We start from the raw sequence: 230686 nt of genomic DNA on the forward strand, positions 1-230686 counted from the left end.
ACAAACATTTTGAATACTTTTGGACTCAAGCAAAAAAATATAATTATACAAGAGGAGCTTATCATTTTTATCGCCCAGACGAGGATCCTGTTTTACAAGCTAATAATTTTTTAGACCAAGTGAAACTAGAAAAAGGAGATCTTCGCCCAGTGCTAGATATAGAAAAAATACCTAGAAGAAAATCTGTAAAACAGTATAAAGAAGATATAAAGACTTGGCTTAAAATAGTAGAAGAAGCCTACGGAACTAAACCTATTATCTACACCTATTATCATTTTTATAAAGACTATTTAAGAGGTGATTTTGAAGGTTATCCTCTATGGTTGGCTAATTACAATCATGTTTTAGTACCTTCGGAAGAAGATAATTGGTTGTTTTGGCAGTTTACAGAAAAAGGCATTGTAAAAGGCATCAATGTAAAAGTAGATCTCAATGTCTTCAATGGAAATTCTTGGGAGTTTGACAAAATGAAATTAGATTAGATTCAATCAAAAAAAGGAAGGTAACTCCATGGGGTTACCTTCCTTTTTAATGAAAAACTATATTAGATTAGTGCGTTTTATTATAAGCTAATTCTTACACCCACATTTACAAATCTTGGCATACCTGGTCTGTATCCTGAAGGATTAAGTGAGGATAAATAGGTTTGGTTAAGTAGATTTTGAGCGTTAGCATAAACAGTTGCATTTCTGTTTACCTTGTAAGAAATAGAGGCGTCTAGTATGTTCATAGATGGAACTAGATTAGCCTCTGGTATAGACCCTTGCCAAACCTTATTGCTAAAATCACCTCTGTATCTCCAAATAGCAGAGAATCTAAAGTTTTTGATGTTCGCTCCCGCTTCTATACTTAGTTGTTCTTTAGGAATAAATGGTAGAGCATCACCTTCTTTAATTGCTCCAAATACTTGAGATTGGAAATCTTTCTTAAATGAAGAATCTATGTAAGTATAATTGACAGAAACAGGGAAGTTAATTTCACTATCTTTTCCGCTGATGGTGTATCTTAATTGTGCTTCTATACCTCTTATCAACACTTCTCCTGCATTGTATAAATCGCCTTGCCCTGTGTTGCCACCCATAACATTGGTATCTGCACCTAGTAGGTTAGAATAATCGTTGATGTAGCCTATCAATTCAGCGTCTACAAAGTTGTTATTAAATCTTGTTCCTAGTTCGTAGTTCCAACTTCTTTCTTCCTTTTGTCCTTGTTGAATTCCTGGAGGCGAAAACCCTTTGTGAACACTACCGAACACTTTTAAACCATCATTTATTTTATAAAGTAAGGATAGCCCTGGTATCCAAGATTCTACTTTGTTAGTCGTAGTTTTTAAATCTTTACCCGTTCTATCCGCATCAGAACGCCCATAGTTTCTTTGTCTTAGAGTGATGTTTTCATATCTTACCCCTGCAGTGGCAACAAGAGCTCCAAACTCTTGTTGATATTGAAGATAAGAGGCTGTAGCATTAGCATCTTCTATTCTATTGTCTTGAGAGCCTGCATTTCCTCGTTTTTTTAGTGCTAAACCTTGTGATGTAGAAAGATATTCATCATCTGCTTGAAAACGGTCTTGGCTGTCGTAGTGGTATCTCGCCCCAAAGCGAACCATTCCCGTTTTACCTAAATGATAATGTCCGTTGAACTGAAGCCCTTGTGAAATATAATCTCTATCGTTATGTCTTATATAAATAGTATTATCTGCATTGTAAGCTCCTTTTAAAGCCAGCATTTCGTTAGAGTTATCAGCCATTTCTAAAGCATTAGAAAGCCCTACTTTGTTACCTCCAGCTTTAACATCATTCACTTTGTACCAATTTCTTTTAACTTCATTTCTATAAGCATCAAAATTTAAGTGAAGTTTTTTACTAGGTTCTATTTGATAAGACAACAAATATTGCCGTTGATTAACTTCGATATTATCCAGTTCCGATGATAAGTAACGCTGATATGCATTTCTATTGAAATCTCGTTTAGAAATTCCCATATAAGTTTCATTAGAGTTTTGCTTAGAGGCTTGGAACTTCAATTGAAGTTTATTAGGAATAGCGGCATCAGAATTATCGTACAACAATTTTATCATACCATCATTAAGTGCAAATCCGGTATTTTTCCCATTTGGGAGTTCTTTAAAACCATCAGAATTATTAGTAAAATATTCTACTAAATATCCAAACTTACCAATTTTATCTCCTACATGAGTATGTACTTTATAGGTGTTGAAACTACCATAAGAGGCATTTAAAAACCCTGAAAACTTATTAGGCACTTGGGTAGAAAGCATATTCATACTCCCTCCAATAGTGTTGGGACCATACATAATTTGTCCACTACTTTTAAGAATTTCTACACCAGCCATTCTTCCCATAGTAGGGAAGTAGTAAGCTGCAGGTGCTACGTAAGGAGCAGGTGCAGCTAAAACACCATCTTCCATTAAATTGATAGACGAACTTCTAAGCGAAGAAGCTCCTCTAATGATAATGTTAGGACGCAACCCAAAACCTTCCTCCTCTACCACATGAACTCCCGTTTTTCCCATAAGCACACGGTTAACATCGGAGTAATTATATTTTTGTAACTCTTTAGTACCAATGTAGATGAACGAACTTGCTTTTTCATTTTTGTCTTTATTGGTAAAAATGGTTTGTGACTGAATAACGACTTCGTCTATAGTACGTGAATTTAAAGAATCTGCTTCTTGAGCAAATGAGGTCGCCGAAGCTAATAGTATAAGAGGTAAAAATTGTTTTTTCATTGCAATTTATTTAGAATTGTTAAATGTTTTTACAAAGTTATAATATCTGAATAATTACACAAAATCTATTTAGGATAATTCTAAATAAAGGAAAGACACTATATTTAATTGATTGAAAAACAAATGATTTATAACCGATGATTTTTATCATATCTTTATATAACAAAATCGGGCTATCTCTATGAAATAGCCCGATTTTGTTATTTTTAAATAAAATTATTTTACTTCTTTGCAGTAGATAGTTTGTTTAAAGCATCTACTATCTGCATATCTATATTACCTATAGCTGCAGGACTAGCCACTTTACCATCTTTATCTATTACGACAGCACTCGGTAATTTAAATCCATAAATACCAAATTTATCAGCAGTTTCAGAATTCATACCGTTTTTAGCATACAAGCTTTCCACTTTTAATCCTTTAAACATAGCAGCTTCAGTCTTTTTGAACTGGTCTTCAGTATCATCTAGATTTATCATTACCAAATTAACTTTGCCTCCATATTGAGTTGCAAGTTGCTTTACAGAAGGAGTAAGACTTTCAGATACATAAGGATTCCAAGAAGCATAAAATACTAAAACACTTGGTTTACCCTCATATTTAGATAAACTCACTTTTTCTCCTTTATTATTAACTAAATCAACGCTAGGAGCTTTCTGCCCAACTTCAATACCTTGTATAGCGAGTTTAACTTTTTCTAACTCTTTCTTTATCTGGTTGTCTTTAATAGATTTATTAACCACTTCCATTACTTGCTTAATTCTTGGGTGTTGAGGTTGTAAATCGTATTGTGTTGCAATAAAAGCAATTAGGTGGTCTTTCGTATATTGGTCAATATCTTTTTTGCCTTCTATATACTTAACAAAGGCTTCAGTGGTAGAGATTTCTTTGTTTTGAAGTGTATTCATAAAGTTGGTAAACCCTTCTTGACTCTTAATAAGTAAGTAGCTTCTATAAGTAGGCAGAGTTTTTATCCACTTTTTCTCATCTCCTTTTAGACCGTCTTGATATTTTGTAAATTCAGCTGAAGGCTTGAAGCTAGGATTCCCAGTAGCTACACCGTGCATAGCCGCATACTGTTCGGTAATCATTAGTAGGTTTACTTTCATCTCGTCTGATTTCCATTCTACTACTTCAGAATCTGGCTTTGTTTTAGACTTAAGCTCTTCTATTTTCTTATCTACATCTGTTTGTATTTTTTTAACTGCTGCAATGAACTCTTTTTCGGGTTTAGACATAAGTTGCATATCTATCTTGCTCATATAACCCTCTATATAAGATTGCATTTGAGTAAGAAACTCATTGTTTTTTTCGCCATCTCCTAAGATTTTCATTTTTCTAGGAAATTCTGTAGCATCAGCCGTAATTTTAATATTATCTCCTTTTTTAAGATATATAAAATTCATCTGCCTTGCGTAGGTTATTAGATAAATGCCGTCTTCCTCTATTTTTGGCGTTGCGGAAAAGTTGCCTTTAGCATCTACTCCTATATTCATAATAGGCAACGAGCTGGCACTAGATACATTGATGAGTTCTATCCTATCCAAAGGAGAAGCATTTTTAAGCGTGCCCGAAATTTGAACTTCATTTTTAGAACAAGATACCATTAGAATGGCAAAAAGTACTAACAAAAGATATTTTTTCATAGATATAAATGATTATTTTTTACAATCGCAAAGGTAGTTAATAAAACTCGGTAAAAAAATAGGTACAGAGAAATGAACATTTTTTTAACGACCTCATTGATTGCTGATTTGGAATTTAATAAAAAAGGCTTATAAAAAATAAAAATTAACTATTATTGCATTTAATGTTTATAATATCTATGTTTAAAAAATGTATTTTAATTATTACACTATTGTCATTTATATGCATTGGTGCACAAGCGTATAAAAGTGATTCATTACGCGGAAGTTTTACTTATCTATTGAAGTCCAAACCTAATAATTTGTACCCCGAAAATATTTATCAAGAGCTGTTTTCTCTTCAAGTTAGTGATAATCGCTCATTTTTTATTAGTGAAAACTTATTAAAGTATGATTCTATTTTTACTAATGAAATGAATACAGCTATCAGAAGTGATTCAAAATCTGTTAATTTTAGTGGTAAATCATTTCCAAAAACGAATTCTAAATTCTTAATCGTGCAAGAAAATGATAAAACTATTTTCTATGGAACTGTAGGAACTTCTGTTCTTTCTTATCACGAATCTAAAATCAATAGCTGGAAATTAGTTGATGAAACAAAACTAGTTAACTCTTTTAGTTGTAAAAAAGCAGAGTTAAGATTTAAGGGCAGAGATTGGATTGCTTGGTACTCTGCTGAAATTCCTTTCCCTTATGGACCTTATAAGTTTGGAGGACTACCGGGTTTGATTATAAAAATGACGGACAAAAAAGGTGAGTACGATTTTGAGTTAGTAAAATCATTACCTAGTCGAGATTTAAAAGGAAAGATAGTAGGTATAAACAAAAAACGCTATGATAATTCTATATCTGTTACAAAGCAGGAGTTAGAGGTTACGAAAGATAGTTTTAGGAAGAACTTATTACAATCAATGAAAAATGATGGTGTTGTTCTCTCACCTGAGCAAACCACTGCATTGAGAGAAAAACAAAAAAGAGATGAGTTGGAAAAGAAAGGATACAATCCTATTGAGTTAGAAAATTAGTACATTATTGATAAAAATAAGTCTATTACAATGTAATAGACTTATTTTTTATAAACCTCCTCATCTAGTAGCTTTTGGAAATAATCTTGCAAAAGCTGTCTTTGTTTTTGAGAAAGTTGTGCTTCTGGGTGTTGTGCCACATAGCCTTTTAGTGGCATTTCGTGGCGTTTTATAGTTTCTATACTTCCTTCCAAAGCTCCTTTTTTTAGATATTCGTTATAAGTATTCCACACGGAGAAGTTAAGGTGCTTTCTTCCTTCGTTAATGTGGTGTTTTATGCTCCAAGATATAGGTGCAATGTAGGCATAGCTAGGGTATTTAGTTTCGTTAGAATGGCAGTCGTAACAAGCTTTTTTTAAAAGCACTTCTACCTCTTTAGGCGTATTTTCCATCCTTACGAAATTATCCTTTTCGTTTACTGGAGGGTTAGTGCGGTCTATTGGGATAAGTTGTATCAGTAACAGACCTAATACAGTCCACAAAGCTATTTTAAATATTTTTCTCATTAGTTTTCTTTCTAGTTGTTTTCGGTTGTTGATACTTCTTGTTTGGGAAGTTCCCAATCTTCTACCAAATCCCATAGCTGTCTGGCTTCTATTTTCTTAGGGAAAACAAAGTAATCTTCGGCAGGAGTATTAGTCGCTAAATCAGCGGTATCCCAAATGCCGTTACCGTTATTATCTACTAAGAGTCTTACATAATAAGTGCTAGGTTTCAGTTCTGTGAATTTATGTTCCGCTTCGGTAGTTTTTCTGCTAGATAATACTTTGTTTTGCTGGTCTAGAAGTTCTATCCAAAAGGGAGCAGACGGTTTATTTTTAAGCCTTATTGTTACAGAACCATAGTTTTGGGGCGAGTCTGCCTCGAATTCAAAAACATAAGGTTTAGCATTAGACTTATAGAAAGAACTTACACTTTCCTTCGGAATAAATAAGTGGTATTTTTTTTCTTTTTGAAAATCACTTTCAATAATGATGGTATTGGGTGAAGTTTCAGCTATTTTAGCTTTAAAAGGTTGTTGATGAGTAGAATCTACCTTTAGTTCCCATTGTTGGGTGTTGAGTTCTTTTAACTCCATATTAGCTGTAATCTTAAATGGGTGATTGGGCGGAAGTAAATGTCCCTCATTATTTTTAAGCGTAAATTCTTCCTTAGGATTGGTACGATAGAATATCTGAACGGTATCTTTTTTTACCTTGGTATCATAACTGAATTTGAGGTTAGTCCCTTGGGTGGAGCTTAAATTTTCCTTTTGGGCATCAAACCAAACTCTTACAGAATCTGAAAACTTCTGATGAGAAACTTTATAATCTTGTACTAGACCTGTAATTTCCTTCACTTCTATTTTTTCGGGTTTACCTTCAAAAAGGAGTAAAAGACCTCCATCTATGGCTTTTATTTCTTTATATTTTATCTCTTTTTTAGGTGGATAAAGCGTGAGTTTAAGCCCAGAAACACCTTTAGTAATATTAAGTTCATCTTTAATAAAACCTAGATTTTCTTTACCTTTATCATACACCGAGTTCATATTCTCATCATCAAAAGCGATGACTTTATACTTGCCTTGAGCTAGATATTCTAACTCAAAATAGCCGTCCTTATCAGCTTTAGTAATGTAGTAAGGTTTTTCTCTAAAATTGATACTATCCGAAACCTTATAAAGCCCCACCACTATATTAGATTTAGACTGAGCCTCACTGTTCGTAGATAGAGCGTTTTGTGCCGTTCCTGCAAGGTAGAGACTATCCAATTTTTCCCCAGTAGAAAAAGCAAAATTAAAATATGGCAAAATATTACCTTCGTTATTATCTACAATGGCATTACCAAAATTAAAGCTGTAAGTGGTATTGGCTTGTAGAGTATCTCCCCACTGTATCAATACATATTTGTTGGCAAGATTAGAAGGGATAATCTTCTTTATATTTTTAATAGGTGGCGAAATAATGAGCTGTTTCTGAATATCTTTTAAATTGACATATTCGTCAAAATCCAGTCTTAACTCTCTTATAAGTAGAGGCACTTTGGTTCTAGAACTGTCTATATTAGCTCCTAAAAAACGAGGAGCCAAAGTATCCTTATCCCCTCCCACAGGAGCCCCTACTCTGGCACAAGAGTGCATTATAAGACTAAGGATAAGCAGAAAAAAAACTTTTTTCATTTTCTTTTATTTAGGCAAAAGTAAGGTTTTTAAACAAGATGAATGCTTAAAATATCTCTTCGTGAAAGTCTTCTATTTTAGAAACTTCCACAATCTTTATATCGTGTTTTTTCTTTGGTATCTTATTTTGTTTAGAAACAAAAATTTTATGATAGCCTAATTTTTCGGCTTCGGAGATGCGTTTTTCTATTTGTGGCACAGGACGAATTTCTCCACTAAGACCAATTTCCCCAGCAAAACAATAATGCTCCGACACTGCAACATCCTCGTTGGAAGATAAGATAGCAGCTACCACAGCCAAATCTAGAGCGGGGTCGTCTGTTTTAATACCTCCTGTAATGTTTAAAAATACATCTTTAGCTCCGAGCTGAAAACCAGAGCGTTTCTCTAAAACTGCCAAAAGCATATTGAGTCTTTTAGCATCAAACCCCGTAGAACTTCTCTGTGGTGTACCATACACGGCTGTACTTACAAGGGCTTGTATTTCTAGCAACATAGGGCGGTTACCTTCTAGCGTTACTGCCACCGCATTCCCTGAAAATTCCTCAGATTTTTTAGTAATAAGCACTTCCGAAGGATTTTTAATTTCTTTCAATCCTGCCGAAATCATCTCATAAATACCAATCTCCGCCGTAGAACCAAAACGATTTTTATTTGCTCTTAAAAGTCTAAACAAATGGTTTTTATCACCATCAAAATTAAGAACTACATCTACCATATGCTCCAATACTTTTGGTCCAGCTATTTGTCCATCTTTAGTAATGTGTCCCACTAAAAAAACAGGCGTGTTAGTCGCTTTTGCAAACTTTATAACTTCCGAAGCACATTCTCTAATCTGAGATACCGTACCTGGGGAACTCTCCATCACCTGCGAGTGCAGAGTTTGTATGGAATCCACAATCATAAAATCAGGCTGAAGTTTTTTGGCTTCGTGTAAAATTTTCTCTATTGAAGTTTCGGTGTATAAAAAACAATTCGGATTTTGGAGTTCCGTTAGTCTATCTGCTCTCATTTTGATTTGAGAGGCACTTTCTTCCCCAGAAACATAGAGGATTTTTTTCTTCATTTTAAGGGCTAATTGCAATAGTAGTGTAGATTTCCCTATACCTGGTTCTCCGCCAATAAGAGTTACCGAACCTAAAACAATACCGCCACCCAAAACTCTGTTAAGTTCTTCGCTTGGAGTTTTAATGCGTTGTTCAGCTTGTGTTTCTACTTCTATGATATTGATGAGGTGTTGTCTTCCAAAATCTCCTGCATAATTTTTAGAGGTTGTTTTTTCTGCAATCTCTTCCACTAAAGTATTCCATTGTCCACAATTTTGGCATTGCCCGTGCCATTTGGAATGTTGTGAACCACAATTCTGACAATAATATACTGTTTTTAATTTAGCCACTTCTGAAGGTCTATTAAAAATGAAAACGCAATTTACAAAATAAATTTTCTTAAATTAGCAAAGCGTAGAATATAAATCTAAAGTCAATAAAAAATGGAAGCTTTTGTAAATTCAGAAATTAAAAATCATATTGCACATATTACTTTTGGAACGCCTAAAAGTAACTCTTTGCCAAGGCATATTTTAGAACAATTAGCTCAAACTATTTTATCCGAAGGAGCGAAAGAAGAAGTAAAGGCAATATTACTTAAATCTTACGGAGAAAAAGCATTTTGTGCAGGTGCAAGCTTTGATGAGTTGCTAGAAATTGATAATCTAGAGGCTTCTGAAAGATTTTTTGGAGGTTTTGCTAAGGTATTAAACGCTATGAAGAATTGTGGCAAAATAGTAGTTGTAAGAGTTCAGGGTAAGGTTACAGGTGGTGGCGTGGGCATTGCTTGTGCGGCAGACTATTGCTTCGCTACAAAAGAAGCTGCCTTAGCACTTACAGAAATTAATTTAGGAATTGGTCCATTTGTTATTGGTCCATTTGTGGAGCGAAAGATAGGAAAATCACAGTTTTCTGCAATGTCCTTAGATACAGAGTTTAGAAGTGCCGAATGGGCGGAAAGAAATCACATCTACCATCACATTTCGGAAAATATAATTTCTATGGACGAGAAATTAGAAGTATTTTTGAAACAGTTGTCGGAAAGGAGCACAGACGCATTGGCTCTCATTAAAAAAGTATCTTGGGAAGGAACAGAGTATTTTGATAGCATTATGCCTGACCGAATTCTAATGAGTGCAAGTCTAGTATTAGAGGCTACTGCAAAAGAAAGCATACAAAAGATTAAAGCACGATTAGCTAAAAAATAACAATCAAAAAACTCATTTGAAGATAAAATAAATCGCCCCAAATTTTGAAATTTGGGGCGATGTTTATTAAATAAAATATTACTTCTTGATAAATTTCTTAGTAACCTCACCGTTTTTCGTCATCATATTTAATATATACACACCTGGTGTCAAACCTGATATATCAATAGATTGTGAAAAATTACTCTTTATGGTTTGGACTAACCTTCCAGACATATCATACATATACACAGGAGAAGTAATTAAATGAGGATTAACAAAAGTAATACTAGAAGTTACCAAGGCATCTTGCAACGCAACCTCACCCGATGGCTTATCAATAGACTGAGTCGTTAATACAATCTCCGTATATCCAGAAACCATAATGCTATAATTTTGAGTTTGGGCTTCAGTGCCTGAATTATCAAGTATCTTACCTTTATGAGACACTTCTACCCTATACGTTCCCGAAGCTGGGGTATCTATTAAAATTTGTTCCACATTATCTACTGTATTATCTCCTTTAGTAGCTGCAGCCATTGGACTATTGATATTCAACTTCCAAGGGTAATACACCTCCTCTGTTTTTTCATTGATGATTCTTAAATCCAAATCATTTACTAATTTAGAAGTTCTATTGTTATGGGCATCTCCGTAAGTTTCAGGAATTTTTTTATACGAAGGATCTACCCAGCTTATAGTCGCCTTAAGTGATTGCTTACCGTCGGTACTCAATGTAACAACATCCTTATCTCCGTTTTTCAGTTGCTTAGTTTCAAAAATAATTTCGTCGTTACTTTTCTTTACAAGAAGTTCTGCTCCTTTTTGTGCATTAGCAAATCCCCAACCAAACCAAGCATCTGGACCTACATTTCCTGCTTCGTCCGCCGAATGTACCAAAAGTGTTTTCGCCGATGCTGCATCTAAGCTATTACCACTAAACAAATCTTTATAAATTTGTATCCACAGCCCTATAATCCCTGTAACTTGAGGAGCTGAATAAGAAGTTCCACTTCCATAAGCCCACTCATTACTTCCTGTACTAGATGACGATGCAGAAAAAATATCACTCCCCACACCTGCAATATCAGGTTTTACAGCACCATCATCTCTAGGACCTGCACTACTATAATCAGCTTTTACTACATTGGTAGATTGACTATATCTTTTATTATTTGAGGTTATTTTTTCCGTAGCACTAACTACTATAATATTTTTAGCCAAAGAACCAGGTCCTATACAGTCATAACCTTCAGAACAGTTATTACTAGGTAAAGTATCAGCCTGCGTAAACTGAACATAATTTCCATTATCATCTTCATAATAAGAGTTTAGACTGGTACCTGAAGGACCATCACCAAAGGAATTCCCTGCTGATTTAACTAAAATCATAGAAGGATTTTCATAAACTATATCATCATATTTTTGATCATTACTAAGATAGGCTCCATTCAAATCATAAGACAATTTAGTTGCTGTATCATAAGCACCTCCCCAGTAGAAACCTTCTCCCATTTCACCTGCCTCTTCGTAACTCCAACCTGGATTTATACCATACGAATGGTTAGAAAGATAGGCCTTAGAAAGTAATATTTTTTGATATACTGTTTTATCCGCACTCTCCCCATCTAAAGTAGAGGTCATAAAATTATAACTATCAAAAGTAGCTTTAGGCATAATCCCTTTAGTATTGCCAGAAATAGTCCCATCACCTATAGTATGTCCTATACCTCCCATCATACTAGTAACTGCTGTTGCGTGTGCACTATAATCTGAAGAAATTTGTTCTTTATTAGTTATTCTGGTGCTTGCTTGTAGTACCTCCAAAGTCATCGTGTTTCTCATAGACTTTCCCTCCGTCAAACACAGATACCTTTATGTTTTCCCCATTATAACTTTTTGCAAGTCCTGAAACTCTACCATCTTGAATAAAATCTGCATTAGAATTCTGTATCTGGTCTAAATCTTTAGCATTAAAAAAGTAAGGCTTACCAGCAAAAAAGAAATCAATTTTTTTCCTTTTACTAAATAGCTTACTTTCTAATTTTTTTACTGCTACTGTAGAAAAATTTTTATCTAAAGTTTTATTAGAAAGCAATTTACTTTTATAAAAATCAAATTTTGAAAACAGGTCATTTTTATCCTGTTCTAATTTTTTCTCAAGAGATGTGTTTTGGTTTTGAGCAGCAATAACTCCACTAAAACCTACATAAATTACAAATATAATTTTTTTCATTTCATTTTTTTTCACTCACAAAGGTAGTTATTTATTATTAAGTTTCTAATTTTAACTTTAAATAAATTATAAACTTCTATATCTGAACACTCCAAACAAAAAAAGCCTCTAGCATTACTGCTAGAGGCTTTTCAAAAATAAAAACTGGCGGCGACCTACTCTCCCACTTTCGTAGTACCATCGGCGCTGGTGGGCTTAACTTCTGTGTTCGGAATGGGAACAGGTGAGCCCCACCGCTAAAACCACCCTAAAGTTCTTTATATAAAAATTAGTGTGTCCTAATTCTTTTTATCGGTAATTTTCATCACAAAGACAAAACCTTGCTCGCACTTATAAGGCTTATTTAACATAACCCATTAGGCTATAAATCTACGGGTAATTAGTACTACTCGGCTATGCTGTTACCAACTTTACACCTGTAGCCTATCAACGTGGTCATCTCCCACGACCCTTAAAAGATGTCTCATCTTGAGGCAGGTTTCGCACTTATATGCCTTCAGTGCTTATCCTTACCAAACTTAGCTACTCTGCGGTGCGCCTGGCGGCACAACAGATACACCAGAGGTTTGTTCAAATCGGTCCTCTCGTACTAGATTCAAGCCCTCTCAAACATCTAACGCCCGCAATAGATAGAGACCGAACTGTCTCACGACGTTCTGAACCCAGCTCGCGTGCCACTTTAATGGGCGAACAGCCCAACCCTTGGGACCTTCTCCAGCCCCAGGATGTGACGAGCCGACATCGAGGTGCCGAACCTCCCCGTCGATGTGAGCTCTTGGGGGAGACTAGCCTGTTATCCCCGGAGTACCTTTTATCCTATGAGCGATGGCCCTTCCATACGGAACCACCGGATCACTATGTCCTGCTTTCGCACCTGATCGACTTGTTGGTCTCACAGTCAAGCACCCTTATGCCATTACACTCTACGCACGGTTACCAAGCGTGCTGAGGGTACCTTTGAAAGCCTCCGTTACTCTTTTGGAGGCGACCACCCCAGTCAAACTACCCACCACGCAATGTCCTCGTTTCCGAGTTAGGCTCTAAGTAAACAAAGGGTGGTATTTCAACAACGGCTCCACCAACACTAGCGTGCCAGATTCACAGCCTCCCACCTATCCTACACATTGTTTACTCAAAGTCAATACGAAGTTATAGTAAAGGTTCACAGGGTCTTTTCGTCCCATTGCGGGTAATCGGCATCTTCACCGATACTACAATTTCACCGAGCTCGTGGCTGAGACAGTGCCCAGATCGTTACACCATTCGTGCAGGTCGGAACTTACCCGACAAGGAATTTCGCTACCTTAGGACCGTTATAGTTACGGCCGCCGTTTACTGGGGCTTCAGTTAATGCCTTCGCTTACGCTAAGCACCTTCCTTAACCTTCCAGCACCGGGCAGGTGTCAGACCCTATACAGCATCTTTCGATTTAGCAGAGTCCTGTGTTTTTGATAAACAGTCGCCTGGGCCTCTTCACTGCGGCCAACATTTCTGTTGGCGTCTCTTCTTCCGAAGTTACGAGACTATTTTGCCTAGTTCCTTAGCCACGATTCACTCGAGCACCTTAGGATTCTCTCCTCGACTACCTGTGTCGGTTTTGGTACGGGTTGCTTCACTTCGGCTTTTCTTGGAACTGCTTTCCCTACAACAACTTCGCCCGTAGGCTAGGTCTCAACTATTCCGTCAGTCTTCAGTAAGTACGGCAATCCGTCCCCTTTTTAGTGTGAGCAAGTATGGGAATATTAACCCATTGTCCATCCACTTCCCCTTTCGGGTACGCGTTAGGTCCCGACTAACCCTCAGCTGATTAGCATGGCTGAGGAAACCTTAGTCTTTCGGTGAGGGGGGGTCTCGCCCCCTTTATCGTTACTTATGCCTACATTTTCTTTTCTATAAGCTCCACAATACCTCGCGATACTGCTTCTGCGCCGATAGAATGCTCTCCTACCGATGTATTAATACATCCCATAGCTTCGGTAATATGCTTATGCCCGATTATTATCCATGCCGGACCGCTCGACTAGTGAGCTGTTACGCACTCTTTAAATGAATGGCTGCTTCCAAGCCAACATCCTAGCTGTCAATGCAGTCCAACCGCGTTATTTCAACTTAGCATATATTTAGGGACCTTAGCTGTTGGTCCGGGTTCTTTCCCTCTCGGACATGGACCTTAGCACCCATGCCCTCACTGCTGATGAACATTTATTAGCATTCGGAGTTTGTCAGGAATTGGTAGGCGGTGAAACCCCCGCATCCAATCAGTAGCTCTACCTCTAATAAACTTAACATCAACGCTGCACCTAAATGCATTTCGGAGAGTACGAGCTATCTCCCAGTTTGATTGGCCTTTCACCCCTACCCACAGGTCATCCGAAGACTTTTCAACGTCAACCGGTTCGGTCCTCCACTTTGTGTTACCAAAGCTTCAACCTGCCCATGGGTAGATCACAAGGTTTCGCGTCTAATCCTACTAACTATTCGCCCTATTCAGACTCGCTTTCGCTTCGGCTCCGTAACTTAATTACTTAACCTCGCTAGTAAAATTAACTCGTAGGCTCATTATGCAAAAGGCACGCCGTCACAGCAATAAGCTGCTCCGACCGCTTGTAGGCGTACGGTTTCAGGTTCTCTTTCACCCTTCTATTCGAAGTGCTTTTCACCTTTCCTTCACAGTACTTGTTCACTATCGGTCTTTCAGGAGTATTTAGCCTTGGAGGATGGTCCCCCCATATTCAGACAGGATTTCACGTGTCCCGCCCTACTCTTGTATCATCTAAATATGCCTTTCATGTACGGGGCTATCACCCTCTATGGCCACTCTTTCCAAAGTGTTCTATTAAACATATATAAACTTTTGGGCTAATCCGCTTTCGCTCGCCACTACTTACGGAATCTCTTCGATTTCTTTTCCTCCGGGTACTTAGATGTTTCAGTTCTCCGGGTTTGCTCTGCTTGCGCAGTAATACATCTTCAATGTATTGGGTTGCCCCATTCGGATATCTACGGATCAATTCGTGTGTGCCAATCCCCGTAGCTTTTCGCAGCTTACCACGTCCTTCGTCGCCTCTGAAAGCCTAGGCATCCGCCATACGCCCTTAACGATTTCTTTCCTAATATTTTTGGTTACTCAAGCACTTATAAGTGCTCGGTTTTCTCTTTGTGATGTCTTTTACCGTTAATGTCAATGTGCTTTACGCTCGCTAAATATTTAATGAACTGATGTTGTATTTGGCTCCATCCGTCACTTTTAAATTAAATATCTAACCCTTGTGGAGAATAAGGGAGTCGAACCCTTGACCTCCTGCGTGCAAGGCAGGCGCTCTAGCCAGCTGAGCTAATTCCCCCTCTATCTTAAATTAGTAGTCTCGGGCAGGCTCGAACTGCCGACCTCTACATTATCAGTGTAGCGCTCTAACCAGCTGAGCTACGAGACTGTCTTAGATGTCAGAGTTTAGATTGTTAGAATTTAGACTTGCATCCTTTTTCTAACTTCCAACTTCTAGTTTCTAATCTCTTTCTTATCCCTGATACTAATCTTAGGGGTTATTTCTTTTATATACCAACCAGTAAAAAAACCAAAGCTACTTTAAGTAAGCTTTCTTAATTTTGTTTATACTCCAAACGAGTCTCTAAAATGAGATGTTCCAGCCGCCCTTCCGGTACGGCTACCTTGTTACGACTTAGCCCTAGTTACTAGTTTTACCCTAGGCAGCTCCTTTTACGGTCACCGACTTCAGGTACCCCCAGCTTCCATGGCTTGACGGGCGGTGTGTACAAGGCCCGGGAACGTATTCACCGCGCCATGGCTGATGCGCGATTACTAGCGATTCCAGCTTCATAGAGTCGAGTTGCAGACTCCAATCCGAACTGAGACCGGCTTTCGAGATTTGCATCACTTCGCAGTGTAGCTGCCCTCTGTACCGGCCATTGTATCACGTGTGTGGCCCAAGGCGTAAGGGCCGTGATGATTTGACGTCATCCCCACCTTCCTCTCTACTTGCGTAGGCAGTCTCACTAGAGTCCCCAACTTAATGATGGCAACTAGTGACAGGGGTTGCGCTCGTTGCAGGACTTAACCTAACACCTCACGGCACGAGCTGACGACAACCATGCAGCACCTTGAAAATTGTCCGAAGAAAACCGTATTTCTACAGCTATCAATTCCCATTTAAGCCTTGGTAAGGTTCCTCGCGTATCATCGAATTAAACCACATGATCCACCGCTTGTGCGGGCCCCCGTCAATTCCTTTGAGTTTCAACCTTGCGGTCGTACTCCCCAGGTGGCTAACTTATCACTTTCGCTTAGTCTCTGAACCATATAGCCCAAAAACGAGTTAGCATCGTTTACGGCGTGGACTACCAGGGTATCTAATCCTGTTCGCTCCCCACGCTTTCGTCCCTCAGCGTCAGTTATAACTTGGTAACCTGCCTTCGCAATCGGTGTTCTGAGTAATATCTATGCATTTCACCGCTACACTACTCATTCCAGCTACCTCAACTATACTCAAGACTAGCAGTATCAACGGCAGTTCTACAGTTAAGCTGTAGGCTTTCACCACTGACTTACTAGCCCGCCTGCGGACCCTTTAAACCCAATAAATCCGGATAACGCTTGCACCCTCCGTATTACCGCGGCTGCTGGCACGGAGTTAGCCGGTGCTTATTCGTACAGTACCTTCAGCTACCCTCACGAGAGTAGGTTTATCCCTGTACAAAAGAAGTTTACAACCCATAGGGCCGTCGTCCTTCACGCGGGATGGCTGGATCAGGCTTGCACCCATTGTCCAATATTCCTCACTGCTGCCTCCCGTAGGAGTCTGGTCCGTGTCTCAGTACCAGTGTGGGGGATCACCCTCTCAGGCCCCCTAAAGATCATTGACTTGGTGAGCCGTTACCTCACCAACTATCTAATCTTGCGCGTGCCCATCTCTATCCGCCGGAGCTTTCAATACTAATTGATGCCAATCAGTATATTATGAGGTATTAATCTTCCTTTCGAAAGGCTATCCCTCAGATAAAGGCAGGTTGCACACGTGTTCCGCACCCGTACGCCGCTCTCAAGTATCCGAAGACACTCTACCGCTCGGCTTGCATGTGTTAGGCCTCCCGCTAGCGTTCATCCTGAGCCAGGATCAAACTCTCCATTGTATGTTTTTCCTGTCCCACTCAAAGTTTTGTTACGCTTTGGTTTTTTCCTTACTTGGTTGTTATAGTATCTTTCAATGTTCTCTATTCTTCTCGCTAAACCTCTCACTGATCATCTCAGTTCCGATTTGCGAGCGCAAAAGTAAAAAGTTTTTTTTAATTGACCAAATGTTTTTGAAAAAATTTTAATTATTTTTTTCAACACCAATAAACACCCCTCGCAACACTCCTCCTTATTCTTAAGGCTTATTACTATTAAGTATTTAATCTATCAATCCACTCCTACTCTCTCGTATCGAGGGTGCAAAAATATAAATTCTTTACCATTAACTCCAAATGTTTTACATCCTTTTTTTATCCATAATATATAATCAACTGATATACAAAATGAAAAAATCAATAGAATCTGGACATATAGTAATATATAATACTACCTACATTTTTATTAGGCTTATTTTATTAAAATAAGGTTGGTGTTGTGGAAATAGCCATTCTAGGGATTTGTAAATCTTCCCCTAAAGCTTCATTAAGTTTTTGAATAAAATGAGCAGAAAGAAGCGGAGAGGCTTCCTCTAAATTTTGATGTACAAAAAAGTAAAGGTTCTGTAAACCTTGTTCTTTCCAATACTTAATAAGCTGCACCCAATCTTCTAATCTTGTATAATCGCTATCTGTATTTGCTCCTACATAACGAATAAATGCCGTGGGCGTGGTAAGTCTTTGGTGCAGCATATCTCTCCTTCCCGCCGTATCCACTATAATATTGGTAATATTTCTACTTTCAAAAAGATTACAAGTTTCTTGAAATACCTTTTCATCCGAAAACCATTTTTCGTTTCTTAGTTCTATAGCTAGAGGTATTTCGCAAGGCCAATCTAGTACAAATCTCTCTAAACGGTCAAAATTTTTAGGTTGAAAATTATCATGAAGTTGCAAAAATACCATTCCAAGCTTTTCATTAAAATTTAAAATTGAAGTAGCGTATTGCGTTACCACATCATTGACATTAATTAGCCTTCGGTAATGAGATATGGTATTTGTGATTTTTGGAAAAAACTTAAATCCTGCGGGTGTCTTATCTCTCCATACAGCAACCTGCTCAGCGGAAGGCAAACTATAAAAGGTAGCATTAAGCTCAATAGAATTGAATTGTGTAGAATAATAAGACAACTCGTCTTTAGTCCCTTTTGGATAAAAGCCTTTCAGCTCTGCTTTATTCCACTTGGCACAACCTACTGAAATATTTAGCTTTTGAACAGGCTTCCCTCCCAATATCCTTAGAGTATCTGGATGTGAACTAGGCAATGTAAAATCTACTACCGATGGGTCTAATACTTTTCCGAATTTCATTTTTAAGTTTTAGTCAATTACTTTTTTTCTCTATTTATACTTCCTTTTTAAAAGGTCTAACATTTCAAAAACACCTTTTCGTGCCTCCGCTGTTCCGCTATTTACCAATATAATATAACCTAAATGCTTTTTTCTATCAATTTGAGCATAGGAAAAAAACGTGCCATCTGAACCTGAATGCTCTGAAGTTTCTTGAGTTTTATCTTGATAATTACTCCAACCTATAGAATAGTCTTTTTTGGAAGTATGTAAGTATTGATAAGTTTCAGGAGTCAAAATATTTCTTTCCCCAGAAAGCCCCTGTATATTTAATTGTATAAACTTGGAATAATTGTAAATATTCATACTTAAGTCTCCCGCTGGTTCTGCTAAACTCAAATCATAATTAACATTTGGTAAAACTTCAACTTGTTTTCCATCTTCTAGCCAATGTCCTAAAGGTTGATTTTGGGCACTTCTACTAGGCCAACCCAACCGAAAGTCTATCTCTAATTTTGTTTTTAACACTTCTTCTATCAGTTGTTCCCAAGACTTTCCCGAAACTTTTTCAAGCATCATTGCCGCAATGCTATATCCCGCGTTTGAGTAATTGTAAGTATTTTTATTTTCTATCGGAGAAAGCGTTAAAACATATTCTCCGAATTTAGTTCTTTTCTGTTGCTTAGTTCCTTTAAATTTAGGAAGTTTACTATACTCCTCTCCACTAGTAAAAGGCTGAACATTAGCTCTATGGCATAATAAATCTTCTAAAGTTATGCTATGATACTTAAGATTTGAACTCTTTTTAAGTTTTGGAAATAAATCAAAAAACTTGGTTTTCCATTTTATTTTACCTTGTTCCACCAAATATGCAGAAATAAACCCTGTAATGGCTTTAGTATTGGAACCTAAATGAAATAAATCTTCAAAGGAAGCGTTGGGTTTTCCTTTCTTTTCAGTAATTCTGTGATGCCCCCTTACTTTTTGCACCAATATAGTATCTTTCGTTACAACAGCGAACGCCATTTCGGGAATGTTGTATTTTGCCATAATGCTATCCGCCTGTTCCTCTAAATTTTGAGCTAAAAAACTTTCAAAAAATAAAATCAGGGCAATAAATATAATTCTCCACATATTATTGATACTTTGAACAAATATATAAAACCTTCAATAAAAAGAAAAACCATAGCCCTAAGACTACGGTTTTATCTTCCTCAACTTTAATTATTACACTCTATATTTATCTATGCTTCACAACTAGAACAAGTTACAAAGTTTACCATCAATTCTTTGGATACGGACGAACTTCTCTGATAGTAAAGAGTTTTAATGCCTTTCTTCCACGCCTCTATCATCAAGAAGTTAACATCTTTTACTGGCATTGTGGACGGAATTTGCAAGTTCAAAGATTGAGCTTGGTCTATATACTGCTGTCTTTGAGCCGCTTGACTGATAATTTCCATAGGAGAAATTTCTTTGAAAGTCTTGAAAACAGCTTTTTCCTCTTCCGTAAGCCCATCTAAATGTTGTACAGAACCATGATTAAGCATAATGTTTCTCCATGTTTCTTCGTTTTCTAAACCTTTCTCTTCTAGCAATTTTTTAAGGTATTTATTTTTTCTCATAAAATTACCTTTAGCCAAACCAGCTTTATAATAGTTTGATGCAAAAGGCTCTATCCCTGGAGAAGTTTGTCCTAAAATAGCCGAACTAGAAGTGGTAGGTGCGATTGCCATCAGCGTAGTATTCCTCATACCGTAACCTTTAAGCAATTCTGGCTCGCCATAAATATTAGCTAACTCTTTAGAAGCTGCTTCCGCTTGTTCTTTGATATGTTTGAATGCTCTAGCATTGAATTGAGTAGCTTCAAAACTTTCAAAAGGAATCATATTTTTTTGCAAATACGAATGATACCCTAAAACACCTAGACCTAACGCTCTGTGTTTCATCGCAAAATTTCTAGCTCCTTGTAAGTAATAGTTACCTTCCGTTTTTTCTATAAATTCGGACAATACTGCATCTAAGAAATAAATCGCCAATTTAACCGCATTAGTATCCTTCCACTCATCATAAAGTTCCAAATTCATAGAAGAAAGACAACATATAAACGACTCCTCCTGAGTAGATGGCAACATAATTTCTGAACAAAGGTTACTCGCATTAACCAACAACCCTTTATCTTTATAAACTTGAGGTTTATTTCTATTGACATTATCGGTGAAGAAAACATACGGCAAGCCTTTTTGTTGTCTGCTTTCTAAAACTTTAGCCCAAATCTTTCTCTTATCAATGTCTCCATCTATCATATCTTGCATCCAATAATCTGGTACACAGACACCTGTGAATAGGTTTTGAATTGGGCTACCAATATCTTTTATCGTTAAAAACTCCTCTATATCTCCGTGGTCTATATCCAAATAAGCTGCAAAAGCTCCTCTTCTTACTCCTCCTTGAGAAACCACATCCATAGCCGTATCAAACAACTTCATAAAAGAAACTGCCCCAGACGACTTACCGTTATCCGTAACCGCCGTCCCTCTATGACGAAGCTCCCCAAAATAACCAGAAGTACCACCACCTATTTTGGTTTGCATAATAACTTCTCCCATTTTGTGGGTAATCCCCTCAATACTATCTGGAATATGAACATTGAAACAAGAAATTGGAAGACCTCTCTGCGTTCCCATATTCGCCCATACAGGAGACGAAAAGCTAATCCAACCTTTCACAATCATCTCTTCGAAGGCTGGTTGTAACTCTGGTTTATAAAGCCTCTTTGCAGCAGCCGTAGTAATCCTTTTAATCGCTCCATGCACTGTCTCTCCCTTCAGAAGATAGCCTCTATTGAGCATTTGTTCAGACTCCTCATTTAGCCACCATATATCTTGTAGTTCTTCCATTTTGTTTTTCTTGTTTTATTTCTTGCTTTAGATTATCAAAAATTTATCTAAAACAAATCGTTAGCGGTAATACTCTTATCGTGTTTTGTATAATCTACTGGTCTTTTGGCAAAGAAATCGTCTAATGAGTTAGCAAAAACTTCCTCCTCAAACCATACCATCGGCTTGTATTCTTCCTCTGTAATATTAAACATAGAAGCCATACCAATTCTTTTCAAACTATCGTCTATACGATATTTCATAAAACTTAGAAGTTGTTTTTTTGATAAATGGTCTAAATCTCCCATCTCAAAAATCCAATCTAATATTTCCGCCTCTAGCTCTACCGAGGTTTTAACAATATTATAAATCGCCTCTATATCTTCCTCTTGAAGAAGCTCAGGCTGTTCTTCCTTTATTTTATTGATGATATAAATCCCTGCATTGGCATGAATTTGCTCATCTACAGAAGTCCACGCAATAATGTTAGACACATTTTTCATATACCCCTTAAACCTCGTAAAGGAGAGAATAATGGCGAATTGAGAGAACAATGATACATTTTCTATTAAAATACTGAATAACAACAAAGAAGATACATATTCTTTAGGCGTTGAAGAATTTGAGTTCCTCAACACATCGGTCAGAAAATCTATCCTTTTTCTAATAGCAGGATTTTCAATTACATTAAGAAACTCATTATTATATCCTAAAACTTCAAGCAGCCTTGAATACGCTTCAGAATGTCTAAACTCACACTCTGCAAAGGTTGCTCCTAATCCGTTAAACTCAGGCTTAGGGAGATGATTATAAAGATTACCCCAAAAGGTCTTTACAGACACCTCAATCTGAGCAATTGCTAACAAAGCATTCTTAACTGCATTTTTCTCATGAGGCTCTAGCTGCGAATGAAAGTCTTGTATATCCGCCGTAAAATCTACCTCTGAATGTACCCAAAAAGACTTATTAATCGCCTCTATATACTGCATTACTTCTGGATACTCAAAAGGTTTGTAGTTTATTCTTTTCTCAAAAATCCCCATAATAATTGTTTATTCAGTTTTTTAACTCTTAGTTATTTCTAACAAAGAATAGAATTATATAACAATCTAAAAATCAATATATTGATTACACAAAGACTTAACAAAATCCTTTCTACAAAAATAGAAAATGAAAGCCTAAAAATGAAACGAAATATGGATAGATTATTTAATCTTTTGGATTCTAATTATATAAGTTTTCCACAATCCTCTATAATCCTATAAATAAGGGCAAAGCCACTAATAAACATTTTATAATTAAACAAAAGATATAAACCTCAATATAAAAAGGAAAGATAATTAAACACCTATTTATTCATCTATTGCCAAAACCAAAACACTCACCTGATTCCCATTTCCTTTTAAAAGCTCCCAAACCGCTTTACTCATTGTATTTCCTGTGGTATATACATCGTCTATAAGTAAGATGTGTTTACCTTCTATTTTCTCATCTACAGAAAATATATTTTGCATCTTTTCTCTATCCAATTTTTGCTTTAAGGCTTGAGGCTTAGAATAGAAATTTCTTTTAAGAAGATAATGAGAATAAGGTATCCTCTGCAACTGAGATAATGTTTTTGTAAATAAATGCAACTGATTATACCCTCTCTCTCTTTGTTTTTTAGGATGAAGTGGAATATTAGTTAATATATCTATCCCTTGATGAGATAAATCCATATTTTCAGAAACCCAATGAGCTAACACCTTACCCACACGCTCCATAGAATGGTACTTTAAGGCGTGTATAATATCTTGAGAAAGTTCTTTTTTCTCGTACTTCATCAAACTAAAAGCCTTATTTACTGGAAATTTAAGAACAACTTTTTGATAAAAATCCCCTTTTCCTCCAAAATCATTGTAGGTAAAATTGATATGAGACTTACACGCCCAGCAAACGATTTCATCAGAGGAAATAATGAGATTACACTTTAGGCATCTATTGGGCAGAAAAAAATCTAAAAACATAGTTCCCAAATTAATACCGATAAATATAATACTTACTTAGATACACTCAACAAAAAATCTCATAGCAATACTATGAGATTTCATCTAGAGGTTCCGAGCGGATTCGAACCGCTGTACAAGGTTTTGCAGACCTCTGCCTAGCCGCTCGGCCACGGAACCATTTTTAGGTGTGCAAATATAGACATTTTTTGTATAACCAAGAAATTTATCCGAAATATTTTCTATTTTTTCTTTACCCAAGATACAATATTTATGAATAATATCAAAAAACAGAAAGTAACCCAAACTGCATCTCTTAACCCTTCTCTCTTATAAAGCCTGATTTGTTTTTCTGCAATATTGGAAAGTTTAGCGCTTTGGTTAAGGTAATTATTAGCTTCGATATAAAGGTCTTCATTTTTATTTCCCACTATATGTTGTGTAAAATAAACCATTTTTTTTCCAGAAAACGCAACCAACCAAAATTCATCTGTATCCTTCATTCCCAAATGGCACACACGATAATGTTCGGAACGAATATCTTCCAAATGCACAATATTATACCCCTTATCCAAGACTTCTAGACTATAAAAATCTAGCGTTTGTGGGTGTTTATTAACTAACTGAATAGCAATACTTCCTCCAACAGGATTAGGATAAATTTTAGTAAAAATCCAATATCCAAAAAAAAGAACGCCTACAATAGTGATTATTTTTCGGTATAGTTTTAACCTATTTATTCTTACTAGAGAAATCAATAACAGTATAAAAAGAACAAACGACAATGTTTCCATCAACCAAACATTTAATATAAAATATTTAACTGACGCAAATATATGAATTCTTAATTATTCCAATAAATTCCACTCACGATAGAAAGTTTCTAAAAAAATTAACATAAACTGATACCTTTTTTCTGCAATCCTTTTGCCTTCAGCAGTTTGCATTAAATCTTTTAGAAGTAATAATTTTTCATAAAAATGGTTAATTGTAGTTCCTTCCGATTTTTTATATTGCTCTTTATCAAAGTTTTTTTGAGGTAATATCTCAGGGTTGTACATTAGGTTATTTTTATACCCTCCAAAATTGAACGCTCTTGCCACACCTATCGCTCCGATAGCATCTAACCTATCTGCATCTTGCACAATTTTAAACTCTATCGGCAATTCTTTCGGTTGACTCTCTTTATTTTTAAAGGAAAGATGTTTGATGATAAATAAAACTTCATCTATGGTTTCATCAGAAACATTTTCCTTCATTAAAAAATCTCTTGATACTTGGAGCGCTAAAGTCTCGTCTCCATTATGGAATTTAGGGTCGGCTATATCGTGTAATAAAGCCGCAAGATTTACCACTTCCTCATTAGCTGCCTTTTCGGTACTTAAAATTTTTTGTGAAAGTTTCCAAACTCTTTCTATATGAAACCAATCGTGTCCCGCCTCTGCTCCTTCCAATTTATTTTTTACAAAATTCTTTGTATTGTCAATAAGTGTACTCATTATATTATTATAAATTTATTCATAGCTGATTTACTCATAAAGAAAACAAAAAGTTCCTCATTTTAAATAGAGGAACTTCTTTCTTTCATTTTACTTTTTACTCGTATTACCCCACGAGAAGGTTTATTGTATTAAACAACACCTTGTGCTAACATAGCTTCTGCTACTTTAACAAACCCAGCGATGTTTGCTCCTTTCACATAGTTTACATAACCATTTTCCTCTTTTCCGTAATCTCTACATACTTTATGTATACCTATCATAATTTCTTTTAATCTAGCGTCTACTTCTTCAGAAGTCCAATTAAGACGGATAGAGTTTTGAGTCATCTCTAATCCAGAAGTAGCCACACCACCAGCGTTAGACGCTTTACCAGGAGAGAAAAGAACTTTATTATCTATAAAGTGATTAATCGCATCTAATGTAGAAGGCATATTAGCTGCTTCAGTAACACAAATACAACCATTTTCTACTAATTTTTTAGCATCTTCCAAATCTAACTCGTTCTGAGTAGCAGAAGGAATAGCCACATCGCATTTCACCTCCCAAGGACGCTTGCCTGCGTGGAACTCCGCCTCTGGATATTTTTTAACATAATCCTCTGCACGGTTGTTTCCGCTCGCTCTAAGCTCTAGTAAGAAATCTATTTTTTCACCAGTGATACCGTCTTTATCATAAACATATCCATCTGGACCAGAAATAGTAACCGCCTTACCTCCTAGTTGGTCAATTTTCTTAATTACTCCCCAAGCCACATTTCCAAATCCTGAAACCGTAAATGTTTTACCTTTAACTTCCTCACCTATCGTTCTTAGCATTTGCTCTGCAAAGTAAACCACTCCATACCCTGTAGCCTCTGGACGAATTAAAGAACCACCATAAGCTAATCCTTTACCAGTAAGTACTCCTGTAAATTCGTTTCTTATCTTCTTATATTGACCGAAAAGATACCCTATCTCACGAGCTCCCACACCTATATCGCCAGCAGGAACATCGGTTTGAGGCCCAATATGTTTACAAAGCTCTGTCATAAATGCTTGGCAGAATCTCATAATTTCCATATCCGACTTCCCTTGCGGGTCAAAATCAGAACCTCCTTTACCTCCACCCATAGGAAGTGTGGTTAAAGAGTTTTTGAACACTTGTTCAAACGCTAAAAATTTAAGTACTGAAAGATTTACCGTTGGGTGAAATCTAATTCCTCCTTTATAAGGTCCGATAGCAGAATTCATTTGAATCCTAAACCCTCTATTTACCTGTATTTCTCCTTTGTCATCTACCCAAGGAACTCTAAAGATAATTGTCCTTTCTGGCTCTACCATTCTTTCCAGAAGTTTTTTACCTCTATATTCTTCTTTGGTGGCGATGAACGGGATTACAGTAACAGCCACCTCTTTTACAGCTTGTAAAAATTCTGGCTCATTAGGATTTTTAGCCTCTACATTTGCTATAAATTCTTGAATTTTTTGTTCTACATTATATTGTTCCATAGCGTTTAATTGATGCCAACAAAGATAACCTTTTTTTGATATTACACAAATCCGATTTTTATTTTTATTAAAACCCACATAAACCAAAGACATTAGCATCAAAATATCAATTAAAATCAATTTTAATTAAAAAAACGACACGATTATGCCCAAAATATCAATTTTAAAAAAGTAATTTTTCAACTAAATGATAGAATATCTCCTCCCAGAATTTGCCCTTATCAACCCCAATAATTCTAATTCCAATAAAACAGGAAACACTTTAGATATGGGTTGATTTAATTTTTCTGACAAGTCATCTAATGAAATATCATTAACCTCCTTAATAATATCATAAACAGGCTCCTGAACAGGAGTTAAAGAAACTTCAACTGAAGGAAAAAGCTCCAAAACTTTAGAAGTATTATCCAAATCTAGGTCTTTTAGCAAACCTTTAATAGAAGATATGATTTTAGCTTTATTTTGAAAAATAAGATGATTGCAACCTTGGCTATATTTATCTGTAAGACGCCCTGCCAAAGCATACACTTCTCTATTATACTGATTAGCAAAACTCGCCGTGCTAATAGAGCCTCCTGCATAAGCAGACTCTACCACAATCGTATTAGCCGAAAGCCCTGCCACAATACGATTTCTTTGCAAAAAATGTTCTCTATCTGGCTTTTCATCAGAGCAGAATTCAGAAAACAAAGCTCCACCATTATTTAATATTTCTTCAGCGAGAATTTTATGTTTGGACGGATAAATGATATGTAAACCGTGTGCTAAAACCGCTGAAGTTTTTATATTGTTTTTTAAAGCCTCTTGATGAGCTATTCCGTCTGTACCTAAAGCTAAACCACTAATGACTTGAATATTTTTATTTTTAAACTGAACAATTAAATCCTCCAAAAACGACTTACCATAAGCAGTGGCATTTCTCGTCCCAACAATACTAATATTATTAGCGGTATCCTCATAATCTCCTTTTTGAAAAAGAATAGCAGGAGCATCATAACATTCACCTAAAAGACGAGGAAGCTGATTAAGATGTCGTAAGTGGATTTTTATTTCGTTTTTAATGCAGAACTCTATTTCCTTTTCAGCAAATTTTAAAAGATTTTTATCTCCGATGTTTGAGGCAATTTGCTTACCTACGCCTGATATTTTCCGTAATTCCAACTTAGACAGACCCCACGCTTCCTTAGCAGAGCCTACCTCGCTAACCAAACTTGCAAATATAACATCTCCCACCAATGGGCTTCGCCGAAGAGCAATAGAATATAAAATTTCTTCCGCATTTACCATAACTAGCGCCTTGCCATTTCCATCTTATAAGCCATTAAATTAGCAATATTAGCCGCTTTGTATTTGGCTGTTTCTGCCATAGAACCTTCGTAGAGTTCATCAATAGTTTCTATCCAAAGTTTTAACCAATGTTCAAAGTGATGTTTTTCCATAGGAACCAAATCATTGATGGGAAAGTGGGCTCCCATCGGATTTCCTTTGTAGGATACTTTGCTAAACAATAGTGTCTCCCAAAAGGCATACATTTTTGGCAAATGCTCGTTCCAGTTTACTTTTGCAACCTCGTTAAAGAAAAAGCCTATGGTAGCGTCTTTCTCAACCTTATCATAAAAACGATTGACCAATACTTCTATATCCTGACGATTTTCTAGTGCTTTCATAAAAGATAATCTATTTTACCCTATCTGGATTTTGTTTTATAAAACTTTCCCACCCTGAATAATTTTTACTCGTTGCCAATTTGCCTGAATTAAAATGATGACAAACCGCCACTGCTAGTCCATCAGACGCATCTAAATATTTGGTAGGAAACTCCTTAAGTTTAAGTAAATTTTGCAACATTCCTGCCACTTGTTCTTTGCTTGCGTTACCATTGCCTGTAATCGCCATTTTTATTTTTTTGGGAGAATACTCAGTAATAGGAATATCTCTATATAGACTTGCCGCCATAGCCACCCCTTGTGCCCGCCCCAACTTCAGCATACTCTGCACATTTTTCCCATAAAAAGGAGCTTCTAGTGCCACTTCGTCTGGATGAAACTCGTCTATAAGCGATAGAGTTCTCTCAAAAATATACTTCAATTTAGTTTCGTGGTTAGGGTATTTTTTTAAAATCAACTCGTTAATGGAAACCAATTCCATCTTCTGATTTAACACAGAAATAATACCAAAACCCATTACACTAGTACCAGGGTCTATACCCAGTATAATCTTCTCCACTTTCACAGGGTAAAAATACAGATTAAAATCTATGGTTCAAAATCCAATGGTAAAAGCTCCGAAAGATTACTTCTTGCCCACCCTTCCTCAAATACAAGTTCACTAGGATTGGAATAATTACCATCTGAATAAACTTCAAAGCTAAGCCCTCTACAATCTAATATGTTATTTTTGGATACAGGCATTTCTGTTTTTTGTATTTGTTTTTTGTGCACTGTATAGAAATACTTTTTATAATTAACTCCAAGTAAATCCTTAAACTCCAAAAAAACTCTATTTTCACTATTTTTCCTAAATTTATCTGATAATATATTTCTTTCTATTATAGCAGAGTAGAACATAGGTTCTTCTTCCTTCCTTCTTGCAATATCTTCTATATGAGGAGGGTATTTATTAAATACAATGACTGAATCTTTGGAAATCTTTTTCCTAAAATCATCAATATAAGTGCGATAAACTTTCAGTTCTTCCAACGATGGATATTTTTCATTACGCTTCCTTATAATCCAATCCACAGAAAAACCCTCTTCAGATAATCTGTCTTGATAAAGAGCTCTGAAAAAATGTAAGGAACTACCATAGTAAGCATTAAGCCTTTCTGTTTGCCACTTTAATTGCTTATGAAAAGAGCCTTTCATAGGACTAAAAAAAGAAGTTCCAAGATACTTCAGACTATTATCGGAAAGGTTCAGTTCAAATTCCAACAAGTTATAATTTACAACATATCCCAATTTTTCGTTACTAATAATAAGAGGTGCTTTTGCACGAGCCTTAAGGATATGCTCCTCTCTATCGTATGCCAATTGTATATCCTTCGGGTTTTTAACATAAACCATCGCCCTATCATACCCCAAGAGAGTATTAAGAAACTTTTCGATATAACGCTTGTACGCCTTATCTGTGTATGCCAATAGTTTGACCTCCGGAATTTCCGTTTCTTTTTCTAATTTAATTTCTAATGCTTGGCTATATAATCCTTCAATCGGTATTATTTTTGAGGAAAACCCTTTTTTTTCAACGATAAGGTTTCCTGTCTTCGCCTTCACATCTGACAAGTAAAATTTCCCATCTTGATTAGATTTCGTTTTATATTGAGTTCCATCTATATAAATCACAGCCCCTGACAATGGAGTTTCTCGAAAATCCTTAATGTAACCTTTAATACTTTGAGCGTTTATTAAAGTAATTCTCAATAAAACTAACAGAAAAATTACTCTCATAGAAATAAACTTTAGATTGTGGTTAATTCTTATTTAATACTCTCAACATTCATCACTCGATTATCATTCTTAATGTACTTGAAAATAAAACTACTTTTAACATTATCTATTACATCTAACTTTGATATTTTTTTAAGTATAAATTCTTCGTAATGATGCAGGTCTTTCAACAAAAGTTTTACAATGGCATCATAATCTCCCGAAACAAAAGCCACTTCTGTAACTTCTTCAAAAGATAAAATCTCTGTCTTAAACTTTTCAAATATTTCTTCCTGATGTTTTATGAGTTTAATCTGTAGATAGGTAGTAAAACCATACCCCAACTTTTCGGCATCTACAATAGCAGTGTATCCTTTGATGTAGCCACTAGCCTCCATCTTTCTTATTCTATCATGCACAGGTGTTACCGATAAACTCACTTTAGCAGCTATTTCTTTTACACTTTGACTGCTGTCTTTAACCAATTCCCTAAGGATACTAAAATCAACTTGATCTAACTTCATTATTTTTTTCGGTTTTATTCAGCAAATATACAAAATAAAAGAAAAATAAACTGAAAAAACCAATAAAAATAATTTTAATATCTTTTATTGGATAAAAATTAGGGTTTTTATTTTGATATAATATAATTTTGCAGGGTAAATAATCAGTTATAATAATGTTATACAACACTATCAATAAAAGCCATCACCGATTTCTTTTCATTATGATTATGATGAAGAGAAGACAAACGGCATTATTTGTGTGAGAAGTTTTTAGTTGATAATATTTCAGTTCCGACGGAAGGCTTTAAACACAATGTTTAAAGCCTTTTATTTTGAAGTTAAAAAAAATAAAAATTATACAACTTATGAAAAGAAAACTACTAAATGCAGGAGCATTAGGTCTGTTTTTAGTGCTTGGAAATAATATACAAGCACAAGTAAAGGTAAAAGATAGCACAAAAACGAGAGCTATCGAAGAAGTGGTAATAGTAGCCTATGGTAAACAAAAAGCCAAAGCTATAGTAGGCTCCGTGTCTAGTGTAGGGAAAGATGTATTGTCCACTCAACAAACGTCTAATATCGCAACAGCGATACAAGGGAGTGTACCAGGTGTTAACATCATAGGTTCTTCTACACCAGGAGCTACACCTACCATACGAGTGAGAGGTATTGGTTCTATCAATGCAAGTTCAGACCCACTAATCATTGTAGATGGTGCTCAATATTCGGGGAGTTTATCTAACATATCTCAAGAGGAAATAGAGAGCATCAATGTACTGAAAGATGGTTCTGCAACCTCATTATACGGTTCCAGAGGTGCTAATGGTGTTATATTAGTAACTACAAAAAAAGGTAGAAAAGGAGCTCCTAGAGTTACAGTGCAATCTTCTTTAGGATACGCCGCTCCAGTCAATCAACTTTACCCATTGATAGACAATAATAGATACCTAAATTACACTTGGGAAGCGTTAAGAAATTCTAAAGTAGCAAACGGAGTATCTGCAGATTTAGCAGGAGCTCAAGCCTCTGCTGAAGTTATCCCATTATTAAAATACAACCCATACAATGTAAAAACTCCTATAGATGCTAACGGACAGCTAGTACCAGGCGCTCAACTTCTATGGAATACTAATTGGGCTGATTATCTCCTCAATCGTTCCGCAGAAAGAAGTGAAACTAGTGCTACCGTTTCTGGGGGAACAGACCAAAGTAACTATTTCCTTAGTGTAAACTATCTAAAACAGGAAGGCGCTGTCAAGACCACTAATTTTGAAAGATTTTCAACTAGGTTAAATCTAGAAACTAAGATAAAACCATGGTTAACAGCAGGTTTAAACACTGCCTACATATCTCATAAAAGAAATATTCCAGCCCAATCAGGGACAGCCTATGGTTCCCCTATAAATAGTATATACACTCTGTCTTCGGTTTATCCAGTGCATAAAAGAGATTCTGACGGTAACCTTGTATATGACGACAAAGGCAATCTAAGCTACGACTATGGAGCAGGAAGCCCAAGTGTACTTAACTCCCAAAGACCTTTTAGTAGAAATGTGAACCCTCTTGGGTACCTTTACGACAACACCTATCTTTACAGAGTAAACACCCTTACTTTAAACGGTTTTGTAAAAATAGATTTCTCCAAAGATTTATCATTCCGTTCTAACTACTCTTTGGAACAGAACAATTATAACAACCACAATTATAGAAATAATAGATTTGGAGACTATGCCGCACAGGGAGGGGCAGTAATAGACAGAAGGGATATTGCAAGTACCAAAAACTTTGTAAACTCCCTTAACTATAACAAACAACTAGGAAATCACAATCTAACAGCTGATGCTATTGTAGAAACTTTTGACAGAACATACGACTATATGAGTGCTATGGGAGTAGGTTTATTCTCTGGAATAGAAACACTTAGTGGAGCCACTAGTCCTAGTTCAGTTTCTGGTTACCCTCTTCAACAGAGATTGGTCGGGTTACTTGGAAGAGCGAGCTACAACTACAAAGAAAAATATTTCGTAGAAGGGTCTTTCCGTAGAGATGGTTCTAGTGTATTTAGTAAGGAAACCAGATGGGGTAACTTCTTCTCTGTAGGTGGTGCTTATATCGTAAGTGAAGAAAACTTCCTTAAAGGAAACAAAACCATCAGTTTCTTAAAACTAAAATCATCTTACGGAGAGCTAGGTAACAATGATTTTACAGACGCTGACGGAGTAAAAAATTATTTCCCTTATCTTAGTACTTATCTTAGTGGATACTCTGTAGGTTCTAATATAGGTGTAATATTATCTTCACCTAAAGATGCTTTTCTTACATGGGAAAAAACAGCGTCTTTTAATGCAGGGATAGAATTAGGATTATTCCAAAATAGAGTTAATCTTAATGTAGATTATTATGATAAGCGTTCTGTAGATTTAGTTGGACCTCTTGTAACTGCTGGTTCTACTGGTGCTACCTCTATAACTACAAACATAGGAAAACTAAGAAACTATGGCTGGGAATTTAGCATCAACACAAAAAATGTAAGAACTGCTAACTTTAGATGGGATACCGGCTTAAATTTCTCTTTCGACAGAAATAAAATCCTTGCCCTAAGTGCTGATAACAAACCTCAAACTGTAGCAGCTCTCAAAAGATGGGAAGTTGGTAGATCTCTCTATGACTTCTATATACAAGAGTATGCAGGCGTAAACCCTGACAATGGTAACCCACTATGGTATAAAGATGTAACCGACGCTAACGGAAAGGTAACCAAAGTAACTACAGAAAGTTATTCCGAAGCGACACGCTATTACAATCGTAGTTCTTTACCTTTTGTAATAGGAGGTTTAAACAACTATCTCAAATATAAAAATTTTGATCTAAATGCACTCGTTAATTTCAGCTTCGGTTCTTATATCTATGATGGGGACTATGCTAGACTAATGAGTGGGAAATTTGATGGATATTCTAAGAGTGTAGATTTAGAAAGAAGATGGCAGAAACCAGGTGATGTTACAGATGTTCCTAGATTGAGCTATACCACATTACAAGAAAATCAACAATCTTCTAGATTCTTATTTAAAAATGACTATGTAAGATTAAAAGCTCTAAACATAGGTTATAATTTTAATAAAGAAGACAGCGAAAAAATAGGATTAAAGAGCTTAAGACTATTTTTACAAGCAGATAACTTATTTACGTGGCAAACCCGTAAGAATATAGACCCAGAACAAGCTCTAACTGGTCTTACTAACAACAGAACTTCTAATTTAAAAACCATATCATTCGGACTTAAACTTGAACTTTAAAAATTTTAAAACAAATGAAACTAAATAAATTAAAAACTTTAGCTCTAGCTTCTCTACTACTAGGAAGCGTCTCTTGCCAGAGATATTTGGACGAACCTCAACCCACAAACGAAATTAGCCCAAGCCTAGTTTTTGCAAGTATAGAAAACGCAGAAGCTAACCTTACAGGAATCACAAGCCTTCTAAGAGGAGATAACGAAACCTATATCAGTACAACCGTAGATGCTACAAATTTAGGAAGCGTTTATTTCGCAAGAACAGTTAGAGGAGAGGATTTCATCGTTCCCAGCAACTGGTTTGCGGGGGACTATTCTAATACCAATAGAATAAGTATTTACCGTAGAGCTAAATTCACATGGGAATATTTTTACAAAATCATTCGCCAGTGCAATGAGTTTATAGATGGTGTTAATAAAAGTTCTAACATAGCTGATACTCAAAAAAAATCTCTTATTGCTAGAGCAAAAGTACTCCGTGCATTATCTTATTTTGAAGTTGTGCAAGACTTTCAGTTGGGATACAAGTATGCGAAAGACCTCCCTGCGGTTCCTATCTATAGCAGCTATAGTACAAAAGCTCAACCTCTAAGTACTACTGGAGAAGTTTATAATTTCATTACTAACGATTTAGAAACAGCTTTACCAGATCTTTCATATAGTAGAATATCCAAAGCTTTTGTAAACAAACAGGTTGCTTATGCTATCGCCGCTAGAGTGTATCAAGTAAAAGAGAACTGGCAAAAAGCCGCAGAATATGCAAAATTAGCTTATGGAGGAACCGTCAGCTCTGCACTTAATGCTGCAGAATACGCCGAAGGTTTCAAAAAATTAGACTCACAAGAATGGATACTAGGTTATGGGCAACAAGCAGGACAGTCTATCACATGGTCTCAAGCACCGCATTCTTTTACAGATTTATCTTTTGAGAATGATGGTTACAGTAATACCTATGTCAGCAAATCTCTATATGACTTGTTCTCTGATACAGATGTAAGAAAACTATTTGATGTAAATCCTTCTGTAAATAACCATACTAAATATAGTACTTATAAGTTTACTTTCAATAAAGATGCATCAGCGTGTCCTTACATCAGAACTTCAGAAATGATTTTAATAGAAGCCGAAGCAAGATACAGACTAGGACAGGAAAGCCAAGCTAAGGACTTATTATTCCAATTACAACAAAATAGAGACCCTAAAGCCGTAAAATCTGCTAATACAGGAGAAGAACTTTTTGAAGAAATTCTTATAGAAAGAAGAAAAGAACTTTATGGTGAAATAGGTGTAGAGCTCTACGATGCTAGAAGATTATCTCGTACTTTAAAGAGATCTTCATGGCACCAAGTTCCATTATCTTTTGGAGTGAATGACACTAAAATCATTTACCAATATCCTCAGCAAGAGATAGACGCTAACCCTTTCGTCCCTTCTGATATAAACAAAGATAGATAATAAGTTTTTTCATTTTCACTTCATATTAACCCGAAATAAGAGAGTCTTTATAGAAAGGCTCTCTTATTATTTTATATTAAAATTAAAAAACATCATTCTTTTAATAACAAAAGAAAGATTTAGTCCTAAAAAAACTTTAATTTAGCAACCTCAAAATTAGCAGTATATGATTTACTCTCTACGAGGTATCGTTCAGGAGCTTAGCCCAACCCATTTAATTATAGAAACTGGTGGTGTAGGCTACTTTGTAAGCGTTAGTGTAAACACTTCTAAACACTTTTCCATTGGGAAAGAATCTTTAATCTACACACAACAAATCATTCGAGAAGACGCTCACTTATTGTACGGTTTTTCGGAGCTCAAAGAGAAAGAAATGTTTAACCTACTTATTTCTGTAAATGGTGTAGGACCAGCCTCTGCTATGATTATGCTTTCCTCACTAGAATTAAGAGAAATAGCACAAGCCATACTCTCTAGCAATAGTGCTGTATTACAAAAAGTAAAAGGTATAGGCACCAAAACTGCACAACGAATTATCATTGATTTAAAAGATAAAGTATTGCATTTTGGAGCAGATGAATCTGATATTTCCACCGTTATTGATAATAAAGTAAAAGAAGAATCGTTATCTGCATTAGAAGTTTTAGGAATCCCTAAAAAAATGTCAGAAAAGTTAGCCAACAAAATTTTGAAACAAAATCCAGAAATTCAAACGGAAGATTTAGTAAAACAAATTTTGAAAAACATTTAAAATAAGTGAAATCACATCATCATACATTCCATAAATTACTATGGGTTCTAGGGTTTGTGTTTTTTAGTAACCTTACCTATGCTCAAACAGAAAAAGATAGCCTAAATTCTCAACCTCAACTCAGCCTTCCAAATCCTGTTCGATATGAGGCTTTTTACGATGTAAAAGAAGGCGTTTATTTCCTTTATCCTAAGATAGGAAACGTGGTTACAGGCACACCTATCGTAATGACTCCTTCGGAATATGGTGCTTATGTAAAATCTATTGGACTAAGAAATTACTACCAAGAAAAATCACTCCAATACGATTTGGCTAATAATCTAAAAGAGCCAAAAGATGCAGAGAAAAAAAGACTTCTTCCTAGCATCAACATAAAGAACAAACTATTTGAAACTATTTTTGGAGGTAACAAGATAGAACTTATTCCACAAGGATTCGCTTCTTTTGATTTAGGTGGACTTTACCAAAGAATTGACAACCCGCTTATTTTACCACAAAACAGAAAGAATTTCGCATTTAATATTCAGCAGAGAATACAGTTAGGCATACTCGGTAAGGTAGGCGAAAATTTACAACTAAAAGCCAACTACGATACCCAAAGTGGATTTGCTTTTGAAAATAGACTTAATCTAGCTTGGCGAGCAAAGGGTACTTGGAAAGACCTACAATCCAAAACATTAGGAGAAAGCAAAAGAACAGGCGAAGATAAAATTATAAAAAATGTGGAGTTTGGTAATGTTAATATGCCTCTATCTACTAGTCTTATGCGAGGTTCACAATCATTATTTGGTTTAAAAACCGAGTTTCAGCTTGGTAAAACTTACGGTACATTAGTCCTTTCTCAACAACAAGGCGAAGCAAGAACCGTAACCGCACAAGGTGGAGGTGTACTCAATACCTTTAAAATAAACGCCATAGATTACGAGGATAATCAGCACTATTATTTAGGGCAATACTTCTTCCAAAACTACGACAATGCCTTAGCGAATTATCCTCAAATCAATTCCAAAATCAATATCACGCGTATAGAAGTTTGGGTTCTTGACCAAACAGCAAGTAACCTACAAAATCAAAAAAGTATAGTAGCCGTAAGAGATTTAGGGGAAGGTTCTGCACAATATCCAAATAACACACAAAACAATCTCTACCAAAGCATTAGTGCCTTAGCTGGTATCAGAGATGCTAATACAGCCTATTCTACTATCAATCAGCAATCATTTCCCAACGCTTCAGGTACTCTTGAAACTTATACAGACGGTGAACAGTTCATTTTTAACAGAAGAGCGAGAAGGCTTAATCAAAATGAATTTACATTTCACCCGCAACTAGGGTATATATCCTTAAACCAAAGGCTTAATGACAACCAACTCTTAGCGGTTTCTTACTCTTACACCGTTAATGGTTCTAACCAAGTTTACAAAGTGGGAGAGTTTTCGGAGGAAAGTTCGGTTCTTGTAACCAAATTACTAAAGCCCAATGTTTTAGTAAAAACCACTTCTCCTATGTGGAACTTGATGATGAAAAACATCTATAGCCTTAATGCTAATGGGGTAACTTCAGATAAGTTCTTCCTTAATGTGTATTATAGAGACCCTAAAAATGGGAAAGTTAACTATCTACCTAACACACCTGTACAAGATACCAACCTTTTAAAACTCCTAAATTGGGACAGGCTCAATCTCAATAATGACTTACAATCCAACGGAAGTACTTTAGGAGACGGTTTATTTGACTTTGTTAATGGCATTACCATAGACCCTGCCAATGGAAAACTTATCTTTACCAAAGCTCAGCCTTTTGGTAATTTTATGGCAAGTACCTTAGGTAGTAACGACCCTCAATTTGTATTCTCGGAGTTGTACCAACAACAAAAGCAAGTAGCTACACAAAATCCTCTAGCACAAAGATATACCATAGAAGGACGCTACCAAGGCGGACAAGGACAAGGCATTTCTCTAGGTGCAATAAATGTACCTAAAGGCTCCGTGCGAGTAACTGCCAACGGAGCTCAACTTACAGAGGGAGTGGACTATACCGTAGATTATATGCTAGGGCAAGTAACTATCATCAACGAAGCTCTTAAACAATCTGGACAAGCCATCAATATCTCTTTAGAAAACCAAATGACCTTTAATACCCAAAGACGAAGATTTTGGGGATTGAATTTGGAAAGAAAAATCAGTGATAAATTTATCATTGGGGCTACTGCAATGAATTATGCCGAAAGACCACTCACCCAAAAAGTTCAGATGGGGCAAGAAGCAGTTAATAACACAATGTTGGGTATGAATCTTATGTATAATAACGAGTTACCTTTCCTCACAAGGCTTACGGATAAGATTCCGCTCATCAATACCGAAGCACCGTCTCATCTTAATTTTAAGGCAGAAGCCACCTATCTTATCCCAGGACAAAATAAGGACATTAACGACCAAGCCTATGTAGATGATTTTGACCAAACCACCTCAAAAATATCACTGAAAGAACCTGCTCTTTGGGCTTTAGCATCTAAACCAGAGAAAAACCCTAATGATATTATATTCAAAAACTCAGCATTAGACAATGATGTTAAAAATGGATACGGTAGAGGGCTATTATCTTGGTATTACATAGACCCTAGATTCTACGGTGTAGGAGGTAAAGCCCCTAATGGCATCACTGCTGATGCGTTGTCTAACCACGCCTCACGCCGTGTGAGAATGAACGAACTTTACAACAGCAGAGATTTTGTTGCTGGTGACCAAACCTATACCAATACCTTAGATATTACCTACTACCCTACCGAAAGAGGTCCGTACAACCTAAACCCAGCCAACGAGTCTACTGCGGAAAGATGGGCTGGTATGATGAGACCTATCTCTGTGTCTAACTTTACCAATGCCAATATTGAATATGTGGAATTTTGGCTAATGGATCCTTACGCTGATGGAAAAATGCTGGGTACTAATCCTAAATTATTACTACACTTAGGAAATGTTTCCGAAGATATACTGAAAGACGGTAAACTGCAATACGAAAACGGATTGCCTACTCCAGAAACCCCTGCAAGAACCTCCGAAAGCAGCTGGGGGACTCAGCCAGAACAACAGCCTGTTCTATATGCCTTCTCATCAGAAGGGGCTAATAGAACGGCACAAGATGTAGGTTATGATGGTTTAGATAATGTTCAGGAAGCCACCAAATTTGGCACAACTTTTATCAATCCTGTGACTAATCTTACCGACCCTGCCGCAGACGACTTCGTGTTTTACCTTTCTACACAATTCCAAGGTGCTTTAGCCTCTTCGGTAGTAGAGCGTTATAGATATTTCCGAAACCCAGACGGAAACTCCAAAGCCAATTCAATGGAGGTATCCTCTCAAATACCAGATGCAGAAGACCTCAATGGCGATTTTAATCTAGACCAAAGCGAAAGTTATAACCAATACACCATCAATTTAGATAAAGCTAATTTAGTTTTAGGAAAAAACTTTATCGTAGATGAAAAGGAAACCGAAGCTAAATTCCAAAACGGACAAGTAGGCAAAAACAAATGGTTTTTATTCCGTATTCCTGTGAAACAGTTTGATGCTGATGCTGGGGAAGCTAGTGATGCTATCCTAAATAATGTAAGGTTTGCGAGAATGATTCTTAAAGGGTTTGACGAAACCTCAACACTAAGATTTGGTACTTTTGATTTGGTAAGGTCAGACTGGAGAAAATTCACTAAAAACATTGCGGTTATCAACGAATCTGAGGAAGGCAACTACAACATAGATAACTCTAACTTTGATGTAGGAAGTGTTAATTTAGAAGAAAACTCAAAAGGTACTCCTCCTTATGTTATTCCTCCTGGCATAAACAGACAAGTACTAAGTGGAACTACTGGAGCACAAAGACAAAATGAGGCATCTCTTTACTTAAAGGCAACCAATCTTTCTAAAACATCACACGCCTCTAGAGGAGTGTTTAAGAATGTAGCGTTGGATATGCGTCGTTACGAAAAATTAGAACTTTTTGTACACGCCGAAGACCTTAAAGATGTTACATCTAACAAGCTAGACCAAAATGCCAAGTTCTTCATCCGTCTAGGAAGTGATGCCATAGACAACTATTACGAATACGAGTCTTCACTAAAATACACCGCTAAAAACGCAACCTCTCCACTAGACATTTGGCCAACTGAGAACACGATTAACTTTAATCTAAAAGAATTCATCAATGCCAAACTAAGAAGAGAAACCGCAGGGATAAGTCTAGACCAAAGATATAAAGACCAAGAGTATGGTGATAGCCACAGAGCTATATTTACCAAAGGGCGCCCTAGTTTGGGTAACATTTCTACCATCGTGATTGGGGTAAGAAATACAGGTTCTGATTCTAAAGATTTAGTACTTTGGGTAAACGAAATTCGTCTTTCTGGAATAGAAAACAAAGGAGGCTATGCAGCCAACGCTAACCTCAATTTTAACTTAGGAGATTTTGCTAATGTAAATGCCAACGCTGCTATCTCTACCATAGGATTTGGTTCTATAGACCAAAAACCTACCGAAAGACAGCAAACACAAAACACCGCATTTTCCATCAACACGACAGTAAATGTAGATAAATTCCTTCCTGAAAAAGCAGGAATGAAAATCCCTGTTAACTACTCTTACACCCAAACTATTGAGGATCCTAAGTACAACCCACTTAATGACGATGTCCTCTTTAATGAAGATCCTAAAAAAGACCAACTTAAACAAGTAGTGAGAACTTACACTCAGCAAAGAAGTTTTGGCGTGGTGAATATGAGAAAAGAAAGGGTAAACTCCGAGAAGAAACCTAAGTTCTACGATGTAGAGAACTTAGCTCTTACCGCTGTTTATCACGACGACTATTACAGAGATATCTACACTAAGAAAAACTACCGACAAAATCTAAAGGCTTACATAGACTACAACTACAACTTTAAACCTTGGGTTCTAAAGCCGTTTAATAAACTGATAAGCGACACGGCTAAAATAGCCCCTTATGTAAAATGGGTTAAAGAGTTTAACCTCAACCCTATCCCTACTCGTTTTTCTTTCAGAACAGAGCTAGATAGAAATTATAGCGAACTAGAGTTTAGAAATATTGAAGCCCTACTCAATGGCAATGGCTCCCAAAATTTTGATGTTCTTAAAAACAGAAATTTCTTCTTTGGTTGGCAATATAACCTAGGATTTAATTTCACTAAGTCTTTCAAAGCCGAAATATTCTCTGCCACTAGAACTCTTAACGATGATTGGGCAGTGAATACGATGGACACCAAGTCTATCTTCCAAAACCCTTTTAAAGTGGGACGACCTGTACTCTACAACCACAGAATACAGTTTAATTACCGTTTGCCTTTTGAGCACTTCCCTTACCTAGATTTTGTGAATGCGGAGCTGGGCTATGGGTTGCAATACAACTGGAATGCAAGGTCTACTGTACTTCTTAATAGTGCTAATGGAAATCTAGGAAATGTAGCTCAAAACACCAATAATAAGGTAGCCACTGCTTCGGTGGACATTCCTTTGTTGCTAGGAAAGTTTAAATATTTTAAAAAGTTAGACTCTATCCGACAAGGAAGAAATAGAGAAATAGACTCGCTTAATCAAATTTATGAAAAGGCTTTTGCTAATGAAAACAGCCGTAAGAGATTTAAGTTTAAGTCTTATAGATTTAAAAATCAATTATCTTTAACTCAGAAAGTAATGTCGGCTTTAACTTCCATTAAACAAGCCAACTTCAACTTTAATGAAAATAATGGAACCGTACTTCCTGGGATACTTTCAGAACCGAACTTTTTTGGTATAGGGCGAAGAGGATTTGGAGGACCTACCAGTGGTTTCCTACTAGGCTCTCAAGCTGACATTAGAAGACTCGCCGTAGAAAATAACTGGGTTACTCAGTCAGAGTATCTTAACGACCCTTATACCCAAATGAGCAATAGAAATGTTACGGCTAATATCGTTATAGAGCCTATAAAGAATTTGAGAGTAGATGTTAACTTCCTTCAAACTTATAATAAAATGCTCACTCACGGCGGATTTAATATAGACTTAGATGGCAATCGTGCCAATGGCATACAGTTCTCTTTTGCTAACGAAATGATAAGCTACTCTAACACAGAATTCCTAATAGGTACTACTCTAAAAAATAGCACAGACATCTTTAACGATATTAAAACTAGAGCTAGAGAGTTCTCTAGACTTAATAGTGGTAACTTGACGACTGATGGTTTCGTAGAAGGCTACAGTATTGCCAACACTTATGTTTTGGTTCCTGCATTCCGCTCTGCGTTATCAGGGAAATCAGTTTCTATGAAAAACCCTACCCGCCCTAACTTCCCGTTACCTAACTGGCGACTTACTTACTCTGGACTTAGAAACATTCCGTTTATCAACAGTCAGTTTGAGAAGTTTGATATACAACATGCCTATACTTCTACCTATACAGCCACAGGAATACAGTCTAATATAGATTATTATAACAACCCTAATGCTCTAGATGTAAGAGGTAATAAACTGAATCCTTATGTATTTTCTCAAGCTATGTTTGTAGAAGAGTTTGCTCCTTTTGTAGGTGCTGATGTTACCATGAGAAACCACATGCAGTTTAGAGCTCACTACAACAGAAACAGAATGTTTTTACTAGGCTTAGTAAACCAAACCTTAACCGAAGATTCTGGCTCTGAGTATGTGCTTGGTTTTGGATACATCTTAAAAGATTTAAAACTAAAACTAAGATATAAAGGTAAATCAAAAGATATTAAGAGCGACCTTAATGTTCGTGCCGATTTCTCGTTGAGAGATAACAAGACATCTATCATCAATATCTTAAAAGATGATGCCCAAGTAACGGGAGGACAGCGTTTGCTAGGCATTAAAGTATCTGCGGATTACAATATGTCTCAAAACTTTAACATTCGTTTCTTCTACGACCAACTGATGACGAAGTACAAAATCTCCACAGCATTCCCACTATCTACTGTTAGAGCAGGGTTATCAGCCACATTTACCTTTGGAGGAAACGGAATGTAATACTTTTATGTCAACAATCACTAAAGCTCCAAAAGGTATAAACCTTATTGGAGCTTTTTTATTAGCAATAAAACCACATCACCGATTATTTAGTATCTTTGCCACATGATTAGAATTACTAAGATTTTTTCATTTGAAACCGCTCATGTCCTTTACAACTACGATGGCAAGTGCAAGAATATGCACGGGCATTCGTACAAACTATTTGTTACCGTAAAGGGGGTCCCTATCAATGATTTAGACCACCCTAAAAACGGAATGGTAGTAGATTTTGGGGATATTAAAAAGATTGTGAAAGAAGAAATTGTAGATGTGTGGGACCACGCCGTCTTGCTCAATGCCAACTCACCACATATCAGCTTAGGGAAAGAGTTAGAAGAAAAAGGACACAAAGTAATATTCTGCAACTACCAGCCGACTTGCGAAAATATGCTTTACGACATTGCCGCTAAAATCAAAAACAGGCTCCCCGAGTCTGTGCAACTAGCCTATCTAAAACTCCACGAAACAGAAAACTCCTACGGAGAATGGTTGGCAGAGGAGAATTAGTCTTTTAAAACAGATGTTACCAACGCTATGACGATTACATTAGAAGACAGAAAAAAAATCTACTTCGCCTCTGACCAGCACTTCGGAGCCCCCACTCTAGAAGCCAGTAAACTTAGAGAACAAAAGTTTGTGCAATGGCTAGAAGACATTCGGAAAGATGCCCAAGTGCTGTTCCTTATGGGAGACTTGTTTGATTTTTGGCACGAGTGGCAGTTTGTAGTTCCTAGAGGCTTCGTGAGGGTGCTTGGTAAATTAGCCGAACTTAAAGACCAAGGCATAGACATCTACTTTTTTGTAGGTAACCACGACCTATGGATGAAAGACTACTTTGAGAAAGAACTCGGAATACCCGTTTTTTTTGAAAAAAGATACGCCACCATCAATGGCAAAAGGTTTCTCCTCGCCCACGGCGATGGTTTAGGTCCTGGCGATAAGGGCTACAAAAGAATGAAAAAGGTATTTACCAACCCTCTAGCTCAGTGGTTGTTCAAGTGGATTCACCCCGATATTTCAATGAAGCTTGCCCTGTACCTTTCTCAGAAAAACAAAATGATAAGTGGCGAAGAAGACAAAGAATTTTTGGGTGAAGACCGAGAGTTTTTAGTACGCTATTCCAAAGAAAAACTAAAGGCGGAGCATATAGACTATTTCGTATTTGGGCATAGACACCTCCCGATGATTTTGGAGGTGGGAGCAGGAGCCTCTTATGTTAATCTAGGCGATTGGATTTCTTACTATTCTTATGGTGTTTTTGATGGGACTCAATTTCAGCTTAAATACCTAAGCAACTTATGAGTGAATTCACCCTTACCACTTCCGATGGCTACCCTCTTGCGGTAAGCCTCTTTAAACCAGAAGCAGAGAATACGAATGGTAAATTATTACTCATCAATTCAGCAACAGGAGTAAAACAATATGTCTATTACAGTTTTGCCAAATACCTAATGTCAAAAGGCTACACGGTAATCACTTATGATTATAGAGGCATCGCATCTTCTAAGCCCACTAAAATGAAAGGCTTTAAAGCCAGTATGAGGCTATGGGGAACCGAAGACTATAAAACATTAACCAACTACATCAAAACACATTTTCCTCATTACGAGAAATATATTATGGGACATTCCGTAGGAGCTTTGATTACAGGAATGAACCCAGACACTAATCTTTTTAAAAAGATAATATTTATAGGAGCTCAAGACGCTTATGTAAAACACTTAGATTCTAAAACTAGATGGGCTGCTTACCTAGGTTTTGGTATATTGCAACCTCTACTTACCGAAATGTTAGGGTATTTCCCTGCCTCTATTCTTGGCCTAGGAGAATCTCTTCCAAAGGGTGTAGCTTACGATTGGAGAAGGCTTATTCTTAACAAAAAATCTACTCTTAAACTCCTAGAGATGTCTTATGACTATACAGAGCACCTTCATCAGGATACTTTGGTTCTCTATGCCGATGATGACAACTGGCTCACAGAAAAAGGCGTTAAAAGTTTAATGAACACTTATCATAATCTGAAAGCAAAATATCATATCATAAAATCTGAACTTTCTCCTAAAAACGATATTGGACACATCAACTTTTTTAGAAGTTACAACGCTCCACTATGGCACATTGTGGAAGATTACTTGAAATAAAAATCCAACACGATAATTGTGTTGGATTTTTATTTTGAAGGCGTTGTATTACATCTTACTTTTTAAGATTTCTAATGCCCATTTCATAAAGAGCAAAGCTCATTAAGTCGGCATTTTCGCCTATCACTTGGTCGGTAGAACGCCCCGCTCCGTGTCCTGCATTCATTTCTATTCTAACAAGTGCTGGGTTAGAACAGGTCTGTTTTTCTTGCAATTCCGCTCCAAACTTAAACGAGTGTGCAGGGACTACTCTATCGTCGTGGTCGCTAGTAATAATCATAGTAGAAGGGTAGCAAACGCCTTTCTTAACATTGTGTACAGGAGAGTAAGATTTTAGATATTCAAACATCGCTTTGCTATCTTGTGCCGTACCGTAATCATACGCCCACCCTGCTCCTGCAGTAAAGGTGTGATACCTCAACATATCCAAAACGCCCACACCAGGGAAAGCCACTTTAGCAAGGTCAGGACGCATCGTCATTGTAGCACCCACAAGCAGACCTCCGTTAGAACGCCCAGAAAGTGCCATAAATTCAGGAGAGGTATAACCTTTAGATTGTAAGTATTCGCCAGCCGCTATAAAATCATTAAATACATTTTTCTTTTGCATTTTGGTTCCTGCATCGTGCCATTTTTTACCATACTCGCCACCACCTCTAATATTAGGCACAGCGTAGATGCCTCCGTTTTCCATCCACACCGCATTTACCACAGAGAACGAAGGTGTTAAACTGATATTAAACCCTCCATAAGAATAAAGAATCGTAGGGTTTTTACCGTCTAGCTTAAGCCCCTTCTTATAATTGATGGTCATTGGAACTTTAGTGCCATCTTTAGAAGTGTAGAACACTTGCTCCGAAACAAAATCATCTGGGTTAAACTTAACCTTTGGCTTTTGATACACCGAAGAAGCTCCCGTTTCCACATTAAGTTTATAGATGGTATTCGGCGTAATGTAGCTCGTGAAAGCATAGTACAATTCTTTTTCGGAATCTTTACCAGAGAATCCTCCTGCAGTGCCTTTACCAGGAAGAGTAATATCTCTTACTTTCTTTCCGTTGTAATCCATCTGCTGTACTAATGTTACGGCATCTTTCATATAATTAGCAAAGATATAGCCTCCTCCTGTGGATACTCTTAGTACATTTTCCGTTTCAGGAATCACATCTGTCCAAACACTAGGATTCTTAATATCAAATTTTACCAACCTCATATTAGGAGCACCTTTGTCCGTAAGACCATAGATAAAATCGCCTTTGGTATCTACCACATCGGTATTATAATCGTAGCCTTTCTGAACTGGAATAAAATCGGTGTTGTTCTTTAAATCTTTAATGTAAAGCTCATTGCCATTAGTCGCATTAGCTGCAGAAAGGATAAGATAACGCTGGTCTTCGGAAACGCCAGCACTCATATATCTCCTTTTGAAATTTTCGCCCCCTATGATGAGTTGGTCTTGAGACTGCTTAGTTCCTAACTTATGGAAATACACCTTGTGCATATCAGTCTTAGCCGAAAGTACACTTCCGTCTGGTTTATCGTAACTAGAGTAGAAAAAGCCTTCGTCTCCTAGCCAAGAAATCCCACTAAATTTAACATCTACTAAAGTTTCGTCTATTTGTTTTTTAGTAATGGCATCTAGAATAATGATTTTATTCCAATCGCTACCACCTTCCGAAATTTTATACGCGACTAAGTTTCCCTTCTTATTAAAAGAAATACCCGCCAAAGAGGTAGTCCCATCTTTAGAAAACTGATTAGGGTCTAAGAACACCTCTGTATTGCCATTCTTATCTTTTCTATACAACACCGATTGAGCTTGTAGCCCATCATTTTTATAGAAATAGGTATAATCGCCTTCTTTAAAAGGGGCAGAAATTTTTTCGTAGTTCCAGATTTCTTTCAGTTGGTCTTTGATTTCGTTACGGAAAGAGATTTGGTCTAGATAGTTCTGTGTAAAAGCGACTTGTCTCTTTACCCAATCTTTGGTATCCTCCGCACGGTCGTCCTCCAACCAACGGTAAGGGTCTTGTACTTGTGTACCAAAGTAAGTGTCGGTATGGTTTACTTTTTTAGTTTCGGGATAATTCATTTTAGCGTTTTTTTGTTGAGTGCTACAAGACGCCAACGCCACAGCAGCTACTCCTAAATACAAATGTTTAAACTTCATAACTAATAATTTAATATTCTAATATTTGAGCCGAATGCTCCTTTGTTTTTACTTTATCTATAATCCTCGTACACACGCCATTTTCATCAAAAATAAAGGTGGCACGAACAATACCCATAAACTCCTTCCCCATAAACTTTTTAAGTTGCCAGACCCCAAAAGCCTCTATGATTTGTCTTTCTTCATCGGCTAGAAGGTCATAAGGAAAGTTAAATTTATCGTGAAATTTCTTTTGTTTTTCCACAGAATCGGCACTCACACCCAAAAGAGTATAGCCTTGTTTTTGTAAAACCTCGTAGTTCTCGCTTAAATTACACGCCTCTGCTGTGCACCCTGACGTATTGGCTTTAGGATAAAAAAACACCACTAATTTTTTACCCTTGAAGTCTGATGCACTCACCTCTTTTCCGTCTTGATTTTTTACTGTAAAAGCAGGAAGGCTATCACCTATGTTTATCATAATGTTTATTTTTGTCCCAAATTTAGTTTAAAATGACCAAAAAACAAAGAGCCGAAATCATCATACAAGAGTTAGAACGCCTATATCCTGAGACACCTATACCTTTAGACCACAAAGACCCATACACCTTACTAGTTGCCGTGGCTCTTTCGGCACAAACTACCGACAAGAAAGTGAATGAAGTAACACCACAACTATTTGCCGTAGCGGACACTCCTTTCAAGATGAAAGAGTTGGAAGTTGATGAAATTAAAAATTTAATTAAAGAAATAGGTCTATCAAACACCAAAGCTAAAAACCTTAAAGCAATGGCAGAGCTATTGGTAGAACGACACCAAGGCATAGTTCCTCAATCTTTTGAAGAGTTGGAAGCCTTACCTGGTGTAGGACACAAGACGGCTTCGGTAGTGATGAGCCAAGCCTTTGGCGTTCCTGCGTTTCCTGTGGACACCCATATCCATAGACTGATGACTCAATGGAAACTCACTTCTGGAAAAAATGTAACCGAAACCGAAAAAGATGCTAAAAAGATTTTCCCAAAAGACAAATGGAATAGCTTACATCTGCAAATTATTTTCTATGGTAGAGAATATTCTCCAGCTAGAGGTAAAGGCGATAAAGATTTTATTACCAAAATGCTTTTTGAAAAGAAGACATAATTTTATACTTCCTTACCTCTATCCAAAACAAAAACCCCTAAAATTAGGGGTTTTCACTTTATTATATCAAGAAGTTTTGTTATAACTTCATAAAATTAAAGACTTACTCTTCTAAATCCTACGATTTCTACATCATCACCGAAAGACTTCACATATTCAGCTACTTTTTTGCTGTCGTCTTTAATGAAGTTTTGGTCTAATAATGCTTTCTCTTGATCTAGAGTTGTGTTATCACTGATGAATCTTTGGATTTTACCAGGAATAATTTTATCCCAAATTTGCTCAGGCTTACCTTCTGCTTTTAGTTCTGCTTTAGCATCTTCCTCAGCTTGTTTTAGAACTTCTTCAGTAAGTTGTGCATAAGAGATGTATTTAGGAACATTCTTCAAAGGTTTACCTAAACGAACTAGCTCTTCGTTTTCTTTCTCGATTACAGCGATACGAGCTTCAGTTTCGCTAGCGATGTAAGCTGGATCAAAATCTTTGAAAGAAAGCGTTTCAGCTCCCATAGAAGCAACCTGCATAGATACATCTTTAGCTAAATCTGCAGCTTGGTCGAAGCTTTTAGAAAGAGCCGTGATAGCAGCGATTTTATTTCCTACGTGGATATAAGCTCCTAGATAAGCACCTTTGATAGTTTCAAACGCACCTATTTCAATTTTCTCTCCGATAACTCCCGTTTGCTCGATAAGTTTATCAGCTACGGTCATTCCTCCAAAGTCAGAAGCTAAAAACTCTTCTTTGCTAGAGTAGTTAATTGCTTGTTCAGCTAATTTGTGAGCTAGTGCTACGAAATCTTCGTTTTTAGCTACGAAGTCAGTTTCACAATTAAGAGCGATGATAGCACCTGCAGTGTTGTCTGCATTTACTTTAGCAATAACAGCTCCTTCCGCAGACTCTCTGTCAGCTCTATTAGCAGCTACTTTCTGTCCTTTTTTTCTAAGGATTTCTATTGCTTTATCAAAATCTCCTTCAGCTTCTACCAAAGCTTTTTTGCAGTCCATCATTCCTGCCCCTGTAGTGTTTCTTAGTTTTGCAACATCTGCTGCAGCTGGTGAATACATAATAATATTATTTTTTTAGTTATTTTTTGTTATATCTTTGGGGTCCTCAAAAAACCCCTGCAAAGATAATAATTTTAAGACAAACTAAAAATAGAGTTTTTGCGTTGTTTGCATATTAAGTAAAGATTTAACATGAAGAAAGTAAAAAAAATAGCAGAAATAACCCTATGTGTTTTGACACTTAGCACATTCTCTATGGCTAATGCTCAGTCAAAATATACATCTCAACAAGTAGAGGCTTCTAATGATATTAAAGTCATCGCTAATTTTATAAAATACAATCCAGAACATCCTGACACCCCTAAATTTAAAACTAAATTACATAACATTCTTAATGGAGAAACAAAAGAAAAGGAACTAAGAACTAAAAAAATGGTAAGTGTACCTACAAAGACAGAAGCTGTAAATACCAATATAGTTATGAAACCCACTAACATAGGCGATAGCTCAAAACCTGTAGATGTACTTAATCACTTATTTAGTAATGACCCCTCTAAAAAAGAGGCTTATTTACTAGTTAAAAATTTATCTAATTGTAATATTACAGTAAAGATAGATGGTAGTAAAAAATATAATTTGGATATAGCCGCGCATAATGAAAACTATATTCTCCTAGACAAAGGAAATTATTCTCTATCTGCATCTATATGCAATGGCAAATACTCATCTAACAAACTAATTAACAAAGACATGGAGGTTTCACTAAGCCTTAACTAAGGCTGTAAATTTTGATCAAAAAGCTATTCCTCACCTTGATGGAATAGCTTTCTTATTTTAAATACTAGACCTCATTTCTACCCTTTAAATTTGCCCATTGAAATAAATTTATCCTGTCTTTGAGATTCTAGCTCCTTAGCCGAGAATTTCTTAAAGGCTTTGATGTTATTTAAGATGGAGTTTTTTACATTTTGGTAAGCTACACTTGGGTCGTAGTGGGCTCCCCCCAGTGGCTCTTCTATAATACCGTCTATAATTTTTTCTTTGAGAGAGTCTTGTGCTGTTAGTTTCATAGTAGAGGCTGCTTCTTCTTTATGTTCCCAGTTTCTCCATAATATAGCCGAACAGTTTTCAGGAGAAATTACAGAGTACCAAGAGTTCTCCATCATATAAACTTTGTTACCAACACCTATACCTAAAGCACCACCACTAGCACCTTCGCCAATTACATAGCAGAAAATAGGGGTTTTAAGTTGGCACATTTCGTAGATGTTTCTTGCAATAGCCTCACCTTGACCTCTTTCTTCCGCTTCTAATCCAGGATAAGCCCCTGGAGTATCTATAAAAGTAACCACAGGAATATTGAATTTCTCTGCCAATTTCATTAGTCTAAGAGCTTTTCGGTAGCCTTCAGGGTTACTCATTCCAAATCTTCTGTGTTGTCTTTCTTTGGTCGTTCGCCCTTTTTGAGTGCCTATAAACATTACAGACTGTCCCTCAATTTTGGCTAAACCACCTACCATAGCTGTATCATCTGCGAAGTTTCTATCACCGTGCATTTCTACAAAACTACCTTCATCTGCAATTCCTTTAATATAGTCTAAAGTATAAGGTCGGTTAGGGTGACGAGACAACTGTACCCTTTGCCAAGGCGTAAGATTACCGTATATCTCTTTCTTTTTCTTGTTGATTTTATCTTCTATTTGGCTACACGCCGTTTTCATATCCACTCCACTTTCTTCGCCTACTAGAGAGCACTTTTCGTACTGCTCCATTAGTTCTTTTATAGGGGTTTCAAAATCTAAATATTCCATATTGATGAGATAATTTACCGTTCAAATTTAATAATTTTTTAATAAAAGAGATTTTACTTTAAAACCTCCAACGCCTTTTTTAATCTGTTAAGGCTTTCTTCTTTGCCAATGATTGTCATCAAATCTGGTACATCGGGACCTTTTAGCTCCCCAACGAGTGCCAAACGCAAAGGCATCATCACTTTACCCATACCTAAAGATTTCTCTGTTGCAAAGTCGTGAATGGCATTTTTGATAGTTTCTGTATCGAAAGAAATAGCTTCTAGTACAGTTAATAGAACAGACATTACTTCGTGAGTATCTTCCTTCCAAGCTTTTTTAACAGCTTTCTCATCAAAAGATTGAGGGGCTTCAAAAAAGAATTTTCCTTCCTCGTAGATATCCTTTACAAAAGTGGCTCTTTCTTTCATTAGAGAAACTATTTTCAGTAGTACCTCATCAGAAATTTGTTTAGAATTAACGCCTTCTATTTGTTTTAATTCTTCCAAAAGTTGGTCGTTAGATTTTTGTTGTAGATATTGATGGTTGAACCACTTCGCTTTGTCTAAACTAAATCTAGCACCTGCTTTGTGTACTTTGTAGAGGTCAAACTCCTGCACCATCTCTTCCATAGATAAAATTTCTTTATCGTCTGCTGGAGTCCAGCCGAGGAGGGCTACCATATTTATAAACGCCTCTGGGAAATAGCCAGATTCTCTGTACCCTTTCCAAACTTCTCCGCTTTCGGGGTCTTGGAAATCTAATGGGAAAACAGGGAACCCAAACTTAGCTCCATCTCTTTTACTTAGTTTACCTTTGCCTTCAGGCTTTAGTATCAATGATAAATGAGCGAACTCTGGAGCGTCCCAACCCATAGCTTCATATAGGAGTATGTGCAACGCCATAGATGGCAACCACTCTTCTCCTCTAATTACGTGAGTAATTTTCATTTCGTGGTCATCAATAATATTAGCGAAATGATAGGTTGGCATTCCGTCGTTTTTAACTAAAACTTTATCGTCTAAGTCGTTGGTATTTACGCTGAAATCCCCTCTGATAATATCTTTAAGGCTTACAATTCTGTCCACAGGCATTTTAAACCTTACCACATAAGGCGTATTTTCAGCAAGTAGTTGCTCTACCTCTTCTTTAGGAAGGCTGATGCTATTTCTAAGTCTGCCACGAGTTCTGTAATTATAGGCGAAAACTTCACCTCTACTTTCAAACTCTTTTCGGATAGCGTCTAACTCTTCTGGAGTGTCAAAAGCGATGTAAGCATAATCTGTTTTTAATATTTGGTCAGTATATTGGTCATAGATAGCTCTTCGTTCCGACTGTCTGTATGGAGCATAAGGACCACCATGTTTAGGGCTTTCATCAGGGACGATGCCACACCATTCTAGTGCTTCCATAATGTATTCTTCAGCACCTTCTACATATCTAGCAGAGTCGGTATCTTCTATTCTAAGGACAAAATCGCCTCCATGATGTTTTGCAAACAAATAGTCGTATAATGCCGTTCTTACACCTCCTAAATGTAAAGCTCCCGTAGGACTTGGTGCAAAACGAACGCGTACTTTTTCCATATTTTGATAATTCTTTTTTAAAACAGCAAATTTACAGAATGTAAACTCAAGTTTCTAATATTATTGAAGTTTTTTGGCACAAAAAGAATTTATGAAACTGATATTTGTGGGTTCTTATGATACCCAAACAAAACAGAAAAAGTATTATCTTTGCTCGGTATGGCAACAAAGGTTCTCTTCAATACAGTGGTAAACTGGTTCATTCGCCAAAGAATGGATCAGATACAAAATTTTGTTAAGCATCCTATAGAAACACAAAAAGGCATTCTTTTCTCCCAACTCTTCAAAGCCGAAGAAACGGTGTATGGAAAAGAATACGGATTTAAAAATATTTCTAGTTATCAGGATTTTTGCAATCAAGTTCCCATTGTAACCTACGAAGATTTTGAACCTTATATAGAAAGAGCCAGAAAAGGTGAAAAAGATGTGATATGGAGTGGCTACATTAGAAAATTCGCAAAGTCTTCTGGAACTACTAATGCCAAAAGTAAATTTATTCCCATTTCTGATGAAAGTCTAGAGGGTTGTCACTTCAAAGCAGGGAAAGATTTAGTTTCTATCTATGCCAACAATCACCCAGAAAATACTTTATTTCAATATAAAAATTTAAGACTCGGAGGAAGCTCGGAACTCTACGAAGATTTCAATACTAAGTTTGGAGATTTATCGGCGATTTTAATAGAAAATTTGCCTTTTTGGGTAGAAATTACCACCACGCCTAGCAAAAAAACCTCACTGATGTCCGAGTGGGAGACTAAACTAAAAGCCATCGTATCCGAAGTAAGGCAAGAAGATGTGGGAAGCCTTACAGGAGTGCCTGGCTGGATGATGGTGCTACTACAACGCATCTTGAAAGAAACAGGTAAAGGTTCCATCTCTGAACTTTGGCCTAATTTGGAAGTGTTTTTCCACGGGGGAATCAGTTTTAAGCCTTATAGAGAACAATACAAAGAACTTGTAGGGAAAGACATCAATTATTACGAAATTTACAACGCTTCCGAAGGGTTTTTCGGCATTCAAGATAGGTCTGATAGTGATGAAATGTTACTAATGCTAGATTATGGGATTTTCTACGAGTTTATTCCTATGGAACATTTTTCCGAGACCAATCTTAAAGCAATTCCGCTGGAAGAGGTGGAAGTAGGTAAAAACTATGCCGTAGTAATTACCACTAATGGTGGGCTTTGGCGTTACTTAATAGGCGACACCGTGAGATTTACCAGCACCGACCCTTATCGCATCAAAATATCAGGGAGAACCAAACATTACATCAACGCTTTTGGAGAAGAATTGATGATTGATAATGCCGAAATGGCTTTACAAAAAGCGTGTGAAGCAACCGCTGCTAAGATAACCGACTATACCGCCGCTCCTATCTTTATGAAGGGAAATGAAAGTGGGGCTCACGAGTGGGTTATAGAGTTCAGCCAAGCTCCTAACGATATGGCAACTTTTGAAAAGGTGTTTGATGAAACTTTAAAATCCATCAATTCCGACTACGAAGCCAAGCGTTATAACGATATGACGCTTAAAAAGCCTGTGATTAACATCGCTAGAGCTAACTTATTTTACGATTGGTTGGAAAGTAGAGGGAAATTAGGTGGACAAAACAAAGTTCCTCGTCTAAGCAACGATAGAGAATATATAGACCCTATTCTTAAAATGAATACTCAAAACGAAAATTAAGGATAATAGCTACTTTAAATAAAAAGCTTAGGCAACTAAGACCTAAGCTTTTGTCTTTGTTATAACACAATTCTTAATCACCTACTCTGCTTGTCTAAATACCAATCCACTCTCTTTGAAGTAGTCTAGAATAATACGATCGCCATCGTTCACATTACCTGCGAGAATTTCTTTAGAAAGCTGGTTAAGCACTTCCTGTTGCAACAATCTCTTGAGCGGTCTTGCCCCAAACGAAGGATCATAACCTTTCTCTCTAATGTAGTTTAATGCATCTTCGGTAGATGTTAAAATGATATTTTTCTTTTCCAACATCTTATTAAAGCCTCTAAGCAAGTATTGTATAATCTTACCTATTTCTTTCTTATTAAGCGGTTGGAAGAGCACCACCTCATCTATCCTATTGATAAACTCTGGACGCAACGACTGTTTAAGCACTCCAAAAACTTCCTCTTTAGTTTTAGAAACTATTTCCTCCTGATTTTCTTCTGTAAGCCCTTCAAAATTTTCTTGAATAATATGAGAACCCAAGTTAGAAGTCATAATCACGATGGTGTTTTTGAAATTAACAACACGACCTTTATTATCCGTAAGCCTTCCGTCGTCTAACACCTGCAATAAAGTATTAAACACATCAGGGTGAGCCTTTTCTATTTCGTCTAAAAGCACTACCGAATAAGGTCTTCTTCTTACCGCTTCCGTAAGTTGTCCGCCTTCATCATAGCCTACATACCCTGGAGGAGCACCCACTAATCTAGACACCGAATGACGCTCTTGATATTCACTCATATCAATACGAGTCATATTATTTTCATCATCAAATAGGAACTCTGCTAATGCTTTTGCCAATTCGGTTTTACCTACTCCTGTAGTTCCTAAAAATAGGAATGAACCAATTGGTTTTTTCTCATCATTAAGTCCTGCACGGTTTCTTCTGATAGCGTTAGCTACCGCTTCTATTGCTTCCTCTTGCCCTACTACTCTTTTGTGGAGCTCGTCTTCTAGGTGAAGTAATTTTTCTCTCTCGCTTTGCAGAAGTTTAGTTACAGGAATCCCCGTCCATTTAGAAATAACTTCGGAAATATGCTCTGCCGTTACCTCTTCTTTAATAAGTTCATTTTGGTTATTCTGCATCAGGAGTTCTATCTTGCGAAGTTCCTCCTCTTTTTCCCTTAGCTTACCATACTGAATTTCCGAAACCTTAGCATAGTCGCCTAACCTTTGAGCTCTTTCTGCTTCTAGTTTCAACGCCTCAATGTCTTTTTTAATCTGAGTTAAATCTTCAGACTTTTGTTTTTCTTGTAGCCACTTCGCATTGATTTCGTTTCTTTCCTCGGTTACCTTAGCTATATCTTCTTTAAGGTGGTCTATTTTAGTTTGGTTACCTTCTCTAGAAATTGCAGCAAGCTCTATCTCTAGCTGCATCAATTTTCTATCTAATATATCCAGCTCTTCGGGCTTAGAATTGATTTCCATTCTTAGTTTAGAAGAAGCCTCATCTATCAAGTCAATAGCTTTATCTGGAAGAAAACGGTCTGATATATAACGCTGAGACATTTCCACTGCAGCGATAATAGCTTCATCTTTAATCCTGATTTTATGATGAAACTCGTACTTATCCTTAATCCCTCTCAAGATAGAAATTGCCGACTCCGTATCTGGCTCTTCCACCATTACTTTCTGGAAACGACGCTCCAATGCTTTATCTTTTTCAAAGTATTTTTGATACTCGTTAAGCGTCGTTGCTCCTATAGCTCTAAGCTCCCCTCTAGCCAAAGCTGGTTTTAGGATATTAGCCGCATCCATTGCTCCTTCTCCACCTCCAGCACCTACCAGAGTATGTATTTCATCTATAAAGAGTATGATTTGTCCATCGGATTTCGTTACCTCATTAACCACAGATTTCAGACGCTCTTCAAACTCGCCTTTGTATTTAGCTCCCGCAACCAACGCCCCCATATCTAGTGAATAAAGCGTTTTATCCATTAGGTTTTCTGGTACATCTCCCGAAATAATCCTGTGTGCAATACCTTCAGCTATAGCGGTTTTACCAACTCCAGGCTCTCCTATAAGGATAGGGTTGTTTTTGGTTCTCCTAGAAAGAATTTGCAATACACGGCGAATTTCCTCATCTCTACCAATCACAGGGTCTAGTTTGCCTTCCGCAGCGAGTTCGTTAAAATTCTTAGCGTATTTGCTCAAACTTTGGTAAGTCTCCTCCGAACTCGCCGAAGTAGCCTTACTCCCTTTCCTAAGCTCCTTTATTCCTGCTTCTAGCAAAGCCTTGGTAACTCCCATATCTTTAAGTAAAGAAGATACCGAAGACGAAACCTCTATTAAAGCCAACCAAAGGTGCTCTATGGTAACATACTCGTCTCCCATTTTTTTAGCTAAATTGGGAGCTTCCAAAAGCACTCTATTACCTGCTTGAGAAAGATACAAACTACCACCTTCTACCTTAGGAAGAGTTTCTAAGTTTTGCCTATTACGCTCTCTGATGAGAGTAGCATCTGCTTCTGATTTTTTTAGTAGAAAGCTAGAAATAGTGTCATCACTTTCAAAAACACCCTCTAAAACATGTTGAGGTTCTATACTTTGATGCCCGAACGCCATAGCTAACTGCTGTGCCTTCTGAATCACCTCTTGTGATTTTACTGTAAACTGATTTAAATTCATAATGATATATGTGATTTTTGTTTAAACTTTATTTTTACTCTATGAGATTAACAAAAAGCGTTCTATCATAAAAAGCACAACAAAACAAGACAAAATTTCCTATTTTACACCTTTAAACCAAATAAATAAAGACAAAATTTCCTATTTACACACAAGCCTTTCTCATTCTTAAAAAGATTTATATTAGAATTTTTTAGTCAAAACACCCATTTTTTAGTCCAAACGACTATGAAAATCTCGCTATATTTGCAAAAGCAAAGAAAATATTAAATGAAATATCTTATCGTAGGGCTTGGCAACAAAGGAGATGAGTACACAGAAACTCGCCACAATGTAGGCTTTAAAGTTGTAGAAAAAATTGCAGAAGGCATAGAGGCTCCTTTTAAAACAGCTAACTTTGGCTGGGTAGCAGAGGGTAAATATAAGGGTAGAAAGGTAATATTACTAAAGCCTGACACCTATATGAATTTAAGCGGTAACGCCGTGAAGTTTTGGCTAAAAAAAGAGAACATTCCGCTAGAAAATTTGCTTGTCATCACCGATGATTTAGCCCTGCCTTTCGGTACGCTTAGAATGAAAATGAAAGGCTCAGACGCAGGACATAACGGACTGAAGAATATCCAAGAACTCCTACAAACGCAAAACTACCCAAGATTAAGGTTCGGTATTTCTGCCAATTTCTCCGAAGGTAAGCAAGTGGACTATGTACTCGGCAAATGGACTGAAGAAGAACAAAGCAAACTCCCAGAACGCCTAGAACAATTTACTAAGGCTTCTTTGGCTTTTGTTTTCGCAGGCATCCAAAATGCGATGACGGGCTTTAATGGAAAGTAATCCGCTTCGCTAAATTTCCTTTTTATAGATAGTGTACTCCTTGTACATTCTATGGTCAGGCAAACGCTCTATCTCTGCACGCATCTTGTGATTTTCTCTCATAATCAAGTGGCTATCTACCGATTTAAAGCCTAGTTTAATCGCAGAACCAAAAAGGTGCGTTGCCAAGACCGCATCTAGACCTTTGTTTTGATAATCTGGTGCTATACCGCCTAACAATAGCACCAATCGTTTAGATGTTTTAGACGCTCTCAAAATATGAAACCAACCCAATGGCAACAGTCTCCCTTTAGCCTTTTTAATCCCTTGGCTTAGGTCTGCCATCGCTATCACAAACGCCACTACTCTCCCCGAACCATCACTAATGATTTTAATTAACTTAGGATTTAATAATGGGAGAAAACGGCTGGCAAAATCGTCCATTTCTTCCTCTGAAATAGAAGTAAAACCGTAGATTTCTTGATAAGTAGCATTGATAAGATTAAATACCGACCTCACAAAAGGCTTCACCTGTTTCGTAGAAGTGAACTGATGTACCGTGATGTTCATTCTGCTTTGTATTCTTTTTGTAAAAGCCTCGTAGCGTTCGGTAATTTTAGATGTTAGTGGAACATCATATTGGCACAGTTCCACAAAAGAACTATACCCCGAAGCCAAAATCATTCTAGACATATACTCAAAGCTAGAATTGGTAATCATCATCGTAGGTTCAGAGAATCCTTTGGTAAGAAACCCTTGAGGCTCTTTGTCGGAAAATCCCATCGGTCCGATAAGCTCTTCGCAACCTTTAGACTTTGCCCATTGCTCTACCTCTTTTAGTAACGCCGAGAATACAGCTTCGTCCTCATAACATTCAAAATAGCTAAATCTTGCTGTTTTAAGGTTTTGTTTTTTGTTGTACTCATGTGGTATAATCCCCATAATTCTACCAACTGCTTTTCCATTTTGGTAAGCCAATAACAAGATGGTATCGTTATGCTGAAATGCAGGGTTTCTCTTAGGATTAAAAAACTTCTCTTCATCCATATAAAGAGGCGGTAGCCACTCCTGATGATTATGGTGTATCTTCTCTGGAAGGTAGATAAAAGTATTAAGTTCTTTAGCACCTTCTACTTGTTTTATAGTGATTTCCATTGTTTTCGTTTTTTTATAAAAAATAAAGTCATACTTGAACTAAGCAAGTAAACCAATACTCCTGTAACTCCTCCCGCTAAAACATCTACCGCATAATGTGCTTTAATATACACCGTAGAGAAAACAAGAATAAATGTGAATGGCAATATTAAGAAAAATAATTTTCTGTAATGTTTAAATAGCCAAATCAGAACTACCACACTCACGCCCACATGAGAGCTAGGAAATGCCGCCGTAGGAGCTTCGCCCATCAATTGGATTTGTTTTACTGCCATTCCAAAAAGACCATAGGCTTCTACCGTATTGTTAGGATAAGGAAAATAAAACTGTGGTCCTTCTGCTGGAACAAAAATAAAAATGGTGTAGTAGATAATAAAAGAAGTAATCAACAGAGCACCAAAAAACTCTAGTTGGTTAGGCTTGTACTTAAAAAGCATTCCCATCACAATGAGAGGCATTAGGTAATAGAAGAAATACCCTAAGAACATTAGCTCACTAAACCAAGGATAATCAAAGACCCTAGAAAACTCTAGCGAGGGCTGAAAGCCAAACAAAAGGTGGTCTATTTTAATCAACCAATCATCTATTTTATCAAAAAACATAAGATTGAGTTGTGCCGTTTCTTTATAAACTATACTCAGAAAGGCATAAGCCAACAACCAGCTTACCAACATTTTTAGTTTTGGGTAGTTTTTCAGTTGTTTATCAAAAAATAAAGCCGCTAAAAACACTGCAAAAAAATAAAACCTCCCTTCTAATATTGGTATAAGAAAAAAGCCATCGGGTTTTACCAACAACACCAAAACTAGCGTAACCACCATATAAAAGGTTAAACTAAACCAACACAACGAAATCCCCCCTAATATTTTCTTCATAGATAAAAAAACCCCCAAAGATACAAGATTTATGTTTAAGTAAGTTCAATATATTAAGCAAAACTTTAGATCTAATCTACATTTAGATTACCCTCAAACAATAACATTCTCCTAACTTTTTTCAATAAAAAAACATATTTTTCACATATCCTTTTTTTTCTTACTTTTGTCAGAAACTAGTTATGAAAATCTCAAACATTTTTGCAACCTGTCTTTATTTACTTACTGCTATTTTCAGCTATGGTCAAATACCATCATCCTCCAAATTTGAAATCATCCCCGTTAATGATAGCACTTTCCATTTTAAAAGCACTTATGACAATAATGACACTTATTATTGGGAATTTAATGATGGAGTCAAGACAATAGTATCCATAGAAAAGAATCCAATTGTACATTTCTCTTCTTTTAATAAAATCATATCAAAATTAACTACAGAAAGTGCTTTTGGAAGAGAAACTTCCAAAAGAGAGATATATAAACTTAAAGAACAGTATTTTAATCTGAGTACGGGCATAGATAAAAATGGTTCCCCATTAAACGATTCTGGAGAACTTGATAATAACTGGAACTATGTATCTTCCAACGGAGAAAAATCTACTCCATACACAAGATATGCGATGAGTGGTTGGTCGTCACCGATAACAAACAACAAATCAGGTGTAAGCAATTGGATTACAGCAGGTAGAACTACAACAGGATATCATTACTACCACAGTAGAGTTTTCTCTGTTCCAAATAACACAAATGCTGTATTAAATTTAAGATCCCTCTCTTTTGTTAGAGGTTGGACTTACCTTGTAAAAATAAATGATGACAATTCTGAAATTGAAAATGAAATTACAAAAACCTCTTGGCTGAGTGATGGGGCAAAAGGTTGGTTAAATTCAAGAAATCCTGAAGTTGAGAATTACCTTATCCCATCGGGTAAATATTATATTAAGGTAAAAGCATATACAAATAACTCTTCACAAAGACAAGCTATAAATGTAAATACAAGTATAAGATATGAAAAAAACATATACATTTCAGATCTAGAGACTGTAGAATCTACTGTAAGTAAAGATTATAAATTAGCTCCAAACAGCTATATTTTTGATGTAGATTCTGAAAATGATGGACTATACATCCCTGTTAAAAAAGCTTATGAAATATGGGCTTCAGCATCAATCCCCACAGGAATAAACCAACCCATTAATGACACTAATAAAAAATTGTCGGCGTTTGTTTACTGGGAAGATATATCAGGATTAATAAAATCAAATATAGACTATAGACTAAATTTAATAGGAAACTCTCAATCATCAGTTATAGAAGTTCCTATTAATAAAACCGTTGGGAAAGGAAACGCTGTTATATCTTTTCATATCGGAGAGAATGGTAATTCCACAGACCCTATCTATTGGAGTTGGCATGTATGGGTCACCGACAATCCCTATAACGGTTCTAAACACAGGCAGGGGTTTGAAGCCAGACAACTAGAGGACGGATCTACTGAAATAATTCCTGACGAAGACTGGGGGTGGATGGACAGAAATTTAGGTTCAACCAACAATTCTTTCGGTAAGGGTCTTTGGAAAAAATCTGAGGGGCTTCTGTATCAATGGGGTAGAAAAGACCCCATTCCTCCTCTTGTTACTAACATGGATGATTTTTATGAAATTGAAGGAATTATTGGTAAAGTACGACATCCAAACGCCAAATATCAAAATGGAGCAAAAACAATAAATGATTTTACAATAAATTCATCCTCTCCTCAAAAATTTAAAAATCAACTAATCAAATCTATCCAAAATCCTCTAAGCTTATTATACATTAATCTCAATTATAATAATAACCCCAACCTACCCTATAATTGGTTTGGCGACACCGACAATCCAAACTTCCCCAACTATAGACTAGCACGATTGAATTTATGGTCTGATAATTCAAAAGGAATATCTAATGAAATTGATGCCAATGCCGACAGCTCAATAAAACCATATCAAACAAAATCATACTTTGACCCATGTCCTAATGGTTGGAGGATGCCCTCTGTTTTGGTATCCCATACGACAAGTGATGGGTGGGGAACAAAAGATCTAGGCATAAGGTTAGATTACTCTCCTTTTGGCTTTAAAACTAATATCACAACAAAAACATTTGAAATGTTAAAACATCATATAATAAAGCCTACCAACGAAAATGTTCCTAGCTATATGAAAGGAATTAAGGTCTACAATAAAATAGGTTTTGATTTAACAGATGTAAATGAAAAAAATATGGGAATATTTCCTGGAACTGGATTTATTGCTAAAAATAAGTCTTACACTGATACCCACGAAACCTATCTATGGACAGCAACAATGATGAGTTGGTATTATAGTAATAAAACTCCTCATGTGGAAGCAAGATCTCTCAGATTAGTACCTGATGGAGATCAAAAATATATAGTTGATCCTAGATTTCCAAATGTTCATGGCCTTTTCTACTACTTTCCCCTAAGCAAAAACTCAACTTCTGATGCCTTAGCCTGTAGATGTATAAAAGATCCTCTGTACAATATAAACAACTATAACTTTCCTACAATATATTTCAAAAGCACTAATAATAAGATTATATACAAAGAGGGACTAAATAACCCTAACACATATAATGTTACTAAAAGCAACAATGAACAAGTTATAGAAATCCCAGTCAGTAAAGCTTTCTCTGTGTATAATCAAATTTTATCTGATAATGAAATCCTAGAATTAGGAGATCTGAAAGCTAATGTCTTTTGGACTACAAATAAAGATTTAATACAAAATATCAGCATAAATACACCGAACTCAAACTTAGAAAATTTAAAAAACACTAAAATAGTTGTAAAGATCTCTCCTAACCAGTCTGGAAATGCTTTAATTTCACTTCATAATAGGAGTATAAAAAATCCTATTTATTGGAGTTGGCATATCTGGGTAAGTGATACAGATATAAAACCTTTACCTCCTTATACGACAGAGCCAATAGACTCTACTATCACAAACTATGTTAACTACGCTCAAAACAATCTATCTATTACCACTGAATTTATGGATAGAAACTTAGGAGCTTTAAATAGCTTTCCTACATTACAAAACCCTAACAACATTTCTGAGCAAGAAATATATAATATATCCACATCTGGAGGGCTCCTATATCAATATGGCAGAAAAGACCCTCTACCTTCTTTTGAAACCCCTGATGGAAAAAACTACCATATATACACCAGCTCACATGATAATGTGAGTGATAAAAATACATACATCAAAATAGATAAAGATTCTTATTCAAGAGATTATACAATTGAATATAACACATATTCTAAATCTATTCTATCAACAGACAAAAAATACCAAAAATTAAGAAAAAATATCATATTTTCTATCAGAAATCCCCTTTCGTACATGATCCCTAGTAATTATAATAATTTATACATTCTAGGAACAGATTGGGTTTCAGATGAACCTAATGAAGCTCATAATAGATGGGGGCATAGTGGAGATAAATCTGTATTTGATCCATGCCCATATGGGTGGAAAATTCCAAATATAATATCAGGAAGCAGTGATGTTGCATTTCAAAAGGGAACAACCCCTTGGTATAAAAAAGGAATTAGTGAGGCTGATTATAAAACTCCTATAAATTCATATAATGGAAATACCATAAAACTAAACAATAAAATCATTGGGTATACCTTCCCATCTGATTATTCTATTGGCAATTATTCTTTTATTGGCATAAAAGGATTTAGAGGAAACTCTATTCCCATCTCACAAAACCCTAGTCAACATTATTCAGGAGTATGGTCTTCAGGTTTCTCTTCTCATTATAAAGGCTTCGCCAATGGCATTTTGTTTGATAATATTCTTAATTCCATGCAAATAAAAAGGGACTTTGACCCCTATATGGCTTTAAATGTCAGATGTGTAAAATACGAAAAAGAACCTTTAATATTCAACATTAGTTTCCCCCATGTAATAAACAATCAACAAAGCAAGCTTATTGATAATAAAAACAATATAACCATACATCCTAACCCAACACAAGATGTAGTATTTATATCAATTCAACAGTTTGAATATAAAATTATAAATACTAGCGGAGCTGTTATTAAACATGGATATGAAAACTCATCAAAAGTAGACTTTTCTAATCTTCCATCAGGAGCGTATATACTACACATAAAAAATGGAATAGAAAAATCATTCAAAATTATAAAGAAGTAAATAATCTTATATGGAAAATAACATCTCTCCATCTATACATAATAACTTTGATCTAATTAGACTCCTTGCTGCTATTCAGGTTGTTTTTAGACACACTTTCTATAAGTATGATTTTCAGAGTGAAATTTTAAACTTTATAAAAGAGCTTATACTCGCATTCCCTGGTGTACCAATCTTTTTTATGGTTAGTGGCTTCCTTATTTATTGGTCTTTTGATAGAAATTCCAAAAATGTAAAAAAATATGCTAAAAATAGATTCTTCAGAATCTACCCCGCTCTTTGGTTTTGTCTTTTTGTTACTATCACAGTACTGTGGATTCATGATAAAAATCATACTATTTATAGTAATTTTGGTATATTCTTAACTTGGATATTAGGCCAATTAAGTATCATCCAATTCTGGACACCAGAGTTTTTAAAATTCTTTGGAGAAGGCTCTCCAAATGCTAGTCTTTGGAGTATCTGTGTAGAACTACAATTTTACTTTTTTGTACCTTTTCTATTTTTTTTAGTAAGAAAGTATAAAAATTACAAATTCTTTATATTCTTTATGTTTTTTACTTCTTCTATTATATTCAACCATTGGATATCTCATTTTGATAAAAATTTTTTAATTTATAAATTGGGATTTGTATCTCTATCACAATACCTCTTCTATTTTATGCTTGGAATATTTTTCTACAATTACTGGGGAACTATTAGACGATTTATTGAACAAAAATGTATTATTTGGACTTCATTATTCATATTTCTATATTTTTTATGCAAGAATCATATTGATATAGATCTTAACAATTATTATCTACATTCTTTTTATAAAATAGCTTTTATAATATTATTAAATATCTCTATCCTATCTTTCGCTTTTAGCCAAAATAACATATCACATATTTTATTAAGAGGACAAGATATTTCATATGGAATCTACATTTATCATATGCTTATTATCAATATCTTCATTCAAAATAGCTTATCCATACACAATAATTTTGTGATAATTTTACTAATAACAATTATAGCCGCATCTTTATCTTGGTTTATTATAGAAAAACCTATTCTAAAAAGGATAAGGAAATGACTAAGAGCCAAATAATTTCTTAAACACAGATCCTTAATCCTTAAAATTTTCCTCATTAAAAAAATTAGGCATCAGTTTATAAAAACCAATGCCCAACTTCCTAGTGAAAAACTTATAAAATGAAATTAAATTGCTTTACCATGACCAAGCTCTATATGAGAGTGTTGGTCTTTTTCATAATCTTTATAAGATGTTCTAAACCCTAATAATACAACTTCTATATCTTCTTCTTTTGCTCTTACATTAGCAAAATCTTGTATCAATTCTAACACATCTGTAGTAATATAAGAAGTATTTCTAGCATCTATAGTTACTTTAGAATTAGGTTTTATATTTTTTAAAGTCTTCTTGATAGCCGCTTTATTAAGGAACGACACCTCTTCTGCTAATCTGATAGTAACCTCATCAGCTTCATCTAAGTCTTCACGACTAAAATAGTACGCTCTTTTCATATTCCCTTGTAAAATATAGAATATAGAAATCGCCATACCTACTCCCACTCCTTTTAGTAAGTCTGTAGCCACAACCGCAACTACCGTAGCGATAAAAGGAATGAATTGGTACTTCCCTTTGTGCCAAAAGTGAGCAATTGTAGATGGTTTTGCTAATTTATATCCTACTAAAAGAAGTACCGCTGCTAGAGTAGCCAAAGGTATCTTATTAAGGATAACAGGTATAGATATTGCACAAACTAATAACAATACGCCATGTATAATAGCCGAAACTTTAGATGTAGCTCCCGCATTGGCATTAGCAGAAGAACGAACTACTACTGAAGTCATTGGAAGCCCTCCAATAAAGGCACTCACCATATTACCTATCCCTTGAGCTCTAAGCTCTAAGTTGGTATCTGTAATTCTTCTTTTATTATCTAATCTATCCGCAGCTTCAATACATAATAATGTTTCTATAGAAGCTACAATAGCTATAGTAGCCCCCACTACCCAAATTTGGGGGTTAGTAAATCCTGAAAAATCAGGCAATACAATCATATTTTTAAAATCTTCAGCAGATTGAGGTACTGGCAGATTAACTAAATGTTCTTCACTTATCGCTAAAGAGCTTCCACTAGCCTTGAAAAACTCATTTAATAAAATACCTACCGCTACCGCCACTAATGCTCCTGGTAACATTTTAAGTTTTCTAAGTGCTGCCACATTGTCCCACAACAAAAGAATCGCAAGAGAAACTAATGTTACTATAATTGCCCCCATATGCACCGATGAGCTAAGATTTTGAAGATAGCTAGATATAGAATCAAGATTATAGCCGTTGTCAAAAATGGTTTCATTTCCTTCAAAATCACTATCATATCCTAAAGCGTGCGGGATTTGTTTCATAATAATGATAACTCCAATACCAGCAAGCATACCTTCTATCACATTAGTAGGGAAATAATTAGAAATACTACCTGCACGCACAAATCCTAAAATCAACTGTATTACACCTGCTATAATACCCGCGCAAAGAAAAAGCTCAAACGCTCCTAAATCTGTAATAGCTGTAAGGATAATCGCTGTTAAACCAGCAGCAGGTCCTGATACTGATATATGCGAATTACTAATATAACCTACCACAATACCACCTATAATACCAGAAATAATACCAGAAAGCGGCGGTGCTCCAGATGCTAATGCAATTCCTAAACACAATGGTAATGCTACCAAGAATACCACAAGTCCTGAAGGAAAGTTTTCTTTAAAACCTCCTAATAAAGATGTCTTTTTCATTTTAAATATTGAAATAATTAGAACTCTCGTTTCTACAATAACCAATAACCTCTCTAAGAGAATTTACCGTTATTTCAAACGACTAAAAATTGATAAAATATCAAGCTGAACCTCCTCAGATAAGAAGAGATAGTAGTAATATTATGCTTCTGGAGGCGTATAATGCACCGATAAGAACGGTGAGAGAAGAGCTGCATCATCAGAACTTATAAACACTCTACTGGCGTATTTATAGCTAGACAACAAGGAAAAATCCTGCAAACTCATAACTTCCGAAATCATTTTCTCCGAAAACGAAATGGTTTCTCCAGACTGTGTTTCTTCTTCAGAGATTGTAAAAGTAACTATTGAAATGTCTTCACCAAACATCTTGGCGATACTTGGTAACGCCATAAAGTTTAGGAAAATCATCAACAATAAAATACTTTTAAACCTCATCTAAAAAACTTTTAAGGGTTTAGATTTTTGTTATTTCTTCTACTCATTACCCAATCAGAATCTGTTAGATTGTAGATTTTTTGAATATCTTTAAGCATCTTAGCAAAATCAAGATTCAAATCTATCAACTTACCAGTTCTTAAATCAAACACCCACCCGTGTACAATAGGAAACTCCTCTAAAATGTATCTTTCTTGCACACACGCCATTTTAATTACATTGATGCATTGCTCCTGAACATTCAGCTCTACCAATCTATCGAAACGCTTATGTTCGTCTTCGATAGCGTCTAGCTCCGCTTGGTGTAACCTGTAAACATCTCTAATAGTTCTCAACCAAGGATTAAGCAATCCTAAATCCTGAGAAGACATAGCAGCTTTTACACCTCCACAATTATAATGCCCACATACCACAATGTGCTTTACTTTAAGATGTTCTACGGCATATTGTATAACTGCTGTAGAACTCATATCTAAAGTATTTACCACATTAGCTATATTTCTGTGAACAAACACTTCGCCCGGCTGAGCTCCCATTAACTCCTCTGCCGTTGCTCTACTATCCGAACATCCAATGTAAAGAAAATCTGGAGTTTGATTTTTAGCTAAATTTTTGAAAAAATCAGCATCTCCACCCAGTTTACTTTCTACCCACTTTTTGTTGTTTTCGAAAATTACTTGATACGAATTTGGCATAATATATAAATTTTAAAATTAGTCTCCTCGTTTTGAATAATTTTCAAACTATCGTCAACACCCTAGGGTATCAAGAATTATGCAAATATAATGTTTTTGAACCAATTAAAGTATTTTTTAACACTTTTTATAATTAAACTTTATGGTTAATATAACCCTCCGTTGCTTGGTCGTTAGGGATAATTTGTGCTGGATTCCCCATAACTATAACTACAGAACCACTAGATACATCGGTATTCACATACGCATTAGGGGCTATAAGGACGTTATTCCCTATAGTTATCCCACCCACAATTACAGCATTAGCCCCAATCCAAACTTCATCTCCAATGGTAGGCACGCCCTGCTTTTTGCCTCGGTTCTGCTGACCTATGGTAACCCCTTGTGCTATATTGCAATTTTTACCAATAATGGTTTTCGGATTGATAACCACCGCTCCCCAATGTCCCAAATAAAAACCTTCGCCTATTTGAGTTTCAGGATAAATCTGAAAACCATATTTTATTTGATAGTGCCTAAGAATAAATCGTACAATAAACCCTAAAAAAGGAGTACTTCTATATTTCTGTGCTTTACGAAACCAATAAATATAATGCAGATTAGGGCTGAAGCATTTTTTCAAAACCTGAATCCCAGAAAGCCACTTTCCACTCTCTCGGTAGAAGTCTTTTTGTATAGTAGTGTAATTCATCTAAGTCCGCTTGATAAACTTATGGCAAAGATAGAGAAATATCTCTATAATATCTAGACCGTGCGTGAGGGCGAAAGGCATTGTGGGAGCTCATCTTATAAAAAATGAAAGGAATCAGCCTTCGATTTTATAAGATAGCGACTGCCCGAAGACCGACCCGAGCCTAAGCCACTGCAAGGACTAGGGGCACGCCCTAATAAAAAAAGCGGCTCTAACTATCTAAGATTTGCATTATCTTCTCCACAGAATTGGTAAGATTGAATGGCATTTGGTAATCTTTTAGTTTTTCTTGATAGGTTTGAAAATACTGTGGATTGGTAAGTGCCTTTTTCATTCCTTGGTAAATACCTTCTTCTGAATTATCTACAATAAATCCTAGCTCTCCATCTAAGAGCATCTCTCTAACCCCAGAAACATCTGTTGCGATAATATTCTTTCTCAAAGTAATCGCTTCAAACAACACGGTAGGATAGCCCTCGTACCTCGAACTTAAAATATAGAAATCGGCATTTTTGAAATACGGATATGGGTTATCTGTAAAGCCTAGCATCTCCGCCGTGCTATCTATTCTAAGTTCTGTTTTGAGTTTTTGGATATTATCAAAATCATAGCCATCCCCTATAATCTTCACAAGATGTGGCAGACCTTCATCCAAAAGCCTTTTGTGTACTTTGAGAAGTCTATCAAACCCCTTTTGTGGAAACACTGTACCCACGGATACAAAGGTAGGCAGATTTGTGTGTGATAATTTCCCTAGCTCACTTTTATTAAGAATTTCTTGTGTGTCTACTGGATTATAAACCCTAATGATTTTATTTTTTTCTGTCTCGCTTTGGGCTAAACCGTCAAAGTCTTTCTGTATATGCTCGGATATGACCATAATCTTATCGTATCCAAAAAACTTTCTAATTTCAGCATCTGTATAATTGTGAAATTCGATTTTTCTTAAATCATTATGTATCCAAATGATTTTCTTAGATTGTTTCAACGGCGAATTTAACACCTCATCTCTAAAACCGTGTATGGCAGCTAATTCAATATCATACTTTTTACCTTTGAGAATAAAATGATACAGTAATTTTGGAAACTTTTTTAGTATTCCTTGATAAATAACTCTAAACGCTTTTTGAGGAATATCCTGCAAACGATTAGTGGTTATCATTTCCCCTTTGTTTAGATATAAAACATTAACCCAACTAGGAACTTCCGATAGATATTTCCCCGAGTATAAATTGAGTAACAAGTCCACCTCATACTTATCTGGCGGAAGGTTTTTAAGAAAAGTTACCAGTACCTTCTCCGCTCCACCATGTCTCAATGAACCTATACGAATGAGAAGTTTCTTTTTTCCATCACTCATATCTATCTTTTTAAGGTTTTTAAATAAGTAATAAAACTTTCGTTAAACTTAACGACCGCCTCTTGGTTAAGATGATTACTGTCGTAAAAGTCTATAGTATCGTTTAAAGGTAATTCGCCATAAAAATTCTTATAAGTCCCCATAGTTGATAGAAGACTATCCACAGATTTATTATTAGTTTTAGACTCATAAAGTTTCTTAGTAATGGGGGCTTGAACTAAAATATAGGGTATATTTCTTTTCTTGATATAGTCTAAGTTTTCCTTCAGAGCCTCAATTTGTTTAGGGTTAAGTTCCCACTTGCCTTTTGCTTCTTCTAGCATTGGATTTTTTCTAAACTTTGTTTCCACAAAACCACCTCCCTGCACATAAACATCATCATTCTGTATACTTGGTTCAGAAAATGTTTTATTTAAACCTAATATTTGTCTATATAAACCATAAATAGCTGTATTAAAAACTGCTAAGTGCCTAGTACGCCGTACCATTTCAATAGCATTAACATCTATTTTATTGTTACTTAACATATCCAAAGAAGACTCTACACCATCAGCCGAAAGCGTTCCTGCATACACTTCGTAAACTATCATTTTAGGTTTTATCCTATCCAAATATTGCTTGAGTAACACCTGCGTGTTAATAGGTGATTGCGAACTAGAACCTAAATTAAATGAAGAAATACCATTTTTACTAAATACCCTAGTATCAAAACCTCGATAAGCGTGTGATGACCCTAAAAATAAAATATCTGGACTTTTTTCTAGATTGCCAACATCTCTGGTTCTGGAAAACAAATGACCATAGCACCCCACACAGTTTCTCACATTCTTAGCCATAAATGGTGGCATTATCTGGCTCCATATTGGCAAAACTACTACATAGAACACACTTCCAAAAACGGAGAAAAATATAATCTTTTTTATAAATGATTTCATATCTATTAAAACTGAAAATAAATAAATGGTGTCTCGTTAGTCTGCATAAATAGACCGATTAAAAGAAGGAGAAAAGAATAAAATAACCATCTCACAATCAGTAAATTACCCCCCCTATTTTAAAAAAGACAATATTGGTGAGCTTTTGTGGATACTTTATTCCTACTTTTATTTCGTTTGTTAAGAATTTTTCTAATGCAAACGCTCCTCTTCGTCCTTGCCATTCCATTATCAATAAAAAGCCAACTAGAATCAGAGTAGCTAATGCCGCCTTATTAAGACTAGGAAAACTGAATAATGATGGTTGAAATATGTTAGTAACATAAGAAATAGCATGAGCCATACTTTCTGCTCTGAAAAAAATCCACGCAAAAACCATCAATCCAAAGGTAGTAAGCATATTAAAAACATCTCTTAAAGAAGGTAACAGTCTATCGTGAGCCACCACTTCTATATTATTTCTATTCGTTTTCAATATAATGGACGGCATTATGAAAAGGGCATTTAGAAATCCCCAAGCAATAAAGGTCCAATTTGCTCCGTGCCAAAATCCACTCACCAAGAAAATAATGAAGGTATTTCTAATTCTCATCCAATTTCCGCCCTTGCTCCCGCCCAAAGGAATGTACAGATAATCTCTAAACCACGTAGAAAGAGAAATGTGCCAGCGTCTCCAAAATTCTGCTACATCACGAGAAAAATAAGGATAAGCAAAGTTCTTCATCAAATCAAATCCAAATAAGCGAGAAGTACCTATGGCAATATCCGAATAGCCAGAAAAATCTCCGTAGATTTGAAAGGTGAAAAATATAGCTCCAAGCACTAGCGTACTTCCCGAAGAGGTATCTGAACTCGCAAAAATCTGATTAGCATAAACCGCACAGTTATCCGCTATTACCATTTTCTTAAATAGCCCCCAAAGAATTTGACGCATACCGTCCACCGCCTTAGTGTAATCAAATTCCCTCTTTTTATAAAATTGAGGTAACAGGTGCGTGGCTCTCTCAATAGGTCCTGCTACTAACTGCGGGAAAAAACTCACAAAGGCACTAAATGCTATGAAATCTTTGGTTGGCTCCAATTTTTTCTTATACACATCTATGGTATAGCTTAATGTTTGGAAAGTATAAAAACTAATCCCCACAGGAAGCAAAATATTAAGTGTATGAATAGATGGTTTTTGTCCAAAAAAAGTAAATGCTGCTATAAAGTTATCTATAAAAAAGTTACAATACTTAAAGAATCCTAAAAACCCTAAGTTAATTATCACACTAATGATAAGATACATCTTTCGTTTTTTAGGCTTCTCATCTAATGCCAGTAATCTTCCTAAAGAATAGTCTAAGATTGTACTAAATAGGATAAGAAAAAGAAAACGCCAATCCCACCAACCATAAAAAACATAACTTACAACTACTATAAAAAAGTTTTGCAGTTTTATATTTCTATGAAATACAAACCAATAAAGTATAAAAACTATCGGTAAAAATATCGCAAATTCTATTGAGTTAAAAAGCATAAAACTATCTCACTTTATGATACAAAAAACTAAAGGGTAAAAGTCCCCAACTTAACACCTTGATTAGAGACGGTTGAATATCCATCAAGATATTTCTAAAAGAACTTCCATTTTTAAATGAATAGTACTGATAGCCTACAATATTCCTTAGTAATGCTTTAGGATACGCCAATAACCTCCCTCCATAGCTATTGAGAAAAGACAAATGCCCTTCCTTTAAACCATAAACATTCTTTCCCGTCCATCTGGTATTAGAGACGGAGGCAGCGTCATCTTCGTCTTTGTGATAAACCCTCACCACTTTATTAATAAACCTTGTTTTAATTCCTTTAGCATCATACTCGTTAAAAATTACCGATTGCGGAATGTAGCCTTTCCCTTTGTAGGAGCTATAATCCTTCCCAAGAATTTGGCGGTGGTAAGTTGGTGTAATAAAAATTCCAAATTTATCTCCTCTAACCTTGTACTTATAACGCATATCGAAAATACTTCCGTCAAACCCACCGTGAGGATATTCATCGCCCACTATTTTTCCACTTTCATCTACGGAAAGTCCCATCACACCAATGTACTCTTCAGGATTGTTAATGGCTTCCACCTCATTAAGGAGAACTTCCAAAGCATCATCAGGGTAAGAATCATCAGAATCTACCACCATATGGTAAGGTGTAGTAACCTTCTTTATACCATCTAACACCGTTAAAAACTTATGCTGGTTAGGCTGATAGCAATACTCTATCTCAAACGGACTTTCTTCCTTAAATCCTTCCACCACTTCTTTAGTGTTATCGGTAGAACCATCGTCCATAATCAACCACTTAAAGCCTAAAAAACTCTGCTTTTTTAAAGAATTAAACACCCGTGGCAAAGTGTGAGCGCGGTTATAGGTTGGCGTAACTATCGTAATTTTTATATCGTTGTTCATTTTTAAATGCATTTACTTGGTAGCTACCAATCTCTCAAACACTTCCGTAACTTGAGCATATATCTTTTTCTCATCAAACTTTTCATCAGCCCCTAATGTTCCTTTCTTAATTTTCTCCACCAACTCTGTATTAGTAAGGAATGCTTTCATTGCTTCAAAAAGTTCATTTTCATTGTAATTAACTAAAATGCCGTCTTTCCCATCATCTATCATCTCGGGTATGCCTCCTACATTAGTAGAAATTATTGGTTTCCCTAAAGCCATAACTTCACCTATCGTTAGCGGATAACTCTCCGATTGAGACGGTAGCACAAAATAATCCGACGCTTTAACATAAGGCCAAGGATTTTTTTGAGTATCCAAAAGTAAAAAAGTTTTTTCTACGGATAGTTCTTTAGCTTGATTTTTCAGATTTTCCATTTCATTTCCTCCACCTATAACGGCAATAGAGTGTAGCAACCCTTCGTCTATCAATCGTTTATGAACTTTTATTAAAGTATGATAACCTTTTCTACTATGCAACCTTCCAATTGAGGTAAAGCACGGACGGACATCAAAATTTACTTTAAAAGCCTCTGCTTTTTCTCTCGCTTCATTGATTTTAATGACATTGTAAATAACCGAACTCTTTGGGTAAGTTACACCATACAAATCTTCTATCACCTGTCTGGTTTGTGCAGCCCCAAAAATCATCCAGTCAAACCTCTTCATCAAATCAATGCGTTTTTTTACCCTTGCCTCATCTTTATCGTAGCTAACATCAGTGTGGAACCACCCTACCTTTTTAGATTTTTTATTAGGGGAATTAAGCACCATCTCAAATTCCGCATAGCCCGGCGATACTTCTATATCGTACTCTTCCTTTACTTTAAAAGCATAAAGCAAACTCGGAAATTTATCGTAGAATTCTAACTTCAATCGCCTTAGTCCCAGTTGTATTTTTTGAACAAAAGCATTTTGAGACATCTGCTCTCTCCCTTTTTCCACAACGATAAGCCTAATATCTTTAGGTATTTCGGAGACCAATTCGCCTTGATACAAATTAAGCATTAAAGCCAAATCAAACTTATCCTTAGGAAGGTTTCTCAACAAATCCAAAACCACTCGTGGCACCCCTCCCATCTCTAAAGATCTAAGCCTAAATAATACTTTTATTTTTTGTGATTTATTATTAATCATCTAATTATTATTTTTACTGTAGTACTTTCTAATCCATAAGTTCACAGGTTCTTCAATATACTTGAACAGTACAATTGATATAATATTTAAGACAACAAAAATAAATAACTTATTGCTCCAAATATTATTATTGATAAATATTGGGATAAAACCTTTATGAATTAAATAGAATATATATGAGCTTTTTCCCAGTAACACCATAAAAGGAGCAGATAAAATTTTACTAATAAAGGTTCTTTCATGGATAAGCCCCCATAACAGAGGCGCTATTCCTAATAAAGATAAAGCTCCCATAGAGACAAACACAGCGGGATCATACTTTAAGTCGAAAATCGCACGGAAATACTGCATTCCTATAAGATATACGAGTATAAAACCTATCCCTACATAAGTAACCTTATCTTTTAATATATGTATACTTTTACTTTGTTTACTAACCAACAAGGCTAAACCTATTCCTACAAAAAACTCTATAATATAAGTAGCTATATTCTTTTGTAAGAAACCTCCTAGATTGGAAAAGTTAGAAAAAAATTCCTTCATTCCAAAACCAAAAATGAAAATAAAAATTGGCAATAAATAGAGCCAAATTTTCTTTTTCTAATTAAAATAAAATAAAACGGTGCTGTTACATAAAACATTTCTTCTAAAGTAAGCGTCCACCCTTGTGCCACTCCTCCTAAAAAATATTCTTTAAAAAATGCCTTTGTCATTGTAAAGCTCAACAGAGCCTCTATTGTTTTTTCTTGAGTCCAAATACCAGAAGTAAGATAGCCACTTATAAAAACCCCTACTGTAATCAAAAAATACATGGGATATATCCTTGCAAATCTATTTACCATATACTTCTTGAAATCTATAGGGTTTTCATTAAAATATCTATAAGTTATTAGAAACCCACTCAATACAAAGAACATATCCACTCCTATATGAAATTCCCATACAATATTAGCTATCCATTTTGGGTAAGAATGTGATTCATTTTTAAATGGGAAAAAATGGTATATAAAAATCATCCAAGCAGCTATTGCTCGATATCCTGTAAGGGCAGGAAAAAAAAGTTTATTATTATTCATTAGAAATTATCCACTCTATAATTTTCGGCAAAGATAAACAAAGTAATTATGTTTTTTTAACAAGTTAAGTTCATACTTTGTTTATTTATAAAATAATAAATAAATTTACGCTCTAATGAATCCTAAAAAGTAATTTTACCAAAATGAAAGTACTCATTAAAAACGCTCAAGTCGTCAATGAAAACCAAATTTTTCAATCAGATATTCTTATCGAGAATAGTTTTATCACTAAGATAGCCCCCTCAATATCAGAAACCGAAGCCTACCAAATCATAGATGCTAAAGGCCTATACCTTCTACCTGGGGTAATAGACGACCAAGTCCACTTTAGAGAGCCTGGGCTTACCCATAAAGGAACTATTGAAACAGAAAGCCGTGCTGCCGTTGCTGGAGGTGTTACGAGTTTTATAGAACAGCCCAACACCGTTCCTAATGCGGTTACACAAGAACTTTTAGAAAATAAATATCAGATAGCTTCGCAAACTTCCCACGCCAACTACTCTTTCTCTATGGGTGGAACTAATGACAATTTAGACGAAGTCCTAAAAACCAACCCTAAAAATGTAGCTGCCATAAAACTTTTCTTAGGTTCTTCCACAGGAAATATGTTGGTGGATAATCCAGAAATTTTAGAGGAGATTTTCTCTAAAGTTAAGATGCCTATTTGTGTACATTGTGAAGACGAAACTACCATTCGTAAAAATACAGAAGACTACAAAACCAAATTTGGCGATGATATTCCTGTAAAATACCATCACCTCATCAGGAGCGAAGAGGCTTGTTTTATTTCATCAGCTAAAGCTGTAGAACTCGCTCAAAAAACAGGAGCAAGACTACATATTTACCATTTATCAACCGCTAAAGAGACCATATTATTAGATAATATGGCTCCTCTAAAAGACAAAAAAATAACTTCAGAAGTTTGTGTGCATCACCTTCATTTTACTAACGAAGATTATGAAACTAAAGGTAGTCTTATCAAATGGAATCCTGCCGTTAAAACTCAACAAGATAAAGACGGCTTATGGGAAGCGCTGCTTGATGGTAGAATAGATGTGATAGCAACAGACCACGCCCCACATACCTTAGACGAAAAACAAAAACCTTACACACAATGCCCTTCGGGAGCACCTCTTGTACAGCACTCTTTGCAAACGATGTTAGAGTACCATAAAAAAGGAAAGGTAAGTCTAGAAACCATTGTGGAGAAGATGTGCCACAATCCAGCCATCATTTTCCAAATAGAAAAGAGAGGCTTTATAAGAGAGGGCTATAAGGCAGATTTAGTCTTGGTAGATTTAAACGCTGAACAAACAGTTTCAAAAGAAAATATACTTTATCATTGTGGATGGAGTCCGTTAGAAGGCGAAACCTTTCATTCCCAAATCACTCACACCTTTGTTAATGGGCATTTGGCTTATCATAATGGAGAAGTTTCCTCTAATAAATACGGAGAAAGACTTTTATTTGATAGAAACTAAACTTTAATAAAAAAACAATAAAACTAAATTATTCATTATGAGATTGAAAAAATCATTTATCCTTTTGATGCTTTTCCTATCGTTAGGGGTATTTGCCCAAAATTACAAATGGAAAAGTGCTTCGTCTGCTGGATACGACTACAAGTATGTTACCAGCGACCCAATGAAAGCCCGTTTCTACACTCTAAAAAACGGACTGACTGTAATTCTTAGCCCTACGCCTAAAGACCCTAGAATCCAATGCTACATTGCGATAAAAGCGGGAAGTAAAACAGACCCAGCTACCAACACAGGTCTAGCTCATTACCTAGAACATATGATGTTTAAAGGAACTGATAAATACGGCTCGTTAGACTGGGCAAAAGAAAAAGTAGAGCTTGACAAAATAGATGCTTTGTACGAACAGTACAACAAAACAACTGATGAGGTTAAAAGAAAAGCCATCTACCGAAAAATAGACTCTATTTCTGGAGTAGCTGCCAAGTTTGCCATTGCCAACGAGTACGACAAAATGATGTCTGCTATGGGAGCTCAAAACACAAATGCCTTTACAAGTTTTGAACAGACGGTTTACACAGATGATGTACCTAGCAGTTCATTGGACAAATATTTAAAGGTACAAGCGGAAAGATTTAGAAATCCTATTTTAAGGATATTCCATACCGAGTTGGAAGCAGTTTACGAGGAGAAAAACCGAAGCCTAGACAGTGATGGCGATAAAGTTTTTGAAACTCTTTTCGCTAACTTGTTTAAAAACCACAACTACGGTAAGCAAACCACTATCGGTACTGTGGAACACCTTAAAAACCCTTCTTTAGTAGAGATTAGAAAATATTTTAACACTTACTATGTGCCTAACAATATGGGCATCATTATGTCGGGAGATTTTAACCCAGACGAAGTGATTAAGAAAATAGACCAAAGTTTTGGTTATATGAAATATAGCCCTGTACCTAAGTACACTTTCTCTCCAGAAACACCTACCAATCAGCCTATTATTAAAGAGATTGTAGGTCCTGATGCAGAAGGTCTTACTATGGGCTTCCGTCTTCCAGGTAATAAAGACAAAGATGTTCTGTTAGCTGATTTGGTAGGACAGATTTTAACCAATGGTAAAGCAGGACTACTAGACCTCAACCTTGTGAAAAAACAAAAACTTCTTTCCGCAGGAGCGTTCTCTTTTTTGCTTATAGACCACGGTGTACTTTACATTAGTGCTAAACCTACCTCTGGACAATCTTTAGAAGAAGTAAAAGATTTGGTACTTAACGAAATTGACAACCTGAAAAAAGGAAACTTTGATGAGCAGCTCATCACTTCTATCGTAAATAATATGAAGAAGATGAAAATCAAAGATTCTGAAAACTATGGCGACCGTGCTAGTGTTCTAATGGACGCCTTCACTTCCGAATTAGACTGGAAAGACCAAGTGGCTTATGTTAACAACCTTTCTAAAATCACAAAACAGCAAGTGGTAGATTTCGCTAACAAATATTTAGGGAACAACTATGTTGCAGTACTCAAAAGAAAAGGTGAAAAATCTGAAAGCATCAAGATAGAAAAACCTGAAATCACTCCAGTAGAAACCAATGCTGACAAACAAAGTGATTTTGTGAAGATGGTTGCTTCTATGCCGAGCAATAGTTCTAAACCTGTATTTTTAGACTATAACAAAGACCTTAAAAAGTCTAAACTTGCACAAGCAGAAGTGCTTTATGTGCCTAACCAAGACAATAGTCTTTTCAGATTGATGTATCGTTATAAGATAGGAAGTCTTAACGATTTAAAGCAATCTATCGCTTCACAATACATTCAGTTTTTAGGAACAGATAAGAAATCTTCCGAAGCTATTTCTAAAGAGTTTTACAGAATCGCTAGTAGCTTTAAAGTATCTACAGGAGAGGAATATACTACCGTTACAATAGAAGGTTTACAAGAAAACTTCGACCAAGCCGTGAGCCTATACGAAGATTTAGTTCTTAACGCTAAACCTGATGAAATTGCCCTTACCAACCTAAAAGCTAGGCTTATGAAAGGTAGAAAAGATGCTAAACTTAACAAAAATGCTATCTTACAAGGGCTTACTAGCTATGCGACTTATGGAGCGGACAACAAATTCAACTATGTGCTTTCAGACGATGAACTTAACAAAATCACCGCTGATGAACTTGTGGCGAGAATTAAACAACTCAACAACTACGAGCAGACCATTATTTACTACGGTCCTGAAAAACTAAATGTACTTGTAAACAAATTGAGTAAACTCCACAAGATGCCAAGCACTTTGGCAAAACCAACCCCTACGAAGGTATTTACACAAGTAAAACAGGATAGAAATCAAGTTTTATTTGCTGACTATGATATGGTTCAAGCTGAAACTAGATGGATTAGAAATACAGACCTCTACGACCCTAACAAAACCGCATTAGTAAAGGTATTCAATAATTACTTTGGTGGTGGTATGGGTGCCATTGTGTTCCAAACCATTAGAGAGAGTAAAGCTTTAGCTTACAGCACCTTTGCTTACTATGTTCAGCCAAGCAAAAAAGAAGAGAAGTACACTTTATTAGGATATGTAGGTAGCCAATCGGACAAGTTCAACGAGGCAACTACTTCTATGAATGAGCTACTTAACAAACTCCCAGAACTTCCAGAAAACCTCAACCTAGCTAAAGGACAAACCAAAAAAGATATAGAAACCGAACGCATTACACAAGACGGTATCATCTTTAATTATTTGGAAGCTCAAAGACTAGGATTAAAAGAGGATATTAGAAAAACTATCTACCAAACTGTTGATAAAATTAGCTTTGCAGATTTAAAAAATTTCCACCAAAATTATCTTGCTAACCAACCTTACACTTATGCTGTCGTAGCGTCTAAAGATAAGGTTAAAGAGGATGATATGAAGAAATTAGGCGAACTTAAAAAGCTAAGTTTGGAAGAAATCTTCGGATACTAAACCAATCCTCCGTTTAAGGCAAAAGAAGTCGAAACATAATTGTTTCGGCTTTTTTTGTCCTTTACTCTAAAAGATTTTATTTAACTTTAGACCTAAATTAATTCAAAATGAACTATACAGATTCTATGCTCAGAGAGAATGCTCTTAAAGATAAAGTAGCCATTGTAACAGGTGGCGGTAGCGGATTAGGAAAAGCCATGTCAAAATATTTCTTAGAATTAGGGGCTAAAGTAGTCATTACTTCTAGAGATTTAGACAAACTAAAAAACACAGCTACAGAACTAGAAAATGCCACTGGCGGTACAGTGTTACCACTCGCTTGTGATGTCAGAAATTACGATGAAGTGGAAGCAATGAAAGCAGAAGCCCTAAAAACTTTCGGAAAGATAGATATTTTAGTAAATAATGCTGCGGGGAACTTTATCTCGCCTACCGAAAGGCTATCTGCCAATGCCTTTGATGTTATTATTGATATTGTATTAAAAGGGACTAAAAACTGCACCCTATCTATCGGCAAGCATTGGATTGAAGAAAAACAAAAAGGAACTGTACTTAATATTGTTACCACTTATTCTTGGACAGGCTCTGGCTATGTGGTGCCTTCAGCTTGTGCAAAGGCAGGTGTATTGGCAATGACAAGAAGCCTTGCTGTAGAATGGGCAAAGTACGGTATTAGATTTAATGCGATAGCTCCAGGACCTTTCCCTACCAAAGGAGCATGGGAACGCTTACTCCCAGGAGACCTTGCTGAGAAGTTTGATATGAGAAAAAATGTTCCTCTAAGAAGAGTGGGCGAACACCAAGAGTTAGCAAACCTTGCGGCTTATTTGGTTTCTGATTTTTCAGCTTACATCAATGGAGAAGTAATTACCATAGACGGTGGCGAGTGGCTACAGGGTGCTGGGGAATTTAATATGTTAGAACAAATCCCTGCCGAAATGTGGGACGCCCTAGAAATAATGATAAAGGCGAAAAAGGGTAAATAATACTCAAATCTTAATTTATAATAATGTAGGGCAAATTTTATGTTTGCCCTTTTTTCGTTACTTTTGTGGTCTATGAATCAAAAATGGATTTACAAACCAGAACCTAGCGAGGAAGTAGTAGATGCCCTTATTTCATCTATAGGCTATGGCACACTAGAGTCTAAAATACTCGTCCTCCGCGAGATAGATAATTATCAGAAAGCAAGAGAATTCTTTAAACCCAACCTTGAAGATATACACAACCCATTCTTAATGGCAGATATGCAAAACGCCGTAGAACGCATTGCTACCGCTATAGAGAACGGAGAAAAAATATTAGTCTATGGAGATTATGATGTAGATGGCACCACTGCCGTAGCACTAATGTACCTATACCTTAGTAAAATTGTAGAGAAGAAATATCTAGATTTTTACATTCCTGACCGAAATACAGAAGGCTATGGTATTTCCAAAGAAGGGATAGATTTCGCTAAAGAAAACGGCTTTTCGCTAATTATTGCTTTAGATTGTGGCATAAAAGCTATTGATAAGATAGATTACGCTAAAGAGTTAGGGATAGACTTTATTATATGCGACCACCACTTACCAGGGGAAAACATTCCTAAAGCAGTAGCCGTACTAGACCCCAAAAGAACCGATTGCCGTTATCCTTTCAAGGAACTTTCAGGCTGCGGTGTAGGGTTTAAACTATGCCAAGGACTCAATAATATTTATAGAATACCCGATGAGGAGCTGTACGAACTTACAGATTTGTTAGCCATTTCTATCGCGGCGGATATCGTCTCTATGACGGGCGAAAACCGTGTACTCGCAAAGTTAGGACTTAAAACCTTGAGAAAAACTAGAAATCTAGGTATAAGGCTTTTAATCCCAAAAGAAAAACTAGCGACTTTTGATATTTCTAATATCGTGTTTGAAATCGCACCAAAAATAAATGCCGCAGGAAGAATTTCACACGGTAAAGCTGCTGTGGAACTCATGGTTTCAGATAACTTAAAGCACGCCACACAGATTGTAGAAAACATACTAAACCTCAACGACCACAGGAGAGAAATGGATATGAGTTCTACCACCGCTGCACTCCAGCAGGTAATAGACACCCAACAAATTCAAAACGCCACCACCGTAGTTTATGGCTCCGATTGGAACAAAGGCGTTATAGGAATTGTAGCCTCGAGGCTTACCGAAACTTATTATAAACCTACCGTTGTATTTACCGATGGTAATAATGGAGAGATTGTAGCTTCGGCAAGGTCGGTATCAGATTTTGATGTTCATGCCGCTTTGGAAGAGTGTTCGGATTTATTTCTAAAATTCGGAGGACACCCTGCTGCTGCTGGGCTTTCTATGGAAAAAGAAAAATTTGAACTCTTTAAAGAAAAGTTTGAAAAAACAGTTGCAAAGAATATCAAAGAACATCAAAAAGAACCTAGTATCACTATTGATACCGTAGTAGATATAGACGACTTAAATAAGGATTTCTATAATTTTCATAGAAAACTAGCTCCGTTTGGCCCTCATAATATGAAACCTATTTTAGTCCTTAAAAATCTTAATATCAGCGGGCATGTAAAGCAAATGGGTAAGGATAACAGCCACATTAAGTTTTACATTCAAAACCCAAACAACAAGCGGAATATAGAATGCGTAGGATTTAAACTAGGTCATTTCGCAGACGAGTTCCGCAATAAAACCTTTGATTTAGCCTTTACCGTAGAAGAAAACCACTGGAAAGGTAATGTAACTTATTACCTCAACATCAAAGGCGTTAAATTCTCTTAATATCAACCCATGAAGAAAGTAAGCCTATTTTTCGGTTCATTTAACCCCATACATATTGGGCATCTTATCTTGGCTAACTACATTTTGGAACACTCCGATATGGACGAGCTTTGGTTCGTGGTAAGCCCTCAAAATCCGTTTAAGGAAAAAAAATCTTTACTAGCAGACCACAACCGCTTGGAAATGGTAGAGCTTGCCATTAAAAATTATCCTAAAATGAGAGCTTCTAATATAGAGTTTTCGCTCCCACAGCCTAGCTATACCATAGATACCTTAACCTATCTTCATGAGAAATATCCTGACCATAATTTCAGTCTTATCATGGGTGAGGACAATCTAGCGTCTCTACACAAATGGAAAAATGCCGATAGGTTGGTAGAACAATACCAAATTATAGTTTACCCTAGAATTTTTGAACATACTGAGGAAGAATATCCCTACAAAGATCATCCTAACATTCACCAAATCAATGCTCCTATTATAGAGCTTTCTTCTACGGAAATTAGAAATATGATTAAGAATGGTAAAAACACTCGCCCTATGCTTCCCATTGAAGTATTTGAATATTTAGACGGAAGCCATTTTTATAAATAAACTTCACAGCTTACACAGAATTATGAATATAATTGATAAATTTTTCAGCAAGTATCCTGAGGATAAACTCATAAAATGGTTTAAACAAAGCTGCGTTGCAGAAGCCATTTCTTGCTTCTTACTCTACGGCATCGCTATGATTTGGAAACGCTACGATACCGAAGGTCTTCTTCCTACGATATTCATCATTATTGCAGGTAATATACACGGTTTATTTTTCACTTTATACCTGTTGCTATGTCTTCCTGCGAGGAGAATTTTTAAATGGGACGATGAAGATTTCGTATTTGCTCTATTGGCGGCATTCTTTCCGTTCGCAACAATATGGGTAGAAAGAAAACTCGCAAAAATGGATAGAGAGTAAGAATCCGTATTTATAGTTGTTTTTTTACTTACTGTCTATTTTCTAAAAATAAAAAACCGCTCTCAGAATACGTTATTTTTTTTAATTCAGAAGTGTTTTTTATATAAGTTTAACTTTAAAAATAAAAAAGTCTCCCTTTAACCAGAGAGACTTTAAAGTAGCCCGTAGGGGAATCGAACCCCTCTTGCAAGAATGAAAATCTTGAGTCCTAACCGATAGACGAACGGGCCGCTATAATTTTATTAAGCTAGCTTATTAACATGCTTAGTTAACTTACTCTTTAAATTAGCTGCTTTATTCTTGTGAATAATATTTCTTTTAGCAAGCTTATCTATCAAAGAAATCACCTTAGGCAATTGCTCTGATGCAACATTTTTATCTTCCTCATTTCTTAATACTTTCACAGCAGTTCTAGTAGTCTTGTGATAGTATCTGTTACGAAGTCTTCTAACTTCATTCTGTCTTATTCTCTTAAGTGCTGATTTATGATTTGCCATAACTTTCTAAAAACTTGGTTGCAAAAATATGCTTTTTTTTTAATTACCAAAATTATTTTAAAAAAAATTAAATTTAGTAGCCTATAGGGGAATCGAACCCCTGTTGCAAGAATGAAAATCTTGAGTCCTAACCACTAGACGAATAGGCCATTTCAGTTTTGGACTGCAAAAATACAGCTTTTTTTGAAATTACAAAATTTTTATCAACTATTTTATAACTTTTTCTACAACAACATTTTTAACACCTTTATTTTCAATAGATTTCATTTCAGAAATAGCTTCCTCCAAAGTAGAGAATTTACCATAGGTATAGTAAAATTTACCACCATTTCGGTTTCTTTCAACATTATTCAATGTTTTAAGTATATAAGAATCATTCCCTAATTTTTTGTCTGTAACAGCCACTTCTAAAGTATAATATCCCTGTGCTAATTTCTGATTAGGCACAAAACCTATAGCCACAGCATTTCTAAAACCGGCATCTTTTGCTGTTTTCACATTAGCATCTTTTATAGAAGCATAATTTGTAGTCCCATAATAATATTTATAGAAATTACCTTCTTTCATTGTAAAAACATAATTAAGCCCTTTCAAAGCAGGATCTCCCTCATTAAACTTATCAGCAGAACTCATCAGCAGAACTCTAAAATCATTTTTTAGTGGTTGCTCTTTAGGTTTCTCTGGTACATCATTAAAACTAGGTCTTCCACTTGTCTTATCATGAAGCTTTTTATATGCTACTACTGCATTATATATACTTTGAACTATAGCTTTTTGTCCAGAATCTGAAGATAAATAGGCTGCCTCATCATAATTACTAATAAACCCCATCTCTATAAGTACCGAAGGCATAGCATTTAACCTTAATACATGAAGGTTTTTCTGTTTAACTCCTCTAGAAAATCTTTTATCTTTATTCACAAAGTTATCCTCTACAAAACTTCCGAAAATAAGACTTCTTTCCAAATATTTTTGTTGTTGAAGTTTAAGGGCTATCAAAGATTCTGGCGTTTTAGGATCATAAGAAGCGAATGTTTGTTTATCTTCTTCATCTAGAAAAATAACATCATTTTCAGACTTCGCTACCTCTAAATTAGCTGCATTTTGATCTGGCCCTTGCACAAAGGTTTCTGTGCCATAGGCACTACTTTTTGCCGCATTACAATGTATAGAAATAAACAAATCAGCCTTAGAACGGTTAGCTAAATTGGTTCTAGAAGTTAAGTTAGGATATACATCTTCTTTTCTTGTATAAATTATTCTAAGATCTTTGTTTTTTTCTAGCATTTCACCTAACTTCAATACTACTGAAAGAGTAACATCTTTTTCTCTTACTGTCCCCAAATCACTATAACTTCTGTAAGCACCGTGGTCACTCCCACCATGCCCAGCATCAAGAACGATAGTGAATTTTTTCTGAGCCGTTATAGTTACGAATAAAACACTAAAAAAAAGTGCTAAATATTTTTTTATGGGAAATATATATTTAATCGTGTTCATTTTTGATAAATTTTACTAATTTTGAAGCCAAATTTTCAATATAAAGCATTGGCAAAAAACAGCTCCAAAAATACTTTACTTATTTTAATTATCCTAATTTTTAACAATTTTTTAGCACAAAATACCCCTCGTACAAACGCTAAAAATATTGAGGATAAATCTGTAAAAAAGGACAGCCTATCCCCTCGTAAAGAATCCCTCGAGGGTACCGTGAAAATGCAATCCGAAAACCAAAGGAATGATGTTCAAAAGAAAATGACTTACCTTAATAAAAAGGCTAAGGTACAATATTTGGACATGACTATAGAAGCAGATTACATATCCATAAACTGGGAAAACGGAGATATTTTTGCGAGAGGAGAACAAGATGAAAATGGAAAAATCATAACTCCCGCCACCTCTACTCAAGCTGGTAAAAAATACGAATATAACGAGGTTAAATTCAACTTTAAAAACAAGAGAGCTATTGCCTACAATGCTAGAACCGAAGAACAAGAAGGCGTTATTGTAGCTCAAAAAACAAAAAAGATAAACGACTCCGTTTTCTTTATGCGAAATGGGGTTTACACTACCGATGAGTATTTTTTAAAGAAGAAAGACAGCCTTGCAGACTACCATTTAGCAGCACCTAATATCAAATTGATTAAAGGGAAAAACGCCTCAAGGGTAATTACAGGACCTATACAAATGTACATAGAGCAAGTACCTACCCCTTTGGTAATGCCTTTTGCAATACTTCCCTTTTCTGATAAAAGAACCGCAGGCATCTTAATCCCAAGTTTTGGAGAAAGGCAAGATGTCGGTTTTTTCTTGAACAACTTTGGTTATTACCAACCTATAGGTGAACACTTTGATTTAAAAGTCTTCTTAGATTTTTATACCAAAGGAAGCTGGAACATTCGCCCTGAACTAGGCTATAAGAAAAACTATAAATATAATGGTAGTTTTTCTGCCGATATAGGCACTATTGTTCGTGGAATAAAAGGACTTAGCACCTACTCCAAATCTAATACTTATCGTATTACTTGGCGACATACTCAAGATGCTAAAGCTAACCCGTTTTTTAACTTTTCTGCCTCAGTGGATATGGTTAGTAATCGCTTTTATAACAACACAATCAACAACAACTATGTCTTCAATCAAGATGTTCTTAGAACACAACAGAACTCAGCTATTAGTATCACTAAAAGATTCCTTACCTTACCTATGAGTATTACAGGAAGTGCTTCTTACTCTCAAAATTTTGCTACGGGAGATGTTAACATCAGACTTCCTCAGCTTAATGTAATGGTAAACCAGTTCTATCTATTCAAGCCTAAAACAGGCGTAAGAACTGGTCTTCTAGAAAATATTTATATAAACACAAGTTTATCGCTAGATAACTATGTAAACACTACCCAAAAACAAGCCTTCACAAAAGATATGTGGAGCAATATGCAAACTGGCGTTAGAGTTCCCGTAGCATTAACTACTAATACTTCTGTAATGAAGTATTTCACACTCTCTTTGGGAGCAAATTTCAATAATGTTTTAACTACAAAAACTTTAAATAAAAGCTACGACCCTATTAGCAATACTACAGTAAGTAACTACAAAAGTAATATTGCTGGATACTCTACTTTTTCTACTTCCGCTAGTTTACAAACCGTGGTTTATGGACAAGCCAACTTTAGAAAAGGAGCTATGATACAAGCCATAAGACACATGGTTTCTCCTAGTGTAAGTTTTTCTTACACGCCCGATTTTGGCAAGTCCAATTGGGGTTACTACCGAAATTTTTACGGTGCAGACGGTGCCATAAACTCCTACTCTATATTTGAAGGAAGTGTTTTTGGAGCTCCATCCCGTGGGCTATCTCAGGTTATTGGATTTAACATCAATAACAATATCGAGATGAAAGTTCGCTCTAAGACAGACTCCACTGGAGTTAAAAAGATTAAAATATTTGAAAACATCAATATTTCTGGAGGGTACAACTTTGCGGCTGAAAAATTCAAGTGGTCTGCTTTCAATATCAGTTCTCAAAACTCATTCTTTGATAATAAACTGAACGTAAACTCTAGCCTTTCATTAGACCCTTACAAAATAGTGTTTAATTCAGACTCTAACGTAGGAGAACGGGTGGATAAGTTTGGATATTTCAACCTTCAAAATTTTAATATTCAACTATCTTATCCTTTAAGTAGTACTCTGTTCGAAAGTAAAGATAAAGGCAACCAACCGAAGTATAAAACCAAAGGCAGTATAATGCAAGAGAAATATTCTTTTGATGATGATAACTATGCTCATTTTGAACAGCCTTGGACTCTAAATATCAATGCCAATTACAACTACTCAAAAGCTCAAACAAGATTTGGTACTAGAGTAGCCTCTATAGGGCTAGATGGTAATATTAAACTAACGCCATTTTGGACCATCAGTGGAAGTACCCATTACGATTTGATCAGTAAAGAACTAGCCTATGGAAGACTAGGTTTCTCTAGAGACCAAAGGAGTTTTACTATCAACTTTAATTGGGTACCTTTCGGAAGATTTAAGGTCTATGATTTCTTCATCGGCATCAAAGCTAACATTTTACGAGACGCCGTGAAATACCAAGGACGAAGTTTCCCTCAGCAGAGCGATTTTTAATTTTTTAAACACTTCTTTCAACACCAAGAAAAAAACTTTTATATTTGCCCTCTCAAAATTTAAGCTAAGACCAAACATCATAAATATCATGAAAACAATTATATCAACCAATAACGCTCCTGCTGCCATAGGTCCTTACTCACAGGCTAATATGGTAAATGGTGTTTTGTATATTTCAGGGCAAATCCCCATCAACCCTAGCAATGGCGAATTGGTTACAGGAATAGAGAATGAGGCTCATCAAGTAATGAAAAACTTAGAAGCCATACTAAAAGAGGCAGGAATGTCTTTCTCTAATGTTGTAAAGTCTACCATTTTCTTGAAAAACATGGATAACTTCAACCTCGTTAATGATATCTATGCATCTTATCTAGACAGCGCACAACTTCCAGCTAGAGAAACCGTACAAGTAAGTAGGTTACCTAAAGATGTGAATGTAGAAATTTCTATGATAGCACACCAATTTTAAATGAATTTTATTAGAAATACCATAGGAGTTTTATTAGGACTAACCGCCGCAGGGTTTATCATCACGCTAGGAGTTAGGCTTAATCCTTCGTGGATAAATTATAGCACTTTTTCTCCCTTTGAACAATGGGAAAAGGTATTATATTCTGTAAAAAATGAAAACGGATTTTTTATTGCACTGCTTTTCTCCTCTGGTTTAGCCGCCACCATAGGCGGTGTAACTACAGCTATTGTTGTAAAATATGCCAAAGTGGCTTACGCTATTCTAATAGGCTTTATTCTTTTGTTTCTAGCGATGCTAGACATCATTGTTTTCCCATATCACCCTACTTTTTATAAGATAACTATATTTCTAGTATTCTTTCCATTCTCTTGGTTAGGGGGAAAAATAGTAGAAGTAATTTACAACAAAGGCAAAAAGAAGCGTAGAGCTAACACAAACTAAAAACTAGCCTTAACCTCCCCTAAAACCATAAAAATAATCAAATTTATCTTCGCTTTTTTCCTTAGAATTAGCTAAATTTGTAGAGTTATTTTTAAAAATATAATACAATGAGTTACATTTCTTACATTGAAGCAAGACAAATTTTAGATTCTCGTGGTAATCCTACTGTAGAGGTAGATGTATTCACGGAAAATGGTGCTATGGGTAGAGCGGCTGTTCCTTCTGGAGCCTCTACAGGAGAGCACGAAGCCGTAGAACTTCGTGATGGTGGTTCAGAATATGTTGGGAAAGGTGTTCTAAAGGCAGTAGAAAATGTAAGGGAAGTTATCGCTCCTGAACTTATAGGTCTTCCTGTTTTTGACCAGAACTTGATAGACCAAGTAATGATAGATTTAGATGGAACTGCTAATAAAGGCAAACTAGGTGCTAATGCTATACTAGGGGTATCTCTTGCTGCTGCAAAAGCTGCTGCTACCGAACTTAGAATGCCTCTTTATAAATACATCGGTGGTGTAAACGCAAATACACTACCTGTTCCTATGATGAATGTTATCAATGGAGGTTCTCACTCTGATGCCCCTATTGCATTCCAAGAGTTTATGATTATGCCTGTAAAAGCAGACTCTTTCTCACACGCTCTAAGAAAAGGAACTGAGATATTCCACAGTTTAAAATCTATCCTTAAAGGGAGAGGATTATCTACAGCAGTAGGAGACGAAGGAGGTTTTGCACCTACATTCAACGGTACAGAAGATGCCCTTGACACACTTCTACAAGCAATAGAAAAAGCTGGGTACAAACCAGGTGATGACATTATGCTTGCACTAGACTGTGCTTCTTCAGAGTTTTATGTAGATGGAACTTATGATTACAGAAAATTTGAGGGAGACAAAGGTGCTCACAGAAGTAGAGAAGAACAAGTATCTTACCTTGCTGAATTAACTCAAAAATACCCTATCATCTCTATAGAAGACGGTATGCATGAAGACGACTGGCAAGGTTGGAAAATGCTTACAGATAAAATAGGAGATAGAGTACAACTAGTAGGTGATGATTTATTTGTAACCAATGTAGAAAGACTTTCTAGAGGTATTAAAGAAGAGGTGGCTAATTCGATTTTAGTAAAAGTAAACCAAATCGGTTCTTTATCTGAAACTTTAGCAGCGGTACAAATGGCACAGCATAATAAGTATACTTCTGTAATGTCTCACCGCTCTGGAGAAACTGAAGACGCTACTATTGCTGATTTAGCAGTAGCTTGTAACTGCGGACAAATCAAAACAGGTTCAGCTTCTCGTTCTGATAGAATGGCTAAATATAACCAACTTTTAAGGATAGAAGAAGCTCTTGGAGAAACTGCTATTTTCCCAGGTCTTGATGCCTTTAAAGTAAAAAGGTAATACATAAAACAATCATTATTATAGCACTTATCTTTTGTGATAAGTGCTATTTTTTTTATATCTTTATCGCAAAATTTAAGAAAAAATATAAAATAATTAGATTATGTCTGACAATAAAGTTTTATTAAAGTACGATGGAAAGGAGTATGAATACCCTATCGTAGATAGTGTTTTAGGAGATAGAGGGATTGATATTTCTAAATTAAGAGATGAAACAGGACTTATAACCCTAGATAAAGGCTACAAAAATACAGGTGCTACTATTAGTGAGATTACTTTCCTAGATGGTGACCAAGGGGAGCTATTCTATAGAGGCTATCCTATAGAACAAATCGCAGAGAAGTCTAACTTTACAGAAGTAATGTACCTATTGCTTCACGGAGAACTTCCTACCGAAGAACAATTCAAAACTTTTGAAGATAGTATCAAAAACTATAACTGGGTAGCAGAAGAAATGAAAAAGTTGATGGATGCATTCCCTCGCTCTGCACACCCTATGGGAGTTTTATCTTCTCTTACTTCCGCTCTTACAGCGTTTAATCCTAGAGCAGTAGATGTTAAATCTAAAGAAGATTTAGACCATGCGGCGGTGATGCTTATCGCTAAGTTTTCTCACCTGGCCGCTTGGACTTACAGAAAAAAACAAGGGTTACCTCTTAATCACGGAGATAATAAATTAAACTATGTAGAAAACTTCTACAAAATGTGTTTCCGTATGCCAAACCAAGAGTTTGAGATAGATCCCGTTATTGTAGATGCACTAGACAAACTTCTTATTCTTCACGCAGACCACGAACAGAATTGTTCTACTTCTACAGTAAGAATGGTAGGTTCTGCACACACAGGTTTATTTGCTTCTATTTCTGCTGGAGTTTCTGCTCTTTGGGGACCACTTCACGGTGGTGCTAACCAAGCTGTGATAGAAATGCTAGAGATGATAGAAAAAGATGGTGGGGACGTAGAGAAATATGTAAGGAAAGCGAAGGATAAAGAAGATAGCTTCCGTCTAATGGGCTTCGGACACAGAGTTTACAAAAACTTCGACCCTAGAGCTAAGATTATCAAGAAAGCAGCTGATGATATTCTTAGTAAATTAGGTATACATGATAAAGCTCTAGATATCGCAATGCAACTTGAGAAAGTAGCTCTAGAAGACGATTACTTTGTAGAAAGAAAACTTTATCCAAATGTAGACTTCTACTCTGGTATCATATACAGAGCTTTAGGAATTCCTACTGAAATGTTTACTGTAATGTTTGCTTTAGGAAGACTACCAGGATGGATCTCTCAGTGGAAAGAAATGAGACTGATGGGAGACCCTATTGGAAGACCTAGACAAGTTTACCAAGGTGCTGGAAAAAGAGATTATATTCCAATGAACCAAAGATAATAAGCAATATTCTCATGCTGTTTTAAAAATCTTTCCTTTTTTATAAAAAAGGAAAGATTTTTTATAAAACAACTCATCATAAATATTTGAGGTTACACAAAGTTTTTTCAATTCAACTTTTTTACTTAAATTAGTTGCTTTAAAGGGATTTTCTTGTTTTAAAGCTAAAAGATGTATGAATAAAATATTAACTCTAATACTGGTGTTGCTTTGTTCATTAGCAAATTCTCAAAATAGTTTTAAAATTTCGGGAAAACTCAAAGGATTTAAGGAAAATGCTCTTGTAAAAATTGATAGAGAAAATATCGCTTTGGATAGTTGCTATCTCAAAGACGGAAACTTCAAACTTAAGGGTAGCCTTAAACAATCACCATCTTTAGTTTTTTTAACTATTAAAAATGGGGAAGAATGGGTTTACAGCTCGTTTTTCATCGGAAATGAAAACATTACCATCAATGCTGAAATTAAAAATTTTCCGTATAATGTAAGGGCTGAAGGCTCAAAATACGATGATTTGAGATACGAATTCATCACTCTTGGAAAAAAATTGAATTTCCAAAGAAATGAATATTTAAAAGAAATCATCAAACTTAGAGAACAAAATAAATGGAATGATAGTTTACAAAGTGCATATTGGGGAGACACCGAACCTTTAGGGAAAATCACAAAAATTGACCAAGAATTGGATAAAATTCAAAGAGAGTTTATTACAAAAAACTTAAATTCTTATTATGCTCTTCATCTTTTAGAAGAATCAAAAACTCAATATTCTAAAGTTGAACTTTCAAATCTTGTAAAAAAAATAAAGCCTTCTTTCAGAAACACAATTTATGTAAAATCAATTAGCACTTATATTAAAAATCCTGATTTAAAAATTGGCGATAAGTTTTACGACTTTTCAGCCATAAATTCAAAAAATAAAAAAGTGAAATTTTCAGATTTTTTTGATGGAAAATATATTTTACTAGATTTTTCCACCTTATTTTGTGGATTTTGCCAACAAGCAATTCCCGAACTTGAGAAAATCAAAAAATCTCAATATGAAAAATTAGAAATTGTAACATTTTATGTAGACGAAAGTCAAAAAGGATTTAATGGACTACTTGACAAACACGGTAAAGACTGGAAGATGATTTGGGATAAAAAGGGAAGACTTAGTGACACTTATGCAAAATATAAAGTTTTTGGAACGCCAACATTCTATCTTTTTAATCCTAAAGGGATATTAATTAAAAAATTTGATGGGTTTTATGAAGATTTATCAGAGCAAATTTATAAAACAATAAGCAATGATAACTTATAATATTGCATAAAAAAATACTTAAAATTAAAAAAAATAATTCTATATGAAATTAAATATAAAAAACGAAACGGGTAAATTGAAATCAGTTGTTTTAGGTCAACCACATTCTAATGGCCCTATTCCAACGTTAGAAGAAAGTTATGACGCCAAATCTTACCACTCCATAGAAAATAATATTTATCCTAAAGAAGAAGATATTATTAACGAAATGAACGCCTTCGAATCGGTTTTAAAAAAATATGATGTGGAGGTTTTCCGTCCAGAGATTATTCAAGATTACAATCAAGTTTTTGCCAGAGATGTTGCCTTTGTAATAGAAGACAGAATGATTATTTCTAATGTAATTCCTGATAGAGCAGACGAACAGGAAGCCTATCGTAAAATATTTGAAAAGGTGGAATGGCGTAAAATCATCAATCTTCCAGACACAGCTCACATAGAAGGTGGCGATGTAATTGTGTGGAATGATTTTATTTTCATAGGAACTTGTTTCAGCGAAGATTATAGAAACTTTAAAACCGCCAGAACTAACGAGTATGCTATAGAAACCCTCAAAGAATACTTTCCTAAAAAAAGAATTTTAGACTTTGATTTAAAGAAAAACGACAGAGTTCCATATCAAGGCATACTTCATTTGGACTGTACCTTTAATCCTGTAGGAAAAGACAAATGCATTATTTACAAAGATGGCTTTGTAGATGAGAGCGATTATCATTTAATCTTGGATATTTTTGGAAAAGAAAATTGCTTTGAGGTAACTTCTGAAGAAATGTTTGCGATGCTCCCTAATATTTTCTCTATATCTCCAGAAGTAGTGGTTTCTGATAAAGCTTTTACTAGGATGAATAACCATCTTCGCGACGAGTGGGGACTTACAGTAGAAGAAATTCCTTACAGAGAAATTTCTAAAATGGGAGGGCTATTAAGATGCTCTACCATGCCTCTAGTAAGAGAGTAATTATTAAATATAGACTTCACAAAATAAAAAATTATAATAAATCAAAAAACGCTTCCAAACATTGGAAGCGTTTTTTATCTTAGGTGAATAAATTCTTATTCTTCTACCTTCTCATCACTTGCAGCAGAAGCTTCTTCTTGAGCAACTACCTCTTCTTTTTTGGTAGCAGGAGCAGATTTTCTACGACTTCTTCTAGTCGTTTTCTTTTCTGCTTCATTAGGATTATAAAGCTCATTGAAATCTACAAGCTCAATCATTGCCATATCAGCAGAATCCCCCTGTCTAAATCCAGTTTTAATGATTCTACAATAACCACCGTTTCTCTCTGCAATTTTAGGAGCAATAGTTCTAAAAAGCTCACTAACAGCATATTTATTTTGTAAATAAGAGAAAACTACTCTTCTGTTATGTGTAGTATCTTCTTTAGATTTAGTAAGGATAGGCTCTACATATACTCTCAAAGCCTTAGCTTTAGCTACTGTAGTATTTATTCTTTTATGTTCAATTAGGGAACAAGCCATATTAGAAAGCATAGCTTTTCTATGAGAAGCAGTTCTACCTAAATGATTGAATTTTTTTCCGTGTCTCATTTTAAGGATTATTTATCAGCGTCTAACTTATATTTACTTACATCAAAACCGAAGTTAAGTCCCTTAGAATGAACAAGCTCTTCAAGTTCGGTTAATGATTTCTTTCCGAAGTTTCTAAATTTCATCAAATCAGATTTACTATAAGAAACTAGTTCACCTAGAGTCTCTACTTCAGCTGCTTTCAAGCAGTTAAGAGCTCTAACAGAAAGATCCATCTCTGCTAGTTTAGACTTAAGTAATTGTCTAGTGTGTAATGTTTCTTCATCATACTGAATAGATGCCTTTACCGCTTCTGTTTCCAATGTAATTCTCTCATCAGAGAACAACATGAAGTGGTATATAAGGATTTTAGAAGCTTCTATTAAAGCATTCTGAGGAGAGATAGAACCATCAGTTTCTATATCTAGAATTAATTTTTCATAATCCGTTTTCTGCTCTACACGATAGTTTTCTACGCTGTACTTAACCTTCTTTATTGGAGTATAAATAGAGTCAATAGCAATAGTACCGATAGGAGCATTATTTGATTTATTTTGTTCTGAAGGAACATAACCTCTACCTTTATTGATGCTAAAATTCATTTCTAAATTTACATCTTTTGTAAGATTACAAATCACCAATTCAGGATTTAAAACTTCAAAACCAGAAATAAATTTACCTAAATCTCCTGCTGTAAGCTGCTCTAAGTTAGCTATTTTAGCTGTAACTTGCTCAGAAGGAGCATTCTCAGACTTAGCCTTTAAGCGAAGTTGTTTTAAGTTTAAAATAATTTCTGTTACATCTTCTATAACTCCTGGAATGGTGGAAAATTCGTGCTCTACGCCTTCTATTTTGATAGATGTAATAGCATAACCTTCTAAAGAAGAGAGTAATACTCTTCTTAAAGCATGACCGACAGTTAATCCATAACCTGGCTCCAAAGGTCTAAATTCAAACTGACCTTGAAACTCTGTGGAGTTAAGTAGGATTACTTTATCGGGTTTTATAAAATTTAAAATTGCCATAGTTTTGGGTTGAGCAAAAATTTGATGATTATTTAGAGTATAGTTCGACGATTAGCTGTTCCTTGATGTCTTCAGGAATTTGGATTCTCTCAGGTACTCCTACGAAAGTTCCTTCCTTAGTTTCATCATTGAACTGTAACCAGTCATAATTAGCTTTTGCAGAAAGTGCAGTCTCTATTACCTCAAGAGATTTAGATTTTTGTCTTACAGCTACTTTATCACCTGGTTTTAAAGAGTAAGAAGGTATGTTTACTACCTCTCCATTCACAGTGATATGTCTATGAGATACTAACTGTCTTGCAGCAGCTCTAGTTTTAGCAAATCCTAATCTATAAACTACGTTATCTAATCTAGATTCACAAAGTTGAAGAAGAACTTCACCAGTTACTCCTTTACTAGCGTGTGCTTTTTTAAACAAGTTAGAGAACTGTCTTTCTAAAATACCATAAGTATATTTAGCTTTTTGTTTTTCAGCTAACTGTACTGCGTATTCAGATTTTTTAGCACCTCTTCTTTTGTTAGGCCCATGCTGTCCTGGCGGCTGGTTTCTTCTCTTCTCGAAGTTTTTATCATCTCCATAGATTGCTGCACCAAACTTTCTAGCAATCTTTGTTTTAGGTCCAATATATCTTGCCATTATTTTTTAAAATTTCGGGTTATACTCTTCTTCTTTTCGGTGGTCTACATCCGTTGTGTGGCATAGGAGTCACATCAACGATTTCACTTACCTCTATTCCAGAGTTGTGAATAGTTCTTATAGCAGACTCTCTACCTGCACCTGGTCCTTTTACAAAAACCTTAACTCTTCTAAGACCAGCTTCGTGAGCTACCTGAGCACAGTTTTCTGCAGCCATTTGTGCAGCGAAAGGAGTATTTTTCTTAGAACCTCTAAAACCCATTTTACCAGCAGAAGACCAAGAGATTACTTCGCCGTTTTTGTTAGTTAAAGAAATAATGATATTATTGAACGTGGCTTGGATATGAGCCTCACCAATCGCTTCAACTTTTACTTTTCTCTTTTTAGTTACTTTAGTTTGTTTTGCCATAATTCTAACGATTATTTACTTGCCTTCTTCTTGTTAGCAACAGTTTTTCTTTTTCCTTTACGGGTTCTAGAATTGTTTTTCGTTCTTTGGCCTCTTAAAGGTAATCCCAGTCTGTGACGTATTCCTCGTTGGCATCCTATGTCCATCAATCTCTTGATGTTCAATTGCACTTCAGAACGCAACTCTCCTTCTACTTTAATGTTTTCAGAGATGTAGTTTCTGATTGCAGCCAATTCATCGTCATTCCATTCATTGACTTTCTTGTCTTCGCTGATTCCAGCGTTCTTCAAAATTTCTGACGCGGTGCTTTTTCCAATTCCGTAGATATAGGTAAGCCCTATTACGCCTCTTTTGTTTTTTGGTAAATCAATACCTGCAATTCTCGCCATAATTTAATTTTGCTAAATTAGCCTTGTCTTTGTTTAAATTTAGGGTTCTTTTTGTTAATAATGTACAATCTGCCTTTTCTTCTTACGATTTTGCAGTCTGCACTTCTCTTCTTAATTGATGCTCTTACTTTCATAATGTTTTCTTTATGCTATAGCCTCTGCTATATAAGCTCTTAAATTAATATCTAAATGTAATTCTTCCTTTAGATAAGTCATACGGAGAAAGCTCCAATTTAACTTTATCACCTGGAAGAAGTTTTATATAATGCATCCTCATTTTACCAGAAATATGAGCTATCAAAACATGCCCATTTTCTAGCTCTACTCTAAACATGGCGTTAGATAGTGCTTCCACTATCACGCCATCTTGTTCTATGTGTTTCTGTTTAGCCATAATACTTCTTTCCTATTGGTTAGATGTTCTAGACAACTTAGATTGCATTAACCCATCATAATGATGATTCAACAAATAGGTATTGATTTGCTGTACTGTATCCAGGATAACTCCCACCATAATAAGTAGTGAGGTACCACCAAAAAATAGAGCAAATCTATCTGTTTGAACCAAACTTCCATACACTAAAGCCGGAAGGACTGCAAAGATAGCTAAAAAAATTGCACCTGGCAAAGTAATTTTAGATAAAATATCATCTAAGTAGTCTGCAGTCTCTTGTCCAGGTCTTACCTTTGGAATTAAACCTCCATTTCTTTTAAGGTCATCAGCCATCTGATTTACTGGAATTGTAATAGCAGTATAGAAGAATGAGAAGATAATGATAAGTATAGCAAACAGCAAGTTGTATTGCCAACTAAATACATTTTTAAATCCAGCTAGGAAAGTGTTTGTTTCATCTACTTTAGTTAAAAGCCCAGGTACAAACATTAATGCTTGTGCAAAGATAATTGGCATCACCCCAGAAGCATTAACTTTCAATGGAATCCACTGTCTTGCTCCCTGCATAAGGTTTCTTGTATTTCCTCCTCTTGCTTGAGCTCTACTCACATACTGAATAGGTATTTTTCTTACCGCGACAGAGAGTACAATCGCTAACAATACTACAACTAGCCAAAACAAAATTTCAACCAATATCATGATAGTTCCCATACCTCCTTTACCTGTTTGAGCTGTTACCTCTTGTATAAAAGCCATAGGTAAATCGGCTAAAATCCCCACCATAATTAGTATTGATATACCATTACCTATACCTTTATCTGTAATTTTCTCTCCTAACCACATTGCAAATACAGAACCTGCAACTAAAATTACAATACTAGGCAACCAAAACATAATAGAAGAAGGATCTACATAGTATGCTGATGCAAACTGAGAGTAAGGTAAGAATAGCCCCGTAATAGAACCCAAATAAGAAGGTGCTTGAACCAAACATACCGCTATTGTTAACCAACGCGTAATTTGGTTAAGAGTATTTCTACCCGATTCACCATCTTTCTGTAATTTCTGTAAATACGGAATAGCCATCCCCATCAGCTGAACAATAATAGAAGCCGAAATATAAGGCATAATACCTAACGCCATAATGGAAGCACGGCTAAACGCACCTCCAGTGAATGACGATAGTAAACCTAATAATCCTGCTCCCTGTTTACTACCACCTTGATTTTGGTATTGCTCTAAAAGAGTTCCTACCTCTGTCATGTTGATAGCTGGTAGAGATATATAGGATGCGAATCTATACACCAATATCATCCCTAAAGTAAAAAGAATTTTATCCTTTAGCTCTTTAAGGCTCCAAATGTTTTTAAGTGTTTGTATAAATTCTTTCATTGTAATAATTAAAGGGTAACTACTTTACCTCCTGCTTTATTGATTAATTCTTCTGCAGATTTAGTAAACTTATTTGCAGAGATAGACACTGCAGATTTAAGCTCTCCTCTTCCCATGATTTTGATTAAATCATTTTTAGAAGCCAAACCATTTTCTACTAAAACTTCTTTAGTGATATCACCTTTGATTCCTTTAGTATCTATAAGAGCTTGAATAGTATCTAAATTGATACCTCTGTAGTCTTTTCTGCTAATGTTGTTAAATCCAAATTTAGGAAGTCTTCTTTGTAAAGGCATTTGTCCTCCTTCAAATCCTATTTTCATAGAGTATCCAGAACGAGACTTTTGTCCTTTATGTCCTTTTGTAGAGGTACCTCCTTTTCCACTTCCTTGTCCTCTACCAATTCTTTTAGAATTATGTGTAGAACCTTTAGCTGGTTTTATGTTATTTAAATTCATTTGTTTTAAATTTAAGATTGAAGATTCAAAACTAGGAGGTCCTATTCAATCACAAAACCTCCTGTTTATTATCTAAATTTCTATTTTTGAACTTCTACTAAGTGCTGTACAGCAGCTACCATACCTAATATAGCAGGTGTAGCTTCGTGCTCTACTACTTGATGTAACTTTCTAAGACCTAAAGCTTCAAGGGTTCTCTTTTGAGTTTTAGTTCTACCAATAGCACTTCTTACTTGTTTTACTTTAATTGTTGCCATTTTTTCAAAATTAACCGTTAAATACTTTACTCAATGTTACACCTCTCATTCTTGCGATTTCTTCTGGTCTTCTGATATCTAACAAAGCTTTGAAAGTTGCTTTTACCACATTGTGCGGGTTAGAAGAACCTTTTGACTTTGAAAGAATGTCATGTACACCAGCTGATTCTAGCACTGCTCTTACCGCACCACCTGCGATAAGCCCTGTACCGTGAGAAGCAGGTCTCAAGAAGATATTAGCTCCACCATATCTGGCTGTAGTTTCGTGCGGAATTGTATGGTTTACAACAGGAACTTTTACTAGGTTTTTCTTAGCATCTTCTACTGCTTTGGAAATTGCAGAAGCTACTTCTTTAGATTTTCCTAATCCGTAACCTATAACACCATCTTCATTTCCTACCACCACGATTGCTGAGAAGCCGAAAGCTCTACCTCCTTTAGTAACCTTAGTAACTCTATTAACAGCCACTAAACGATCTACTAATTCTAAACCTCCAGGTTTTACTCTTTCTATATTATCTAATCCTAACATAATTTTTTAACTTTTAAAATTTCAAACCTCCTTCTCTAGCACCATCAGCAAGAGCTTTTACTCTACCGTGATACACAAAACCATTTCTATCAAATACTACTTTCTCATACCCTGCAGCAATAGCTTTCTGAGCGATAGCTTTACCAACAGCCGTTGAAATTTCTACTTTTGTTCCTTTAGCATCAAAACCTTTCTCTCTTGAAGAGGCTTGTACTAAAGTTTTACCTTCTTTATCATCAATAAGCTGAGCATAGATTTCTTTATTACTTTTGAATACAGATAATCTTGGTGCTGCTTGAGTTCCGGAAACTTTTCCTCTAACTCTTCTCTTTATTCTTAATCTTTTCTGTTCTTTACTTAGTGCCATTTTCTTAAATTTTAAGCAGATTTACCAGCCTTTCTTCTAATTTGTTCTCCTACAAATCTAACCCCTTTACCTTTATATGGCTCAGGTTTTCTGAAAGATCTAATTTTTGCAGCTACCATACCCAATAATTGCTTATCATAAGATGATAAAGTAATGATAGGGTTCTTACCTTTCTCTGTTACAGTTTCTACCTGAACTTCAGAAGGAAGCTCTAGTATAATACCGTGAGAAAAACCAAGAGCTAATTCTAATCTTTGTCCTTGATTAGATGCTCTATAACCAACTCCCACAAGCTCTAACTTCTTAGTAAAACCTTCAGAAGTTCCAACTACCATGTTATTGATTAGTGCTCTATAAAGTCCGTGAAGAGCTTTATGCTGTTTAGACTCAGACGGTCTGTTAACTGTAAGTACACCGTCATTTTGTTCTATAGTAATACCTCCTGTAAGTTCCTGAGTAAGTTCTCCTTTAGGACCTTTTACAGTTACCACACCGTCTTTCTCAGTGATAGTAACCCCAGAAGGAATTGTTATAATTGCTTTACCAATTCTTGACATTTTCCTTTTATTAAAAATTAATATACATAGCAGATTACCTCTCCACCTACTTTCTCTAATCTCGCTTTTTTGTCAGTCATCACTCCTTTAGAAGTAGATATAATAGCTACACCTAAGCCATTAAGTACTCTTGGAAGTTCTGCAGAACCTTTGTACTGTCTTAAACCAGGTCTAGAAGCTCTTTGGATAGACTTAATTGCTGGTTTACCAGTTTGTTTGTCGTACTTTAAAGCGATTTTAATAGTTCCTTGAACTGCATTGTCTTCAAACTTGTAGTTCAAGATATAACCTTGATCAAATAAGATTTTAGTAATCTCCTTTTTGATTTTCGATGCAGGAATTTCCACCACTTTGTGGCCTGCGCTTTGTGCGTTCCTTACTCTAGTTAGGAAATCTGAAATTGGATCTGTTACCATTTTTCGTTTTTTAAAATTATTGGTTTATGATAATCAGTATTTGAAGGCTTTAAAGTTAAAGGCAAAAGCTAAATATCTTCAAAGCCCTCAAACTTAATTATCTTGATTTGTTAAAAATTATTACCAACTTGCTTTTTTAACTCCAGGTATTAAACCTTGGTTAGCCATTTCTCTAAAAGTTACTCTAGAGATACCGAAAGTTCTCATGTATCCTCTGGGTCTTCCTGTAAGCTTGCAACGGTTATGCAACCTTACTGGCGAAGCATTTTTAGGTAATTTTTGTAATGCTTCATAATCTCCAGCTTCTTTTAGAGCTTTTCTTTTAGCAGCATATTTAGCAACTAGTGCTTCTCTTTTGCGCTCACGCGCTTTCATTGATTCTTTAGCCATTCTTCTTAGTTCTTTTTAAATGGTAAACCGAAATGAGTTAATAAGGCTTTAGCCTCTTTATCTGTTCTAGCACTTGTTACGAAAGTGATATCCATACCTTGTATTTTTTTCACTTTATCAATAACAATCTCAGGGAAGATAATTTGCTCAGTAATACCTAAGTTATAGTTCCCTCTACCGTCAAAACCATCAGCTTTGATTCCGTTAAAATCTCTAATTCTAGGTAGAGCAGAAGATGTAAGTCTATCTAAAAACTCGTACATTTTATCTGCTCTTAGCGTTACCTTTGCACCAATAGGCATACCTTTTCTTAGTTTGAAAGAAGCTTCATCTTTCTTAGAAAGAGTACCTACAGCTTTTTGTCCGGTAATTGCCGTTAATTCTTCCACTGCATAATCTACGATTTTTTTATCCGCAGTAGCAGCTCCTAAACCTTGGGATACAACGATTTTCTCTAATTTAGGTACTTGCATTACAGACTTATACCCAAACTCTTCCATCATTGCAGGAACAATTTTCTCTTTATATAATTTTTTAGGTCTTGCTATATATTCCATCGTTCTTTATTATAAAGTTTTACCAGTAGTTTTAGCTACTCTTACTTTCTTATCTCCTTCCATTTTATATCCCACTCTAGTAGCTTTTCCGTTTTCATCCATCAAAGCTACATTAGATATATGGAGAGAAGCTTCTTTCTCTACGATACCACCTTGAGGGTTTGCAGCTGAAGGCTTAGTATGTTTTTTAACAATATTTACACCTGCTACTATCACTCTAGGATCTTTACCTTCTTTTCTGATTACCTCAAGAACTTCTCCTTTGCTTCCTTTATTTTTTCCAGTGGTAACGATAACATTATCACCTCTTTTAATTTTAACTTTTGTCATTGTTTTAAAATTTTTAAAATTAAAGTACTTCAGGAGCTAATGAAATAATCTTCATATATTCCTTATCTCTTAATTCACGAGCAACTGGTCCGAAAACACGAGTTCCTCTCATCTCTCCAGCAGCATTTAAAAGAACACAAGCATTGTCATCAAAAGAGATGTAAGATCCATCTTTTCTTCTAACTGCTTTTTTAGTTCTCACTACTACTGCTTTAGATACTTGCCCTTTCTTAGCATTTCCTGTAGGAGTAGAATCTTTGATAGTCACTACGATTTTATCACCCACAGATGCATATCTTCTTTTGGTACCTCCCAAAACTCTGATTACTAATACTTCTTTAGCACCAGTATTATCAGCTACTTTTAATCTTGATTCTGTTTGTAACATTACTTAGCTCTTTCTATGATTCTTACTAATCTCCATCTTTTATTTTTGCTCAAAGGTCTTGTTTCTTGGATAAGAACAGTATCGCCTTCGTTACACTCGTTGTTTTCATCGTGTGCGGTATATTTTTTCGTTTTCAAAACGAACTTACCGTACATTGGGTGCTTCATTTTCATAGTCTCACTAACAACAATGGTCTTTTCCATTTTATTGCTCGAAACTACTCCGATTCTTTCTTTTCTTAAATTTCTTTCCATAATAAAATGAAATTCTTATTGTTTGTTAGTTAGTTCAGTTTCAAGTCTTGCGATAGTCTTCCTCAAATCTCTGATTTGGATAGGATTTTCAATTGGGCTAATTCTGTGAGCTAATTTAAGTTTCCCATAAGTAGCTTTCACTTCTACCAATTTACTTTTTAAATCCTCTACGCTTAGATTTTTAATTTCAGCTTTTTTCATTTCTAAAAGATTTATCGAGGTTTAACAAAATCGTTTGCTACTACAAACTTAGTAACTACAGGAAGTTTCTGAGCTGCAAGTCTTAAAGCTTCTTTAGCTACTTCGTAAGGAACACCTCCTACTTCAAACATGATTTTACCTGGCTTCACTACAGCTACCCAATATTCTACAGCACCTTTACCTTTACCCATACGCACTTCTGCAGGCTTTTTAGTAACTGGCTTATCTGGGAATATTTTAATCCATAGCTGTCCTTCTCTCTTCATATATCTAGTTGCAGCGATACGAGCTGCCTCTATTTGTCTTGCAGTAATCCAAGCACCTTCTGTAGCTTTAATACCGAATGTTCCGTAAGCAAGCCTATGTCCTCTGTTGGCATTGCCTTTCATTTTCATTTTATGAACCTTACGGAATTTGGTTCTTCTTGGTTGTAACATAATTTTATATATTAGATGTTAGATGTTAGATGTTAGATTGAAAAAAATTAAATTCAGCTCTTGTAACGGAAGATCTAATTTCTAATTTCTATCTTCTAACTCTAATTAAATTATTTTCTTTCTCTTCTTTTATTACCAGAAGATTTTTTCTGAGTACCTACTAATGGAGAAAGTTCTCTCTTACCATATACTTCTCCTTTCATTATCCATACCTTAACACCTAATCTACCATAAGTAGTGTGTGCTTCTGCGATATGGTAATCTATATCAGCTCTGAAAGTAGATAACGGAATTCTTCCTTCTTTGAAAGACTCACTTCTTGCCATTTCAGCACCGTTTAATCTTCCTGAAATTTGGATTTTAATTCCCTCTGCTCCCATTCTCATAGCTCCTGCGATAGCCATTTTAACAGCTCTTCTGTAAGAAATTCTGTTTTCAATTTGCTTAGCTACGCTATCTGCTACTAATACAGCATCTAACTCAGGTCTTTTAATTTCAAAGATATTGATTTGAACATCTTTACCAGTAAGTTTCTTTAACTCTTCTTTTAGTTTATCTACTTCCTGACCACCTTTACCGATGATAAGTCCCGGTCTAGCAGTAGTAATAGTTACAGTAACTAACTTAAGGGTTCTATCAATATAAATTCTTGAAATACCACCTTTAGATAATCTTGCCTCAAGATATCTTCTGATTTTGTAGTCTTCTGCGATTCTGTCTCCATAATCGTTTCCTCCAAACCAGTTAGAATCCCATCCTCTGATGATACCTAGTCTATTACCAATTGGATTTGTTTTCTGTCCCATATCTTGATTATTGATTATCTGTTTTTGAACCTAATACTAATGTTACATGGTTAGATCTTTTTCTAATTCTGTAACCTCTACCTTGTGGTGCAGGACGCAATCTTTTCAACTGTCTTGCACTATCTACATATATTTCCTTAACGAAAAGGTTAGCCTCTTCTATATCAGCTCCTTCATTTTTGTTTTGCCAGTTAGCAATTGCAGAAAGAAGAAGTTTTTCTAATTTATTAGAAGCCTCTTTTTTAGAATATCTAAGGATATATAGAGCTTTATCTACATTTTCTCCTCTAATGATATCAGCAACGAGTCTCATTTTTCTTGGAGAAGAAGGGCAATCATTAAGACGTGCTTTTACCACATCTTGATTTGCTGCTTTACGTGCTATTGCACTATCTTGTTTTCTTTTTCCCATAATGATTATCTGCTACCTTTATTTTTATTACCTGAGTGACCTCTAAAAGATCTCGTTGGAGAAAATTCACCTAACTTATGTCCTACCATATTTTCAGTTACATAAACAGGTATGAAAGACTTACCATTATGTACTGCTATAGTTTGACCTACCATGTCTGGAGAAATCATAGATGCTCTAGACCATGTTTTAATTACCGTTTTCTTTCCTGATTCTATATTCGCTTGAACCTTCTTCTCTAATGAATGGTGAATGAAAGGTCCTTTTTTAAGTGATCTTGCCATAATTATTTTCTTTTGGATACGATGTAACGGTTAGACACTTTATTTTTCTTTCTAGTCTTGTAACCTTTAGCTGGTTTACCGTTTCTAGATCTAGGGTGACCTCCTGAAGATCTACCTTCACCACCACCCATTGGGTGATCTACTGGGTTCATTGCTACAGCTCTAGTTCTTGGTCTTCTACCTAACCATCTGCTTCTACCTGCTTTACCAGATACAGTAAGCTGATGGTCTGAATTAGACACAGAACCAATCATAGCCATACACTCTACTAGAATCATTCTAGACTCTCCTGAAGGCAATTTAACGATAGCAAACTTACCATCTCTAGAAGTAAGCTGTGCAGAAGAACCTGCACTTCTTGCTAAGATAGCTCCTTGTCCAGGTCTAAGCTCTATACAAGAGATAACAGTACCTAGAGGAATATCCTTTAATTTCATTGCATTACCTACATCAGGTGTAGCTGTTTGTCCAGAAACTACAGTTTGTCCTACTTTGATACCGTTAGGAGCAATCATGTATCTCTTTTCTCCATCAGCATACTCTAATAAAGCGATGAACGCAGTTCTGTTTGGATCGTATTCCACAGTTTTTACAGTTGCCTTAACATCAAATTTGTTTCTTTTGAAGTCAATAATTCTGTACTTTCTTTTGTGTCCACCTCCAGTGTAACGCATGGTCATCTTACCAGTATTGTTACGACCGCCTTTCTTTGAAAGGCCTACAGTAAGGCTTTTCTCAGGTTTGTTGGTAGTAATCTCTTCAAAATTGTTTACAATTCTGAATCTCTGTCCTGGGGTGATAGGTTTTAATTTTCTAACAGACATTACTATTATTTATAAATTATTAATTAGTTGCAAATACATCAATAAATTCACCTTCTACAAGCTGAACCATTGCTTTTTTCAATTTGTTGGTTTTCCCAACTTGAAGTCCTTTTTTAGTGTACTTAGCAGAAACTTTAGGAGCATAAATCATTGTTCTTACATCTGCTACCTTTACACCATAAGCTTCTTCCACCGCTTGTTTGATTTGGATTTTATTCGCTTTAGTATCTACTAAGAAACTGTAAACGCCTCTCAAATCAGACAAATTAGAAGCCTTTTCTGAAATAATTGGTTTTATGATTACTGACATGATTTATTTTCTTAAATTTTCTTGAAACTTTTCTACCGCACCTTCTAAGAATACAACTTCTCCTGCATTTACTAAGTCATAAGAAGAAATTTCATTGAAATTCATTACTTTAGCCTTAGGTAAATTTCTTGAAGACAAGTACACATTCTTGTTAGCTTCTCCTAGTACAAATAAAGACTTCTTACCTTCTAATCCTAATGCATTTACCACATTGATAAATTCTTTAGTTTTAGGAGTTTCAAAAGAAAAATCTTCTAATACCTTAACATTGTTATCTCTCATTTTTTGAGAAAGAACAGATTTTTTAGCCAATCTCTTAAGTGCTTTATTTAACTTAAATCTATAATCTCTTGGCTTAGGACCAAAAACTCTACCTCCACCTTTGAATACAGGAGACTTGATATCCCCGTATCTAGCAGAACCAGAACCTTTTTGCTTCTTAAGCTTTTTAGTAGAAGCTGTAATTTCACTTCTTTCCTTAGCCTTATGAGTTCCTTGACGCTGTGCAGCAAGATACTGCTTTATCTCTAAGTAAACCGCGTGCTGATTTGGCTCTATTCCGAAGATAGCCTCATCTAAAGACACTTTTCTTCCGGTTTCTTTCCCTTGAATATTTAATACTACTAGTTCCATCTTCTGATAATTACATAAGAATTTTTAGCTCCCGGAACAGCACCTTTTACCACTAAAAGATTTTGTTCTTCATCTACTTTTAACACTTGAAGGTTCTGAACAGTTACCTGCTTACCTCCCATTCTACCAGCCATTCTTAAGCCCTTAAATACTCTTGATGGGTCTGAACCCGCACCAATAGAACCTGGAGCTCTCAATCTGTTGTGCTGCCCGTGAGTAGCCTGCATTACACCGCCGAAACCATGTCTTTTAACTACCCCTTGAAATCCTTTACCTTTAGAAGTACCTGTAACATCTACATACTCTCCTTCTGAGAATAATTTAACAGTTACTTCATCTCCTACTTGCAAATTATCGAACCCATGGTGGAATTCGTGCAATTTAGCCTTAGGAGTTGAACCAGCCTTTTTAAAATGACCAGCCAATGCCTTACCGACATTCTTCTCACTCTTGTCATCGAAACCTAACTGATAGCCTACATAGCCATCTTTTTCTACGGTTCTGACCTGTAAAACCGAACATGGACCTGCTTGAATAACAGTACAAGGAATATTTTTCCCAGACTCATCAAACAACGAAGTCATTCCGATTTTTTTTCCAATAATACCTGACATTATTAAAAATTAAAATTATTATTATTTAATTAAATTTCAATTACTTAAATCAAAAACTCAATATTTACCAATGAGAAAAAGACATACTTTTCCCAAAAATTGAGTGTGCAAATATACAAAGATTTTTTTTACTGACAAACAATAAGTTAAATTTTTACTCCAACCTTAATTTATTTATTATAAAAGATTTACCTCATCGCAAAAACTCCGCTTAAAGTTCAAAAAAATCATTTATTCTGACGTGTAATTCAATTACTAAATCTCGCCTTTTATAATGTTTTAGAAATCCTTATATTTGTTGAATGGAAATAGTAATTATAGGTTCTGGCAATGTGGCGTTCCACCTCAATAATGCTTTTCATGAAGCAAACATAAAGGTTTCTCAACTATTTGGACGAAACGAGGAAGCCTTAAAACTCATGTCTGAAACTACACAAGTCCCCTATTCCATCAATACTCTACGAAATGCCGACCTATACATTATTTGTGTAAAAGATGATGTTATAGCAGAAGTTTCACAAATTATTAAAAATGAAAACGCATTGGTAGTACACACTTCTGGCTCTATGCCTAAAGATGTTTTAGAAGGAAATCACAGAAAGGGGTGCTTTTATCCATTGCAAACTTTTTCTAAAAGTAAAGTTCTTGATTACACAGAAATTCCGTTTTTTATAGAGGCTGAAAATCCACAAGATTTAGATATTCTGAAAAATTTAGCCCTCAGAATTTCTCCTAGAGTTCAAGAGGCAGATTATGAGAAAAGAAAATACATACACCTCACCGCCGTATTTGCGTGCAACTTTGTAAACCACCTCTATGCTAGAGCAAAAGAGATAGCCGACAGCCAAAATATTCCGTTCAATTACTTCATTCCTCTTATAGAGGAGACTATGGACAAAATCTATTACCTAGACCCGAAGAAAGCCCAAACAGGTCCTGCGGTAAGAAATGATACTAGAGTTTTAGAACTTCACAGGCAATTGATAACAGATGAAACTCAATTAGGGATATACAATTTAATGAATCAATCTATAAAAAAAATGTATGAGTTATAAACAAAATTTAAGTAAAATAAAGGCCTTCGTATTTGATGTAGATGGCGTTTTTACAGATGGTAGTATCTATCTAATGCCCGACGGTAGTATGTGCCGTACAATGAATGTTCTTGATGGCTATGCGGTAGTAAAGGCTGTAAAAAAAGGATACAAAATAGGCATCATTACAGGCGGAGACGACCCTATGGTAAAACATCGCTTGCATTATCTAGGCATCGTAGATTATTACCCTAAATCCTCAAAAAAAATCATAGATTATGAAGATTTCAAAAGCAAACACAATTTAAAAGACGAAGAAATTTTAACCATGGGAGACGATTTACCCGATATAGAAATGATGAAGGCTTCCGCTCTAAGCACCTGCCCACCGAATGCAGTGCCAGAAGTAAAAGCTATTGCAGATTATATCTCCCCTATTTATGGAGGTAAAGGTGCAGTAAGAGACGTTATCGAGCAAGTATTGAAAGTCCAAGGAAATTGGCAAGAAGACGATACTCGCTCAATATAAAAAACAAGGACGATTCAATGAAATTATATTTAGCATCACAATCTCCAAGAAGGAAAGAGCTTTTAAATCAACTAGGCTTTGACTTTGAGATTGTTTCTATAAATTGTGATGAAATCTACCCAAGTGATTTAGAAATAGACAAGGTAGCGGGTTTCCTTTCGGAACTAAAAGCCAATGCATTCCGCCCTCTTTCCGAAGGAGAGGTTTTATTAACTGCAGATACCATCGTTACTTTTGATAATAAAGTTTTAGGGAAACCAAAAAATGAAGCCGAAGCAAAAAAAATGCTCAAAAGACTTTCGGATAATAGTCATAATGTTTACACTTCGGTTTGCATCAAAACTTCCACAAAAACCTTAACACTAACCGATAAATCTACAGTGTACTTTTCTCACCTGACCGATGAGGAAATTTCCTACTATATAGAAAACTATAAGCCCTACGACAAAGCTGGAGCTTACGGCATACAAGAGTGGCTAGGTATGGCTAAAATAGAAAAAGTAGAAGGTAGTTTTTATACTATTATGGGGTTACCTACTCACTTGGTTTATCAACAATTAAGTGCTTTAAATACTATTCTTTCTGTTAAAAAATAGTATTTTTACACAAATTTTCTCGAAGCCTAACAATAAAAGAGGCTTTGTGTAGTTAAAACATCAAATGAAAAAGTACAGCTATTTTTTAATTATATTGGCACTTGCCGTTGCTTGTTCTCCTAGAAAGAATACTTTTGTTAATAGGAATTATCAAAACTTTTATGCCTATTACAACACCCTATTCAATAGTAAAGATGCTTTAGAAAGTGAACTTAACACACGTAAAAATAGTCATCAAGATAATTTCTACCAACCTTATATTAAACTACTCACTTTTGATAACGACCACGAAGTAGAAAGTGAAAAAAGCACATCGGACACTCAAAATGCTCCATTTGCGGCAGGAGCTTCCTCTATATCTTATAACTCTCCTAACAGTAAGAAAGGAATGTCCGTTCTTGAAATATCAGAAGCTAAAGCATTAAAAACCATAGAACAACACTCTATGCTTTTCGATGGAAAAGAAAAAAACAAAAGAATATTTGAAGCTCAAATTATGCTTGCAAAAGCAAGAATGTATCAAGAAAAATACCTAGAAGCCTTAGATGCTCTTAATTATATTTTTTCTCACATGAAAGAGGACAAAAGATTGCCTCTCGCTAAAATATATGAAGCCAAAATTTTCTCTTTAATGAAAGACCATTACAAAGCTAATGAGATTTTTATGGCTCTAAAAGAGGAGAAACTAAGCAAAAATAACAAAAAATTATTAAGTCTTTTCTACGCAGAAAGTTTGCTTCAATCAGGGCAAAAAGAGGCTGCCGTAGAAGAATTAGCCCAAGCCTATGCTCTAAATAAAAACAAAAACTTAAGAAGTCGTATCGCCTTTTTAAGAGGACAAATTTTATCTAAATTAGATCGTAACGAAGAAGCTAGAGAAAGCTTTGTAACTGCTTATCAAAAGGCTAATAATTTTGAATTTGAAGTAAAATCTCAAATAGAAATAGCCAAGACTTTCGACAATTCTAAAAAAGAAGACTACGAAAGTCTGAAAACTTATCTAGAAAAAATATCCAAAAAAGGAACTTACGCCTCTAGAAAAAACGAGTTCTATTACGCTTTGGGACTTATGGCAATGAAGGCAGGAAAAGAGGAAGAAGCTAACAAGTTCTTCCAAAAGTCGTTGAAAGAAAAAGTTTCCGATGGACAAATACGAGGGCTTACCTACTATGAAATCGGAAAGAAATATTTAGAAAAAGAGGATTATCTAAGTGCTGGAGTTTATTACGACAGTGCCGTTACCCAAATGACCTATGCTCCTCAAAGAGAAGAATTGAAAACATTCTCTACGGATATTAAAAAAATCTCTAAAAACTATTACCTCATTAAAAAGAACGATAGCATCTTGGCTCTCACCAAAATGAACGACCAGCAAAGGCTGGCTTACTTTAACCAACAAATAGAAAAACTAAAAGCTAAAGAAGCTAAAGAGGAAGCAGAAAAATTAAAAGCCTCTAAAGAAAAAGAGTTTAAAGTAGCTGATTTTGTTTTGGACAATACCTTTGGTACAAATAGCACGAGAGGATTTGCTGATTTTGGTACTTCTACTAAAGGTTTTTACTTTGATAATCTCACAACCGTATCTAAAGGACAAGCCAACTTTAAACAAATTTGGGGAGAAAGAGCTCTTGCTGATAATTGGCGTTATTCATCAAAAACCACTTCTATAGAAGACCTCAAAAACGAAGCTCTCGGTAAAACGGAAGTTAAAAATCCAAGAAGATTTGAACCTGAGTTTTATATAGAGAAAATTCCTACCAACGCTCAAGACATCGCTCAACTCAAGCAAGATAGAGATACCGCATCACTAGGATTAGGTATGATGTATGAAAATATTTTTTCTAATACCAAACTTGCCACTAAAACACTATTTGACTTAGTAAACGCTCAACCAAAAGAAGATGTAAAACTTCAGGCGTTGTATCAAATATTTTCTATTAACTATGAGAAAAATCCGCAAGAGGCACAGAAAGCCAAAAACATTATTATTAGTGAGTTCCCTTACACTCATTATGCAGAATTTGTAAAAAATCCTAAGCGTGGAGGCTTGGGTGTCGCTTCGTCGGAAGTAGAGAACATCTATAAACAAGCCTATCAACTCTACATAGAAGAAAAATATGAGGACAGCAAAGCCCTTATAGAAAAAACAATAGAAGCTTATCCTAAAGACGCTCTATTACCGAAGTTATCGTTGCTTAATGCATTTAATACAGGGAAAACAGTGGGTAAAGAAATCATGATTTTACAATTGCAACAGATTTCCCTAAACTACGAAAAACTCCCCGAAGGCGAAAAAGCAAAACAAATGTTGGCTTATCTTAGTAGTGATTTAAAAACACCTATCACCGAACAAAGCAAGACAGCACAACCTAGCGTGAGTATAACAGTAACTGACGAAACGGCGAAAGACCATGAAGAGGAAGCTCCTAACCTCAATCTAGCCCCTTCTACCGTTCCACCACAAATTAATCTTAACGAACTTAGAAAACAAAAATTACAAAAAGAAACTATCAAAGTTAGTCCAAAATAGAAAGCCTACTTTGCTTTTCGTTTTACACCTTGAAAATCTTTTAAATAAAAAGGTTCAAAATAAGCGACATCCTCCCACTCTTTGTTCATAGCCTTATTTAAAGCTTTCTTGATAAGGTATTCTGCTGAAGGGTAAACCTCTGACTTATAGGAGGCATTAGGTAGGTTTAAAACCGTTTGTGCTTTGGTCGCCCCATCTCCCACGAAAAGAACTTTGTAGTCTTTATAATCTTCAAACGAAAACTCATCTAGAATTTTGGCTTCCGTTTCCGAAACTACTACCCCTGTTTTGCCATCAAATACCGAAGTATAAACTTCCATTCTTCTGGCATCTACCATGGGGATTATAAAATCAAATCCTTGACTTATAAAAGGTTCTACCATAGTTTCTAAAGAGTTTACAGCAACCAACGGAATTTTAAGCCCATAGCAAAAACCCTTAGCCGAAGCCGCCCCTATCCTTAGTCCTGTATAAGACCCAGGTCCCATACCTAATGAAACGGCTTCTATATCTTTTAGAGTTAGTTCTGCTCCTTCTAAAGCCCATTCCACAAAAGTATGCAGACTTTCACTTTGTTTATAGTTTTCGGACACTTCTTCGCATAAGCAAAGTAACTCTTTCCCTTTAGAGATAGCAACAGAGCAATTTTTAGATGATGTTTCAAGATGTAAAATAACCATCGACTATTTTTCCTACAAATATATGAAATGTCTTTGTGAGATATAAAAAAAGAGCTACTCTTTATATAAAAGCAACTCTTTTTTGTGTTATAAATATTATGATAAGTCTACAATGCCTTTAAGAAGTACAGAACACCAACCGAAAACATATTTTGGCTTGTATTAGGCACGTAAGTTTTAACCATTTTATTATGCGTTATATTAGTATTAGAAAAATATCCAAAAAATTTAAAATCTTGGCTTGCAATAGGCTTATACTCTAAACCTATCATATTAGTTTGATTCTGCCTTAAGCCATTGCCTAAACCATTTTCAGACCTATCATTTGCTCTTTCGTAAATGCTTTTGCCTGTAATAATAAATTTTGGAGTTATCTTATAATCTAATCTCAGTACAGCCGTCTGAAACTGAATATTTTTAGAAAAATAAGGCTCATAATCTGATACTATAGCTCCTCTATATTGGTTAATAACAGAAGAAGCAATATTAGTATAATCTACAGCCATATTGGTATGATGTAAATCTAAGTAGACTTCTAAGTTATCTGTAACCAATTTATTCCCTAATGCTACTTGGAAATTTTGCTCTCCTTTAGCAATTTGAGAAGTTGCTACCGAATAGAACGTTTTAAATGTTTTATTAAAAAAATCACCTCTCCAAGTTAAGTTAAATCCCAGCGGAATTTTAGCTGCTTCCAACCCATTAGTAATGTAAGCTCTCTGCTTATGTAATGTTGAGAAGTTGTGATTACTGGTATTAAAAGCTTGAACCCTTATACTATTGTTTTCATCTATCTGGTAGGCTAACTTAGCACCCATTGTAAATATATTCTGTTGCCTATTGATATAGTCAGAGTAGACATATTCAAAGGTTGGATTATTTTCAAACTCCCAGCTACCAAAATCATTAGCTTGCTTACCCAAAACTATATTCCATTTATTTGTCTTACCAAATTTATAATCTATATAGGCAATATCTAAAGAGCTAGGTGCATTATCTAAACTCAGTTGAGCTTGAGTTCTGTTTAGTCTATATCTTACTCTATACTTTAAATTTTCTACCACATTCCCCTGTACTTCCATTCTTGCCTCATTCAACCTAAGAGCATCTTGATTTTGATGAACATCTGTAAACTCTAATGCACTTCTAAAAAGAATATTAACTTCGGTATTCTTGGTAAAGTTTTTGAGAATATTAGTAGAATCTGCTTGTCCAAATAAAAAGCTTACTGGACAAACGAGGAGGAATAAAAGCTTCTTTTTCATATTTAATTATTTTATTGTTGTCTTTCTTTCTTTTCCTTCATTTTTTTCTTGAGCCATTGGCACCACTCGTCTATTCCATCTCCATTAAGAGTACTAATAGGAATTACTTCTATATCACTATTAACCTCTCTTGCATCTTTTGTAACTGCTTCTACAGAAAACGGCACATATGGCAACAAGTCTGATTTTGAAACTAACATCAATTCACTTGTAAGAAACATTCGTGGATATTTTTTAGGCTTATCATCTCCTTCTGTAGATGCAAGAAGTGTTACACGATAATCTTCTCCTAAATCAAAAGCGGAGGGACATAGTAGGTTACCCACATTTTCTATAAACAAAATATCTACGCCCGATAAATCTATGTGATCTAGAGCTTGGTAAATCATCTGTGCTTCTATATGACACATACCTCCTGTAACAATTTGCAGTGCATTTATACCTACTTCTTTTAGTCGCACAGCATCTCTTTCTGTCTCTGGATCGCCTACTAAAACTGCTAGATTAAGCTCTTTTCCGAGGCGTCTTCCTGTTTCTTGTAATAATGTAGTTTTACCACTCCCTGGAGAGGAACAAATATTTACCACAAGCATGTCTGTTAGTCTTTCTTTGATAGATTTAGCTACAAAATCGTTAGCTTTAAGTAGATTTAAGGTTGTATTATCACACTGTACAGAACCTACAGCCATTCTATTACTTTTAGGTTTTATATTACTCATAACTATTGTTTAAAAAAATTCAACTTCACTAATTCTTAATTCTTCACCTTGTTTTATCGTGCGAGAAGGTGTCCCACAATCACATACAAACTTATGCCTCTTTACTTCAAAATCTTTATCACAGTTACTACAATAGGCTATTATAGGAAGTAAAACCACTTCTAAATCTATATTTTCTAATCGTGGATCTTCTATAATCATAGCTTCAAAGGCATTTTGAATAAGTATTGGCTGAACATTAGAAAGTAATCCTGCCTCTACCTTTACCTTAGAAATCTCTTTAAACCTATCTCCGTAATGTTCTTCTAAGTTTTTAACTATATCTTTAACAATCGGGACTTCATGCATCTTTCTTATTCTTTTTTGAAGTAGAACTTATGGTTTTATTTTTCTCCTTTGAGACAGTTTTTGATGTTTTTTTAGTACTAGTCTTCGTTTTAGGTTTTGCCTTAGACTCTTTAACCTTTGTTTCCTTTGCCTCTATTGGAATCTGCTTTACTTGTGAATCAGCCTCTACATTCACATTTTGTTTATTTTTATACTTAACAAACTCCCATGCCATAGTTGCTAGACTATTCATCCATTCGTATAATGCTTCACCACTATCTCCTAAAACTCGTATCATTAGTGCATTTTTAGCACAAGAAGTGAAGCCGTAGGTAACATCTGTAAATTGTTCAAGCAAAATTTCGTCTAATTCTTTTTTAAACTCATCTGCAAAAGAACTTACGATAACTAAGGTAGCTTGATGAGTATATCCTTCAAAAAAAAGCATATCTTCTATAGGCTGCTCCTCTGGCTCTATTAATTGATTATCAAAAAGTATTAATTTAGAATCCCTATAAATTTTGGTTCTTGTATGATACTTTTTAAATAGAAATTTTTCTCCTGAATAGATTCTGCCTCCACTAATAATATCACCCCAAATTAGATGAGAATCTTCTTCTAAAGTGATTTCATTATTGGCATAAAAAATTGATTTTTCATAAGGTATGGTAGGGTGTGGCAAAAACTGAAATACAGCTCCAGATTTTAGTTTGAACTTAAAAAATTGTTCAGCTCCTTTACCCTTAGGCATTGGATGTATTTTATTGAACGATTGCGTAAAGAGCTTAAACTCTGTATTCTCCCCACAAATTACCTCCATATCCAAACTATCCCCATCCATCACTCCTGGAGAAGAGCACATCTGTATTACTTCTAGGTGATTAGTCCTCTGAGAACTACCATAATGAACTAGCTTATACGGGATGTCAAAATAGCTATCCACCAAAAAAGTTTTGGCTCCCTGCTTATTACAACTTATCTTTATCTTACTTTTGATAGAATTATCCTTATTAATATTCATCCCTGTATAGTATTTATTTATAGATATATTTTAACACTACGCTTCTAGTAATGCATATTTTTTAATCCATTCAATTACATCATCTACACCTTCCTTCGTTTTCAAATTACTTTTAAGATAAGGCTTCTCCCCTCTCATTTTTTTTGTATCTCTCTCCATAACTTCTATACTAGCACCAACATATGGAGCTAAATCTACTTTATTGATAAGCAATAAGTCTGAGCGAGTTATTCCTGGACCTCCTTTTCTTGGAATTTTCTCACCTTCAGCCACATCTATTACGAATATAGTAACATCTGCTAAATCTGGACTGAAGGTAGAGGCTAAATTATCTCCACCACTTTCTATAAAAACAATCTGTGTATCAGGATGATTTTTAACTAAATCTTCTACTGCTTCTAAATTCATTGAAGCATCTTCTCTAATAGCGGTATGAGGACACCCTCCCGTTTCTACCCCACGAATACGCTCAGCTGGAAGTTTAGAGTTTTTAATCATAAACTCAGCATCTTCTCTTGTATAAACGTCATTGGTTACAACGCAGATACTGTAATCCTCACTCATCTTTCTAGTGAGTGCTTCTATTAGAGCGGTTTTACCAGAACCTACTGGTCCTGCAACTCCTATTTTAACGTATGGTCTACTCATATTTTAATATTTTTTTATTTAGGAAATATAAATTCTTGTATACAGTTTTTCGTGTTGCATACATCTTATTTCTTGACCTATGCAACATAGCCCCATCATATCTTCATCTAAATCATCTTGCTTCTGCACCAAACTTTCTATTTCCTCTTTTAAGTCAAATAATATCTTCTGTCCTACCGTTTGACTAATAGGAACAATCTTAGCACAATTGGTTACTATGCCATTTAATGTATTGTAATAAAATGCTCTAAGCGCATCTTCCCTTTCTATCCCTGAAAGTTGGGCATAAATACCAAATGCAATAGCGTAATGTCCATTAATCTTGTTACTTTGTATTGCATCTAAGTATTTTTGAGCAAAAGGATAGGACTTAAGCTCTAAAGCTAGTTTTAAAAACCTTATGGCTAACTTATGACTAGCATTCCTTATCTCATAAGGTGCTTTAAGAGCGGTTAATAAATCATCTAACTCTTCTATTTTTTTCCACACTTTTCTTTTACTACATATCTTCCAAGCCTTGTTTAAGAAAGCTGCATCATTATAAAATACACTATATTTTAGCATATTAGTAGCATATTTTTTAGCAGTTTCATTATTATTAACCAAGCCTTTATCTACATAAGTTTCTAATCCATAAGAATGAGTAAAACTTCCTATGGGAAACATAGAGTCATTAATCTGTAAAAGTGTGAGTAATTGTTGCATTTTTTATCTCTTTATTTGATGAATGGTAAGCATATTGGTTTGTAAAAGTTTCTTAGTTTCTATATCAATAGAATACCGACTCCTTTCCAAAAAATTAAATAAAGGGGCTTCATAGGCTACATTTACCTGATTATCATCGTCTATATAGATTGGAAGATGCATATTGCCTATTTCGAAACAAACAATCCCCATCTCTTTTATATTTCTAGGCTTTACTACAATGCACTCACATGGTTTAATTACCACCTCTATATAAGACTGTTCATCACTCCAAAGAATATCTCCATCTTGAAGTGGAACTCTACTATTCTTCCGAATAGCTATTTCCTTTCCACCTACGGTTTTTCTCCTCATAATGGTTTTTGATGTTTCGTACCACTCTATCTGCAGTATATCTTTCACCAAGCCCTCAGTGTTCACTCCTTTCTTTACCTCTTCTATAATAACCATTCTATACAAAGTATTTTTTAAAAATAATGGTAATATCTCTATTACCATTATTTTCATTTACTTAAGTTTTGATTTTTAGAACAATAAATACCTTTGTGCCATAGGAAGCTCTTTTAGAGGCTCACAAGTTTGCACTTTACCATCTACTTTCACTTCGTATGTTTCTGGATTAATTTCTATATTAGGTGTAGCGTTGTTATGAATCATATCTTTCTTTTTAACATCTCTACATCCTTTAACTGGTAAGCATTTTTTCTTAAGCCCATAAGAATCTATTACCCCACTATCTACAGAATATTTAGATACAAAGTTAAAAGAAGTCTCTGTTAAAGCATCTCCAAATGCACCAAACATTTTTCTGTAAATAATTGGCTGTGGTGTAGGTATAGATGCGTTAGGATCTCCCATTTTAGAGGCCACTATCATACCTGCTTTGTAGATAATTTCTGGTTTTACACCAAACATTTCTGGTTTCCAAAGAACTAAGTCTGCTATTTTTCCAGGTTCTACTGAACCCACGTACTCTGATATACCATGAGTTAAAGCTGGATTTATAGTATACTTAGATACATATCTCTTCACTCTGTAATTATCGTTTCCTTTTTTATCTTCTGGAAGAGCACCTCTTTGAATCTTCATCTTATGTGCAGTCTGCCAAGTTCTACAAACTACCTCTCCAACTCTACCCATTGCTTGAGAGTCTGAACTCATCATACTAATTACACCCAAGTCTTGTAAAATATCTTCCGCTGCAATAGTAGAAGGACGAATTCTTGAATCTGCAAAGGCTAAATCTGTTTTACTATTAGGGTCTAAGTGATGACAAACAATAAGCATATCTAAATGCTCTGCCGCCGTGTTGATAGTATATGGTTTTGTAGGGTTGGTAGAAGATGGTAAAATGTTAGGATACATTGCTATCTTCATAATATCAGGAGCGTGTCCTCCTCCTGCACCCTCAGTATGGAAAGTATGGATTACTCTTCCATCAATAGCCTTTACAGTATCTTCTAAGTAACCTGCTTCATTTAAAGTATCTGAGTGGATAGCCACCTGCACATCATATTTATCCGCAACAGATAATGCTGCATCTATCGCTGCAGGTGTTGAACCCCAATCCTCATGAATTTTGGTACCACAAGCTCCCGCTTTAATCATTTCGGCTTGTGCTTTAATATTAGTTACATTCCCCTTACCAAAAAAGCCAGTATTAACAGGTATCCCTTCTGAAGACTGCAACATTCTCTTAATAAAATGTTTACCTCCTGTAACTGTAGTTGCATTGGTACCATCGTTAGGTCCTGTACCTCCCCCTATTAGAGTTGTAACTCCACTATATAAGGCTGTATCAGCAATTTCTGGACAAATGTAATGAATATGAGTATCTATTCCTCCTGCGGTTACAATATATCCCCAACCACCATGTACCTCTGTTGCTGGACCAATAATCATATTAGGAGACACACCATCTTGAGTATCTGGGTTACCTGCCTTACCTACACCCACTATTTTTCCATCTTTTATTCCGATGTCTGCCTTCACAATTCCCCAGTGGTCAATAATAACAGCCCCTAGAATACACATATCTAAGCAATCTTTATCCGTTACCGTTGATGACTGACCCATCCCGTCACGAATAGTTTTACCTCCTCCAAATTTATTTTCTTCACCATAAGTTTGGAAGTCTTTTTCTATTTCTATAAATAGCTCTGTATCTGCTAGACGAATTTTATCTCCCACAGTAGCTCCAAAAAGAGATGCATAAGTTTCTCTTTTTACATAAAGGGCTCCGTTTTCAAACTTAACATCTGTACTATTTTGAGCTAACAAAGGACTTATACCCATAAGTGAAAGCCCTGCTGTAGCCACACCCACCACTTTAATCCACTCTCTTCTTGACCAGTTATCTCCTGATTCTAAGTTGTGGTCTGGTTCTAGATTGATATTCTTATCTTCTGTTGACATATTTTTCTACATTTAAATGATTTGAGGTTAGGCTATTTTATAAAACCTTCTTTTTTTGCCTTATCTAAAGCCTTGTCTTTTGAGCCTTCCAACTTCCCATTAACCAAACCATTATGCCCGTAAACCACTTTATTACCTCCTAGTTCTACTAAAATCACTTGTTTCTTTTCTCCTGGCTCAAACCTAACAGCCGTACTTGCCGGTATGTTAAGTCTCATCCCATAAGCCTTTTCTCTATCAAAAGAGAGTTTCTTATTCACTTCAAAAAAATGATAATGAGAACCCACCTGTATAGGGCGATCTCCTTCATTTTTAACTTCTATAGATACTGTATTTTTACCTTTGTTACAAACAATATCTTCTTTTCTTAGGATAATTTGCCCAGGTATCATGCCTGAACTTTGACTTACTTTTTTTGCCATTATCTTATAGGGTCATGAACGGTTACTAATTTATTTCCATCTGGGAACAAACATTCAATTTGAACATCATGAATCATTTCTGGAACACCCTCCATCACTTGATCTCTCGTTAAAAGTTTAGTCCCCCAGTCCATCATCTCTGCTACGGTCATCTTACCGTCTCTAGCCGCTTCCATCAATTCGCTTGAAATATAAGCAATACTTTCTGGATAGTTCAGTTTCACTCCACGTTTTAAACGCTTTGCTGCTAATTCACCAGCTTGGTGAAGCAACAATTTCTCAACTTCTCTTGGTGTTAATCGCATAGTTAACCAATATTTATAGTATTATTTTTTATTAACATAATCTATTATAAATCTTATGTTTACACATAAGCCCTACAATAATATTATATTTTTTTTAGGAAACCAATATTTTGATAGATTTATTTCCTAAATATGATAAAACTCTTATTTTACAATCTACTATTTAAACCAATTAAAAATCATAAGCTATAGTGAACTTAAAGTTTCTATCTCTTCCTGGATAAACCTGCATTACAGATTGATACATTTCTACCGCAGGATCATTACTATATAAATCATTTCTAGACAGAGCACTTCTCATATATAGATTATTAAATAAATTTTCTACATTAAATGAAACTTTCATATTATTCTTTGCTCTGTAATATACCGCCCCATTCACTAGAAGATAGCTAGGTAAAGTTTGGTCATTATATTGGTTTTGATATATTTTATCATTATAATAAACTCCTAAACCTAACCCTAACCCTTTTATGTGCTCTTGAAACTCATAATTCACCCAAGAATTAAATGTGTTTTTAGGTACCCACGGTAACGAGTTACCTACAATATCATTATTTTCATTCCCTTTGGATATAAACTTTGTATCTGTATAAGCATATCCTGCTTTAATATAAAGCCCTTTAGTTGGTGTTACCTCAGCATCTACTTCTAGACCTTTAGACTCTGCTCCACCCATTTGTGAGAGCACATAATGCCCTACTATAACATTGTTTTTTCTGATAAAGAAGCCCGACATAGATACATTAAACAAGTTCTTTTTCTCTAACTTCAAACCTGTTTCTGCCTGAAAACCTCGCTCTGGAATAAATCTATTCCCCGTTCTATGGTCATGAGAACGAGTAGGTTTAAAAAAGTTAGATGCTGACGCATAAATACTCAATAAGTCTTTTACTGGCTGAACTGAAAGCCCCACTCTATAAGATACATTATTAAATTGGTCTCTATATTTATTCTGAGGCTCGTTTATTCCTCTTCTTCTAGAATAAACTCCATCAAAATAATCATACCTTACTCCTAGGAGCATTTTTATTCTATCCGAAAATTCTACCCAATCATGAAAATAGGTTCCTAAGAGAAACTCATTCATTTGAAATATCCTTGCGATGTTTACTTGTCTCTCACTATAGTTGCTTATTTGACTTGAAATAGGCACGTCTATTGGAGTTTCTAAACTAGAGATATCCCCGTACAATGTTTTTCTATTAAGAAAAGAAGCTACACTTCCCACAAGAGCTTTATGTTTAATACCATAAGTATCAAACTTAAAGTTAAGTGTCATTTGATTGCTCCACGGCTTCGTAAAATGATTAAAATGAAACGGACCATTATAACGCGAATAAGTCATTTTTTGAGGATTGATGAATATAACCTCATCTGCTAGATAGTTAATATTATCGTCATAGTAAGATAGTGTATTAACAAACTTGGTATCCTTAGAGAATGAATGCTTGAATGATAATTGAATTTCCTTTTTTTCATTAGTTACAAAATCATTCGGATTATTAAAGTTCATAGAAGGAGATAACCCTTTTAATATATAACCTTGATTATCTGCAGGAACACCAGCATCTGCTGCATAATTATCTTTATTATATTGTGCAAATAGCTCTATCTGTGTTCTACTATTAAGTAAGTACTGTAAAGTTAATGAAGCATTATTTGCATCTCCCTTTACATTTCTCCAGCCATCTGTTTTATTGCTACTCAAATCAAAACGGTATCTCATTTTTTTAGACAAAGACCCACCCACTCCAAATAGAAAATTATAAGTGTTGTAACTTCCTATGGAAGCCGATGCATTTCCTCTAAAACTTTCGGTAGGCTTTTTACGAATAACATTAATAATTCCCCCTAGTGCAGAATGCCCAAATAACTCTCCAGATGGTCCTTTAAGTACTTCTATTCGCTCTACACTAGCAATATTAGTAATGGGAGCACTCTGTGTTATATTATGTCTTTCGTCTCTAACGCCATCATATAGCAATACAAAATTATCAAACCCTCTGATATTGAAAAACTGAAAGGCTCCAAATTGATTAACAGGATTGATTCCTACAAAATTTCGTGCTGCATCTTCCATTGTTTGCACATCCATTTGTCTCATTAGTTCATTATTCAAAACACTAACCGACATAGGTGCTTCTAGGTTTTTAATATCTAGCTTATTTACTTGAAGTTTTCGCTCTCTACTCATAACTATTTCAGGAATAGAAACTGTATCATTCCATACCAACTGAAAATCTTTAGTAAACGTACCTGAAGTTTGCTCTAATACGAATGTTTCTGTCTCATAACGAGATGCCGTTACTGTTAAGTGGTAGGTTTTATCCCCTGATAAGGTAATTCTGTACCTCCCCATCTCATCCGTTAAAGATGTTTGATTCTTAACAGATACTTTAGCCCCACTAATAGGCACTCCTTCTCTGTTAGTAATTACCCCTTCTAAAACCGTTGTGGTTTGAGCATAAGCTCCACAAAACGAAATCGCCGCAATAAAATTAAAAATCTTCTTCATTATATAGTTTTATTATATTGATTTACATTACAATTATAGGTTCTTATTTACTACTAAATGACCATTATTTTTTTCTTTTATATAGATAAAGTCCACTCCAAATATGAATTTTAACATTTCCAAGTCTGGCTTTGCATCTGTATTTTTAACAACTCTTCCACAATGCATATAAAACACCTCATCTGCGTACTGAAAAGCCAATGCTGGATCATGCATTATCGCAATTACAGTGTACCCTTCCTGCGTTAGTTTTTTTAAAAAGGCTAATAAATGTTGTTGATAGTAAATATCTAAATGGTTAGTAGGTTCATCTAAAAGGATGATTTTAGGATTCTGAACCAAAATTCTTCCGATAAGAACCATCTGTTGCTGCCCTCCCGAAAGAGTATTAAATGATTTATGAAGTAATTCTGAAATTTTTAGCTGCTCTGCTACTTCTAAAACTCGTTTCTCATCATTTTGTGTGTAGTTAAATCTTGAGAAAGCCGCTCTCCCCGTAAGTAAAATATCATTAACCGTTAGCGGAAATGTTGACTCAAATTTCTGAGGTAGCACACCTATCATTTCAGCTTTTTCCTTCCTAGAAATACAACTAAAATCTTTACCCAAAAGCTCTATTTCTCCATTATATTTAGAAATAAGTCCTGACAAGATATTAAACAATGTAGATTTACCACTGCCATTAGCTCCTAGTAAAATAGATAGCTGGTTTTTCTTAAAAGACACATTGGCTTTGCTTATAACCTCTCTATCTCTATAAGAAAACTCTAAATTTTTCACATAAATAGCATCTGTAATCAACTCCAATTCAGCTTATTTTTTTTCATTAAATAAATAAAGAAAAGCCCTCCTATTATCATTGTAAATATCCCAATAGGTAACTCAAATTCAAATAAAGATCTAGAGATATTATCAATAATCAACAAAAAAGCCCCTCCAAAAAAAATACTCCCTTTAACAACCTCTTTATTATCTGCCCCTAAAATCATTCTTACGATATGTGGAAGAAATAGTCCATACATACTAATAATCCCAGCTACTGCCACAGATGTTGCTGTCATTAAAGTAACCATAGTTATTAAAAAGAGTTTATCAAAAAGAGGATTAACTCCAACAGATTTAGCCGCCACATCCCCTAATGCCAACAAATTAAGTCTCCACCTAAATAGATAGATACCTACAATACCTATAATAATTGGAATATAAGACTGTTGTACCTCTGCCCATGTTGCAGCATGAAGATTCCCCATTGTCCATTGAACTATTGCTGATAACTGATAAGGGTTCGCTAAGTATTGTACCACACTAAGCAGAGCTGTAAACATTCCTGAGATAATCATTCCTGAAAGAACCACTGAAACTATACTTGCCCCCTCTCTACCTTTAGCTATTAGAAATGTGATTATCACAGCTACAGCACCCATTATAAAAGCTAAAAGGTTAATATACCAACCTAAAAACATAGCCAATGCAGCACCAAAAGCTGCCGCTGATGAAATCCCCAAAATATACGAATCCACGAGTGGATTTCTTAAAACTGCCTGTAATACAACACCTGAGCTAGACAATGCACTACCTATCATAAATGTGAGCAATACCCTCGGAAGTCGTATATTAAAAATAATATTATTGGCTATGTTGAGTTCCTGCTCTTCTACATTTGTTAAGTTTAGTGCAATGTATTTTTTGTATAAAAGAATCACATAGTCAACAAAGCCCGCTTGCTGACTGGCTCCCACAAACAAGGATATAATGATGATAGGAAAAGGTAATACATAAAATAAAATACGAACAACTTTATTACTCAAATCAATGATTATTTAATTTTTTATACAATTTACCCCCTTTATCTTTCCCATAGAGTGTTTGTAGTATATCTTCCACCTCCTTACCCAAGTCTTCTTGAGTTAATTCCCCATAAGCCCAAAAATTTATCTTCAAAGTAGTAAGTAGTGCCTTAAGAGTATGCGGATTATAATAAAACATTGGCATTAGTGTATATATCTGCCTTTCTTTTATTGCGGTTACCCCTTCCAACTGTTTCTTATCGTAAAAAAGATTAGGACTATCATTCCACATAATTACCATATATGGATTCCAACTTACAAAAGTTTCAGGGTTAATATTAGGTTGATCTATAGGTGTTGTGCATACATTTTTAACTCCCGCTAACTCAAGGCAAGTATGCATCATACTATTGGTGCCTGTAGTAGAAAATATACGCCCATTAGCCCAAGCAAAGTAAGCTGTCTTGAGAGCTTTATTATTTTTACTTCTCCTATTTTTAATAGACTCAAATTTTGCCTTTGTAAAATCCACCAGGCTCTTACTTCGTTCTTCTTTTCCCAAAAGTTTTCCTAAATCTTGTAACTCCTTTAAAATATCATCATAAGTCTCCGACTTTACATTATAAACTGGTATATTGAGTTTACTAAGATTTTTCACAAAACTCTCTGAACTTCCTGCTAAAACTACCAAATCAGGGTTTAAAGCAACTATACTTTCTATATTTGAAGATTTTTTAGTTCCTGGCGTTGCCATTTTCTTTTCTAAAATTCGTTCATCTATAGCTGCATAATATTGGTACAATTCCTCATCAGAATACACTTCTACTGGTACTCCCACTAACTTCTCGCTCGCTCCTAGCATGTAAACAGCATCTAATGAAGGATCAAATAATACCACCACCCTTTCCGCTGGTTGACTAAGTTCTATTTTATTACCCGTAAAATCAGTAACCAATATTTGTTTTCTCTCCTCTCCAATTTTATTTTTATTTTCTGTACAGCCTAAAAAGAAAAGAAGAAAAATAGAAACAATATACTTTAAAAAACTCATAATTACATGAAATATATGACCTAGCCACAAAGTTAACACTTATTATTTTTATGAATACTGATTATTATCAGGAACATAGACTAATCCATCACCAAAATCATCTTCTAATCTAGTTATCAATCTTGCGTTATTAGCTTTAACTTTCAATTCCTCCACAAAGAAAGATGTTTCAAAAAACTGACGATGAATCCCCTTCAGCAAACTCATAAAATAATCTCTCCCCACTTTATTATTATGCAAATCCATTGCTTTTTCTAGTGGCTGGTTAGGGAAGAGTTCTTCGTGCAGATTGGTAAAAGTTTCACAAAATGCCAAAGCCTTCTGTGGAGAAGACACTTTACAACAATACATTAGCACCAAACAGTTCCAAAAGGCGTGGCGAAAGGCATTCCCTTTACCATTAGTACCCGCTGTAAGAGGATATTTTTTCTGAGCGATACGATATGCCTTTAGACTCGCATAAACAGCCAAAACAAAAAACAACGGTTGCCTTATAAACAACCCTAAAACCTGTAATATTTTTAGGAAAGATAGTTGCCTAAAAGCACTTAAAAACAACAAAGGTGTTTTCATAATATATTTAAATATTAAAAAATAAACCTCGTTAATTTCTAAAAGTTAACGAGGTTTATCGAAAATATAAACTCTAATTTTTATTTATTCATTAAGAGATTCACGGTTTTAGAAACTAGTACTTTCGCTTCTTTTCTGTTTACTATGAAATCTACAAACCCTTTTTCTTTCAGAAATTCCGAAGTTTGGAAGCCCTCTGGCAAATCTCTCCCTATGGTTTCTCTGATAACTCTAGGTCCAGCAAAACCAATTAAAGCTCCTGGTTCAGCCATGATTACATCTGCCGTCATCGCAAACGAAGCTGTAATCCCACCAAAAGTAGGGTCGGTAAGATAAGCAATGTAAGGCAATCCTGCTTCCGAAAGATGCACAAGCTTGGCTTGTACTTTCGCCATTTGCATTAGAGAGTGTGCTGCTTCTTGCATTCTTGCACCTCCCGACTGGCAAATAAGCACATACGGAAGTTTATTTTTAATAGCGTAATCTATTGCTCGGGTAATTTTCTCCCCCATTACAGAACCTAAAGACCCTCCAATAAAGGCAAAATCCATACAAGAAACCACCATCTCGGTACCGTTTACTTTACCTACTGCATTTCGGATAGAGTCGTTAAGTTTAGTTTTAGCTTTAGCTTCCTTAAGACGGTCGGTATAAGGTTTGGTATCTTTAAATTTAAGAATATCCACACTTTCTACCTTAGCGTCTAACTCTTTAAATTTACCTTCATCAAAAAGAATATCGTAATACTCCTTACTTCCTATCCTTACATGGAAACCATCTTCTGGAGATACAAACTGATTGGCTTTAAGCTCATCATATTCTATAATTTTTCCTGTGGGTGTTTTGTGCCAAAGCCCTTTAGGAATGTCCTTTTTTTCCTCTGTAGAAGTCGTGATATTTTTAGCCTTTCTTCTGAACCAATCAAATGCCATAAGCGTTTTGTTTAAATTAAGTTTAATTTCATAGCACCGTGTAGAAATGTGTATTTAACTATATCATTTGCACTTCTACACGGTAAAACTGATGTTGCAAAAATACAAGATTTTTTTATTTCAATGTATTAACATTGTTTAAATCTTCGAATGCCTGTTCTAGACGACTTCTGAAAGTTTCTTCTCCTTTTCTTAGCCAAACTCTAGGGTCGTAGAATTTCTTGTTAGGAGCATCATCTCCCTCTGGGTTTCCTATTTGAGTTCTTAGATACTCTATTTTGTTTAACATATAATCTCTAATACCTTCGGTGTAAGCGAACTGAAGGTCAGTATCAATGTTCATTTTGATAACACCATAGTCTATAGCCTCTCTTATTTCTTCTAAAGAAGACCCAGACCCTCCGTGGAATACGAAGTTAATAGGCTTTTCTACTGTACCAAATTTCTCTTGTACATATTTCTGTGAGTTTAATAAAATCTCTGGGGTTAATTTCACATTACCTGGCTTATACACACCGTGTACGTTACCAAATGCTGCTGCGATAGTGAACTTGTCAGAAATTTGCTTTAAGATTTCATAAGTGTAAGCCACATCTTCTGGCTGAGTGTATAGCTTAGAATTATCTACATCGGTATTATCTACCCCATCTTCTTCTCCTCCTGTAACGCCTATTTCTACCTCTAGTGTCATATCCATTTTAGCCATTCTTTCGAAATACTTAGCTGATATTTCTAAGTTTTCCTCCAATGTTTCTTCAGAAAGGTCTAACATATGAGAAGAGTAAAGCGACTTACCATTGGCTTTATAAAACTCCTCTCCTGCATCTAGCAACCCATCTATCCAAGGTAATAATTTCTTAGCACAGTGGTCTGTATGAAGGATAACTGTAGCACCGTAAGCCTCTGCCAAAGTATGGATATGTTTAGCACCTGCTACCGCTCCTAAGATAGCCGCTTTTTGTCCGTCGTTACTAAGACCTTTACCTGCGTTATATACTGCACCACCGTTAGAAAACTGAATGATTACGGGTGCATTAAGCTTAGCCGCTGTCTCCATAGTGGCGTTGATGTTACTAGAACCAATAACATTAACCGCTGGTAAAGCAAATTTATTTTCTTTAGCGTACTGAAAAATCTCGCTAACCATTGAACCTGTGGCAACTCCTGCCGGAAAAAGTTTACTCATAGTGTAATGTTTTTACTTTTAATTACTGATTTATTTTTAATTACTTTTCAACTTGTTAGTTTCTTTTATCTTTTCCCCATAATAGCTTCTGGCGAAGCGTTTCATAGAAATTGATGCTTTTAGTCATCATTAGTGATACTTCAAAATTGGCTTTCTTCACTATAATTTCATCATCTATGCCTACATTATAAAGCCTAGAATCTAAGGAAAATAAAAACTCTGGCACTCTACTTTCTACAGTGAGTTTTATTTCTACATCATCTTTAAGGATAATAGGTCGCACATTAAGGTTATGCGGTGCAATAGGCGTAAGCACAAAATTATCTGCTCTCGGTGAGATAATAGGTCCACCACAACTCAAATTATAAGCGGTAGAACCTGTAGGCGTAGAAACCACTAAACCATCTCCCCAAAATACAGTAAGAAATTCATCATTGATATGAGTGTCTATCGTAATCATAGAGGTAGTTTCCTTCCTTGTGATACTCAAATCATTTAGAGCATAAGGGAAATCTATCACGGTATCTTTAGTAGAAACTTCTATCACAGACCTTCTGCTGATTAGCATTTCTCCTTTTAGGATTTTATCTATATTGAGGAAAATCTCCTCTTTTGAGAAACAAGCTAGAAAGCCCAAACGCCCTGTATTTACACCAATCACGGGGATTTCTAGGTCTTGTATAAAGATAAGAGCATTAAGAATGGTACCATCGCCACCAAAACTGAAGAATAAATCTACTCCTGCATTCTTCAGGCTTTCCTTATCATTAAAAGTTCTAAAGTTTTTAGAAAAAGCCAAATCTATTGATAAACCTTCGTGCAACACAGACTCTACCCCTCGTTTTTCTAACTCTGAAATAAACTTACTCAAATAAAGAAATGTATCTAAATCTTTCTTTTGGGAGTAAATGGCCGCTTTCATAGATGACTTTCTGAATTAAACTAAATTTGACCCTCCAAAAATACGATTATTTTTTTAATGATTCCTATAAAAATAAGGCGTTTTGGTTACAGTTTAAACTTTTTATCTTATACTTGTAACAAAATTTAGATAATTACAACTTATTAGGTTAACAATTTATAAACTATATACCAATGATTAGAGTTCATTCATTATTCCTATTCCTGTTTTTCAGTGCCGTACTTTGGGCTCAAACCAGTATCTCTGGTAAAATTACCAATACAGAAGGACAGCCCGTTCCTAGTGCCAGTGTTACCGTGGAAGAAATAGGTAAAAATGCCATTCTTACCTATGCGTTATCGGATAGCAAAGGAGGTTATAAAGTAACTATAAATTCTACCACAGACAAGGTAAAGCTCACGGTAAAGGCATTTAATCATCAAACCCAAGTTAAAGAAATTGCTAATAAAAGCCAAACGCTTAATTTTAGTCTTTCTCCACAAGCTACAGAAATAAAGGAGGTAAAACTAAAAACGAGAATGATTACCAAAAAAGGTGACACTATTTCTTACGATTTAAAAGCCTTTGAAAGTAAAAACGACCGTACTCTAGCCGATGTTCTAAAGAAAATACCAGGTATAGAAGTTAATAAAGATGGTACTGTACTCTACCAAGGCGAAGCCATCAATAAGTTTTATGTAAACGGCAAAGACCTTATGGAAGGTGGTTATGGAACTATAAACAACGCTCTTCCAAAAGACGCTGTACAAAAGGTAGAAGTAATGGAAAACCATCAACCTGTCAAGATTCTACAAGATAAAGTACCTTCAGATAGAGCTGCCATCAACATCAAACTTAAAAATAAAGTTACCATGACTGGTAGAGGCGAGGTAGGCGTTGGGACTTCCCCTTTATTATGGAATACCAAACTTACACCTATGTTTTTTGGTCAAAAGAACCAATGGGTAGTTAATTACAAAGCCAACAACACAGGCGAAAGTGTAGAAAAAGAAGGAAGAATACTCTCTTTTGGTAACCGTTGGGAAGGCGTAAGACGCAATGTAGACCAAGAAAGCTGGATTGGCGTAGAGACCGCTGCAATCCCTGATGTCCCTGAAAGACGCTATCTCTTTAACAATGTGCATTTCTTCTCCGCTAACTTACTTACCAACCCTTTCAAAAACAAAGAATGGGAACTAAAGGCTAACGCCAGCTACACGAATAACGCCGTAGAAAGAGAAGATTTACAAGAGGTAACTTACGGCACCGAAACCTTTAGTGCTAGAAGGCTTAACCATTTCTACACCAATCAAGCGAAAGGAGAACTCATCTTCACTAAAAATGCTAAAAAAGGATTTTTTAAGAATGTAACTACTTGGAACAGCTTCTGGAGCGACAACAATGCTGATGTAAATAAAAAAGAAATCACAGGGAGTAGAGCGGCTCTACAGAATATCTATGCTCCTACTAATTCATTCCAAAACTCTTTAAGTTCTATTATTCCAGTAGGTGAAAAGTTGGTGAATGTGATGTCTTATATTAGTGTTAAAAATGACAGACAAACACTAGAGTCTAGCCCTAGCAGCTACTCTCAAAAACTTTTCAATAGCCAAAGCTATCAAAGGCTACAACAAAACCTAAACATCAAAAGTACCGAAATCAACCATAGTGCTTCCGTAGGATTTAGTGCAGGAAAATGGACTTTAACCCCAGAGGTAGGTTTAGACATCAATTTCAACCAAATGGAGTCGGAACTTTATGGCATCAATGGTAGTACGCTGTTCCCTTACAACATCAATTACCAAAACAATATGCAGTGGAACGAGCTAAGACCTTCCACCAAACTTTCGGCAAACTATAAAGGCGAACGCTTGAATATTTACCTTAATGCACCTGTGAATTTCTATGGCATTTCCTACAAAGATTTCTTAAGAAATGGTAGAAATAGAGAGATTAACAAAACAGTATTTGAACCTAGCTTCTTTATGAACTACGATTTTGCTTCGTTTTGGAAGATTAGAGGTTACGGAAGCCTTAATTATAGCTTCGGAAGTTTTGGGTCTATCTACGAAGGAATTATGATGAACACGCCCGATTTCTTTGTAAACAGAGCGCCACAATCTAATGTAATGCCCGAAAATCTTTCTAAAAGCATCGGTTCTACATTAGAGTATAGAAACCCACTTAACAACTTGTTTTTCAACCTAAGATACAGCTATGGTACCCTTAAAAGAAACCTCATTACTTCTGTAACTAGAAATGCAGCTTCATTTATTTCTGAAGTCAAGGAGTTTGACAATACAGCCACCTCTCAATCACAAAGTGCAGAAATAGGAAAGTATTTCCCTAAGTTCAAATCTAACCTATCTTTCAGCTTTAAAAATAGTGATTCTGAGAATATCTCTATGCTTAACAGCAACCTCATTTATAACAAAAATAATAGCCAATCTTTGGGTGCTAAGTTTAACAATACATTCTTCTCTTGGCTTAGTGTAGATTACAATATCTCTATGGGCTGGAACAAAAACCAAAACGCACAGACCAATACCACTTATAAGTTTTCTAACTGGTCGCATAATTTAGCTGCCTATATCTACCCTCTGGACAACCACACCATAGGTCTAGTTTGGGACGACAATACCTATAAAACATTGGGAGAAAGTGCCTTTAGAAACAGTTTCTATGACCTATCTTACCAGTACACTTGGGCTAAAAAGAAGATAGATTTTGAGTTGAAATGGCTTAACATTACCAACAACAAATTCTATGAAACAGTTACCATAAGTACCCAAGATAACAGTATCCGTAGAAGTTTAGTTTATATAAGACCTAGCCAAGTGATGTTTACCGTAAAGTTTAATTTTAAATAAATTATCAAATACAATCTACATTAAATAATAGTTAGGGAAATCTCTAACTATTATTTTTTAAAACTCCTATATACTAGTTTTTTATATCTTTTAGCTTTATTTTCTATAAAAAAAATTATCTTTGCTAAAACAAAAAACAGATTTAATTTTCATATCAAAATGAAAGGGATTTTAAAAATCTATCACCCAGAAGAAACACTGAAATATCACTTCAGTAAAACCTATTGCAAATCGGTTCTTAGTAACGATAAAATCTTATTAGAGGTAGAACTCATCACCAGCGAGGATGTGGACCATGTAGAAGACGACTCTTTACAATACCGTTTCCCTCAACTGGCACTTAATATTTCGGACTTCCCCATCGCATCAAAGGCTTTAGAAGGACAAACATTCAACATCAATAATGAAGAAGAACTCTACGCAGAAATCAATTTATATGATGATGACGAAGCAGAGCTTTTAGACAATCAACTTTCGTTTAGCCTTAATGACGAGGGCATTTTACAACTGGTATGGGAAGGCGAAGTTTCAGATTTTTACACTAATTCTGACGAACCACTTTCCTTTAAACTGAAATGCCATTTTAAGGAGGACTCTATAGAGATAGAGGATTAACAAAAGATAATTCATAACATCACAAACAAGTTGAGAAATTAGCCTAAGTAATATCTCAGGGCTTTTTTCGTTAGTATAACATAAATTTATTTTAAAAATGAACGACAGCATACAAATGGTATCTCAAACCACAAATACAGAAAAGCAAGTCTTTTCTCTATGGGAAATATTATTCGGAGGTGGCATCATCTCTAATGTGATTATGATAGCTATATTCCTACTAGGGATACTCGCTCTGTATATCTTTCTAGAACGCTACTTTTTTATTCGTAGAGCGGCTAAGACCGACCCTAACTTCCTTAATAATATTAAAGATTTTGTCTATGAAGGTAAAATAGACACGGCTATAGATTTATGCAAGACCTCTAACACCCCTGAAGCTAGAATGATAGAGAAAGGGCTTAGCAGAATAGGTCGCCCTATAAGTGATATTAGCAATGCGATGCAAAGCCAAGGTAACCTAGAAGTGTCTAAACTTGAGAAAAACCTCAACTTATTAGCTTCTGCTTCTGGTGCTGCTCCTATGCTAGGCTTTTTAGGTACGGTAATCGGTATGATTATGGCGTTTTTTGAAATCTCTAATGTAACGGGAGCCGTAAGTCCTAAACTTTTAGCATCAGGCATTTATACCGCTATGGCAACTACTGCCGCAGGGCTTTTTGTAGGTATTCCTGCTTATTTCTTCTATAATATCCTCGTAACTAAAGTAGACCGTTTGGTGCTTAAAATACAAATTCACGCAGGGGAATTTCTAGATGCCATCAATAAGCCATTATAAACTAAAAACTTAATTTATGGAATTAAAACGCAGAAATAGAGCAAGTGCGGAGTTTAGTATGGCCTCTATGACGGATATTATTTTCCTCTTGCTGATATTTTTTATGATAACCTCCTCTGCTATTAGCCAAAGTGCTATCGAAGTAAAGTTACCACAAGCAGCAGAAGGCTCTCCTGCAGTACAAGACCCTGTTTCGGTTACCATTTCCCCAGAAGGCGACTATTTCGTAAACGATAAGGCTGTAAATAAGGAAACTCTAGAACCTACCCTTAATGCCTTATTGAAAAACGAAACCAAACCTTCTTTTACGATAAGAGCCGATGAAAATACGAGGCACAAAGATGTTGTTTTCGTAATGGAAATCGCCGAAAGAAACAGCTACAACATTGCTATTGCAACCGTACAAGAAAAGTAAACTTATGAGCCAAACCATAAATACATCGGAAAGAAAAGACCAAATCAAAAGTGCCATCATCACATTTTTGATTAGCCTTTTGGTATTCTTAGCTTTGTATTTTTATTCGTTTACTAGAGAACTTCCAAAGGAGGAAGTCGTAAGCACGATGCTCATCAATTTTGGAGACCAAAACGAGGGTAACCTGCCTGAAGAACCCCAAAACCAAGAGGGCAGTCTATCCGCCACCGAAGCACCTACACCAATACAAGAAATACAACCTACACCTGTAGAACCTCAGCCCAAAAAAGAAGTGGTAAAGGAGAAAATTATCACAGGGCAAAATACCAAAACAAGTGCTGAAAAGGTGGAAAAAGTAACCTCTAAACCTACAAAAGAAAGCACAGCAAACACCCAAAAGAAAGAAACCACGACACCTAAAAAAAGCAGTACCACTACACAAAATAAAACCGTGACCAACCAAGGTGATGGCAGAGGTAACGAGGCTATTGGCAACCTCATCAGAGGGCGAGGTGCCAACAAAGGAGCTCAAGGAAACTCCCAAAACACTTCCGGCAATTCAGGAGACCCACTAGGTGGCGATAGCAATGGCGATAGTAAAATCGGCATAGACCGAAAGTTAATCGGATTTATACCTGGAACTATGGGGCGTGGTGGTTCACAGCCGACCCACCAGTGTTCTGCCTCAGGCACCATTAGCATCTCTTATGTGGTAGATAAAGCGGGCAATGTAATTTCGGCTAGACGAAGTGGCGGTATTACAGACCCTTGTGCCGTAAACACAACCATAGAGTGGGTAAAGAAATATGTAAAAGCAGAAAGAGCTAGCACTTCTTCTACAGGCACTTACAAAATCACTTTCTAAAGCCAAATCAATAAAAGGATTTTAGGATATAAGGAAATTCAAGATGAATAAACCCAATATAGTTATTATAGGAGGCGGAGCTTCAGGATTTTTTTCGGCAGCTAATATAGACACCTCAAAATATGATGTCTGCATACTAGAACAAAATGCAGAAGTTTTACAGAAAGTAAAAATATCAGGAGGCGGACGCTGTAATGTAACCCACGCTTGTTTTGATGCTAGAGATTTAGTTCAATTTTATCCACGAGGTCATAAGGAACTTAGAAGTGTTTTTAGTAAATTTCAACCTGGTGATACTATGGCTTGGTTTTCAGAACGAGGTATTTCGTTGAAGATTGAAGACGATAATAGAATCTTCCCAGAATCTAACCGCTCCCAAACTATTATCGACTGCTTATTTTCTTCTACCAAAGAGAAAAATATTGAAATCCATACCAAAACTACAGTAAAATCTATCTCTAAGCAAGACCATCAATATCTCATTATTACTAATGGTGAATCTTTCTTAGCAGATATTGTGATTTTCTGTACAGGTAGCTCTCCTAAAGCATTAAGGCTAATGGAAAGCTTAGGACATACTATTGTAAAGCCCGTCCCTTCTTTATTTACCTTTAACATCAAAGATGACTTACTAGAAGGGCTTTCAGGTACTAGCTTCCCATCAGCAGAAGTGAGAATACCAGAACTAAAATCCAAAGAAGCAGGAGCTTTACTTATTACTCACTGGGGACTTAGCGGACCTGCCATTTTAAAACTATCGGCTTGGGAAGCTAGAAGGCTAAATGACTTAAACTATAATTTTAGTATTGAAGTTAATTTCGTTGGAATTTCACCTAATGATGCCGAAACTCTCATCCAAGAATTTAAACAAAACCACCCAAAGAAAACATTAAGCCAAGGAAAACCTTTTGAGGTTACCAATCGTTTTTGGCAAAGCGTTTTAGCTGTTTCTCGTATCAACTCCGAAAAACAATGGGCTCACCTCTCCGCAAAAGAAACACAAACTATCATAGAAAACCTCTGTAAAAAGAAGCTTTCCGTAACAGGAAAATCTACATTCAAGGAAGAATTTGTAACCGCTGGAGGCGTCTATCTAAAAGAAATTGATTTTAAAAATATGAAATCTAAAATACTTCCTAACTTTTACATTGCAGGAGAAGTTTTGGATATAGATGCCGTTACTGGAGGATTCAACTTTCAAGCCTGTTGGAGCGAAGCGTGGCTCATCGCACAAGACCTTAATTCGATATAAAACTAAAAGAACCGAGAAAATACACATCTCGGTTCTTTTTATTATCATTCTGTTCAAAAGTTTTATCCTGTATAAGTATGTACACTATTCTGTGCGGTTGGCAGGTAATTAACTCCAAACCAACATACCAACAATAACAAGAATGCCACTATGATAATATAAAACGGCATCGTACTTTCTTCGTTTTTAAACTTAAATCTGTAGTGAATATACACCAAATATCCTAACCAACTTATAAATGCCCAAGTTTCTTTAGGGTCCCAAGTCCAATAATGTCCCCACGCTTCCTTTGCCCATAATGCTCCGAACAGAAGTCCTAATGTTAAAAAGCCATAACCTACATTTACCAACTGGTTCATCAGTTGCACCGTCTCTCCTACTTGTTCTTTTTTGTAATAACGGTAAAGCCCAAAAACGGCTACTAATGTCGCCATACCAAACATCGCATAAGCAAATATATACACCACCACATGTGGAATAAACCAAACGCTATGTAAAGCAGGCATCAATGTTTTATTGATAGTATCAGGGTTAAAATAGGTAATCAGAGTAAAAACTCCCGCCATGACGATAGCATAGTGCAAAATCCATTTTTGTTTGTATAAAAAATACAATACCCAACCTATTACCGAGATAAAAAAGGCATACCAAATTCTAGTTTCTGCTAAGGTACGCAAAGGTGGTCTCTCTAGGGTTATCCATAAATTGGAGATAAAATATCCTAAAACAATAATCCCCACCAAGTGAAGTCCTAATGCTAAATTAACCAATGGTTTCTTTTTGAAAAATAATAAAACCCCTGAGGTTACCCACAATATCAATAAAGAAAATACAATATAACTAAATACACCCCACATAATTACTTACGATTTTGAAATAAAAAACTAATAGTACCCAACATAAGTATAAAAATACCTATATACACTAACGGTAACCACGGGTCTAGCACCAATTCTAACACACTAATATCTGACCATCGCCCTAAGTTTTCGTTATAGCTGACTTGATAGATTTTCCAACCATTAACTTCTAGCGGCTGATTAACCAATATTTTACCTTCCTCCACTTTTGAGCTTTCTTTTTGGTAAATTAAAACATCGGACTGATATTTTTTAGCCTCTGGTGGCGACATTACCAAGGTTCTATTTTCGCTTAGCTTGATAGCTTTAGGTGGAAACATAAAGTTTCCGCAAGAAATCCACTCTTCTTTTTGCTCCTGTGTTTTTTTATTTTTTACAATAACTTTAGCCGCATTAGTTGCTCCCCACATTGGATTTTTAGCGTAAGTGTTCTCTCTAACAATAACTGCATTCTGTACATATTCTACCAGTTTTACTTCCCAATCTTCAAAAGTATGTATTGCCCCTATCTTTTCCAACATAAAGCCGTCTGGTTTAGACTTTGGTAAAGTTTCCCCTTTTTCATCTATAAGAAATAGCTTGTTAGGGTAAATCTCCATCTCAAACTTCTTGAGTTCAAGTGCTAGTGGTAGCTCTACCACATGCCCATTCTCATCTACTGCTCTCCATTCGGGACGACCATCTTGCAGAGTCATTTTAAGTTTCGTAAGATCGCCTTGACCTAAAACTCCAGCAAATAAAGCTAACCATAACCCAAAATGATTGAGTAAAAAAGTGATGTTTTTCGCTTGAAAAACCAAAGCCCTCTTGAGAATACTCAACCACAAATTGACCAACAGAATAAAGAAAATTAAAGCAAAATACCACGTAGTCGTAATCTGATTAACACCCAACTTGTTAAGTGTATTATAATAAGTAGATTCTGGAGCTACATTAAATACGCCCAAACCTATACTCAAAAAGCCTAAAACAATAGTAGTTACAATAGCAAACGGTGAGCTATCTAGCAAACTAATGATTTTCTTCTGCTTGAAGAAATAAAAAATAAGCGTCCATACCAATACAAAGCCTACACCAGCCCCTATATTATATGGAAACGAAACATACTGTTTAGGAATATTTCCTAAAAAATACTGAAGAAGAACTCCCAACACCAACAACCCTAAATTGATAATTAAGGCATCTCTAAACTGAGTTCTACTAGTTAATGTATTTTCAAATTTCATATCAATTCTATCTATTTCATAAACATAAAAACTCCCACAACTTCAACTAGAAATGTGGGAGCTTAATATTATTAGTCTTATTTATCTTTTACCAGAACTCCCTTAGCTTTTGCTTTCTTCAACCATTCTGGAACTACTGTTTTCATAAACTGTGCTTTAGCAGCTGACTCTTTAGGTATATCTAAACCAATGAATTTTTGTGCTTTAGCTTTAGTACTTACATCTGGCATTACAAACTTACCACTAATATTTTTCTTGTTAGAAATATCATTCATCTTCGCTTCAGCTTGTACCGCTAGGTAAAGACCATCACCCAAAATACGCTGAGATTCTAGTGGTGCGTGGAACGCCGCTCCGTGTGATGCAGTAATGAAATCCCATCTCCATTGTGATTTTCTGATAAGGTCTAAAACAGGCTTCATCTCTTGCTCTGTAGCATTATTATCCCAAAGGAATTTAGCCATTAAGTGAACTTTTGCTAACTGTTTTTCTAATCTATTTCTAAGCTGGAATACCATATCCTGTCTTTCGTACACATTTTGAGCAAGAGTAGTTTCTGACTCTCTATGACAAACCTGACAAGTATTATTGATATTAGCTAATGGACTAGAAATGTGGTGGTCTGTATATTTAACCCCTCCTTCTGACTTATATGGCATATGGCAGTCCGCACAAGATACTCCTCTCTGAGCATGGATACCTAAATTATAAACTTCAAAATCTGGGTGCTGAGCTTTTAGAATAGGTGCTTTACTCAACTTATGTACAAAGTCCACATGTTTTGCATTATCATAATATTCCTCCATATTTTCTAGAGACATACCTTTATCCCAAGGGAAAGTAAGGTATTTATTATCTCCTTTAAAGTAATACTCCACATGACACTGTGCACAAACTAAAGAACGCATCTCTTGGTGTGTTGCTTTCTTAATATCTTTACCCATTCTTTGATAAGCCTCTACCAATGCAGGGCGAGTAATGGTTAAATTCATAGTCTTAGGGTCGTGGCAATCTGCACAACCAATAGGGTTTACCACATCGCTTCCAAGCTGAGACCATTTAGCTTTATAGAAGTTTTCTACTCCCATTTGGTTCATCATTCTTGGTACATCAGGGCTTTTACAAGTCCAACAAGTTCCTGGCTGCACATCTGGATGATTAGCATCAGGAGCACCTGTTCTTAAAGTACCCACCACATCTTTCACTGAATAGAAGTGTCCTCTAGGTGCTTTATAATCTTTTGCAAAAGCATATCCTGCCCAAAGGATTACCATTTCTGGTCTTTCTTCTAGCAAATCATCAGCATTACTACTCATATGTTTAGATCTAAAAGTAGTGTCTGCCGTTTTTGCCCAAGACTCATACTCACGAGGGTAAGAATCTCCCCAAATTTCATTTCTAGATTCAAAATCTTTAATATTATTATTAGCTTTAGAAAGATGCATAGACTCTGCCTTTCTCTGCATAATAGAATTAGCAAGCATCCCCAAACCAAAAATAACCACTCCTAAAATTCCTACAATTAACCAACTCTTGCGTTTCATAACTTTATGTATTATTATTTTCTACTTGTTTGATTTTTCTTTTGTCATTTTATTAAGCCACTCAGGCACTGGAGTTTCTGCCAAAGGCACTCTAGCATGAGGTGCAGAATTAAGCCCTCTTACATTACCATGTGGCACATCTCTATGGCATTCCCAACATAGTTTACCTTCGTCCTTATGAGCCATACTTGCTGTTACAGATGCTGTACCCACCACACTATTCAAATCATTATGACAACGGATACAATTCTCCTGAACTACTGTTTCCCCCGGTTTTCTGATTTTAATTACCTGAGGCTCCATTCTTAGAGAATACATGCTGGCATGTCTCATTCCGTCCATTGCTTTAAAATAGTACTTTCTGAAGACATTGTCGTGAGGTACATGACAATCATTACAATTAGTTACCCTACCATGAGAAGAGTGAAACCATGTAGAGTACTCCGGAGCCATAATATGGCAGTTTACACAGGCTTTAGGATCATCTGAAAGGTAAGAGTACGCTTTAGAAATGTAAAACACATACATAAATAACCCAAGTGCTACTCCTAATAGTACAGGAAATAACCATCTTTCCTTCCGTCTATTTGTTTTAGACTTACCTTCATAGTTTTCTCTCTTCATCATAGGGGTCTATTTTTAAATTACTAGACAAAGGTAAATACTATTAAATATTTTTTTACAACAAAAACACCTAACAATTATCATATTTTTAAAAATTATAATCGTTTTAAATAAAACTACTAACTTACAAATATCATTATGACAAATATCACAATAAAACACACTCATTAGAAACTGATTTGATACTAATTTTGTCTAGCATTTGAATTATTAACTTAATAATAAATATTATGAAAACTTATTATTTACCTTTATTGAGTATTTTTCTATTATCTCATTCTCAAATATTAGCTCAGGATTCTTCAAACAAAGACAATACTTTCGACATGTCCTTGCAAATTCGTCCAAGAACTGAGTACAGAAACGGAGCCTACACTCCATTAAACCAAGGTGAGCAGAATGCTTTTCTCACACACAACAGAACAAGACTGAGCATGAATTACTCTAACAAAGACTTATTAAAGGTAAAATTCTCAGTACAAAACATCAATATTTGGGGACAAGCCAACCAAGTACAGATCGTTGATCCAACAGGAGGAATGTCTATCTATGAAGCATATGCAGACTTAAAGTTATCCGAAAATCTAAGAACTAAAGTTGGGCGACAAGCAATAGTGCTAGATGACGAAAGGATTTTTGGAGGACTTGACTGGCACCCAGCAGGAAGAAGCCACGACGCTTTAGCCATAGAATGGAATAAAAACAATACCAACATTATTACTTACGCCGCTTTTAACCAGAATTATAAAAACAATAAACTTAATATAAATAATCCAATAGGTCAATTTTTTACCCCTACAGATGCACAACCGTACCAACACCTTCAGTTGATTCATTTTAAACACCAACTATCCAAAACTTCTTATTTTTCAATATTATTGAATAACCTAGGCTACCGAAACGATTTATTACCTGACTCCAAAACGCATAACTTACAAACTTTTGGTATGAATTATTTTGGCAAGAAAAACGCTTGGAATGGACATTTCTCATCTTATTATCAAATGGGAAAAAACGCTCAGGGCACTAAAAAATCTGCCTATTTACTTTCTGGTTCATTAGGTTATCAAGTTGCAAAACCTCTCAACATCAGCATTGGAGCAGATTATCTCTCTGGCGATGATACCAACAAAACCGATAACATTTCTAACTCATTCGACCCACTTTACGGAACTCACCATAAATTCTATGGCTTCATGGATTATTTTTATGTAGGGAACGCTCATAAAAATGTAGGACTATTAGACACCCACGTTAAACTATCCGCAAAGGTTAGCCCGTCACTAAATCTAGGATTAAATACCCATTTATTCTATTCTGGAACTAATATCTACAATAATGATAAAAAACTATCCTCTTACCTTGGTAATGAATGGGATTTCACTTTTGGATATAATGTGATGCCTAATGTAAGTGTTGTAGGCGGTTATTCTTTCTTCCTAAACACAGAGCCATTGAGATTTCTTAAAAATAAAAACACAGCCAACTCTTATCAAGATTGGTTCTGGGTAAGTTTAAATGTAAATCCTCAAATTTTAAAAGCTAAATTTTAAATCAAAATAAAACCTAACACAATCCATAAAAAAGGAGACCTAATATTAGATCTCCTTTTATTTTACTAATATGATTTTACATCTTATTTCTTAATAAATTTAGAAGAAATAGTTTCTAAATCATTCTCTACATTCACCACATAAGCACCTGCAGCAAGATTTGAAACATTAAGTTTATTTACTCCTGCTTCAGCTTTAGTTTCTAGCACCATACGCCCTGTCATATCATACACTTTTATAGTAGCATTTTTAGACAATTTTTCAGGAACATCTACATAAGCCACATCTGTTACTGGGTTAGGATAAACTTTAAAGTCATTATTGCTAGACACCATACCAGAAGCACCCTCAGCAAAACTAGTATAACCCGGCTCCAATCTTAATGTATAGCAAGAGTTAGGGCTAGAACCTGAATATGGACTCACTAACACATAATAAGTACCTGCTGCCAAGTAAGCTTGTATCAATTCAGATTTTGTTCCAGAGTTAAGAGATGACCTAATTTGAGTTCCTGCACTATTGTACAATCTTAAATCTATATCATGAGTTAATCCACTTAACTTTACTGTAACATAACCCGCAGTACTTGTAGTCAACACATAATAATCCCTATCCGTAGTTGTCTCTATCGCAGCATTATAATCTCTATTCAACGCCGTAATTCTAGTAGCAGAAGAGAATGTATTATTAGGCTCATAAGCTCCATTACAAGTAGTTACCATAGCACTTAATGTTCTAAACGAAGCAGAAGTATAATTACTCATAGAAGTTGAAGAACAATTAGTTCTCACTCTTAAATCGTAAGCTGTATCTGCTGAAAGACTTGTAAGAGAAACAGTAGTTGATGTTGTTGTTGTTAAATCTACCCAAGAAGAACTAGATGCTAATTTATATTGCAGTGTATAATTTACATTAGCCGAAGAACTTGCCGTCCAAGAAACTGTAGCCGCAGACGAAGTAATATCACTTACCGTCATATTAGAAGGGTCACCACAAACTGTAGGTGTTGGCGTCGGAGTTGTTGCCCCCCCTCCATTAGCTCCAGTAACTATTAGAGTATAGTTTTGACTAGAGTTAGTCAATGTTCCTTTATGAGAAACTCTTACCGTATATTCCCCCGCTGGAACAACCCCTAAATCAACTCTCTCAAAGTTATCGCTATTGTTATCTTTTTTTGCATTAGTACTTCTAGAAGTAAGAGCCCAAGGGAAATAAATTGTACCATTAGAAGAGGTTACTCTTAAGTCTAAATCATTAACCAATCTTTTAATAGAGCTATTTAACTGAGACGATGTTTGAAGAGGTCCAGCTGGATCATACCAAGAAATTGACACTCTAATAGGCGCAACTCCATCAGAAACTATCTTTTTAGTATAAAATGCTCCATTAGCTAAATTTAAGTTTTCTATCAAAGAAGAAGTTCCTCTAGCATCAATTGCCTCTACCATTTTCTTTACATTAAGAAGTCCCCAACCAAAATTAGCATCAGGACCTTCCATCCCTGCATCATCAGCTGTATGCAATGCCAAACCTTTCAATTGAGCTCCTAACATAAACTGCCCCTCCTTATTATTATAATGTTGCTGAACCAAAAGTAAAGACCCCGTAACATTAGGGCTCGCCATAGATGTCCCTGTATAACTATCATAGTAAGCATTTCCATAAGTTTTACCAGTGCTAGTAGATGTATATGCTACTGGAGAATATACTTGAACCCCATTACCTGCTATATCTGGCTTCACCCTTAAATCATCGGTAGGACCTTGACTGCTAGAGGAAGCGATAGTCACAGATAATAAATTACCCTGAGCATCCACATTAGCATCATTAGCATTGGCTACAACTAATGCGTTTTTAGATGTAGAATGTCCCGTTAATTTATCATAATCATTAGTAGTACCTCCCAATGGACTAGCGTTTAGCAATTCATACTTCCCTGTATCTTGATTATAACCATAATTAGAGCCGTCATTACCAGCAGCTACACACATTAAATAATATGGTGCACTATACATCAATCTATCCCAGTCTGCAGACTCTCCTATATAAGCTCCAAAATACCAATCTGGAAGAGATAACGAATTATATCCGTATGAATGATTACTCAGCAACATACCCGCTCTCGCCGCTGTACTTGCTTCGGAGTAGTCTGATGACCAATCGTAAGAACGAATTAAGGCTTTACTTGCCATACCTTTAGCAGCCGCAGTCACACCTGTTGCGGCAATAGTTCCTCCCACATGGGTTGCGTGGTTATCCCCATTATGACTAGCACCATCTCCTACTGTAACTCTATTACCAAACTCTCTATGAGAAGGTCTTACACTACCTGCATCCCATACATAAGCCGTCATACCCTGCCCATCTAATTGCAATCCTAAACTACCTCCCGTATTTAGGTGATTAGCTCTGGTAGATCTTGCTGCTGCAATATTATTATTGGTAAAATAAATAGGAACCCCATTCTCTACTCTAATAAGCTCCGATGTACCACCTTCCTTGTGCTGAATCTTCAATGGCAGATTATTCTTTTTCAAAAACTCAGCTAACTCAGCTTTTTGTTTTTGCTCTTTAAGCTTACTCTCATCAACAATTTTGTCTAGTTTTTGCTGATTATACTCTTTGGTAATTTTCAATCTCTGCTGTTCTGTTTGAGCAAAGAAAAATACAGACGCCCCCAACGTGAAGGCTCCTGTAAATAATACTCTCTTTTTCATATTTTAATAAGTTTTTTCACGACTTCACAAATGTATATTTTTTTTCTAAAAACACAATTATTAAAAAAAAATAAAAAATATACACAACATAATTAAATCTATAACAAACTAAAAAACAAGACACAACAAAAGCATTTTAATACAAAAAAAGACACAACAGCATAAAAAAAATAAATTAAATTACATTTAACAATTAAAAAAATAAGAAAACAACAGATATTTTGAAACATCAAACATACTCAACAAATTTATATTTCACAAAAACATTTTATCATCATTTTTCTCTATTTTTGTCACATCAATGGACTCATTAAAAACACTTAATCCTTATTTTTGGAAACACAAGAAACTTCTTTCTTGGGGTATTTTTTTCATTATAGCAAGTAACTTTTTTGCCATCTACCAAATTCAGTTTATAGGCAAAACTGTAGATATTATCCAAGAAGTTATCTCTCAAAAAAAAACCACTCAAAAGGTGCTTTTTCGCACACTCCTAATTAACGGAGGTATTATCATTGGAGCCTCTGTGCTATCGGGCATTTTTAGGTTTATGATGAGACAAACCATTATTGTGGCATCAAGAAAAATAGAATACGAGCTAAAGAACAATATCTTCCGTCAGTACGAAAAACTATCTCTAACTCAATACAAATCAACCACTGTAGGAGACTTACTTAATCGTTTAAGTGAAGATGTCGTTGCCGTAAGAATGTATCTAGGTCCTGGGGTTATGTATGTTATCAACCTAGTGATACTACTCATTATCACAAGCGTGTATATGTTCCAAACTAATCTACAAATGACTCTTTGGACTCTTCTTCCCTTACCTATACTTTCATTCACTATTTACAAAGTAAGTTCTATTATCAATAAAAAGTCTAAAATCATGCAGAAAAGCCAGTCTGCCATTTCTACATTCGTACAAGATAGCTTTTCTGGCATTAGAGTCATAAAGTTTTTTAATAAAGAAAAGTACATTCAACAGAATTACAATACTAAGGTAAAACACTATCAAGAAAAAGCTCTAGACCTCGCCAAAACAGAAGCCTATTTTTTCACAATAATACTATTAGTCATTGGCTTACTCAATATTATTATTCTATACATTGGGGGACAAAAATACATAAAAGGGGAAATGAGCATAGGTGCCATTGCAGATTTCTTTATGTACATCAATATACTTATATGGCCCTTCTCTATGGTAGGTTGGGTAACTTCAGTAAATCAAAGAGCTGCCGCCTCTATGCAAAGGCTTAATGAATTCCTTGACAAAAAATCTGAAATTATTAACAAAAATAAAAACCATTATAGCATAAAAGGAGACATAGAATTTCGTAATGTAAGCTATACCTACCCTAATACAGGTATTAAGGCTTTAGATAACATCAGTTTCAAGGTAAATGCTGGCGAATCTCTTGCTATTATGGGAAAAACAGGCAGCGGAAAATCTACCATAGCCCTCCTTCTTTGTCGATTGATAGACCCAGACGAAGGAGATATTTTCATAGATGGTATCAATTTAAAAGAACACAATCTAGAGGTTTACAGAAACGCTCTAGGCTACATTCCACAAGAAAGCTATCTATTTTCTGATACTATAGAGAACAATATAGGATTTGCCATAGATAGCTCTAATGCAAAAATCATTGAAGAATATGCTAAAAAAGCAGATATTCACAAAAACATCATAGAATTTAAAAACCAATATAAAACCATAGTTGGAGAAAGGGGGGTAATGCTTTCTGGAGGACAAAAACAAAGAATCTGTATTGCTAGAGCACTTATAAAGAAACCCAATATCCTTATATTCGACGACAGCCTATCTGCACTAGATACAGAAACAGAAGAGAATATTCTAAATAATTTGGAAAACCTAGATGAGAAATGTACCCGAATCATTATTACCCACCGACCATCTAGTGCTAAAAATGCTCACCAAACACTTTACCTCTCCCCTATCAATTAGTCATCAACACATCACTTCTAATTTTAGTGTTTCAGAAAAAAATAAAAATTCATTAAAACAAATCCCTCAAAATAAACACCCCATACATAACAAACTGATTAACAGAAACCAAAACCTTACATTCAAAGTTTTTAAATAATTTTTTGCTGATTAGTAGAATTATTTTATATTTGTTACCTAAGATTTCTAAAAAATAGATGAAATGAGTGATTACAAGGAAAAACGAAATGAAAATGAAATTTTCACTAGAGTGTTAAAAGCAGGAAGAAGAACCTATTTCTTTGATGTTCGTGAGACTAAGGCTGGAGATTATTATCTTACCATTACCGAAAGCAAGAAGCACTTCCAAGATGGTGGTGAGGCTACATTTGAGAAGCACAAAATTTACCTTTACAAAGAGGATTTCAAGAATTTCTCTGAAATGTTTAATGAAGCATCAGAATTTATCATTAGTGAAAAAGGAGAGGATGTAATCTCTGAAAAACACGATAAAGATTTCAAAGGAAGAAATTACACCTTAGATACCCACGAGGAGATTTAAAACAATAAACTTCATAAAAACAAAAAAACATCTACATTATGTAGATGTTTTTTTGTTAGGGTGACTGACCGGGATCGAACCGGCGACCTTCAGGACCACAATCTGACGCTCTAACCAACTGAGCTACAATCACCATTTTGTGGGTGCAAATATAGAAATATTTTATCTATTTACAAAATTATTGAATCAAAATTTTTAAAAGCCATTAGTTTTTCAGAAGTAAAGCCTTCTGCATAGGAGACTCCAGATAATCTACCCAAATCTTGAGCTCTATAAGTAAGACTCTCCAAAAAATCTTTAGTAGAGATTGGAGTCATTGGCTCTTCCGAATTAGGATTATAAAATTGCGTTTCGTATGCTAAACAAGCCTCAATTTTTTTATCCATAAAATCAGATATATCCACTACAAAATCAGGATTTATAGACTTCCACTGTATATAGTTAAAGATATGTTTAGGTCTCCACACTGACTGAGTTTTACCAGCATCAAACGTTTCAATCTTAATAAGACCTGATAAAAAACAAGCATCTGAAACCAATTTAGCAGCTTTTGCGTGATCTGGGTGGCGATCATCTATTGCATTTGCAAAAATAATTTCAGGTTGATATTTCCTTACCATCTTTACAATACGCATTTGATACTCCTCTGTGTTACTAAGAAAACCATCTTTCATACCCAAGTTTTCTCGTTCCAAAACTCCTAAAATATTTGATGCCCTTTTAGCTTCTTTTGCCCTAGTTTCATTTGTCCCTCTCGTACCTAACTCTCCTTCCGTTAAATCTACTATCGCTACTTTTTTACCTTGAGAAATAAACTTGGCTAAAGTTCCGCCGCACCCTAGCTCAACATCATCAGGATGAGCTCCAATGGCTAAAATATCTACTTTCATACTACAAATATAAGGTTTATTCTAAAAAAAATAAGAGCTTCTTAATAAACTAAGAAACTCTTATTTATAATCAATTAAATATTAAAAAAACACCTAATTATTGGCTAAGTAGTTTCAATAAATTTTGAGCATCTTTATACTCAGGGTTTAGCTGAACAGATTTCAATGCGTACTCTTTAGCCTTCTCTTTATTTTTATCTTTTTCCAAATAAGCTACAGCGAAATAAGCATAAGAAAGTGTTTCTTTACCTTGCATTTGTTCCTCTGCAGGTTTCTTATTCATATTATCTATATAAGTCTGATAAGAAACTTTAGCTAACTCATTATTACCCGCTTGTTGATACGCATACCCTTGACTATAATAAGCTGGAGCCCAGTCAGGAATTAAGTCTATCATATTCTGCCAAGTATAAGCTGCTCCATTCCAGTTTTTAGCCTCTTGATAAGCCATCGCTAACTTATAAATATTGTCTGTATTTTTAGGGTCTGCAGCCATGGTTTTCTTCAATGCTTCTATTTCTGGATTAGTAGGACCTGCTTCTGCTGCTTTTTTAAGATCAACTCCTCCTGCCATAATTTTAGCCAACTCTGCATCCCATTGCATAGTTTCATCTTTTGCTGCCTTCGCGATTGCTATTTTTTCGCTAGACATTTTCATAAGATTAGCCTTTGTTGACTCATCCTGTGCTTTTTGGGATTGCCCTGCATAGATTAACCCCAATAAACCTTGGTCTGCTGGCAATACTCTAGAGGCATCTGCCTTAGAAATAAATGTATCTAAATTTTGTTTAGCCTCATCATACTTTTGCTCTCCATATAAGAGATAAGCATTGAGCTTGTACTTAATAACATCTTCCACTTTACTAAAAACTTTATCTAGAACTTCTCTAGATTCTGTATAGTTTCCATTTGCAAAATAAAGCTTGGATACCTCTAACATCGTTACAGGGTCTTCATCAGCATATTTAAGATAATTCAACAAATTACTTGCTGCCGCATCATGCTTTTGATATCTAATGTTATAGTTAGCAAGCGCCTTATATGCCGGAGCGTAGGTAGGGTCTACCGCTATAGCTTTATTAAGGTTATCTGTTGCTAATTGCCACTGATTAGCAGCCATCCACAGAGTCGCCATTCTAGTAAATACAGATGCTTTATTTCTAGCCACTACCGCTGCTTTATCATAAGCAGACATCGCTTTACCTGCGTCTTTTTTAAGACGATAAGCGTCGCCTAAAGAATAATAATAGTTAGCAGGCACATTACCTTTCTTTTCTGCTTTTTCTATAGCCTGACTAATAAATTCTACAGCTAAATCCGGAGCATTATTACTCTCAAACATCGTAAGAGCCTCACCAGCTCTAAATAACACCTCAGGATCTTTTCCTTTAGAATCATTTACAATTTCATGTATTTCGTTAATTGCAGCTTTATTTCCTTTTCCTAGCTTAATAGAAGCCAAGCCTATTCTATCTAAATATGCCTTTTTATCTAAAGCTAAACCTTTATCAAAGTATTCTTTAGCTTTATCAAAATTAGGTTCGTATTGAGTTAAGTAAATATTTCCTAAATAAAAATAATTTTCCGCAGAAGGAGATTTCTGAAGTAACTGATTAAACACTTCTTTTGCTTTCGCATATTTATGAGCATCCATATTCTGGAGACCTTCTTCTACCGTTTGTGCACCTGCAAAACCGAACATAAAAGCGGCTGCGGCACCTAATACCATTTTCTTTGTCATTTTTATATTTTTCATTTTTAAGGTTTAGTTTATAATTTGGTTTATTTGTAACCAACAATTATTAAGCCATTTTTAAAGTAAAGAGTTGCTAATATAAGAATTTTATCTCATCTGAACCTCTCTTTTGTAAATATTATAAGGTTGCAGCCCTTGCTTAGAAACCACTATTTGCCCTATCTGGGTGCAAGAAAATCTTATAAATCCATTCCCAACCCCGAAAAAACCTTCATTTGTCAAAAAGTAAAGAATCCTTGAGAACGGATACTCCATATTCCTTATACTTGAGAGTTCAGGTTTGTATATTTTCCCTTTTTCATCCATCACTGGTAGCACTTTCACTTTCTCTCTTAACGCTATAGCCTCAGGAGAAAACTCTCTGCTTATTGTATTAAGGCTTATCACTCCTATTTTATCACTAAATTCACCTATATTATTCACAATATTTTCATTCCCTCTAATGATAGAATATTTAAGAGCTGAAGGTTTAGCATTAAATTTTTGTGCTATAAAATTAAGATTACTAGCGTTAGTACCATCAAATATTAAATTTTTAGACTCAGAGTTGAGCATTTCTTTAATTTCAGAAACTTTGATATGCTCTCTATTTGAATTTTTAGGAACAATAAAGACCACAGCATCTCCCGCAAATTTAGCAGGATTATACTCCAAATCTACTTTACTCTTATAGACTTCTTTTTCCCTTTCAGAAAGCTCTCTAGACATTACTATTACTCTAGCTCTGCCCTCTAGCAAGTCTATAAAAGCCGAATCTTCTTTCTTATAAAGAACATCTAGCTTAGCCTCTGGATAAAAAGCCATATACCTCTCTGTCAAAGCCTCCGTTACATTTTTAAAGGAAGGGTCTGCTACCACCTGTATCTCTCCCTTTTGAGGGTTTTCTGCTTCTTTACCCTTTTTACAAGAAAGCATTACAACTAAGAGAAATAATAAATAACCTATTCTTTTATACATCTTTCTTATTCTGTTTTATATTATAGATTGCCCTAAACAATCTAAAGACACCATAAATTATCATCAAAACCCCTAATGGATAGGCAACATAATCATCCAACTGAATTACAAAAAATTTATACACTAGTACCACAACACCTAAAGTAAGGTACATAACCCCTGCCAAAATAGATAAATAATTAAACATAGCAACAAATATAACAAAAAAGAGAAGCCCTAAAGCTTCTCTTATAATAATTTTAACAGAATTTTAATACTCAAAATTCATTGCCACTGGCATTCTAAATCTTGAACGAACTGGCTCTCCATTTACTTTACCAGGAGTCCATTTCTTTTTGATGGATTTTACAGCTCTTTCTGCCTCTCTATTAAATGTAGAGTTAGAACCTGTAACTTTTACCTGAGAAAGTGAGCCATCTCTCTCTACTACGAAAGTAACCTCAGCTTTTAAAGTACCCTCATCACCTTCCATTACCGAAGTATCAAAAGACTCTTGGAAAGCACTCCTAAATCCGTTTATACCTCCGCCTGAGAACTCCGCTTCTTGGTCTACCGTTGTATACACTTCAGTAGTACTCACTTGAGGCTTTACCTCTACCGTCGTCCCTTTTCCTGTAGAAGGAGGAGGTGGAGGTGGTGCATAAGAAGGTTTCTTAACCCCTTCTTGGTTTACCAAACCTGTAGTAGTTTCTAGCTGCTTAGATATAGGTGGCGGTGGGGTTTCCACTGTAGGAGCTTTCACTGGTTCTGGAACCACATTCTGAATAATTTCAATCTTCTCCTCTTCCACTTTTGGTGGAGGTGGTGGCGGTGGAGTTTCCTCTTTAGGTTGCTCCAAAATAGGTTCTTCCTCTGGAAGAATCTCCATAAGATTAGCCTCTACTTCTTGTTTAGGCGGTGCCGTTAGCTGTTTAATTTTCATAACAATAAACGGAGTAGCCGCAGCTAAACAGAACAAAGTAGTACCTATAATCATAGACCTTGTAAGAATACTCTTATAGCTCTGTCTTAGGTCATAAGCACCATAGGCTTTATTTCTGTTTTCAAATACAATCTCATCCAAACTTGGATTGTACCCTAAATTTTCATCTGACATATAAAATATGAATTTTAAGGGTTAATTATTATTTTGCAGTTCCTACTTTCTTTTCATAAACAGCTTTCTCCCAGTCTTTAATATCGGTTACCCCATATTGTTCACTTTTAGTGACAGCCATTTCGTCAAGAACGTCCACAAAATTCTTATACACTGCATCATCCGTTGGCTTAATGATAACTGTAAATTTAGTTACATCTTTAGCCCTCTTCTTAGCATCTTCTATTACTTTCGTAATCCCATCTTTATCATAGGTTGTCTCCTGAAGTGTACCTTCATTAAGACCATCTTTATCCGTTTGATGATAAAAAATCTTATTATCCTTACCTATAATCAAAGAGATAGAGTTGCTCAAATCAATCTCCGTAGGAGGCGGTTTAGGAGCATCTTTCTTAGGTTTCGCAGGAAGACCTAAATCCATCACATTTGGTTTACTAAAAGTAGTGGTAAACATAAAGAATGTAATGAGTAGAAAACCTAAGTCTACCATCGGAGTCATATCCACTCTAGTGGACTGCTTCTTGGAGCGGACTTTGCCACCCTTTTCGCCCTTATCCTGTACTTGTACTTCTGCCATTTCTATTCTCTATTTACCTCCCTCTTGGGTAGTGATTAACCAAAACTTGTAAAACTCAATATCTCTCAGTCCTTCAAATAAATCTTTTACTTTTGGATAGTTAGTGTTACCATCGCCTTTGATGGCTAACTTATAGTCAGGGTTTATTTTTAAACTCTGCTCTACCCAATCAATAACTTGTTTATTTGTACTGTCCATAGGTATTCCTGTAGGACTCTTAAACGCTTTCTGCTCATCTTCTGATAAGTTCAAGTAGCTTTTCAACTGTGTCATAGGCACACCTATCGCCTGTACTTTCGTGAATGCCACTTTTTCCTTATCGGTAAAAGAAAGTCCATACTTCTGCCCCATATTGTCTAGAAGCTGAATTCTTTCAGTTCCGTTCTCTACAGGTTGGAAGTAAAATTTCCCATCTGGTGTTACATTTACCGTCATTAAACTGGCATCTGGCAACAACTTTTCAGATATAGAAGATGGCGGTTTTATCTGCTCTACATCAGGCTTTTTAAACTGTGTAGTCAAGATAAAGAAGGTAAGTAGTAAGAATGCAACATCACACATCGCTGTCATATCCGTTACCACACCATGTCTTTTTGGTTTGACTCTCGCCATATTATTAACTATTTTTTATTTATTAAACTTCTTTTTATTAGAGCTTCGCCAAAATTATTGTTTAGCAGAAGCTCTAAATTTCTTTTTTAAGAATCTAACTTATTAGTTGAACTCAGCGAAAGACTGCTGAATAGACATACCAATTTCGTCTATCTTATAAGTTAATCCGTCTATCTTAGATGTAAAGAAGTTGTAAAGGATAATTGCAATAGCTGACGTACCAATACCTAAAGCCGTGTTAATCAAGGCTTCTGAAATACCAATAGATAAAGCTGCTGCATCTGGAGTACCACCACCAGAACCTAAAGCGAAGAACGCCTTAATCATCCCGATTACCGTACCTAAAAGCGCTACTAACGTTGCTACCGTACCTAGTGTAGAAAGAATCATCATATTTTTCTCTAACATAGGCATCTCTAATGTTGTAGCTTCTTCTAAAGCTTTAGTTAAAGCAACCATTTTCTTCTCTTTATCCATAGAGCTATCATTAGCTAGTGCTTTGTATGTAACTAGTCCTTCTTTTACTACATTACCTACAGAACCTTGCTGAGCATCACACAACTCAATAGCTTCATCAATTTTATTTTGATTAAGAAGTCTTCTTACATCAAGTACAAATTTGTCAAGATTTCCTTTTCCTTGAGCTTTTTTAATAACGAAGAAACGCTCAAAAGAGAAAACGATTACTGTAATCATAAATAAAATTAGGATGTGTACTACTGGACCTCCCATATAGATAATCCCCATGAAAGACTCCGGATGCAACTCCTTAGATGGTATATCTGCAAAGGCTACAGATGCTTGTCCTGCAATCCTTGCATCTTCTTTAAAGTTACCTGGGTTACCTAATATAAAGATGTAAATACTTAACGCAATTACATACAAAATAGGTAATACTACAGCTGGGTTAAGCCCGCTCTTCTGTCTAGCAATTACTTGCTCTTCCGTGTTTGAAACATTCATTTCCATATTAAACTAAAATTATAATTGTTATTTTTTTCAGGCTGTAAAGTAAAGTTAAAATATTGAAAAATCCAAATATTATCTTCTAACAGCACTACTTTTGAGCTTTTCACATTATTACTCTTCTTAAATTAGATTTACTTTTTTTCCTGATTTTTGTCATTATTTCACAATTTTACATTTTTTACTTAACTCATCAAAAAAAACAGCACTCTATTTTTAAAATTCATCAAATGTTAACTTTTTATTAAAAAACGTATTATTATCCTTCTTAAAAGACAATATTGATGATTTTTTTAGGTACTACAATGATTTTTTTGATACCATTACCATCTAAATATTGTAATACTTTATCATTTTCTATTGCTATTTTCTCAATTTCCTCCTTAGATAAATCTGCAGAAAGAGGCAATTTGAATCTCATTTTACCATTAAAACTTACTGGATACTCTATTTCATCTTCTTTTAGATACCCTTCATTAAGAACAGGAAACTCTACAAACTCAATAGATTCATTATATCCTAATAATTGCCATAACTCTTCACAAATATGAGGTGCGTAAGGAGATATAACCACTGCCAATGGCTCCAAAATCTTTCTTTTATTAGTTTTCAACTTTTGCAATTCGTTGACTGCTATCATAAACGAAGATACAGAAGTATTAAATGAGAAGTTATCTATATCAAATTTTACTTTCTTTATTAAAGTATGCAGCACTTTGTACTCTTCTTTAGTTGGTTCTTCGTCTGATATATTGACCTCATCGCCATCAACAAAGTAAAGATTGTAAAACTTCTTTAAAAAGCCATAAACCCCTGAAAGCCCTTGTGTATTCCAAGGTTTACTTTGCTCTAAAGGACCGAGGAACATTTCATAAAGTCTTAAGCAGTCCGCACCATATTCTTCACAGATGTCGTCTGGATTTACCACATTATATTTAGACTTAGACATTTTTTCTACCTCTCGTTCTGTGATGTATTTACCACCTTCCAAGATAAACTCTGCGTCTTTGAACTCTGGTCGCCATTGTTTGAAAGCTTCAGTATCTAATTCATCGCTCGTTCCTTTTAGTAAAGCTACATCTACATGGATTTTTTGAGTTTGATAATCTTTAGCTAAGTTTTTAGAAACAAACTGATTCGTTCCATCTACTCGGAAGACAAAGGCACTCATTCCCAAAATCATTCCTTGGTTGATTAGCTTTTGGAATGGTTCTTCATGGTTGATAAAACCTCTATCTTTTAAAAACATATTCCAAAAACGAGCATATAATAAATGTCCTGTGGCATGTTCGCTTCCTCCTATATATAAATCTACCTGCCCCCAATAGTCCGATTTTTCTTTAGCACAAAAAACTTCATCATTAGTAGAATCCATATACCTTAAGAAATACCACGAGCTACCTGCCCAACCAGGCATCGTAGATAACTCCATTGGAAATACCGTTTTATTATCAATTAAATCCACAAAAGTTACTTTCTGATTAACTTCGTCCCAGGCGAAAGTCTTTGCATTTCCTAACGGTGGGTCTCCATCTTCGGTAGGTAAATATTTCTCTACCTCTGGCAACTCAAGTGGCAAAGCAGACAAAGGCAAAGTATATGGCATCTCTTCTTTATAATAGATAGGCACTGGCTCTCCCCAATATCTTTGTCTAGAGAAGATAGCATCTCTCTGTCTATAATTTGTAGTACCTTTACCTATGCCTAGCTTTTCTATTTCTTGTATAATTTTTTGTTTTGCATCTTTGTAATTTAATCCATCTAAAAAGTCAGAATTAACACAAGTGCTTTCTTTAGAATCAAAAGACTCTTCTTGAACATCTATATCGGTAGCTACAACTTTTTTAATTGGCAATCCAAAATACTTTGCAAATCTATGGTCTCTATCATCGTGTGCAGGTACTGCCATTACCGCACCCGTACCATAACCCATAAGCACATAGTCTGATATATATATAGGTATAAGTTCTTTAGTAAATGGGTGGGTTACATAACTCCCTGTAAAAGCCCCAGATACAGACTTGACATCTGCCATTCTATCTCTTTCCGTCTTTTTAGAAGTTTCTTCTATATACTGATTTATAGCATTTTTTTGTTCTTCTGTTGTTAGCTTTTCCACCAAATGATGTTCTGGCGCTAACACCATGAAGCTCACTCCAAAAATAGTGTCTGGACGTGTGGTAAAAACTTCTATACTCTCTCCTTCTAAACCATCTACAGAAAACTGAACTAATGCCCCTTGCGACTTCCCTATCCAATACTCTTGGGAATCTTTAAGTGGCTGTGGCCAATCCAAAGTATTCAATCCTTGTAATAATCTTTCAGAGTATGCCGTAATTCTCATACTCCACTGCATCATTTTTTTCTGAAAAACAGGATAACCACCTCTTTCAGACTTACCGTCTTTTACTTCATCATTAGCTAAAACCGTTCCTAATGCAGGACACCAATTAACCGTAGTTTCTGCACGGTAGGCTAATCTATAATTTAAAAGTATATCTTGTTTATCTTGCTCCGCTGCTGAATTCCACTCTTCTGATGTAAATGATAATTCATCGGTTTGCACTGCATTAAGTCCCTCAGTACCCTTAGTTTCAAATTGAGCTATAAGAGTATCAATAGACTCTGCCCTATCCGTATCTTTATTATACCACGAATGAAACAACTGAATGAAAATCCATTGAGTCCACTTGTAGTAAGAAGCGTCTGATGTTCTCAGCTCTCTACTCCAATCAAATGAAAACCCAATTTTTCTCAATTGCTCTTCATACCTAGTGATGTTATTTTCCGTAGTTACCGCAGGGTGCTGCCCTGTCTGTATGGCGTATTGTTCCGCAGGAAGTCCAAAAGAGTCATAACCTATTGGGTGAAGTACATTATACCCCTGATGCCTTTTATATCTTGCGTAAATGTCCGATGCTATATACCCCAGTGGATGCCCCACATGAAGACCCGCCCCAGAAGGATAAGGGAACATATCTAGCACATAAAATTTTGGCTTATTTTTTTCAACACCTGACTTCGGCTCTTGGCTTTTAAAAATTTGGTTATCGTCCCAATATTTTTGCCATTTTTTTTCTATTTCTTGATGATTATAAAACATTCTTCTAGGAGAATTAAAGGTTACAAATTATTTAAACGAACCACAAATTTAATAGTTTGAAATAGAAATAACGATTTTTCAATTAATATTTTTAATTGTATCACTAACAAATAATTTGAATTTACTCCAAAAAAGGCAATTTAAAACTCCCTTATCTTTACTTATCTTTGCAAAAATTAAAAAGTAGGTTATGCCCGAAGTCTCTATTATAACGCCTTGTTACAATGCTTCTAAGTTTTTAAAAGAAACTATAAACTCTGTGCTCAATCAAACCTTTACAAATTGGGAGTGGATTATTTCTGACGATAACTCCAAGGATAATTCAGTAGAGATTATAAAACAGATTAACGACCCAAGAATAAAACTGATAGAATCTAAACAAAACGGTGGAGCAGGAAAGGCTAGAAACCTAGCACTAGAACTAGCAACAGGCAGATATATTACCTTCCTAGATGCTGACGATTTATGGGAAACTAATTTTCTTGAAGAAATGGTATCCTTTATGAAAAGAGAAAATGCAGAACTTGCTTACTCTAACTATGCTAGATGTGATGAAAATTTGACGCCCACCATAGAAGACTTTAAGGCTGACAAAATAGTAACATTCAATAACCTACTAAAAACCTGCAGACTTTCTCTACTATCCTCTATGTACGATAGCCAAAGAGTGGGCAAAGAATTCTTCCCCGAAGGCTCTAAAAGAGAAGACCATGTTATGTGGCTTAACCTGTTAAAGAAAATTCCGCAAGGAAAGCCACTCCCTAAAACAATGGCAAAATATCGTATGCATAGCAACAGTGTTTCTAGGAAAAAGAGCAATATTATCAAAGACCAATATCTAGTTTATAAAGACTTTATGAATTTTTCTACTTTAAAATCACTCTACTATACGGCACATTGGGCTTTTAATGGCTTTTTAAAATACTCTAAATGGTTTAACTAAAACAATCAAAACGGAAATTTTGTCATAAAAATTTAACATTATAAAAAATATAATTCCGTTATTTTCATTAAAAACACATAATTATAGTTAAAAATTAGTTAAATACAGGCGAAAAGATTACAAATTAAGAACGGTTTAGAGTATTTTTGCATAGTATTTGTTTAGTACACTTTAAATTTATAAAAATAAATAAAATGAAAAATAATCTAAAAAAACTCATACCTCTAGCTGCCGTAGGTGTAGTTTCTGCAGCAACTACTTTTGGAACTATTGAATATTTTAAAAATGATAACATTGCTGACTCTTCGTATTTCCATACTGCTAAAAATGACAGTCAGTTTGCAGGACTTAATGCAGCCGCTTTAGGAGATGATTTCGTAAAAGCAGCCAAAACTACAGTACCTGCCGTGGTAACCATAAAAAATTATCAAAACAATACCAGAACTTCTAGAAGCTCTGAGCAAGACCTACTTGATTTTTTCTTTGGCGACCCATTCAACAGAAGTCAAAACCAAAGACAAAGACAACAACAGCAAGCACCACAAGATATGCCTACAGGTCTAGGTTCTGGGGTGATTATCTCTCCTGACGGATATATCATTTCTAACAATCACGTGGTAGCGGGAGCTAGTAAACTAGAAGTAACCCTAAGCAACAAAAAAACTTATGTGGCTAAACTTATAGGAAGTGACCCTTCTACTGACATTGCATTATTAAAAATAGAAGATAGCGGACTACCTTATCTTAACTTCGCAAACTCAGATTTATTAGAAGTAGGACAATGGGTAGTAGCCGTAGGAAATCCTCTAGGACTTAACTCTACCGTAACTGCAGGTATCGTTTCTGCAAAAGGAAGAAGCATTGACCTTTTAAGACAACAGTCTAAAACCCCTATTGAAAGCTTCATACAAACAGATGCTGTAATCAACAGAGGTAATAGTGGTGGAGCTTTAGTAAATCTTAGCGGAGACTTAGTGGGTATTAATTCTGCTATTTCCTCATCATCTGGATATTATGAAGGATATGGTTTCGCTGTTCCGTCTAACTTAGCAAGAAAAGTTGTAGAAGACATTAAGAAGTTCGGAATAGTACAAAGAGGGTTTCTAGGAATTAGTTCATTAGACTTATCTGACGAGACACAAGTAAAAATATACAACCAGCAGACTAAAAGCAACTTAAAATCAGGAAACGGAATCTACGTTACGGAAATCTCCAATAATAGTGGCGCCGAAGATGCTGGTCTTAAAAAAGGAGATGTCATCGTTCAAATAGATGATAGTAAAATTACTGATTTTGCTGACCTATCTCTAGCTATTGGTAGCAAAAGACCTGGAGATACCGTAATGGTAACTTACCTAAGAGACGGAAAAACTAAAACTGTAAGAGCCACACTAAAAGACCAAAGTGGAAATACAAAAACTAGAACTAAAGCTGACCTTACTGTCGTTGAAAAACTAGGAGCTAAATTCCAACCTTTAAGTGATGAAAACAAAGTCTATTACGGTCTTAGAAGTGGTGTAGTAGTTACAGATATAGACGAAAACAGCCTTCTTGCTAGCAAAACAGGTATTGATAACAACTATATCATCACAGAGGTTAATGGCAAGCCCGTTAATTCTCAGAAGGATATAGAAAATATCTTAGAAAACTACAAAGGTATTGTCTCTATAAAATATTTAGATGTTTATGGACGTTTAACTAGTAGAGGATTTAATATGCCTTAGATAGAAAAACCATTTAACTAATCCTTATTCTCCCTCTTTTCCTAATGGAAAGGAGGGATCTTTAATATTTATGCCACAACGATAGAACTTAATAGCCTATTATAAAAATTTCTATCTTTGCAAAAAATTTTTTTGACCCAATGACTAAAAGCGGAAAAATAGAACTAATGTGTCCTGCAGGAGATTTCACATCTCTTCAGGCAGCTTTAGATAATGGTGCAGACTCTGTCTATTTCGGTGTAGAACAGCTTAATATGAGAGCTAGAGCTTCTATGAATTTTACCATAGACGACTTACCTGAAATTAGCAGAAGATGCCAAGAGAAAGGTGTAAGAACCTATCTCACCCTCAACACTATTATTTATGACCATGATTTATCAATCATAAAAACCCTTTTAGACAAGGCAAAAGAAGCCAACCTTACCGCTGTGATTGCTATGGATCAGGCTGTGATTGCTTACGCAAGACAAATTGGTATGGAGGTACATATTTCTACTCAAATTAACATTACCAATATAGAAACTGTAAAATTCTATGCGATGTTTGCAGACACTATGGTAATGAGTAGAGAGCTTAGCATCAGCCAAGTAAAAAAGATTTGTACTCAAATAGAAAAGGAGCAAATTAAAGGTCCTTCTGGAAATTTAGTAGAAATAGAAATATTTGGACACGGAGCTTTATGTATGGCGGTTTCTGGAAAGTGTTATCTAAGTCTACATTCACATAATTCTTCTGCTAACCGTGGGGCTTGTAAACAAAACTGCCGAAAAAAATACACCGTAATAGACCAAGAAAGTGGTTTTGAAATAGAACTTGACAACGAGTATATGATGTCTCCTAAAGACTTATGCACCATCAATTTCTTAGACCAAATTGTAGATGCTGGGGTTAAAGTTCTAAAAATAGAAGGCAGAGGGCGTGCTCCCGAATATGTAGCTACCGTAACCAAGTGCTATAGAGAAGCCATAGACAGTATAGAAGACGGCTCTTTTTCTCAAGAGAAAGTAGCAGAATGGATGAAGCAACTAGAAACCGTTTACAATAGAGGTTTTTGGAGTGGTTACTATTTAGGACAAGAACTTGGAGAATGGTCTCCTAACCCAGGTTCTAATGCCACACAAAAGAAACTTTACATAGGTAAAGGCAGACATTATTATCCAAAATCTAACATTGCCGAGTTTTTAATAGAAGCATACGATTTGAATGTAGGCGATAAAGTTTTAATCCAAGGACCTACCACAGGTTCTCAAGAATTAGAAATCACTGAAATGATGGTGGACGGAAAGGGCATTAGCGAAAAAGCAACTAAGAGTGAAGTCATCACATTCAAAACTGACTTTCGTGTAAGACCTAGTGACAAGCTGTATAAAATTGTTAAGGCATAATAAAGTTATTGTCTAATGGTTATTGTTACACTACAACGAGATAAATGTATTGGGTGCAACTACTGTGCGGAGTTTGCTCCAGAATACTTTAGAATGTCAAAAAAAGATGGTAAGTCTGTTCTGCTGAAATCTACCGATAAAAAAGGGTTTCACACAATAAAAGTACCCCTACCAGAAGCTTTTGAACCTTGTGATAAGGCAGCTAAGGCGTGTCCTGTAAAAATAATTTCTGTAAAAGAAATCTAACTTATGACCAAAGCGGAACTTAGAAAAATTTATCTAGAGAAAAGAAAGCAACTTTCTGAAAATACCATAAATGAGCTATCAAAAAAAATAGCTCATTTATTCTTTTTACAATTCAACCCCACTGAAAACCAAAATATTCATTGTTTTATTCCTATAAAAAAATTTAAGGAAGTTAATACTTTACCTCTTATAGAGTCTTGTTTTTCAAAAAAAATAAATGTATTTGTTCCAAAAGTTATCAATACAGAAATGATAGCCATTGAACTGAAAGAAAACACTCCGCTATCTGAAAACAAATGGGGAATATTAGAACCTTCTGAAAATACTCACGCGAATGTAACTCACTTTGATTACATCATCACACCTCTACTCTATTGTGATGATAAAGGCAACCGAGTAGGCTACGGAAAAGGGTTCTATGACCAACTTTTCAGGATTACACCTCCTACTACAAAAAAAATAGGAGTGAACTTTTTTTCACCTTTAGAAAATATAGACGATTTAAGAAACGAAGATATTTCGTTAGATTACCTTATTACACCTTCGGAGATACTATCTTTCTGAGGAGTGTAAAAATTGAGAAAATAAAACTTAAACTCTTTCTTAAACTTCTCTGGAAAAGGCTTTAGGATATATTGCACATTTCTCTCATAAACGCCTATTGAAGATTTTTTATTATCAAAATATTCTACCTTAACCACAGCTTGGTTTAATGTATCCTTTTCACTATTTTTTTTCTTGATTTCTAAATTTTGTACCTTAACAGTCTTAACCCTTAAGCTCTCTAGCTCTTTAAACAGAGGTTTTAGTTTAAGAGTATCAGGTGTTACAAAATATTTAAGCAGCTGCGTATGGATTGTAGAGTCTATATCCGTATTCCTACTACCAGACAAATAGAGAATAGACAAGTCCATAACCTCCTGAACTTTTTGCTTAGTAATAGCATTTATAGCTTGTGCACTATCCATCTTAGCAACAGGATAAGAAGTAGCATTAGTTGTATTTCTCACTTTATCTAAATCACTGATTTCTTCCTTTTTTTCACAGGATAAAATCATCAATGCTATTAGAACGAATAATAAGTTTTTAAATATTTTCATAAGTGTTTACTTTTCGTTATTTGTAATTCTAAATTTTATCATCATTATTTTACCATTCTTCATTTGAGTACCTATAATTTCTAAATTTTTAAGAGAAGTTGTAGGCGTTGTCATTAAAGTAATATATCTATCTTTCTCCAAAATTTCCACACCATAAGTTTCATTATCAAACACCTGATAAATTAAAGCATCATTACTTATAAGTCTACTTAATCTTTCTCTCTTCTTATTAACATCTTCATCTGCCTTTTTGGAGTAATAGTTTAGCATAATGGCATAATCATCAGGCTTTAGCTCTATAGTTTCATATTCTGGATAAGTAAGAGCATTCTCCAAGTTTCTCACAATAGTATCTGTCTTATAATAAGGAGAAGATATTATCATCATGAGAGTTTTTGATTTTGTAGTATATGTTAAAATATCATTCGGCTTTACCTTATGCAAGATAGGAGACTCACCTTCTTTTATGATTTTAACATCAAGATAGTCATTAATACTTGTATTTCTATCCGCATCAATAAACTTAAACGAATATTTTTTGGTCAAGATTAAATCAGAAAAAATAATTCCCACAAGAACTAACAAAAGTATAAGTGTTGCCGAAATCCAAACATAAGAAGATTTAGTAAATTTTAAAGCTCTACTATTATTTTTCAACACCTCATCATTTTCAGTAACTATCTCTAAATCATAATTATTTTTTTGCAAAATACTATTTTTACCTTCATCAACATTATCAGCAATTTCCTTGGAATTTATTGATTTTTCTTGTTCCTGTTGATTATCTAAAACTGACTCATCAACACCATTTTGGAACACTTCCTCATCACTTTCTTCTATCTCACTAAGAATTTCATTAGCAAACAAATGATTTTTCTTAAAATCATACCAATTAGCATAACCTGCATAACTCGAAAGAAGATTAAGCATATCTATTCTTGGTAATTTTTGTGTAGGAGAACTCTTAAAATAGGTATAAAAAGAACGTTCACTAATATTTCCTTTTGCTTTTTTTCTTAAATCTTCTTGAAAATAGACAATATCAATTCCCTTCCATAAGGATATATCTTCCTCCGAAGGTGTATGAGATTCTAAAAAAACCTCTTGAACTTCCACTTTAAGCTGTTCAAAGTGTAATAAATCTAAATCTGACAAATTTCAAAAATTTAACTTAAACTACTGATTTACAAAAACACTTATTTGCAAAACTATTTTACAAAGATATTGCAATAATTTTTCTAACACAAATTTATTTCTCACCATATCTTTGCCTTGTTCAAATGAGTGAACAGAATAGAAACAAAAAAGATAACAAATTTAAAAAATTATTTAAAATTATGAAAAAGTCATTATTCGTAGCGGCTGTTGCTGCTTTAGCTGTTGTAGCTTGTAAAAAAACTGAAAACGTTGAAACTTCTTCTGTAGATTCTACTGCTGTTGAGGCTGTTGATTCTGCTGCTGCTGTTGTTGATTCTGCTGCTACTGTTGTAGATTCTGCTTCTACTGTAGCTGCTGAAGGTGTTGGTGCTGCTGCTGATGCTGCTGCTGACGCTGCTAAAGGTGCTGCTGATGCTGCTAAAGGTGCTGTTGACAACGCTGCTGATAAAGTAAAAGAAGCTACTAAGTAGTCTTTTAGCGATATACAGACAAACTAAGACACTCTAAATTTAGAGTGTCTTTTTTTATTTCAAGATAATGATGCGATAAAATAATAGGCTATTTCTTTAATGAGATAGCCTATTTATTTTTTATATTTAAAATGAGTAATTTTTTATATACTCTCAAATCTTGTATATGCTCTTAGCTTTTCTGGAATTTTAACACCTTCTTCCGTTTGGTTGTTCTCTAAAAGTGCTGCCATTACTCTAGGTAAGGCCATCGCAGAACCATTTAATGTATGTACTAACTGAGGTTTATCATCTCCTGATTTATATCTGCATTTTAATCTATTAGCTTGAAAACTTTCAAAGTTAGACACCGAAGATACCTCCAACCATCTCTGTTGAGCCGCACTCCACACCTCAAAATCGTAAGTAAGTGCAGAAGTAAAGCCCATATCACCACCACATAAACGCAAAATTCTAAATGGCAATTCCAAATCCTCTAAAATAGATTTTACATGAGCCACCATCTCATCTAGTGCAGTGTAAGAGTTTTCAGGTTTTTCTAGTCTTACAATCTCTACTTTTTCAAATTGATGAAGACGGTTAAGTCCTCTCACATCAGCACCGTAGCTTCCTGCTTCTCTTCTGTAACATTGAGAAAAAGCCGTATTCTTTACAGGAAGTTTTTTTTCCTCCAAGATTACATCTCTATAAATATTGGTTACAGGCACTTCTGCTGTAGGAATAAGATATAAATTATCCTCATTCACAAAATACATTTGTCCCTCTTTATCAGGAAGTTGCCCCGTACCATAACCAGAGGCTTCATTTACTACATGCGGCGGATTTACTTCTAAGTAACCTGCATCGGTATTTTTATCAAGAAAAAACTGCACTAATGCTCTTTGTAGCCTAGCTCCTTTACCTAAATAAACTGGAAAACCTGCCCCTGCTATCTTTACACCCAATTCAAAATCAATTAGATTGTATTTTTTAGCAAGTTCCCAGTGTGGCAAAGCCTCTGTTCCCATCTCAAAAGTATCACAAGACTGATACACCACCTCATTATCATCTGCCGAACTACCCGCTTTTACAATATCTGCTGGTATATTTGGGATTTGATAAAGAATATTCAGTAGAGACTCCTCTTTTTCTTTTAACAACTGTTGTAAATCCTGTGATTTCTGCTTAAACTCTCCTGTTTTAGTTTTAGCCTCCTCTGCTTCTTGCTTCTTTCCTTCCTTCATTAGAAGCCCTATCTCTTTGGATATTTTATTCATTTGAGCTAGATTTTCATCTAACTCATACTGTATTTTCTTTCTTTCGTCATCAGTCGCTATTGCCTCATCTACAAGGTTTAGCTCCTTAAAATTTCTCTTTTTAAGCCCTTCTAAAACACGGCTTTTTTGCTCTCTTAAAAATTGAACTTGTAACATTGATATTTATTTAAAATAAGGAGTTTATATATTCTACAAAAGTAAGCATTATTTTACGATTGTAATAACATTACTCGCCTGACTTTGCTTAGAAAAAACTTGATTATTATTCCAAAAAATTTCTTTGACTTGAAAAAGACTTGGCTGCCAAGAGTAAATAACTCTCATCGTATCTATTTCTAAAGATGAAGTTGAATCCGTTAGTTTTTTCTGCCAATTAAACGCAATATCCGATTGATAGTACTTTAAACTAGGAGACACCGAATCCTTTAAATTTCTAGTTGCACCAGAAATATATTGGATATAATAGATGGAGTCTACGCCCATCTTCCTAGAAAAACCCGAAGATAGATTAACCGAGCTATACGCTCCTCCCAAATCACTCAAAGTGAAGCTAGCTCTATTTTGAGAAGTATTGGTATTTAGTAAATCTCTACCAGAAGTATTTTTTAGAAAAATATCTATCGTTTGGTCTATATACTGTACCTCAGTATCTTCCTTTCTGCAAGAAAGCACTAATAATAAAACTACAAAAACGGTATATCTTTTCATCCTCACAAATATACTAAGTTTTAGCGGATTTAGCCTTGCTTCTTCACTACCTAATTTTCTTGTATCTTTGGACAATGATTTCCGTGGATTTATTTAAAACTAAACTAAAGGAGCTACTACCTAACTACAACGAACATCAATTTCTATTAGCGGTAAGTGGCGGAGCAGATTCTATGGTATTGGCTCATCTGATGAAACAAATAGATGCTAAAATAGAAATTGCTCATATCAACTATAAATTAAGAAGCGAAGATTCGGATAAAGACGCTGCATTAGTCCAAGAGTTCTGCGAGAAGCATCATATTCTGTTTCATTGTTATACCGTTTCGGAAAAAGACCAAAAACCTTCGGGGTCTATTCAGCTATGGGCAAGAGAGCTTAGATATCAGTTCTTTAGAAATATTATGAAAAATCGGAGTCTAAGCCACCTCGTAACTGCTCACCACTTAAACGACCAGCTAGAAACCTTTATCATCAATCTTTCTAGAGGTAGTGGTATCAAAGGATTAGCGGGTATTCCTAATAACGAAAACGAAATTTTACGCCCTCTACTAGATTTTAGCAAAGAGGAAATTTATCATTTTGCAGAAGCACATTCAATAGCGTTTAGAGAAGATAAATCTAACCAAAAACAAGATTATCTTAGAAACAAGATAAGACATTCCGTAGTTCCAAATCTAGAAGAAATCAATCCTGATTTTTTGGATAATTTTAGAAAGAGTATTGATTTTTTATCTGAAGCCAAATACTTTATAAATCAACAAATTGAATACAAAATAAAAGAATTTTCAATAAGCACTGAATGTAAAACTATTATAGACCGACACGCTTTAGAAAAAGAATCTAGCTTTATTCAATTTGAAATACTCAATAGATTTGGGTTTAGCAATAAAGCGGAAATTAGCAAGATGTTTACAGCAGAAACTGGGAAATCGTTTTATTCCAACGGATACCAATGCCTTATCAACAGAGAGCAATTCATTATTAGTAAGAAAGAACCTATTTCAAATAATGATGAAGATATCACACTTCCCAGCGAAAAGGAAATAAAACTAGACCAATGGATAACCTACGAAAAAAAAGAGATTTTAGAATGGAACTTTGATGCAGAACAAATTTCTTTACCTCTAAAATTGAGGCGTAAAGAGGCTGGCGACTTCTTTTATCCAAAAGGAATGATGGGGAGAAAAAAGGTTTCTAAGTTTTTTAAAGACGAAAAATTGTCTATTTTAGCAAAATCAAAAATTTGGTTGCTTTGCGATAACGAAAATCGTGTTTTAGGCATTGTACCTTTGAGACAAGACGGCAGATTTGCCTCTAATGACAAAACAGAAAAAAACATCAAAATTATTTTATAATAAAAAGTTATGAAACTGAGACACTTATTACTTTTATGGTGGACTATGCTAGCCGTAAACTTCTCGGCTCAGATAAAAGACCCCGTAAAATTTAAACTAAAAGTTAATGAACTTAGTAACCAAGAGTATGAGGCAGTCCTTACTGCTACCTTAGAAAATGGTTGGCATATCTACTCCAAAGATTTACCCGAAGACAGTGGTATTCCTACTGAAATGAAAGTTTCAGGAGCGAATATAATTCCTGTGGGTAAAATTGTAGAAATTGGTAAAAAACACGACGAATTTTCGGAAGCCTTTGGAGCAAGAATTGTTTACTTCTCTAATACTGCCACATTCAAACAGAAATTTAAGCTAAAAGATGCGTCCAAACCTGCCGATGTAAATGTAGAAATTACTTATCAAACTTGTAACGACCGTGTATGTTTAGCTCCTAACACTTTAGAATTTGAGGAAAAAATTAAGGCTAATCTTACAGAAACCAACTCTAAAGAAAACGAACAAACGCCATTACAAGAGGCTGTTAAAGATACGGTAAACCAAAATACAAATCTAACCTCAGCAGAAAATACAACACCGTCCGCACAAGCACTACAAGGAGAAAATTCTCTAAGAGTAGAATCTTTAAATCCTAAAACACCGCTTACTGACTGTGGCATAGCTACAGAAGAAGAAAGCTCTAGCAACTGGTGGATTCTTATTTTAGGCTTTATTGGAGGGCTTATTGCATTATTAACACCTTGCGTTTTCCCTATGATTCCGCTTACGGTTTCATTCTTTACCAAAGGGGCAGCCAATAAGGCTAAAGGTAAACGAGATGCTATTATTTATGGACTATTTATTTTGGTAATTTTTATTTTACTGAGCATACCATTCCATATTATAGACGGCATTTCTGGGAATATATTTAATGATATTTCTACCAATGTTTGGCTTAATTTGTTCTTCTTTGGGATATTCTTATTCTTTGCATTGAGCTTCTTTGGATATTACGATATTACACTCCCAAGCTGGATTGCCAACAAATCTTCCAAAGCAGAAGAAGCTGGTGGGCTAATTGGTATTTTCTTTATGGCTCTTACTTTAGTAATTGTATCATTCTCTTGTACAGGTCCTATACTTGGTAGCTTACTCGGTAGCGCCGTTACTGGTTCTAGTGATGTACCAATGCTTCTTACCTTCGCTTTAGCTGGGTTTGGGTTATCTTGGGCTATTGTATTCGGTACGTTAGCGTTATTCCCTCAAGCGTTACAATCTTTGCCAAAGTCTGGTGGCTGGATGAATACCGTAAAAGTAATACTCGGTTTTATAGAGTTAGCTTTGGCTCTTAAATTCCTTTCTAAAGCAGACCTTGTATCTAAAACTTTTTTATTAAAGCGAGAACTTTTCATTGTATTGTGGATTATCATCACCATAGGACTTGTATTATATCTATTTGGGAAAATAAGATTTCCGCACGATGATAAAAACGCCAAAACATCCACCACTCGTAAGGTTTTCGGAGTACTTGGGATTGGGTTTGTTATTTATCTAATTCAAGGTCTTGTACCTTCGGACAGACCTAAATTACAACTACTAAGTGGCATTTTACCTCCTATCAACGTAAGCTACTTACACAACGAACAAGAAGGCATCTTAGGTATGCACCCAGAACACGACTTTTTCGTAGCTCTGGAACAAGCTAAAAAGGTAAACAAACCTATACTGATAGATTTTACAGGCTATGGTTGTGAAAACTGTAGAAAAATGGAAGAGTTCGTATGGTCTGAACCTGACATCTTGCCTATCTTACAAAATGAAGTTGTCCTAGCGTCCTTATATGTAGATGATAAAGAAGAACTTCCTGAAAACGAACAAATAAAAATAGATATGGGGGGCGGTCAGAAGAAAAAAGTGAAAACAATAGGAGACCGCTGGAGCCTTTTCCAACAAGTGAATTTCAATAATAATTCTCAACCCCATTATGTATTGGTAACGCCTGACGGAAAAGTCATCAATAAACCTGTCTCTGGATATATGCCAAAAGAAGAGTTTAAACAATTCTTAGAATGTGGTGTAAATTGGTTCAAAAAAAATAAAAAGTAATTTAAAAATACAAAATCCCTTCCTTAAAGTCTAGTGGAGGGATTTTGTTTGTATAAACGCTTACTGCGTAAGGGATAGAGCGGATACCCCACAGGGAAGAAGCCGCGGAGCGAAGCGGAGCGGCAATGACCGAGGAGTAGAAGCCATAGCCCGACCCTAGCTGTGGGAATAGCCTAGGCAAAGGGATACGCCCTTATCTTAGTATTATAAAAAAATAACTTTCTGCTGAATATGCTTAATTACGAGATTTCTGGTGAGGGACAAGAGCCTTTGGTCTTGTTGCACGGTTTTTTGGAAAACAATAGTATTTGGAACGATTTGGAGCCGTATTTATCCGAGCATTTTAGCCTAATCAAAATAGATTTACCAGGACACGGACAATCGGAGGTGATGGGCGATGTCCATACGATGGAACTTATGGCAGAAGAAGTGAAAAAGGTAACAGACCACCTCAGTCTGTCTAGGTTTCATATTTTGGGGCATTCTATGGGCGGCTATGTAAGTCTTGCTTTTGCAGAAAAATGGCATACACAACTTAAAAGCCTCACACTTTTTTTCTCTACCTTCCAAGCTGATGACGACGCTAAAAAGGAACTGAGAAGAAAAAGTTTTAGAATCATACAAGAAAGTTTTTCTACTTATGTAGGAGCTGGCGTTCCGCTTTTGTTCAATCCAAACGAGAGAGAACAGCTAGATTCTAAAATAGAACAAGCCAAGAAAATCGCCCTAAGCACGCCTACACAAGGAGCTCTAGCTGCCGTAAAAGGTATGATTGAACGAACAGATAAACGAAATCTACTTGAACAGATAGAAACCAAAGTACTGGTATTGGCAGGGCGACACGATGCCGCTGTAAACCACGAAACATTGCTTAATCTTTTGCCACAAAGAGCGTTTATAAAGCACTACCTCCTAGACTGCGGACACAACGGACACTGGGAACTTCCTAAAGAGTGTGCTGAAATTATCAATAAAGAATTAAGCTACTAAAATTACAACACTATTTTGGTAATTAAGTAATACTAAAAGTACTCTATAGCTTAAAATAAGCATAACATAAAAAACTGTAAAACAATATTTTATATTTTAAATTGTTAATTTTAAGTTAAAATTCGCTCATTATGTTAATTTTTTTAACTTTGGAAACAAATAATATAACACTTAGATTATGAGAAAACTATCTTTTTTATTTGCTTTTATTTTATTTATCTTTTGTAAATCTCAATATCACGATGTTGCGAATTACTCAACTAGAAACACTCCTATAAACGGATTGAAAATTAAAACAAATTTACCGTTCTCTACTTTTCAGATGCCTAGTATAATATTGGAAGGCTATGCTTATGGTGCAAGAAAAAGTATTGGTATTATCATAAACTATTATATCTATCAAGGCGAATTCCATGCCCCTACTTCACAAATTTCGTCCTATGGCTCTTTCTCACCTAAAATTACACTAGCAAATGAAGATGGCAAAGTAGTTATTTTTATGGAGGATAAAATATATTTTGTGAGATTTTCAGTAAGGGCATCTGGGAGTGAAAATCCTGAATACTATAAAAATTGGTCTATAGTAGATGAACCTTTGTATGGAGATAAGCGACTTACTTTACCATATAAAAATAATTATTCTGAAATATATAACTCTGATTTTAATATAAATGGCTCTCTATCTTCTTCTATAGACTCAGATGAGGGAGGCTCTCTTACACTTCACAACCCTAGAAAACATGGCAATACCAACCATGCTTATCGTTGGGTTTTGTATAATATGACTGGAGGCTATGGTAATTCACTACAATTTTGGAATTACTCATTAGACAATACAATGCACTCTCCTAGGCTCATAATTTCCGATAATGGAAATATGTCTCTACCCACAGGAAAGTTTGAAGCCAAAGAAGTTAAAGTAACCACAACACCTACAGCCGATTTTGTTTTTGCAGAGGATTATCAATTACCAAAATTAGAAGAAGTTGAAAAACATATCAAGGATAAAAAGCATCTACCGGAAATCGCTTCCGCGGCTCAAATGGAGAAAGAAGGCGTAAATATTGGCGAGTTTCAAATAAAACTTCTTCAAAAAATAGAAGAACTTACACTCTATACCATTGAGCTAAATAAACAAAATAAAGAACTCAAAAAACGCATAGAAAAACTCGAAAAACAAAAATAATCATGAAGGCTATTGTTTCTATTCTACCTATATTATTTTTTTCTACTAGTCTAGCACAAACAAAAATAGTCATACAGTACGACGAAGCTGGTAATCAGATTTACAGAGGACCTGAGAGCAATATACAATCCTTATCAAAAACCAATACCGAAAAGGAAAAGTTGGTAATCATTGAACATCAAAACACCAAAGAAGAGGATATATTTCTAACTAATATAGAACTTTATCCTATTCCTGTAAAAGACATTTTAACCATAAGATGGAGTTCCGAAGTAGATGATTTAATAGACCATGTTTCTTTATATGAACATAATCTTTTAACAAATTTGTTCACTCAGAAAAATATACCCCATCTTAATAGAGAAATTAAAATAGACCTAACGCCTAATCGTACAGGAGTTTATATTTTGAGTTTTCAGCTGAAAAATGGAAAGACCATATCCAAAAATATCATAAAAGAATAAAGAACCTTCCTAACATTTTTTCCCTATGAAAAAACTTTACTCTTTACTCACCCTTATTTGTAGCCTAGGATTTGGGCAAACTATCCTCAATCAACCAGAAAACTCTTCTAGAACAGTAGAAGACCCTAATACCATTATTTTAACCAATGGATTTCACGCAAAAGGAAACAATGTCTTTGTTGCTAGGATTGGAGAAAATGTACAATCTTCCCCAAGTCCGTCAGATTCAAACTCAGGAATTTCTAACCCTAGCGGAACTATAGGAACTAATAATTTCCATGATACACAAGGAAATATAGAGGTAACAGCCTCTGGTCAGCTACAATACACATTACCCATAGCATTACCCCCTGGAGTTAAGAGTGTTGCCCCCCAAATCAATCTAGTCTATACCAGTGGCAGTGGTAATGGTATTGCGGGATATGGCTGGAATCTATCTGGTATCACAGCGATTAGCCGAATGGGGAAAACAATAGAGAAAGATGGAAGAGTAGAAGGTATTAAACTTAATTATGATGATTATTACAGCTTTAATGGTCAAAGATTAATCCTAAAATCAGGAGAATATGGCAAAAATGGAGCGGAATATACTACCGAAAAATATTCCAATGTTAAAATTAAATCCTTAGGAAATATCAACGGTTATTTCCAAGGACCTGAATATTGGGAAGTTACTTTTGAAGATGGTTCACAAGCATGGTACGGTACAACCAGCTCGGCAAGAACTCCTATTGAATACAACATTGTAAAGTGGAAAGATGCCCAAGGTAATTATATTACCTATAATTATACTCAGTCTAATAATGTTGCTGCCATATCTAGTATTGAGTGGGGGGGGAACGAAACTTTAAATAAACCCCATTTTAACCGTATTCTATTTAGTTATCAAACTAGAGAAATAAAAGAAACATCTTATGTAGAAGGCATCTATTTTCTACAAGATAAGTTGCTTAGTTCGGTACAGGTATTGACAAACGGTAAACAATTCAAAAAATACACCATTAGCTATAACAATAGTACAGGTAGCAAATATCAGTTTGTCCGAAATATTACAGAATATAATTCTGCCAATGAAGCCGCTAATCCTATTAATTTTGGGTATGAAGGTGTATCTTTCACATCAAAAACATCAAATTTTACAGATAACGAAAATAATAAAATAGTTGGAGACTTCAATGGTGACGGTAAATTAGATTTTATTAAATACTTTGACACATTCAAAGAGTGTATTGACAGATCTGAGGAAACTATATGTGAAGACAGAGGCTACGAAATTCCATGCTATACTCAAACCAATTGTATAAGCGAAGTAACTTATCCTGAAGGCTTGTATCTATTTGAAAGCATGATGGATGATAATTTTAACAAAAAGCAGATTCATATCGGAACTTCCGATTTTTCCAAAACCGACTTTAACACAACCGCTATACCAATAACTTTAAGAACTAAAGAAGGAATATTAAAACAACAACAAGGATTTGTATTATACAAAAAAACAAGTAACTCCGTAACAGGTAAAGATGATTTAGAAATTCAAATATACTCAATTGACAGTAATGATTATAGAGTTACAAAAGAATACTCCAAAATAATACCTAATAGTATTTATGACAGAACAGTAGGTTCTGCTATATCGAGCGATTATTATACCGAAACTTCTATTGGAAAGATAAGAAGCGTAGACTTAAACTCAGACGGTCTAGCGGAGATCATCATCTCAGCAAATGACTTTACATGTGTAAAGCAACGCGATGGCTCTGACATGATCCAAGAATATTATATAGAAAGAATACCTGACACAAGTTGCAGTAATTCAAACAGATATCTAGTATTAGAACCTTTTAACAACGATATTAACGTCTCAACTATTAGCCTCTACCCTTATGACAAAGATATTATTGATTCTTATAAAACAGGGGATTTCAATGGTGATGGAAAGTTAGATTTCTTAAGATTTGATTCCAATAAACAGCCTTTTATCACAAATATAAATAAAAACCTTGACACTGGTCAGTTTGTAGATAACCATTTATCTTATGGCAATACGAAATTAGAAGGACTTGTTGAGAATGCTATTACTGGAGATTTTAATGGTGATGGAAAAACTGACTTACTAATACCTCAAGAAAAGAACAACTATAAATGGAATCTTTACATTTCAAAAGGAAATGGTTTCTTGAAACAGAGCATAGACAATCTTTCTTACTATAGACCCGATGCAGATCATTATGAAGAATCTGGAAGATATTATTACTACGGAAGAAATTATCTAGTGCAGGATATCAACCAAGACGGTAAAGATGATTTCATAGAAATTGGCGTTCACTCTCGACAAAATAGATATCCTTCTAATAATTTTGCAAATTTTATCGTAAACTTATTTGAAAATAATGGACCCAACGCAAACGGAAATATCTCATTTAGTAAAAAAAATATTGATGGACACAGTGAATCTGTTTCATCTGTCCCAAAAGTTTTTACCCCTTATTCCCTCGCAAACTATACAAACTATCCTTTCATATATTCAAAAGGAGATGGATATTTATATACTAATGCACCCAATCCATCTAGCCACAGAGGAACACCTCATAGTTTTCAAATTTTCTCTCCAATGGTGGGGAATTATTTGATTAACAACAACTATAATCAACTAATATTAACAATAAGAGGTCTTCTGTTTAAATACTCTACAGAAAGTCTAAATAAAGCAGCTCATATCACTTCCATCACTCAAGGAGGAGTAACAACCACCATTGACTATAAAGAGCTAGATCCAAAAGTCAACCCTAACTTCTACGCTCCTGTAAAAAAAGAAACTTATCCATTTGTAGAAATGGATAGAGTAGCTCAGTCTTACGCTGTAGCACAACTACAACAAACTTTTGACAATGGAGGTAAAAATATTATTAGAAAACAAGACTTCCGTTACCGAGGGTTGCTTTCGCACCTTCAAGGTAGGGGAATGATTGGTTTCCGCCAAACCGCTCGTTCCTCTTGGTACACCGATGAATTTAGAAACACCATCGTATGGAGCGGAGCAGAAATAGATCCGCATCAAGAGGGAGTACCTATTAAAGAATGGAGTATCAAAACCACCAATGAGGCCGAGATATTTCCGTCTGATTTATCCTTTAGCAACCGTAAATTGCTAGCCTTAAAAACTACGGAATACAGAACTGATCTCCTTGCAGATGGAGCGAAAGTAGATGCTATAACCGATACTAATAGAAACCGAATTGTAAAGGCTTTGGTGCCCGTGCGTAACACTTCTAAAGACTTTATTAAAGATGTTACCACAAAAAGCACCATTACCTATGATAATTTTTATCTCCCTACCCGTACCATTACCCAAACCCTCAGTGGAAGTTCAGTTTTTGCCACATCTACCACTAGTTTAGAGTATCTTCCACCCAACCTCTCAGCTACAGGTAAAGACTACCATGTAGGAAGACCTCGCTCTAAGACAGAACTAATGCAAGCCTATGGCGACTCCAAAGGAGCCAAGGAAGAATATACCTACGAGAATAACCTCCTTAAAACTCTTAAAACTTGGAATAGAGATAGCTCAGGGTGGTTACAAGAAACTTATAACTATGATGGCTTTGGGAACATTATACAAAAGACCGTTACCAATAGTGTAGATAGCCACACCCAAAACTCAAAAACAGAATACGAATCCAAAGGTCGTTTTGTAGTCAAAAAAACAGATAACTTAGGACTAGTTACCCACATTACTTATAACGACTGGGGGCAAGTACTCACCCAAACAGACCCACTGGGCAACAAGATTACAAATACTTATGATGCTTGGGGGAAACTACTAACCGCTAAGACCAATTTGGGAGGTGTAAGTACCTATACCTACGAAAAGCTAGGCAATGGAGATACCAAGACTACAGAATACAGCCCAGACGGAAGCGTTAGTATTTCGTTTACCAATAAAATTGGGCAGACTTACAAATCTACCTCAAAAGCCTTTGGAAACCAATGGGTGTCTAAGTCGGTTATGTTTGATGGTTTAGGTCGAAAGATAAAAGAGTCCGAACCTTATTTTGACCACCAAAACCCTACCCAGTGGAATACCATAGAATACGATGTATATTCTCGCCCAATAAAGGCAACGGCATTCACAGGCAAAATAGTTACCACCCAATATACCCAAAATACCGTAACTACTACCGAGACCAATGCCAATAACCGCTTTAAAAAGCAAACTTTTGATGCACTAGGGAATATTAGCACCTCGGCAGATAAAGGCGGTACTATTACCTTTAAATACAATGCCGCAGGAGAGCAAATAGAAGCAAAATACGGCACCAATACGGTAACCACAAAGTATGATGCTTGGGGCAGAAAAATAGAGTTTAACGACCCTTCTAACGGCATTTACAGATACGAATACAACGGCTTTGGGCAAAACACCAAAACCATAAGCCCTAAAGGTACCAAAACCTATACCTATAATACCAAAGGGCAACTCGTTTCACAAAGAGAACTTTCTACCGATAATACCAATGCTACCGATAAAAGCATTAGCTATACTTATAATGCTAAAGGCTTGGTGGTTAAAAAAGCGGGAGTATCCAAGGGCAAAACTTATACCTCATCTTTGGTGTATGATGGCTTTGGTAGAGTGCTTTCTTCTTCAGAAGAAAACAATGGCAGATACTTTATGCAGAAGGATATTGTTTACGACGACAAAAACCGAGTTATCTCTTACGAAAAAAGCCTCTACTCTGGCGGAACTTATACTAAAGCTCTTATAGAGAACATCTACGACCCTTGGTCTGGCGCTCTGTACCAGCTTAAGGACAAGGTCTCTGGAAAAGTACTTTGGCAGCTCCAACAGCATAACGCCAAAGGGCAAGTAACACAGGCTAAACTAGGCGCTAGCACAATTGAAAACACCTATGATACCAACGGCTTCTTAACCAATATCAACCACTCTTCCGCAAGAAAGCCTAGTATTTTACAGATAAGCTATAGGTTTGATGCCATCAAAAACGAACTTAATTCTAGAACCACGGGAGGAGACTTCAATATTCTAGAAAGTTTTACCTATGACGAAAACAACCGCCTAACCAACTGGACGAACCCCGTAACAGGGCAAATGCACCATAACATCTATGATGCACAAGGCAGGATTATAGAAAACGACCAACTGGGCAAAATCTCCTTCGGCAACAGCCAAAAAATCTATCAGCCTACCGCTGTTACACTAAATGCCACAGGAGAGCAAAACCTCAAAAACGACCTAGTACAGCAGATTTCCTATAACGAGAACAACGACCCTCTGTTGATACAAGGCGTAAAGGGCGACTTGCGTTTTGAGTATGGGCTATCTTCTATGAGGCAGGTAATGAGTTTTGGTGGTAAAATAGCAAGCGGCTCACACGGTAAATTTACCCGCTACTACTCCGAAGACGGTAGCTACGAAATAACACTAGACCACGCCACAGGTAGAGAAAAACACACCCTCTATATAGGTGGCACCCCTTACGAGAGTGATATTATTTACCTTAAAAACTATACCGAAAGCCAAGCAAGTTATAAGTTTTTGCATAAAGACTACTTAGGCAGTATTTTAGCCATAAGTGATGAAGCTGGTAACAAGCTAGAACAACGCCACTACGACGCTTGGGGCAACCTAACCCATCTTAAGATTGGGGAACAAGCTACCATAACAGATAAAAACCAAATTAAAGATTATTTAGCTAGTAGTAACTTAATAACAGATAGAGGCTATACCAGCCACGAACATCTAGCAGAGGTGGGCTTAATACACATGAACGGAAGGCTGTACGACCCATTGTTAAGAAGATTCTTAAATGCAGATGAAAACATACAAGACGGCTTTAACACCCAAAACTACAATAAGTATGGGTATGTACTAAACAACCCGCTGATGTACAATGACCCAAGTGGAGAAATTTTCTTTTTTGCTATCCTAACTCCTATTTTAGGAGAAGTTTTAGCTGGAGTAGTTGCGGGGGCAATTGCAGGAGCTATTGTAGGTGCTACATCTTACGTATTAAGTGCAGTAATAAGCAGCAACTGGAATTGGGGAGGTTTTGCTAAATCTATTTTGATGGGAGCTATATCGGGAGCCATATCTGGAGGAATGAACCCTGGAATATTTAGCTCCGCTGCTGGAACACTATACAGAATGGGGGGACAGGCTATTTCAAGTATTTTACCTTCTTGGAATATTAGCATCGGAAACTTTGACTTTAACTTTTCTCCAAGCATAGCTATAGGCAAAGGCTGGGGGTTTGGAGCTAATATTAGTGCTACTTTCCGCTCTGGAGACTTTGCTATATCTGCAGGTATTGGAATAATGAATTACGGTGCACATCAAGGAAGTGGAAAAAGTGGTTGGGAGTATAGAAAATCTTTGATGGCGGGTTTTGAAGGAAAAAATGGAAATCTTGGATTTATGCTTGGAACAAATATGTGGAAAGGGTTACATCAACAACAAACAGGAATAGTGAGGTTTCAGAGCGGGGATTTTTCTTTATCCTATGAAAACGATGGAGCTCCGTTTGGTCACACATTAGGAGATAATCATGATAGACTTAGAACAGCAGCTGTAAATTTGACAATTGGCGAATTTTCGGCAGGTTTTAATTTGTTTACTGGAGAGAGATTTGAAAGTAGTTATTATGATAATAAAACATCTTATAATTCATCAGATATATTGTCAGATGTAATTCCTCATGATTATTGGCAAATGAGTAAATCTTCTATTGGAGAATATGGGGAAAAATATAAATTTGGAATAGTTAAGGAAGTGGGAAAACAATACAGATTGGGTGCTGCTTATGTTGGCTGGGGTAATTATAGAATAGGTATTGATTCTGATAGACATGTTAGACACGCAATACAAAATAGACTTGCACATACATTTCTTTCCCCACAGCCAGGTTTTAGAGTATTATCAAATGCTATCAATCCATACTTCCAATATAGAACAAGAAATCAATTTACATCATGGTAAAAAAACTTCCAATAATATTTTTCTTCTTTCTTTTCTTATTCTCATGTAATAGTCAGATTAAAAAGAATAGTTTGGCTTCTTTATTGGTTAAATTTAACAAGGATGATTTTAATAAAAACATTTTTAATAAAATATATTTTCTTGATGGAGTTTACCAAACAAGAAATAATTTTGAATTAATTTATCCAAAACTTGAAGAACATAAGGATATAGAATATATAGATTTTATGAAAATTCAAGACGATGGTAAGATTGCTTTTGGAACAATGCCTTCAAGAAAAGACTATTTTAAGAACTATAATAGAATAGAAAATGATAATTATAATGCAATTATTGCAAAAGAAAAAGGACATATACATATATATAGAAATGTAATATTGCATGCAATATTGGGGATGGGAGGAGGAAGTAAAATTAAAAAACAGTCTGTTTTTATAGATAAAAAAAATTATATCTACATTCAAGATGGTAATAAGTGTTTTGTTTACAAATCATTAAATTAGAAAATGATGGACTATGTTAAAAAGAACGGCCCATTAAGAGGATTTAGAAGAGCTGTTTATCCTTATGGATTTGCCTATGAAACAGGGAAACAATATAGATTAGGAGCAGCTTATGTAGGTTGGGGTAATTATAGAATCGGAATTGATTCCGACAGATACGTGAGACATCCTATACAGAATATTGGAGCACACAATATAGTTTCTCCACAGCCAGTTTTTCAAGTTTTATCTAACGGAATAAATCCATATTTTCAATATCAAACAAGAAACAGATTTTCGTCATGGTAAGAAATATTATTATACTTATAAGCGTTTTTAGTGTAGTTCTATCTTGTTCACAAACAAGAAGATTACAAAATGGCACAAAAGTTTTAACCAAAAAATATAAAAATATTGATAAGTTTGATAAATCAATATTTGAAAAAATAGATACTGATTATTTTTATCAAAAAGTTGACTACTATATGGCTAACAAAAATTTTCAAAAAGTTCGAGATATAGGAAAGGATGTAGATAGGAAAATTCAATTTTATGACAATGGTCGAGTTAGATTTTTTAGTTTAGGAATGGAGAGTCCTAATCCTGAAGATTCCGGAATGAGAGGGATTATATATAAAAAAAATAATAGGTTAAAAATAGATTATCAATCAGCTGATCAAGACGGGAGTATGTTTATTTCAACATATACGATAAAAGTTGATAACGATTTAATATACTTATTAGAAAATAAAAATGCTTTTTTGAATTCAGAATTTATATGTACAGTTTACCAAAAATCCGAAAAAGTTCCCGAAGATTGGAAGGCTTATAAAGCGGATTGGTAGAGGCTTATATTTAGGACAAGCAGCAATAACAGGAAATTTCTGGCAAGGGGCTATAACAGGTGGTATTGTGGCTGGGTTAAACCATGCTATGCACGAGATGGATAATCCATTTGATGAAGGAGATCCACCAAGCAAGAAATCAATTAAAAAATTAGCCAAAGAAAAGTATGATCAAGCAAAACAGAAATTGTCTGATATGAAGGAATATCTCTCGGATTTTTACGGCGGTATTAATGATTTTATTGACACTTATAATGAAATGAAAACAGCTAATTGGAAAAATTCTGACAAGTATTTTCACAGTAAAGCAAATTATAAAGCAACATTAAGAGGACCGGGTGGAGAGGCTGCAGCCATCAAAATGAGTAATTTACGTGAAATCACTGATCAATATATAAAAGGCGATTCGCGAGCAAGTTCGATTGCAGATCAAAAAGCAAATTTATATGGTAGGCAACAAGCCCACAGAAGAGCAAATTTTATTAGAAATCAGCAAAATATGAGATTTATTATAAATAAATATAGACCGATTAGTTTACCAAATAAATATTAATTTATGCGTATCAATTTCATTTTATTTGTTTTTTTATTTTTTACTTCGTGTTCAGATAAAATCAATCAAAAAGAAGAAGATATATCAAGGTATGATTATCTTAAGCCTTTTATGTTAAATAATGCTGAGTTTTTATATGGTCAAATGGACATTGATAATAATACTCTTCAATATTCATATAAAGTTACAGACACAAAAGAAGCTTTGAAAAAAATAGAGAAAGCTGCAATTTTGAACAAATGGCTTTACAAAAATGGCACATTTTCTAAGAATGTTAATATATATGAAAATGGAGGTGAAAATATGACGGTGAAAATAACAGAATCTAATAATAAAATAATATTCGAAGTTAAATCAGAATAGTAGCAGGATTAAATCATGTGGTATACTCTGGAGATAACAATACAAACCCTCCTCCTCCTGAAGAAGACGATTGGATAACTAAGGCTATTAACTTCTTAAGTGGTGGTGCTGTAGATGATGCCCATGCTATGTTATCATTAGATGCCTCAAACGCTTCCACACTAGACAAAGCCATGTTTAATATAGCTCTAAATTCTCGGGATATAAAAAGTGAATTTATGGGATATGGCATAGGGGCAAGGGGAAGAAGTTTAAATAGTAAACATTGTAAATAAACTTGTTTCAAACACAACAAAAAAAGCTGGAAATGCAATACAACTTACCTTTGACAAAAAAATATCTAGTTCAAAATTCTACAAACAAATGAACCCTAAAGCTCTAAATATAAATTCACCTCAAGGATTTAAAAGTGCAAATGGAATAGATTGGCAATACTACAAAGGAGGGAAAACAAACCCAAATGGGTTGACAATTAAAGGTGTGACACCTAATAAACAAACCATTATTATGAGATTTTCTAAATAGATTTATAATGAACATAGAATATGATCAACTAGAAGAACTGTGTAAAAAAATTGAAAGCAGAGTAAAAAAACAAAAAATAACACTTCATTTTAAAGAAGTTCTTAATTATATTTATATAGATGATAACAAAGATTTTTTTTTCAAGCCCTATAAGACTGAAATTTTTTCTACAGAATTATATAATTTCCTATTTCTAGAGGATGATAATGGAATTTATAGAGAATGGGTACTATTAAAATTAGTAATAGAGTTCAGCAATGGTGACTTAATAGAGGTTGATAAAATAGAAGAGACTATTTACCTTAAATTAAAAGACCTTTCATTGATAGAGTAATTTATGAGAAATAATCTAACCTATTGGGAACTCCTACAAGAAAGGGAATTCCCTATAACCAAGTATTATAATTTTTATCACTAAATATGAAACCATTTTATCAACAATCATATTCGTAAAAATAAAAATAATAGTATGGATTTAAAAATAACATTAAAAAGTCAACTCTATGCATTAAGAGAGCTTATTATAATAAGTATTGTTTATTTTGGAATTCTGTACTTGTTGTATTCAAATACAGAATTGGATTTGTTCAAAATATTGTTCCTATCAACATTTGCTTTTTATTTTATTGTTTTTCTTTTGCCTGTAATGGTATTGCATATTAATTATCTAAACAACACATATAAACATCTTAGAATTGAACAAAATAAACTAACTATCAATAATACTATTTATACAGAAAACGAGATTGATAAGATTATGATTTATGCTACATCGCAACATTTTAGCAATTCCGTTGGAGTATCTGCCTTACCATATAACGATTATTACTATTATATTAGGGTAGATTTAAAAAATGGAGAAAAAATAAATCTGTCCTCTTTGATAGATTATAAAATAGATAAAATAATTACAGAAAACTTTAAATCTATTAAAATAAACAAAAACTCCTCTTCTTTTGTTTCTCTACTAATAATTAAATAATGCAGGTAAATAATTATTACAGGTCAACTTGATAAACCATAAATCTAACTTTTTATACTTAAATTTGTAGCTTTCTCCCTTTAAATAGGAAAGCTTCAATTTAAAAATAAACAAGAATGATTGATAAAATTGACCTTGCCAACACCAAATTTAACCAATGGAAAAACCACTCTTTTCAAGAGAGACAACTATTGTTCAAAAACTTAGCAGATATATTAGAAGAGCATAAACATACCTACGCCAACATCATTACCACAGAAATGAATAAACCCATTTCTCAGTCCTTATCGGAGGTAGAAAAATCAGCAATGATGACTCGTTTCTATGCTGCTATAGACGCTAATGTATTAGCTCCAGAATATATCCAAACAGACTTTAATATTAGCCAAGTCCACCATACACCTCTAGGGGTAATTTTAGGAGTAATGCCTTGGAATTTCCCTTTTTGGCAGGTGCTTCGTTTTGCAGTGCCTACCATTTTAGCAGGGAATACCGTTATCGTAAAACACGCTTCCATTTGTACCCAAAGTGGAGATGCCATAGAGGAGGCTTTTCTAAAAGCTGGGTTTCCTGAAGGCGTATTCCAGCATTTAAAAGTAGGACATCAAGACATCGAAACTATACTAAAACACCCTGCTGTACAAGGTGTAAGCCTTACAGGAAGTGATTTGGCAGGAAGTAGTGTGGCTTCCATAGCGGGAAGGGAAATCAAAAAATCAGTTTTAGAACTTGGTGGTAGCGATGCGTTTATAGTTCTAGAAGATGCTGATTTAGAACAAGCAGCAGAAGTAGGTGTTTTAGCAAGATTACAAAACTGTGGACAAACTTGTGTCGCTGCCAAAAGATTTATCATTCACCATAATATAGCCAATGCTTTCCTAGAATTGTTTACTAAAGCCTATCAAAAGTATCAACCATCAGACCCTCTAAATCCCAACACCATATTGTCGGGTATGGCAAGAAAAGACCTCGCTGATGAACTAGAACAACAATATCAAAAAGCCATTGCTAACGGTGCAGAAATTATCATTCCCTTAGAACGATTGTCTGATAAAGAATTTAAACCAGGGCTTATCTTAGTAAAAAAAGGTAATCCTATTCTAGCCGAAGAATTATTTGGGCCTCTCGGTATGATAATGATAGCTCAAACCGATGATGAAGCTCTAGACTTAGCCAATGACATTCCGTTTGGATTAGGAAACTCCGTCTGGACTAAAAACCAAAATAAAGCTCTTGATTTTGCTCTAAAGCTAAATTCTGGCACCGTGGCTATCAACTCTATGACCAAATCTGACCCAAGACTTCCGTTCGGTGGAGCTAAAAAATCAGGTTATGGAACAGAATTATCTGCCCTAGCCCTTAAAGAGTTTACTTATCCTAAAACCATCGTAGGAAATTAAAATCAAATTTCATCATCTAAATAAAAAACCATCAGACATAAAATCTGATGGTTTCTTTTTTATCCTTATAGCATTACTCTATATTGTAGAAAGCCTTAGTGTGTTGGTTTTTCCACCGTTGTGTACAGGCATTGCATTAAGATTAACCACAAAATCTCCTTTTTCTACAAAGCCATAGTTGCAAGTAAGCATATTAACTTGTATCACGGTTTCGTCCGTAGTTTTCTCCATATCATAGTAGAATGCTCTAACACCCCAAAGTAGGTTAAGCATCGTAAGCACCCTTCTATTAGCACTATAAACAATAATGTGCGAGTTTGGTCTATGTGCAGAAATTTGGAAAGCTGTATAGCCAGAATGGGTAAGCGTAATAATGGCCTCTGCCCCTGCACTCTTAGCTATATTAACTGCCGATAAACAAATTTTATCTGTGATAAATCTTTCATCTAAACAGCTTATCTGATTATCTAAAATACTATTTCTGTCGTAGTAGTAGTTGGTGGTTTCTATACTCTTTACTATTTTAGACATATTCTTCACCACATCTACAGGATAACGCCCTACAGAAGTTTCTCCAGACAACATCACTGCATCAGCACCGTCTAACACCGAGTTTGCAACATCATTTACCTCCGCTCTAGTAGGCGTAAGACTCGTAATCATAGTCTCCATCATCTGAGTAGCAATAATTACAGGCTTAGCGTAAGCTCTTGCTTTTTTAACTAGAGTCTTTTGAATTACAGGAACTTCTTCCATAGGCACCTCTACACCTAAATCTCCACGAGCCACCATAATCCCATCACACTCCATGAGAATTTCGTCTATATTTTTCACCCCTTCAGGCTTCTCTATTTTGGCAATAATAGGTGTCTTAAAATTATTTGTTGGGTGATTCTTAATAAGTTCCTTTAAATCTTTTATATCCTGCGCATGACGAACAAACGACAATGCAATCCAATCTAACTCTAAGTCTAAAATAAAGTTAGCATCTTTAATATCCTTCTCTGTAAGGGCAGGAAGCGATACATTGGTATTAGGAAGGTTAACCCCTTTTTTAGAACTTAATGGTCCTCCTTGAATCGTTTTAGCACGAACGGTGTCTTTTAAGTTGGTCTCGATAACCTCTAACACCAGTTTACCATCATCTATTAAGATTCTTTCCCCTACTTTTACATCTTGTGGAAACTGTTGGTAAGTCATATATACCCTAGTTGAATCTCCTTCTACATTTTCGTTAGTAAAAGTAAGAATATCCCCAGGATTAAGATATGAGCCTTCTTTTACAACCCCTACTCTTAGTTTTGGACCTTGTAAATCTCCTAATATCGAAACTGAATAACCATATTCTTGATTGATTTCTCTTATCAGCTCCACATTTCTCCTCACCAAATCATAATCTGCGTGAGAAAAATTTATTCTAAAAACATCTACACCTGCCTTAACCAGCTCTAACATTGTTTCTTTAGAAGATGATGCAGGTCCTAATGTTGCTATTATTTTTGTTTTCTTTAACTTCTTATTCATAGTACTGAATGGTTTGATAGAGTTCTTGCTCTGGACTTAATAACATTTCCTGTATAGGAAATACCAAGTTATTAGGCAACAAAATTACAGAAAAATCGGATAAAAACTCCTTTGTTAACAGAATATAATCTACATCTCTATATTCTGGCAACAAATAAGTCTCTTCCACTAGATTTGAAAACAAATCATAATGAATTCCGTCCTCTAATTTGGTATCATAAAATTTATTCGCTATAAAAGTGTATGTACATTTAGTAATTTCATCATAAGTTTGATACTGTACAAACAAATACAAGCGCCCTCCTTTTTTTAAAATAAAATCCTTCTCTCTGCTAAACTTAAAGCTATTTAGGAGGTTGATATTAAAAAACAATTCATAATCTTGTATTTTTTGAGAAAGTCTTAATAATCCTATTGAGATTTCTTCTTCCTCTATATCAAGAAATATTTTATTGTCTTTCAATTATCTTTTCTTTTTTGTTTAATGTATAAAATGCTCTTTGTGCAGCCTTTTCTTCCGATTTTTTCTTAGAAGTTTCCGTAGCACTAGCCACTTTACTACCACCTACAAAAATATAGGTTTTAAACATCTTTACTTTACTTGGTAAAAACTCTTCCTCGGTTTTATAGTCTATCTTAATTTTATTCTTTTGACTCCACTCTAACAACAAGCTCTTATAACTTATAATTTTATTTTCAAGTTTAAGCATTTCCGAATGAGTAAGAATCTTAGACAACACCACTTTTTGACATTTTTCGTAGCCAAAATCCATATAAATAGCTCCAACCAAAGCCTCTAAGAGATTTCCCGACAGGTCTGCTACAAACTTAGAACCATTTTTCAAAACTAGAGAAGTCAAATTTAGCTTTTCTCCTATCTGATTAAGGTTCTTCCTATTAACAATCTTAGATTTCATTTGGGTTAAAAACCCCTCACTCTCCTGTGGATACTGCCTGTAAAGATAATAGGAAACTATACTCCCTAGAACGGCATCTCCTAAGAACTCTAGCCTATCATAATTGAGTTGACTGGAAGTACTTTTGAGAGAAAAAGCCTCCTGATACCAAGAGACTTCTTTAGGCTGTATACCCAATATTTTTTCTAATCCTTTTACTATAAAAGCCTCTCTTTGTGTATATCTTGGCTTCTTTCGTCTAGATAAAATTCTATTGAAATAGCGTCCGATTTTCATTCTTTAGACTTTCTTGAATAGCACACACGCATTGTGTCCACCGAAGCCAAAAGTATTGCTCATTGCAACATTAACCTTCTTTTCTACTGCTTTATTGAACGTAAAGTCAAGACGACTATCTATTTTTTCATCGTCTGTAAAATGGTTAATTGTAGGTGGAACAACATCATGAATAATAGTTCCTATGGCAGCAATAGCCTCTACAACACCTGCTGCTCCCAGCAAATGTCCTGTCATAGACTTTGTAGAATTGATTTGTATATCAAAGGCGTGGTCACCAAGTAATCTAGAAATTGCGTTAGATTCTGCAATATCTCCTAATGGCGTAGATGTCCCATGCATATTGATGTGGTCTACCTCATCAGCAGTAATTCCTGCATCTTCTAGACAGTTCTTCATTACCAAATAAGCTCCCAAACCTTCTGGGTGCGGTGCCGTCATATGATGTGCATCTGCACTCATACCTCCACCTTTAAGCTCTGCGTAAATAGTTGCCCCTCTTCTCTTTGCGTGTTCATACTCCTCTAAGATAATACACCCCGCACCTTCCCCTAGAACAAAACCATCTCTATCTTTATCAAAAGGTCTAGAAGCTGTTTTAGGGTCGTCATTTCTTGTAGAAAGTGCCATCATCGCATTAAAGCCGCCCACTCCACTTGCCGTTACGGCAGCCTCGGAACCTCCACAAACAATAACATCAGCTTTACCAAGCTGGATTAACATTTTAGAGTCTATGATTGCATTAGCCGAAGACGCACAAGCCGATACCGTAGTATAGTTAGGTCCGTGGAAACCATATTCAATAGAAATATGCCCTGGTGTAATATCCGCAATCATTTTAGGAATAAAAAACGGATTAAATCTAGGAATATCCGACTTTGCCCAGTCTAAAACTTCCTTCTCAAAAGTTTCTAGTCCACCAATACCAGACCCCCATACAACCCCTACTCTGTTTTTATCAACCTCTGTACTAGTTATACCAGAGTGTTCTATAGCTTCTCTAGCGGCTACAATTCCCAATTGAGTATTTCTATCCATTTTCTTTGACTCTTTTCTGTCAAAAAAATCTAATGGATTGAAGTTTTTAACCTCGCAAGCAAATTTAGTTTTAAAATTAGTGGCATCGAAAAGAGTAATTGGAGCAGCACCGCTCTCACCTTTTACAAGGTTTTCCCAATATTCTTTAGCATTATTTCCAATAGGTGTAATAGCACCAAATCCGGTAACAACTACTCTTTTCAATTCCATAAATTTAAGTTTTTGATAAAAATACTAATTATTTATTTACCACTTCTTCTACATAAGCAATAGCGTGCCCTACTGTAGTGATTTTCTCCGCTTGATCATCAGGGATTTGGATGTTGAATTCTTTTTCGAATTCCATAATAAGCTCCACAGTATCTAGCGAATCTGCTCCTAAATCATTAGTAAAACTAGCTTCCGGAGTTACTTCTGTTTCCTCCACATCTAACTTATCTGCGATAATCGCCTTTACTCTTGATGCAATGTCTGACATAATATTAAGTTTTAAAATTATTATTCGGTGCAAATATATGAAATTTCACTTCAATTTATATTCTTTTTGAAAAAATTTCGGAGTTTTCGGGTATGCCCCTTTGTTTGTATTAAAATCCCCGTACTCTATGGCAACAAGGTACGGGGAAGGTTGGGTTAGAAACTATAGCCTAGTCTTAAGTGAAGGTCTATCTCGCCGTAGTTACGATTGTTAAACTCGTGGCGGAAGCCTAATCCTGCTCCTACTTCATAGTGCAAGTTACTACCTAAATTACGCCTAATCCCCCATTTAGGAACTATGGAAATACTGCTATAATCGGTATAATTTGAACTAAAAGACTTTTCTGGTCTGTAAGATACACCCATGGTTAAGAAATTGGCCGCATTAGACGAAGTATCTCGCCCTTTTTCTGCTCTTTTTTTAATATTGTAGTAGTATCTTGGCTCTACAGACGCATCTAGAAACCAGCCTGTCCCTGTACCTACATACCATTTGGGCATCACTCCTAATTCGGTGCGTAATGCAAGTTGGTCTGCTAGACCTATCTCGGTATTTACCCACGCTCCCACAAATCCTATCTGCACATTGTAGGCAGTAGATTCTACTTTTCCTACTTCTTGTCCAAAGCAAAGGGCGGAGACTAATCCTAGTAAAAGTGTTAATTTTTTCATTGTTTATAGTTTTTAGTGTTATAAAAAAAATAAATTATTAATCATATTCGAGTACAAACCAAATTTATATACTCACATTTATATATGCAATACCTTGTTGTATTTTTTTATTTTTACTAAAATAAGCACTTAAAAAAGGGTAATAGATTACAAAAAAACAAGACTTATCGAAGCCTCATTAGATATTTTATAACCACCCCACTATAAAGAACCCCTGAAAAAAAGACGGCTAATAGATGGGCGTACCCTACCCCTAAAATCCCAAAATAGGGTTGTAAGGCAAAGATGAGGAGGACGAGCAATACTACCGACAGTGTGGAAATGATAAGATGCAACCTCGTCCTTTCAATCGCAAAGACCAAATTGCTAAACGGCGTCCTAAGCATCATACCTACCACTGCAGCTACTAAGAAAACATTAAATAAGTGTGTCTGTCCTAAATATTGAGTTCCAAAAAGACTCATAATCTCATTGGCATAAGCTTTTCCCAAGCCCCAAATCAATACTGATAGCGCCGAGAATAAGACTAAATATTGAGTAATGTACCTTTTGATAAATGCTTTATCTTGATGGTGTTTGCATAGTTTAGGGTAGTCATTATGAATGAACACTCGTGATAGGAAAATTAAATTTAACGGTATGAGCGAAGCCGTTTTGTATTCCGCCAAGACCCCCTCACTAAACAACACCCCAATCATAAATATATCCGTAAGCAAGAACAACTCTTGCATAAGGCTCGCAGCGGCGGTAGAAAGGTTAAATCGCCAAAGTGATTTTACCGAGAGTGGTTTCAGTACTACTTTTCTGAACTTCCTAAACCCCAAAAAGAATATAAAGTAAGGCGACAAACACAAGGCTAAGACATAACCCCTAAGCCCTAACAATGGGGTAAGCCCCAATACCAACGCCAACAAGGCAACACTATTGACAATCTCCAAAAGAGCAAATTTCCTATTACGGAAAGAGGCTCTACAAGAGGCTTTATAGACTTCCAAAAAGAATAATCCCACAAGCCTTACCAAGAACCACAACACCAAAAAAAAGACTTCTAATTGTTGCCCAAACATTACCAATGCAAGTATAAAAACCAATGCATTTATAACCAACTGCCCCAACAAACCATAGTATAATGAATAAGCTTCTAGGTTTTCAAAATCGATTGAGCGGTCTAATTGACTGCCAAATTTTAATAACCCTTGATAAGTCCCCAACCCTACAAAAGGAATGAAAAAGGAAATAAAGTTTTGGACCTTAAACACCATTCCCAAATCTTCTTTTAGTAATACTCTAGCGACATAAATATTAACGAGAAGCAAAACTAATTTTGAAATCAGCATCGCCGAAGCCGTCCAAAAACCGTTGTTCTTGAAAAAAGATTTTAGAAAAAATATATTTGATTTTAATACTTTTAATACTGACAAAATAGCTGTAATTTTGTTTCGGTAAAAATAATAACTTACAGATGACTTTCCTAAATATAGCCTACCAAAAATCAAAAAAGATGTATTATTTCTTTGTAGGATTCATCGTACTCACTTTGATAAGCCACATCTTTAGGACGAGTAGCACCCCTTTTTTCATCTATGCAATGTACTCCGCTCCCGTCCCCATACAGAATGACTTTTCGTTTTTTGTGATAAAGAAAAGCGACGGCAAAATTTTCAATCATCCTGAATTATGGAATCATCATAAGCGAATCGTGTTTTACTATTCGTCAAGAACTTGGGAGCAACTTTTAGGTCAAGACAGCCCAGAAACCGCATTCCACAAAAAAGTCTATCCTTCCGCTAACAAAAACTACTTAAATACACATTATCCCAAATGGCTCTTTAGATACATACAACAAGTGGAAGGTAAGAAGTTAGACCACATCACTTTATACAAAGTAACTGTAAACTACGACAAACATAATAAATACTCCGTAAAAAATGTTGAAAAAATATTTACGCAAGGGCAATAGTTCCATTAGAGATTTAGCCAATTATCAGGCTTTAATTAAAAGAAGTGTACTTTTATGCTTTGGTTTGTCGTTCTTATTCAGAAGTTACTCTTCTACATTGAATTTTCAGATGGAAAACCCTTCGTTCCAAATTTCAGGAGGTGATTTTTTAACGAGTTTATATAATTATTTCGGCATCAATTATTTTGTTTTTGAGCACCCTATTTATAGCATTGTATTTACTGTTCTACTATTTATATTTTGGATACTAAGTTTCGTATCCCCAAATAAAAAAGCTATCCCTATTTTATTCTATATCTTTTTCTTGATTTATGCCATTGGGTTTAATTCAAATATGGGGTTTCTCTCTAGCTACCTTAAAGGCTTTATCATTATAGGCTTTATATTTTTTGTTATTTCTCCTATCAATTTTAATCTTATGTGGGAAGGATTAAGATATTATGCTTGTTGGATTTACTTTTCTGCTTTCCTCTGGAAGTTTATACATAGAGCTATGTTTATGCCTCGATTTGGAGAAATGTCTTTCAAAGACAACCTCTCTTGGTACATCTTTACCAATCCTGATAGTATTTTAAGTAAATTCTATCTTTTCTGTATTGAACACTCTTGGATTCTCAACATTGGGGATAAACTTGTATTCTTGTTTGAGGGTCTTTATTTTATTGGATTTTTTACAAAAAAATACGATGCCTTTTTAGGTTGGGGCATCGTAGGACTTCATTTATTTTTGTACTTTTTTAGTGATACGCTTTTTGTGGAAATATGGGTTTTAGGGTTGCTCTTTATTTCAAAATCGCAGTGGAGTAGCTTTTCTCAATTCACTAAGATTCTACATAAATACCTGCCCAACTTCTCTTAAGCGGCAAAAGAAAATCCGATAAAAAAGCCACATAGGTAGATTTAGAAAAATCAAATACTTCTATCTCTTGAGAGAGTTTGCCCTCCTTTAATGCCGAGCGGAACTCTTGTAATTTCATAGTTTTCACTTCGCCATTTTCCACGAAACAGGCCTTCATTCGGTCAAATAACCCTAGTTGATAAGTGGTATCTATTTCCCTCATCACACCATTAAGAGCATCTATAGAACACCCTGAAGCCACCTCTTGCTCCTCATCTATACTAATGACGATAAATTGATTTTTTTCAATCTTAAAAGACGATGACAATGGTTTGCCGTGTGCAGCCCAAACGGAAAGAAAGTCAAAAAGTTTTTCTGTAATTTCCTTACTTTCTTTAGGTAAAAAAGGTCTAGAGGCTGGATAAATAAGCACTCTATAATCGTTAGTTTCTACTATATTAGATTCTTCTATTTTCATATAACAAGTTTATAAGATAACTCAACTATAAATCCTCTGCTTCTGCTAAAAGTTCCACAATATCTTTAACTTCTACTTCTGTGTTTTTATTAAAATGCTTTACACCGTCCGTCATCATTGTATTACAGAAAGGACAACCCGTTGCGATAACATCTGGTGTTTTCGCTAAAGCCTCTTCTGTTCTTTCTATGTTTATGTCTTTATTTCCTTTTTCTGGCTCTTTAAACATCTGTGCCCCTCCTGCTCCACAGCACAATCCGTTTTGTTTGCAACGCTTCATTTCAACCAGCTCTGCATCTAATTTTTTGAGGAGTTCTCTAGGTGCTTCATACTCGTTATTGGCTCTACCGAGGTAACAAGGGTCGTGGAAAGTGATTTTTTTACCTTCAAACCTACCGCCTTCTATCTTCAGTCTTCCCTCCTCCATAAGTTGCTTTAAAAACTGTGTGTGATGTAGCACTTGGTAATTCCCACCAAGACTAGGATACTCATTCTTTAATGTATTAAAACAATGCGGACAAGCCGTTACTATTTTCTTGACTTCATAAGCATTAAGGATTTCTATATTGGTGAGTGCCATCATTTGGAAAACAAACTCGTTCCCCGCTCTCTTAGCTGGGTCCCCAGTGCAACTTTCCTCTTGTCCCAATACCGCAAATTCTACCCCTATTTTATGGAGGATTTTACAAAAGGCTTTGGTGATTTTTTTAGCTCTATCATCAAAACTTCCTGCACAGCCTACCCAAAACAAAACTTCGGGAGCTTTACCTTCGGCAGCGTATTCTGCCATTGTTTTTATTTTGAATTCCATTTATTTGTAATCTAAATTAAAACTATTTTACTTTGTTTCTTGACGATAGAACTATTAGTCCTCATTAGCCCAATTAAGTCTGTCTGCCTGATTGTACTGCCAAGGTGCAGCGTTATTTTCTACATTGGTCATCATCAAATTAAGCTCTTGTGGTGCCGCTGACTGCTCCATTACCAAAAATCTTCTCATCTCAAAAATAATAGATAATGGATCTATAAGTACAGGACAAGCCTCTACACAAGCATTGCAAGAGGTACACGCCCAAAGTTCTTCACGAGTAATGTAGTCATCTAGTAGCTTTTTACCATCATCTACAAATTTGCCATTCTTGTTGATGTTTTGTCCTACTTCTTCCAAACGATCTCTTGTAGACATCATTATTTTTCTAGGAGATAATTTTTTTCCTGTCAAATTAGCTGGACAAACCGCAGTACACCTTCCACACTCGGTGCAAGTATAAGCATTTAGCAACTGTACTTGGTTTAAATCAAAAACATCTTCTGCCCCAAACTTCGCTGGTGGTTCAGCCCCATCTGGCGAAGCCGCATAAGGGTCTGCATTAGGATCCATCATTAGCTTAATTTCCTTTGTAACAGAATCCAAATTATTAAATGCTCCCTTAGGTTTAAGATTGGCAAACCAAGTATTAGGAAATGCAAAAATGATATGCAAATGCTTGGAATAGTAAAGGTAATTCATAAAGAATAAAATCCCTAGTATATGTACCCACCAAGCACTTCTTTCAACGAAAATAAGAAAAGAACTATCAAAACGAAACACCTCCATAATAGGTACTAAAAATGTTCCGCTCACAGGGAACGCTCCTAAATGATGATAACCTTCTACACCTCGAGTCTGTAAAATAGAGTCTGCAGCATTCATTTTAAGAAATGCCATCATAAGTACAAACTCAATTACCAAAATCCAGTTAGCATCATTCTTAGGCCACCCAAACATTTCTTTCATATTGAAACGCTTTACAGACAGTACATTCCTTCTTATAAAAAATATAACCACTGCAATAAGAACTAGCAATGCCATAATTTCTAAAGTGCCAGTAAACAGAGCATATAGCGTTTCTCCCATCACACTCGCTAGAAATCTGTGTGTACCAAAAAGTCCATCAACTATAATTTCTAACATTTCCATATTGATGACTAAAAAGCCAACATATACCAAAATATGTAAGAAACCAGCCACTGGTCTTGCTCCCATCTTACTTTGTCCTAAGGCTACATTCGCCATAGTACGCCATCTTTCAGGCTTATTATCAGTTCTATCAATAGCCTTACCGAGTTTGATATTGCGATAAATCTCTTTTAAACTCTTAATAAATAGACCAAAGCCTACAACCAAACAAATAAGGAACAATATGTTATCTATGTACTGCATTGTAACTGTTTTTATATTCTACTTCCCAAACACAGAGATGTTAATGTAGCGTTTAGGATTATTTTTAATATCCTCTATTAACCCATTAAGATTTTTTGAGGTCTGATTAAGATTATTGTAAAGCTGCTCATCTTTAGCTATCTTTCCTAAAGAGCCCTCTCCGTTTTGAATTCCAGAGATTAGTGTATTTAATTTATCAGACGTCAAACTTAGTTTAGCAACAGCATCATTTAGTTTATTGATGTCTAGCTTCTCTGCCACATTACCATACTTGTCTAATGTTGTCTTTGCACTCACGGTTGCCAAGTTAGCATTATCTAGCATCTTTTGTATTTTAGGGTCTGTGTTAGAAAGCATTTGGTTAGTCTGAAGAGAAGTCTGTCTGAACGACTCTACCGTATGATTAAGACTTTGTAAAAGTTGCTTGATTTCTCTTCGGTTTTGCTCGTCCATTATTTTATTAGTACTTGCGAGAGTAGAGTCTAAGTTAGTTAAAACATGAGATAACTGGTCTTTAACAGGCTTAACTTCAGAAGAAAGACTATTAAACACTGATTGCTGGAGTGCCCCCATTAAAGTATCTCCATTTTTAGCTTGCTCGCCGTCATAAATAAGATTAATTTTAACTTCTTTGCCAGACATCAATCCTGGTTCAAATATCTCAACCGTAGATTTTTTAGCAAATCCAAACTTATTATCTACAGTAATCTTTACTACAAAATAAATATGACCATTGGCTGCTTTTACCGGCTTTATTTCCTCTACTTGCCCTACTTTTAACCCGTTTATAGAAACCGCATTAGACGCCGAAAGCCCTTGCACATTATCATACTTTACATAATAGACATTGTCCATAGAGAATATATTTCTCCCTTTCATAAATTGATAAAGAAGTACAAACCCTACAATAGCCAATATTGCAATAAGCCCCGCTTTTAATTCTTTAGAAAACTTCATTTTATTACATTAGGTTCAACTAAGCAAAGATAAGATTTTTAATTTTCAACATCAAAAAAGCGACTATAAAGTCGCTTTTTAATCATATTTATATTAAATCTAAATTATTGCTCTTGAGTTTTATTATAAACTTCAATTCTATAATCTTTTATATCAGCATTATCCTGAAGACTCTTCAGTAAGCTTTGTGTAAACATTTGTGCATTCTGTTGCTCTAACATTTGTACAAACTGCTTAGCATCTCCTGGCTGTTTGTTCTCCGACACCTTTTTCTTAACCACAACATAGACACCTGTATTACCTTCTATTGGTTTAGAAACTTTATTAGGAGCTACACCAAAAGCCGCACCCGCTACCTTAGGTTCCATTGCCATACCTAAACTAGGAGTTAGCATATTTATCTGCCCACTCTCTTTAACCGCTCCAAATTGTTTAGCTATTTCATCCAATGACAAAGACTTAGAAGCATTTAATTTTTCAATGATTTTCTTAGCCAATAACTGATTTTTTACTATTGGTTCTATCTGCTCTCTTACAGACTCTGGGTCAGCCAAACCTGCTTCTTGTTTTCCATTAAGATAAGCCACAACATAATCTCCATTACTTGTAGTAAAAATGTTTGTATCTCCCTTATCTGTATCTTTATTGAATGCCCAAGCTAAAATTTCTTCGTCTTTATCTGTTCCTAAACCTTGTATTTGCCCCTGAAAACGACCTACCATTTTAGGATTAGCAAACTGATAGTTGCTTTTCTTAGCTAAATTAGCAAACTCATTAAACGATTTACCTTGAATCTGCTGTATAAAAGTATTTGCTTGTGCGTAAACTTTATTCTGTGTTTCTTTAGAAGCTCTTATATCTTTAGCTAAGTTAGCAATTTTGTAAACAGGCATTTTATTTTCGTTTACCATAACATGGTATCCAAATTGAGTCTCCACAACACCTACTGCACCTTTAGGGTTAGACTCTACCCAATCTGCAAAAGGCTTTACAAAACCACTCTTACCAGGAAGAACCCATTGTAACATTCCCCCTTGTTGTGCAGACCCTTTATCAGCTGAAAATGATACAAACTGAGTAAATTTAGCAGGATCAGCCTTCACTTGAGTAGCGATGCTATCCGCTAACTTTTTAGCTTCCTCTTTAGTTCTTTTTATCGAAGGATCTTGCTTAGCTACATCTGTACCTGCAAAAGCAATCAGAATATGCTTAGGTAAAGTTGCCTCACTTTTACCTGCTAATTTAGTCACATAGTATTTACCTCCTGATTTATATGGACCGTAAACTTGACCTACAGTAGCTGTTTTCACAAAAGCCTGTGCTTCTTGTGGCACTTCTTGCTCTGACACAAAACCATATTTAACAGGAGCCTCTGAATTTATCTCTACAAACATAGAATCACTAGGAGAGTTTAAGAAGTTTTCCCCCTCGCCATTATAAAGTTTCCTTAACTCTTTTAGTGTCAAACTATCATCAATCGCACTAGGTTTGGCAGGAAACAAAACCACCCCTAAATTTCTGCTTGCCTCTGCCTTAAAAGCAACAGGGTGCTTCTTGATAAAATTAGCCAAATCTTCAGAGGTTACTTTTACAGGATTCTTTTGTGCAAATGTATTGTAATCTATTTTCACAAAATCTATATCCGCTACCTGATCTCTATTTTTCATGATAAGCTCCGCTTCTTTTTTGCCTACCGTAATACCATTAGTTACATTAGCAAAAAGCTGACGAGCCATCATTCTGTACTCTATTGTTTTTCTGATATTAAGCCATTGATTATACTCCTGTACTCTACCACTTTCTCTAAGCCCTTCTATCTCCTTTTTAATTTCGGTTAGCTTAAAGTTCCCTTTAGCATCAAAATTTTGAGGGTTTTGTGAAAACATTGGGTCGTACTGCAACTGATTCCAAAAGAAATCTTCAGTAAGCTCTAATCCCATTTTTTCAAACTGTTGTTTGATAAGCTTAGACTGTACCAAAGTTTGCCAAGCCTGTTCCTCCAATCCTACCAAAGGTTGACCTTGGCTTTCCGCTTGATTACGCATCAGCATAAGTTGCTCATTATACTCGTCCCTAGTAATTTCCTCACCATTTACTTTACCAAGAATGTTAGGATCTTTACCAAAAACCTTATCTAAACTATCTGGATTTACCAAAAATGCTAGTAGTGCAATAGCAATAAAACCTATCAATATCCAAGGTCTTTTTCTAATTTCTCCTAAAACTGCCATTTCTAATATTTAGTTTTTAAAATCAATTTGCGAAAATACACATTTTTAGAATAATATAAAACATTATTTTCTTTTATTTTTCTCCCAAAACTTTAGGAAATAAACAAATTTATTTACTTTTGTGTCCTTAATCTTAAAGAGAACTGTATGGAAATAGGAGAAAGACCTTGGGGAAAGTATTTTGTATTAGCAGACGAAACCAACTATAAACTAAAGCGTGTAGAAGTATTCTCTAAACAACGCCTCTCTTACCAATACCATAATAAAAGACAAGAAGCTTGGACCATTATACAAGGTACCGCTAAGGTAACTTTGGATGATGTAGAAACCATCTATAAATATGGCGAAACTGTACTCATACCCCTTGGCTCAAAACATCGTATTGAAAATATCGGCGATGATATCTTAATTTTCATAGAAGTGCAAACAGGGACTTACTTTGGCGAAGACGACATTGTAAGATTACAGGATGACTACGCAAGAGAATAGCCCGAAGTTTTCATGAAAATGATCAAAAAAAATAAACTTCTTTACTACCTTGAGAGCTACGCCCGATTTCTACGCCCGTCACTTGATTTTGACGACAAAATTACGCAGTTAGTTACATCGCTCTCTGACACAACATTAGAAAAAATTCGGCAGCGTGTAGATTACTATAATCAACTGAACCAACCAAAAGAAATAACCAAGCAACTACAAATCAAAGATTTAAAACACCCTAAAACTCCAAAGGTTTATTATTTTGATACTTATGAGTATGCTAGATTTTTTGACCACCACTCTTTCTTTGATTGTATTTTTGGTGATGTAATACATATTCCCGATACACCTAGTATTGTAAAAAGTAGACCTATAAATCCAAATAACCAAAATAGTATTTTGCTCAATTTGGATAAGGTACGTCATTTTGTCTGGGTAAAAAAAGATATTCCATTTTCGGAAAAGAAGACACTCCTAATAGGAAGAGGTGCGGTGGTGCAAAACCATCGGATAGATTTTTACCAAAAATATTTTAAACACCCGTTATGTAATTTGGGACAAACCAACCAACAGGGTGGAAATCCTGAATGGATAAAACCCAAAATCACCCTAAAAGAACATTTAAAATACAAATTCATTTTGAGTTTACAAGGCAATGATGTAGCTACCAATCTTAAATGGATTATGTCTTCCAATTCTATCGCTGTAATGCCTAAACCTACTATAGAATCTTGGTTTATGGAAGGAACTCTAGTTGGTGGAAAGCACTACATTGAAGTAAAACCCGACTATTCGGATTTGGAAGAACAACTTAATTTTTATAGTGAAAATACTGATATTTGCCTGGAAATCCTCCACAATGCCCATCAACATTGTCAGCAATTTTGGAATCCAGACATAGAAGACTTATGTAGCCTATGGGTACTAAAAAAATATTTTGAATACACACATAACTATTAGTCAAGGAACTAATAAGTTTTCCCACGCTTTTTTAGTGGTTTCAAACTCATTTTCCATACTATATTTTTCCAAAACATACTCCGAAGCCCTCTTTCCTTTGTTTAAAATCTCTGACGGGCACCTGTCATAATCTTGAATAGCCCTTTCAATAGACTGTACAAATTGAATAATATCACCATCTGCTACTGGCTCAGAAAATTCAGTATTAAAATATTCTCTTCCTGCCTGCCCTTTGTAACCTATCACATAACATCCACACGCCATTGCTTCTACGGGTGGAAGACCAAAACCTTCTCTATGATTAAATGATAAAAACAATACCGCTTCTCTCAAATTTCTTGCGACTTCTTCTTCACTCATATTATCTAAAGCACACAGTTCCCACCCTTCTATCAAAGACTTAGCTTTTAAGATTAAAATCACTTGCTCTGAATCTTCTTTCAATTTACGTGGCATATAGCAAATTTTTTTTGCCTTATTTTCTGAATAATAAAAATTTGTTTTATCTATTCCCAATGTAATCTTCTGAATATTTATACTAGGGAAAACATACCTCAAGTATTTATAAGCATCATCTGAGGCTACAATTACCCCCAAACAATCTTTGCTAAGATAAGGATTATCTACACTATACCTAAAATTATAATGCTGAAATGTATAATAACAATTTTGATTAAAAATAACATACTTCCTTCCCTCCAACGACTTATGTATTTGGCTTCCATAAATTTCAGGCATAACAATTATGCCATCTTTTTCTACAACCGTATCTTTTATTCTTCTTATTTTTCGTTTCAGACTATCAAAAAGTGTCTTCTTTTTATTTCCGAGTTTACTTAATACTTTATAGAAAATATCGTAGTTATATGCTATTTTTTCAGTAGAATACCATTTATTTTTATTTGAACTACGCTTCTTTAATAATAATACAGCCAAATAGCCTAAACGATTTAAATTATCCACCTGACGGTAAATCTGCTTCACTCCTCCTGTTGGATTTGTATTTGACGGACAAAAAAAATAGATTTTCCTCATTATTACTTAATTATGTTATGAATCCAATGCTCCAATGAATATTTACCCAAAATAGCCGTATCTAACGGCTTATAAGGTTTGCTAAAAAAGTCTTCCGAAATTTTAATATTTTCAGGATCAATCAAACAAATATTCTCTGGAGAATAAAAATCATAATTTAAAATATTGGGATTATCTGTAATCATTTTTTTCTGGAGCCCCAAAGCCTCAAAAGGCCTGAAAGACAATCCCGCCTGGTTATCCTGTGCCAAATCCAGCAAAATACGAGATTGACTACTAATTTTATAAGATTGAGAAAAGGGAATTAATTTATTAGTGATTGTAATAAAAGGACTCTTGGAATATTCTGATTCTTCGCTGGAATAATGATTGTACAAAAGAGCCCTTGAATGGTATCCTATACGATTTAAATGTTCCAAAATTTTCACAAGCTTATCAATCCTACCATCTTGTGTTCCTAAAAATAACACATCGTAAATAATATCCTGATTAGGCATTGTAGGAGCAAAGAAAAAATTAGTATTCTTCTCAAAACCATACTTTTCGCAATCCAAAGAATCAAAACTAAAACATTTATCAAAATAAGCAATACTATCTCTTTGACTAGGAATTTTTTCTATACTATCCCAGAAGAAAGCCTTCAACATATTCGTTTTAGATTTTAGCCGAATTAAATCATCTGTAGACAAAACATCTGGACGATTTATGATTATTTGATCAAAAAAATCTGAATTACGAACTACTTCTTTTAATTCTCCATATTGCCTTTCATCTTTAAGATTTCTTCCTAAAAATGTTTTCATAAATAGATTTTGAATACGCTCACCAATGTGCTTATACTTATATCGTTGCGTATAAGCACTCACAACATGAGTAACTTTGGCATTACTGTATTTCTTCAGCCCATCATACACCACTTCATTAAATCCATAATAATCTGGAGCGATAAAAAGAATTTTCTTCATCTTTCAACAAAATAACTTAGAAAACCAATACGAAAAACTATACTTAGAGGCAATATCATGTTGAGATTTATACGATTTATTAATAAATTGCTCAAAATCCACTTGACTACAACCCGATTCCACAACAAAAATATTATTTTCATCATAAAAATCATAATTTTTAACTAATCTATTATTGGTAATTAGCTTTTTCGAAAACCCTACCGCCTCAAAGCAACGAAATGATAATCCTTTATGTATTGTGTTTTCAACATCAATTAGAATATTGGAGGCCATACTCTCCAACATAGAAGTTTCAAACGAGTTTCCCGTTTTTCGAAACTGAATAGGTGTATTTTTGTATGGTTTTATTTTACTTTTATTTCCATATACTACAGTCATATTCAAAGACAATCCGAACGACTTCAACAACTCCGATAGACTAACTAACATCTCCATTCTATCTTTCATAAAAGTTCCCACAAAAAACACATCTTGCTTTATATCAACTTGTTGAGATATATAATCAAAATAAAAATTAGTGGTATGATAGGTATTGGGAAAGCGCTTTGTATCTTCCCTATCAAACACATAAAATTTATCAAAGTGAGAGATCCTAGTACTTGCCAAAGGAAATCTACTCATACCATCCCATTGATAGCCAACGGAAAAATCTGATTTCTCTTTTATACTTTGTAATACCTTCCTAGAAAATAAATCAGGACGAACAACCAATGCATAATCAACACGGCCTAGTTCTTCAATAAATTTCAATTGACTAGCTTCCTGAATTTCTGCAAGTTTTTCTGCTTTATAGACTCGGTTGTTAAGAAAAATTTTCTTAGCTCCGTGTATAAGGTAGTCCTGCCATATAAGTTGAGATTTTGCATTCATATCATAAGGCAACAAATAGACTTTAAAACCTAAGTATTCTAAGTTTTTTCTAAAACATTCTGGCAAACCAAAATGATTAGGAATTCCCAAAATAATGCTTTTCCCTTTAAAATCCCTACTCATATTGTTCTAATTTATACCCTTGCTGCTCTATATGCTCCTTCCAAAAGTCTAGTTCCTTATCCCAACGATGGCATCCAAAAGGCAACATGCCTCCATTCAAAACAAAGGCTTTTTCTTGCTTATTTTCAATTGCAAACTCACACGCTTTTTTATAGTTTGGCTTGTGGAACGAAAGTCCATTTCGTTGAGGCTCAATGCTAAAAAAAACATCTTCAGCATAAAAAGAAGATTGATTGCTCGGTTTAAGATAAATAGAGACAACCTCCGAAAGCTGCTTAAGCACCTCAATACACTTTTCTCTTTTCCTTAATGAAAGACCTCCATTACCTACTTGATTGTACAACAACGATTTATTCTTTTGCCATTTACCATTTCCTTTATAATTGATAATTCGTTTTAGAAATGACAATCCAAAATCCCACATTTTTTTGGGAATAGGTATATGGTCTGAACTCCTCAACCATGGAGCTCCAACATAATCATAGTCCTCCAATAACCAGCTTTCCAAATCATTTTTAAACAAAAAAGCATCAGGCTGACAAATAAGAATATATTTCGTTTTAAAAGATTGATAAAAATCCTCACTCAACATCAACTGATTGTACCCATAAATACCATCAAAATAACATTTTGCAAAACACTTAAATTGTGCTCTTGGATACTTTTCTCTATAGTAGGATATATCAAGTGTTTTAGGATATATAAAAACAATATCATACCTATCTAAAACTCTAAAAGTTTGCGTTATAGAAACCACTTCAAGTGCTGTAGGTTTCTCTTTATAGATAGGTATGATAATGGTTACCATTTAAGCTTTCTTAAACTCCAAAACCGTTTTTTCTATAATAGCAACACACTCCATTAGCTGCTCCTCTGTAATTACCAAAGGTGGAGCTAAACGGATAATATTACCGTGTGTAGGCTTCGCTAGAAGACCATTTTTAGCTAAATCTAAACAAAGATTCCATGCTGTTGGACTGTCTTGGCTATCATTGATAAGAATAGCATTTAATAATCCTTTTCCTCTTACTTTATAGATTAAATCTGTTTTTGCTATAATTTTCTCTATTTCTGCTCGGAATATTTTCCCCAGTCTTTCTGCTCTTTCAGATAATTTTTCCTCCTGAACTACATCCAAAGCTGCTATTGCTACAGCACATGCCAAAGGGTTACCTCCAAAAGTAGAACCATGCTGCCCTGGGTGGATGACCTTCATAATATTATCGTTCGCTAAAACAGCAGATACTGGATACATTCCCCCAGACAATGCTTTACCTAAGATTAAAATATCTGGCTGTACCTCTTCGTGATGACACGCTATTAACTTACCCGTTCTAGCAATACCTGTTTGCACTTCGTCTGCAATAAACAATACATTATGCTTTTTACAAAGCTCTTGTGCTTTCTTCAAGAAACCTTCTGTAGGTACATATACCCCAGCTTCACCCTGTATAGGCTCTACCAAAAATCCAGCTATATTTTCAGCCTCTTCTTCTAATACTTTTTGTAAAGCATCTAAATCATCATAAGGTATTCTTATAAACCCTGGTGTAAATGGTCCATAATTACTATGTGCATCAGGGTCGTTAGAAAAAGAAACTATTGTTGTAGTTCTTCCGTGGAAATTATTCTCACAAACAATAATTTTAGCATTATTACCTTGAACGCCTTTTACTTCATAAGCCCATTTTCTCGCAAGTTTTATAGCTGTTTCTACAGCTTCTGCACCAGAGTTCATAGGCAATACTTTATCAAAACCTAAAAGCTTAGTTATCTTCTCTTCATAAATCCCTAGTTTAGAATTATAGAACGCACGAGAGGTTAATGACAGTACCTTAGCTTGTTCCACCAAAGCATTTACAATTTTAGGATGAGAATGCCCTTGATTAACTGCCGAATAAGCAGAAAGGAAATCATAATACTGTTTTCCTTCTACATCCCATACCAAAACACCTTCTCCTCTATCCAAAACCACTGGTAGCGGATGATAGTTGTGAGCACCATGACGATCCTCCAAATCTATAAAATACTGAGCTGTTTTCAAATTTTTGTTATTTGACATATTACTATTTTTATATAAATACAAGTATACCGACAAATTTAATAATTTTTTTATTTAAATCACGCCTTTGCCGCTCTTTATGAAAAACCCCTAGAAAATTTTATTTCTAGGGGCTAAACAAATTACATATTTTCGTAATCTTTATTCATTTTAAAGGTCTCCATAAACTTGGTAGTATAATTGCCTGCTACAAAGTCTGGATCATCCATCAACTGCCTATGGAAGGCTACCGTAGTTTTAACTCCCTCTATATAAAACTCTTCTAAAGCTCTCTTCATTTTAGCAATAGCTTCTTCTCTAGTTTGAGCCGTAGTAATGAGTTTAGCTATCATAGAGTCATAATTAGATGGTATGGTATAACCCGAGTAAACATGAGTATCTACTCTTATCCCGTGTCCTCCTGGAATATTAAGACTAGTAATTTTTCCTGGAGATGGTCTAAAGTCTTGATAAGGATCTTCCGCGTTAATCCTACATTCTATTGAGTGTAGTTTAGGATAATGATTTACACCAGATATAGGCGTTCCCGCAGCTAGAAGAATTTGCTCTCTAATAAGGTCATAATCAATAACCTGCTCTGTAATAGGATGTTCTACTTGGATACGAGTATTCATCTCCATAAAATAGAAGTTCCTATGTTTGTCTACCAAAAACTCTATAGTACCCACCCCCTCATAACCAATATATTCCGCTGCCTTTGCAGCTGCTTCTCCCATTTTCTCACGAAGTTCATCGGTCATAAAAGGAGATGGTGTTTCCTCTGTTAATTTTTGATTTCTTCTTTGAATAGAACAATCTCTTTCAGAAAGATGACAAGCTTTACCATACTGGTCTCCGGCCACTTGTATTTCAATATGTCTAGGCTCTTCTATAAGTTTTTCCATGTACATACCTCCATTACCGAAAGCAGCGATAGCCTCTTGCACAGCAGAATCCCAGTGGTTTCTAAGTTCTTCTGCTTTCCAAACGGCACGCATACCTTTACCACCTCCTCCAGCTGTTGCCTTTATCATTACTGGATAACCAATTTTTTCTGCAATTTTCGCAGCCTCTTCATAAGAGCCTATCAAACCATCAGAACCTGGTACACAAGGTATCCCTGCAGCCTTCATAGTTGCTTTAGCAGTAGCCTTGTCACCCATTTTTTCTATTTGCTCTGGGCTTGCCCCTATGAACTTGATATTATTTTTCTGACAAATTCTAGAAAAATTAGCGTTTTCTGACAAAAACCCATATCCTGGGTGGATAGCATCAGCATTGGTAATCTCGGCTGCAGCAAGTATATTAGGTATACTCAAGTAGGAGTCTTTACTAGTAGGAGGTCCTATACAAACCGCTTCATCTGCAAATCTCACATGCAGACTATCTTTATCTGCCGTAGAATAAACTGCAACGGTTTTAATCCCCATCTCTCTACAAGTACGGAGAATCCTCATTGCAATCTCTCCACGATTGGCTATTAATATTTTTTTAAACATTTTATAAGAAACTTTAAATTAAAAATAAATTACCCCATATCAACAGAGCAAACTATAACACTTTTTTGACTTAAAATTTCTCTACTTAAGACGGATCAACAAGGAATAGTGGCTGATCATACTCCACAGGAGTTGCGTCATCTACCAATATTTTAACTATCTTACCACTTACCTCACTCTCTATTTGGTTAAATAGTTTCATAGCTTCTATAACGCAAACTACCTTCCCTTCAGATACAGAATCTCCTACATTTACAAAAACATCTTTATCTGGCGATGGCTTTCTATAGAATGTACCTATCATTGGTGATTTAATAGCGATATATTTACTATCATCATCTGCTTTACCCTCCTGAGCTACAGAAGCAGATGACGAAGATACTGCCGCAGGAGCTACTGGCGATGCCACAGGCGAAACTGCAGGAGATTGTGGTAAAGATTGCTGAACATAAGTTATATTCTCATTAGAGCCAGGATTTTTAATATTTATTTCGTAATCCTTTGTTTTGTATTTAACCTCAGCCACTTCCGACTTAGAAACAAACTTAATGAGGTTTTGTAAATCTTTTAAATCCATAAGATAATTTTTAACCCCCAAATATAATAACAAAAACCACTCAATCCAAAAAAAAGAGCGGTTTTATGCATAAAATAATTTCTACTACAGTAGTCTAGTTTTCTTCTGTAGTTTCTACATTTTTCTCCATTACTACCTTTCCTCTGTAGTAAAGTTTTCCTTCGTGCCAGTGAGCTCTATGATAAAGATGTAACTCTCCTGTAGTAGCATCTTTAGCTAACTGAGGAACTACTGCTTTGTAGTGAGTTCTTCTTTTATCTCTTCTGGTTGACGACTGTCTTCTCTTAGGATGTGCCATTATTACTGTTTTTTATTTTTCTATATTATGTTAATACTCTCTTCTCTATTTATTTTTTAACTTGCTTAATGCCTGCCATCTAGGGTCTATATCTTCATTGGATTTTTCTTCCTCTAATTCATCTAAGGCTTTAGGACTATACTTTTCTAACAAAGCCTCATACTCTTCATTCCCCTCTACCTCCGGCGAAACTTTCTTCATTGGAATAGATAAAATCACCGCCTCGTAAACTAATTGAGCCACATTAAAATGATAATCACTTGAAGGAATTGTAATAACTTCCTCGTTACTATCATCATACTCTTCTCCAAACTTCACTAAAACTTTGAGTTCATGTTCTATTTCATAAGGAAAATCGTTCCCACTTATATCGCAAATCAAAGTTACTTCTCCTGATACTTTCACCCAAAACTCTAAGAAAGTGGTATGCTTTTCCAACAAAACATCTACCAAAATCTTAGGTTCACTAAAATCTACATCTGCATTAAATAAACTAAAGAACTCTTTATCTATCTCAAACTCAAACTGGTGTTTACCATTTTTTAAGCCTGAGAAAACAATATCATATTTTCTAAATTTATCCATAAAAATGGTCTGCAAAAATAAGTGTTTTTTTTTATATAACAAAATCTACATTACAAATTAAACAGAACCGATGTCTTTTCCTCTATTTTTTAAACATCTTCATCTGGCAAATCTTCGTCTACGCCATTATTTCCACTTCTTTTAACTTTCAGTTTATTCTCCATAAGAGATTGATATTCGCTCCTATTTTGGAAAATTTTTATCCCTGTAAACACCGCTTCCTCAAAAGAGCTATGATCTGCCATATTTTTTCCTGCTATATCATAAGCCGTCCCATGGTCTGGGGAAGTCCTTATAAAAGGTAATCCCGCCGTATAATTTACTCCCTCCTCATACGCCAAAGTTTTAAATGGTGCCAAACCTTGATCATGATACATCGCTAAAACAGCATCAAAGGCTTTATATTTCTGTGGCTGGAAGAAACTGTCTGCAGGATAAGGTCCGAACGCCAAAACACCATTATCAAAAGCCTCTTTTATTGCTGGAATGATAATTTCTTGCTCCTCTTTACCTATCGCTCCACCATCACCAGCATGTGGATTAAGTCCTAAAACTGCTATTTTAGGTTTAGCAATACAAAAATCTTCTACCAAAGCTGTATTTAGTATATTCAAATAAGTTTTTATCCTTTCTTTACTGATATTTTGAGCCACCTCCGAAATTGGAATATGATGCGTTACCACGGCCACTTTTAAATCTTCGGTCACTAAAAACATCAGTCCTTTCTTTCCAAATTTCTCTTCTAGAAAACCTGTATGCCCTGCATGTTTGAATCCATGTTTTAGCATTTCGTCTTTATTGATAGGTGCTGTTACTAAAACATCTACCTCTCCTTGTTTCAAAGCCTCTGTAGCCGCTTCCAAAGAATCTATTGCCATTCTTGTGGATTCCTCCGTAGGCTCTCCTAAATTTACATTAACATTATCTTTCCAAAGATTAACAATATTAATTTTACCAGCAGACGCTTCCGTGGCCTTATTGATGTAATTAAAGTTAGCCTGAATTTTAAATATATTTTTTTGATAAGAAAAAAGTTTCCCTGAACCAAATATCACTGGAGTAAAAAAATCGGTAATAGATTTATCCTTTAATGTTTTTAGAATAATTTCAGGACCTATACCGTTAAAATCTCCTATGGAAATCCCTACTCTAGGTTTGTGATGTTTTACACTCATTTTACTTATCTTTGTTTTCTAAAGTTACAAATTTAATAAATTATTTAATATGTTCACAGGAATTATAGAGGCTACGGGAATTGTTAAAAAAATAAGGAAAGAAGGTAATAATATACACTTTACTCTATCTTGTCCCTTTACGCAAGAACTTAAAATAGACCAAAGCCTTGCTCATAATGGTTGCTGCCTAACTGTAGTGGACATCAATGAAAACCTCTATACCGTAACAGCCATCAATGAAACTTTAGAAAAAACCAATCTTTCCCAGTGGCAAGAAGGTAGCATAATCAATCTAGAACGATGCACTATAATAAACGGAAGGCTAGACGGACATATTGTGCAAGGACATGTAGATGGAGTAGGAGCCATAGAGTCCATAGAAGAAACTAACGGAAGCCACATCATTACAATATCTTATATTTCTGATTTTGTAACTGTTCCACAAGGTTCTATTACCATTAACGGCATTAGCCTAACAGTTGCTAAAAGTATGGATAAAAAATTCTCTGTAGCTATTATTCCTTACACTTGGGAACACACCAACCTAAAACATATTAAAATAGGTGACCTCGTTAATCTTGAATTTGATATTATCGGGAAATATGTTGCTAAACTAATGACTATAAAATAAATGCCACAAAAAAATTATCGCGGTTTCAGTATAAGAAATAGAATTTTCTTCGGCTTTCTACTTATATGTATTTTAAGTATAGTAGGCTCTACCTTTATATCTTATATGATACTGAGACAAAGTGCTTTAACTCAAAATAAAATAGAAATACAACAAACGGCAGAAGTACTTACCGCCTCTTTAGATTATGCCGTAAGTAGAGAAACCGTAACTCCACAAAACATTAAAACCGTTTTATACAACAAAGTCAAAGAGATTGCTGACATCAATAAACACGATATCATTATTTATGATTTAGAAGGCAATTTTCTTTTGTCAAATAAAAATAGTTCCCTAGTAAAGGATAAAAGAATACCAAATCTGCTCCTAAAAAAAATCATTTCCTCTGATGCAAGAATAGATATACAGACCTACGATGACACTCTCAATAATCAAGTTACTTCATCTTATTTGGTCTTAAAGAATAATATTTTTGAACCTATTGGAATTGTGTACTACCCTTCCTATCACAGTAATATTTCTTACTATGATTTAATAGACAAATACATATATAATATATTTATCATCAATATATTACCAGTTCTAACCAGTATTATTCTTAGCTGGTTCATCTCTAGAAGAGTTACTAGAAGTCTTACTAAAATCTCTGAGTTTCTATCTAAAATCAATCTATTTAATAAAGAACTAAAACCCATAAGATACAATAGAAATGACGAGTTAAGCATCTTAGTAAAATCCTACAACAGTATGATTTTTCAGATAGATGCTCAAAAAGAACGCCTCACACACATCGAAAAAGAAAGTGCATGGAGAGAAATGGCAAAACAAGTTGCCCATGAGGTTAAAAATCCATTAACTCCTATGAAACTACTTATGCAAAGTTTTGAAAGAAGATTTGATGCCAACGCTCCCGACATAGAGCAAAAGGTAAAAGAGCTCAGCAACTCTATGATTACTCAAATAGATATTATTTCCAAAGTAGCTACAGCTTTCTCTGAGTTTGCAAAATTACCTGAAAAAGAAGACCAACCTCTTAATTTAAATGAAGAAATCAAAAACATTATCACCATCTTTGATAGCAAGAACATCTTCTTCCACTCTAATAGACCTAATATCATTTTCTCTTTAGACAAAAGCTATTTTACTAGAATATTAAACAACCTCATTACCAATGCTATACAAGCAGAATCTGAAAACAGAAAACTAATCATCAATATAGATTTAGAGGAACGATATAACTACATAAGATTTATTGTAGAAGACAATGGAGAAGGAATGAGCGAGGAAAAAATGGCAAAAATTTTTGAACCAAATTTCACCTCTAAATCTAGCGGAATGGGGCTGGGACTTACCATGGTAAAAAAAATGATTGAAGAGTACAAAGGAAACATTAAGGTAGAGTCTACGCTAGATAAAGGAACTAAATTTACCGTTACCATTCCTAAAAACATTTAGTCTGATGCCAAAAGATTTAAAGCCTTTTCGTTTCAAAAATTTCTCTATAAAACAAAATACTAGCGTTTTTAGAGTTGGTACAGACGCCGTTCTATTGGGGGCATTAGCAACAGTAGACAATATTAAAACCGCACTTGAAGTAGGCTGCGGCACAGGTATTATCAGCCTAATGATAGCCCAACGAAATCCTAATTGCTCCATCATCGCCATTGATATTGATGAAAACGCCTCTAATCTGGCACAAGAAAATTTTGATAACTCTGTCTATCAAGAACGACTTAAATCCATCAATATTAATTTTATGGAGTATCAACCCAACCAAAAGTTTGACCTTATCTTCTCGAATCCTCCATATTTTGAAACTAACACTTCTGATAAAGACAAAATAGCGAGGCAAAGGCTCACCTTAGATTTTGAAGATTTAATTAGAAAAAGCTCTCAACTCTTGTCAAAAGAAGGAATCTTTGCGGTCATTATTCCCAGCGAATATGAGGGCCTTTTTATTGAAACTTGCAAAACACATTCGCTTTTCCTACAAAGAAGGGTTAACATAAAAGGAATCGAACACAATCCTAAAAAACGAGTCATATTAGAGTTTTCTTTCTCTAAAAATGGAACAAAAGATGAGGATTTTATTATAGAAAAAAGTCCGAGACAATACTCGGACCAATATTTAGAAGCCACAAAGGACTTTCATATTTTCAATTCTTAAAGATATATTACTCAAACAACTCCTCTGTAGCCATTACTGAAACCTTACCTGCATTACACTTAATAGCCTCTCCAGGAAAGTTTTGTATCATATGATAATCATGCGTTGCCATAAGTACAGCCGCTTCGTTCTCCTGTGCCACTCTCTTTAGCAAAGTCATAATATCATTAGAAGTTTCTGGGTCTAAATTTCCCGTTGGCTCATCAGCCAAAATAAGTTGTGGATGATTAAGCAATGCTCTTGCTATAGCCACCCTCTGCTGTTCTCCTCCAGATAGTTCATGTGGCATTTTATGTTTCTTGGTTTTCATACCAACACTTGCCAACACCTCATCTATTCTAGCGTCCATCTTTGCTTTATCGCTCCAACCTGTTGCCTGAAGTACAAAACGAAGGTTTTTTTCTACACTTCTATCTGTAAGAAGCTGAAAATCCTGAAATACAATTCCTAATTTTCTTCTAAGATTAGGAATATCCGAAGTTTTAAGACTTGCTAAATCAAACCCCGCTACCGTACCTTTCCCCTCTTTTAAAGGCAAATGCCCATAAAGAACCTTAAGCAAGGAACTCTTACCTGAACCGGTTTTACCAATAAGATAGCAAAAACCACCCTTTTTAATTTCAAGGTCAACACCATCTAAAACCGTAAAGTTTTTCTGAACTATTTTAGCATTTTTAAGGCTTATGATACTACTTCCTTCTTCGTTTCTATGTGGCATTTTGGATATTTTTAATATGAATTTCAAAAATAAATAAAACTTTTGAGGTTCAAATCAATTTTAGGAAATTTTAACAACAAAAAATGCTTGAAAAAATTATCTTTCAAGCACAATTTTATACAGTAAAGTAAAATAGCATAATGCCTGTACAATACAGACAATATTTACATACTATCTTTTAGCACGAGATACACTCACTGTTAATCTTTTTCTGCCTTTAGCTCTTCTAGCAGCCAATACGCGTCTTCCGTTAGGCGTTGACATTCTCTCACGGAATCCGTGCTTATTTCTCTTTTTTCTTTCTGATGGTTGAAATGTTCTTTTCATTACAGTCTTTATTATAGGTCAGTAATATTCTTTCTTTTTTGAGACTGCAAAGATAAATATTTTTTTAAAATATACAAACCTCAACACAAAAATATTTTTTTATTCTGTATTTACATCTCATTTTAATTTGGCTTATCTATCTTTGCAATCTCATCAAAAAAAGAACAAAAAATGTTTAGTTCACAAGAAATTAAAGATATACAAAACCTGATAACACCTGATAATAAAATTGTTATCATCACCCATTATAACCCAGACGGAGATGCTATAGGCTCTAGTTTGGGACTAAAACATTTTTTAGCCACTCTAAATGTGGAGACGGAAGTTATTGTCCCTAATGACTTTCCAAAATTTCTTAAATGGATGCCCGAAGCTAAAAAAATTACCATTGCAGAGTATAAAAAGAAAAAAGCTTTTGAACTGATAAAAGATGCTGATGTTATTTTTTGTCTAGACTTCAACACTCTTTCTCGTATTGGTATTGTAGGAGAATGGGTGAGTAAATCTCCTGCTACTAAAATTTTAATAGATCACCATCAACAGCCAGACGCTTTTGACTTCGTCTATTCTGACACAAGTATCCCCGCAACTTCTCAAATGGTATTTCATTTTATAGAGGCTTTAGAGAGTACTCAAAAACTCAACCAATCCATTGCAGAATGCCTCTACACAGGAATTATGACTGATACAGGCGGATTTAGATTTAGGTCCACAAGTGCCACAACTCATAGGATTATCGCTCAACTGATAGAACACGGTGCAGACCCTGCTAATATTACTTCAAACACTTGGGATACCAATACTATTTCAAGACTCAATCTATTATCTTTGATATTAGGAAGAATAGAATTGATAAAAAATGGAGAAATCGCCATTCTTTGGCTCAAACGCTCTGAACTACAAACGTATGGTTTCCAAAAGGGAGATACCGAAGGTTTTGTAAACTATGGACTTAGTTTACTTGGTGTAAAAGTTTCCGCTTTCTTTATGGAAGACCTTTATGAGGATTTTATAAAAATTTCATTTAGAAGTAAAGATACTGCTGATGTTAACCAGTTTGCTAGACAATATTTTAACGGAGGTGGACACATCAATGCAGCGGGAGGAAAGTACCATAAAAGTATAGAAGACACCATACAAGACTTTAAAGAAATAGCCCTACAATGGGACATTTAAGAGTTTTACCATAATTATAACCTAAAATAAAACCACCGAAATCTAAAAACTCGGTGGTTTTTTGTGGAGCTGGAGGGATTCGAACCCTCGTCCAAACAAGCAATACGCAAGCTTTCTACATGCTTAGTCTATTTTTAGTTTTCGTCATAAAGCAGACAACAGACCGCCAACTTTATGCTTATCTTTTAAGGTTTTCGTCCTTTAGCCAAAGCTTCTAAAGGCTTATTTCCGCATTTCCTATGCCTCATACTCGGACGCCGCAGAACAGAGCTTCCGTGAGACATCTTGTTTCCTTACTATACTTCGGGAAAAGGCTTATCCTACTAATACTTCGGATTAAGCAGCAAGAGCAAACTCTTCGTTGCCAGTTAAACTTTGTAGCAAGGGATTAAAGAGATCGCGCTACGGTTCTCTGCATGCTTACTTACCTACTGACCTTGCTGTCGAAACCAGTCAGCCCCCGTAAACTTTAGTCCGCAAAGATAGTAATTTTTCTATTTAGAGAATAAATCTTTAACCAAGTTTAAATAATAAGCGTTAAATAGTCTTAAAGTCTATTAACCTGCTGTTAAACCAACAACTCTATATTACTTTTTGAATTACATTTGAAAACTGCATAACTTTATATTAAAACTATGATGAAAGCTCTATATATTATCTTTCCTCTATTGCTCAATCAATCTTTATTTTCTCAAAAAATAATCACGGGGAAAGTTGTTAGTGAAAGTCATATTCCTTTAGGGAATACCCTTGTTATCAATATAACCACCAATCAACAAATCACCACGGATAACGATGGTGCCTTTAATATCCGTGCTTCTGAAAACGAAGAACTAAGATTTGTAAAATACGGCTATGAAAGAGCGGCTTATAAAGTATCTTCCAAAAGTTTTAATAATGAATTGAGCATAACATTACTCCCCTCTTACAAAGAAGTAGAAGAGGTACAATTAAATGTAAAAGCTACAGGTAACATAAAAGAAGACCTAAAACAATTCAAACCCAATAAAAATTTGGAGCAACTAAAATTGGATTTATTTATTGACTATAAGAAAACACCTTATAGCTATTACCAAAAATCAAAACTAGAAAATCCTATGCTTTTTACCCAACCCAAAGGAGAAGGATTCTCTTTAGGAAAAGTAAATAATAAATGGACACTACTAGATTTGCTTCAAATTCTGGATAAAGAGTTAGGAGAAGACTACTTTAAGGAACTCAATATAAACTATGACGAAAAAGATGCCTTCATTTATTTTGTACTTAAAGATTTTGACACGAAAGATATTTTAAAATACGGAAGATTAACTCCTAACCATCTTGTTCAGTTTATGATTTTAGCAGAACAAAAACGACCTCTTTTTCAAAAAAAATAAGTATTTCTTAGGCAACCTTTTATAATTTCTTGCGTCTTACTCTATAGAAAGCCTAAATAGATTTAATTTTTTAACACAGATAATCAATTAGTTAAAACAATTTACACAAAATATTTACTACTTTGTATTACATAATAGTAATTTATTTATATATCTTTGTATCAGAAAATAAAACTAATAATCTTAACAAAAGAGTCGGGTTTCACATTCATTTAAACTAATAACCACCGCTCGGCTCTTTTTAAAAAAAATGAAAGCTATGAGAAAGACTTATTTTTTACTCGGAATTTTGGTTTCTACAACCGCATTTTCACAAACCAATTCTAAAACCGATTCTACTAAAACTAAAAAGTTAGAAGAAGTTACAATCACCAAGAAATTCATTCAGCAAAAATCTGATAGAATGGTGTATAATGTAGCAGCATCTCCCGCAGCCAAAGGGAATACTGTTTTAGAACTTCTGCAAAAAACACCAACCGTTACTACTACAGATGGGAAAGAGTTTAAAATTTTAGGAAAGTCTAGCACCACCATCTTCATCAACGGAAGAAAAGCGAATATGAATGCTGATGCTTTGTTAGCTCTACTAAAAAGCACGCCTTCTGAAAACATTTCTAAGATAGAAGTTATTAGCGTTCCTGGTAGCGAGTACAATGTAGAAGGCGACACAGGCATCATTAACATCGTTATGAAAAAGAAAAATACCGATGGTTTTAATGGGGTTCTAAGAATGGAAAACGAACAAGCATTTTATAATAATACTTCATCTAACCTCAGCTTAAACTATAGAAAAAATAAACTCGGCATAAGCACAAGTCTAGGATATAGCGAAGACAACTATAAACAAAAGTTTACGATAGAGAACGGAACCTCTACAACCAAAACTCTTAGCCTTGTGGATATTGATATGCCTTCTCAAAGGACTAATTTCAATATTACCGCTGATTATGAACTCACTGAAAAGAGTAACTTAAACTTTAGTTTTAATTCTGGGCTTTCTTTTCAGAAAGAAGGCAAAACCACTTCTAACAACCAAGACTTCATCAATGGAAACTTATTCCAAATACGCCCATCGGAAGGGCTAGAGAAAGAAAACACTCAAAATTTCTCTACCGCTCTTAACTATGATTTAAAAACAGATAAAAATGGGAGCATACTAAAAATCAACCTATCTCACCTCAAATTTAACCGACAAAACAACAGCAATTTACTATTTTATTCTGGCGTAGGCAATAATGCCGCTTCTCTTAATTCGGCTATGAATCAAGAGGCGCCTCAAAACATCAATAATACCTCTGGATTTTTAGATTACATTTGGAAACTCAAAGATAATTCTACTCTATCCGTAGGCGGAAACTTTGGCACTACCAAAACAGATAACAATACTATTTTTGATATTGCTGCTTCGGATTTGGTATTTTATAGAAGTAATGCATTAAGCAACCACTTTATTTATCAAGAAAAGATAGGTGCTTTCTATACCAACTACGAGAGAAATTTTGGCGAAAAACTTTCTACAAAAGTAGGCTTACGATACGAAATGACCGCTACACAAGGTGATGTAGAAGGAAAAAATGACCCTTATTATCATTTCAAAAATAATTACAGTAATTTGCTTCCATTCCTTAATTTGGCTTATCAGGCTAATGATAATCATTCTATCAGCTACTCTTTTTCTAGCCGAGTACGAAGACCTTCGTTTTGGGAACTCAATCCTGTAAGAATGTACACCACAGAAACGAACTTTGGGCAAAACAACCCTTTTATGAAAGCCTCTACCAGCTACAACCAACAGCTAATGTATATGTTTAAAAGTACTTATTTCCTAAGCCTTAGCCAAAACTATACTAAAGATGCAGCCACTCAAATACCTTTACAAAAAACCACTGGCAACATTACGGAGCTGAGATATATAAGAACTAACTATGGTAACAAAAACCAACTATCTGCAAGTATAGGTATGCAAAAAGCCTTCTTTAATGGTAGATGGATGGGAAGTTTTAACGCTACTGGAGTTTATACCCGTTTTAGTGGTAGTGTAAGCAAAGACCCTCTAAATCAAGAAGTTTTCCCTACTTATGTTGTGGATAGAACTACCGAATATATAGTATTAAGTTCTAACAACCAAATTGCTCTTAACAAAGCTAAAAATCTTTGGTTAGATGTAGATTACTTTTGGATTTCTAAACAAAAAATGGAAATAGGAACTATCGGTGCTCTACAAAAGCTAGACCTCTCCATAAAAAAGAATTGGGAAAACTGGACTTTTCGTTTTACAGCGAGTGATGTATTTAATACAATGGGATACATTCGTGTAAAAAACCAACAAGAGAATGGATACATTAGTGATGTTACCCAAAGACAATATAACCAAACTTATGCTCTTTCAGTTACTTACAATTTCGGAAACCAAAAGGTTAAAAAAGTAAAGAAAAACGAAAACTCTAATAACGATATCCAAAATAGAACTGGGAAATAACGGTCAGTTCTACTTTAAAACATATACAAAATCTACAAAGCCTAAGTGTAACGCTTGGGTTTTTCTTTTTTAACAAAACTTAACCTTATGTTAAAACTCTCTTAATATCTTTTAACAGCATAGTTTATAGTTTTGGCCCAAAATCAAGCAGGTATTTATGAAAAAAAATCGTTTATGTATTATTGGGCTCATTTGTATGATAATGGGAAAAATAGATGCCCAACAAAATGAAAAAGAGCATCAAATCAATGAAGTAGTAATTTCTTCTCTAGGAATTAAAAAGGAAAAGAAAAAAACAGCAAACGCTATACAGGCTCTATCTGGTTCGGAACTTACCGAGGTTAAAACGGTAAATCCTTTAGACAATCTTTCTGGAAAAGTATCTGGTGTCCAAATTACCGCAGGAACTTCTGGCGTTGCTAGTTCATCAAGAATTGTCATAAGAGGTGATAACTCTCTTAACATCAACAATAATTCGCCAATGTTTATTATTGATGGAATACCTATCTCTAACCGTATTTTTGGAGTTGGAGGCTCACCAACCAATCAAGGAGACCTTCCATCTGACTATGGAAGTGGCATTATGGACATCAATCCTGAAGATATTGAAAATATGTCCGTATTAAAAGGTGGTGCCGCCGCACTATATGGCTCCAGAGCCGCAAACGGAGTTATTATGATTACCACCAAAAAGGGACAAAAGGGACGCAAATTTGCAGTGAACTACAATTCTTCTTTTATGTTCCAAAATCCTATTCTTCCCGAGTTCCAATCGGTATATGGACAAGGAGGCACCAATAGTGCAGGAGAAAGATTTCAACTATTAAATGGTTTAGGAGAAAATTATGGACCAAAGTTTGACCCTAATTTATACCTTCTTCAAAACGGCTCTCCAGAATATGCCGATGGTGTAAAAATACCTTTTGTTAGAAGATATGATTTAAGAGATATTTTCAAAACAGGAACTCAAATCGTAAACAACATAAGCGTACAAGGAACTACCGACGATATTTCTTATCGTATATCTTATACCAATAATCAAAACGAAGGTTATATCCCAAACACTAATTTACATAAAAATACATTCTCAACCCACAGTACCTTTAAACTAACACCTAAGTTTGACTTATCTACTAGCCTAAATTTCGTGAATACTAAAAGTGATAATGTCCCCGTAACAGGATATGGTTCGCAAGGACTTATGTATGTACTGTATTGGAATCATCTAAATAACGATTTAAAATGGGCAAAAAACTATTGGCTAGAACCTGGAGTAAAACAAAACTACTCCCTAGGGTGGGCAGATAACCCTTATTTAATCGCCAATGAGAACATCAATGCCTTTAATAGAGACCGATTTTTTGGTAGCATTCAGCTAGACTATAAGATTAATCAAAACTTCTCTGCCCTCATAAGAACTGGACTAGATTATCAAAATGAAGATAGAACTTCTAGAAGACCTATGGCATCTCATAGGTATAGAAAGGGAATGCTAAGGCTACAGGACCTCAACTTTAATGAAGTAAATGTGGACATGCTCCTAAAATATCAAAATAAATTTGGTGATTTTGAGCTAGATGTACTAGGCGGCTTGAGTAGAATGGATAGAAAACTTAGTGAAAAGTTTCTGCAATCCAACGCTTTAATGACCCACGGCATCTACTCTCTAAACAATACACAGAATTTTGTATCTAGATACAGCGAATTTACCCAAGAAAGAATTAATTCTGTTTTGGGAAGTATCAATTTGGGATATAAAGATTATGCATTTTTAGAAGTAACCGCCCGTAACGATTGGTTCTCTACCCTGCCCACAAATAAAAACACTTATCTCTATCCATCAGCCTCTTTCAGTTGGCTACTCAATAAATCTTTAAATATGGGTAGAGCCATCAATCTGCTCAAAATAAGAACCAACTGGGCGATTATTGCCAATGGAACCTCTCCCGAATTTTTACAAAAAAAATATCTTTCTGGAGGTTTACTAGGTACTGTTACCAATCCTACAGTAGCTCCAAATACAGACATAAAGCCTGAAACTACCACCACAAAAGAAGTCGGACTAGAGTTTATTGGATTTAAAAACAGACTAGAGTTTAATGCTTCTTTCTACCAAAACGCAACCAAAAACCAAATTATCCCTGTAAGAATATCCGACGCCACAGGATATAATGCCAACCTAGTAAATGCTGGTTTGGTGGAAAACCAAGGTATAGAAGCCTTCCTAAGATGGACAGCCGTAAAATCTAAAAACTTTATGTGGAATATGAGTTTCAACTTTACTAGAAACAGAGGCTGGGTTAGAGAGCTTTACAAAGATTTGCAATCTTATATTATCGCTGAAGGTCCTGCAGATGTAACCATAGAAGCTAGACCTGGTGGAAGAATGGGCGATATATATGGTTATGTATTTAAAAGAACTAATGACGGTCAAATTATCTTTAACGAAGGACTCCCTGTACTATCGAACACCAAAGAACGCATAGGAAACTACAATCCTGATTTTATGCTAGGCTTTAGAAATCAATTCAATTATAAAAACTTCTCACTCGGAGTTCTATTTGATATTAGAAAAGGAGGTGTCATCTATTCTTACACCAATGCCATAGGTGGAGAGTCTGGCGTACTACCATATACACTAGAAGGGAGAGAAACAGGTATCATAGGTAAAGGGGTTAAACTAGAAAACGGCACATATGTTCCTAACGATGTCAGAGTATATCCAGAAAAATATTATCATTTTGGAGGCTATTACACTAGAAACAACGCTGAGTCTAACTCGTTTGATGCTTCGTTCATTAAATTAAGAGAAGTTAGCCTTGGATACTCATTGCCAAAAGAGTGGATAAAATCTGCTGGAATGGAAGAGTTACATATCTCTTTAGTTGGTAGAAATCTCCTAAGATGGACTAAAACACCTCAACATATAGACCCAGAATCTATGGCTATGTCTGGTGGTACTCTGCTACCAGGTATGGAGGTAATGCAATATCCTGTAGCTATAGGGTACGGCGTAAACTTTAATATTAAATTCTAAATCAAGGAAAAAATGAAAAAAATATTTTTAATCTTAACCAGTACTTTTGTCTTCAATTCCTGCACTAGAGGTTTTGAGGAAATGAACAAAGATAAAGATAATTTTACCGAAGAAACGGTAAGTGTAAATCTATTATTACCCAATATTCTTTATCGCATAGCAGATACCAATGTAGACAATAATTTTAGTCTAGGCAATAAAGTATCACAAATGATTAGCTACATACAATATAACCAAATAGATACTTATACATGGACTGCCAATGATAGTTATTGGAAACTTTATGGACAAATAGAAAACCTCAACGATATAGAATACATAGGCAAAAAATCTCATAAAGAAGAATACATAGGTGTGGCTAAGGTGTTAAAAGCTTTTATTTTTACTCAAATGTCCGATGCCTATGGTCCTATCCCTATGTCCGAAGCAGGACAGTACAAACAAGGAATACTTACTCCAAAGTATGACTCTCAAGAAGAAGTTTACAAAGGTGCAAACCAAATGCTCAAAGAAGCCAACCAAATACTAAAAAAAGGAGCAACAATAGAGGGTGACAAACTCTACGGAGGCGATATAAGTAAATGGCGAAAATTCGCCAATTCTTTACGTCTAAGGGTTCTAATAAAAACAATGAATAAAAAAGACGTAAGTTCAGAAATTAGAGAAATCCTCTCCAATCCTAACGAATATCCAATATTCAAATCCAACCAAGATGCTGCAATCTATTATTATTCAGGCGTTGGAAATGATGTTTCTCCTTACTCCGCTGGTAGAGGCAGAGTTTATGAAATTGAGCAACTTACAGCCTTATCTACCACAATGTTAGACTTAGCAAAAAAATACAACGACCCTAGAATTGACACTTGGTACAACAAACCTCAAAATAGTAGCCATACAGAACACAAAGCCATCAAGCCAGGTTCTTATTCCACTGACTACAGAAACCTCTCTATGCTTAACCTAAATTTCCATTACAATCCTACCCTAATTAAAGGAATTTTAATGACTTACTCCGAGCTAGAGTTCATTTTAGCAGAAATGGCAGAAAAAGGTTGGGTAAACCTTCCTGCAAAGCAACATTACGAAAACGGAGTCAAAGCTAGTTTTGAATTCTGGAATACCGCAATGCCTCAAAACTATCTTACAGAAACTGCTGCTTATACAGGAGACAAACTTGTATTGATAGCAGAACAAAAATGGTTAGCGTTCTTTTGGAATGGCTTTGAGGCGTGGAACGATTTTAAAAGAACAGGATTACCTCAACTGAAACCAAGTGAAGGCAATACTAACGGTAACAAAATACCATCAAGGCTAATATATCCTTCTATTGAACAATCTGTAAATAGAGATAATTATCAAAAAGCCTCTAATCTACTAGGTGGAGATAATATTAATTCTAAAATGTGGTGGCAAAACTAAACTTCTAAATTTTAAACCAAAATAAACAATGACATTACTAAAAAAATTACTTTCAATATCTATATTTTCTGGACTACTCATTGCTAATGCTCAAGAGAAATTTACCATAGGAATAGCCTCTTGTTCTAAACAAGATAAAGACTTATCACTATTAGATAAAGTGGTTGAAAAGAAACCCAACTTATTTATATGGATGGGAGATAACATCTATGGAGACACCTACGATATGAAGGTTCTAGAAGCTAAGTATCAAAAATTAACCAACAATCCTCATTTTAAAAACCTAAAGAAAAATGTTCCGATGCTATCTACTTGGGACGACCACGACTATGGCTGGAATGATGCGGGGAAAGAATACCCTCACAAAGAAGCTTCTAAAGCCTTGTTTTTAAAATATTGGGAGGTTAATAATAAATTCAGACAGACTAACCCTAACGGTATTTATGGAGTAGAATATTTCACTTTTAAAAACAAAAAAATTCAAATCATTATTTTAGACACTAGATTTAATCGTGATGCTCTTTGTAAATTTGAAAGTACAATGCCTTTCGGAAAGAACGACTATGTTCCGTGCCGAGATACTTCTAAAAGTTTTCTAGGAGAAGCTCAATGGAACTGGCTAGAGGAAATTCTAAAAACTCCTGCAGATTTAAGGATTTTGGTTTCTAGTATCCAGTTCTCACACGAATACAATGGTTGGGAATCTTGGACAAACCTTCCTAGCCAACAACAAAAAATGATGGATTTAATTAAAAAAACTAAAGCCGAAAATCTTTTTGTAATATCTGGAGATGTACATTGGGGAGAGTTATCAAAGTACAGCCTACCCAACCAATATCCTATCTATGATTTAACGTCTAGTGGATTAACCGAAAAATGGCCGTCCCTAGAGCCTAATAAATTTAGAATAGGAGAAGCTGTTGTAGAACCCAACTACGGAATAATAGAGTACGATGGAGAGAACCAAATCACATTTAAACTCTATGACCACAAAGATATTCTAAAGCTAAATTATCAACTAGATTTAGAGACTTTAAAATTTAAATAAAATACTATTTTTTTAGACTAAAAGTAGAGGCTCCATTTTTTGAAGCCTCTTTTTTGTTATTCTAAAACTCTATTTCATCTTCTGGATGAAGGTGTTCATAATCCGCTTTCATTAGAGCGTCGTAATCTTTTTTGTCTTCCTTAGCCAGTTTTCTTTCCAGTTTTACTACAATTAAGTATACCACTGGAACAATTACTAATGTAAGGAATAATGATGATAATAACCCTCCGATAATTACAATAGCCAAACCGTTATTCATCTCTGCTGCTGCTCCCGAAGCCATCGCGATAGGAAGCATACCAAACACCATCGCTATCGTAGTCATCAAAATAGGACGAAGTCTAGCGTGGTTGGCTTGTATTAAAGCATCTTCTATGGTTTCACCTTGCTCTAATCTATGGTTAGCAAAATCTACCAAGAGAATGGCATTCTTCGCCACCAAACCAATCAACATAATAATCCCTAAAATGGTAAAGATATTTAAACTCTGATTGGTAAGAGCCAATGCCCACAACGCTCCAATAAAAGAAAGAGGAATGGAAAATAGTACAATAAATGGTTTTACAAAATCGTCATAAAGCACTACCATAATCATATATACTAATAATATTGCCGCTAGTAATGCATACCCTAGAGAGCCAAAACCTTCACTTTGGTTTTCCATATTACCACCCCATACCCATTTTACGCTGGCAGGTTTCTTTACATTTTCTAACTTGGCAAGCCATTCGTTAGCCACAGCTCCCATACTTTTACCTATGGTTTGGGCTTGTATAGTAACAGCTGGTGAACGGTCGTATCTCTCCAAAACGGCAGGACCAGAAGAGAAGTCAACCACAGCAAATTGTGATAATTTTATCCTCTGCCCTTGAGCATTGGTAAACTCAATATTTCTCACATCATCTATACTACCTCTTTTAGATTCGTCTAAGATGATATTGATGTCGTATTCACTATTTCCTGTACGGAATTTATTATCGGTATTTCCACTAAAAGCCGTTCTCAATGTCTGCCCTACGGTTGCTACATTAAGACCTAGAGCCGTCATTTTATCTCTGTCTACATTTACCGAAATCTCTGGGTTACCTTCTTCTACACTCAGTTTCACTTCCGTGGCACCTTCTATAGATTTCAATGCTTTTTCTGCTTCTTTAGCATAGCCTAAAGCTTCATCTAATGTAGTCCCCATTACTGTCATCTGTAATGGTGCTTGTTCTGCCCCCATAAGTCCCATAGGTACGGTAGTTACTTTTGCACCAACCAAAATAGGCTCCAGCTCTCGTTTTATTTTTGCAGCAAAAACATTACTTGGCTCACTTCTTTTAGATTTATCTATAAGTTTAACATTAATTTCTGACTTATACGGCGTAGACTGTACTGCTCCCATACCACCACTAGACTGCCCCACTGTGGTAATCATTGTAGCTACATTAGAATTTTTAGCAAGATAGTTTTCTGCCTTTTGAGTCATAAAGTTGGTTTGCTCTATAGAAACATCTTTTGGCATTTCTATTTGAACCAAAAACTCTCCTTTATCTGTTCTAGGGAAAAAGTCTGACCCAATGTAGCCCATTACAAGCAGTGCAATAGAACTTACAAAAAGTAAGAAGGTTACAACAAAGGTTTTAATCTTATTATTAAGACACCATTTAAGTAAATCCGTTACGAAATGAGTGAACTTAGTTAAACCATCTTCAAAAGTGTAAATTACTTTACCAAAGATAGAGTCCTTGCTAATCAGCTCGAGTTTACCAAAACGAGAGAACAACCAAGGTACTACGGTGAACGACACTAATAAAGACAACATTGTAGCTATAACTACCGTTACACAAAACTGTCTGATAATATCAGATACCAAACCGCTACTTAAAGCTATAGGTAAAAATACCACCACAATTACCAAAGTAATAGCAGTAACGGTAAAGCCTATTTCTTTAGCTCCATCATACGCCGCACGAACTTTATTCTTACCCATCTCCATATGACGGTGGATATTCTCTATTACCACAATGGCATCGTCTACCAATATTCCTACTACCAAAGATAACGCGAGTAAACTCATCAAATTGAGCGAGAACCCAAACAACGCTATCCCTATAAATGTTGCAATAAGAGAGGTAGGAATAGCCACCATTACGATAAGAGCATTCCTAAAACTATGCAAGAAAAACAACATCACAAACGCCACCAACGCCACCGCAATAAGTAAATCCTTCAGCACCGAATCCGCCGCCGCAAGTGTGAATACCGAAGTATCATTAGCCAAATTGATTTTAAGCCCTTGGTCTTTATATTGCTCTTCTATAACTTTCATTTTCTTCTGAACCAACTCACTCATTGTAACGGCGTTGGCATCAGTTTGTTTCTGAACTTGAAGTAACAAGGTGTTCTGTTGATTGATACGAGCAATTTTTTCTACCTTTTTCTGAGTATCTTGTACTTCGGCAACATCAGAAAGTTTAATGTTAATACCATTCATAGAGGCAATGGTAAGGTTTCTAAGCTCTTCTACCGAAGCTATCTTCCCTGAAAGACGGATAAGTGTAGAGTTATCTCTGGTCTGCAAATTTCCTGTTGGGAAATCTAGGTTAGATGCTGTAATTATCTGAACCACCTGCGGAATGCTAAGCCCATAGCCTTGTAATTTACTAGGGTCTAAATTGATACGAATTTCTCGCTCTTGTCCTCCCACAATATTTACCTTAGCAACACCTGAGATTCTAGAAAATTCTGGTTGAATTTTTTGGTCTATCAAATCATAAAGTTCATTTTCAGATAAGTTGGCGGTAACCCCCATACTTACAACAGGTAAGTCTGAAAGTGAAAATTGTGATAACGAAGGCTCTTTAACCCCGTCAGGAAGGTTTGACCTAATGGCATTGATTTTCCTTTGAGTATCATTCATTGCGAAGTCTGTATTAACATCATTATTAAACTGAATGATAACAATGGAAAGACTTTCGTAAGATTTAGTTTGTATTTTCTTTACCCCTTCTAGTGCAGAAACGGCATCTTCTATTTTTTTGGACACTGTATTCTCTACCTCGGTAGGAGATGCCCCTGGATATATGGTAGCCACAGTAACTACCTTTACTTCAAACTTGGGTACTAGCTCATAATTAAGTTGTTTATAACTAAACAATCCTCCTATGAGAAGTAGTGCCAAGATTACAATAACTAAACTGGGTCTTTTTATGGATACTTCTGCTAATTTCATCTTATATTTCTATATGTTAAGTCATTAAAGAATCAAAATAATGTCATCTCTGAGTCTTTAAATCCAAATGATTATTTTAATACTTTAACTTTGGTTCCATCTGCTAAGTTGATTTGCCCACTGGTTACTACCATATCTCCTGCATTAAGCCCTCCTGTAACCTCTACTTTATCACCATAGTTAGCACCACTTTGGATTTTAGTAAGATGAGCTACACCGTTTCTCACCACAAAGACTAAATTATCACTCACACCACCTACGAAAGCATTTCTAGGAATACTCAAAATTTCTTTTGCTCCAGTTCTGTCAAATGTTGCCGTCCCGTACATTCCTGCTTTCAAAATATTAGAAGCATTATTGATTGTAATCTCTACAGGGAATTTAAGAGCTCCATTAGATGCAGGTGCAATAAAAGATACTTGCCCATCTATCTCAGCATCTACCACGCTAGGCTTTACTTTTACCGTATTACCAACTGCTAATTGTGTTACTTGAGATTCATCTACCTCTACTTTTAGTTTAAGTGATGAAATATCTACCACCTGTACAATAGGTGTACCTGCTCCCACAACACTACCTAGCTCTACCATTTTTTGATTAACGATACCACTTACTTTGGACACTACATTAGTATCACCAGACATAAGCTGTGCCGACTGCACCTGTGCTCTAGCATTTTTCACCTGCAATCTCGCTTGGTCTAGTTGTAATGCTGTTACTCCACCTGTTTTATAAGCAGCTTCAAAACGGTTAAGTGCCGAAATAGCTTGGTCTAAATTAGCTTGAGCATTGCTTACATTTACATTAATTTTATCTCCTTTGAGCTTAGCTATTACTTGCCCTGCTCTTACATAACTACCCTCCTTTACATAGAGAGCTACCAATTGTCCACCCATTTCTGCAGAAATATTTGCCTGTGTTTTTGGTAAAAAAGTACCATTAACACTAAAAGCACCTCCAATTTCCTCTCTTTTTACAGCTTCTGCTTTTACCGCTATTTCGTTATTTTTTTCTGCTACAATATTTACCTGCTCTTGGTTATTAGCTTTATTTTTTTGAAGAATAAAGAAAAAGCCTACAGCTACGCCTACTACCGCTATAATAGATAATAATGTTTTTTTATTCATGATGATTTATTTTTCTGTTAAAGTTCTTAGTTTACCTTGTGATTTTAGAAGTTCTATTTCTGCCAATTTATAATCTAGTTTAGATTTTGTGAGGTTATTTTTCGCATCAGCTAAATCTCTTTCTGCTCCCAAAATATCATTAAGCGTAGCCAAACCATACTGATAATTAGCTCTTGTATTCGCCATAACCTCTTCTGCTAGCCTTACATTATTCTCTTGGTTTTTAATGGTGATACTGCTATTTTCTAATTGAGTTTTTGCGTTCTTATAAGCCAAATCTAACCCTAACTGAATTTCCCTTAGGTCAGCTTGTGCCTTTTCTATATCTATTTTGTCTTTTTCTATTTTTGATTTAGTAGAAAATCCATTAAAAACAGGAATACTAATATTGAGACCTATTGAGGCTATATCTGACCAATAGACCTTATCTTTTTCCCCATGCCACCAAGGCATTTTAGCTCCTTGACCTAGCCATCCATAGTTAGCAATTAGAGTTGCTGTTGGATAATATTCGGATTCCGAAGCTTTTTTCTTCCAATTAAGTAGTTCTAGCTGTTTCTTCAACACTTTAAGTTCTGTTCTTTCAGAAAAATCTGAATTAGAATTTTCCGAAATAAGTACAGACGGCTCAAAGCTCTGCTCTGGAAGTTCTATCTCTTGTTCCATAGGCATTCCTACCATAAACTTGAGTGCATTTTTACTCAGCTGTACGGCATTGATAAGCTGTTGCTGATTTGCCTTTACATTATTAGACGAAACTAGAGCTCGGTCATAGTCTATTTTCTTTGCTAAACCAGCATCATATAACCCTTTAATAATCTTAACTGTTTGCTCTACTATCTTTAGATTATCTTGCAGATTTTGTAACATTTGCTCTGTCTGATAAACTTGATAATAGGCATTAGCCACCTTTTCTATAATCTGCTCTTCCGTAAGTTGTGCATTGATGAGATAAAACTCCTTAGTAGATTTAGCCGCTTTTAACCCCGTAAAAACCGTTTGGTTAAAAAGTACCTGCTGAAGTTGAGCCATATGAGTAGACTGCCATCTTTGCCCTAGTGTAAGTCTCATAGTTTGAGTAGGGTTTACAAAATTAGGCATAATAACTTCCTGTAACAAAGGGTTATAGGTAGTATTATTATTGATAATTATCTTTGGAAAAGCATTGGCTTTAACCTCCGCTATTTCGGCATCACCTCTTTTTATGTTTAGTCTAGCCTTTTCGGCATCTGCTTTATGCTCCATGGCGTGATTTATAGCTTCAGACAGAGACAACATTCTTGACTCCTGAGCTGAAAAGGCACCCTGAAAAAATAAAGCCACAAGACTTATAATTTTAATGCTATTTTTCATTGTTATATGTTAGTTGATTTAAAAATTCTTTTCCTTTGGGAGTTACTATAGCATTGAGATAAAACCTAACCACCCCTTGACAATAGTTACTCCTACCTATCTTCTGTTCCTCTTCGAAAAGAGGTGAGCTATCAAAGGCAAACATCAGCTCTAAAAAATACTTAGCATAGGTTTCTATATCAAAGTCTTTTTCATAAAGCCCTTGTTCTCTACCTTTAATAACATTATGCTTAAATATCTCGTAAATACCTTTATAGACATTCACAATGTGCATATTGTAGATTTCTGGGTAATATTTGATGAGCTGCCTTACGAAAACAGTCCTGTTATTCTCAGAAATCTGTTCTATCTTAGGCTCTCTCAGAAGCATTTTTTCTATTGGGTTTAGACTTTTCTCCTCCTCTGCTTTAAGTTGTTCCAAAAGCTGTTTCAACAGAAAATCTAACACCTCTTCTAGCAACACTTCCTTGTTCTTATAGTTTTGGTATAGTGTTTTTTTAGATATAGAAAATGCCTTAGCTATATCGTCCATAGTGAGGGACTTAGCTCCGTTCTGAACAAAAAGCTCTGAGACTTTTTTCAAAAAAAAAATTCTGTCTTCCATAATTTTACGCTGCAAATATAGGATAAAAAACTAAAAAACAAAAAAAGTTTCCAAGTTTATTTATTTTTCTTGTTCTACTGCAGCAATTTTTCAGTCCTGAAAAAACATTATCTTTGTGAAAAATATTTTTATGCAAACCACTAATACTGTTTTAATGATAGAGCCTGTGGCATTTGGCTATAATGCACAGACCGCTGAGAATAATTATTTCCAAGTTAATTCCGAAAATGCAGATACTCAATCTAAAGCCTTACAAGAGTTTAAAAATTTTGTGGAGAAACTTCGTTCTAAAGGCATTACTGTTATAAGCATACAAGACACTTTAGAACCACACA

212 protein-coding genes, 6 tRNA genes, 3 rRNA genes, 1 other RNA gene and 1 pseudogene (2 of these 223 cut by a window edge) are annotated in these 230686 nt (G+C 35.3%); 79 read left to right on the forward strand and 144 right to left on the reverse strand.

From position 1 onward, the window contains the following. Positions 1-482 carry the 3' portion of a glycoside hydrolase family 25 protein gene (locus RA0C_RS05015; protein ID WP_004918169.1) on the forward strand. 382 nt of this gene lie to the left of the window's left edge, so only the last 482 of its 864 coding nucleotides appear in the window; the start codon falls outside the window, past its left edge; the stop codon is at positions 480-482. A gap of 80 nt (positions 483-562) precedes the next feature. Here RA0C_RS05015 and RA0C_RS05020 read toward each other — a convergent pair whose 3' ends face one another. Then, positions 563-2752 carry a TonB-dependent receptor family protein gene (locus RA0C_RS05020; RefSeq protein WP_013446923.1) on the reverse strand — a complete coding sequence of 730 codons (2190 nt, stop codon included), beginning with the start codon at positions 2750-2752 and terminating at the stop codon, positions 563-565. Between the two features lie 221 nt (positions 2753-2973). Next, the gene (locus tag RA0C_RS05025) at positions 2974-4398 is read right to left on the reverse strand and encodes a TlpA family protein disulfide reductase (RefSeq protein WP_013446924.1); all 1425 of its coding nucleotides are present in this window, start codon (positions 4396-4398) and stop codon (positions 2974-2976) included. Positions 4399-4577: 179 nt separating this feature from the next. Here RA0C_RS05025 and RA0C_RS05030 point away from each other — a divergent pair, with 179 nt between their 5' ends. Then, entirely contained in the window at positions 4578-5423 is an 846-nt protein-coding gene (locus tag RA0C_RS05030) for a GLPGLI family protein (protein ID WP_017686105.1), read from the forward strand. Between the two features lie 41 nt (positions 5424-5464). On the opposite strand, the gene RA0C_RS05035 is transcribed toward RA0C_RS05030, so the two are convergent. Genes RA0C_RS05035 through radA form a run of 3 tightly spaced genes read right to left on the reverse strand, consistent with a single transcriptional unit; the run spans position 5465 to position 8977 of the window. Further along, entirely contained in the window at positions 5465-5929 is a 465-nt protein-coding gene (locus RA0C_RS05035) for a heme-binding domain-containing protein (protein WP_004918163.1), read from the reverse strand. An 11-nt stretch (positions 5930-5940) separates the two neighbouring features. Next, positions 5941-7581 (reverse strand): Ig-like domain-containing protein, encoded by a 1641-nt coding sequence (locus tag RA0C_RS05040; RefSeq protein WP_004918161.1) that lies wholly within the window; start codon positions 7579-7581, stop codon positions 5941-5943. A gap of 46 nt (positions 7582-7627) precedes the next feature. After that, the gene (gene radA / locus RA0C_RS05045; RefSeq protein WP_013446925.1) at positions 7628-8977 is read right to left on the reverse strand and encodes a DNA repair protein RadA; all 1350 of its coding nucleotides are present in this window, start codon (positions 8975-8977) and stop codon (positions 7628-7630) included. A 93-nt stretch (positions 8978-9070) separates the two neighbouring features. On the opposite strand from radA, the gene RA0C_RS05050 reads away from it, so the two are divergent. Beyond that, positions 9071-9835 (forward strand): enoyl-CoA hydratase/isomerase family protein, encoded by a 765-nt coding sequence (locus RA0C_RS05050; protein ID WP_004918157.1) that lies wholly within the window; start codon positions 9071-9073, stop codon positions 9833-9835. Between the two features lie 78 nt (positions 9836-9913). Here the strand turns inward: RA0C_RS05050 and RA0C_RS05055 are convergent, their stop codons facing one another. The 11 genes from RA0C_RS05055 to RA0C_RS05100 form a co-directional block, all read right to left on the reverse strand. After that, positions 9914-11659 carry a S8 family peptidase gene (locus tag RA0C_RS05055; RefSeq protein ID WP_231919859.1) on the reverse strand — a complete coding sequence of 582 codons (1746 nt, stop codon included), beginning with the start codon at positions 11657-11659 and terminating at the stop codon, positions 9914-9916. Next, the gene (locus RA0C_RS10550) at positions 11607-12050 is read right to left on the reverse strand and encodes a hypothetical protein (RefSeq protein ID WP_014411269.1); all 444 of its coding nucleotides are present in this window, start codon (positions 12048-12050) and stop codon (positions 11607-11609) included. Before RA0C_RS10550 ends, RA0C_RS05055 begins: the two co-directional genes overlap by 53 nt. A 142-nt stretch (positions 12051-12192) precedes the next feature. Then, positions 12193-12300, reverse strand: a 5S ribosomal RNA gene (rrf, locus tag RA0C_RS05060). Between the two features lie 109 nt (positions 12301-12409). Further along, positions 12410-15159, reverse strand: a 23S ribosomal RNA gene (locus RA0C_RS05065). A gap of 161 nt (positions 15160-15320) precedes the next feature. Further along, positions 15321-15394 (reverse strand) — tRNA-Ala (locus RA0C_RS05070). A 16-nt stretch (positions 15395-15410) separates the two neighbouring features. After that, positions 15411-15484, reverse strand: a tRNA-Ile gene (locus RA0C_RS05075). 198 nt (positions 15485-15682) lie between these two features. Beyond that, positions 15683-17198, reverse strand: a 16S ribosomal RNA gene (locus tag RA0C_RS05080). The 16S, 23S and 5S rRNA genes sit together here with 2 tRNA genes alongside, the layout of an rRNA operon. Before the next feature lie 456 nt (positions 17199-17654). Continuing rightward, on the reverse strand, positions 17655-18545 hold the full coding sequence (locus RA0C_RS05085) for a DUF72 domain-containing protein (RefSeq protein WP_004918071.1): 891 nt from the start codon (positions 18543-18545) through the stop codon (positions 17655-17657). A gap of 30 nt (positions 18546-18575) precedes the next feature. Next, positions 18576-19658, reverse strand: coding sequence for a serine hydrolase domain-containing protein (locus RA0C_RS05090; RefSeq protein WP_004918073.1), 1083 nt, complete (start codon positions 19656-19658; stop codon positions 18576-18578). 110 nt (positions 19659-19768) lie between these two features. Then, positions 19769-21424, reverse strand: a complete 1656-nt coding sequence (locus tag RA0C_RS05095) for a ribonucleoside-diphosphate reductase subunit alpha (RefSeq protein ID WP_004918074.1) — start codon at positions 21422-21424, stop codon at positions 19769-19771. A gap of 47 nt (positions 21425-21471) precedes the next feature. After that, on the reverse strand, positions 21472-22446 hold the full coding sequence (locus RA0C_RS05100) for a ribonucleotide-diphosphate reductase subunit beta (protein WP_004918076.1): 975 nt from the start codon (positions 22444-22446) through the stop codon (positions 21472-21474). A gap of 81 nt (positions 22447-22527) precedes the next feature. Here RA0C_RS05100 and RA0C_RS10465 point away from each other — a divergent pair, with 81 nt between their 5' ends. Then, entirely contained in the window at positions 22528-22668 is a 141-nt protein-coding gene (locus RA0C_RS10465) for a hypothetical protein (RefSeq protein ID WP_015345427.1), read from the forward strand. Between the two features lie 87 nt (positions 22669-22755). On the opposite strand, the gene RA0C_RS05105 is transcribed toward RA0C_RS10465, so the two are convergent. From RA0C_RS05105 to RA0C_RS05150, 10 genes are all read right to left on the reverse strand, one after another. Then, a complete protein-coding gene (locus tag RA0C_RS05105) occupies positions 22756-23409 on the reverse strand; it encodes a ComF family protein (RefSeq protein ID WP_004918078.1) in 654 nt (217 codons plus the stop codon). An 88-nt stretch (positions 23410-23497) separates the two neighbouring features. After that, positions 23498-23568, reverse strand: a tRNA-Cys gene (locus RA0C_RS05110). 62 nt (positions 23569-23630) lie between these two features. Further along, the gene (locus tag RA0C_RS05115; protein WP_004918080.1) at positions 23631-24182 is read right to left on the reverse strand and encodes a hypothetical protein; all 552 of its coding nucleotides are present in this window, start codon (positions 24180-24182) and stop codon (positions 23631-23633) included. Positions 24183-24236: 54 nt separating this feature from the next. After that, complete coding sequence (locus RA0C_RS05120; RefSeq protein ID WP_004918082.1) at positions 24237-24887, reverse strand: HD domain-containing protein; 651 nt, start codon at positions 24885-24887, stop codon at positions 24237-24239. A gap of 131 nt (positions 24888-25018) precedes the next feature. After that, positions 25019-26377 (reverse strand): NADP-specific glutamate dehydrogenase, encoded by a 1359-nt coding sequence (gene gdhA, locus RA0C_RS05125; protein ID WP_014938006.1) that lies wholly within the window; start codon positions 26375-26377, stop codon positions 25019-25021. Between the two features lie 183 nt (positions 26378-26560). Continuing rightward, positions 26561-27664, reverse strand: a complete 1104-nt coding sequence (gene dprA, locus RA0C_RS05130) for a DNA-processing protein DprA (protein ID WP_004918085.1) — start codon at positions 27662-27664, stop codon at positions 26561-26563. A gap of 2 nt (positions 27665-27666) precedes the next feature. After that, positions 27667-28044, reverse strand: coding sequence for a group III truncated hemoglobin (locus RA0C_RS05135; RefSeq protein WP_004918086.1), 378 nt, complete (start codon positions 28042-28044; stop codon positions 27667-27669). Between the two features lie 10 nt (positions 28045-28054). After that, on the reverse strand, positions 28055-28609 hold the full coding sequence (gene ruvC / locus RA0C_RS05140; protein ID WP_004918088.1) for a crossover junction endodeoxyribonuclease RuvC: 555 nt from the start codon (positions 28607-28609) through the stop codon (positions 28055-28057). 23 nt (positions 28610-28632) lie between these two features. Beyond that, positions 28633-29823 (reverse strand): carboxypeptidase-like regulatory domain-containing protein, encoded by a 1191-nt coding sequence (locus tag RA0C_RS05145; protein WP_004918090.1) that lies wholly within the window; start codon positions 29821-29823, stop codon positions 28633-28635. A gap of 29 nt (positions 29824-29852) precedes the next feature. Next, positions 29853-30326: an Lrp/AsnC family transcriptional regulator gene (locus RA0C_RS05150; RefSeq protein WP_004918092.1), complete on the reverse strand. Its 474-nt coding sequence runs from the start codon at positions 30324-30326 to the stop codon at positions 29853-29855. Between the two features lie 347 nt (positions 30327-30673). On the opposite strand from RA0C_RS05150, the gene RA0C_RS05155 reads away from it, so the two are divergent. The 7 genes from RA0C_RS05155 (at position 30674) to RA0C_RS05185 (ending at position 45017) form a co-directional block, all read left to right on the forward strand. Beyond that, a complete protein-coding gene (locus tag RA0C_RS05155) occupies positions 30674-33604 on the forward strand; it encodes a SusC/RagA family TonB-linked outer membrane protein (protein ID WP_004918095.1) in 2931 nt (976 codons plus the stop codon). Between the two features lie 14 nt (positions 33605-33618). Then, entirely contained in the window at positions 33619-35055 is a 1437-nt protein-coding gene (locus RA0C_RS05160) for a RagB/SusD family nutrient uptake outer membrane protein (RefSeq protein WP_004918097.1), read from the forward strand. 166 nt (positions 35056-35221) lie between these two features. Further along, entirely contained in the window at positions 35222-35806 is a 585-nt protein-coding gene (gene ruvA / locus RA0C_RS05165; RefSeq protein WP_004918099.1) for a Holliday junction branch migration protein RuvA, read from the forward strand. Between the two features lie 5 nt (positions 35807-35811). Then, positions 35812-42834, forward strand: a complete 7023-nt coding sequence (sov, locus tag RA0C_RS05170; RefSeq protein ID WP_013446926.1) for a T9SS outer membrane translocon Sov/SprA — start codon at positions 35812-35814, stop codon at positions 42832-42834. Positions 42835-42939: 105 nt separating this feature from the next. Next, on the forward strand, positions 42940-43383 hold the full coding sequence (locus tag RA0C_RS05175; protein WP_013446927.1) for a 6-pyruvoyl trahydropterin synthase family protein: 444 nt from the start codon (positions 42940-42942) through the stop codon (positions 43381-43383). A 27-nt stretch (positions 43384-43410) separates the two neighbouring features. Next, positions 43411-44178 (forward strand): UDP-2,3-diacylglucosamine diphosphatase, encoded by a 768-nt coding sequence (locus RA0C_RS05180; protein WP_004918105.1) that lies wholly within the window; start codon positions 43411-43413, stop codon positions 44176-44178. Then, entirely contained in the window at positions 44175-45017 is an 843-nt protein-coding gene (locus RA0C_RS05185; RefSeq protein WP_004918107.1) for an alpha/beta hydrolase family protein, read from the forward strand. The genes RA0C_RS05180 and RA0C_RS05185 overlap by 4 nt, the downstream gene beginning before the upstream one ends. 55 nt (positions 45018-45072) lie before the next feature. Here RA0C_RS05185 and RA0C_RS05190 read toward each other — a convergent pair whose 3' ends face one another. Together RA0C_RS05190 and bcp are read right to left on the reverse strand one after the other, a co-directional pair. Continuing rightward, entirely contained in the window at positions 45073-47187 is a 2115-nt protein-coding gene (locus tag RA0C_RS05190; protein WP_004918109.1) for a prolyl oligopeptidase family serine peptidase, read from the reverse strand. A gap of 10 nt (positions 47188-47197) precedes the next feature. Beyond that, positions 47198-47647 carry a thioredoxin-dependent thiol peroxidase gene (gene bcp / locus RA0C_RS05195; protein ID WP_004918112.1) on the reverse strand — a complete coding sequence of 150 codons (450 nt, stop codon included), beginning with the start codon at positions 47645-47647 and terminating at the stop codon, positions 47198-47200. Between the two features lie 32 nt (positions 47648-47679). Here bcp and nth point away from each other — a divergent pair, with 32 nt between their 5' ends. After that, on the forward strand, positions 47680-48306 hold the full coding sequence (gene nth / locus RA0C_RS05200) for an endonuclease III (RefSeq protein WP_004918114.1): 627 nt from the start codon (positions 47680-47682) through the stop codon (positions 48304-48306). Positions 48307-48401: 95 nt separating this feature from the next. Here nth and tsf read toward each other — a convergent pair whose 3' ends face one another. Beyond that, entirely contained in the window at positions 48402-49370 is a 969-nt protein-coding gene (tsf, locus tag RA0C_RS05205; RefSeq protein ID WP_004918115.1) for a translation elongation factor Ts, read from the reverse strand. Positions 49371-49502: 132 nt separating this feature from the next. On the opposite strand from tsf, the gene RA0C_RS05210 reads away from it, so the two are divergent. After that, a complete protein-coding gene (locus RA0C_RS05210; protein ID WP_004918117.1) occupies positions 49503-50087 on the forward strand; it encodes a DUF6759 domain-containing protein in 585 nt (194 codons plus the stop codon). A 77-nt stretch (positions 50088-50164) separates the two neighbouring features. Here RA0C_RS05210 and RA0C_RS05215 read toward each other — a convergent pair whose 3' ends face one another. Next, positions 50165-51121, reverse strand: coding sequence for an acetyl-CoA carboxylase carboxyltransferase subunit alpha (locus RA0C_RS05215; protein ID WP_004918118.1), 957 nt, complete (start codon positions 51119-51121; stop codon positions 50165-50167). Positions 51122-51174: 53 nt separating this feature from the next. Beyond that, a complete protein-coding gene (gene gltX, locus RA0C_RS05220) occupies positions 51175-52686 on the reverse strand; it encodes a glutamate--tRNA ligase (RefSeq protein WP_004918121.1) in 1512 nt (503 codons plus the stop codon). A gap of 159 nt (positions 52687-52845) precedes the next feature. Between gltX and RA0C_RS05225 the strand changes: the two genes are divergently transcribed. Beyond that, on the forward strand, positions 52846-54372 hold the full coding sequence (locus RA0C_RS05225) for a GH3 auxin-responsive promoter family protein (protein WP_013446928.1): 1527 nt from the start codon (positions 52846-52848) through the stop codon (positions 54370-54372). 81 nt (positions 54373-54453) lie between these two features. On the opposite strand, the gene clpB is transcribed toward RA0C_RS05225, so the two are convergent. Continuing rightward, complete coding sequence (gene clpB, locus RA0C_RS05230) at positions 54454-57045, reverse strand: ATP-dependent chaperone ClpB (RefSeq protein WP_004918125.1); 2592 nt, start codon at positions 57043-57045, stop codon at positions 54454-54456. 270 nt (positions 57046-57315) lie between these two features. On the opposite strand from clpB, the gene pth reads away from it, so the two are divergent. After that, complete coding sequence (gene pth / locus RA0C_RS05235; RefSeq protein ID WP_004918128.1) at positions 57316-57879, forward strand: aminoacyl-tRNA hydrolase; 564 nt, start codon at positions 57316-57318, stop codon at positions 57877-57879. 9 nt (positions 57880-57888) lie between these two features. Here pth and RA0C_RS05240 read toward each other — a convergent pair whose 3' ends face one another. Both RA0C_RS05240 and RA0C_RS05245 read right to left on the reverse strand, forming a co-directional pair. Beyond that, the gene (locus RA0C_RS05240) at positions 57889-59013 is read right to left on the reverse strand and encodes a hypothetical protein (RefSeq protein WP_004918129.1); all 1125 of its coding nucleotides are present in this window, start codon (positions 59011-59013) and stop codon (positions 57889-57891) included. Further along, complete coding sequence (locus tag RA0C_RS05245) at positions 58998-59888, reverse strand: phosphatase PAP2 family protein (RefSeq protein WP_015345420.1); 891 nt, start codon at positions 59886-59888, stop codon at positions 58998-59000. The genes RA0C_RS05240 and RA0C_RS05245 overlap by 16 nt, the downstream gene beginning before the upstream one ends. Before the next feature lie 182 nt (positions 59889-60070). On the opposite strand from RA0C_RS05245, the gene RA0C_RS05250 reads away from it, so the two are divergent. Then, the gene (locus RA0C_RS05250; protein ID WP_004918134.1) at positions 60071-64117 is read left to right on the forward strand and encodes a T9SS type A sorting domain-containing protein; all 4047 of its coding nucleotides are present in this window, start codon (positions 60071-60073) and stop codon (positions 64115-64117) included. A 10-nt stretch (positions 64118-64127) separates the two neighbouring features. Then, entirely contained in the window at positions 64128-65195 is a 1068-nt protein-coding gene (locus RA0C_RS05255) for an acyltransferase family protein (RefSeq protein ID WP_013446929.1), read from the forward strand. 125 nt (positions 65196-65320) lie between these two features. Here RA0C_RS05255 and RA0C_RS05260 read toward each other — a convergent pair whose 3' ends face one another. From RA0C_RS05260 to RA0C_RS10560, 11 genes and pseudogenes are all read right to left on the reverse strand, one after another. Further along, entirely contained in the window at positions 65321-66925 is a 1605-nt protein-coding gene (locus RA0C_RS05260) for a SulP family inorganic anion transporter (RefSeq protein ID WP_013446930.1), read from the reverse strand. A gap of 141 nt (positions 66926-67066) precedes the next feature. After that, on the reverse strand, positions 67067-67363 hold the full coding sequence (locus RA0C_RS05265) for a hypothetical protein (protein ID WP_004917413.1): 297 nt from the start codon (positions 67361-67363) through the stop codon (positions 67067-67069). An 11-nt stretch (positions 67364-67374) separates the two neighbouring features. Continuing rightward, positions 67375-68058, reverse strand: a complete 684-nt coding sequence (locus RA0C_RS05270) for a carbonic anhydrase (protein ID WP_004917412.1) — start codon at positions 68056-68058, stop codon at positions 67375-67377. Between the two features lie 133 nt (positions 68059-68191). Next, complete coding sequence (locus RA0C_RS05275; protein ID WP_004917409.1) at positions 68192-68749, reverse strand: serine O-acetyltransferase; 558 nt, start codon at positions 68747-68749, stop codon at positions 68192-68194. A 211-nt stretch (positions 68750-68960) separates the two neighbouring features. Then, the gene (locus RA0C_RS05280) at positions 68961-70109 is read right to left on the reverse strand and encodes a glycosyltransferase (RefSeq protein ID WP_004917408.1); all 1149 of its coding nucleotides are present in this window, start codon (positions 70107-70109) and stop codon (positions 68961-68963) included. A gap of 2 nt (positions 70110-70111) precedes the next feature. After that, positions 70112-71044: a hypothetical protein gene (locus RA0C_RS05285; protein WP_014411271.1), complete on the reverse strand. Its 933-nt coding sequence runs from the start codon at positions 71042-71044 to the stop codon at positions 70112-70114. 5 nt (positions 71045-71049) lie between these two features. After that, positions 71050-72563, reverse strand: a pseudogene (locus tag RA0C_RS05290) (MBOAT family O-acyltransferase). A 4-nt stretch (positions 72564-72567) separates the two neighbouring features. After that, positions 72568-73488, reverse strand: a complete 921-nt coding sequence (locus RA0C_RS05295) for a glycosyltransferase family A protein (protein WP_013446932.1) — start codon at positions 73486-73488, stop codon at positions 72568-72570. A gap of 12 nt (positions 73489-73500) precedes the next feature. Continuing rightward, the gene (locus RA0C_RS05300) at positions 73501-74667 is read right to left on the reverse strand and encodes a glycosyltransferase (protein ID WP_013446933.1); all 1167 of its coding nucleotides are present in this window, start codon (positions 74665-74667) and stop codon (positions 73501-73503) included. Further along, complete coding sequence (locus RA0C_RS10555) at positions 74668-75210, reverse strand: acyltransferase (protein WP_014411273.1); 543 nt, start codon at positions 75208-75210, stop codon at positions 74668-74670. Continuing rightward, positions 75207-75743 carry an acyltransferase family protein gene (locus RA0C_RS10560; RefSeq protein WP_231919860.1) on the reverse strand — a complete coding sequence of 179 codons (537 nt, stop codon included), beginning with the start codon at positions 75741-75743 and terminating at the stop codon, positions 75207-75209. The genes RA0C_RS10555 and RA0C_RS10560 overlap by 4 nt, the downstream gene beginning before the upstream one ends. Positions 75744-75886: 143 nt before the next feature. On the opposite strand from RA0C_RS10560, the gene RA0C_RS05310 reads away from it, so the two are divergent. From RA0C_RS05310 to RA0C_RS05335, 6 genes are all read left to right on the forward strand, one after another. Next, positions 75887-77224, forward strand: coding sequence for a dihydroorotase (locus RA0C_RS05310; protein ID WP_004917396.1), 1338 nt, complete (start codon positions 75887-75889; stop codon positions 77222-77224). Positions 77225-77261: 37 nt separating this feature from the next. Beyond that, a complete protein-coding gene (locus tag RA0C_RS05315) occupies positions 77262-80186 on the forward strand; it encodes a M16 family metallopeptidase (RefSeq protein WP_013446934.1) in 2925 nt (974 codons plus the stop codon). 107 nt (positions 80187-80293) lie between these two features. Then, positions 80294-81172, forward strand: coding sequence for an SDR family oxidoreductase (locus RA0C_RS05320; RefSeq protein WP_004917393.1), 879 nt, complete (start codon positions 80294-80296; stop codon positions 81170-81172). Between the two features lie 72 nt (positions 81173-81244). After that, positions 81245-82954 carry a single-stranded-DNA-specific exonuclease RecJ gene (gene recJ, locus RA0C_RS05325; protein ID WP_015345414.1) on the forward strand — a complete coding sequence of 570 codons (1710 nt, stop codon included), beginning with the start codon at positions 81245-81247 and terminating at the stop codon, positions 82952-82954. A 9-nt stretch (positions 82955-82963) separates the two neighbouring features. Beyond that, positions 82964-83548 (forward strand): nicotinate (nicotinamide) nucleotide adenylyltransferase, encoded by a 585-nt coding sequence (gene nadD / locus RA0C_RS05330; protein WP_004917388.1) that lies wholly within the window; start codon positions 82964-82966, stop codon positions 83546-83548. 22 nt (positions 83549-83570) lie between these two features. Beyond that, complete coding sequence (locus tag RA0C_RS05335) at positions 83571-83912, forward strand: DUF3817 domain-containing protein (RefSeq protein WP_004917385.1); 342 nt, start codon at positions 83571-83573, stop codon at positions 83910-83912. Positions 83913-84070: 158 nt separating this feature from the next. On the opposite strand, the gene RA0C_RS05340 is transcribed toward RA0C_RS05335, so the two are convergent. The 4 genes from RA0C_RS05340 to RA0C_RS05355 all read right to left on the reverse strand — a co-directional run bounded on the left by RA0C_RS05340 (position 84071) and on the right by RA0C_RS05355 (position 85909). Next, positions 84071-84142 (reverse strand) — tRNA-Glu (locus tag RA0C_RS05340). 12 nt (positions 84143-84154) lie between these two features. Continuing rightward, complete coding sequence (gene rpsT, locus RA0C_RS05345) at positions 84155-84409, reverse strand: 30S ribosomal protein S20 (protein ID WP_004917384.1); 255 nt, start codon at positions 84407-84409, stop codon at positions 84155-84157. A 77-nt stretch (positions 84410-84486) separates the two neighbouring features. Continuing rightward, positions 84487-84558, reverse strand: a tRNA-Glu gene (locus RA0C_RS05350). 58 nt (positions 84559-84616) lie between these two features. Next, positions 84617-85909 carry an N-acetylmuramoyl-L-alanine amidase family protein gene (locus tag RA0C_RS05355; protein ID WP_013446935.1) on the reverse strand — a complete coding sequence of 431 codons (1293 nt, stop codon included), beginning with the start codon at positions 85907-85909 and terminating at the stop codon, positions 84617-84619. A gap of 21 nt (positions 85910-85930) precedes the next feature. Between RA0C_RS05355 and RA0C_RS05360 the strand changes: the two genes are divergently transcribed. The 7 genes from RA0C_RS05360 (at position 85931) to RA0C_RS05390 (ending at position 94504) form a co-directional block, all read left to right on the forward strand. Next, entirely contained in the window at positions 85931-88540 is a 2610-nt protein-coding gene (locus RA0C_RS05360; protein ID WP_013446936.1) for a putative LPS assembly protein LptD, read from the forward strand. A gap of 88 nt (positions 88541-88628) precedes the next feature. After that, complete coding sequence (locus RA0C_RS05365) at positions 88629-89009, forward strand: RidA family protein (protein ID WP_013446937.1); 381 nt, start codon at positions 88629-88631, stop codon at positions 89007-89009. Further along, a complete protein-coding gene (locus RA0C_RS05370; protein ID WP_013446938.1) occupies positions 89010-89453 on the forward strand; it encodes a hypothetical protein in 444 nt (147 codons plus the stop codon). Positions 89454-89560: 107 nt separating this feature from the next. Beyond that, positions 89561-90853, forward strand: a complete 1293-nt coding sequence (gene eno, locus RA0C_RS05375; protein ID WP_013446939.1) for a phosphopyruvate hydratase — start codon at positions 89561-89563, stop codon at positions 90851-90853. Positions 90854-90956: 103 nt separating this feature from the next. Then, a complete protein-coding gene (locus RA0C_RS05380) occupies positions 90957-92243 on the forward strand; it encodes a citrate synthase (RefSeq protein ID WP_013446940.1) in 1287 nt (428 codons plus the stop codon). Positions 92244-92418: 175 nt separating this feature from the next. Then, positions 92419-93546, forward strand: a complete 1128-nt coding sequence (locus RA0C_RS05385) for a TlpA disulfide reductase family protein (protein WP_004917368.1) — start codon at positions 92419-92421, stop codon at positions 93544-93546. Between the two features lie 43 nt (positions 93547-93589). Next, positions 93590-94504, forward strand: coding sequence for a dimethylarginine dimethylaminohydrolase family protein (locus RA0C_RS05390; RefSeq protein WP_013446941.1), 915 nt, complete (start codon positions 93590-93592; stop codon positions 94502-94504). Between the two features lie 95 nt (positions 94505-94599). On the opposite strand, the gene rplQ is transcribed toward RA0C_RS05390, so the two are convergent. The 28 genes from rplQ to rplC all read right to left on the reverse strand — a co-directional run bounded on the left by rplQ (position 94600) and on the right by rplC (position 108346). Continuing rightward, positions 94600-95094 carry a 50S ribosomal protein L17 gene (gene rplQ, locus RA0C_RS05395; protein WP_004917364.1) on the reverse strand — a complete coding sequence of 165 codons (495 nt, stop codon included), beginning with the start codon at positions 95092-95094 and terminating at the stop codon, positions 94600-94602. A gap of 8 nt (positions 95095-95102) precedes the next feature. Further along, positions 95103-96098, reverse strand: coding sequence for a DNA-directed RNA polymerase subunit alpha (locus RA0C_RS05400; RefSeq protein WP_004917361.1), 996 nt, complete (start codon positions 96096-96098; stop codon positions 95103-95105). Between the two features lie 28 nt (positions 96099-96126). Continuing rightward, complete coding sequence (gene rpsD / locus RA0C_RS05405) at positions 96127-96735, reverse strand: 30S ribosomal protein S4 (protein ID WP_004917360.1); 609 nt, start codon at positions 96733-96735, stop codon at positions 96127-96129. A gap of 19 nt (positions 96736-96754) precedes the next feature. Further along, positions 96755-97144 (reverse strand): 30S ribosomal protein S11, encoded by a 390-nt coding sequence (gene rpsK, locus RA0C_RS05410; RefSeq protein ID WP_004917358.1) that lies wholly within the window; start codon positions 97142-97144, stop codon positions 96755-96757. An 11-nt stretch (positions 97145-97155) separates the two neighbouring features. Further along, entirely contained in the window at positions 97156-97533 is a 378-nt protein-coding gene (rpsM, locus tag RA0C_RS05415; protein WP_004917355.1) for a 30S ribosomal protein S13, read from the reverse strand. Between the two features lie 17 nt (positions 97534-97550). Beyond that, positions 97551-97667, reverse strand: a complete 117-nt coding sequence (gene ykgO, locus RA0C_RS10295) for a type B 50S ribosomal protein L36 (RefSeq protein ID WP_004917354.1) — start codon at positions 97665-97667, stop codon at positions 97551-97553. 44 nt (positions 97668-97711) lie between these two features. Then, on the reverse strand, positions 97712-97927 hold the full coding sequence (infA, locus tag RA0C_RS05420) for a translation initiation factor IF-1 (protein ID WP_004917349.1): 216 nt from the start codon (positions 97925-97927) through the stop codon (positions 97712-97714). 12 nt (positions 97928-97939) lie between these two features. Next, positions 97940-99319 (reverse strand): preprotein translocase subunit SecY, encoded by a 1380-nt coding sequence (gene secY / locus RA0C_RS05425; protein WP_004917348.1) that lies wholly within the window; start codon positions 99317-99319, stop codon positions 97940-97942. A gap of 8 nt (positions 99320-99327) precedes the next feature. Next, positions 99328-99777 carry a 50S ribosomal protein L15 gene (rplO, locus tag RA0C_RS05430; RefSeq protein WP_004917346.1) on the reverse strand — a complete coding sequence of 150 codons (450 nt, stop codon included), beginning with the start codon at positions 99775-99777 and terminating at the stop codon, positions 99328-99330. An 80-nt stretch (positions 99778-99857) separates the two neighbouring features. Next, on the reverse strand, positions 99858-100034 hold the full coding sequence (gene rpmD, locus RA0C_RS05435) for a 50S ribosomal protein L30 (RefSeq protein WP_004917345.1): 177 nt from the start codon (positions 100032-100034) through the stop codon (positions 99858-99860). A gap of 10 nt (positions 100035-100044) precedes the next feature. Further along, on the reverse strand, positions 100045-100566 hold the full coding sequence (gene rpsE, locus RA0C_RS05440) for a 30S ribosomal protein S5 (RefSeq protein ID WP_004917344.1): 522 nt from the start codon (positions 100564-100566) through the stop codon (positions 100045-100047). Positions 100567-100579: 13 nt separating this feature from the next. Further along, a complete protein-coding gene (gene rplR / locus RA0C_RS05445; RefSeq protein WP_004917342.1) occupies positions 100580-100933 on the reverse strand; it encodes a 50S ribosomal protein L18 in 354 nt (117 codons plus the stop codon). An 11-nt stretch (positions 100934-100944) separates the two neighbouring features. Further along, positions 100945-101490, reverse strand: a complete 546-nt coding sequence (rplF, locus tag RA0C_RS05450) for a 50S ribosomal protein L6 (RefSeq protein ID WP_013446942.1) — start codon at positions 101488-101490, stop codon at positions 100945-100947. 17 nt (positions 101491-101507) lie between these two features. Further along, on the reverse strand, positions 101508-101906 hold the full coding sequence (gene rpsH / locus RA0C_RS05455) for a 30S ribosomal protein S8 (RefSeq protein ID WP_004917338.1): 399 nt from the start codon (positions 101904-101906) through the stop codon (positions 101508-101510). 120 nt (positions 101907-102026) lie between these two features. After that, positions 102027-102296: a 30S ribosomal protein S14 gene (rpsN, locus tag RA0C_RS05460; RefSeq protein WP_004917337.1), complete on the reverse strand. Its 270-nt coding sequence runs from the start codon at positions 102294-102296 to the stop codon at positions 102027-102029. 5 nt (positions 102297-102301) lie between these two features. Then, entirely contained in the window at positions 102302-102853 is a 552-nt protein-coding gene (gene rplE / locus RA0C_RS05465) for a 50S ribosomal protein L5 (RefSeq protein ID WP_004917335.1), read from the reverse strand. A 9-nt stretch (positions 102854-102862) separates the two neighbouring features. Further along, positions 102863-103183, reverse strand: a complete 321-nt coding sequence (rplX, locus tag RA0C_RS05470; protein ID WP_013446943.1) for a 50S ribosomal protein L24 — start codon at positions 103181-103183, stop codon at positions 102863-102865. Positions 103184-103202: 19 nt separating this feature from the next. Further along, positions 103203-103571, reverse strand: a complete 369-nt coding sequence (gene rplN, locus RA0C_RS05475) for a 50S ribosomal protein L14 (protein WP_004917332.1) — start codon at positions 103569-103571, stop codon at positions 103203-103205. Continuing rightward, a complete protein-coding gene (rpsQ, locus tag RA0C_RS05480) occupies positions 103571-103825 on the reverse strand; it encodes a 30S ribosomal protein S17 (RefSeq protein WP_004917330.1) in 255 nt (84 codons plus the stop codon). The genes rplN and rpsQ overlap by 1 nt, the downstream gene beginning before the upstream one ends. Before the next feature lie 15 nt (positions 103826-103840). After that, positions 103841-104026, reverse strand: a complete 186-nt coding sequence (gene rpmC, locus RA0C_RS05485; RefSeq protein ID WP_004917328.1) for a 50S ribosomal protein L29 — start codon at positions 104024-104026, stop codon at positions 103841-103843. An 11-nt stretch (positions 104027-104037) separates the two neighbouring features. Then, a complete protein-coding gene (gene rplP / locus RA0C_RS05490) occupies positions 104038-104463 on the reverse strand; it encodes a 50S ribosomal protein L16 (protein WP_013446944.1) in 426 nt (141 codons plus the stop codon). A gap of 110 nt (positions 104464-104573) precedes the next feature. Continuing rightward, positions 104574-105269 carry a 30S ribosomal protein S3 gene (rpsC, locus tag RA0C_RS05495; protein ID WP_004917324.1) on the reverse strand — a complete coding sequence of 232 codons (696 nt, stop codon included), beginning with the start codon at positions 105267-105269 and terminating at the stop codon, positions 104574-104576. A gap of 7 nt (positions 105270-105276) precedes the next feature. Further along, complete coding sequence (gene rplV, locus RA0C_RS05500) at positions 105277-105681, reverse strand: 50S ribosomal protein L22 (protein WP_004917322.1); 405 nt, start codon at positions 105679-105681, stop codon at positions 105277-105279. Between the two features lie 5 nt (positions 105682-105686). Then, positions 105687-105965, reverse strand: a complete 279-nt coding sequence (gene rpsS, locus RA0C_RS05505; RefSeq protein ID WP_004917321.1) for a 30S ribosomal protein S19 — start codon at positions 105963-105965, stop codon at positions 105687-105689. Positions 105966-105967: 2 nt separating this feature from the next. Beyond that, positions 105968-106789 carry a 50S ribosomal protein L2 gene (gene rplB / locus RA0C_RS05510; RefSeq protein WP_004917319.1) on the reverse strand — a complete coding sequence of 274 codons (822 nt, stop codon included), beginning with the start codon at positions 106787-106789 and terminating at the stop codon, positions 105968-105970. Positions 106790-106808: 19 nt separating this feature from the next. Continuing rightward, on the reverse strand, positions 106809-107099 hold the full coding sequence (rplW, locus tag RA0C_RS05515; protein WP_004917317.1) for a 50S ribosomal protein L23: 291 nt from the start codon (positions 107097-107099) through the stop codon (positions 106809-106811). Positions 107100-107102: 3 nt separating this feature from the next. Beyond that, on the reverse strand, positions 107103-107732 hold the full coding sequence (gene rplD / locus RA0C_RS05520) for a 50S ribosomal protein L4 (protein ID WP_004917315.1): 630 nt from the start codon (positions 107730-107732) through the stop codon (positions 107103-107105). Further along, the gene (gene rplC, locus RA0C_RS05525; protein WP_004917312.1) at positions 107723-108346 is read right to left on the reverse strand and encodes a 50S ribosomal protein L3; all 624 of its coding nucleotides are present in this window, start codon (positions 108344-108346) and stop codon (positions 107723-107725) included. The genes rplD and rplC overlap by 10 nt, the downstream gene beginning before the upstream one ends. A 302-nt stretch (positions 108347-108648) precedes the next feature. Here rplC and RA0C_RS05530 point away from each other — a divergent pair, with 302 nt between their 5' ends. The 4 genes from RA0C_RS05530 (at position 108649) to porW (ending at position 113035) form a co-directional block, all read left to right on the forward strand. Continuing rightward, a complete protein-coding gene (locus tag RA0C_RS05530) occupies positions 108649-109401 on the forward strand; it encodes a Rossmann-like and DUF2520 domain-containing protein (RefSeq protein WP_004917311.1) in 753 nt (250 codons plus the stop codon). Next, entirely contained in the window at positions 109391-109909 is a 519-nt protein-coding gene (locus RA0C_RS05535) for a KdsC family phosphatase (protein WP_004917309.1), read from the forward strand. Before RA0C_RS05530 ends, RA0C_RS05535 begins: the two co-directional genes overlap by 11 nt. Before the next feature lie 17 nt (positions 109910-109926). Further along, positions 109927-110505, forward strand: a complete 579-nt coding sequence (locus tag RA0C_RS05540) for a Maf family protein (RefSeq protein ID WP_004917307.1) — start codon at positions 109927-109929, stop codon at positions 110503-110505. Between the two features lie 64 nt (positions 110506-110569). Then, positions 110570-113035: a type IX secretion system periplasmic lipoprotein PorW/SprE gene (porW, locus tag RA0C_RS05545; protein ID WP_004917305.1), complete on the forward strand. Its 2466-nt coding sequence runs from the start codon at positions 110570-110572 to the stop codon at positions 113033-113035. A gap of 5 nt (positions 113036-113040) precedes the next feature. On the opposite strand, the gene tsaB is transcribed toward porW, so the two are convergent. From tsaB to RA0C_RS05640, 19 genes are all read right to left on the reverse strand, one after another. Further along, complete coding sequence (gene tsaB / locus RA0C_RS05550) at positions 113041-113715, reverse strand: tRNA (adenosine(37)-N6)-threonylcarbamoyltransferase complex dimerization subunit type 1 TsaB (RefSeq protein ID WP_004917303.1); 675 nt, start codon at positions 113713-113715, stop codon at positions 113041-113043. Between the two features lie 107 nt (positions 113716-113822). After that, positions 113823-114980 carry a porin gene (locus RA0C_RS05555; protein WP_004917301.1) on the reverse strand — a complete coding sequence of 386 codons (1158 nt, stop codon included), beginning with the start codon at positions 114978-114980 and terminating at the stop codon, positions 113823-113825. 11 nt (positions 114981-114991) lie between these two features. Next, positions 114992-115699, reverse strand: a complete 708-nt coding sequence (gene hypB / locus RA0C_RS05560) for a hydrogenase nickel incorporation protein HypB (RefSeq protein WP_004917299.1) — start codon at positions 115697-115699, stop codon at positions 114992-114994. Between the two features lie 9 nt (positions 115700-115708). Continuing rightward, entirely contained in the window at positions 115709-116047 is a 339-nt protein-coding gene (locus RA0C_RS05565) for a hydrogenase maturation nickel metallochaperone HypA/HybF (RefSeq protein WP_004917298.1), read from the reverse strand. Next, positions 116040-117047 carry an urease accessory protein UreD gene (locus RA0C_RS05570; protein ID WP_004917296.1) on the reverse strand — a complete coding sequence of 336 codons (1008 nt, stop codon included), beginning with the start codon at positions 117045-117047 and terminating at the stop codon, positions 116040-116042. Before RA0C_RS05570 ends, RA0C_RS05565 begins: the two co-directional genes overlap by 8 nt. A 36-nt stretch (positions 117048-117083) precedes the next feature. Then, positions 117084-117695 carry an urease accessory protein UreG gene (gene ureG, locus RA0C_RS05575; RefSeq protein ID WP_004917295.1) on the reverse strand — a complete coding sequence of 204 codons (612 nt, stop codon included), beginning with the start codon at positions 117693-117695 and terminating at the stop codon, positions 117084-117086. Between the two features lie 18 nt (positions 117696-117713). After that, positions 117714-118400, reverse strand: a complete 687-nt coding sequence (locus RA0C_RS05580; protein WP_004917292.1) for an urease accessory protein UreF — start codon at positions 118398-118400, stop codon at positions 117714-117716. 3 nt (positions 118401-118403) lie between these two features. Beyond that, entirely contained in the window at positions 118404-118907 is a 504-nt protein-coding gene (locus RA0C_RS05585; RefSeq protein WP_004917290.1) for an urease accessory protein UreE, read from the reverse strand. 18 nt (positions 118908-118925) lie between these two features. Continuing rightward, the gene (gene ureC, locus RA0C_RS05590; RefSeq protein WP_004917289.1) at positions 118926-120815 is read right to left on the reverse strand and encodes an urease subunit alpha; all 1890 of its coding nucleotides are present in this window, start codon (positions 120813-120815) and stop codon (positions 118926-118928) included. A gap of 32 nt (positions 120816-120847) precedes the next feature. After that, complete coding sequence (gene ureB, locus RA0C_RS05595; protein ID WP_004917286.1) at positions 120848-121237, reverse strand: urease subunit beta; 390 nt, start codon at positions 121235-121237, stop codon at positions 120848-120850. Then, the gene (gene ureA / locus RA0C_RS05600; RefSeq protein WP_004917284.1) at positions 121237-121542 is read right to left on the reverse strand and encodes an urease subunit gamma; all 306 of its coding nucleotides are present in this window, start codon (positions 121540-121542) and stop codon (positions 121237-121239) included. The genes ureB and ureA overlap by 1 nt, the downstream gene beginning before the upstream one ends. Positions 121543-121714: 172 nt before the next feature. Beyond that, positions 121715-124060: a TonB-dependent receptor gene (locus tag RA0C_RS05605; protein ID WP_004917283.1), complete on the reverse strand. Its 2346-nt coding sequence runs from the start codon at positions 124058-124060 to the stop codon at positions 121715-121717. A gap of 33 nt (positions 124061-124093) precedes the next feature. Next, the gene (locus RA0C_RS05610; RefSeq protein WP_004917281.1) at positions 124094-124867 is read right to left on the reverse strand and encodes an ABC transporter ATP-binding protein; all 774 of its coding nucleotides are present in this window, start codon (positions 124865-124867) and stop codon (positions 124094-124096) included. Continuing rightward, complete coding sequence (locus tag RA0C_RS05615; protein WP_004917279.1) at positions 124858-125868, reverse strand: FecCD family ABC transporter permease; 1011 nt, start codon at positions 125866-125868, stop codon at positions 124858-124860. Before RA0C_RS05615 ends, RA0C_RS05610 begins: the two co-directional genes overlap by 10 nt. A gap of 1 nt (position 125869) precedes the next feature. Next, the gene (locus tag RA0C_RS05620; RefSeq protein WP_004917278.1) at positions 125870-126898 is read right to left on the reverse strand and encodes an ABC transporter substrate-binding protein; all 1029 of its coding nucleotides are present in this window, start codon (positions 126896-126898) and stop codon (positions 125870-125872) included. A gap of 48 nt (positions 126899-126946) precedes the next feature. Continuing rightward, positions 126947-127471 carry a DUF6973 domain-containing protein gene (locus tag RA0C_RS05625; RefSeq protein WP_004917275.1) on the reverse strand — a complete coding sequence of 175 codons (525 nt, stop codon included), beginning with the start codon at positions 127469-127471 and terminating at the stop codon, positions 126947-126949. An 80-nt stretch (positions 127472-127551) separates the two neighbouring features. Then, positions 127552-128403, reverse strand: coding sequence for an acetyl-CoA carboxylase, carboxyltransferase subunit beta (gene accD, locus RA0C_RS05630; RefSeq protein ID WP_004917274.1), 852 nt, complete (start codon positions 128401-128403; stop codon positions 127552-127554). A 115-nt stretch (positions 128404-128518) separates the two neighbouring features. Then, the gene (gene fbaA / locus RA0C_RS05635; protein ID WP_004917273.1) at positions 128519-129589 is read right to left on the reverse strand and encodes a class II fructose-bisphosphate aldolase; all 1071 of its coding nucleotides are present in this window, start codon (positions 129587-129589) and stop codon (positions 128519-128521) included. Positions 129590-129644: 55 nt separating this feature from the next. Next, on the reverse strand, positions 129645-130511 hold the full coding sequence (locus RA0C_RS05640; protein ID WP_004917271.1) for an NAD kinase: 867 nt from the start codon (positions 130509-130511) through the stop codon (positions 129645-129647). Positions 130512-130684: 173 nt separating this feature from the next. Here RA0C_RS05640 and RA0C_RS05645 point away from each other — a divergent pair, with 173 nt between their 5' ends. The 6 genes from RA0C_RS05645 to RA0C_RS05670 all read left to right on the forward strand — a co-directional run bounded on the left by RA0C_RS05645 (position 130685) and on the right by RA0C_RS05670 (position 137285). Further along, positions 130685-133360: a carboxypeptidase regulatory-like domain-containing protein gene (locus tag RA0C_RS05645; protein ID WP_004917270.1), complete on the forward strand. Its 2676-nt coding sequence runs from the start codon at positions 130685-130687 to the stop codon at positions 133358-133360. Between the two features lie 159 nt (positions 133361-133519). Next, complete coding sequence (locus tag RA0C_RS05650; protein WP_004917268.1) at positions 133520-133975, forward strand: hypothetical protein; 456 nt, start codon at positions 133520-133522, stop codon at positions 133973-133975. A gap of 97 nt (positions 133976-134072) precedes the next feature. Further along, positions 134073-134753 (forward strand): MotA/TolQ/ExbB proton channel family protein, encoded by a 681-nt coding sequence (locus RA0C_RS05655; RefSeq protein WP_013446946.1) that lies wholly within the window; start codon positions 134073-134075, stop codon positions 134751-134753. 16 nt (positions 134754-134769) lie between these two features. Continuing rightward, entirely contained in the window at positions 134770-135168 is a 399-nt protein-coding gene (locus RA0C_RS05660) for an ExbD/TolR family protein (protein ID WP_004917263.1), read from the forward strand. A gap of 4 nt (positions 135169-135172) precedes the next feature. Further along, positions 135173-136033, forward strand: a complete 861-nt coding sequence (locus RA0C_RS05665; RefSeq protein ID WP_004917253.1) for a hypothetical protein — start codon at positions 135173-135175, stop codon at positions 136031-136033. Positions 136034-136076: 43 nt separating this feature from the next. Further along, positions 136077-137285, forward strand: coding sequence for a BaiN/RdsA family NAD(P)/FAD-dependent oxidoreductase (locus RA0C_RS05670; protein WP_004917252.1), 1209 nt, complete (start codon positions 136077-136079; stop codon positions 137283-137285). A gap of 62 nt (positions 137286-137347) precedes the next feature. Here RA0C_RS05670 and ccsA read toward each other — a convergent pair whose 3' ends face one another. The 4 genes from ccsA to nrfH form a co-directional block, all read right to left on the reverse strand. Continuing rightward, on the reverse strand, positions 137348-138142 hold the full coding sequence (gene ccsA, locus RA0C_RS05675; RefSeq protein ID WP_004917251.1) for a cytochrome c biogenesis protein CcsA: 795 nt from the start codon (positions 138140-138142) through the stop codon (positions 137348-137350). A 2-nt stretch (positions 138143-138144) separates the two neighbouring features. Then, positions 138145-139371 (reverse strand): cytochrome c biogenesis protein ResB, encoded by a 1227-nt coding sequence (locus RA0C_RS05680; RefSeq protein ID WP_004917249.1) that lies wholly within the window; start codon positions 139369-139371, stop codon positions 138145-138147. A 77-nt stretch (positions 139372-139448) separates the two neighbouring features. After that, positions 139449-140915 carry an ammonia-forming cytochrome c nitrite reductase gene (gene nrfA / locus RA0C_RS05685; protein ID WP_004917246.1) on the reverse strand — a complete coding sequence of 489 codons (1467 nt, stop codon included), beginning with the start codon at positions 140913-140915 and terminating at the stop codon, positions 139449-139451. A 21-nt stretch (positions 140916-140936) separates the two neighbouring features. After that, positions 140937-141542: a cytochrome c nitrite reductase small subunit gene (gene nrfH, locus RA0C_RS05690; protein ID WP_014411283.1), complete on the reverse strand. Its 606-nt coding sequence runs from the start codon at positions 141540-141542 to the stop codon at positions 140937-140939. 227 nt (positions 141543-141769) lie between these two features. On the opposite strand from nrfH, the gene RA0C_RS05695 reads away from it, so the two are divergent. Continuing rightward, positions 141770-143092 (forward strand): alginate export family protein, encoded by a 1323-nt coding sequence (locus RA0C_RS05695; protein ID WP_004917242.1) that lies wholly within the window; start codon positions 141770-141772, stop codon positions 143090-143092. Positions 143093-143175: 83 nt separating this feature from the next. Here the strand turns inward: RA0C_RS05695 and RA0C_RS05700 are convergent, their stop codons facing one another. Beyond that, positions 143176-145809 (reverse strand): S8 family serine peptidase, encoded by a 2634-nt coding sequence (locus RA0C_RS05700; RefSeq protein WP_004917241.1) that lies wholly within the window; start codon positions 145807-145809, stop codon positions 143176-143178. Between the two features lie 301 nt (positions 145810-146110). On the opposite strand from RA0C_RS05700, the gene RA0C_RS05705 reads away from it, so the two are divergent. Beyond that, positions 146111-147775: an ABC transporter ATP-binding protein gene (locus RA0C_RS05705; protein ID WP_004917239.1), complete on the forward strand. Its 1665-nt coding sequence runs from the start codon at positions 146111-146113 to the stop codon at positions 147773-147775. 202 nt (positions 147776-147977) lie between these two features. Beyond that, positions 147978-148316 carry a DUF3276 family protein gene (locus RA0C_RS05710; protein ID WP_004917238.1) on the forward strand — a complete coding sequence of 113 codons (339 nt, stop codon included), beginning with the start codon at positions 147978-147980 and terminating at the stop codon, positions 148314-148316. A gap of 59 nt (positions 148317-148375) precedes the next feature. On the opposite strand, the gene RA0C_RS05715 is transcribed toward RA0C_RS05710, so the two are convergent. From RA0C_RS05715 to leuS, 10 genes are all read right to left on the reverse strand, one after another. Next, a tRNA-His gene (locus RA0C_RS05715) sits at positions 148376-148449 on the reverse strand. 37 nt (positions 148450-148486) lie between these two features. After that, complete coding sequence (bshB1, locus tag RA0C_RS05720) at positions 148487-149206, reverse strand: bacillithiol biosynthesis deacetylase BshB1 (RefSeq protein WP_004917237.1); 720 nt, start codon at positions 149204-149206, stop codon at positions 148487-148489. Positions 149207-149303: 97 nt separating this feature from the next. Beyond that, positions 149304-150962, reverse strand: coding sequence for a tetratricopeptide repeat protein (locus RA0C_RS05725; protein WP_049770578.1), 1659 nt, complete (start codon positions 150960-150962; stop codon positions 149304-149306). Between the two features lie 87 nt (positions 150963-151049). After that, positions 151050-151919 carry a PstS family phosphate ABC transporter substrate-binding protein gene (locus tag RA0C_RS05730; protein WP_004917235.1) on the reverse strand — a complete coding sequence of 290 codons (870 nt, stop codon included), beginning with the start codon at positions 151917-151919 and terminating at the stop codon, positions 151050-151052. Next, positions 151912-152106 carry a hypothetical protein gene (locus RA0C_RS05735; RefSeq protein WP_004917234.1) on the reverse strand — a complete coding sequence of 65 codons (195 nt, stop codon included), beginning with the start codon at positions 152104-152106 and terminating at the stop codon, positions 151912-151914. Before RA0C_RS05735 ends, RA0C_RS05730 begins: the two co-directional genes overlap by 8 nt. 63 nt (positions 152107-152169) lie before the next feature. Beyond that, complete coding sequence (locus tag RA0C_RS05740; RefSeq protein ID WP_004917233.1) at positions 152170-153015, reverse strand: energy transducer TonB; 846 nt, start codon at positions 153013-153015, stop codon at positions 152170-152172. Between the two features lie 28 nt (positions 153016-153043). Further along, on the reverse strand, positions 153044-153592 hold the full coding sequence (locus tag RA0C_RS05745) for an ExbD/TolR family protein (protein WP_004917230.1): 549 nt from the start codon (positions 153590-153592) through the stop codon (positions 153044-153046). Between the two features lie 9 nt (positions 153593-153601). Beyond that, a complete protein-coding gene (locus tag RA0C_RS05750) occupies positions 153602-154204 on the reverse strand; it encodes an ExbD/TolR family protein (RefSeq protein ID WP_004917229.1) in 603 nt (200 codons plus the stop codon). A gap of 102 nt (positions 154205-154306) precedes the next feature. Next, positions 154307-155173 (reverse strand): MotA/TolQ/ExbB proton channel family protein, encoded by an 867-nt coding sequence (locus RA0C_RS05755; protein ID WP_004917228.1) that lies wholly within the window; start codon positions 155171-155173, stop codon positions 154307-154309. 265 nt (positions 155174-155438) lie between these two features. After that, positions 155439-158273 (reverse strand): leucine--tRNA ligase, encoded by a 2835-nt coding sequence (leuS, locus tag RA0C_RS05760; RefSeq protein WP_004917227.1) that lies wholly within the window; start codon positions 158271-158273, stop codon positions 155439-155441. A gap of 190 nt (positions 158274-158463) precedes the next feature. Between leuS and RA0C_RS05765 the strand changes: the two genes are divergently transcribed. The 5 genes from RA0C_RS05765 to RA0C_RS05785 all read left to right on the forward strand — a co-directional run bounded on the left by RA0C_RS05765 (position 158464) and on the right by RA0C_RS05785 (position 163135). Further along, positions 158464-159216, forward strand: coding sequence for a glycosyltransferase family 2 protein (locus RA0C_RS05765; protein WP_004917226.1), 753 nt, complete (start codon positions 158464-158466; stop codon positions 159214-159216). A 194-nt stretch (positions 159217-159410) separates the two neighbouring features. Further along, a complete protein-coding gene (locus tag RA0C_RS05770) occupies positions 159411-160940 on the forward strand; it encodes a Do family serine endopeptidase (RefSeq protein ID WP_004917224.1) in 1530 nt (509 codons plus the stop codon). Positions 160941-161080: 140 nt separating this feature from the next. Continuing rightward, a complete protein-coding gene (locus RA0C_RS05775; protein ID WP_004917222.1) occupies positions 161081-162325 on the forward strand; it encodes a peptidase U32 family protein in 1245 nt (414 codons plus the stop codon). Between the two features lie 15 nt (positions 162326-162340). Further along, positions 162341-162571 (forward strand): ferredoxin, encoded by a 231-nt coding sequence (locus RA0C_RS05780; protein ID WP_004917220.1) that lies wholly within the window; start codon positions 162341-162343, stop codon positions 162569-162571. Between the two features lie 3 nt (positions 162572-162574). Further along, positions 162575-163135, forward strand: a complete 561-nt coding sequence (locus RA0C_RS05785) for a 5-formyltetrahydrofolate cyclo-ligase (RefSeq protein ID WP_004917219.1) — start codon at positions 162575-162577, stop codon at positions 163133-163135. On the opposite strand, the gene RA0C_RS05790 is transcribed toward RA0C_RS05785, so the two are convergent. Further along, on the reverse strand, positions 163099-163671 hold the full coding sequence (locus RA0C_RS05790; protein ID WP_004917215.1) for a hypothetical protein: 573 nt from the start codon (positions 163669-163671) through the stop codon (positions 163099-163101). The two genes, RA0C_RS05785 and RA0C_RS05790, sit on opposite strands and share 37 nt — an antisense overlap. A gap of 6 nt (positions 163672-163677) precedes the next feature. Further along, on the reverse strand, positions 163678-164826 hold the full coding sequence (locus RA0C_RS05795) for a hypothetical protein (RefSeq protein WP_004917213.1): 1149 nt from the start codon (positions 164824-164826) through the stop codon (positions 163678-163680). 125 nt (positions 164827-164951) lie between these two features. Here RA0C_RS05795 and RA0C_RS05800 point away from each other — a divergent pair, with 125 nt between their 5' ends. Further along, on the forward strand, positions 164952-165299 hold the full coding sequence (locus RA0C_RS05800; RefSeq protein ID WP_004917212.1) for a hypothetical protein: 348 nt from the start codon (positions 164952-164954) through the stop codon (positions 165297-165299). A gap of 143 nt (positions 165300-165442) precedes the next feature. On the opposite strand, the gene serS is transcribed toward RA0C_RS05800, so the two are convergent. After that, on the reverse strand, positions 165443-166711 hold the full coding sequence (serS, locus tag RA0C_RS05805; protein WP_004917210.1) for a serine--tRNA ligase: 1269 nt from the start codon (positions 166709-166711) through the stop codon (positions 165443-165445). A gap of 48 nt (positions 166712-166759) precedes the next feature. After that, positions 166760-167338, reverse strand: a complete 579-nt coding sequence (locus tag RA0C_RS05810) for a hypothetical protein (protein WP_004917209.1) — start codon at positions 167336-167338, stop codon at positions 166760-166762. Between RA0C_RS05810 and tilS the strand changes: the two genes are divergently transcribed. The 16 genes from tilS to RA0C_RS05885 all read left to right on the forward strand — a co-directional run bounded on the left by tilS (position 167338) and on the right by RA0C_RS05885 (position 185490). Beyond that, complete coding sequence (tilS, locus tag RA0C_RS05815) at positions 167338-168621, forward strand: tRNA lysidine(34) synthetase TilS (protein WP_004917208.1); 1284 nt, start codon at positions 167338-167340, stop codon at positions 168619-168621. The genes RA0C_RS05810 and tilS overlap by 1 nt on opposite strands. 9 nt (positions 168622-168630) lie before the next feature. Continuing rightward, positions 168631-170703: a protein-disulfide reductase DsbD family protein gene (locus RA0C_RS05820; RefSeq protein WP_004917206.1), complete on the forward strand. Its 2073-nt coding sequence runs from the start codon at positions 168631-168633 to the stop codon at positions 170701-170703. Between the two features lie 231 nt (positions 170704-170934). Then, entirely contained in the window at positions 170935-171693 is a 759-nt protein-coding gene (locus RA0C_RS05825; protein ID WP_004917205.1) for an alpha/beta fold hydrolase, read from the forward strand. 178 nt (positions 171694-171871) lie between these two features. Then, positions 171872-172879 carry a hypothetical protein gene (locus RA0C_RS05830; protein ID WP_004917203.1) on the forward strand — a complete coding sequence of 336 codons (1008 nt, stop codon included), beginning with the start codon at positions 171872-171874 and terminating at the stop codon, positions 172877-172879. 2 nt (positions 172880-172881) lie between these two features. Beyond that, a complete protein-coding gene (locus tag RA0C_RS05835) occupies positions 172882-173343 on the forward strand; it encodes a T9SS type A sorting domain-containing protein (protein ID WP_004917202.1) in 462 nt (153 codons plus the stop codon). A gap of 25 nt (positions 173344-173368) precedes the next feature. After that, on the forward strand, positions 173369-180340 hold the full coding sequence (locus tag RA0C_RS05840; RefSeq protein WP_004917200.1) for a polymorphic toxin type 23 domain-containing protein: 6972 nt from the start codon (positions 173369-173371) through the stop codon (positions 180338-180340). Further along, positions 180334-180843, forward strand: coding sequence for a hypothetical protein (locus RA0C_RS05845; protein ID WP_004917198.1), 510 nt, complete (start codon positions 180334-180336; stop codon positions 180841-180843). The genes RA0C_RS05840 and RA0C_RS05845 overlap by 7 nt, the downstream gene beginning before the upstream one ends. A 3-nt stretch (positions 180844-180846) precedes the next feature. Continuing rightward, positions 180847-181131, forward strand: coding sequence for a polymorphic toxin type 23 domain-containing protein (locus RA0C_RS05850; RefSeq protein ID WP_014615104.1), 285 nt, complete (start codon positions 180847-180849; stop codon positions 181129-181131). Further along, positions 181125-181667, forward strand: coding sequence for a hypothetical protein (locus RA0C_RS05855; protein WP_004917194.1), 543 nt, complete (start codon positions 181125-181127; stop codon positions 181665-181667). Before RA0C_RS05850 ends, RA0C_RS05855 begins: the two co-directional genes overlap by 7 nt. 97 nt (positions 181668-181764) lie before the next feature. Next, positions 181765-182220: a serum amyloid a protein gene (locus RA0C_RS05860; protein ID WP_228481892.1), complete on the forward strand. Its 456-nt coding sequence runs from the start codon at positions 181765-181767 to the stop codon at positions 182218-182220. Positions 182221-182223: 3 nt separating this feature from the next. Next, the gene (locus RA0C_RS05865) at positions 182224-182583 is read left to right on the forward strand and encodes a hypothetical protein (RefSeq protein ID WP_004917191.1); all 360 of its coding nucleotides are present in this window, start codon (positions 182224-182226) and stop codon (positions 182581-182583) included. Between the two features lie 17 nt (positions 182584-182600). Next, positions 182601-182858: a hypothetical protein gene (locus RA0C_RS05870; RefSeq protein ID WP_004917190.1), complete on the forward strand. Its 258-nt coding sequence runs from the start codon at positions 182601-182603 to the stop codon at positions 182856-182858. Between the two features lie 88 nt (positions 182859-182946). Next, the gene (locus RA0C_RS10470; protein WP_004917189.1) at positions 182947-183108 is read left to right on the forward strand and encodes a hypothetical protein; all 162 of its coding nucleotides are present in this window, start codon (positions 182947-182949) and stop codon (positions 183106-183108) included. Positions 183109-183115: 7 nt separating this feature from the next. Then, entirely contained in the window at positions 183116-183442 is a 327-nt protein-coding gene (locus RA0C_RS05875) for a hypothetical protein (protein ID WP_004917188.1), read from the forward strand. Between the two features lie 135 nt (positions 183443-183577). Beyond that, a complete protein-coding gene (locus RA0C_RS05880; RefSeq protein ID WP_004917187.1) occupies positions 183578-184090 on the forward strand; it encodes a hypothetical protein in 513 nt (170 codons plus the stop codon). 116 nt (positions 184091-184206) lie between these two features. Then, positions 184207-185490 carry an NAD-dependent succinate-semialdehyde dehydrogenase gene (locus RA0C_RS05885; protein ID WP_004917186.1) on the forward strand — a complete coding sequence of 428 codons (1284 nt, stop codon included), beginning with the start codon at positions 184207-184209 and terminating at the stop codon, positions 185488-185490. A gap of 78 nt (positions 185491-185568) precedes the next feature. Here RA0C_RS05885 and pyk read toward each other — a convergent pair whose 3' ends face one another. From pyk to RA0C_RS05920, 7 genes are all read right to left on the reverse strand, one after another. Next, entirely contained in the window at positions 185569-187014 is a 1446-nt protein-coding gene (gene pyk, locus RA0C_RS05890; RefSeq protein ID WP_004917185.1) for a pyruvate kinase, read from the reverse strand. Then, positions 187007-187477, reverse strand: a complete 471-nt coding sequence (locus RA0C_RS05895; protein ID WP_004917184.1) for an IPExxxVDY family protein — start codon at positions 187475-187477, stop codon at positions 187007-187009. The genes pyk and RA0C_RS05895 overlap by 8 nt, the downstream gene beginning before the upstream one ends. Next, positions 187464-188207, reverse strand: coding sequence for a ribonuclease III (rnc, locus tag RA0C_RS05900; protein ID WP_004917183.1), 744 nt, complete (start codon positions 188205-188207; stop codon positions 187464-187466). Before rnc ends, RA0C_RS05895 begins: the two co-directional genes overlap by 14 nt. 3 nt (positions 188208-188210) lie before the next feature. Beyond that, a complete protein-coding gene (gene fabF / locus RA0C_RS05905) occupies positions 188211-189455 on the reverse strand; it encodes a beta-ketoacyl-ACP synthase II (RefSeq protein ID WP_013446952.1) in 1245 nt (414 codons plus the stop codon). Between the two features lie 28 nt (positions 189456-189483). Continuing rightward, positions 189484-189723: an acyl carrier protein gene (locus RA0C_RS05910; RefSeq protein WP_004917181.1), complete on the reverse strand. Its 240-nt coding sequence runs from the start codon at positions 189721-189723 to the stop codon at positions 189484-189486. Between the two features lie 155 nt (positions 189724-189878). Then, positions 189879-190394, reverse strand: a complete 516-nt coding sequence (locus RA0C_RS05915; protein ID WP_004917180.1) for a hypothetical protein — start codon at positions 190392-190394, stop codon at positions 189879-189881. A gap of 164 nt (positions 190395-190558) precedes the next feature. Continuing rightward, on the reverse strand, positions 190559-191890 hold the full coding sequence (locus RA0C_RS05920; RefSeq protein WP_014411289.1) for an oligosaccharide flippase family protein: 1332 nt from the start codon (positions 191888-191890) through the stop codon (positions 190559-190561). On the opposite strand from RA0C_RS05920, the gene RA0C_RS05925 reads away from it, so the two are divergent. Then, positions 191857-192354, forward strand: a complete 498-nt coding sequence (locus RA0C_RS05925) for a hypothetical protein (RefSeq protein ID WP_013446954.1) — start codon at positions 191857-191859, stop codon at positions 192352-192354. The two genes, RA0C_RS05920 and RA0C_RS05925, sit on opposite strands and share 34 nt — an antisense overlap. Further along, positions 192323-193213, forward strand: a complete 891-nt coding sequence (locus tag RA0C_RS05930; RefSeq protein ID WP_013446955.1) for a hypothetical protein — start codon at positions 192323-192325, stop codon at positions 193211-193213. Before RA0C_RS05925 ends, RA0C_RS05930 begins: the two co-directional genes overlap by 32 nt. Here the strand turns inward: RA0C_RS05930 and RA0C_RS05935 are convergent. The 5 genes from RA0C_RS05935 to RA0C_RS05955 all read right to left on the reverse strand — a co-directional run bounded on the left by RA0C_RS05935 (position 193176) and on the right by RA0C_RS05955 (position 199061). Beyond that, positions 193176-193670, reverse strand: a complete 495-nt coding sequence (locus RA0C_RS05935; protein WP_004917175.1) for a hypothetical protein — start codon at positions 193668-193670, stop codon at positions 193176-193178. The two genes, RA0C_RS05930 and RA0C_RS05935, sit on opposite strands and share 38 nt — an antisense overlap. A 25-nt stretch (positions 193671-193695) precedes the next feature. After that, on the reverse strand, positions 193696-194481 hold the full coding sequence (locus RA0C_RS05940) for a (Fe-S)-binding protein (RefSeq protein ID WP_004917174.1): 786 nt from the start codon (positions 194479-194481) through the stop codon (positions 193696-193698). 54 nt (positions 194482-194535) lie between these two features. After that, positions 194536-195873 carry a (Fe-S)-binding protein gene (locus tag RA0C_RS05945; RefSeq protein WP_004917172.1) on the reverse strand — a complete coding sequence of 446 codons (1338 nt, stop codon included), beginning with the start codon at positions 195871-195873 and terminating at the stop codon, positions 194536-194538. A gap of 18 nt (positions 195874-195891) precedes the next feature. After that, entirely contained in the window at positions 195892-196830 is a 939-nt protein-coding gene (locus RA0C_RS05950; RefSeq protein ID WP_004917170.1) for an MlaD family protein, read from the reverse strand. A 104-nt stretch (positions 196831-196934) separates the two neighbouring features. Next, positions 196935-199061 carry a peptidylprolyl isomerase gene (locus RA0C_RS05955; RefSeq protein WP_004917168.1) on the reverse strand — a complete coding sequence of 709 codons (2127 nt, stop codon included), beginning with the start codon at positions 199059-199061 and terminating at the stop codon, positions 196935-196937. Positions 199062-199208: 147 nt separating this feature from the next. On the opposite strand from RA0C_RS05955, the gene RA0C_RS05960 reads away from it, so the two are divergent. Further along, positions 199209-199550: a phosphomannose isomerase type II C-terminal cupin domain gene (locus RA0C_RS05960; protein WP_004917166.1), complete on the forward strand. Its 342-nt coding sequence runs from the start codon at positions 199209-199211 to the stop codon at positions 199548-199550. 12 nt (positions 199551-199562) lie between these two features. Next, the gene (locus RA0C_RS05965) at positions 199563-200501 is read left to right on the forward strand and encodes a glycosyl transferase family 90 (protein ID WP_004917165.1); all 939 of its coding nucleotides are present in this window, start codon (positions 199563-199565) and stop codon (positions 200499-200501) included. Here the strand turns inward: RA0C_RS05965 and RA0C_RS05970 are convergent, their stop codons facing one another. The 10 genes from RA0C_RS05970 to pdxA form a co-directional block, all read right to left on the reverse strand. Then, positions 200502-201536 carry a glycosyltransferase gene (locus RA0C_RS05970; protein ID WP_004917164.1) on the reverse strand — a complete coding sequence of 345 codons (1035 nt, stop codon included), beginning with the start codon at positions 201534-201536 and terminating at the stop codon, positions 200502-200504. 2 nt (positions 201537-201538) lie between these two features. Further along, entirely contained in the window at positions 201539-202501 is a 963-nt protein-coding gene (locus RA0C_RS05975) for a CgeB family protein (RefSeq protein WP_004917163.1), read from the reverse strand. 3 nt (positions 202502-202504) lie between these two features. Beyond that, positions 202505-203497, reverse strand: coding sequence for a hypothetical protein (locus RA0C_RS05980; protein WP_004917162.1), 993 nt, complete (start codon positions 203495-203497; stop codon positions 202505-202507). Next, a complete protein-coding gene (locus RA0C_RS05985; RefSeq protein WP_004917161.1) occupies positions 203490-204305 on the reverse strand; it encodes a DUF5672 family protein in 816 nt (271 codons plus the stop codon). Before RA0C_RS05985 ends, RA0C_RS05980 begins: the two co-directional genes overlap by 8 nt. Next, positions 204306-205559, reverse strand: coding sequence for an ornithine--oxo-acid transaminase (gene rocD, locus RA0C_RS05990; protein ID WP_004917159.1), 1254 nt, complete (start codon positions 205557-205559; stop codon positions 204306-204308). Between the two features lie 122 nt (positions 205560-205681). Next, positions 205682-207037 carry an acetyl-CoA carboxylase biotin carboxylase subunit gene (gene accC / locus RA0C_RS05995; protein WP_004917157.1) on the reverse strand — a complete coding sequence of 452 codons (1356 nt, stop codon included), beginning with the start codon at positions 207035-207037 and terminating at the stop codon, positions 205682-205684. 85 nt (positions 207038-207122) lie between these two features. Continuing rightward, on the reverse strand, positions 207123-207614 hold the full coding sequence (gene accB, locus RA0C_RS06000; protein ID WP_004917155.1) for an acetyl-CoA carboxylase biotin carboxyl carrier protein: 492 nt from the start codon (positions 207612-207614) through the stop codon (positions 207123-207125). 94 nt (positions 207615-207708) lie between these two features. Then, the gene (gene rpmF / locus RA0C_RS06005; protein ID WP_004917152.1) at positions 207709-207912 is read right to left on the reverse strand and encodes a 50S ribosomal protein L32; all 204 of its coding nucleotides are present in this window, start codon (positions 207910-207912) and stop codon (positions 207709-207711) included. A 45-nt stretch (positions 207913-207957) separates the two neighbouring features. Beyond that, positions 207958-208497, reverse strand: a complete 540-nt coding sequence (locus RA0C_RS06010) for a YceD family protein (protein ID WP_014411293.1) — start codon at positions 208495-208497, stop codon at positions 207958-207960. Between the two features lie 89 nt (positions 208498-208586). Further along, entirely contained in the window at positions 208587-209672 is a 1086-nt protein-coding gene (pdxA, locus tag RA0C_RS06015) for a 4-hydroxythreonine-4-phosphate dehydrogenase PdxA (RefSeq protein WP_004917146.1), read from the reverse strand. A 49-nt stretch (positions 209673-209721) separates the two neighbouring features. On the opposite strand from pdxA, the gene RA0C_RS06020 reads away from it, so the two are divergent. From RA0C_RS06020 to RA0C_RS06030, 3 genes are read left to right on the forward strand one after another with little or no spacing between them, the layout of a single operon-like run. Then, positions 209722-210303: a riboflavin synthase gene (locus RA0C_RS06020; protein ID WP_004917142.1), complete on the forward strand. Its 582-nt coding sequence runs from the start codon at positions 209722-209724 to the stop codon at positions 210301-210303. Further along, complete coding sequence (locus RA0C_RS06025) at positions 210304-211758, forward strand: sensor histidine kinase (protein ID WP_013446956.1); 1455 nt, start codon at positions 210304-210306, stop codon at positions 211756-211758. It begins immediately after the preceding gene. A 4-nt stretch (positions 211759-211762) separates the two neighbouring features. After that, positions 211763-212470, forward strand: coding sequence for a tRNA1(Val) (adenine(37)-N6)-methyltransferase (locus RA0C_RS06030; protein WP_004917137.1), 708 nt, complete (start codon positions 211763-211765; stop codon positions 212468-212470). A 7-nt stretch (positions 212471-212477) separates the two neighbouring features. Here RA0C_RS06030 and RA0C_RS06035 read toward each other — a convergent pair whose 3' ends face one another. After that, positions 212478-213188 (reverse strand): cell division ATP-binding protein FtsE, encoded by a 711-nt coding sequence (locus RA0C_RS06035; RefSeq protein WP_004917134.1) that lies wholly within the window; start codon positions 213186-213188, stop codon positions 212478-212480. Positions 213189-213359: 171 nt separating this feature from the next. Beyond that, positions 213360-213515: a 50S ribosomal protein L34 gene (gene rpmH / locus RA0C_RS06040; protein ID WP_004917131.1), complete on the reverse strand. Its 156-nt coding sequence runs from the start codon at positions 213513-213515 to the stop codon at positions 213360-213362. Between the two features lie 171 nt (positions 213516-213686). Here rpmH and RA0C_RS06045 point away from each other — a divergent pair, with 171 nt between their 5' ends. After that, complete coding sequence (locus tag RA0C_RS06045; RefSeq protein WP_004917128.1) at positions 213687-214691, forward strand: DHH family phosphoesterase; 1005 nt, start codon at positions 213687-213689, stop codon at positions 214689-214691. Positions 214692-214752: 61 nt separating this feature from the next. Here the strand turns inward: RA0C_RS06045 and ssrA are convergent. Further along, positions 214753-215152, reverse strand: a transfer-messenger RNA (tmRNA) gene (gene ssrA / locus RA0C_RS10300). Between the two features lie 174 nt (positions 215153-215326). On the opposite strand from ssrA, the gene RA0C_RS06050 reads away from it, so the two are divergent. The 5 genes from RA0C_RS06050 (at position 215327) to RA0C_RS06070 (ending at position 224050) form a co-directional block, all read left to right on the forward strand. Continuing rightward, positions 215327-216067, forward strand: a complete 741-nt coding sequence (locus RA0C_RS06050) for a carboxypeptidase-like regulatory domain-containing protein (protein WP_015345398.1) — start codon at positions 215327-215329, stop codon at positions 216065-216067. Between the two features lie 259 nt (positions 216068-216326). After that, positions 216327-218546, forward strand: a complete 2220-nt coding sequence (locus tag RA0C_RS06055; protein WP_013446957.1) for an outer membrane beta-barrel family protein — start codon at positions 216327-216329, stop codon at positions 218544-218546. A gap of 157 nt (positions 218547-218703) precedes the next feature. Beyond that, positions 218704-221583, forward strand: coding sequence for a SusC/RagA family TonB-linked outer membrane protein (locus RA0C_RS06060; protein ID WP_013446958.1), 2880 nt, complete (start codon positions 218704-218706; stop codon positions 221581-221583). Positions 221584-221595: 12 nt separating this feature from the next. Further along, positions 221596-223002 (forward strand): SusD/RagB family nutrient-binding outer membrane lipoprotein, encoded by a 1407-nt coding sequence (locus RA0C_RS06065; protein ID WP_004917116.1) that lies wholly within the window; start codon positions 221596-221598, stop codon positions 223000-223002. A gap of 28 nt (positions 223003-223030) precedes the next feature. Next, positions 223031-224050, forward strand: a complete 1020-nt coding sequence (locus tag RA0C_RS06070; RefSeq protein ID WP_004917115.1) for an alkaline phosphatase D family protein — start codon at positions 223031-223033, stop codon at positions 224048-224050. Positions 224051-224111: 61 nt separating this feature from the next. On the opposite strand, the gene RA0C_RS06075 is transcribed toward RA0C_RS06070, so the two are convergent. The 4 genes from RA0C_RS06075 to RA0C_RS06090 all read right to left on the reverse strand — a co-directional run bounded on the left by RA0C_RS06075 (position 224112) and on the right by RA0C_RS06090 (position 230351). Continuing rightward, the gene (locus RA0C_RS06075; RefSeq protein WP_004917112.1) at positions 224112-227267 is read right to left on the reverse strand and encodes an efflux RND transporter permease subunit; all 3156 of its coding nucleotides are present in this window, start codon (positions 227265-227267) and stop codon (positions 224112-224114) included. Between the two features lie 71 nt (positions 227268-227338). Then, a complete protein-coding gene (locus RA0C_RS06080) occupies positions 227339-228394 on the reverse strand; it encodes an efflux RND transporter periplasmic adaptor subunit (RefSeq protein WP_004917109.1) in 1056 nt (351 codons plus the stop codon). Between the two features lie 6 nt (positions 228395-228400). Then, a complete protein-coding gene (locus RA0C_RS06085; RefSeq protein WP_004917106.1) occupies positions 228401-229747 on the reverse strand; it encodes a TolC family protein in 1347 nt (448 codons plus the stop codon). After that, a complete protein-coding gene (locus RA0C_RS06090; protein WP_004917103.1) occupies positions 229737-230351 on the reverse strand; it encodes a TetR/AcrR family transcriptional regulator in 615 nt (204 codons plus the stop codon). Before RA0C_RS06090 ends, RA0C_RS06085 begins: the two co-directional genes overlap by 11 nt. Before the next feature lie 130 nt (positions 230352-230481). Between RA0C_RS06090 and ctlX the strand changes: the two genes are divergently transcribed. Next, on the forward strand, positions 230482-230686 hold the 5' end (the start) of the coding sequence (gene ctlX / locus RA0C_RS06095; RefSeq protein WP_013446959.1) for a citrulline utilization hydrolase CtlX. 716 nt of this gene lie beyond the right edge of the window; the window shows 205 of its 921 coding nt (coding positions 1-205); it begins with the start codon at positions 230482-230484; its stop codon lies beyond the right edge, outside the window.

It is taken from the genome of Riemerella anatipestifer ATCC 11845 = DSM 15868 (assembly GCF_000252855.1).
Classification (GTDB): Bacteria; Bacteroidota; Bacteroidia; order Flavobacteriales; family Weeksellaceae; genus Riemerella; species Riemerella anatipestifera.

Coding starts and splice junctions, on each gene's coding strand:
- RA0C_RS05020 (WP_013446923.1), bottom strand. CDS start 2,752: ATGAAAAAACAATTTTTACCTCTTATACTATTAGCTTCGGCGACCTCA.
- RA0C_RS05025 (WP_013446924.1), bottom strand. CDS start 4,398: ATGAAAAAATATCTTTTGTTAGTACTTTTTGCCATTCTAATGGTATCT.
- RA0C_RS05030 (WP_017686105.1), top strand. CDS start 4,578: ATGTTTAAAAAATGTATTTTAATTATTACACTATTGTCATTTATATGC.
- RA0C_RS05035 (WP_004918163.1), bottom strand. CDS start 5,929: ATGAGAAAAATATTTAAAATAGCTTTGTGGACTGTATTAGGTCTGTTA.
- RA0C_RS05040 (WP_004918161.1), bottom strand. CDS start 7,581: ATGAAAAAAGTTTTTTTTCTGCTTATCCTTAGTCTTATAATGCACTCT.
- RA0C_RS05050 (WP_004918157.1), top strand. CDS start 9,071: ATGGAAGCTTTTGTAAATTCAGAAATTAAAAATCATATTGCACATATT.
- RA0C_RS05055 (WP_231919859.1), bottom strand. CDS start 11,659: ATGAGAAACACGATGACTTTGGAGGTACTACAAGCAAGCACCAGAATA.
- RA0C_RS10550 (WP_014411269.1), bottom strand. CDS start 12,050: ATGAAAAAAATTATATTTGTAATTTATGTAGGTTTTAGTGGAGTTATT.
- RA0C_RS05085 (WP_004918071.1), bottom strand. CDS start 18,545: ATGAAATTCGGAAAAGTATTAGACCCATCGGTAGTAGATTTTACATTG.
- RA0C_RS05090 (WP_004918073.1), bottom strand. CDS start 19,658: ATGTGGAGAATTATATTTATTGCCCTGATTTTATTTTTTGAAAGTTTT.
- RA0C_RS05095 (WP_004918074.1), bottom strand. CDS start 21,424: ATGGAAGAACTACAAGATATATGGTGGCTAAATGAGGAGTCTGAACAA.
- RA0C_RS05100 (WP_004918076.1), bottom strand. CDS start 22,446: ATGGGGATTTTTGAGAAAAGAATAAACTACAAACCTTTTGAGTATCCA.
- RA0C_RS05105 (WP_004918078.1), bottom strand. CDS start 23,409: ATGTTTTTAGATTTTTTTCTGCCCAATAGATGCCTAAAGTGTAATCTC.
- RA0C_RS05115 (WP_004918080.1), bottom strand. CDS start 24,182: ATGGAAACATTGTCGTTTGTTCTTTTTATACTGTTATTGATTTCTCTA.
- RA0C_RS05120 (WP_004918082.1), bottom strand. CDS start 24,887: ATGAGTACACTTATTGACAATACAAAGAATTTTGTAAAAAATAAATTG.
- gdhA (WP_014938006.1), bottom strand. CDS start 26,377: ATGGAACAATATAATGTAGAACAAAAAATTCAAGAATTTATAGCAAAT.
- dprA (WP_004918085.1), bottom strand. CDS start 27,664: ATGGTAAATGCGGAAGAAATTTTATATTCTATTGCTCTTCGGCGAAGC.
- RA0C_RS05135 (WP_004918086.1), bottom strand. CDS start 28,044: ATGAAAGCACTAGAAAATCGTCAGGATATAGAAGTATTGGTCAATCGT.
- RA0C_RS05145 (WP_004918090.1), bottom strand. CDS start 29,823: ATGAGAGTAATTTTTCTGTTAGTTTTATTGAGAATTACTTTAATAAAC.
- RA0C_RS05150 (WP_004918092.1), bottom strand. CDS start 30,326: ATGAAGTTAGATCAAGTTGATTTTAGTATCCTTAGGGAATTGGTTAAA.
- RA0C_RS05155 (WP_004918095.1), top strand. CDS start 30,674: ATGAAAAGAAAACTACTAAATGCAGGAGCATTAGGTCTGTTTTTAGTG.
- RA0C_RS05160 (WP_004918097.1), top strand. CDS start 33,619: ATGAAACTAAATAAATTAAAAACTTTAGCTCTAGCTTCTCTACTACTA.
- ruvA (WP_004918099.1), top strand. CDS start 35,222: ATGATTTACTCTCTACGAGGTATCGTTCAGGAGCTTAGCCCAACCCAT.
- RA0C_RS05175 (WP_013446927.1), top strand. CDS start 42,940: ATGATTAGAATTACTAAGATTTTTTCATTTGAAACCGCTCATGTCCTT.
- RA0C_RS05180 (WP_004918105.1), top strand. CDS start 43,411: ATGACGATTACATTAGAAGACAGAAAAAAAATCTACTTCGCCTCTGAC.
- RA0C_RS05185 (WP_004918107.1), top strand. CDS start 44,175: ATGAGTGAATTCACCCTTACCACTTCCGATGGCTACCCTCTTGCGGTA.
- RA0C_RS05190 (WP_004918109.1), bottom strand. CDS start 47,187: ATGAAGTTTAAACATTTGTATTTAGGAGTAGCTGCTGTGGCGTTGGCG.
- bcp (WP_004918112.1), bottom strand. CDS start 47,647: ATGATAAACATAGGTGATAGCCTTCCTGCTTTTACAGTAAAAAATCAA.
- nth (WP_004918114.1), top strand. CDS start 47,680: ATGACCAAAAAACAAAGAGCCGAAATCATCATACAAGAGTTAGAACGC.
- tsf (WP_004918115.1), bottom strand. CDS start 49,370: ATGTATTCACCAGCTGCAGCAGATGTTGCAAAACTAAGAAACACTACA.
- RA0C_RS05210 (WP_004918117.1), top strand. CDS start 49,503: ATGAAGAAAGTAAAAAAAATAGCAGAAATAACCCTATGTGTTTTGACA.
- RA0C_RS05215 (WP_004918118.1), bottom strand. CDS start 51,121: ATGGAATATTTAGATTTTGAAACCCCTATAAAAGAACTAATGGAGCAG.
- gltX (WP_004918121.1), bottom strand. CDS start 52,686: ATGGAAAAAGTACGCGTTCGTTTTGCACCAAGTCCTACGGGAGCTTTA.
- RA0C_RS05225 (WP_013446928.1), top strand. CDS start 52,846: ATGGCAACAAAGGTTCTCTTCAATACAGTGGTAAACTGGTTCATTCGC.
- clpB (WP_004918125.1), bottom strand. CDS start 57,045: ATGAATTTAAATCAGTTTACAGTAAAATCACAAGAGGTGATTCAGAAG.
- pth (WP_004918128.1), top strand. CDS start 57,316: ATGAAATATCTTATCGTAGGGCTTGGCAACAAAGGAGATGAGTACACA.
- RA0C_RS05240 (WP_004918129.1), bottom strand. CDS start 59,013: ATGGAAATCACTATAAAACAAGTAGAAGGTGCTAAAGAACTTAATACT.
- RA0C_RS05245 (WP_015345420.1), bottom strand. CDS start 59,888: ATGAAGAAAATATTAGGGGGGATTTCGTTGTGTTGGTTTAGTTTAACC.
- RA0C_RS05250 (WP_004918134.1), top strand. CDS start 60,071: ATGAAAATCTCAAACATTTTTGCAACCTGTCTTTATTTACTTACTGCT.
- RA0C_RS05255 (WP_013446929.1), top strand. CDS start 64,128: ATGGAAAATAACATCTCTCCATCTATACATAATAACTTTGATCTAATT.
- RA0C_RS05260 (WP_013446930.1), bottom strand. CDS start 66,925: ATGAAAAAGACATCTTTATTAGGAGGTTTTAAAGAAAACTTTCCTTCA.
- RA0C_RS05265 (WP_004917413.1), bottom strand. CDS start 67,363: ATGAGGTTTAAAAGTATTTTATTGTTGATGATTTTCCTAAACTTTATG.
- RA0C_RS05270 (WP_004917412.1), bottom strand. CDS start 68,058: ATGCCAAATTCGTATCAAGTAATTTTCGAAAACAACAAAAAGTGGGTA.
- RA0C_RS05275 (WP_004917409.1), bottom strand. CDS start 68,749: ATGAATTACACTACTATACAAAAAGACTTCTACCGAGAGAGTGGAAAG.
- RA0C_RS05280 (WP_004917408.1), bottom strand. CDS start 70,109: ATGAGTGATGGAAAAAAGAAACTTCTCATTCGTATAGGTTCATTGAGA.
- RA0C_RS05285 (WP_014411271.1), bottom strand. CDS start 71,044: ATGAAATCATTTATAAAAAAGATTATATTTTTCTCCGTTTTTGGAAGT.
- RA0C_RS05295 (WP_013446932.1), bottom strand. CDS start 73,488: ATGAACAACGATATAAAAATTACGATAGTTACGCCAACCTATAACCGC.
- RA0C_RS05300 (WP_013446933.1), bottom strand. CDS start 74,667: ATGATTAATAATAAATCACAAAAAATAAAAGTATTATTTAGGCTTAGA.
- RA0C_RS10555 (WP_014411273.1), bottom strand. CDS start 75,210: ATGAAGGAATTTTTTTCTAACTTTTCCAATCTAGGAGGTTTCTTACAA.
- RA0C_RS10560 (WP_231919860.1), bottom strand. CDS start 75,743: ATGAATAATAATAAACTTTTTTTTCCTGCCCTTACAGGATATCGAGCA.
- RA0C_RS05310 (WP_004917396.1), top strand. CDS start 75,887: ATGAAAGTACTCATTAAAAACGCTCAAGTCGTCAATGAAAACCAAATT.
- RA0C_RS05315 (WP_013446934.1), top strand. CDS start 77,262: ATGAGATTGAAAAAATCATTTATCCTTTTGATGCTTTTCCTATCGTTA.
- RA0C_RS05320 (WP_004917393.1), top strand. CDS start 80,294: ATGAACTATACAGATTCTATGCTCAGAGAGAATGCTCTTAAAGATAAA.
- recJ (WP_015345414.1), top strand. CDS start 81,245: ATGAATCAAAAATGGATTTACAAACCAGAACCTAGCGAGGAAGTAGTA.
- nadD (WP_004917388.1), top strand. CDS start 82,964: ATGAAGAAAGTAAGCCTATTTTTCGGTTCATTTAACCCCATACATATT.
- RA0C_RS05335 (WP_004917385.1), top strand. CDS start 83,571: ATGAATATAATTGATAAATTTTTCAGCAAGTATCCTGAGGATAAACTC.
- rpsT (WP_004917384.1), bottom strand. CDS start 84,409: ATGGCAAATCATAAATCAGCACTTAAGAGAATAAGACAGAATGAAGTT.
- RA0C_RS05355 (WP_013446935.1), bottom strand. CDS start 85,909: ATGAACACGATTAAATATATATTTCCCATAAAAAAATATTTAGCACTT.
- RA0C_RS05365 (WP_013446937.1), top strand. CDS start 88,629: ATGAAAACAATTATATCAACCAATAACGCTCCTGCTGCCATAGGTCCT.
- RA0C_RS05370 (WP_013446938.1), top strand. CDS start 89,010: ATGAATTTTATTAGAAATACCATAGGAGTTTTATTAGGACTAACCGCC.
- eno (WP_013446939.1), top strand. CDS start 89,561: ATGAGTTACATTTCTTACATTGAAGCAAGACAAATTTTAGATTCTCGT.
- RA0C_RS05380 (WP_013446940.1), top strand. CDS start 90,957: ATGTCTGACAATAAAGTTTTATTAAAGTACGATGGAAAGGAGTATGAA.
- RA0C_RS05385 (WP_004917368.1), top strand. CDS start 92,419: ATGAATAAAATATTAACTCTAATACTGGTGTTGCTTTGTTCATTAGCA.
- RA0C_RS05390 (WP_013446941.1), top strand. CDS start 93,590: ATGAAATTAAATATAAAAAACGAAACGGGTAAATTGAAATCAGTTGTT.
- rplQ (WP_004917364.1), bottom strand. CDS start 95,094: ATGAGACACGGAAAAAAATTCAATCATTTAGGTAGAACTGCTTCTCAT.
- RA0C_RS05400 (WP_004917361.1), bottom strand. CDS start 96,098: ATGGCAATTTTAAATTTTATAAAACCCGATAAAGTAATCCTACTTAAC.
- rpsD (WP_004917360.1), bottom strand. CDS start 96,735: ATGGCAAGATATATTGGACCTAAAACAAAGATTGCTAGAAAGTTTGGT.
- rpsK (WP_004917358.1), bottom strand. CDS start 97,144: ATGGCAAAACAAACTAAAGTAACTAAAAAGAGAAAAGTAAAAGTTGAA.
- rpsM (WP_004917355.1), bottom strand. CDS start 97,533: ATGGCGAGAATTGCAGGTATTGATTTACCAAAAAACAAAAGAGGCGTA.
- ykgO (WP_004917354.1), bottom strand. CDS start 97,667: ATGAAAGTAAGAGCATCAATTAAGAAGAGAAGTGCAGACTGCAAAATC.
- infA (WP_004917349.1), bottom strand. CDS start 97,927: ATGGCTAAACAGAAACACATAGAACAAGATGGCGTGATAGTGGAAGCA.
- secY (WP_004917348.1), bottom strand. CDS start 99,319: ATGAAAGAATTTATACAAACACTTAAAAACATTTGGAGCCTTAAAGAG.
- rplO (WP_004917346.1), bottom strand. CDS start 99,777: ATGAATTTAAATAACATAAAACCAGCTAAAGGTTCTACACATAATTCT.
- rpmD (WP_004917345.1), bottom strand. CDS start 100,034: ATGGCAACAATTAAAGTAAAACAAGTAAGAAGTGCTATTGGTAGAACT.
- rpsE (WP_004917344.1), bottom strand. CDS start 100,566: ATGTTAGGATTAGATAATATAGAAAGAGTAAAACCTGGAGGTTTAGAA.
- rplR (WP_004917342.1), bottom strand. CDS start 100,933: ATGGCACTAAGTAAAGAACAGAAAAGATTAAGAATAAAGAGAAGAGTT.
- rplF (WP_013446942.1), bottom strand. CDS start 101,490: ATGTCAAGAATTGGTAAAGCAATTATAACAATTCCTTCTGGGGTTACT.
- rpsH (WP_004917338.1), bottom strand. CDS start 101,906: ATGGTAACAGATCCAATTTCAGATTTCCTAACTAGAGTAAGGAACGCA.
- rpsN (WP_004917337.1), bottom strand. CDS start 102,296: ATGGCTAAAGAATCAATGAAAGCGCGTGAGCGCAAAAGAGAAGCACTA.
- rplE (WP_004917335.1), bottom strand. CDS start 102,853: ATGGAATATATAGCAAGACCTAAAAAATTATATAAAGAGAAAATTGTT.
- rplX (WP_013446943.1), bottom strand. CDS start 103,183: ATGACAAAAGTTAAAATTAAAAGAGGTGATAATGTTATCGTTACCACT.
- rplN (WP_004917332.1), bottom strand. CDS start 103,571: ATGTTACAAACAGAATCAAGATTAAAAGTAGCTGATAATACTGGTGCT.
- rpsQ (WP_004917330.1), bottom strand. CDS start 103,825: ATGGAAAGAAATTTAAGAAAAGAAAGAATCGGAGTAGTTTCGAGCAAT.
- rpmC (WP_004917328.1), bottom strand. CDS start 104,026: ATGAAAAAAGCTGAAATTAAAAATCTAAGCGTAGAGGATTTAAAAAGT.
- rplP (WP_013446944.1), bottom strand. CDS start 104,463: ATGTTACAACCAAGAAGAACCAAATTCCGTAAGGTTCATAAAATGAAA.
- rpsC (WP_004917324.1), bottom strand. CDS start 105,269: ATGGGACAGAAAACAAATCCAATTGGTAATAGACTAGGTATCATCAGA.
- rplV (WP_004917322.1), bottom strand. CDS start 105,681: ATGGGAAAAAGAAAACAAGATAGTGCAATAGCACGTAAAGCAGCAAAT.
- rpsS (WP_004917321.1), bottom strand. CDS start 105,965: ATGGCAAGATCACTTAAAAAAGGACCTTTCATTCACCATTCATTAGAG.
- rplB (WP_004917319.1), bottom strand. CDS start 106,789: ATGTCTGTTAGAAAATTAAAACCTATCACCCCAGGACAGAGATTCAGA.
- rplW (WP_004917317.1), bottom strand. CDS start 107,099: ATGTCAGTAATCATAAAACCAATTATTTCAGAAAAGGCTTCTAATTTG.
- rplD (WP_004917315.1), bottom strand. CDS start 107,732: ATGGAACTAGTAGTATTAAATATTCAAGGGAAAGAAACCGGAAGAAAA.
- rplC (WP_004917312.1), bottom strand. CDS start 108,346: ATGTCAGGTATTATTGGAAAAAAAATCGGAATGACTTCGTTGTTTGAT.
- RA0C_RS05530 (WP_004917311.1), top strand. CDS start 108,649: ATGGAAATAGTAATTATAGGTTCTGGCAATGTGGCGTTCCACCTCAAT.
- RA0C_RS05535 (WP_004917309.1), top strand. CDS start 109,391: ATGAGTTATAAACAAAATTTAAGTAAAATAAAGGCCTTCGTATTTGAT.
- RA0C_RS05540 (WP_004917307.1), top strand. CDS start 109,927: ATGAAATTATATTTAGCATCACAATCTCCAAGAAGGAAAGAGCTTTTA.
- porW (WP_004917305.1), top strand. CDS start 110,570: ATGAAAAAGTACAGCTATTTTTTAATTATATTGGCACTTGCCGTTGCT.
- tsaB (WP_004917303.1), bottom strand. CDS start 113,715: ATGGTTATTTTACATCTTGAAACATCATCTAAAAATTGCTCTGTTGCT.
- RA0C_RS05555 (WP_004917301.1), bottom strand. CDS start 114,980: ATGAAAAAGAAGCTTTTATTCCTCCTCGTTTGTCCAGTAAGCTTTTTA.
- hypB (WP_004917299.1), bottom strand. CDS start 115,699: ATGAGTAATATAAAACCTAAAAGTAATAGAATGGCTGTAGGTTCTGTA.
- RA0C_RS05565 (WP_004917298.1), bottom strand. CDS start 116,047: ATGCATGAAGTCCCGATTGTTAAAGATATAGTTAAAAACTTAGAAGAA.
- RA0C_RS05570 (WP_004917296.1), bottom strand. CDS start 117,047: ATGAATATTAATAAGGATAATTCTATCAAAAGTAAGATAAAGATAAGT.
- ureG (WP_004917295.1), bottom strand. CDS start 117,695: ATGAGTAGACCATACGTTAAAATAGGAGTTGCAGGACCAGTAGGTTCT.
- RA0C_RS05580 (WP_004917292.1), bottom strand. CDS start 118,400: ATGCAACAATTACTCACACTTTTACAGATTAATGACTCTATGTTTCCC.
- RA0C_RS05585 (WP_004917290.1), bottom strand. CDS start 118,907: ATGAAAATAATGGTAATAGAGATATTACCATTATTTTTAAAAAATACT.
- ureC (WP_004917289.1), bottom strand. CDS start 120,815: ATGTCAACAGAAGATAAGAATATCAATCTAGAACCAGACCACAACTTA.
- ureB (WP_004917286.1), bottom strand. CDS start 121,237: ATGGCAAAAAAAGTAAGTCAAAGTTCAGGCATGATACCTGGGCAAATT.
- ureA (WP_004917284.1), bottom strand. CDS start 121,542: ATGCGATTAACACCAAGAGAAGTTGAGAAATTGTTGCTTCACCAAGCT.
- RA0C_RS05605 (WP_004917283.1), bottom strand. CDS start 124,060: ATGAAGAAGATTTTTAATTTTATTGCGGCGATTTCGTTTTGTGGAGCT.
- RA0C_RS05620 (WP_004917278.1), bottom strand. CDS start 126,898: ATGAGTTTTTTAAAGTATATTGTTTCTATTTTTCTTCTTTTCTTTTTA.
- RA0C_RS05625 (WP_004917275.1), bottom strand. CDS start 127,471: ATGAAAACACCTTTGTTGTTTTTAAGTGCTTTTAGGCAACTATCTTTC.
- accD (WP_004917274.1), bottom strand. CDS start 128,403: ATGGCATTTGATTGGTTCAGAAGAAAGGCTAAAAATATCACGACTTCT.
- fbaA (WP_004917273.1), bottom strand. CDS start 129,589: ATGAGTAAACTTTTTCCGGCAGGAGTTGCCACAGGTTCAATGGTTAGC.
- RA0C_RS05640 (WP_004917271.1), bottom strand. CDS start 130,511: ATGAAAGCGGCCATTTACTCCCAAAAGAAAGATTTAGATACATTTCTT.
- RA0C_RS05645 (WP_004917270.1), top strand. CDS start 130,685: ATGATTAGAGTTCATTCATTATTCCTATTCCTGTTTTTCAGTGCCGTA.
- RA0C_RS05650 (WP_004917268.1), top strand. CDS start 133,520: ATGAAAGGGATTTTAAAAATCTATCACCCAGAAGAAACACTGAAATAT.
- RA0C_RS05655 (WP_013446946.1), top strand. CDS start 134,073: ATGAACGACAGCATACAAATGGTATCTCAAACCACAAATACAGAAAAG.
- RA0C_RS05660 (WP_004917263.1), top strand. CDS start 134,770: ATGGAATTAAAACGCAGAAATAGAGCAAGTGCGGAGTTTAGTATGGCC.
- RA0C_RS05665 (WP_004917253.1), top strand. CDS start 135,173: ATGAGCCAAACCATAAATACATCGGAAAGAAAAGACCAAATCAAAAGT.
- RA0C_RS05670 (WP_004917252.1), top strand. CDS start 136,077: ATGAATAAACCCAATATAGTTATTATAGGAGGCGGAGCTTCAGGATTT.
- ccsA (WP_004917251.1), bottom strand. CDS start 138,142: ATGTGGGGTGTATTTAGTTATATTGTATTTTCTTTATTGATATTGTGG.
- RA0C_RS05680 (WP_004917249.1), bottom strand. CDS start 139,371: ATGAAATTTGAAAATACATTAACTAGTAGAACTCAGTTTAGAGATGCC.
- nrfA (WP_004917246.1), bottom strand. CDS start 140,915: ATGAAACGCAAGAGTTGGTTAATTGTAGGAATTTTAGGAGTGGTTATT.
- nrfH (WP_014411283.1), bottom strand. CDS start 141,542: ATGATGAAGAGAGAAAACTATGAAGGTAAGTCTAAAACAAATAGACGG.
- RA0C_RS05695 (WP_004917242.1), top strand. CDS start 141,770: ATGAAAACTTATTATTTACCTTTATTGAGTATTTTTCTATTATCTCAT.
- RA0C_RS05700 (WP_004917241.1), bottom strand. CDS start 145,809: ATGAAAAAGAGAGTATTATTTACAGGAGCCTTCACGTTGGGGGCGTCT.
- RA0C_RS05705 (WP_004917239.1), top strand. CDS start 146,111: ATGGACTCATTAAAAACACTTAATCCTTATTTTTGGAAACACAAGAAA.
- RA0C_RS05710 (WP_004917238.1), top strand. CDS start 147,978: ATGAGTGATTACAAGGAAAAACGAAATGAAAATGAAATTTTCACTAGA.
- bshB1 (WP_004917237.1), bottom strand. CDS start 149,206: ATGAAAGTAGATATTTTAGCCATTGGAGCTCATCCTGATGATGTTGAG.
- RA0C_RS05725 (WP_049770578.1), bottom strand. CDS start 150,962: ATGAAAAATATAAAAATGACAAAGAAAATGGTATTAGGTGCCGCAGCC.
- RA0C_RS05730 (WP_004917235.1), bottom strand. CDS start 151,919: ATGTATAAAAGAATAGGTTATTTATTATTTCTCTTAGTTGTAATGCTT.
- RA0C_RS05735 (WP_004917234.1), bottom strand. CDS start 152,106: ATGTTTAATTATTTATCTATTTTGGCAGGGGTTATGTACCTTACTTTA.
- RA0C_RS05740 (WP_004917233.1), bottom strand. CDS start 153,015: ATGTCAGATGAAAATTTAGGGTACAATCCAAGTTTGGATGAGATTGTA.
- RA0C_RS05745 (WP_004917230.1), bottom strand. CDS start 153,592: ATGGCAGAAGTACAAGTACAGGATAAGGGCGAAAAGGGTGGCAAAGTC.
- RA0C_RS05750 (WP_004917229.1), bottom strand. CDS start 154,204: ATGGCGAGAGTCAAACCAAAAAGACATGGTGTGGTAACGGATATGACA.
- RA0C_RS05755 (WP_004917228.1), bottom strand. CDS start 155,173: ATGGAAATGAATGTTTCAAACACGGAAGAGCAAGTAATTGCTAGACAG.
- leuS (WP_004917227.1), bottom strand. CDS start 158,273: ATGTTTTATAATCATCAAGAAATAGAAAAAAAATGGCAAAAATATTGG.
- RA0C_RS05765 (WP_004917226.1), top strand. CDS start 158,464: ATGCCCGAAGTCTCTATTATAACGCCTTGTTACAATGCTTCTAAGTTT.
- RA0C_RS05770 (WP_004917224.1), top strand. CDS start 159,411: ATGAAAAATAATCTAAAAAAACTCATACCTCTAGCTGCCGTAGGTGTA.
- RA0C_RS05775 (WP_004917222.1), top strand. CDS start 161,081: ATGACTAAAAGCGGAAAAATAGAACTAATGTGTCCTGCAGGAGATTTC.
- RA0C_RS05780 (WP_004917220.1), top strand. CDS start 162,341: ATGGTTATTGTTACACTACAACGAGATAAATGTATTGGGTGCAACTAC.
- RA0C_RS05785 (WP_004917219.1), top strand. CDS start 162,575: ATGACCAAAGCGGAACTTAGAAAAATTTATCTAGAGAAAAGAAAGCAA.
- RA0C_RS05790 (WP_004917215.1), bottom strand. CDS start 163,671: ATGAAAATATTTAAAAACTTATTATTCGTTCTAATAGCATTGATGATT.
- RA0C_RS05800 (WP_004917212.1), top strand. CDS start 164,952: ATGAGTGAACAGAATAGAAACAAAAAAGATAACAAATTTAAAAAATTA.
- serS (WP_004917210.1), bottom strand. CDS start 166,711: ATGTTACAAGTTCAATTTTTAAGAGAGCAAAAAAGCCGTGTTTTAGAA.
- tilS (WP_004917208.1), top strand. CDS start 167,338: ATGATTTCCGTGGATTTATTTAAAACTAAACTAAAGGAGCTACTACCT.
- RA0C_RS05820 (WP_004917206.1), top strand. CDS start 168,631: ATGAAACTGAGACACTTATTACTTTTATGGTGGACTATGCTAGCCGTA.
- RA0C_RS05825 (WP_004917205.1), top strand. CDS start 170,935: ATGCTTAATTACGAGATTTCTGGTGAGGGACAAGAGCCTTTGGTCTTG.
- RA0C_RS05830 (WP_004917203.1), top strand. CDS start 171,872: ATGAGAAAACTATCTTTTTTATTTGCTTTTATTTTATTTATCTTTTGT.
- RA0C_RS05835 (WP_004917202.1), top strand. CDS start 172,882: ATGAAGGCTATTGTTTCTATTCTACCTATATTATTTTTTTCTACTAGT.
- RA0C_RS05840 (WP_004917200.1), top strand. CDS start 173,369: ATGAAAAAACTTTACTCTTTACTCACCCTTATTTGTAGCCTAGGATTT.
- RA0C_RS05845 (WP_004917198.1), top strand. CDS start 180,334: ATGGTAAAAAAACTTCCAATAATATTTTTCTTCTTTCTTTTCTTATTC.
- RA0C_RS05850 (WP_014615104.1), top strand. CDS start 180,847: ATGATGGACTATGTTAAAAAGAACGGCCCATTAAGAGGATTTAGAAGA.
- RA0C_RS05855 (WP_004917194.1), top strand. CDS start 181,125: ATGGTAAGAAATATTATTATACTTATAAGCGTTTTTAGTGTAGTTCTA.
- RA0C_RS05860 (WP_228481892.1), top strand. CDS start 181,765: ATGGATAATCCATTTGATGAAGGAGATCCACCAAGCAAGAAATCAATT.
- RA0C_RS05865 (WP_004917191.1), top strand. CDS start 182,224: ATGCGTATCAATTTCATTTTATTTGTTTTTTTATTTTTTACTTCGTGT.
- RA0C_RS10470 (WP_004917189.1), top strand. CDS start 182,947: ATGAACCCTAAAGCTCTAAATATAAATTCACCTCAAGGATTTAAAAGT.
- RA0C_RS05875 (WP_004917188.1), top strand. CDS start 183,116: ATGAACATAGAATATGATCAACTAGAAGAACTGTGTAAAAAAATTGAA.
- RA0C_RS05880 (WP_004917187.1), top strand. CDS start 183,578: ATGGATTTAAAAATAACATTAAAAAGTCAACTCTATGCATTAAGAGAG.
- RA0C_RS05885 (WP_004917186.1), top strand. CDS start 184,207: ATGATTGATAAAATTGACCTTGCCAACACCAAATTTAACCAATGGAAA.
- pyk (WP_004917185.1), bottom strand. CDS start 187,014: ATGAATAAGAAGTTAAAGAAAACAAAAATAATAGCAACATTAGGACCT.
- rnc (WP_004917183.1), bottom strand. CDS start 188,207: ATGAAAATCGGACGCTATTTCAATAGAATTTTATCTAGACGAAAGAAG.
- fabF (WP_013446952.1), bottom strand. CDS start 189,455: ATGGAATTGAAAAGAGTAGTTGTTACCGGATTTGGTGCTATTACACCT.
- RA0C_RS05910 (WP_004917181.1), bottom strand. CDS start 189,723: ATGTCAGACATTGCATCAAGAGTAAAGGCGATTATCGCAGATAAGTTA.
- RA0C_RS05915 (WP_004917180.1), bottom strand. CDS start 190,394: ATGAAAAAATTAACACTTTTACTAGGATTAGTCTCCGCCCTTTGCTTT.
- RA0C_RS05925 (WP_013446954.1), top strand. CDS start 191,857: ATGACTTTCCTAAATATAGCCTACCAAAAATCAAAAAAGATGTATTAT.
- RA0C_RS05930 (WP_013446955.1), top strand. CDS start 192,323: ATGTTGAAAAAATATTTACGCAAGGGCAATAGTTCCATTAGAGATTTA.
- RA0C_RS05935 (WP_004917175.1), bottom strand. CDS start 193,670: ATGAAAATAGAAGAATCTAATATAGTAGAAACTAACGATTATAGAGTG.
- RA0C_RS05940 (WP_004917174.1), bottom strand. CDS start 194,481: ATGGAATTCAAAATAAAAACAATGGCAGAATACGCTGCCGAAGGTAAA.
- RA0C_RS05945 (WP_004917172.1), bottom strand. CDS start 195,873: ATGCAGTACATAGATAACATATTGTTCCTTATTTGTTTGGTTGTAGGC.
- RA0C_RS05950 (WP_004917170.1), bottom strand. CDS start 196,830: ATGAAGTTTTCTAAAGAATTAAAAGCGGGGCTTATTGCAATATTGGCT.
- RA0C_RS05955 (WP_004917168.1), bottom strand. CDS start 199,061: ATGGCAGTTTTAGGAGAAATTAGAAAAAGACCTTGGATATTGATAGGT.
- RA0C_RS05960 (WP_004917166.1), top strand. CDS start 199,209: ATGGAAATAGGAGAAAGACCTTGGGGAAAGTATTTTGTATTAGCAGAC.
- RA0C_RS05965 (WP_004917165.1), top strand. CDS start 199,563: ATGAAAATGATCAAAAAAAATAAACTTCTTTACTACCTTGAGAGCTAC.
- RA0C_RS05970 (WP_004917164.1), bottom strand. CDS start 201,536: ATGAGGAAAATCTATTTTTTTTGTCCGTCAAATACAAATCCAACAGGA.
- RA0C_RS05975 (WP_004917163.1), bottom strand. CDS start 202,501: ATGAAGAAAATTCTTTTTATCGCTCCAGATTATTATGGATTTAATGAA.
- RA0C_RS05980 (WP_004917162.1), bottom strand. CDS start 203,497: ATGAGTAGGGATTTTAAAGGGAAAAGCATTATTTTGGGAATTCCTAAT.
- RA0C_RS05985 (WP_004917161.1), bottom strand. CDS start 204,305: ATGGTAACCATTATCATACCTATCTATAAAGAGAAACCTACAGCACTT.
- rocD (WP_004917159.1), bottom strand. CDS start 205,559: ATGTCAAATAACAAAAATTTGAAAACAGCTCAGTATTTTATAGATTTG.
- accC (WP_004917157.1), bottom strand. CDS start 207,037: ATGTTTAAAAAAATATTAATAGCCAATCGTGGAGAGATTGCAATGAGG.
- accB (WP_004917155.1), bottom strand. CDS start 207,614: ATGGATTTAAAAGATTTACAAAACCTCATTAAGTTTGTTTCTAAGTCG.
- rpmF (WP_004917152.1), bottom strand. CDS start 207,912: ATGGCACATCCTAAGAGAAGACAGTCGTCAACCAGAAGAGATAAAAGA.
- RA0C_RS06010 (WP_014411293.1), bottom strand. CDS start 208,497: ATGGATAAATTTAGAAAATATGATATTGTTTTCTCAGGCTTAAAAAAT.
- pdxA (WP_004917146.1), bottom strand. CDS start 209,672: ATGAGTGTAAAACATCACAAACCTAGAGTAGGGATTTCCATAGGAGAT.
- RA0C_RS06020 (WP_004917142.1), top strand. CDS start 209,722: ATGTTCACAGGAATTATAGAGGCTACGGGAATTGTTAAAAAAATAAGG.
- RA0C_RS06025 (WP_013446956.1), top strand. CDS start 210,304: ATGCCACAAAAAAATTATCGCGGTTTCAGTATAAGAAATAGAATTTTC.
- RA0C_RS06030 (WP_004917137.1), top strand. CDS start 211,763: ATGCCAAAAGATTTAAAGCCTTTTCGTTTCAAAAATTTCTCTATAAAA.
- RA0C_RS06035 (WP_004917134.1), bottom strand. CDS start 213,188: ATGCCACATAGAAACGAAGAAGGAAGTAGTATCATAAGCCTTAAAAAT.
- rpmH (WP_004917131.1), bottom strand. CDS start 213,515: ATGAAAAGAACATTTCAACCATCAGAAAGAAAAAAGAGAAATAAGCAC.
- RA0C_RS06045 (WP_004917128.1), top strand. CDS start 213,687: ATGTTTAGTTCACAAGAAATTAAAGATATACAAAACCTGATAACACCT.
- RA0C_RS06050 (WP_015345398.1), top strand. CDS start 215,327: ATGATGAAAGCTCTATATATTATCTTTCCTCTATTGCTCAATCAATCT.
- RA0C_RS06055 (WP_013446957.1), top strand. CDS start 216,327: ATGAGAAAGACTTATTTTTTACTCGGAATTTTGGTTTCTACAACCGCA.
- RA0C_RS06060 (WP_013446958.1), top strand. CDS start 218,704: ATGAAAAAAAATCGTTTATGTATTATTGGGCTCATTTGTATGATAATG.
- RA0C_RS06065 (WP_004917116.1), top strand. CDS start 221,596: ATGAAAAAAATATTTTTAATCTTAACCAGTACTTTTGTCTTCAATTCC.
- RA0C_RS06070 (WP_004917115.1), top strand. CDS start 223,031: ATGACATTACTAAAAAAATTACTTTCAATATCTATATTTTCTGGACTA.
- RA0C_RS06075 (WP_004917112.1), bottom strand. CDS start 227,267: ATGAAATTAGCAGAAGTATCCATAAAAAGACCCAGTTTAGTTATTGTA.
- RA0C_RS06080 (WP_004917109.1), bottom strand. CDS start 228,394: ATGAATAAAAAAACATTATTATCTATTATAGCGGTAGTAGGCGTAGCT.
- RA0C_RS06085 (WP_004917106.1), bottom strand. CDS start 229,747: ATGAAAAATAGCATTAAAATTATAAGTCTTGTGGCTTTATTTTTTCAG.
- RA0C_RS06090 (WP_004917103.1), bottom strand. CDS start 230,351: ATGGAAGACAGAATTTTTTTTTTGAAAAAAGTCTCAGAGCTTTTTGTT.